At 71.7% G+C, this 195,919-nt stretch carries 161 protein-coding genes, 3 pseudogenes and 1 riboswitch; of the genes and pseudogenes, 94 read left to right on the top strand and 70 right to left on the bottom strand.

All coding sequences use genetic code 11. The annotated features are described in order from the left end of the window. Positions 1-137: 137 nt before the first annotated feature. A complete protein-coding gene (locus ACIRJR_RS15360) occupies positions 138-2,489 on the bottom strand; it encodes an AbfB domain-containing protein (RefSeq protein ID WP_403779605.1) in 2,352 nt (783 codons plus the stop codon). An 89-nt stretch (positions 2,490-2,578) separates the two neighbouring features. Then, a complete protein-coding gene (locus ACIRJR_RS15355) occupies positions 2,579-5,023 on the bottom strand; it encodes an RICIN domain-containing protein (protein WP_403779602.1) in 2,445 nt (814 codons plus the stop codon). 470 nt (positions 5,024-5,493) lie between these two features. Between ACIRJR_RS15355 and ACIRJR_RS15350 the strand changes: the two genes are divergently transcribed. The 7 genes and pseudogenes from ACIRJR_RS15350 to ACIRJR_RS15320 all read left to right on the top strand — a co-directional run. Further along, positions 5,494-6,579, top strand: a complete 1,086-nt coding sequence (locus ACIRJR_RS15350) for an ABC transporter substrate-binding protein (protein WP_403779599.1) — start codon at positions 5,494-5,496, stop codon at positions 6,577-6,579. A 101-nt stretch (positions 6,580-6,680) separates the two neighbouring features. After that, positions 6,681-8,288: a sugar ABC transporter ATP-binding protein gene (locus ACIRJR_RS15345; RefSeq protein ID WP_403779596.1), complete on the top strand. Its 1,608-nt coding sequence runs from the start codon at positions 6,681-6,683 to the stop codon at positions 8,286-8,288. Continuing rightward, a complete protein-coding gene (locus ACIRJR_RS15340) occupies positions 8,285-9,283 on the top strand; it encodes an ABC transporter permease (RefSeq protein ID WP_403779593.1) in 999 nt (332 codons plus the stop codon). Before ACIRJR_RS15345 ends, ACIRJR_RS15340 begins: the two co-directional genes overlap by 4 nt. After that, positions 9,280-10,323, top strand: a complete 1,044-nt coding sequence (locus ACIRJR_RS15335) for an ABC transporter permease (protein ID WP_403779590.1) — start codon at positions 9,280-9,282, stop codon at positions 10,321-10,323. Before ACIRJR_RS15340 ends, ACIRJR_RS15335 begins: the two co-directional genes overlap by 4 nt. Before the next feature lie 66 nt (positions 10,324-10,389). Beyond that, positions 10,390-11,427: a LacI family DNA-binding transcriptional regulator gene (locus ACIRJR_RS15330; protein ID WP_403779587.1), complete on the top strand. Its 1,038-nt coding sequence runs from the start codon at positions 10,390-10,392 to the stop codon at positions 11,425-11,427. Beyond that, positions 11,427-12,491 (top strand): aldose epimerase family protein, encoded by a 1,065-nt coding sequence (locus ACIRJR_RS15325; protein WP_403779584.1) that lies wholly within the window; start codon positions 11,427-11,429, stop codon positions 12,489-12,491. Before ACIRJR_RS15330 ends, ACIRJR_RS15325 begins: the two co-directional genes overlap by 1 nt. Positions 12,492-12,544: 53 nt before the next feature. Continuing rightward, positions 12,545-12,733 (top strand): annotated as a pseudogene (locus ACIRJR_RS15320) (hypothetical protein); the annotation flags it as partial. A gap of 9 nt (positions 12,734-12,742) precedes the next feature. On the opposite strand, the gene ACIRJR_RS15315 reads toward ACIRJR_RS15320, so the two are convergent. Continuing rightward, positions 12,743-15,739, bottom strand: coding sequence for a LuxR C-terminal-related transcriptional regulator (locus tag ACIRJR_RS15315; protein ID WP_403779581.1), 2,997 nt, complete (start codon positions 15,737-15,739; stop codon positions 12,743-12,745). 656 nt (positions 15,740-16,395) lie between these two features. On the opposite strand from ACIRJR_RS15315, the gene ACIRJR_RS15310 reads away from it, so the two are divergent. Together ACIRJR_RS15310 and ACIRJR_RS15305 are read left to right on the top strand one after the other, a co-directional pair. Further along, positions 16,396-18,003: a S8 family peptidase gene (locus tag ACIRJR_RS15310; RefSeq protein ID WP_403779578.1), complete on the top strand. Its 1,608-nt coding sequence runs from the start codon at positions 16,396-16,398 to the stop codon at positions 18,001-18,003. Positions 18,004-18,331: 328 nt separating this feature from the next. Beyond that, entirely contained in the window at positions 18,332-20,344 is a 2,013-nt protein-coding gene (locus ACIRJR_RS15305; RefSeq protein WP_403779575.1) for a GTP-binding protein, read from the top strand. 55 nt (positions 20,345-20,399) lie between these two features. On the opposite strand, the gene ACIRJR_RS15300 is transcribed toward ACIRJR_RS15305, so the two are convergent. Further along, positions 20,400-23,408, bottom strand: a complete 3,009-nt coding sequence (locus tag ACIRJR_RS15300; protein WP_403779572.1) for a carbohydrate binding domain-containing protein — start codon at positions 23,406-23,408, stop codon at positions 20,400-20,402. A 268-nt stretch (positions 23,409-23,676) separates the two neighbouring features. On the opposite strand from ACIRJR_RS15300, the gene ACIRJR_RS15295 reads away from it, so the two are divergent. After that, the gene (locus tag ACIRJR_RS15295; RefSeq protein WP_403779569.1) at positions 23,677-24,102 is read left to right on the top strand and encodes an acyl-CoA thioesterase; all 426 of its coding nucleotides are present in this window, start codon (positions 23,677-23,679) and stop codon (positions 24,100-24,102) included. A 98-nt stretch (positions 24,103-24,200) separates the two neighbouring features. Here the strand turns inward: ACIRJR_RS15295 and ACIRJR_RS15290 are convergent, their stop codons facing one another. Next, entirely contained in the window at positions 24,201-24,785 is a 585-nt protein-coding gene (locus tag ACIRJR_RS15290; protein ID WP_403779566.1) for a YdeI family protein, read from the bottom strand. A gap of 78 nt (positions 24,786-24,863) precedes the next feature. After that, positions 24,864-26,060 (bottom strand): hypothetical protein, encoded by a 1,197-nt coding sequence (locus ACIRJR_RS15285; protein WP_403779563.1) that lies wholly within the window; start codon positions 26,058-26,060, stop codon positions 24,864-24,866. Between the two features lie 403 nt (positions 26,061-26,463). Here ACIRJR_RS15285 and ACIRJR_RS15280 point away from each other — a divergent pair, with 403 nt between their 5' ends. Continuing rightward, the gene (locus ACIRJR_RS15280; RefSeq protein WP_078468422.1) at positions 26,464-26,637 is read left to right on the top strand and encodes a CsbD family protein; all 174 of its coding nucleotides are present in this window, start codon (positions 26,464-26,466) and stop codon (positions 26,635-26,637) included. A gap of 392 nt (positions 26,638-27,029) precedes the next feature. On the opposite strand, the gene ACIRJR_RS15275 is transcribed toward ACIRJR_RS15280, so the two are convergent. Further along, complete coding sequence (locus ACIRJR_RS15275; protein ID WP_403779560.1) at positions 27,030-27,419, bottom strand: ATP-binding protein; 390 nt, start codon at positions 27,417-27,419, stop codon at positions 27,030-27,032. A 663-nt stretch (positions 27,420-28,082) separates the two neighbouring features. Between ACIRJR_RS15275 and ACIRJR_RS15270 the strand changes: the two genes are divergently transcribed. Beyond that, complete coding sequence (locus ACIRJR_RS15270) at positions 28,083-28,421, top strand: MerR family transcriptional regulator (RefSeq protein ID WP_403779556.1); 339 nt, start codon at positions 28,083-28,085, stop codon at positions 28,419-28,421. 393 nt (positions 28,422-28,814) lie between these two features. Here the strand turns inward: ACIRJR_RS15270 and ACIRJR_RS15265 are convergent, their stop codons facing one another. Continuing rightward, complete coding sequence (locus ACIRJR_RS15265; RefSeq protein WP_403779553.1) at positions 28,815-32,012, bottom strand: alpha-L-rhamnosidase; 3,198 nt, start codon at positions 32,010-32,012, stop codon at positions 28,815-28,817. Between the two features lie 347 nt (positions 32,013-32,359). On the opposite strand from ACIRJR_RS15265, the gene ACIRJR_RS15260 reads away from it, so the two are divergent. From ACIRJR_RS15260 to ACIRJR_RS15250, 3 genes are all read left to right on the top strand, one after another. Beyond that, complete coding sequence (locus tag ACIRJR_RS15260) at positions 32,360-33,541, top strand: S8 family serine peptidase (protein WP_403779550.1); 1,182 nt, start codon at positions 32,360-32,362, stop codon at positions 33,539-33,541. Between the two features lie 374 nt (positions 33,542-33,915). Beyond that, positions 33,916-38,205, top strand: a complete 4,290-nt coding sequence (locus ACIRJR_RS15255) for a discoidin domain-containing protein (protein ID WP_403779547.1) — start codon at positions 33,916-33,918, stop codon at positions 38,203-38,205. 365 nt (positions 38,206-38,570) lie between these two features. After that, complete coding sequence (locus tag ACIRJR_RS15250; protein WP_403779544.1) at positions 38,571-38,801, top strand: hypothetical protein; 231 nt, start codon at positions 38,571-38,573, stop codon at positions 38,799-38,801. Positions 38,802-39,086: 285 nt separating this feature from the next. On the opposite strand, the gene ACIRJR_RS15245 is transcribed toward ACIRJR_RS15250, so the two are convergent. After that, entirely contained in the window at positions 39,087-39,650 is a 564-nt protein-coding gene (locus ACIRJR_RS15245; protein ID WP_403779542.1) for a dihydrofolate reductase family protein, read from the bottom strand. 699 nt (positions 39,651-40,349) lie between these two features. Here ACIRJR_RS15245 and ACIRJR_RS15240 point away from each other — a divergent pair. From ACIRJR_RS15240 to ACIRJR_RS15160, 17 genes are all read left to right on the top strand, one after another. Continuing rightward, a complete protein-coding gene (locus ACIRJR_RS15240) occupies positions 40,350-41,765 on the top strand; it encodes an extracellular solute-binding protein (protein ID WP_403779540.1) in 1,416 nt (471 codons plus the stop codon). Positions 41,766-41,853: 88 nt separating this feature from the next. Then, positions 41,854-42,816 (top strand): carbohydrate ABC transporter permease, encoded by a 963-nt coding sequence (locus tag ACIRJR_RS15235; protein WP_403779537.1) that lies wholly within the window; start codon positions 41,854-41,856, stop codon positions 42,814-42,816. A 15-nt stretch (positions 42,817-42,831) separates the two neighbouring features. After that, positions 42,832-43,779 (top strand): carbohydrate ABC transporter permease, encoded by a 948-nt coding sequence (locus ACIRJR_RS15230; protein ID WP_403779534.1) that lies wholly within the window; start codon positions 42,832-42,834, stop codon positions 43,777-43,779. A 107-nt stretch (positions 43,780-43,886) separates the two neighbouring features. Further along, positions 43,887-45,521, top strand: a complete 1,635-nt coding sequence (locus ACIRJR_RS15225) for an alpha-amylase family glycosyl hydrolase (protein WP_403779531.1) — start codon at positions 43,887-43,889, stop codon at positions 45,519-45,521. 32 nt (positions 45,522-45,553) lie between these two features. Further along, complete coding sequence (locus ACIRJR_RS15220; protein WP_103515203.1) at positions 45,554-45,871, top strand: cupin; 318 nt, start codon at positions 45,554-45,556, stop codon at positions 45,869-45,871. 121 nt (positions 45,872-45,992) lie between these two features. Further along, on the top strand, positions 45,993-46,904 hold the full coding sequence (locus tag ACIRJR_RS15215) for a YihY/virulence factor BrkB family protein (RefSeq protein WP_403779527.1): 912 nt from the start codon (positions 45,993-45,995) through the stop codon (positions 46,902-46,904). Positions 46,905-46,954: 50 nt separating this feature from the next. After that, entirely contained in the window at positions 46,955-47,647 is a 693-nt protein-coding gene (locus ACIRJR_RS15210) for a GNAT family N-acetyltransferase (protein ID WP_403779524.1), read from the top strand. Positions 47,648-47,652: 5 nt separating this feature from the next. Beyond that, positions 47,653-48,528 carry an ABC transporter substrate-binding protein gene (locus tag ACIRJR_RS15205; RefSeq protein ID WP_403779518.1) on the top strand — a complete coding sequence of 292 codons (876 nt, stop codon included), beginning with the start codon at positions 47,653-47,655 and terminating at the stop codon, positions 48,526-48,528. A 67-nt stretch (positions 48,529-48,595) separates the two neighbouring features. Further along, complete coding sequence (locus ACIRJR_RS15200) at positions 48,596-49,228, top strand: helix-turn-helix domain-containing protein (protein ID WP_403779515.1); 633 nt, start codon at positions 48,596-48,598, stop codon at positions 49,226-49,228. A gap of 68 nt (positions 49,229-49,296) precedes the next feature. After that, positions 49,297-50,562, top strand: a complete 1,266-nt coding sequence (locus tag ACIRJR_RS15195) for an MFS transporter (protein WP_403779512.1) — start codon at positions 49,297-49,299, stop codon at positions 50,560-50,562. A gap of 113 nt (positions 50,563-50,675) precedes the next feature. Continuing rightward, a complete protein-coding gene (locus ACIRJR_RS15190) occupies positions 50,676-50,924 on the top strand; it encodes a type B 50S ribosomal protein L31 (protein ID WP_403779509.1) in 249 nt (82 codons plus the stop codon). A gap of 108 nt (positions 50,925-51,032) precedes the next feature. Continuing rightward, positions 51,033-51,983 carry a carbohydrate kinase gene (locus ACIRJR_RS15185; protein WP_403779506.1) on the top strand — a complete coding sequence of 317 codons (951 nt, stop codon included), beginning with the start codon at positions 51,033-51,035 and terminating at the stop codon, positions 51,981-51,983. 45 nt (positions 51,984-52,028) lie between these two features. Next, a complete protein-coding gene (locus ACIRJR_RS15180; protein ID WP_403779503.1) occupies positions 52,029-53,879 on the top strand; it encodes an acyl-CoA dehydrogenase in 1,851 nt (616 codons plus the stop codon). Then, entirely contained in the window at positions 53,876-54,046 is a 171-nt protein-coding gene (locus ACIRJR_RS15175) for a hypothetical protein (RefSeq protein ID WP_403779501.1), read from the top strand. Before ACIRJR_RS15180 ends, ACIRJR_RS15175 begins: the two co-directional genes overlap by 4 nt. Before the next feature lie 83 nt (positions 54,047-54,129). Beyond that, positions 54,130-54,317: riboswitch (cobalamin riboswitch) on the top strand. A 30-nt stretch (positions 54,318-54,347) separates the two neighbouring features. Continuing rightward, positions 54,348-55,421 carry an ABC transporter substrate-binding protein gene (locus tag ACIRJR_RS15170; protein ID WP_403779498.1) on the top strand — a complete coding sequence of 358 codons (1,074 nt, stop codon included), beginning with the start codon at positions 54,348-54,350 and terminating at the stop codon, positions 55,419-55,421. Positions 55,422-55,456: 35 nt separating this feature from the next. Continuing rightward, positions 55,457-56,503 carry a FecCD family ABC transporter permease gene (locus tag ACIRJR_RS15165; protein ID WP_403780329.1) on the top strand — a complete coding sequence of 349 codons (1,047 nt, stop codon included), beginning with the start codon at positions 55,457-55,459 and terminating at the stop codon, positions 56,501-56,503. Next, the gene (locus tag ACIRJR_RS15160) at positions 56,500-57,318 is read left to right on the top strand and encodes an ABC transporter ATP-binding protein (protein WP_403779495.1); all 819 of its coding nucleotides are present in this window, start codon (positions 56,500-56,502) and stop codon (positions 57,316-57,318) included. Before ACIRJR_RS15165 ends, ACIRJR_RS15160 begins: the two co-directional genes overlap by 4 nt. Positions 57,319-57,393: 75 nt before the next feature. Here the strand turns inward: ACIRJR_RS15160 and ACIRJR_RS15155 are convergent, their stop codons facing one another. Continuing rightward, positions 57,394-58,407 carry a PRC and DUF2382 domain-containing protein gene (locus tag ACIRJR_RS15155; protein WP_403779492.1) on the bottom strand — a complete coding sequence of 338 codons (1,014 nt, stop codon included), beginning with the start codon at positions 58,405-58,407 and terminating at the stop codon, positions 57,394-57,396. 336 nt (positions 58,408-58,743) lie between these two features. Between ACIRJR_RS15155 and ACIRJR_RS15150 the strand changes: the two genes are divergently transcribed. Both ACIRJR_RS15150 and ACIRJR_RS15145 read left to right on the top strand, forming a co-directional pair. Further along, the gene (locus ACIRJR_RS15150; RefSeq protein ID WP_403780326.1) at positions 58,744-59,370 is read left to right on the top strand and encodes an adenosylcobinamide amidohydrolase; all 627 of its coding nucleotides are present in this window, start codon (positions 58,744-58,746) and stop codon (positions 59,368-59,370) included. A gap of 46 nt (positions 59,371-59,416) precedes the next feature. Next, on the top strand, positions 59,417-60,352 hold the full coding sequence (locus tag ACIRJR_RS15145; protein WP_403779489.1) for an NAD(P)-dependent oxidoreductase: 936 nt from the start codon (positions 59,417-59,419) through the stop codon (positions 60,350-60,352). Between the two features lie 8 nt (positions 60,353-60,360). Here the strand turns inward: ACIRJR_RS15145 and ACIRJR_RS15140 are convergent, their stop codons facing one another. The 4 genes from ACIRJR_RS15140 to ACIRJR_RS15125 all read right to left on the bottom strand — a co-directional run bounded on the left by ACIRJR_RS15140 (position 60,361) and on the right by ACIRJR_RS15125 (position 65,274). Further along, positions 60,361-61,635, bottom strand: coding sequence for a sulfite oxidase (locus tag ACIRJR_RS15140; protein WP_403779486.1), 1,275 nt, complete (start codon positions 61,633-61,635; stop codon positions 60,361-60,363). A 48-nt stretch (positions 61,636-61,683) separates the two neighbouring features. After that, on the bottom strand, positions 61,684-62,832 hold the full coding sequence (locus tag ACIRJR_RS15135; RefSeq protein ID WP_403779483.1) for a homoserine O-acetyltransferase: 1,149 nt from the start codon (positions 62,830-62,832) through the stop codon (positions 61,684-61,686). Between the two features lie 5 nt (positions 62,833-62,837). After that, complete coding sequence (locus ACIRJR_RS15130) at positions 62,838-64,199, bottom strand: bifunctional o-acetylhomoserine/o-acetylserine sulfhydrylase (RefSeq protein WP_403779480.1); 1,362 nt, start codon at positions 64,197-64,199, stop codon at positions 62,838-62,840. A 202-nt stretch (positions 64,200-64,401) separates the two neighbouring features. After that, entirely contained in the window at positions 64,402-65,274 is an 873-nt protein-coding gene (locus ACIRJR_RS15125) for a SigB/SigF/SigG family RNA polymerase sigma factor (RefSeq protein ID WP_403779477.1), read from the bottom strand. A 506-nt stretch (positions 65,275-65,780) separates the two neighbouring features. Here ACIRJR_RS15125 and ACIRJR_RS15120 point away from each other — a divergent pair. Together ACIRJR_RS15120 and ACIRJR_RS15115 are read left to right on the top strand one after the other, a co-directional pair. Continuing rightward, entirely contained in the window at positions 65,781-66,677 is an 897-nt protein-coding gene (locus tag ACIRJR_RS15120) for a GNAT family N-acetyltransferase (protein WP_403779474.1), read from the top strand. A gap of 24 nt (positions 66,678-66,701) precedes the next feature. Continuing rightward, the gene (locus ACIRJR_RS15115; protein ID WP_403779471.1) at positions 66,702-67,907 is read left to right on the top strand and encodes a PP2C family protein-serine/threonine phosphatase; all 1,206 of its coding nucleotides are present in this window, start codon (positions 66,702-66,704) and stop codon (positions 67,905-67,907) included. A 45-nt stretch (positions 67,908-67,952) separates the two neighbouring features. On the opposite strand, the gene ACIRJR_RS15110 is transcribed toward ACIRJR_RS15115, so the two are convergent. Then, the gene (locus ACIRJR_RS15110; protein WP_403779468.1) at positions 67,953-68,408 is read right to left on the bottom strand and encodes an Lrp/AsnC family transcriptional regulator; all 456 of its coding nucleotides are present in this window, start codon (positions 68,406-68,408) and stop codon (positions 67,953-67,955) included. A gap of 111 nt (positions 68,409-68,519) precedes the next feature. On the opposite strand from ACIRJR_RS15110, the gene ACIRJR_RS15105 reads away from it, so the two are divergent. The 3 genes from ACIRJR_RS15105 (at position 68,520) to abc-f (ending at position 71,562) form a co-directional block, all read left to right on the top strand. Then, positions 68,520-69,134 carry a LysE family translocator gene (locus ACIRJR_RS15105; RefSeq protein ID WP_403779465.1) on the top strand — a complete coding sequence of 205 codons (615 nt, stop codon included), beginning with the start codon at positions 68,520-68,522 and terminating at the stop codon, positions 69,132-69,134. 45 nt (positions 69,135-69,179) lie between these two features. Further along, on the top strand, positions 69,180-69,638 hold the full coding sequence (locus ACIRJR_RS15100) for a PaaI family thioesterase (RefSeq protein ID WP_403779462.1): 459 nt from the start codon (positions 69,180-69,182) through the stop codon (positions 69,636-69,638). Positions 69,639-69,903: 265 nt separating this feature from the next. Further along, positions 69,904-71,562 (top strand): ribosomal protection-like ABC-F family protein, encoded by a 1,659-nt coding sequence (gene abc-f / locus ACIRJR_RS15095; protein WP_403779459.1) that lies wholly within the window; start codon positions 69,904-69,906, stop codon positions 71,560-71,562. Between the two features lie 54 nt (positions 71,563-71,616). On the opposite strand, the gene ACIRJR_RS15090 is transcribed toward abc-f, so the two are convergent. Beyond that, positions 71,617-72,123 (bottom strand): NUDIX domain-containing protein, encoded by a 507-nt coding sequence (locus tag ACIRJR_RS15090; RefSeq protein WP_403779456.1) that lies wholly within the window; start codon positions 72,121-72,123, stop codon positions 71,617-71,619. 193 nt (positions 72,124-72,316) lie between these two features. On the opposite strand from ACIRJR_RS15090, the gene ACIRJR_RS15085 reads away from it, so the two are divergent. Continuing rightward, complete coding sequence (locus ACIRJR_RS15085) at positions 72,317-75,808, top strand: phosphodiester glycosidase family protein (RefSeq protein WP_403779453.1); 3,492 nt, start codon at positions 72,317-72,319, stop codon at positions 75,806-75,808. A gap of 171 nt (positions 75,809-75,979) precedes the next feature. On the opposite strand, the gene ACIRJR_RS15080 is transcribed toward ACIRJR_RS15085, so the two are convergent. The 3 genes from ACIRJR_RS15080 to dhaK form a co-directional block, all read right to left on the bottom strand. Then, positions 75,980-76,390 carry a PTS-dependent dihydroxyacetone kinase phosphotransferase subunit DhaM gene (locus ACIRJR_RS15080; protein ID WP_403779450.1) on the bottom strand — a complete coding sequence of 137 codons (411 nt, stop codon included), beginning with the start codon at positions 76,388-76,390 and terminating at the stop codon, positions 75,980-75,982. Continuing rightward, positions 76,387-77,004 carry a dihydroxyacetone kinase subunit DhaL gene (gene dhaL / locus ACIRJR_RS15075; protein WP_403780323.1) on the bottom strand — a complete coding sequence of 206 codons (618 nt, stop codon included), beginning with the start codon at positions 77,002-77,004 and terminating at the stop codon, positions 76,387-76,389. Before dhaL ends, ACIRJR_RS15080 begins: the two co-directional genes overlap by 4 nt. Positions 77,005-77,065: 61 nt before the next feature. After that, a complete protein-coding gene (gene dhaK, locus ACIRJR_RS15070; protein ID WP_403779447.1) occupies positions 77,066-78,058 on the bottom strand; it encodes a dihydroxyacetone kinase subunit DhaK in 993 nt (330 codons plus the stop codon). A gap of 280 nt (positions 78,059-78,338) precedes the next feature. Here dhaK and ACIRJR_RS15065 point away from each other — a divergent pair, with 280 nt between their 5' ends. Then, positions 78,339-79,418, top strand: coding sequence for an NAD-dependent epimerase/dehydratase family protein (locus ACIRJR_RS15065; protein ID WP_403779444.1), 1,080 nt, complete (start codon positions 78,339-78,341; stop codon positions 79,416-79,418). An 80-nt stretch (positions 79,419-79,498) separates the two neighbouring features. Here the strand turns inward: ACIRJR_RS15065 and ACIRJR_RS15060 are convergent, their stop codons facing one another. Further along, the gene (locus tag ACIRJR_RS15060) at positions 79,499-80,611 is read right to left on the bottom strand and encodes a sensor histidine kinase (RefSeq protein WP_403779441.1); all 1,113 of its coding nucleotides are present in this window, start codon (positions 80,609-80,611) and stop codon (positions 79,499-79,501) included. Continuing rightward, entirely contained in the window at positions 80,608-81,381 is a 774-nt protein-coding gene (locus ACIRJR_RS15055) for a response regulator transcription factor (RefSeq protein WP_403779438.1), read from the bottom strand. Before ACIRJR_RS15055 ends, ACIRJR_RS15060 begins: the two co-directional genes overlap by 4 nt. A 124-nt stretch (positions 81,382-81,505) precedes the next feature. On the opposite strand from ACIRJR_RS15055, the gene ACIRJR_RS15050 reads away from it, so the two are divergent. Genes ACIRJR_RS15050 through ACIRJR_RS15040 form a run of 3 tightly spaced genes read left to right on the top strand, consistent with a single transcriptional unit; the run spans position 81,506 to position 83,672 of the window. Continuing rightward, a complete protein-coding gene (locus ACIRJR_RS15050; protein ID WP_403779435.1) occupies positions 81,506-82,237 on the top strand; it encodes a glycosyltransferase family 2 protein in 732 nt (243 codons plus the stop codon). Continuing rightward, positions 82,234-82,893, top strand: coding sequence for a DUF2064 domain-containing protein (locus ACIRJR_RS15045; RefSeq protein ID WP_403779432.1), 660 nt, complete (start codon positions 82,234-82,236; stop codon positions 82,891-82,893). Before ACIRJR_RS15050 ends, ACIRJR_RS15045 begins: the two co-directional genes overlap by 4 nt. Beyond that, positions 82,890-83,672 carry a class I SAM-dependent methyltransferase gene (locus ACIRJR_RS15040; protein WP_403779429.1) on the top strand — a complete coding sequence of 261 codons (783 nt, stop codon included), beginning with the start codon at positions 82,890-82,892 and terminating at the stop codon, positions 83,670-83,672. Before ACIRJR_RS15045 ends, ACIRJR_RS15040 begins: the two co-directional genes overlap by 4 nt. A 310-nt stretch (positions 83,673-83,982) precedes the next feature. Here ACIRJR_RS15040 and ACIRJR_RS15035 read toward each other — a convergent pair whose 3' ends face one another. Next, positions 83,983-85,242 carry a molybdopterin-dependent oxidoreductase gene (locus ACIRJR_RS15035; RefSeq protein ID WP_403779426.1) on the bottom strand — a complete coding sequence of 420 codons (1,260 nt, stop codon included), beginning with the start codon at positions 85,240-85,242 and terminating at the stop codon, positions 83,983-83,985. Between the two features lie 189 nt (positions 85,243-85,431). Between ACIRJR_RS15035 and ACIRJR_RS15030 the strand changes: the two genes are divergently transcribed. Beyond that, a complete protein-coding gene (locus ACIRJR_RS15030; protein ID WP_403779423.1) occupies positions 85,432-86,856 on the top strand; it encodes a hypothetical protein in 1,425 nt (474 codons plus the stop codon). Between the two features lie 192 nt (positions 86,857-87,048). Here the strand turns inward: ACIRJR_RS15030 and ACIRJR_RS15025 are convergent, their stop codons facing one another. Beyond that, complete coding sequence (locus ACIRJR_RS15025) at positions 87,049-88,233, bottom strand: glycoside hydrolase family 26 protein (RefSeq protein WP_403779420.1); 1,185 nt, start codon at positions 88,231-88,233, stop codon at positions 87,049-87,051. Between the two features lie 56 nt (positions 88,234-88,289). Continuing rightward, complete coding sequence (locus ACIRJR_RS15020; protein WP_403779417.1) at positions 88,290-89,633, bottom strand: cytochrome P450; 1,344 nt, start codon at positions 89,631-89,633, stop codon at positions 88,290-88,292. A 189-nt stretch (positions 89,634-89,822) separates the two neighbouring features. Here ACIRJR_RS15020 and ACIRJR_RS15015 point away from each other — a divergent pair, with 189 nt between their 5' ends. Together ACIRJR_RS15015 and ACIRJR_RS15010 are read left to right on the top strand one after the other, a co-directional pair. Next, positions 89,823-90,299: a tyrosinase family oxidase copper chaperone gene (locus tag ACIRJR_RS15015; protein WP_403779414.1), complete on the top strand. Its 477-nt coding sequence runs from the start codon at positions 89,823-89,825 to the stop codon at positions 90,297-90,299. Positions 90,300-90,318: 19 nt separating this feature from the next. Continuing rightward, the gene (locus ACIRJR_RS15010) at positions 90,319-91,179 is read left to right on the top strand and encodes a tyrosinase family protein (RefSeq protein ID WP_403779411.1); all 861 of its coding nucleotides are present in this window, start codon (positions 90,319-90,321) and stop codon (positions 91,177-91,179) included. Positions 91,180-91,266: 87 nt separating this feature from the next. Here ACIRJR_RS15010 and ACIRJR_RS15005 read toward each other — a convergent pair whose 3' ends face one another. The 9 genes from ACIRJR_RS15005 to ACIRJR_RS14965 form a co-directional block, all read right to left on the bottom strand. After that, a complete protein-coding gene (locus ACIRJR_RS15005; protein ID WP_403779408.1) occupies positions 91,267-91,560 on the bottom strand; it encodes a chaplin in 294 nt (97 codons plus the stop codon). A gap of 110 nt (positions 91,561-91,670) precedes the next feature. Continuing rightward, a complete protein-coding gene (locus tag ACIRJR_RS15000) occupies positions 91,671-92,837 on the bottom strand; it encodes a GNAT family N-acetyltransferase (protein WP_403779405.1) in 1,167 nt (388 codons plus the stop codon). Then, complete coding sequence (locus tag ACIRJR_RS14995; protein WP_403779402.1) at positions 92,834-93,502, bottom strand: lipopolysaccharide biosynthesis protein; 669 nt, start codon at positions 93,500-93,502, stop codon at positions 92,834-92,836. The genes ACIRJR_RS15000 and ACIRJR_RS14995 overlap by 4 nt, the downstream gene beginning before the upstream one ends. Then, positions 93,499-94,650, bottom strand: a complete 1,152-nt coding sequence (locus ACIRJR_RS14990; RefSeq protein WP_403779399.1) for a glycosyltransferase — start codon at positions 94,648-94,650, stop codon at positions 93,499-93,501. The genes ACIRJR_RS14995 and ACIRJR_RS14990 overlap by 4 nt, the downstream gene beginning before the upstream one ends. Next, the gene (locus tag ACIRJR_RS14985; RefSeq protein WP_403779396.1) at positions 94,647-95,408 is read right to left on the bottom strand and encodes a polysaccharide deacetylase family protein; all 762 of its coding nucleotides are present in this window, start codon (positions 95,406-95,408) and stop codon (positions 94,647-94,649) included. Before ACIRJR_RS14985 ends, ACIRJR_RS14990 begins: the two co-directional genes overlap by 4 nt. Beyond that, a complete protein-coding gene (locus ACIRJR_RS14980) occupies positions 95,398-97,014 on the bottom strand; it encodes a lipid II flippase MurJ (RefSeq protein WP_403779393.1) in 1,617 nt (538 codons plus the stop codon). The genes ACIRJR_RS14985 and ACIRJR_RS14980 overlap by 11 nt, the downstream gene beginning before the upstream one ends. Continuing rightward, on the bottom strand, positions 97,011-98,372 hold the full coding sequence (locus tag ACIRJR_RS14975; RefSeq protein ID WP_403779390.1) for an O-antigen ligase family protein: 1,362 nt from the start codon (positions 98,370-98,372) through the stop codon (positions 97,011-97,013). Before ACIRJR_RS14975 ends, ACIRJR_RS14980 begins: the two co-directional genes overlap by 4 nt. 3 nt (positions 98,373-98,375) lie before the next feature. Beyond that, on the bottom strand, positions 98,376-99,866 hold the full coding sequence (locus ACIRJR_RS14970; protein WP_403779387.1) for a sugar transferase: 1,491 nt from the start codon (positions 99,864-99,866) through the stop codon (positions 98,376-98,378). Then, complete coding sequence (locus ACIRJR_RS14965) at positions 99,863-101,038, bottom strand: glycosyltransferase family 4 protein (RefSeq protein ID WP_403779384.1); 1,176 nt, start codon at positions 101,036-101,038, stop codon at positions 99,863-99,865. The genes ACIRJR_RS14970 and ACIRJR_RS14965 overlap by 4 nt, the downstream gene beginning before the upstream one ends. A 585-nt stretch (positions 101,039-101,623) precedes the next feature. On the opposite strand from ACIRJR_RS14965, the gene pgm reads away from it, so the two are divergent. Beyond that, positions 101,624-103,270, top strand: coding sequence for a phosphoglucomutase (alpha-D-glucose-1,6-bisphosphate-dependent) (gene pgm / locus ACIRJR_RS14960; protein WP_403779380.1), 1,647 nt, complete (start codon positions 101,624-101,626; stop codon positions 103,268-103,270). A 72-nt stretch (positions 103,271-103,342) separates the two neighbouring features. On the opposite strand, the pseudogene rho reads toward pgm, so the two are convergent. From rho to ACIRJR_RS14935, 5 genes and pseudogenes are all read right to left on the bottom strand, one after another. Further along, positions 103,343-104,482: pseudogene (gene rho / locus ACIRJR_RS14955) on the bottom strand (transcription termination factor Rho). Positions 104,483-105,164: 682 nt separating this feature from the next. Beyond that, positions 105,165-106,154, bottom strand: coding sequence for a methylmalonyl Co-A mutase-associated GTPase MeaB (gene meaB, locus ACIRJR_RS14950; protein WP_403779377.1), 990 nt, complete (start codon positions 106,152-106,154; stop codon positions 105,165-105,167). Between the two features lie 10 nt (positions 106,155-106,164). After that, positions 106,165-108,399 carry a methylmalonyl-CoA mutase gene (gene scpA / locus ACIRJR_RS14945; RefSeq protein WP_403779374.1) on the bottom strand — a complete coding sequence of 745 codons (2,235 nt, stop codon included), beginning with the start codon at positions 108,397-108,399 and terminating at the stop codon, positions 106,165-106,167. Beyond that, complete coding sequence (mutA, locus tag ACIRJR_RS14940) at positions 108,399-110,255, bottom strand: methylmalonyl-CoA mutase small subunit (protein WP_403779370.1); 1,857 nt, start codon at positions 110,253-110,255, stop codon at positions 108,399-108,401. The genes scpA and mutA overlap by 1 nt, the downstream gene beginning before the upstream one ends. A 171-nt stretch (positions 110,256-110,426) precedes the next feature. After that, entirely contained in the window at positions 110,427-112,811 is a 2,385-nt protein-coding gene (locus ACIRJR_RS14935; protein ID WP_403779368.1) for an ATP-binding cassette domain-containing protein, read from the bottom strand. A 390-nt stretch (positions 112,812-113,201) separates the two neighbouring features. On the opposite strand from ACIRJR_RS14935, the gene ACIRJR_RS14930 reads away from it, so the two are divergent. Together ACIRJR_RS14930 and ACIRJR_RS14925 are read left to right on the top strand one after the other, a co-directional pair. Continuing rightward, positions 113,202-113,696, top strand: a complete 495-nt coding sequence (locus ACIRJR_RS14930) for a DUF6325 family protein (protein ID WP_403779365.1) — start codon at positions 113,202-113,204, stop codon at positions 113,694-113,696. Positions 113,697-113,797: 101 nt separating this feature from the next. After that, positions 113,798-114,595: a tyrosine-protein phosphatase gene (locus tag ACIRJR_RS14925; RefSeq protein WP_403779362.1), complete on the top strand. Its 798-nt coding sequence runs from the start codon at positions 113,798-113,800 to the stop codon at positions 114,593-114,595. Between the two features lie 88 nt (positions 114,596-114,683). Here ACIRJR_RS14925 and ACIRJR_RS14920 read toward each other — a convergent pair whose 3' ends face one another. Further along, entirely contained in the window at positions 114,684-115,301 is a 618-nt protein-coding gene (locus ACIRJR_RS14920; RefSeq protein WP_403779359.1) for a hypothetical protein, read from the bottom strand. Then, positions 115,298-115,873 carry a hypothetical protein gene (locus ACIRJR_RS14915; RefSeq protein WP_403779356.1) on the bottom strand — a complete coding sequence of 192 codons (576 nt, stop codon included), beginning with the start codon at positions 115,871-115,873 and terminating at the stop codon, positions 115,298-115,300. The genes ACIRJR_RS14920 and ACIRJR_RS14915 overlap by 4 nt, the downstream gene beginning before the upstream one ends. A gap of 351 nt (positions 115,874-116,224) precedes the next feature. Between ACIRJR_RS14915 and ACIRJR_RS14910 the strand changes: the two genes are divergently transcribed. Further along, a complete protein-coding gene (locus tag ACIRJR_RS14910; protein ID WP_403779353.1) occupies positions 116,225-116,707 on the top strand; it encodes a GNAT family N-acetyltransferase in 483 nt (160 codons plus the stop codon). A 54-nt stretch (positions 116,708-116,761) separates the two neighbouring features. Here the strand turns inward: ACIRJR_RS14910 and ACIRJR_RS14905 are convergent, their stop codons facing one another. Beyond that, entirely contained in the window at positions 116,762-117,148 is a 387-nt protein-coding gene (locus ACIRJR_RS14905; RefSeq protein WP_403779350.1) for a VOC family protein, read from the bottom strand. A gap of 290 nt (positions 117,149-117,438) precedes the next feature. Here ACIRJR_RS14905 and ACIRJR_RS14900 point away from each other — a divergent pair, with 290 nt between their 5' ends. Beyond that, on the top strand, positions 117,439-118,014 hold the full coding sequence (locus ACIRJR_RS14900) for a DUF6328 family protein (RefSeq protein ID WP_403779347.1): 576 nt from the start codon (positions 117,439-117,441) through the stop codon (positions 118,012-118,014). Between the two features lie 4 nt (positions 118,015-118,018). Here the strand turns inward: ACIRJR_RS14900 and ACIRJR_RS14895 are convergent, their stop codons facing one another. The 3 genes from ACIRJR_RS14895 to ACIRJR_RS14885 all read right to left on the bottom strand — a co-directional run bounded on the left by ACIRJR_RS14895 (position 118,019) and on the right by ACIRJR_RS14885 (position 120,331). Next, the gene (locus ACIRJR_RS14895) at positions 118,019-118,846 is read right to left on the bottom strand and encodes a VOC family protein (RefSeq protein WP_403779344.1); all 828 of its coding nucleotides are present in this window, start codon (positions 118,844-118,846) and stop codon (positions 118,019-118,021) included. A gap of 108 nt (positions 118,847-118,954) precedes the next feature. Continuing rightward, the gene (locus tag ACIRJR_RS14890; RefSeq protein ID WP_403779341.1) at positions 118,955-119,869 is read right to left on the bottom strand and encodes a cation diffusion facilitator family transporter; all 915 of its coding nucleotides are present in this window, start codon (positions 119,867-119,869) and stop codon (positions 118,955-118,957) included. A gap of 123 nt (positions 119,870-119,992) precedes the next feature. After that, complete coding sequence (locus tag ACIRJR_RS14885; RefSeq protein ID WP_403779338.1) at positions 119,993-120,331, bottom strand: DUF6479 family protein; 339 nt, start codon at positions 120,329-120,331, stop codon at positions 119,993-119,995. 573 nt (positions 120,332-120,904) lie between these two features. Here ACIRJR_RS14885 and ACIRJR_RS14880 point away from each other — a divergent pair. The 7 genes from ACIRJR_RS14880 to ACIRJR_RS14850 all read left to right on the top strand — a co-directional run bounded on the left by ACIRJR_RS14880 (position 120,905) and on the right by ACIRJR_RS14850 (position 129,638). Further along, positions 120,905-121,300 (top strand): hypothetical protein, encoded by a 396-nt coding sequence (locus ACIRJR_RS14880; protein ID WP_403779335.1) that lies wholly within the window; start codon positions 120,905-120,907, stop codon positions 121,298-121,300. Positions 121,301-121,334: 34 nt separating this feature from the next. Then, positions 121,335-121,907: a 2Fe-2S iron-sulfur cluster-binding protein gene (locus ACIRJR_RS14875; RefSeq protein ID WP_403779332.1), complete on the top strand. Its 573-nt coding sequence runs from the start codon at positions 121,335-121,337 to the stop codon at positions 121,905-121,907. Further along, positions 121,904-122,899 carry an FAD binding domain-containing protein gene (locus tag ACIRJR_RS14870; RefSeq protein ID WP_403779329.1) on the top strand — a complete coding sequence of 332 codons (996 nt, stop codon included), beginning with the start codon at positions 121,904-121,906 and terminating at the stop codon, positions 122,897-122,899. Before ACIRJR_RS14875 ends, ACIRJR_RS14870 begins: the two co-directional genes overlap by 4 nt. Before the next feature lie 30 nt (positions 122,900-122,929). Next, positions 122,930-125,026, top strand: coding sequence for a xanthine dehydrogenase family protein molybdopterin-binding subunit (locus ACIRJR_RS14865; protein ID WP_403779326.1), 2,097 nt, complete (start codon positions 122,930-122,932; stop codon positions 125,024-125,026). 153 nt (positions 125,027-125,179) lie between these two features. Next, entirely contained in the window at positions 125,180-125,677 is a 498-nt protein-coding gene (locus ACIRJR_RS14860; RefSeq protein WP_403779323.1) for an ATP-binding protein, read from the top strand. Positions 125,678-125,821: 144 nt separating this feature from the next. Beyond that, positions 125,822-127,228, top strand: a complete 1,407-nt coding sequence (locus ACIRJR_RS14855) for an NADP-dependent succinic semialdehyde dehydrogenase (protein ID WP_403779320.1) — start codon at positions 125,822-125,824, stop codon at positions 127,226-127,228. A gap of 22 nt (positions 127,229-127,250) precedes the next feature. Continuing rightward, positions 127,251-129,638: a phosphoketolase gene (locus ACIRJR_RS14850; RefSeq protein ID WP_403779317.1), complete on the top strand. Its 2,388-nt coding sequence runs from the start codon at positions 127,251-127,253 to the stop codon at positions 129,636-129,638. A gap of 72 nt (positions 129,639-129,710) precedes the next feature. Here the strand turns inward: ACIRJR_RS14850 and ACIRJR_RS14845 are convergent, their stop codons facing one another. Both ACIRJR_RS14845 and ACIRJR_RS14840 read right to left on the bottom strand, forming a co-directional pair. Next, positions 129,711-130,118, bottom strand: coding sequence for a hypothetical protein (locus tag ACIRJR_RS14845; RefSeq protein WP_403779314.1), 408 nt, complete (start codon positions 130,116-130,118; stop codon positions 129,711-129,713). A 111-nt stretch (positions 130,119-130,229) separates the two neighbouring features. Continuing rightward, positions 130,230-131,345, bottom strand: coding sequence for a chemotaxis protein (locus ACIRJR_RS14840; RefSeq protein ID WP_403779311.1), 1,116 nt, complete (start codon positions 131,343-131,345; stop codon positions 130,230-130,232). Positions 131,346-131,482: 137 nt separating this feature from the next. Between ACIRJR_RS14840 and ACIRJR_RS14835 the strand changes: the two genes are divergently transcribed. Further along, positions 131,483-131,977 carry a DUF1269 domain-containing protein gene (locus ACIRJR_RS14835; RefSeq protein WP_403779308.1) on the top strand — a complete coding sequence of 165 codons (495 nt, stop codon included), beginning with the start codon at positions 131,483-131,485 and terminating at the stop codon, positions 131,975-131,977. A 52-nt stretch (positions 131,978-132,029) separates the two neighbouring features. After that, positions 132,030-133,382, top strand: a complete 1,353-nt coding sequence (gene glsA, locus ACIRJR_RS14830; RefSeq protein ID WP_403779305.1) for a glutaminase A — start codon at positions 132,030-132,032, stop codon at positions 133,380-133,382. 3 nt (positions 133,383-133,385) lie between these two features. Here the strand turns inward: glsA and ACIRJR_RS14825 are convergent, their stop codons facing one another. Beyond that, positions 133,386-134,207, bottom strand: coding sequence for an endonuclease I family protein (locus ACIRJR_RS14825; RefSeq protein ID WP_403779302.1), 822 nt, complete (start codon positions 134,205-134,207; stop codon positions 133,386-133,388). 212 nt (positions 134,208-134,419) lie between these two features. Between ACIRJR_RS14825 and ACIRJR_RS14820 the strand changes: the two genes are divergently transcribed. Together ACIRJR_RS14820 and ACIRJR_RS14815 are read left to right on the top strand one after the other, a co-directional pair. Continuing rightward, entirely contained in the window at positions 134,420-134,626 is a 207-nt protein-coding gene (locus tag ACIRJR_RS14820; protein ID WP_403779299.1) for a hypothetical protein, read from the top strand. A 70-nt stretch (positions 134,627-134,696) separates the two neighbouring features. Continuing rightward, entirely contained in the window at positions 134,697-135,854 is a 1,158-nt protein-coding gene (locus ACIRJR_RS14815; RefSeq protein ID WP_403779296.1) for a methyltransferase, read from the top strand. A gap of 6 nt (positions 135,855-135,860) precedes the next feature. On the opposite strand, the gene ACIRJR_RS14810 is transcribed toward ACIRJR_RS14815, so the two are convergent. Further along, a complete protein-coding gene (locus ACIRJR_RS14810) occupies positions 135,861-136,331 on the bottom strand; it encodes a hypothetical protein (RefSeq protein WP_403779293.1) in 471 nt (156 codons plus the stop codon). Positions 136,332-136,461: 130 nt separating this feature from the next. Here ACIRJR_RS14810 and ACIRJR_RS14805 point away from each other — a divergent pair, with 130 nt between their 5' ends. Both ACIRJR_RS14805 and ACIRJR_RS14800 read left to right on the top strand, forming a co-directional pair. Then, positions 136,462-137,352, top strand: a complete 891-nt coding sequence (locus ACIRJR_RS14805; protein ID WP_403779290.1) for an oxygenase MpaB family protein — start codon at positions 136,462-136,464, stop codon at positions 137,350-137,352. A 34-nt stretch (positions 137,353-137,386) separates the two neighbouring features. After that, complete coding sequence (locus tag ACIRJR_RS14800) at positions 137,387-139,630, top strand: tetratricopeptide repeat protein (protein ID WP_403779287.1); 2,244 nt, start codon at positions 137,387-137,389, stop codon at positions 139,628-139,630. A gap of 10 nt (positions 139,631-139,640) precedes the next feature. Here ACIRJR_RS14800 and ACIRJR_RS14795 read toward each other — a convergent pair. After that, positions 139,641-139,970: pseudogene (locus ACIRJR_RS14795) on the bottom strand (DinB family protein); the annotation flags it as partial. 105 nt (positions 139,971-140,075) lie between these two features. Here ACIRJR_RS14795 and ACIRJR_RS14790 point away from each other — a divergent pair. Then, entirely contained in the window at positions 140,076-141,650 is a 1,575-nt protein-coding gene (locus ACIRJR_RS14790) for a phytoene desaturase family protein (RefSeq protein WP_403779284.1), read from the top strand. Positions 141,651-141,902: 252 nt separating this feature from the next. Here the strand turns inward: ACIRJR_RS14790 and ACIRJR_RS14785 are convergent, their stop codons facing one another. The 3 genes from ACIRJR_RS14785 to ACIRJR_RS14775 form a co-directional block, all read right to left on the bottom strand. Next, on the bottom strand, positions 141,903-143,300 hold the full coding sequence (locus ACIRJR_RS14785; protein ID WP_403779281.1) for an endo-1,4-beta-xylanase: 1,398 nt from the start codon (positions 143,298-143,300) through the stop codon (positions 141,903-141,905). Between the two features lie 513 nt (positions 143,301-143,813). Continuing rightward, the gene (locus ACIRJR_RS14780) at positions 143,814-144,458 is read right to left on the bottom strand and encodes an SIMPL domain-containing protein (RefSeq protein WP_403779278.1); all 645 of its coding nucleotides are present in this window, start codon (positions 144,456-144,458) and stop codon (positions 143,814-143,816) included. A 27-nt stretch (positions 144,459-144,485) separates the two neighbouring features. Then, positions 144,486-146,351: a serine hydrolase gene (locus tag ACIRJR_RS14775; protein WP_403779275.1), complete on the bottom strand. Its 1,866-nt coding sequence runs from the start codon at positions 146,349-146,351 to the stop codon at positions 144,486-144,488. Between the two features lie 264 nt (positions 146,352-146,615). On the opposite strand from ACIRJR_RS14775, the gene ACIRJR_RS14770 reads away from it, so the two are divergent. From ACIRJR_RS14770 to ACIRJR_RS14760, 3 genes are all read left to right on the top strand, one after another. Continuing rightward, positions 146,616-148,115 carry an acyl-CoA synthetase gene (locus ACIRJR_RS14770; protein ID WP_403779272.1) on the top strand — a complete coding sequence of 500 codons (1,500 nt, stop codon included), beginning with the start codon at positions 146,616-146,618 and terminating at the stop codon, positions 148,113-148,115. 578 nt (positions 148,116-148,693) lie between these two features. Next, the gene (locus tag ACIRJR_RS14765) at positions 148,694-149,194 is read left to right on the top strand and encodes a sortase (RefSeq protein WP_403779269.1); all 501 of its coding nucleotides are present in this window, start codon (positions 148,694-148,696) and stop codon (positions 149,192-149,194) included. Positions 149,195-149,230: 36 nt separating this feature from the next. Then, positions 149,231-150,232: a class F sortase gene (locus tag ACIRJR_RS14760; RefSeq protein WP_403779266.1), complete on the top strand. Its 1,002-nt coding sequence runs from the start codon at positions 149,231-149,233 to the stop codon at positions 150,230-150,232. Positions 150,233-150,254: 22 nt separating this feature from the next. On the opposite strand, the gene paaK is transcribed toward ACIRJR_RS14760, so the two are convergent. After that, the gene (gene paaK, locus ACIRJR_RS14755) at positions 150,255-151,544 is read right to left on the bottom strand and encodes a phenylacetate--CoA ligase PaaK (protein ID WP_403779263.1); all 1,290 of its coding nucleotides are present in this window, start codon (positions 151,542-151,544) and stop codon (positions 150,255-150,257) included. Between the two features lie 472 nt (positions 151,545-152,016). Here paaK and ACIRJR_RS14750 point away from each other — a divergent pair, with 472 nt between their 5' ends. Beyond that, positions 152,017-153,537, top strand: coding sequence for an alpha/beta fold hydrolase (locus tag ACIRJR_RS14750; protein WP_403779260.1), 1,521 nt, complete (start codon positions 152,017-152,019; stop codon positions 153,535-153,537). Between the two features lie 41 nt (positions 153,538-153,578). On the opposite strand, the gene ACIRJR_RS14745 is transcribed toward ACIRJR_RS14750, so the two are convergent. Continuing rightward, a complete protein-coding gene (locus tag ACIRJR_RS14745; RefSeq protein ID WP_403779257.1) occupies positions 153,579-155,213 on the bottom strand; it encodes an FAD-dependent oxidoreductase in 1,635 nt (544 codons plus the stop codon). Between the two features lie 272 nt (positions 155,214-155,485). Between ACIRJR_RS14745 and ACIRJR_RS14740 the strand changes: the two genes are divergently transcribed. From ACIRJR_RS14740 to ACIRJR_RS14710, 7 genes are all read left to right on the top strand, one after another. Continuing rightward, positions 155,486-156,604 carry a SchA/CurD-like domain-containing protein gene (locus ACIRJR_RS14740; protein ID WP_403779254.1) on the top strand — a complete coding sequence of 373 codons (1,119 nt, stop codon included), beginning with the start codon at positions 155,486-155,488 and terminating at the stop codon, positions 156,602-156,604. A 70-nt stretch (positions 156,605-156,674) separates the two neighbouring features. Further along, entirely contained in the window at positions 156,675-157,118 is a 444-nt protein-coding gene (locus ACIRJR_RS14735) for a cupin domain-containing protein (RefSeq protein ID WP_403779251.1), read from the top strand. Then, positions 157,115-158,383 carry a beta-ketoacyl-[acyl-carrier-protein] synthase family protein gene (locus tag ACIRJR_RS14730; RefSeq protein WP_403779249.1) on the top strand — a complete coding sequence of 423 codons (1,269 nt, stop codon included), beginning with the start codon at positions 157,115-157,117 and terminating at the stop codon, positions 158,381-158,383. Before ACIRJR_RS14735 ends, ACIRJR_RS14730 begins: the two co-directional genes overlap by 4 nt. Next, complete coding sequence (locus tag ACIRJR_RS14725) at positions 158,380-159,639, top strand: ketosynthase chain-length factor (protein ID WP_403779246.1); 1,260 nt, start codon at positions 158,380-158,382, stop codon at positions 159,637-159,639. The genes ACIRJR_RS14730 and ACIRJR_RS14725 overlap by 4 nt, the downstream gene beginning before the upstream one ends. 16 nt (positions 159,640-159,655) lie before the next feature. Next, the gene (locus ACIRJR_RS14720; protein ID WP_403779243.1) at positions 159,656-159,913 is read left to right on the top strand and encodes an acyl carrier protein; all 258 of its coding nucleotides are present in this window, start codon (positions 159,656-159,658) and stop codon (positions 159,911-159,913) included. A gap of 1 nt (position 159,914) precedes the next feature. Further along, positions 159,915-160,394 carry an SRPBCC family protein gene (locus tag ACIRJR_RS14715; protein ID WP_403779240.1) on the top strand — a complete coding sequence of 160 codons (480 nt, stop codon included), beginning with the start codon at positions 159,915-159,917 and terminating at the stop codon, positions 160,392-160,394. Between the two features lie 19 nt (positions 160,395-160,413). After that, positions 160,414-160,746: a TcmI family type II polyketide cyclase gene (locus ACIRJR_RS14710; protein WP_403779238.1), complete on the top strand. Its 333-nt coding sequence runs from the start codon at positions 160,414-160,416 to the stop codon at positions 160,744-160,746. 79 nt (positions 160,747-160,825) lie between these two features. Here ACIRJR_RS14710 and ACIRJR_RS14705 read toward each other — a convergent pair whose 3' ends face one another. Beyond that, positions 160,826-161,914: a methyltransferase gene (locus ACIRJR_RS14705; protein ID WP_403779234.1), complete on the bottom strand. Its 1,089-nt coding sequence runs from the start codon at positions 161,912-161,914 to the stop codon at positions 160,826-160,828. Between the two features lie 34 nt (positions 161,915-161,948). After that, positions 161,949-163,085, bottom strand: coding sequence for a nitrous oxide reductase family maturation protein NosD (locus ACIRJR_RS14700; RefSeq protein ID WP_403779231.1), 1,137 nt, complete (start codon positions 163,083-163,085; stop codon positions 161,949-161,951). 279 nt (positions 163,086-163,364) lie between these two features. Here ACIRJR_RS14700 and ACIRJR_RS14695 point away from each other — a divergent pair, with 279 nt between their 5' ends. Together ACIRJR_RS14695 and ACIRJR_RS14690 are read left to right on the top strand one after the other, a co-directional pair. Then, on the top strand, positions 163,365-163,766 hold the full coding sequence (locus tag ACIRJR_RS14695) for an ACT domain-containing protein (RefSeq protein ID WP_403779228.1): 402 nt from the start codon (positions 163,365-163,367) through the stop codon (positions 163,764-163,766). 126 nt (positions 163,767-163,892) lie between these two features. Beyond that, the gene (locus ACIRJR_RS14690) at positions 163,893-164,393 is read left to right on the top strand and encodes a hypothetical protein (protein WP_203184308.1); all 501 of its coding nucleotides are present in this window, start codon (positions 163,893-163,895) and stop codon (positions 164,391-164,393) included. Here the strand turns inward: ACIRJR_RS14690 and ACIRJR_RS14685 are convergent. Beyond that, complete coding sequence (locus ACIRJR_RS14685; RefSeq protein ID WP_403779224.1) at positions 164,332-166,596, bottom strand: germacradienol/geosmin synthase; 2,265 nt, start codon at positions 166,594-166,596, stop codon at positions 164,332-164,334. The two genes, ACIRJR_RS14690 and ACIRJR_RS14685, sit on opposite strands and share 62 nt — an antisense overlap. 239 nt (positions 166,597-166,835) lie before the next feature. On the opposite strand from ACIRJR_RS14685, the gene ACIRJR_RS14680 reads away from it, so the two are divergent. Continuing rightward, positions 166,836-168,167, top strand: coding sequence for an N-acetylmuramoyl-L-alanine amidase (locus tag ACIRJR_RS14680; RefSeq protein WP_403779221.1), 1,332 nt, complete (start codon positions 166,836-166,838; stop codon positions 168,165-168,167). A gap of 93 nt (positions 168,168-168,260) precedes the next feature. On the opposite strand, the gene ACIRJR_RS14675 is transcribed toward ACIRJR_RS14680, so the two are convergent. Next, on the bottom strand, positions 168,261-169,397 hold the full coding sequence (locus ACIRJR_RS14675; protein ID WP_403779218.1) for an aminoglycoside phosphotransferase family protein: 1,137 nt from the start codon (positions 169,395-169,397) through the stop codon (positions 168,261-168,263). Positions 169,398-169,628: 231 nt separating this feature from the next. Here ACIRJR_RS14675 and ACIRJR_RS14670 point away from each other — a divergent pair, with 231 nt between their 5' ends. Further along, positions 169,629-171,125 carry a hypothetical protein gene (locus ACIRJR_RS14670; RefSeq protein ID WP_403779215.1) on the top strand — a complete coding sequence of 499 codons (1,497 nt, stop codon included), beginning with the start codon at positions 169,629-169,631 and terminating at the stop codon, positions 171,123-171,125. A 147-nt stretch (positions 171,126-171,272) separates the two neighbouring features. Here the strand turns inward: ACIRJR_RS14670 and ACIRJR_RS14665 are convergent, their stop codons facing one another. Continuing rightward, on the bottom strand, positions 171,273-172,706 hold the full coding sequence (locus tag ACIRJR_RS14665) for a PP2C family protein-serine/threonine phosphatase (RefSeq protein WP_403779212.1): 1,434 nt from the start codon (positions 172,704-172,706) through the stop codon (positions 171,273-171,275). A 508-nt stretch (positions 172,707-173,214) separates the two neighbouring features. On the opposite strand from ACIRJR_RS14665, the gene rpmG reads away from it, so the two are divergent. Continuing rightward, positions 173,215-173,379, top strand: a complete 165-nt coding sequence (rpmG, locus tag ACIRJR_RS14660; RefSeq protein WP_103515106.1) for a 50S ribosomal protein L33 — start codon at positions 173,215-173,217, stop codon at positions 173,377-173,379. Positions 173,380-173,685: 306 nt separating this feature from the next. Here rpmG and ACIRJR_RS14655 read toward each other — a convergent pair whose 3' ends face one another. Next, positions 173,686-174,186 carry a tetratricopeptide repeat protein gene (locus tag ACIRJR_RS14655; protein ID WP_403779209.1) on the bottom strand — a complete coding sequence of 167 codons (501 nt, stop codon included), beginning with the start codon at positions 174,184-174,186 and terminating at the stop codon, positions 173,686-173,688. A 61-nt stretch (positions 174,187-174,247) separates the two neighbouring features. Here ACIRJR_RS14655 and ACIRJR_RS14650 point away from each other — a divergent pair, with 61 nt between their 5' ends. The 5 genes from ACIRJR_RS14650 (at position 174,248) to ACIRJR_RS14630 (ending at position 181,540) form a co-directional block, all read left to right on the top strand. Then, positions 174,248-175,087, top strand: a complete 840-nt coding sequence (locus ACIRJR_RS14650; RefSeq protein ID WP_403779206.1) for a VanZ family protein — start codon at positions 174,248-174,250, stop codon at positions 175,085-175,087. 952 nt (positions 175,088-176,039) lie between these two features. Then, positions 176,040-178,877 carry a glycoside hydrolase family 48 protein gene (locus ACIRJR_RS14645; protein ID WP_403779204.1) on the top strand — a complete coding sequence of 946 codons (2,838 nt, stop codon included), beginning with the start codon at positions 176,040-176,042 and terminating at the stop codon, positions 178,875-178,877. A gap of 203 nt (positions 178,878-179,080) precedes the next feature. Next, positions 179,081-179,794 carry a DUF4230 domain-containing protein gene (locus ACIRJR_RS14640; RefSeq protein ID WP_403779201.1) on the top strand — a complete coding sequence of 238 codons (714 nt, stop codon included), beginning with the start codon at positions 179,081-179,083 and terminating at the stop codon, positions 179,792-179,794. Between the two features lie 149 nt (positions 179,795-179,943). Continuing rightward, positions 179,944-180,951, top strand: coding sequence for an alpha/beta fold hydrolase (locus ACIRJR_RS14635; protein ID WP_403779198.1), 1,008 nt, complete (start codon positions 179,944-179,946; stop codon positions 180,949-180,951). Positions 180,952-181,003: 52 nt separating this feature from the next. Then, on the top strand, positions 181,004-181,540 hold the full coding sequence (locus ACIRJR_RS14630) for a DUF664 domain-containing protein (RefSeq protein ID WP_403779195.1): 537 nt from the start codon (positions 181,004-181,006) through the stop codon (positions 181,538-181,540). Here ACIRJR_RS14630 and ACIRJR_RS14625 read toward each other — a convergent pair. Then, complete coding sequence (locus tag ACIRJR_RS14625) at positions 181,510-182,313, bottom strand: helix-turn-helix domain-containing protein (RefSeq protein ID WP_403779192.1); 804 nt, start codon at positions 182,311-182,313, stop codon at positions 181,510-181,512. The genes ACIRJR_RS14630 and ACIRJR_RS14625 overlap by 31 nt on opposite strands. A 90-nt stretch (positions 182,314-182,403) precedes the next feature. Here ACIRJR_RS14625 and ACIRJR_RS14620 point away from each other — a divergent pair, with 90 nt between their 5' ends. Further along, complete coding sequence (locus tag ACIRJR_RS14620) at positions 182,404-182,838, top strand: DUF2000 family protein (RefSeq protein WP_403779189.1); 435 nt, start codon at positions 182,404-182,406, stop codon at positions 182,836-182,838. Between the two features lie 120 nt (positions 182,839-182,958). Further along, positions 182,959-183,246, top strand: coding sequence for a hypothetical protein (locus ACIRJR_RS14615; protein ID WP_403779186.1), 288 nt, complete (start codon positions 182,959-182,961; stop codon positions 183,244-183,246). Between the two features lie 17 nt (positions 183,247-183,263). Here ACIRJR_RS14615 and ACIRJR_RS14610 read toward each other — a convergent pair whose 3' ends face one another. From ACIRJR_RS14610 to ACIRJR_RS14590, 5 genes are all read right to left on the bottom strand, one after another. Continuing rightward, complete coding sequence (locus ACIRJR_RS14610) at positions 183,264-183,698, bottom strand: protein-tyrosine phosphatase family protein (RefSeq protein ID WP_403779183.1); 435 nt, start codon at positions 183,696-183,698, stop codon at positions 183,264-183,266. A 134-nt stretch (positions 183,699-183,832) separates the two neighbouring features. Then, complete coding sequence (locus ACIRJR_RS14605) at positions 183,833-185,815, bottom strand: fructose-specific PTS transporter subunit EIIC (protein WP_403779180.1); 1,983 nt, start codon at positions 185,813-185,815, stop codon at positions 183,833-183,835. Positions 185,816-185,897: 82 nt separating this feature from the next. Next, positions 185,898-186,845 carry a 1-phosphofructokinase gene (pfkB, locus tag ACIRJR_RS14600; protein ID WP_403779177.1) on the bottom strand — a complete coding sequence of 316 codons (948 nt, stop codon included), beginning with the start codon at positions 186,843-186,845 and terminating at the stop codon, positions 185,898-185,900. After that, positions 186,842-187,603, bottom strand: coding sequence for a DeoR/GlpR family DNA-binding transcription regulator (locus ACIRJR_RS14595; RefSeq protein WP_403780320.1), 762 nt, complete (start codon positions 187,601-187,603; stop codon positions 186,842-186,844). The genes pfkB and ACIRJR_RS14595 overlap by 4 nt, the downstream gene beginning before the upstream one ends. 149 nt (positions 187,604-187,752) lie before the next feature. After that, on the bottom strand, positions 187,753-188,007 hold the full coding sequence (locus ACIRJR_RS14590) for a DUF6296 family protein (protein ID WP_403779174.1): 255 nt from the start codon (positions 188,005-188,007) through the stop codon (positions 187,753-187,755). Positions 188,008-188,282: 275 nt separating this feature from the next. On the opposite strand from ACIRJR_RS14590, the gene ACIRJR_RS14585 reads away from it, so the two are divergent. Further along, positions 188,283-188,537: a DUF5133 domain-containing protein gene (locus tag ACIRJR_RS14585; RefSeq protein ID WP_403779171.1), complete on the top strand. Its 255-nt coding sequence runs from the start codon at positions 188,283-188,285 to the stop codon at positions 188,535-188,537. Between the two features lie 179 nt (positions 188,538-188,716). Further along, a complete protein-coding gene (locus ACIRJR_RS14580) occupies positions 188,717-189,550 on the top strand; it encodes a PepSY domain-containing protein (protein ID WP_403779168.1) in 834 nt (277 codons plus the stop codon). A 97-nt stretch (positions 189,551-189,647) separates the two neighbouring features. Here ACIRJR_RS14580 and ACIRJR_RS14575 read toward each other — a convergent pair whose 3' ends face one another. Beyond that, on the bottom strand, positions 189,648-190,142 hold the full coding sequence (locus ACIRJR_RS14575; RefSeq protein ID WP_403779165.1) for a GNAT family N-acetyltransferase: 495 nt from the start codon (positions 190,140-190,142) through the stop codon (positions 189,648-189,650). 83 nt (positions 190,143-190,225) lie between these two features. Next, complete coding sequence (locus ACIRJR_RS14570; protein ID WP_403779162.1) at positions 190,226-191,422, bottom strand: right-handed parallel beta-helix repeat-containing protein; 1,197 nt, start codon at positions 191,420-191,422, stop codon at positions 190,226-190,228. A gap of 245 nt (positions 191,423-191,667) precedes the next feature. Here ACIRJR_RS14570 and ACIRJR_RS14565 point away from each other — a divergent pair, with 245 nt between their 5' ends. The 3 genes from ACIRJR_RS14565 to ACIRJR_RS14555 all read left to right on the top strand — a co-directional run bounded on the left by ACIRJR_RS14565 (position 191,668) and on the right by ACIRJR_RS14555 (position 194,621). After that, the gene (locus ACIRJR_RS14565; RefSeq protein WP_403779159.1) at positions 191,668-192,309 is read left to right on the top strand and encodes a LysE family translocator; all 642 of its coding nucleotides are present in this window, start codon (positions 191,668-191,670) and stop codon (positions 192,307-192,309) included. Positions 192,310-192,601: 292 nt separating this feature from the next. Beyond that, positions 192,602-193,717: a hypothetical protein gene (locus tag ACIRJR_RS14560; protein ID WP_403779156.1), complete on the top strand. Its 1,116-nt coding sequence runs from the start codon at positions 192,602-192,604 to the stop codon at positions 193,715-193,717. Positions 193,718-193,889: 172 nt separating this feature from the next. Then, the gene (locus ACIRJR_RS14555) at positions 193,890-194,621 is read left to right on the top strand and encodes an NPP1 family protein (protein ID WP_403780317.1); all 732 of its coding nucleotides are present in this window, start codon (positions 193,890-193,892) and stop codon (positions 194,619-194,621) included. A gap of 74 nt (positions 194,622-194,695) precedes the next feature. Here ACIRJR_RS14555 and ACIRJR_RS14550 read toward each other — a convergent pair whose 3' ends face one another. Both ACIRJR_RS14550 and ACIRJR_RS14545 read right to left on the bottom strand, forming a co-directional pair. Next, positions 194,696-195,127 (bottom strand): VOC family protein, encoded by a 432-nt coding sequence (locus ACIRJR_RS14550; RefSeq protein ID WP_403779154.1) that lies wholly within the window; start codon positions 195,125-195,127, stop codon positions 194,696-194,698. 143 nt (positions 195,128-195,270) lie between these two features. Next, complete coding sequence (locus tag ACIRJR_RS14545; protein ID WP_403779151.1) at positions 195,271-195,693, bottom strand: PPOX class F420-dependent oxidoreductase; 423 nt, start codon at positions 195,691-195,693, stop codon at positions 195,271-195,273. Positions 195,694-195,919: the final 226 nt, after the last annotated feature.

Raw genomic sequence — 195,919 nt, 5'->3', positions numbered from 1 at the left:
GGGTTTTGGTGGTTTCGCGGGGCCCCCCGTCGCCCCCCCCCCCCCCCCCCGCGTGGGGGGGGGGGGGGCGGGGGGGGGGGGGGCGGGCCCCCCCCCCGGCCCCCGCCGGTGCGCGTACTGCCTGTGGAGGTGTCAGGTCACGGCGCCCAGGGAGCGTCCACCGACCAGGTCGTGTCCTCGGCGAAGGTCGCCGCGTTGTCCCAGGCGTGGCCCCCGCCGGGCGTGGCCAGCCACACCTCGGAGTCGATGTGCCGGAGGTAGCTGCCGGGCAGGTTCGCGCTGGAGAACCTCACCCCGCCGCTGCCCGCGACCGCGCACCAGGTGGCGTCGGCCTTGAAGAGGGCCGAGCCGTCGTTCGCGTCGCGGCGGACCCGGAAGTCCCGGTGCCGGAGGTACTCACCGGGGTAGTTGCGGGACTCCAGCGAATAGCAGTTGCTGTTCGCCAGACCGGTGACGACCTTCCACGTGGCGTCGCTCTTCAGCAGCGCGCTGCTGCCGCTGTCGACGACCGCGGTGTGGGCGAGCGCCTCGGAGTGGCGCAGGTACTTGTTCGTGTGACCGGGGGTGGTGACCCGGAGCGACTTGTACTGGCCGGTGGGCAGGGTGACCGGCGGAGCAGGGGTCTTCGAGGCCTGGATGAGGGCCTGGTTGGCGGCCTTCACCCGCGCGGTGTCGACCTTGACCACCTGACGGTCGTAGGTGAGCAGCCCGTTGGCCTCGTTCTCGACGTCGGTGATCTCCGTGTAGACGGAGGCCGAGAGCCCGGCCGGGAGCTGACCGACACGGATGCTGTCGAGCAGTCCCACGAAGCGGTTGTTCAGGGCGGAGACGCTCGCCTGGTCCTCGTAGCTGAAGCCGCCGCCCGGATACCACTCGTGGCCCGGCACCTTCCATCCCAGCCCACCGAACTCACCGAGGACGGCGGCCCTGGTGGCGGTCGGTGAGGTGTTGCCCGGGCCGACGTAGATGTGGTTGTCGACCACGTCACCGTTGCCGCCGTCCACGGAGCCGCAGCAGTTCACCCCGCTCATGTTGTTGACCAGCCGTGACGGGTCGTAGGCCTTGACCTCGTTCGCGATCCTGGCCTGGTCGTACTGGCCCCAGCCCTCGTTCTGGTTCACCCACATGACCAGCGAAGGCGAGCTGCGGTGCTGGTCGATCACCGCGTCGTACTCGGCCTCCCACTGGGTCCGTGCCGCGCTGTCCGGGGTCTTGCCGGTGTCCATCGCCGGCATGTCCTGCCAGACGAGGAGGCCCAGCTTGTCCGCCCAGTAGAACCAGCGCTGCGGCTCCACCTTGATGTGCTTGCGGACCATGTTGAAGCCGAGGTCCTTGTGCGCCTGGAGATCCGACTTGAGGGCGGCGTCGGTGGGTGCCGTGTAGATCCCGTCGGGCCAGTAGCCCTGGTCGAGCGTGCCCGTCTGGAAGACGAACTTCCCGTTGAGGACGGGGCGCAGGATGTTGTCCACCTTCGCGATCGCGATCGACCGCATGCCCGCGTAGCTGCCGACCGTGTCCACCACGCTCGTCCCGTCGAGCAGGTCGGCGCGTACGTCGTAGAGGTACGGGTCGTCCGGGCTCCACAGCCGGGGGTTCGGCACCGGTACGGAGATGTCGGCGCCGGGCGCCCCCGTCGCCGTACCCACCACCGTGCCGCCGCTGGAGACGGTGACCCGGGCGGTCCGGCCGCCGCCGGCCGCCGCCTGCACCTTCACCCGCAGGGTGCTGTTGCCGAGGTTCGGCGTCATGTCCAGACGCGTGACGTGCGAGGCCGCGACGGGCTCCAGCCAGACCGTCTGCCAGATGCCGGAGGCCGCCGTGTAGAAGATCCCGCCGCCCGGGTGGGGGTTCACGTCGTTGATCCGCTGCTTGCCGACGGCCTGGCCACCGGTCTGCGTCGGGTCGTACACGGAGACCACGACCGTGTTCGTGCCACCGTTGAGCTGGGGCGTGATGTCGTACGAGAACGAGTCGAAGCCGCCCTTGTGCGCCCCGACCTGGGTGCCGTTGACCCAGACGGTGCTCTGCCAGTCGGAGGCACCGAAGTTGAGCACGGTCCGGCGGCCGCTCCAGTTCGACGGCACGGTGAAGGTGCGCTTGTACCAGAGCTTGTCGTTCTCGGTGATCTTCCGCTTGATCCCGGAGAGCGAGGACTCCGCTACGAACGGGACCCGGATCTGCTCGGAGAACGACGCGGGCTGCCCCGCGTCGCGGCCGGTCACCGCGAAGTCCCAGATGCCGTTGAGATTGGCCCAGTCGGGGCGGGTGAGCTGGGGGCGCGGGTACTCGGGAAGCGGGTTGTCGACGGACACCTGGTTCGTCCAGGGCGTCGTCATCGGGGCCGGCTTCGGAGTCCAGGCGGCGGGTGCGGCGGCCGCCGGGGCGGTGGCGGCCCCGACGAGCGCGGTGGCGAGAAGTGCCATCAGGCCGGTGCCGGCCGTTAACCGTCTCCACCAGGTGCGGGGACGTGGTGCGGGTGCGGGCTTCATCCGAGGAGCTCCTTGAGGGAGGGAAGGACTCCCCGCGCCGGAGTGGCGCGGGCAGTGGCTCAGAAGTGGTCCGGAGGGCGGGCCGGCCCTCAGCGCAGCTGCCAGAGGTGGTCCGCGGTGCCGTTGTCGTCGTACTGGACGACATGGGCGCTGTCGGCGCCGGACATGCCGTCCACGCCGAGCACCTTGCCCGAGTTGCGGTTGCGGACGCGGTACCAGCCACCGCCGTCCGGCACGAGCTGCCAGAGGTGGTCCGCCGTGTCGTTGTCGTCGTACTGGACGACGTGGGCGCTGTTCGCGGTGGACATCAGGTCGACGCCGAGCACCTTGCCGGAGTGCTGGTTGCGGATGCGGTACCAGCCGTCCCCGTTGGCGACCAGCCGCCAGAGGTGGTCGGCCGTCCCGGTGTCGCCGAACTGCACGACGTGGGCGCTGTTCGCCGTGGACATGCCGTCCACGCCGAGCACCTTGCCGGAGTTCCGGTTGGCGATCCGGTACCAGCGGTCCGCGAGCCAGGGCGCCGCGTCCGGGCTCGCCGTAGGGAAGGAGGTGATCCGCAGCCGCGCCGCGCCCATCGGGACGAGCGTGACCTCCTCGACCGGCTCGGTGCTGCGCGCGGGGCTCGCCTGGAGAGGCGCCACCACGTGCTCGCCGTCGGCGCTCCACTCGGGGATGCGGCGGGCGCGCGCGGTCATGACGAGCGGGGTGTTCTCCAGGGTGAAGGGGTTGTCACCGGGCGCGCGTCCGGTGGAGCGGTGGTGGAGCGAGTCCGCGGGGCGTGCGCTGTCCAGGACGAGGCCGTAGTTCCACGGGGTGGTGGCGTGGACGGCGTACTCCGGGAACCGCGTGGTGCCGCCGATGCGCTCGTACGTCTCCCCGATGCGCAGGGAGTACGTCAGCGGTCCGTGGTCGACGCTGACCGAGCCGTGGTTGTCCGTCCAGGTGCGCACGGTCGTCCGCTGCGGCAGGCGCAGGATGACCTTGTCGCCGTCGGACCAGGTCCGCTCGATGCGGGTGAACGCGGGGCCGGCGGGGGCGGTCACCCGCTGCCCGTTCACCCGTACGTCGGGCTCGGCGCACCAGGCGGGGACGCGCAGCACCAGCGGGAAGCGCAGCTGCTTCGGGGCCCTGAGGGAGAGGGTGACCGTGTCCGTGAAGGGGTAGCCGGTCTCCTCCGTGAAGGTGACCTCCGTGCCGTCCGCGACCTTGGCGGTGACCTCGCAGGGCGCGTACATCGCCGCGGCGAGACCGTTGTCCGGGGTGGCCAGCCAGAGTTCCTCGACGAAGTAGGGCCAGCCCATGCCGTAGTTGTGCGGGCAGCAGCGGTACTGGTCGACGCCGGGCAGATACGCCTGCATGGCGAAGCCGTTCTGGAACTGCCGGTCCTTCTTGGGGGCGTTGTCCAGGTCGACGCTGTTCGCACTCGTGACGTAGTGGATCGCCTTCCCCGACGGGTCCAGCGAGGCGGGCAGGGAGTTGAACGCCAGCTCCTCGCAGCGGTCCGCCCACAGGGGGTCGCCCGTGATCCGGGTGAGCAGCTGGTGGCTCGCCATGAACTCGACGATCCCGCAGGTCTCGAAGCCCTGCCGGGGGTCCCCGTGTCCCGGCCGGGCGTTCTCGTCGCCGGCGAAGCCGCCGCCGGGGAACTGCCCGTACCGGTCCATGGCCTTGGCGTACGTCCCGTACGTGTCCCGGGTGTCCTGCTGCGAGCCGCTGCGCAGTGCGTACTGGGCGGGCTCGCGGAAGCCCTGGGCGATGTTGACGTTGTGCGGGTTGACCAGGTTGTCGCCCCAGTCGGCCCCGTAGCGGTGGATCTTGTCGGCGAGGTCGAGCAGGAAGGTGTCGCCGGTGCGGTTGAACAGCCAGTACACGCTGTCCAGGCCGTCACCCCAGCGCAGCGCGATCCAGCTGGTGTCGAAGGCGCCGGGGCCCTGGGCGTTCATGTACCGGAAGAACCTGCTGAGGAACGGGATGATCCGGCTGTCGCCGTTGTACTCCTGCCAGGAGCGCAGCGCCTGGACCAGGGGGAGGAAGGGCCAGAAGTCCGGGCCGCCGTTGAGCGAGGTCCGCAGGGCCTTCGGGCCGAAGAAGCCGTCCGGCTGCTGGGTCGTGAGGATCGCGTCGATCCACCTCCGGGCGCCGGCCAGCGCCGTCGCGTCACCGGTGACGATCGCCAGGTCCGTGTATCCGCGCAGCCAGTAGGGGACTTCCTCCCAGCCGCCCTTGTCGGGCCGGACCCAGCCGGACTCACCGAAGTCGAGGAAGTGGGAGAACTCCTCGTACCGGCCGCAGAGGCCGTCCAGCTGCATGTGGAGCTGGCCGGCCAGCCAGCCCTTGGCGGCGACCCGGCCGGGCGGCAGTTTCAGGAACGCCGTCGGGTGCAGCGGCGCGGCGTTGGGGGAGTAGTGGCCGCCGGGCGCTGCTGCCATCACGCCCCCGGCCGCCGTAGCGGTGGTGGACCAGCGGCCGCCCGCGGTGACCGCGGCGGCGGTGGCCAGGGCGCCGGTCACGAGTTGTCTGCGGTTCAGGGGCATCGTGTGGGGACTCCGCTTCTGCTCTGCCGGACAGGGGTGGGGTGACCGGCCCGGACGGGACCGGCGCATGGCGAAGGAGGTCGTCGCGCCCGGAGCTGACGGGGCGACAACTGCTCTGCAACGTTGGAAAATTGATGTCGGCGGTATGACAGCACGCGGTCAAGCCGGTGTCCAGGGGGCGTGCAGTACCTGGTGCCGTCCCGCCCCGCCGGGCGGCACGCCTCGGGCCGACACATTTTGGAAACGCATCGACAACTCTCTTGCCGCCCGTGGCGCCGCGCCTATATAACGTTGTAAACCGAGCCGCCGAGAGGCCGCACAAGCCCTCACAGCCACACGTTTCCGCAGATGGAAGCGGGGTTCGTGAGGGATACGTCGTCATCTGCCGCCGAGCGGCCGATGCACCGTCCCGCCATGCCCGACCGCACGCAGAACGGCGTGCCGTCACCTCGCCAAGGAGCGTCCCGCGCATGATGACCCAGCGTCGATCCCGTACCCTCGCCGCGGCCTGCCTGCTCGCCGCCACCGCCACGCTGGCCGTTTCCGGCTGCTCGAAGTCGGAGACCTCGGACAACGCGGGCGGTGACAGCAGCCAGGGCGCACAGGCGGCCAAGTCTCCCGAGGCCGCATCCGGCCCGGGCTGCTCCCTGCAGACCTACGGCGCGCCCAAGATCGACCTCAAGGACGCGGTGGTCGGCTTCTCCCAGTCCGAGAAGGAGGCCAACCCGTTCCGCATCGCGGAGACGCAGTCCATCAAGGACGAGGCCGCCAAGATCGGCGTCAAGAAGCTGCTCACCACCAACGCGCAGTCACAGCTGTCCAAGCAGATCAGCGACATCCAGGACATGCTGTCCCAGGGCGCCCAGTTCCTCATCATCGCGCCGCTGAACTCCGACGGCCTCGAGCCGGCGCTCAAGGCGGCAGCGGCGAAGAAGGTGCCCGTCCTCACCGTCGACCGCAAGGTCAACTCCACCGCCTGCAAGGACTACGTGGCCTTCCTGGGCTCCGACTTCGTCGAGCAGGGCAAGCGGGCCGCCGACGCGATGATCAAGGCGACCGGCGGCAAGGGCAAGGTCGCGATCCTCCTCGGCGCCTCCGGCAACAACGTGACGACCGACCGGACCAAGGGCTTCGTCGACCAGATCAAGGCCGAGGCGCCCGGCATCGAGATCGTCGCCCAGCAGACCGGCGAGTTCGCCCGTGACAAGGGTCAGCAGGTCATGGAGCAGCTCATCCAGTCCAAGCCCGACATCACGGCTGTCTACGCGGAGAACGACGAGATGGGCCTCGGCGCCGTCACCGCGCTGAAGGCCGCCGGCAAGAAGCCCGGCAAGGACGTCAAGATCGTCTCGGTCGACGGCACCCGCAACGCCGTGCAGGCCCTGGTCAACGGCGAGTACAACGCCGTGATCGAGTCCAACCCTCGCTTCGGGCCACTGGCTTTCGCCACCGCCCAGAAGTTCTACGGCGGCGAGGAGATCCCCGAGAACGTCATCATCACCGACCGCGCCTACGACGAGACCAACGCCAAGGAATCGCTCGGCGGGGCGTACTGATCCGCGCCCGAACCCAACGGCCCCGGCCGCCGCGGCGCTCGTGCAGCGCCACGGCGGCCCCCGGGCCCTCATCCTTGGACAGCGGAAGGCCAAGAACACCCATGGCACCACCCGAAGCAGTACCTCAGGCACCGGAGGCGGCCGTGCCGGCGGCCTCCGCCGTGCTCGAAGCCCGCTCGGTGAGCAAACGGTTCCCCGGCGTCGTCGCCCTCGACGACGTCAGCTTCTCCCTGCGAGCGGGGGAGACCCACGCCCTGGTCGGCGAGAACGGAGCCGGCAAGTCCACCCTCATCAAAGTGCTGACCGGCGTGTACCGGCCGGACGGGGGCGACCTGCGGATGACGGGCGAATCCGTGCGGTTCGCCCGGCCGTTCGAGGCCCAGCAGGCCGGGATCTCCACGATCTACCAGGAGGTCAACCTCGTCCCGCTGATGAGCGTGGCGCGGAACATCTTCCTGGGCCGCGAGCCCCGCAACCGCTTCGGCCTCATCGACTTCGGCCGTATGCACCGGGAGACCGGCGAACTGCTCGACGGCTTCGGTGTACGCGTGGACCCCCGCCGCCCCCTGCACACCCTCGGTGTCGGCACCCAGCAGATGGTCGCCCTCGCGCGCGCGGTCTCCGTCAACGCCCAGGTCGTCATCATGGACGAGCCCACCTCCTCGCTCGAACCCCGCGAGGTGGAGACCCTCTTCCGCGTCATCGAGCGTCTGCGCGGCCAGGGCATCGCCGTCCTCTACGTCAGCCACCGCATGGACGAGCTCTACCGGATCTGCGACCGTGTCACCGTCCTGCGCGACGGCCGCCACATCCACACCGGCGACCTCGCCGATCTCGACCGGATGCAGCTCGTGTCCATGATGCTCGGCCGCGACCTCTCCGAGGTGCGCCGCTCCGGCGTCACGAACTTCGCCGCGGAGGGGCACGAGGCGGCCCGTACGCCCGTCCTCACCGCGACCGGCCTGTCCAGCCGCCTCCAGCTCCACGACATATCCGTCTCCCTGTACGCGGGAGAGGTGCTCGGCCTCGGCGGTCTCCTCGGCTCCGGCCGGAGCGAGACGGCGAAGGCCCTGTCCGGTGCGCTGCCCCTGGACGCGGGCGACATCGCCGTCGACGGCACCCCTCTGAAGCGCCTCACCCCCGCCGCCGCCATCCGCGCCGGCATCAGCCTGCTGCCCGAGGACCGCAAGGCCGAAGGCATCGTGCCCGGCCTCTCCGTCCGCGAGAACATCGTGCTCGCCGCCATGCCCCGCCTCTCCCGGGCCGGTGTCGTCTCGCGCGCCAGGCAGGACCGCATCGTCGACATCTTCATGAAGCGCCTGCGGATCAAGGCGTCGAGCCCCGAGCAGAAGGTCGGAGAACTCTCCGGCGGCAACCAGCAGAAGGTCCTGCTCGCCCGCTGGCTCTGCCTGGAGCCCAAGGTCCTCCTGCTCGACGAACCCACCCGGGGCATCGACGTCGGAGCCAAGGCCGAGGTGCAGAGCCTCATCGACGACCTCGCCCGCGAGGGCCTGGCCGTCCTGCTCATCTCCTCCGACATCGAGGAGCTCATCGAAGGCGCCGACCGGATCGTCGTCCTGCGCGGCGGAGCCGTCGCGGGTGAACTCTCCGGCGACGACGTGGCCGAGGACCGGCTGCTCGAAGTGCTCGCCGACCACGCACCGGAGCCGGCGGACAGGGCCCTGGCCGCCCAGGAGGACCCCCGATGACCGAGACCGCCGTGGCCCCGCCCACGAAGAGCGACCAGCCCCAGAAGTCCGTGAGCCCCCTGGCCCGGCTGCGCGATCCCGCCTGGTACCAGCGGTACGGCGTCTACGTCGCCGTGGCGGTGGTGCTGCTCTTCAACGCCCTGTTCACCGAGCACTTCATGACCGCCGACAACTTCCGCACCCAGCTCGTCCAGGTCGCCCCCATCGTCATCGTCGCCCTGGGCATGGCCCTGGTCATCGGGACCGAGGGCGTCGACCTGTCCGTCGGCTCGACCATGGCGCTCGCCGCCGCGTTCCTCCCGCTGTACCTCGGCTACGGACTCGTACCCGCGCTCGTCGTCTCGCTCCTGGCCGGCGCCGTCGTCGGAGCCGTCAACGGGGCCCTCGTCTCACTCGTCGGGCTCCAGCCCATCGTGGCCACGCTCGCCCTCTTCGTGGGGGGCCGGGGACTCGCCCTCGTCATGGCCGACGGCCAGCTCAAGCAGATCGTCAACCCCGACCTGCTGTCGCTGGGCACCGGCTCCTTCCTCGGTGTCCCGCTGGTCGTGTGGATCGCCGGAGTCCTCGCCGTCGCCGTCGCCTTCCTGGTGCAGCGCACCACCTTCGGCCGCCAGATCGTGGCAGTGGGCGGCAACCGCTCCGCCGCCGCGCTCGCCGGGCTGCCCGTCAAACGGGTCCTCATCGGCGTCTACGTGCTCTGCGGAGTGCTCGCCGCGCTCGCCGGCGTCCTCGCCACGGCCCGGCTCACCGCGAGTGACCCGTCCTCGCTCGGCACCCTCATGGAACTCTCCGCCATCACGGCGGTCGTGGTCGGCGGCACCCCCCTCAACGGAGGATCCGTCCGGGTGCTCGGCACCGTCGCCGGCGCCCTGCTCATGCAGCTCCTGCGCGCCACGCTCGTCAAGCACGACCTGCCCGACTCCACCGCACAGATCGCCCAGGCGGCCATCATCATCGCCGCCGTCTACGTCGCCCGGGAGCGTCGGTCCCGATGAACGAAACCAAGCCCGTCACCGCCGCCCCGGCCCCGGTGCCGACGAAAGCGCCCGCGGCCCGCCCGGCCGCCGGCCCCGAGCAGACCGGCCGGCAGCGCGCCGCCGAACTCCTCCAACGCCAGGGCGTCCTCGCGGTCCTGCTGACCGTCGTGATCGCCGCCTCGTTCATCTACCCCACCTTCGCGTCCCTGGACAACGCCCGCGGTGTCACCATCCAGGCGTCCTTCCTCGCCGTGGTCGCGCTCGGCATGACGATGGTCATCATCACCGGCGGCATCGACCTGTCCGTCGGATCGGTCTTCGCCCTCGGAGGAGTCCTCGCCGCCTGGGCCTCGCAGTACGGATTCCTCGCGGCGCTGTTGCTCCCCCTCGTGGTGTGCGGCGGGATCGGCCTGCTCAACGGGCTCCTCATCGCCCGGGGGAACATGGCCCCCTTCATCGTCACCCTCGCCACCCTGCTGGGCGCCCGCGGTCTGCTGCTCGCGCTCACCGACGAGGGCGCCACCACCTACCTCGTGCCCAAGGACTCCGCCTTCGGCGAGCTCGGACAGGGCAGTGTCTGGGGCTTCGGATACCCCATCCTCATCGCCCTGGTGCTCTTCGGTGCCGGCGGACTCGTCCTGCAGCGCACCTCGTTCGGGCAGACGCTCTTCGCGGTGGGCGGCAGCAGCGACGCGGCGACCCTGATGGGCCTCCCCGTCGCCCGGACGAAGATCCTCGTCTACACGCTCAGCGGCCTCCTCGCCGGTCTCGCCGGTGCCCTGAACGCCGCCCGGCTGTCCTCCGGCGTCACCATCGTCGGCGTGGGGATGGAACTCGACGCGATCTCCGCCGTCGTCATCGGCGGCACCCTGCTCATCGGAGGCGCCGGATCCATCAGCGGCACCCTCTGGGGCGTCCTGCTGCTCGCCGTCATCCAGAACCTGATCAACCAGATCGGCTCGCTCAACTCCTCGTACCAGTCGGTGGTGAGCGGCGGCTTCCTTATCGTTGTCGTGGTGGCCCAGCGCTATCTCGCGCGCAGTCGCAGAAGCACCTGACGACGAGCCGGCCGCACCGGGCCGGACCTCTGAACCGAGCCGAGCCGAGCCGAACCAAGGAGTGCCGTGGGCGTCAGCCTCAAGGACGTTGCACAACGGGCAGGCGTGTCCATCAAGACCGTGTCGAACGTGGTGAACAACTACCAGCACGTCACACCGGCCATGCGCGCCAAGGTGCAGAAGGCGATCGACGAGCTCGGCTACCGGCCGAACCTCACCGCACGCCACCTGCGCAAGGGCCGCACGGGCATCATCGCCCTCGCCGTCCCCGAATTCGGCAACCCGTACTTCGCCGAGCTGGCCGGAGCGGTCATCGACGCGGCAGCCCGTCACGACTACACCGTCCTGGTCGACCACACCGCCGGCCTCAGGGAGAAGGAGCTCCTGGTCAGCCAGGGCTTCCGGTCCCATGTGATCGATGGCCTCATCCTCAGCCCGATCCACCTGGAGACCGAGGACCTCATGGCGCGCACCGAGACGGCGCCCCTGGTCCTGCTGGGCGAGCGCGAGTACGAGGCGCCCTACGACCACATCGCCATCGACAACGTGGCGGCTGCCCGTGCGGCCGTACGCCACCTCGTGGGCCAGGGCAACCGGCGCATCGCCTTCCTCGGATCGCGCACGGGTCAGGAACGCCAGCCCGCCCATCTGCGGCTCCGCGGCTGGCGCGAGGAGCTCGCGGCCTCCGGCATCACCCCCGACGAATCCCTCGTCGTGGTCACCGACGGCTACGGCCGCGAGGACGGGGCCGCCGGCATGGCACGGCTCCTGGACCGCGAGGACCGGCCCGACGCCGTGTTCGCGTACAACGACCTCATCGCCATCGGGGCGATGCGGACCATCACCGAACGCGGCCTGCGGATCCCGGACGACGTCGCCGTCGTCGGCTTCGACGACATCGAGGAGAGCCGCTACACGACCACCACGCTCACCACCATCGCCCCCGACAAGGAGGCCATCGCACGTCTCGCCGTCGACAGCCTCGTCGAACAGCTCTCCGGCGCACCCGTCGCGGAACCGCGCAGGCCACGCCCCGGCTACCGCCTCGTCATCCGCGAATCCACCACCCCCGGGCCCGACTCCGGCCACACCGAGGACCTCTGATGCCGCGCCCCACCGTGCACCGCGCCCCCTTCGGCTCCACCCACGGGACCCCGACCGACCTGTGGGCCCTCGACAGCGGCACGGGCGTCCGTGCCGAGATCCTGACCTACGGCGCGTCGCTGCACAGCCTCACCGTGCCCGACACCGCCGGTGCCACCGGCTCCGTCGTACGGTCCCTCACGACCCTCGACGACTACACCGCGAAGCACCCCTACTTCGGAGCCGTCGTCGGCCGCTACGCCAACCGCATCGCGCACGGCCGCTTCGTGCTGGACGGGACCGAGCACCACATCCCCGCCAACGACCGCGGCCACGCCCTGCACGGAGGCCCGGACGGCTTCCACACCAAGGTGTGGAAGGCCGAAGCGGACCGGACCGACGACAGCGTGTCCGTGCGGCTCACCCTGCACAGCCCGGACGGCGACATGGGCTTCCCCGGGGGCCTGGACGCCGCGGTCACCTACACCCTCGACACCGCGGGAACCCTGGCCGTCGAGTACACCTCCGTCACCGACCGCCCCACAGTCGTCAACCTCACCAACCACGCCTACTTCGAGCTGGCAGGCCTCGGCGACATCCGCGGCCACAGCCTGGAGGTCGACGCCGACGCCTATCTGCCGGTCGACGACGACGGCATCCCCCTCGGGGCCCCGGCGGAGGTCCGGGGAACCCCGTTCGATCTCACCGGACCCCGCGTCCTGGCGGAGTGCCTGGGGCAGGACGACGAGCAACTGCGCGCGGCCGGAGGCTTCGACCACTGCTGGGTGCTGCGCGACTCCGGTGGCGGCCTGCGCCGGGCCGCACGGCTCACCGCCCCGGGCGCGGCCCGGGTCCTGGAGGTGTGGACGACGGAGCCCGGCATCCAGGTGTACACGGCCAACCAGCTCGACGGCTCCTTCACCGACGCCACCGGCCGCCGCCACGAACGGCACGGCGCGGTCTGCCTGGAGACACAGCACCTGCCCGACTCACCCAACCGGCCGGACCTGCCCAGCCCCGTGCTGCGCCCCGGCGAGACCGCGCACAGCCGAACCGAACTCCGTTTCCCGCACCTCCGTGATTAGGAGCTGTCCGGCCGATCGTGTGACCGTCAGTTGATCTGCTCGTTGTTCCGGGTGGGGCGGCCTGGGCTGATGAGCTCCGCCGCCAGGCCGAGATCGTTCGGACCCTGGCCGAGGCGCCCGGAACACCGGGCGGCGCGGCAGGGCCGCGCCGGGTCCTGGACCTGTCGGCCGAGGGCCGGCGGGTGCCGCGCGCGGTGATGTCCCGCCGCGCACGCGGGCGCGGGAAGCCGTACGCGCGGTGATCGCAGCCCTCAGCCCACCGGGGAGATGTCGTTCCTGGAGGTGACGTTCAGCTTGCGCATGATCCGCGCCACGTGGTGCTCGACGGTCCGCGTGGACAGGACGAGGCTCTCGGCGATGTCCCGGTTGGCCCGTCCCTGGACGACCAGACGGGCCACCTCCCGCTCGCGTGGGGAGAGTTCGTCGCCGTAGCCGAGGCGACCGCGGCGATGGGTGGTGACGATGTCGTGGCGGCGCAGCAGCCTCTGGCAGCGGGCCACGTCCCAGCGGGCGCCCAGTTCCCGGTACACCTCCAGCACCTCCTGGACGGCGCCGGCCGCCGTCTCCCCGTGCCGGCCGATCAGGCAGCGCCCGCGGGCCTCCGCGGCCCGGGACGCGTCGAAGGGGCGGCCGAGCCGTACCCACTGCGCCTCCGCGTCCGCCCACAGCCGGATCGCCTCGTCCGGCTGGTCCTCGGCTTCGGCGAGCCGCGCCTGGCACATGGTCAGCGCGGTCCGGGCGGCGGGCGCGTCACGATCCGCCGTCCCCGCGGCGAAGTCCGCGACCAGCCGTCGGGCCCGTGCGGTCTGCCCGCTGCCGACGAGGGCCTCCACCGCGGTCGGTGCGACCTCTCCGGCCCATACCCAGCCGCCGGTCCGGTCGAGTCGGTGCAGGGTCTCCTCCACGGCGTCGCACGCCTGCCCGGGCCGTCCGGCCTCCAGATGGACGCGAGCGATGGCGGCGGCGGACGCGGTGAGGATGACGCCGGTGTCGTAGCGGGTGGTGCGGGTGGCGTCCGTGAGATCGCGCCGCGCCCGGGGTACGTCACCCAGGACGTGCAGGGCGGTCAGCCCCCGGACCAGCAGGGCCTCGGCTGCCAGGTCGGGTATCTCCCGGTAGAGCCTGGCGGTGTGGCCGGCCGCCTCGTGCAGTCCGTGCCAGCGGCTCCCGTGCCAGGCGAGTACCAGGCGGGCGGTCTGGGTGAGCCCCTCCACGTACGGGCTGCTGGTCTCCGCGAGCCCGTCGGTCGCCCGGCCGAGGAACTCCTGGGCCCGCACGTCGTACCCCAGGGCGGTGGCGGCGTGCGCCAGGTTGGTCCACCCCCGGGTGTGGTGCGCGGCCTCGATGGCGGTCGCGGCCGGCCCGTGCAGCGTCTCCGCGGCGGCCCAGGCCCGGTGGTCGCCGAGCAGCATCAGGGCGGTGGCGCGGTTGGCGGCGATGGAGGCACGGGCCACCGGGTCGGTGACCTGGCCGGCGAGCGCCTCACCGCGGTCCAGCCACTCCTGGTGCCGACCGATGGCCCATCCCTTGATGGAGGGGATGGCGGCGACCGCCATGGCGCGGGCCGCGGTCTGCGGGTCGGACATCTCCAGGTCGGGAATGGCGTGGGCGACCTCGTTGAGGCTGTCGAGGGCGCCTCCGCTCTGGTTGCGCAGGACGACGCTCAACTGAAGCCGGATCTCACCGCGCACCCGGGGCGGCGGGTCGTCCTCCTCCAGCACCCGCCGGACCGCGGTCACCACCTCCTCCCCGGCACGGGCCAGATGGGCCGTGCGTGCCAGTTTCTCGGCGGTGTGGACACGTCCCGCCGCGCGGGGGTCCTCGACGATGGCCTGGGTGTAGAGGGTGGTGGCCGTGGAGTAGTCGCCGGCCGCCGCCGCCCGGTCGGCGGCGACGACGAGGCAGCGCAGGCTCTCGCCTATCCGCCCGGCGGCCCTGTACAGCCGGGCCAGGTCGGCCAACGGCAGCGGGCCGCCCCCCGCCCGTCGCAGTGCCCGGGCGGCGCGCAGGCTCAGTCCGGCCAGGCGTGGTCCGGGTATCCGGGCCAGTGCGGCCTCGCGGTCCAACGGGTGCCGGAAGCCCGGGTACGGCCCGACGGCCCGCAGCACCGCTCCGCGTACGCACATGTCCAGGGCCGCCCCGGCCCGCTCGGGTGCGATGCCCGCCACCTCGGCGAGGACGCCGAGGGGCACAGCCCGGTCGAGCACCGCCGCCGCGTCCACGATGCGGTGCGCGTCCTCGTCGAGCCGCACACACCGCTGGGCGAACTCCAGCCGCACCCGCGGCGGGACGCCGGCCTCCCGTACGGCGGCGGCCACGGCCCCGGCCGGCGGGCCGTCCTCCCCACCGGCGCGGACACCGCCCTGCGCCGCCGCACCCGCGCCGCCGGCCCGCCCCGTCCGCGTGTCGCCCGTAGTCCTCGGAGCGCCCTCCCCGCCCGCCCGCCGCAGCGCGTCGCCCGCCTCCCGCAGCAGCGCGCGGGCGACCCCGGGAAGACCCCCGCTCAGACGGTGCACCAGCCCCGCCACCTCACCATGCTCCTCGGTCCACCCCGGCCGGGCGTCCAGCCACTGCCGGACGAACTCCTCCGTCTCCCCGGGAACCCAGGGCTGGACGCGGACCTCCTCTACCCGCACCCGCGCCGGTACGCGCACGCCGATGCCGGGAAGTCCGGGCGCGGCGTCCTCGGTGAGGACCAGCCGCAGCCGGGGCGGCATCGCGGCCATCAGGTGGCGCAGCAGGCCGAGCGTCGAGGGGTCCGCGTGCTGGAGGTCCTCCACGACCAGCACGGTGTCGCCGATCGCCGTCAGAAGTCGCTGGACCGCGCGGGGCAGCAGCCCGCGCCGCACCTCGGGGTCGGCCGCCGCCGCGGGCGGTGGCGGCAGCCGGTCGGCGAGCTCGGGTACGACGAGCCCCACGACGCCGGTCACGGAAGGCAGTGCTCGGCCGGGAGCGCCGACCGGTCGGTGAGGCAGTCCCGCCAGAGCGTCGGCCACGGGCCCCAGCGGCGCCGGGTCCATCACATCCGGACAGACCCCGCGCAGGTGCGTCCACCCGGCACACTCCGCTCCGCCGAGTACCTCGTCCACCAGCCGGGAGACCCCGGTACCGGCTTCCCCTCGCACCACCACGACGCTCGGCCCGTCCCGCAGCGCCCTGCGCAACCGCCGTGCCTCCTCGACCCGTCCGACGAATCCGCCGCCGGTGATCTCCGCGCCGTGTTCCGTCCCGGCACCTCCTGCTTCCACGGCTCCGCCTCCCGACGACCACTCGTCCCCGCACCGGGACCCGTCGACCCGGCCCGGCTCTCCGGCCGGACCACGGCCTCCGCTGGGCACGTGGTCTACCCCGCCGAACGCCCGGGCTGCAATAGGGGTTCACCACCTACGAAATGCCGGCCCCCTCACCCGGTCCCGGTCCCGTCCGTGGCGCCCCGCGCGGAGGCACCCCCGGGGCGGCCACCATGTCGTCCGGGCCCGCGGGGGCCACCGGGCCACCGTCCGCGCCGTCACTTCTTAGGTACCGCTACGGATTGCGGGACCTCTCCCGCACGACCGAAGCTCTGGGCAGCCCGAAATCGCCGACACCGTACGCCGGGTTCCGGCCGACGGAACCGGGATACGGGGCGGCTGAACACCCACAGCCGTTCGGCGTGACCGAGCCCGTGCCGCGCGGCCCCCTCCGTGCGGCACAGTGCTCGTCCCGCCACCCGTGGACGCCGTGACCCGAAGGCTCCGCGCGACCGTCATCCACGCCCCCGGCTTCGTCCATGTCATGACCTCGACACGTCGATCGTGGGCGCGGGCACACCCCGCCCACGGTGACTGCCCGGACCGGCCGGCGGCGCCGGCCACCCCTGTGCCTCGTACCTGGGCCCACGCACAACCGACAAAAGGAAGAAACCATGGAGTTCGACGCCCGCGTCCTCCGGCGTGCACTCGCCGTCTGCGCCAGCGCCGCCCTGCTCGCCGGGGCCGCCACGACCACGGGGGCGACAGCGGCCCCCGTACCTCCGCCCGGCGGTGAAGGCCGCATCGTCGGCGCCGACCGCCCCGGTGCGGTCGAGGGTTCCTACATCGTCACCTTCAAGGACTCGGTCCCGCGCGGGGACGTACCCGCCTCCGCGAAGGCACTGGCCAAGAGGCACGCCGGCAGCCTGCGCCACACCTACACCGCCGCCCTGCGGGGCTTCGCCGTACGGATGACGGAGGCCCGGGCCGAGGAACTCGCCGCCGACCCCTCGGTGGCCCGCGTGGAAGCCGACGCCGCGGCCTACGCGGTCGACACCCAGACCTCCCCGCCCTCCTGGGGCGTGGACCGTGTCGACCAGCGTGACCTGCCGGTGGACAGGAGCTACACCTACAGCACCACCGCCTCCGGCGTGAACGCGTACATCGTGGACACCGGCATCCGGATGAGCCACCGCGACTTCGGTGGCCGGGCGGTGAGCGGCTACGACTTCATCGACAACGACAGCAACGCGTCCGACTGCGCGGGGCACGGCACCCACGTCGCCGGGACCGTCGGTGGCAGCGCGTACGGAGTCGCCAAGGGCGTCAGACTGATCGGCGTGCGCGTGCTCAACTGCCAGGGCACCTCGGGCGACACCTGGGCCCCGGTCCTCGCCGGTATCGACTGGGTCACCAGGAACGCGGCGAAGCCGGCCGTGGCCAACATGAGCATCGGCGGCGGCAGAACCCAGTCGGTGAACGACGCCGTCGCCACCTCCATATCCTCCGGCATCACCTGGGTGGTCGCGGCGGGCAACAACAACACCGACGCCTGCTCGTACTCCCCGGCCTCCACCCCGTCGGCCGTCACGGTCGGCGCGACGAACAGCCGGGACGCCCGTGCCAGCGGCTGGTCCAACGGCCAGGGCTCCAACTACGGTTCCTGCCTCGATCTCTTCGCCCCCGGCGACAGCATCGTCTCCACGTCCAACTCCGGCGACACGGCGTCCCAGTCGATGAGCGGTACGTCCATGGCCTCCCCCCACGTCGCCGGCGCGGCCGCCCTGCTGCTCGCCGCCAACCCGACATGGACCCCGGCCCAGGTCCGCGACAGGCTGGTCGCCGACGCCACCCCCGACAAGGTCACCGACGTCCGCACCGGCTCGCCGAACAAGCTGCTGTACACGGGTGCCGGCACCACCACCCCGCCGCCCACAGGTGAGAGGTTCGAGAACACCGACGACCACCAGATCCGCGACAACGCCACCGTCGAGTCACCGCTGCCGGTCACCGGCCTCACCGGCAACGCGCCTTCGGACCTCGCCGTCACCGTGGACATCCGCCACACCTTCCGCGGAGACCTCAAGGTCGACCTGATCGCCCCCGACGGCACCGCCTACCCGCTGAAGACCTACAACAGCAACGACGGCGCCGACAACGTGCAGGCCACCTACACGGTCAACGCCTCCGGCGAGACCGCGAGCGGCACCTGGAAGCTGCGCGTCTCCGACAACTGGGTCAACGACACCGGTTACGTCAACGCCTGGTCGCTCCAGTTCTGACCCGCGCCACCTCACACACCCGGCACGACACGACAGCTCATGGCGCCGCCCCGTCCTCGCTCCCCGAGGGCCGGGCGGCGCCTTCATGAGCCCGGCGCACCCCGGGCCGAGCGAGGGGGACGACGGCCCGAGGGGCGAGCTCTGGGCACGTGGATCCCATGGCAGACCTGCGACGCCACCTGACAGAGCCCTGTTAATCGATTGCCCTCCGGCGCGACGGCCTGCTGTAATTCCGGCACCAGCTGATCAACCCGGGAGATTTTCATGCGCCGAGCTTCTGAGTCCACCCAGACAGGAATTCACCCCTATCTCGAGGACCTGAAGCTCAGTGCACACGTTGAACCTGGGAATTCTGGCGCACGTCGACGCCGGTAAGACGAGCCTGACCGAGCGGCTGCTCCACAACGCCGGAGTCATCGACGCGGTCGGCAGCGTCGACGACGGGAGCACACAGACCGACTCCCTCGCCCTGGAGCGGCAGCGCGGCATCACCATCAAGTCCGCCGTGGTGTCCTTCGCCGTCGACGGGGTCACGGTCAACCTGATCGACACCCCGGGTCACCCCGACTTCATCGCCGAGGTGGAGCGGGTCCTCGGCGTGCTGGACGGCGCGGTGCTCGTGGTCTCCGCCGTGGAGGGTGTCCAGGCCCAGACCCGCATCCTGATGAGGGCGTTGCGCCGCCTGCGGATCCCCACGCTCGTGTTCGTGAACAAGACGGACCGACGGGGCGCACGGTGCGACGGCGTCCTGGCCGACATCGCCCGACGGCTGTCGCCCTCGGTCGTCGCCATGGGCTCGGTCGAGGACGCGGGGAGCAGGAGTGCCCGCACGCGGGCCCTCACCGAGGGGGACCCCGCCTTCGTCACCGCCCTGACCGATCTGCTCACCACCCACGACGACGACCTCCTGGCCGCGTACGTCGAGGGCGCGGAAGGTGTTCCGTACGGCCGGCTGCGCGAGCGGCTGGCGGCGCAGACCCGCCGGTCCCTGGTGCACCCCGTCTACTTCGGCTCCGCCGCCACCGGCGCCGGAGTGGCCGAACTGACCGCGGGAATCGCCGAGTTCCTGCCCCGGAGCGGCCAGGGCGCCGGAGGGCCGGCCTCGGGAACGGTGTTCAAGGTCGAGCGCGGTCCGACGGGGGAGAAGATCGCGTACGCCCGGATGTTCTCGGGAGAGGTACGCACCCGGGATCGGGTCCGGCTGCTGGGCGACGGTGACCAGGAGGCCCGTGAGGGCAAGATCTCCGCCATCACCGTCTTCGACAACGGGACCGACGTCCGCGGCGACGCGCTGCCTGCGGGCCGGATCGGCAGGCTGCGCGGCCTCCACACCGTCCGGATCGGCGACACCATCGGCGAGGCCGGCGGGCGGCCGGGCAGGTCCCACTTCGCGCCGCCCACCCTGGAGACCGTCGTCACCCCGTGCAGGCGTGAGGACAGGGGAGCGCTGCACGTCGCGCTCGGACACCTGGCGGAGCAGGACCCGCTGATCGGCGTGCGCCGTGACGCGGTCCGCGGGGAAGTCTCCCTGTCACTCTACGGCGAGGTGCAGAAGGAGGTCATCGGGGCGACGCTCGCGGACGAGTACGGCATCGCCGTCGAGTTCCGGGAGACGACGACCATCTGTCTGGAGCGGCCCGCGGGAACGGGCTCGGCCGTCGAATTCATCGACGTCGAACCGAATCCCTTTCTCGCCACCGTGGGGCTGCGGGTGGAGCCCGCCGCATTCGGCAGCGGGGTGGAATTCCGCCGGGAGGTCGAACTGGGATCCATGCCGTACTCCCTGATGCGGGCCGTGGAGGACACCGTGTCGGAAACGCTCTCCGAGGGAATTCACGGATGGCGGGTCACCGACTGCACGGTCACCATGACCCATTCCGGATACTGGCCCCGGCAGAGCCATGCGCACGCGGTGTTCGACAAGAGCATGTCGAGCACGGCGGGCGACTTCCGGAATCTGACGCCGCTGGTACTGATGGAGGCGCTGAGGCGGGCCGGGACGACGGTGTACGAACCCGTGCACCGCTTCCGGGCCGAACTCCCCGCCGACACGCTCGGTCCGCTCGTGCCCGTCCTCGCGCGGCTGCACTCCGTCCCGGAGCCCCCGGTGACGGACGGCGACGTCTGCACCGTGGAGGGGGTGGTCCCGGCCGCCCGCGTCCATGAGCTCCAGCAGTTGCTGCCGGGGATGACACGCGGGGAAGGGGTGCTGGAGTCCGCCTTCGAGAGCTACCGGCCGGTCGACGGTCCTGTTCCGCACAGGTCCAGGACCGACCGTGATCCGCTGAACCGCGGGGACTACCTCCTGCGCACCCTGCGCCGGGTCGACGGCGGCCGGTGAGCCCGGCAGGTGCGGGCCGGACACGCACGGGTGCGCGTCCGGCCCGCACCGTGGCTCACTTCAGGTAGGGGCCCGCCGTACCGATCTTCCCCGGGGCCGCGTTCCTGCCGCCCAGGTCCAGGACGTACACCCGCAGGTTGCCCTTGCCCGGCGCGGCGACGGTGAGCGTCCCGCCGGTCACCACCTTGGTGTCCCCGGTGACGGCGTCCTTGTACGTGCCGTTGGGGACGCCGGTGTACGTGGCGCCGCCCGATACCGTCACCAGCGCGAAGCTGTCCGTGCCGCTCGCGGTGTCGGTGTAGCGGCGCTTGTACGCCATCGAGCCGGTGATGCCCTCGGTCGAGTACTGCCCCATCTGCAGGGCGGGCACCGCGCGGCGGATCTGGTTGAGCCGCTGCACGTGCTTGACCAGCGGCTTCGCCAGCGTGTCCGCGACCGCGCCGGACGCCGAGGAGACCGTGCCGAAGTCCGACGCCTTCACCGTTCCGGCGACGTGGTCCCCGAAGTAGGCCCTGCCGGTCGTCTCCAGCGGGCAGGTGGGCCCGCAGTCGATCTTCTTGCCGGCCTGGAACTCGACCTCGGAGCCGTAGTACAGCGTGGGGATGCCCCGGAAGGTCCACATCAGGGACATGTTCTCGGCCCAGGCGTCCGTGCCGCCGGAGTACCGCTCGCTGCTCATGTTGGGACCGTAGTCATGGCTGTCGACGTACACGACGTTGTACGTCGCGTCGTTGTAACTGTCGTCCGAGTCCTTGCCGTTGCTGTACGCGTTGTTGGCGTCACCGAAGTTCATGTGCATGCGCATGTCGATGACGTTCATCCCTGAGAACCTGCTGTGGTCCGGTGCGTGGTAGTCGTTGCCGTTCAGGAAGGCGTTGGTGGACGTCGGCTGGGAGCCGGTGCCCTGCTGCTGCTCGTAGTCGTACATCTCCAGCGCGGCCTTCCCGTCGTCCGCGCTGTACTCCTTGCGCTCCTTCCAGGTGTAGAACTGCGCGGAGTGGTTGACCGAGCCGCGGTTCCACTTGTCGTTGACGAAGGCGGCGACCTCACCGAAGACGAAGAAGTTCTTCGCCGCCTCGGTGCCGAACCGCTGGGTGACGCGCTCCTGGATGGCCGGGAGGAAACGGCGGTTCCAGGTGGTGCGGGGGATGTGCACGGCGGTGTCCACGCGGAAGCCGTCCACGCCCATGTCGATGTACTTGTCGTAGGCGCCGATCAGGTAGTTCTGCACGGGCGCGCTCTCGGTGTTGAAGTCGGCGAGGTCGTCGTGCAGCCAGCACGAACGGGCGTCCTCGCCCTCCCAGTTGCCGATCCAGCAGTTGTGGTAGTACGCCTTGGGGAACATGCCCGACGTCGGGTTGGGCCACTGGCAGTTGTAGATCCGGTAGCCCTCCGGCGAGGTGTACTGGGTGGGGGTGCCCCAGTTCACGCAGGTGTTGCCCGAGGGTTCGGCCGTGGACCAGAGGTCGCCGTTGTAGTACGACTTCCCCGACTTGGTCTCGACGGTCAGTCCGTCGTACTCGAAGCCGTCGTTCCTCTCGTCGTAGTACCAGCTCCACTGGGCGTCGCGGACCCCGTACGTCTTCGGCGTGAACAGGCCCTTGGCGCCCCAGCGCGAGGAGTGGTTGTAGACGACGTCCTGGTAGATCTTCATGCCCTTGGCGTGGGCCGCGTCGATGAGGTCCTGGTAGGAGGCGCCGGCCGACTCGAGCCGGGAGTCGACCTCGTAGAAGTCGTAGCCGTGGTAGCCGTGGTAGTCGTAGTCGGACCGGTTCAGGACCACCGGAGTGATCCAGACCGCCGACATGCCGAGGCCCTTGATGTAGTCGAGCTTCTCGACCAGGCCCTTGAAGTCGCCCCGGAACATGGGGTCGTCGTTGGCCGCGTTGCCCGACTTGGTGTGCTGGCTGCCACCACGGTCGTTCGTGGTGTCACCGTCGTTGAAACGGGCGGTGAGGACGAAGTAGATCGGGTCCTTGCGGGGGTCGGTGCCCAGTGGCTTCCCGGAGGCCGGGGCGGTGGGCTTCTCCCCGGTGGTCGCCGTGGCCGCGGCGGAGGCCGCCGAGACGTTACCGGCGGCGTCGACGGCCCTGACGGTGTAGCTGTAGGCCGTCTTCGCCTCCAGGCCGGTGTCCGAGAACACCGTGGAGCCGACGTCGCTGACCAGCGTGCCCTTGGTGCCGCCGGTTCTGGTCACCTGGTACTTCGTCACACCGCGGTCGTCGGTAGCCGGTTCCCAGGCCACCACGACGGAGACCCCGTCCGCGCTCGCCGACACCTTCGCCGGAGCGGTCGGGGCCTGGGTGTCCGGGGTCTCCGCCGCGCAGGGATCCTTCGCGCCGCCGGTGACCTTCTTGTCCTTCACCGTGGTGAGACCGGCGGGGAGCGTGTAGTTGCTCCCGTTGTTGTTGTCCCAGACGCCGTTGCCGTTGTTGAAGGTCGCCAGCATCGAGGTGGCGGTGCCGAGATCGACCGACTTCCTCACCCAGCCGGTGCAGGCGGGCTCCATGCCCACCCCGGGCACGGTGCTCCAGGCGCCGCCCGCCGGCTGGTAGTGCAGATTGGTGGTCGTCCAGCCGACGGTGGCGGTCGAGTAGTAGACCGATGCCGTGTTGCCCGACTCCGGCTCCGTCCCGGGATCCGCGCAGGGGTCGCTGTGGGCCACCACGCCGTCCTTGACGGTCACGGAGCCGGCGCCGAGGGCGTAGTTCTTCCCGGCGTTGTTGTCCCAGACGCCGGAGCCGTTGTTGAACGTCGCGGCCAGGCCGGAGGCGCTGCCCAGGCTGACGGTCTGCTTCACCCAGTCCGTGCAGGCGGCTTCCATGGTCACGCCGGGCGCGGTGGTCCAGGATCCACCGTCGGGCGCGTAATGGAGTCTGTACGAGGACCAGTTCTTGGTCTTGGTGTAGTAGAAGACGGTGGCGGTGGACTCCGAGGAGGCCGCGGGAGCTGCCGGCTCCGCGCCGGAGGCCCCGGGCGCCGGGGTCAGGAGGCCCAGCATCACCGTCGCCGCGACGGCCGCCGCCGCGGGGCGTCCGAGCAGCCGGACAGGGGTGCGTCTCATTCGTGTGTCTCCAGGGGAGGGCCGCGGGCGGGTGGACCGCGACTGCCGACAGCACGGCCGCTCAGCGAGCGGCCGCCAGGATCCCGCCGGAGAACCCGGACGCGCCTCGGGGTTCGGGCGAGCAGTGCGCACTGGTAGAAATTCTTGTCAGAACCTTGCTGCAATCTCTTGCATCGAGGAAGTTACCTGCGCATGACAGGTCCGTAAAGAGGCCGCGCACACCGCGTTCGGAGAGGAATGGGGAACGGCGATCGGGCGTTCCGCAGTCATGACCTACTTCGTCGACGTAACGGTGCGCGGGTACGAGCTGGACACCCAGGGCCACCTCAACCAGGCGGTCTACCTCCAGTACGCGGAACACGCCAGGTGGGAGCTGCTGCGGGAGGCCGGCGTCGCCCAGGAGAAGCTGCTCGCCCACGGGATCGGTCCGGTGCAGCTGGAAGTGACGGTGAAGTACCTGCGGGAGCTGCGCGGAGGGGACCGGGTCCGGGTGGGCTGCGACCTCTTCTACGGCACGGGGAAGACCTTCGAGATCCGGCAGCAGATCCTCAAGGAGGACGGCACGGTGGCCGCGGAGATCACCGGGGTGGGCGGCATCCTCGATCTGACGGCACGCCGGCTGATCGCCGACCCCGCCGGGCGGTTCGCCGCGCTGGCGACGAAGCCCGAACTCCTCGGTATTCACACCGACTGAGCCCCGGCGGCGGAGGCCGGGGGAGTGTGGGCACCGACCGATCCCCGGCGGCAGCGGTCAGGGGGCCTTCCGCACCGACCGATCCACGGCGGCAGCGGTCAAGGGAGCTTCTCGCCCGACACGAGCTTGGCCACCACGCGTTCCAGGCGGGCCGCCCTGAGTCCGGGGGTCCTCGCCTTCAGGAGCTGCAGGATCACCAGGTACCGGTCCGTCCTGCCCAGCCGCTCGAACCGTGCCGCCGCCGGGGGCGCCGCCGCCAGCGCGGCGGCGAGATCGGCGGGCACGGTGGCCTCCTTCTGGGAGGGATACGCCGTCTCCCACCGTCCGTCCTCCCGCGCGGCCCGCACCTCGGCGAGCCCCGGCTCCCGCATCCGGCCCGCCGCCGTCAGGGCCTCCACCTTCCGTACGTTGACGAGGGACCAAGGGCTCCCGGGCCGGCGGGGTGAGATCCGCTGGAGGTAGTACGTCTCGTCCAGGGACTTGCGCTGTCCGTCGATCCACCCGTAGCAGAGGGCGATGTCGATGATCTCGGACGCCGTGACGGTCTCGACCCCCGAGCCCTTCTTCGCGACCTTCAGCCACAGACTGGACGCGCTCGCGTGGTGCCCGTCCAGCCAGGTCTCGAGCCCTTCGGTACGTTCGAAGACCAGGGGCTCCGCACCGGGAGCTGGTTCGCCGGCCATCGTCGTGGCGCCTCCTTCAGGGCTGATGCGTACTCCTGGCCACGACGCGGACCGTGCGGCTGCCGGGGCCGGTGCGTGTCACCGGGTCTCGACGTAGCACGTGACCACCGGATCGGCGCCGACGCCCCATCGCGACTCGTCGGGCCAGGTGTACCAGAAGCGACCCTTCGCCGCCGCCTCCGCCGTCCACGCCGTGGGCGCCGACGCGTGCTCGTCCCGGCATGCCTCGACGGCCATCCGCTTGGCATCCTCGTAGCCCGGATACCGGGCGTCGAACCGCGCGTGTGCGAAGACCCGGGCGTCGTGGGGCCCGGCGCAGGGGACCGACACCATCATGTCGAGGGTGCGGGTGCCCGTCGTGAGATCGGCGCATCCGCCCTCCTCCATCTCACCGACAGCTGTGACGGCCTCCTTCGCGTCGAGTGTCTGTTCCGAGGCCGCCGGCATGACCGGCGCGGAAGTCCCGAAACCGCTCACCTTCAGGTCGGCCCGCAGCCCGGTCATTGCGTCGAGGGCGCCGCCCTTCTTGCCGAGCAGGTCCGAGAGATCCGCCTCCACCCGGGTGATGCGCCCGCGGGCGTCCGCGGAGACGGTGAGTGACACGGGCGTCGCGGTGCCGTTCGGGTCGATGTCCGCGGTGAGTTCTGCGCCCAGGTCCTTGGGGAACAGGCGCAGGGCGTTGAACACCGTGAGTTCCGCCCGGTAGACGCGGCCGACCTTCCTCTCGGAATGCGTCACCTTCTGGGCTCCGCTGACGATCTCCAGGAGTGTGCCGCCGAACGCGGACTCGGTTCCCCGAAGCGCGTCGACCGCGGAACCGGTTCCGAACGTGCCGGACGTGCCTTCGTACCGCAGCCAGTAGCCGGCTTCACCCGCGCGCAGGCGGATGGTGTCCGGTCCGACCGCCACCTCCGTGTGCGCGGGGGCACGGCCCGTCCCCAGGCGGACGCCCAGCAGCGTGTCCTTGGCCTCGTCCGCCAGCCCCTCGTCCGGCGCCCAGTCGATCGAGCCGACGGCCCTGCCGCCCGCGAAGTCGAGCCGTCCCGTGCTCGTCCGCACCGTGTCGCCCGACGCGGAGGTGAAGGTCAGAGTCTGGCTGAACCGTGCGGTACGCGCCGCCTGCGTCGTCAGCAGCGCCTGACGGGGCTGCTGCTCGATCGGTACGCCGAACACCGGATGGGCGGGCTTGTCCTCAGCCGCACCGCCGGCGCAGGCGGAAAGCAGCAGCGCGGCCGAGGCGGCGGCGCACAGAGGGAGGAGGTGGCTTCTGATCACGCCGGTTTCGACCACGGAAGAGGGCGTTCGGTTGCCCTCTTCCCGGTAACGGAACGATCACCCGTCCCGGGGCCGGCGCGCCGGAGCCACCGGTCCGCCGCGTGGCCGTCACCGGGACGTCGTCGCGCAGCGAGGAGCAGGAGACCAGGATCAGGGCGGGCCCGGCCCCCGCGGGTGGCCGAGCAAAGTTCTCGGCGTCAGCGACTCGCCCGTGCGGATATCGCCACTGCGGCACTTCCCTGAACCCGTCGACGTCACGGGATTTCCGCTGCGGACCGCTGAGGCGCCCACAGGGCCACGGCCAGGTGACGTCGCCGAAGAGGCTCGGTGATCTGTTTGAACGAAGCAAAGACGGTCAGGCGGTGGGTGTTCCCGACGTCGAGTGACGCAAGGTGTGAGTGGCATGGCTGCCGACGAGAAGACACAGGCCAAGACCGAGCAGGGCAAGGGCAAGGTCAAGGAGGCTGCCGGCCGCACCGTCGGCAACGAGCGCCTCACCGCTGAAGGCCGGGCCGACCAGGCCAAGGGCGATGCCCGCGAGGCCAAGGAGAAGATCAAGGACGCTCTCACCGACTGACTTCGCCCCCTGCCCACGCTTCTGGGCCCTCACCGCACTACCGTCCGGTGAGGGCCTGTTGCGTTGTTCCATGAGCTCGTAACAGGATCTCGCCGAAGTGCCGAAGTGCCGAAGTGCCGAAGTGCCGAAGTGCCGAAGTGCCGAAGTGCCGGCGTGACCGCGTGGAAAGGGTGGCGTCGGCGCGGGAGGAACCGGATGCCGTTTCGCCCCACTCGCCTGGATCACCTCGCATGACGGGCACGCCGGTCGAGGTCGGCGACTGGATCGGTCTCGAACCGCAGAGCCGTCCGCGCGGTCTCAGCGAGCAGAGCGGCCGCCCCGCCCGGCCCGGCCCTGCGTGGAGGCGGAGTGAACCGGACATCCGGAGCAGAGGGGCTGATACCTGTGCCTGGCTATCGGGCGATGAGGGCCGTGACGGTCTTGCCGCCGGACGGCCGGCGGGTGACCGCTGTGCTGCGGGCGAGACGGTTGACCATAGGCCAGCCGAAGCCTCCGGTGGCGCCGTTCACATCGGGGGCGCGCATGCGGGGGCACTGCGGACTGCGGTCGTGCACGGCCACCTCGATGTCGGCCGGGTGCGCGTTCAGGTCCAGTGTGAAGGTGCCGCCGCCGTGGCGCAGGGCGTTGGTGACGAGCTCCGAGACGACCAGGATCACGCTGTCGGCGGTCTCTGACGGGATCGGATGCAGGAGTCGCTGGAGGAAGGTCCGGGTGCTGTCGCGTGCTTCGGCGACGGATGCCCCCGCGTGGGCGGGTGTGACGGCGAAGCTCATCGCGCTCATCAGGCCACCTGCTCTCTGCCTCGTCGTAGCCGCTTTGGCCTGGACGGTGCTTCTGCCCGGCCTGTGGGGCGGCAAACGCTGCGGTGTCACTGCCCGAGGCCAGTTTCCTCATCACCGAGCACACGAAAATCTATGCCGCGCAGAGTAGACATTGGGTTGTGGCGTAGCTATTGTTTCTCTCGTAACCGAGGAAGTCAGCAGGGCCTGGCAGGAACGAACTGCCAGGCGGCAGTATCTGTAGTCGCAGTATGCAGAACGGTGCGGTGGCGGAGTTTCGAAGCCAGGGCTTGTGCAGTACGGCGACGGGACTGGCGACCGGACCGGGCGGCCCGCAGTCATCAGGGGCCACCACGAGCAGTACCCGAAAGAGCAGGACGCAGTACCAGCAGTACGCAGTTGATCACCAGAGGGAAGAACGGAGGAACCAGGCGCCATCAGGATCGCCCGGGTGTACTTGCCAGGCCCGGGTACCGCAGGACATCGATAGTGAGGTGGTCTCCGGTCGAGCAACCGCGATCCCCGTATCCCCGGCAGCATCCCCGCCGGGTCAGCGGACACAGAAGGCCGGCGCAGTAAGGGCCGGCAGGTGGTGTAGAAGTTCCTTCGGGGCCCTGGTGCCATATGGCACCAGGGCCCCTCCAGCGCGTTCCACAGAGAGGTGCAATGCCCGCAGACGACACCTTCGGCCGTCTCGACGACGACGACTACCCCGCCTACACCATGGGCCGGGCCGCCGAGATGCTCAACACCACCCAAGGCTTCCTCCGCGCCATCGGTGAAGCCCGCCTCATCACACCCCTGCGCTCCGCGGGCGGCCACCGCCGCTACTCCCGCTACCAGTTGCGCATCGCCGCCCGCGCCCGGGAGCTCGTCGACCGAGGGACCCCGATCGAAGCCGCTTGCCGCATCGTCATCCTCGAGGACCAACTCGAAGAAGCCCAGCGCATCAACGCCGAGTACCGTCGCGCTGACGAGCGATCAGGTTCACCCGGTTCGGGTTGACGGAGATCGGCCGGCGCGCGTGGAGGCCGGGCTCGTCGTGAACCAGAGCCCGCGTGACAGGGGCGGTCGGTGTACATGGTGTCCACGCACGCCGTGATCAATACACCTAGGCTCCAGCCGGGCGGCGTCGTTCCTGCGGCACGGATCGACCAGATCATGGAGACCACCGAATCGCCGGCCATGCGCATCAGCTGTGGCGAAGGCGGTCGGTGGAAGCCCGGGGGACGCGCCGACCGGCAGGGCGTGCAGCCGCCGTGCCGCTGCACCGGTGCCGGCCGAGTCCTCGCCTGTGCTGCCGGTGAGGGTGGTCAGCAAGTGCCCCTGGCGGGCCGCGATCGCCGGGGACGACTCGTCCCCGGCGATCGCGGCCCGGGGCGCCCCCGGCGGCGGACGTCAGCCCGCCGCCGTGAACCGATGGCTGCCCGAGCCGGCCGCGAAGACCGCGCACCCGTCGTCCAGCCGCAGGAAGACCGCTGGGCCCCGGCCCGCACTCCGTTTGTCGCCGCCCGGCACCCACACCTCGGCGGTCGTGTTCGGCGGCAGCGCCACCGCGAGGGCGAATCGGCTCCCGTCCTTCTCCCAGCGCGTGGTGACCGGCCCGTACCGTGAGTCGAACCGGCCTCCGGCCCGTGTCACCCCGCCGCCCGGCCGAGGCCGCACGACGATCTTCCGGAACCCGGGGGCTCCGGGTGCGATGCCCGCGATGTTCGCGTACATCCACTCGCCGACCGAGCCGTACGCGTAGTGGTTGAAGGAGTTCATCCCGGCGTCCTGGAAGCTGCCGTCCGGCCGGATGGAGTCCCAGCGCTCCCACATCGTGGTGGCGCCCCGGTCGATCTGGTAGCCCCAGCTCGGGAAGGTCCGCTGGAGCAGCAGGCGGTAGGCGACGTCGGTGTGGCCGGTGTCCGTGAGGACGGGCAGCAGCCGGGGGGTGCCGAGGAAGCCCGTCGACAGATGCCAGCCCTTCGCCTCGATGAGCGCGACCAGGCGGTCGGCGGCCGGCCCGCGGTCCTCCTCCGCCAGCAGATCCATGGACAGGGCCAGCACGTAGGCCGTCTGCGTGTCGCCCTTCACCCGCCCGCCGGCCGAGACGTACGCCGAGCGGAAGGCGTCCCGCACCCGTCCGAAGAGCGCCCGGTACGGCGCCGGGTCCTTGTCCAGCGCCTCGGCGGTCCGGGCGACGAGATCGGCGCTGTGGGCGAAATACGCCGTGGCGATGACGTCCTTCGGTGTCTCGTCCTCGATGTTCAGCCAGTCCCCGAACCCGTCGGCGGGGCGCAGCAGCCCGGTGCTGTGGGCCTCCAGGTACTCCAGCCAGTCGAGCATCGAGGACCAGGACTGCTCCAGCACCCGTACGTCGCCGTAGGCCTGGTACAGGGCCCACGGGACGGTCACCCCGGCGTCACCCCAACCGGCTGCCCCGTTGCCGACGTTCGGGAGGTCGGGGGCGACATGGGTGAAGGCGCCTTCCGAGGTCTGGGCGTCGCGCAGGTCGTGGAGCCACTTGGTGAGGAAGCGCGCCGACTCCATCGTGTACGCGGCGGTGGGGGCGAACACGTTGATGTCCCCGGTCCAGCCGAGCCGTTCGTCGCGTGCCGGGGTGTCCGTCGGGATCGAGAGGAAGTTGCCGCGCTGTCCCCAGGTGATGTTGCTGTGGAGCTGGTTCAGCATGGGCACGTCGGTGGTGAAGTCCATCGTGAACGGTGCCGAGGTGTGGATGACACGGCCCACGACCGCGTCCGGCCCCGGTGTGCCCGGATACCCCGTCACCTCGACGTAGCGGAAGCCGTGGAACGTGAAACGGGGCTCGTAGGTCTCCCGTTCCCCTCCCTTGAGCGTGTAGGTGTCCGTGGCGCGGGCGGTGCGCAGATTGGCCGTGTAGATCGTGCCGTCCGGGTTCAGCACCTCGGCGTGGCGCAGGCGCACCGTCGTCCCCGCCGGACCGGACACCGTGAGGCGCGCGGCGCCCACCATGTTCTGGCCGAGGTCGAACACGTACACGCCGGGCTTCGGTTCGGTGACCTCACGGGTGGTCAGCTCCCGCTCCACGCGGCAGGCACCGTCGATCTCGGCCACCAGCGCCGCGGTGACCCCGTCGACACGGTCGGCCGCGAGCCAGCCGGAGGAGTCGAATCCGGCCCGTGTCCACCCGTCGGTCTCCAGCCGGGCGTCGTACTCCTCGCCCGCCATGAGATCCGCGCCGGTGACGGGCCCGGCAGCGGTGAGCCAGTCCGTGCCCGACACCACGCGCTCGGTCGAACCGTCGGTGTAGGTCACCTCCAGCTGCGCGAGTGCGGCGGGCCGCTCGCCGTACTGGTGAGGGCCGAACCAGGCGATGTTCCCCGCGTACCATCCCGACGCCAGCGTGATCCCGAGGGCGTTGCCGCCCTGCGCCAGCAGTCCCGTAACGTCGTACGTCTGGTACTGGACCCGCTTGCGGTAGTCCGTCCAGCCCGGGGCGAGGCGGTCCTCGCCGACGCGCTCGCCGTTGAGGGACACCTCGTACAGGCCGAGTGCCGTCGAGTACAGCCGGGCCCGTGCGACGCGCTTGCGTCCGAGGCGGAACTCCCGTCGCAGCTGGGTGGCGGGGGAGTACGCCACCGCGACCTTCCCCCAGGGGCCTGAGCCCCAGCGGGCGAGGACCTTCGCGGCGGTCCAGGCGGAGTCGTCGTAGGCACCGGAGTGCCAGTCTCCAGACGGTTCCTCGTCCGTCGCCCGCCAGTCGGCACCGGTGACGACCGTGGTCGTCCCGTCCGCTGTGGTCAGCTCCAGGGCCCCGAGGAGTCCGGCGGGGCCGGCGACGGCGTTCGTCGCCGAGACGGCGACGACGTGGGTGCCGGGGGAGAGACGGGCCGTCACATCCGCGAGGACGGGACGCTTCCAGTTCTCGGCGGGGCCGTCCGCCTCCGTGTGCGCCACCTCCACGCCGTTCACCAGCGCGGTGAACCCGTCGTCGGCGCTCATGACCAGCCGGGCCCGGGTGACCCCCTCCGGAACCTCCACACGGCCGCGGAACCACCGTGTGGCGGCGGGTGCCTCGACCGTGGGATCCCCCTCGGGGAACCAGATCCAGGAGGCGTCGTCCAGGGCGGGGGCGGCGGTCAGCGCCGCGGGCGCGGCGATCCACCCGGCCGACCAGTCCGAGGCCTCCAGGAGTCCGGTCTCCCACCAGGACGGCTCGCTCCAGGCGGAGGCCCGGCCGTCCGTGTCCCAGACCCGCACGGACCAGAAGTACCGGGTACGGGACGTGAGACCGGGGCCCGCGTACGGGACGAGCAGGGACCGCGCGGACTCGACCTTGCCGCTGTCCCAGACGTCCGGCTTCCCGAGGCGGTCGGCGGAGGTGGCCACACGCACCTGGTAGGCGGCCTGGACCGTGCCGGGGCTGTCCGAGGCGACGGGCCAGCTCAGCCGCGGACGGGGGGTGTCAAGGCCCAGAGGATGGCTCACGTACTCGACGGTCGGCCCGGCGACGCGGGCCCGGGCGGCGGCTCCCCGCGCCGGGCCGGACGCACCGGCGGCGGGTGCGGACACCGCGGCGAGCGCGGCGGTGGCGGCGGTGGTGCTGAGCAGTCGTCTTCTGCTGATCACGGCGCGGCTCCGTAACGATAGTGATGAATCGTTTCAGGGCTGCGAAGCTATGATTGTGACCGGCCCCTGTCAAGGATTCTTTCGCGATCGTGCTACTTCTGGCTTGATGGTGAAAGACCGCTGCGTGCGGCATTGACGGCCCCGTCGAGACGGGTCTATCTTCGCTCGCAGGAGGAGTTGAAACCTTTCACGTGATCGGCCGAATGGGCCTGCCCCGGTACCGATCGTTGCGCTGTCCGGCTGATGCGGCTCAAGGCCCGCCCGGGATGTGGACGAAAGGTCAGGTGTTCGCACGTCGCGGACCTGACGTGGTCCGCGATCCGCTCCTCCATCTCAAGGGAGAACGCATGCGCCTGCGCGCCCGCTGGGCACCAGCCGCTCTACTGCTGATCGCGCCCCTGATCGGCACCACCACGGCCACGGCCGACACCGGCGAGACGCTCGTGCCGGTGCAGAAGTCGGCCCGGGCCGTGCCCGGCCAGTACATCGTCACCCTCTCGCCCGAGCAGACGCCGAGCGCCATGGCCGAGCAGCTCGGGGTCAGCACCCTCTTCACGTACAGCAAGGTCCTGCACGGCTTCGCGGCCTCGCTCACGCCCGCGCAGCTCGAGCAGGTGCGCGGTGCGGCGGGTGTCCAGACCGTCGAGGAGAACAGCGAGGCGTCCGTCTCTCCGCCCGCCGCCAAGACGGCGGGGAAGCGGGCCGCGGCCGGGAGCTGGGGGCAGGACCGCATCGATCAGCGGAATCTCCCGCTGGACGGGACGTACGACGTCGAGGGCACCGGCGAGGGCGTGACCGCCTACATCCTCGACACCGGCATCGAGGCCTCCCACACCGAGTTCGGCGACAGGGTGGGCGCCGGCTACGACGCGATCGGTGACGGCCGCGACGGCGAGGACTGCAACGGCCACGGCACGCACGTGGCCGGGACCGTGGCCGGTGCGACCTACGGCGTCGCCCCCGCCGCCTCCCTCGTGCCGGTGCGGGTGCTCAACTGCGAGGGCTCGGGCACCTGGGCCGGGATCATCGCCGGCCTCGACTGGATCGCCCAGAACGCCGAACAGCCCGCCGTGGTCAACGCCTCCCTGGGCGGACCGGCGTCGTCGGCCGTCGACGACGCGTTCGACGCCCTCGCGGCGGAGGGCACCCTGCCGGTGGTCGCGGCGGGCAACGAGAACCAGGATGCCTGCGACGTCTCGCCGGCGCGTGCCGACGGCGTCCTCGCCGTGGGCGCCTCCGACATCCAGGACCGGCAGGCGACGTTCAGCAACTGGGGCACCTGCGTGTGGCTGTACGCCCCCGGCGTCGACATCGTGTCCGCGAAGCTCGGCGGCGGGTCCACGACGCTGAGCGGGACGTCCATGGCCAGCCCGCATGTCGCCGGCGCGGCGGTGCTCTACAAGGAGCAGAACCCCGACGCGACGCCGCAGGAGGTCGCCGACCGGCTCGCCGCGGAGGCGACCCCGGACGTGCTGACCGGGCTGGGCTCCGGCTCGCCCGACCGGCTGCTGTACACCGGCGGTCTCTGACCCCGGCCGGCCGCACCGAGCGGGGTCCGCGTGCCGCGGGCCCCGCTCTGCGTCATGCCTTGGAGCAGGCACTTTCCGTCGGCTTGCAGGTGTACGCAAATTGCTTACGTGTTTTGAAGGCGGCTTTCATGCTTCGACGTGACCCGATCCCGACCCCAAAAACGTTCTGGTAGCAGCTCTTTGGGGGTCACCTGTGTTGCCTCCCGCTGTTCCGTTTTCTGTCTCAACCGTGGACGCTCTCGCACTTGTCTGCAACTCTCTGACGGCAAAGCGCAAAACTCAGCTCACCGCGTGCAGAAACAGGTGCCGGAGAGCTGTGCCGACAGAGCCGCGTCCTCGGTGTGTCCCGCACCGAGGCCCAAGATCGGGGACTTATGAGAGCCCAACGCTGGAGATGGCGGGCCCTTTCCGCCGTGGTCACGACCAGTCTTCTGATGATCGGATGGCCGTCGTTCACCGCCGCGGCGGCCGACGGGCCCAACATCGCCGCAGGCCGGACCGCCGCGGCGAGCAGCTCGGGCGGGGAGTACGCCGCCCGCAACGTGACGGACGGCAACCAGGCGACGTACTGGGAAGGCTCGGGCGGCACGCTGCCGCAGTGGGTGCAGGCCGATCTCGGCGCGACCGCCCGGGTCGACGAGGTGACGCTGAAGCTCCCGGCGGGGTGGGAGACCAGGCAGCAGACCCTCTCCGTCCAGGGGAGCGCCGACGGCACCAGCTTCTCGACGTTGAAGAACTCGGCGGCCTACACCTTCAGCCCCGGCACCTCCAACGCCGTGAAGATATCCTTCCCGGCGACCCAGACCCGGTTCGTGCGTGTGAACGTCACGGCCAACACGGGGTGGCAGAACGCACAGCTCTCCGAGCTCGAGGTCAGGGCCGCGGGCGAGTCCTCCACCAACCTCGCGGCGGGCAGGACGCTCAGGGCGAGCAGCTACACCGAGACGTACGTGGCCTCCAACGGCAACGACGGCAACAGGTCCAGCTACTGGGAGAGCAGGAACAACGAGCTCCCGCAGTGGATCCAGGCCGATCTCGGTTCCTCGGTCCGGGTCGACAGGGTCGTGCTCAGGCTGCCCGACGGCTGGGAGCAGCGCTCCCAGACCCTGAAGATCCAGGGCAGCGCCGACGGTTCGGAGTTCAGCGACCTGACCGCGTCCAAGGCGTACACCTTCAACGCCGCGGGCGGGCAGTCGGCGACGATCTCCTTCGACGCCACCACGACCCGCTACGTGCGGGTGCTCGTCACGGCCAACTCCGTCCAGCAGGCCGCCCAGCTCTCCGAACTGGAGATATACGGCCCGTCCACAGGTGACACGCAGGCGCCCACCGCGCCGTCGGGGCTGGCCTTCACCGAGCCGTCCTCCGGGCAGATCAGGCTGACCTGGAAGGCGTCCTCGGACGACACCGGCGTCACCGGCTACGACGTCTACGCGAACAACACGCTGCTGACGAGCGTGGCGGGCGGCGTCACCACGTTCACCGACACCCGCCCGGCGGGCGAGACCGTGTCCTACTACGTCCGGGCCAAGGACGCGGCGGGCAACCAGTCGGGCAACAGCAACACCGTCACCCGCACCGGTGACTCCGGTGACACACAGGCGCCGACCGCGCCCTCAGGTCTGGCCTTCACCGAGCCGTCCTCCGGGCAGATCAAACTGACCTGGTCGGCGTCCTCGGACAACAAGGGCGTCACCGGCTACGACATCTACGCCAACAACGTGCTCCGCAAGAGCGTGGCCGGCGACGTGACCACGTACACCGACACCCAGTCCGCCGCCACGACCGTCAGCTACGCCGTGCGGGCCAAGGACGCGGCCGGCAACGTCTCCGGCGCCAGCAACACCGTGACGCGGAACGGGTCCACGAGCAGCGCTTCCAACCTCGCCGTCTCCAAGCCGATCACCGCCTCCTCGGTGGTCCATACCTTCGTCGCGGCCAACGCCAACGACAACTCCCTCAGCACGTACTGGGAGGGTGCGGGCGGCAGCTACCCCAACACGCTGACGGTCAAGCTCGGCGCCAACGCCGACACGGAGAGCGTCGTCGTCAAGCTGAACCCCGACAGCTCCTGGGGAGCGCGCACCCAGAACATCCAGGTGCTCGGCCGGGAGCAGGACGCCACCTCGTTCACGAGCCTGGCCGCCGCCAAGGACTACGCGTTCAGCCCGGCGACGGGCAACACGGTGACCATCCCGGTCACGGCCCGGGTGGCCGACGTCCAGCTGAAGTTCACGTCCAACACCGGATCCGGCGCGGGTCAGGTCGCGGAGTTCCAGGTGCTGGGCGCTCCGGCCCCCAACCCTGACCTGCAGGTCACCGCGGTCGGTGCCTCGCCCTCGGCTCCGGTGGAATCGGACGCCATCACCCTGTCCGCCACCGTCCGGAACTCCGGCGCGGTCTCCTCCCCGGCAGGCAAGCTGGACTTCGAACTCGGCGGCTCCAAGGTGGCCACCGCCTCGGTGGGCGCCCTCGCCGCGGGCGCGTCCGCCCAGGTCACCGCATCCATCGGAGCGCGTGACGCGGGCAGTTACACGCTGGGCGCGGTCGTCGACCCGGCGGGTGACATCATCGAGCAGAACGAGACCAACAACCGCCTCACCAACAGTGCTCCGCTGGTCGTGAAGCCGGTCTCCAGCTCCGACCTCGTGGCGAGCGCGGTCACGACCTCCCCGTCCAGCCCCTCGAACGGTGACACGGTCACCTTCTCGGTCGCCGTGAAGAACCAGGGCTCGGTGGCGTCCGCGAGCGGCAGCCACGGGATCACCCTCAGCCTGATCGACTCCAAGGGCGCCACGGTCAAGACCCTGACCGGCGCGCACAGTGGCGCCATCGCGGCGGGCTCGACGACCGCACCGGTCTCCCTGGGCACCTGGACGGCCGCCAACGGCTCGTACACGGTGAAGGTGGTGCTCGCCGACGACGCCAACGAACTGCCGGTGAAGCGCGAGAACAACACCAGCACCGAGTCGCTCTTCGTCGGGCGCGGCGCCAACATGCCGTACGACATGTACGAGGCGGAGGACGGTGTCACCGGCGGCGGCGCCAAGGTCGTCGGACCCAACAGGACCGTCGGCGACGTCGCGGGCGAGGCGTCGGGCCGCAAGGCCGTCACGCTCGACAGCACCGGCAACTACGTCGAGTTCACGACACGGGCGACGACCAACACCCTGGTCACCCGGTTCTCCATCCCGGACTCCGCGGGCGGCGGCGGCATCGAGTCGAAGCTGAACGTCTACGTGGACGGCACCTTCCTCAAGGCGATCGACCTCACCTCGAAGTACGCCTGGCTGTACGGGAACGAGACCGGACCGGGCAACGACCCCGGATCCGGCGCGCCCCGGCACATCTACGACGAGGCGAACGTCATGCTGGGGAAGACCGTCCCGGCGGGCAGCAAGATCCGGCTGCAGAAGGACGCGGCCAACACCAGCACCTACGCGATCGACTTCGTCAGCCTGGAGCAGGTCTCCCAGGTCGCCAACCCGGACCCGGCCACCTACACGGTGCCCGCCGGCTTCACCCACCAGGATGTCCAGAACGCCCTGGACAAGGTCCGGATGGACACCACGGGGAAGCTCGTCGGCGTCTACCTGCCGGCCGGTGACTACTCCACCGCCAGCAAGTTCCAGGTCTACGGCAAGGCCGTGAAGGTCGTCGGCGCAGGCCCTTGGTTCACCCGGTTCCGGGCACCGTCCACGCAGGACAACACCGACATCGGATTCCGAGCCGAGGCGAGCGCGAAGGGCTCCTCCTTCGCGAACTTCGCCTACTTCGGCAACTACACGTCCCGCATCGACGGGCCCGGGAAGGTGTTCGACTTCTCCAACGTCTCGGACATCGTGATCGACAACATCTGGAACGAGCACATGGTGTGCCTCTACTGGGGCGCCAACACCGACAGTGTGACCATCAAGAACTCCCGGATCCGCAACATGTTCGCCGACGGCATCAACATGACGAACGGGTCCACCGACAACCACGTCACCAACAACGAGGCGCGCGCCACAGGGGACGACAGCTTCGCCCTGTTCTCGGCGATCGACTCCGGTGGCGCGGACATGAAGAACAACGTGTACGAGAACCTCACGTCCATCCTGACCTGGCGGGCCGCGGGAGTCGCCGTCTACGGCGGATACGACAACACCTTCCGCAACATCCACATCGCCGACACCCTGGTGTACTCCGGGATCACGGTCAGCTCGCTGGACTTCGGCTACCCGATGAACGGATTCGGGACAGGCCCCACGGCGATCGAGAACGTGTCGGTCGTGCGGTCGGGCGGCCACTTCTGGGGAACGCAGACCTTCCCCGGGATCTGGCTGTTCTCGGCGTCCAAGGTCTTCCAGGGCATCCGGATCTCGCACGTGGACATCGTCGACCCGACGTACAGCGGGATCATGTTCCAGACCAACTACGTAGGAGGGCAACCCCAGTTCCCGATCAAGGACACCATCCTCACCGATATCTCGATCACCGGCGCACGCAAGAGCGGTGACGCCTTCGACGCGAAGTCCGGCTTCGGCCTGTGGGCCAACGAGCTGCCGGAGGCAGGCCAGGGACCTGCGGTCGGTGAGGTCACGTTCAACGGGCTGAAGCTCAGCGGCAACGCCCAGGACGTCAAGAACACGACCCCCTCGTTCAAGATCAACATAAACCCGTAGCAGGCGGGTCCGAGGGCGTGGGGAGGCGGTGCTGCCTGGCTCCGCACGCCCTACGGTCCCGTCCTCCCCGCGAGGCTCCCTCCCCGGGGCCTCGCAGGGGCGGTGCGGCGGCTCCGGGCCGCCGGCCCGCCCGTGGGGGCGGACCGGCCTTCCGTCGGTGCGGACGGATCTCTGGCCGTGTTGCTCACGCCGGAAGCGGCCTCGGCCGGCCAGGCCGAATCTTCGGCGGCCGCCCGGGTGAGGCGCCCGGCGCGGCGGCCGTGATTCCTCGATCAGGTGACATGAGGTCCGTTCCGCACTGGAGGCGGAATGCCGTCCCTTACCGTGCGTGCGCATCCTGTACTTCGCACAGAGGGAATAGCGCCATGACGACAGCTCCGGACCAGCAGCCTCTCCCCGCGGGGATGCCGCCGATCATCATCAACAACAACGTGGCGGCGTCGGCCTCAGCTTCGGCGGTCGCCGGCGGTTTCGCGGTCCGGCGGCGGCGTCAGTCGTTCTGGGTCCACTTCTGGCTGCTCATGTTCACGGCTGGGATCGGGAACGTCTTCTACGCCATGAGCGTGAGCCGGTGGAACCGGGACCGGGGCCTGTAGCGCCTGCCGAGGCGCGTGGGGCCCTCCTGCGCCAGGCGCGGGAGGGCCCCTGTGCTCTCCGTGGACCGCGTACCGCGTCCTGCCGAGTGGATGTCGGCCGCCACGGGCCTCTGCACGTGACGCACGGCGAACTCGCCGTCGAGGTGCCGCCTTCGTGTGCTCGCCCCCGTTGCCCCCGTCGCCCCGTCGCCCCGTCGCCCCGGCCGACCGCGGCGATGGGCCGGCCGAACGCGCCGCCCCGGATCCTTGGGCGCCCGAAGCGGCGCCGATCCGGACGTCGGGCGCTCAGCGCTTGGTCTCGTACCTGGTCAGTACCACGCCGTCGGGAAACGTCCGGGTCTCCACCAGGGTCAGGTGCACCCAGTTGTCCAGAGCGGTGAAGAACGGCGTGCCGCCGCCCACCAGGACCGGATGGGTGACGATCGCGTACTCGTCGATCAGCCCGGCCCGCATGGCCGCCGCGGCGAGTGTGGCTCCGGCGATGTCCATGGGGCCGCCGTCGTCGGCCTTGAGCCTGGTGATCTCGGTGACCGCGTCGCCGGTGACCAGTCGGGTGTTCCAGTCGACCGTGCTGATCGTGGAGGAGAACACCACCTTCGGCATGTCCCGCCAGCGGGCGGCGTACTCGATCGTCGCCGGTGTGGCACCCGGCTGTCTGTCGGCGGTCGGCCAGTGGGAGCTCATCGTGTCCCACAGTCTGCGCCCGTACAGCGCCAGGCCCGTCGCGCCCACCCGGTCGGACCACCACTGGAACAGCTCGTCGCTCGGCACGCTCCAGCCGAGGTCGTCGCCGGGCGCGGCGATGTAGCCGTCCAGGCTCAGGTTCATGCCAAAGGTCAGTTTCCGCATGGCGTCAGCCTCCCGTGAGTCGGTGTCCGGCGTACGGAGCGGCACGGCGCGGAAGGGGTTCTTCGGTCAGGCCGCACTGCCGCAGCAGATACGGGATTCACCGCGGCGGTGCCGGAAGAGCGGGGCAGGCGTGGCGATCGAACCGGTGGCCGAACTCGGAAGCGGGGGCGTGCTCCGGCTGCCGCGCGCCCGGTGGCGCCCCTGTCCGCCCCGCCCCCGTCGTGCACCGCGGCGGTCGAGCGGCACCTCACCGGTGCGTGCACGGCGAAGTGCTCGGCGCGGATCCACCGCAGCACACTGGCGACGTGGGGTGCACACCGACGAACCGGCGCCGCGTCCGCGGCTGGTGACAGCTTTCACCCCGGCGCCCCGACTGCATAGCTCTTTGCATCCAGAAGTCCGTCTCTTGCATCCGGCGGCCCCATGGCCGACCCGGGCCCCCGCGGTATGGGCCGGGTTGCCGTCAGGGGCCTTCACTGTGCACGTCTGCCCGGCCGTCTCCGGTGACCCGGACGACGGGGTCTCCGTGAGGTGCTGAACCGGCTCGGGTCCGACGCCCCCTCACATGCGGAGCGCTGTCAAACATTTTCTAAATCTGCGCGAGATATTGCGTTCACATGTCGCCGGTGGTTGAGTATGCCGCGCCCCGGCAGACAGTCGGCCGAGGCCTTCCGTGCTCATGCCCGAAGGGGACCACCGATGAGAAGTGCTGGCTTCCGCCGTAACCGCCGTGCCTCCGCGGCCGCCGTCGTCACCGCGCTCGCCCTGACCGCCCTCGCCTCCTGCGGTACGAGCAGCAGCGGCAGCGACGAGAACGACAACTCCGGCAGCGGGTCGTCCGACCCGTCCGCGCCGCTCGACCCGAAGGCCGAGGTGACGCTGTCGATCGACTGCATGCCGCCGGCCGCCAAGGCCGCGGAGCTGCGCGAGTGGAACGAGGACATCAAGACGTTCAACAAGAAGTACCCGAACGTCAAGATCAACGGTAAGTCCACTCCCGGTCAGTGCCTGGAGCCGCCGCGCTTCACGGCCATGCTCAAGGGCAAGTCCCAACCGGACGTGTTCTACGCGTACTTCACCGACCTCCAGCAGGTGCTGGACAACGACGGTGCCGAGGACATCTCCGCTTACGTCAACGACACGTCCGTCCCCGCGCTCAAGGACATCCAGCCCCAGGTGCTCGACGTCGCCCGCAAGGACGGCAAGCTCTACGCGCTGCCGACCAGCAACTACACCATGGGCCTCATGATCAACCGGAAGCTGTTCACGCAGGCCGGTCTGGACCCGGACGCCCCGCCGGCGACCTGGGAGGAAGTCCGCGCCGCCAGCAAGAAGATCGCGGGCCTGGGCAAGGGCATCGCCGGCTTCGGTGAGTACAGCGCGGGCAACAACGGGGGCTGGCACTTCACCGCGGCGCAGTACGGTCTGGGCGGGGACGTCGTGGACGCGAGCGGCAAGAAGGCCGCGTTCAACGACGACAAGGGCAAGCAGGTCCTCCAGCAGCTGCACGACATGCGCTGGGAGGACGACAGCATGGGCAAGACCCAGCTGCTGAAGTGGGGCGATCTGCAGAAGCAGATAGCCACCGACAAGCTCGGTATGTTCCTCGCCGCTCCCGACGACATCACCTACATGGTGCAGCAGTTGGGCGCGAAGTACGAGAACTTCGGCATGGGGCCGATCCCCGGCGCCGAGGGCACTCTCTTCGGCGGCAACAACTACATGATCAAGAAGGGCAGTTCGCCCGACAAGATCAAGGCCGCCGTCGCCTGGCTGAACTTCCAGAACCTCACCCCGAAGAAGGGGCAGTTCGACTGGGGCCGCAGGAAGGCCGACAACCTCCCCGTCGGGCTTCCGCAGCCCAACTTCTTCCTCGGTGAGAGCAAGGTGGCGGACGACGCCGAACGTGTCGCCAACGCCACGATGCCCGTCGAGAACTTCAAGGCCTTCATGGACAACCCCGTCCAGGGCAAGGCGGAGCCGCCGAAGGCCCAGGAGATCTACAAGATCCTCGACAACGCGATGTCCGGTGTCCTGACCAACAGGAACGCCGACATCGACAAGCTGCTCGACACCGCCGAGCAGCAGGTCAACCAGGTTCTGGCGAACCAGTAACGGACGTGCGGAGGCCGGGCCGGGCGGGCCCGGCCCCGCATCCGGACCGTCCGCCTGCGAGCGACTGCACCGGCACCGAGGAGAGACCATGTCGGCCCCCACCCTGTCCACCGGGAAGGCGAGCGCACCGCCACCCGGGCACCACCCGCGGCCCACCGGGCCGGACTCCCCCCGTGAGGAGTTCGTGCGCGCCCTGCGCCGCAACATCTCGGCGCACGGCTTCCTGATAGGAGCCGTCCTCTGCTTCTCCTTCTTCTCCTGGTATCCGATGGTCAGGGAGTTCATCCTGGCCTTCCAGAAGACCGAGGACGGCACGACGACCTGGGCCGGCTGGTCCAACCTGAGCTACGTGTTCAACGACCCGGCGTTCTGGCAGGCCTGGCGCAACACGCTGCTCTTCACCGTGCTGGCGCTCGTCCTGGGATTCGCCGTCCCGTTCGTCGTCGCCGTGGTCCTCAACGAGTTCCGGCACGCGCAGGGATACCTGCGCCTGCTGGTCTACCTGCCCGTCATGCTGCCGCCGGTCGCCTCGGTCCTGCTCTTCAAGTACTTCTACGACCCCGGCTACGGACTCTTCAACCGCATCCTGGAGTTCCTCCATCTGCCCGCTCAGCAATGGCTCCAGGACCCCAGCACCTCCATGCTCTCCGTCGTCATCGCCTCCACCTGGATGAACATGGGAGGGGCCACACTCATCTACCTCGCCGCACTCCAGGGCATCCCCGGTGAGCTGTACGAGGCGGCCGAGCTCGACGGCGCCGGACTCCTGCGCAAGATCTGGCACGTCACCATCCCGCAGACCCGTCTGATCCTGTCGCTCCTGCTGCTCATGCAGATCATCGCGACGATGCAGGTCTTCACCGAACCGTTCCTGCTCACCAACGGCGCCGGCCCCGAGGGCTCCACCACGACCGTCGTCTACCTCATCTACCAATACGCCTTCAACTTCAACAACTACGGCGGAGCGGCGGCCCTCGGCCTCCTCCTGCTGGTCGTCCTCGCGGGCTTCTCCGCGGTGTACGTACGCCTCAGCCGCAGCAGCGAAGACTAGGACGGGAGCACGACGATGGCATCGAACACGCTTGTCTCCCGGCGCGGGCCCGGCGCGGGCAGGGCTCGCCGCCGGGAGGCCGACCAGAGCCGCCAGCGAACCCTGATCTCACCGGCCCAGCTCGGCCGGCCCCGGGGCAAGGCCCTCTACTGGATCATCTTCGCCCTGGTCGTGGCGGCCTTCACGCTCGCGTTCCTCGGCCCCCTGTACTGGATGGTCACCGGTGGTCTCAAGACCACCCAGGAAGTGGTGCAGAGCCCGCCCACCGCCTTCCCCTCCTCGATCCACACGGAGAACTACTCCCAGGCGTGGAACGTGATGGACCTGGCGCAACTGCTGTTCAACACCCTGTACTACGCGTTCGGAGCGCTGGCCTTCCAGCTGGTCCTCGACGTGGCCGCCGCCTACTCGCTGTCCAAGCTGCGGCCGATGTTCGGCAAGGTCATCCTCGGCATGATGCTCGCCACCCTGATGATCCCGGCGACCGTGCTCGTGGTCCCGCAGTACCTCACGGTCCTCGACGTGCCGATCTTCGAGCGCAACCTGCTCAACTCGCCCTGGGCCATCTGGCTGCCCTCGGTCACCAACGCCTTCAACATCTTCCTGCTGAAGCGGTTCTTCGACTCGATCCCGGGCGAACTCCTCGACGCGGCGGCCATCGACGGCGCCTCACCCCTGCGGACCCTGCGCTCCATCATCCTGCCGATCTCCCGGCCGATCCTCGGCGTCGTCTCCATCTTCGCGGTCGTCGGGGTCTGGAAGGACTTCCTCTGGCCCATGCTCACCCTGCCGGACCCGGGCAAGCAGACCCTCAACGTCGGCATCTACTCGCTGTCCAACGGGGTGCCGCAGAACGTCCTCATCGCCGCGCTCACCATCGCGTCCGTCCCGACGCTGCTCATCTTCCTGCTCTTCCAGCGCAACATCATGAGCGGTCTCACCGCGGGCGGCCTGAAGGGCTGACGCCCTCGCGACACCGCCTCCCACCAGCACTCCGCCGCCGGCCCTCCACTCGCACGCCCCGCGCCCGGGCCGGGGGCGGAGTACCTCCTGCCCGAAAGGAACGCCACGTGGCAGCCATCCGTCCGACCGAGGCCACCGCATCGTGGTGGCGCGACGCCGCCATCTACCAGATCTATGTACGCAGCTTCGCCGACGGCGACGGAGACGGCACCGGCGACCTCGCAGGAGTCCGGGCCAGGCTGCCCTACCTGGTCGAACTCGGCGTCGACGCGCTGTGGTTCACCCCCTGGTACCTCTCCCCGCTGGCCGACGGCGGCTACGACGTGGCCGACTACCGGGCCATCGACCCGGCCTTCGGCCACCTCGCCGAGGCGGAGAAGCTCATCGCCGAAGCCCGCGGGCTGGGCATCCGCACCATCATCGACATCGTCCCCAACCACGTGTCCGACCGGCACGACTGGTTCCGGGCGGCGCTGGCCGCCGCCCCCGGCAGCCCCGAGCGCGAACTCTTCCACTTCCGGGACGGACGTGGCGACGGTGGGGAGATCCCGCCCAACGACTGGGTCTCCGAGTTCGGCGGTACCCCCTGGACCAGGATCGACGACGGCCAGTGGTATCTGCACCTGTTCGCCCCGGGACAGCCCGACCTCAACTGGGCGCACCCCGCCGTCCGCCAGGAGCACGAGGACGTCCTGCGCTTCTGGTTCGAACGAGGCGTGGCCGGGGTGCGGATCGACTCGGCGGCCCTGCTCGCCAAGGACCCGGCCCTGCCCGACTTCGTCAAGGGCAGCGATCCCCACCCCTACGTCGACCGGGACGAGCTCCACGACATCTACCGCTCGTGGCGCGCCATCGCCGACACGTACGACGGCATCTTCGTCGGAGAGGTCTGGCTCCCCGACTCCGAGCGCTTCGCCCGCTATCTGCGGCCCGACGAGCTGCACACCGCCTTCAACTTCAACTTCCTCGCCTGCCCCTGGGACGCCGGGCTGCTGCGTTCCGCTATCGACGACACGCTCGCCGAACACGCCCCGGTGGGAGCCCCCGCCACGTGGGTGCTCTGCAACCACGACGTGACCCGCACGGTCACCCGCTACGGCCGCGAGGCGACCGGCTTCGACTTCGCGGCCAAGGTCTTCGGCACGCCCACCGACCTGGAGCTGGGCACCCGCAGGGCCCGGGCCGCCGCCCTGCTCTCGCTGGCGCTGCCGGGCGCCGTCTACCTCTACCAGGGGGAGGAGCTCGGCCTGCCCGAGGCCGACATCCCGCTCGACCGGATCCAGGACCCGATGCACCTGCGGTCGGGCGGGACCGACCCGGGGCGCGACGGCTGCCGGGTCCCCCTGCCGTGGTCCGCGTCCGAGCCCCACGCGGGATTCGGGTCCACGGCCGACCCCTGGCTGCCGCAGCCGGCGTCCTGGCCCTCGTACGCCGCCGACGAGCAGAGCGCCGATCCCGGCTCCATGCTCTCCCTGTACCGCGAGGCACTGGGACTGCGCCGCTCCGAACCCGGCTTCGCCGCGGTCCCCGGCGAGAGCGCCGACGGCCGGCTGGACTGGCTGCCGTCCTCCCCGGGTGTCCTCGCGTTCGAGCGGACCCAGGGCCTGATCTGTGTCGTCAACCTCTCGGGAAGCCCGGTTCCGCTCCCCGGTCACGACGAGATCCTGCTGACCAGCGCCCCGCTGGACCCCTCCGGACTGCTGCCCGACGACACGGCGGCCTGGCTGCGCCGCACGCGATAGCGGGGGAGCGGGGGCTGCGGCACAGTGGTCGTATGGACGATCTCAACGCTCTCGCCGACGAGCACCTGGCCGCGGCCCGCGCCCACGCGCACGGACGCAGCGCGCATCTGCTGCTGCGCCAGGAGCCACTGCGGCAGACGGTGATCGCGCTCACCGCGGGGTCCGCCCTCGACGAGCACAACGCGCCGCCAGCAGCCTCCCTCCAGGTGCTGCGCGGCGCCGTCCGGCTCACGGCGGGGTCCGGGGACGTGGACCTCGCCGCGGGAGGGCTTCACCCCATCCCCCAGGAGCGGCACGGGCTGCTGGCCCTGGAGGACTCGGTGGTCCTGCTCACCGCGGTCAACGACTGAGCCGCCCTGGAGTACCCCGGCGGGACCGAGGCATGAGAGAAAGGGAGGCGGCCGGGACGCCGGGCACACCCGTGCCGACGGCCCGGCCGCCAGTCCTCCCTACGTCCCCCGGAGTAACCGCGTGCCCAGCAGGACCGACGAACCCGTCGCGGAACCGACCGCGCCCCCGACAGGGCGCGCCGCGCGGGCGTGGCGCTGGCGCACCGCCCTGCGCCGTACCCCCGTGTCGCTGTGGAACGACGACCTCTCCGACTGGGCGGCGGCGCTCACCTACTACGCCATCCTCGCGCTGCTCCCGGCGCTCCTGGTCACCGTCTCCGTCATCGGACTGGCCAACCCCGGCGCGACCGACGCCCTGATCGCGGACATCACTGCCTTCGCGCCCGCCGAGTCCGGGGCGGCCCTGCGCAGGCCCCTGGAAGCGGCCACCCACGAGCGCACCGCGGTCTGGCTCTTCGTGGCCACGGGGACCGTCAGCGCAGTCTGGTCGGCCTCCAGCTATCTCGCCGTCTTCCGCCGGGCGATGCACGCGATGCACCAGGTGAAGGACACCAGGCCCCCGCTGCGCCAGGCGCCCATCATCGTGGCCTCGGCCCTCGGGCTCCTTGTCCTGCTGATGGCCAGCGCCTTCGCCCTCGTCCTCAGCGGGCCCCTGGCCCGGTGGCTCGGGCGGATGCTCGGTCTTGCGCAGGCCGGGGAGACGCTCTGGGCGGGCCTCAAGTGGCCCGTGCTGCTCTGCCTGGTCGCCTGCCTCATCGTGGTCCTCTTCAACACCGGTCCACGCTCCGCGCGCGGCCTGCGGCAAGGGCTGCCCGGCGGGGTCCTCGCGGCGTGTCTGTGGCTGATCGCCTCGGCCGGATTCGCGCTGTACGCGACCCACGTCGGCAGCTACAGCCGGCTGTACGGTTCGCTGGCCGGACTGGTCGTCTTCCTGATCTGGATCTGGTTCACCAACCTGGCGCTCCTGACCGGCGCCCAGTTCAACGTCGAGCTGGCGCGCACCGGCGGGAACCGGGAGGACAAGGTGCCGTGACCGGGCCTCCGGGCCTTGTGGGAGCGCTCCCAGCCGGGAAGGATGGGCCGATGACCCGGACCGCGTACGTACGTCCCTACCGCCCCGCCGACGAGGCGGCCCTCGCGGACATCTGCGTCCGCACGGCCGACAACGGCGGTGACAGCACGCACCTGTACCCCGACCCCGGCCTGATGCCCGCGCTCTTCGCCGCGCCCTACGCCCACCTCGAGCCGGAGCTGGCCTTCGTGCTGGACGACGGCTCCGGCCGTGCGGTCGGCTACGTCCTGGGGACCGCGGACACGCGTGGCTTCGCGCAGGCCTTCCGCGAGCTCTGGCTCCCGCGTGTCACGGAGCGCTTCCCCGAGCCCGAAGGTGGACCCGGCACCCTCGCCGAGGCGATGACGGCGCTCCTGTACCGCCCGGAGCGCATGATCCTCCCGGAGCTGGAGGGGCACCCCGCGCACCTGCACATCGACCTGCTGCCCCCCTGGCAGCGCAAGGGCTACGGCCGGGAGCTGATGGGCGCCTTCCTGGGCGCACTGCGCCACCAGGGCGTCCCCGCCGTCCATCTGTCCATGCTCACCGCGAACACTCCGGCCAGGGCCTTCTACGACCGGCTCGGCTTCGAGGCGATCGACGTTCCCGATCCCGGACCGCTCACGTATCTGGGGCGCTCCACGGAGGGTGTGGAGCCGGTGGGCTGGGCAGGTAGTGGAGGGCGAGCCCGGGAGAGGGCCCGGACCGCCGGTTCGGAGGGGTGATCGGCATGACCGAGGAGAGCGCGTGGAGTTTCGCGGACGACCGGGGCCGACTGGTGGTGGCGGACCGCCGGCCGTCCCGGGTGCTCGCGTACGTCCAGGCGGGCGCGACGCTGTGGGACTACGGAATACGCCCCGAGGGGATCTTCGGCTCCGGGCACGACGGGGCGGAGCCCGACCGCGCGAAGACGGGCACCCTCCCGCTGGACGCCGTGGACTACCGGGGTGCGGGTGACGCTCTGGACGTGGACACGCTGTTACGGGGCGGACCCGACCTCGTCGTAGCCGTCAGCTACGGCCACGGGCAGCTCTACGGACTGGACCCGGACACGGCCAAGCACCTGGAGGAGCACGTCCCGGTCGTCGTCGTCGACGTGGGCCAGGCGCGGACCCTGGACCGGGTCGCCGAACGGTTCGCCGAGCTCGCGCACGCCCTGGGCGGCGAGCCGGTCCCGGACGCGAGGGCCGAGCTGAGCGCCGCCCGTGAGCGGCTCCGTGCCGCCGCCGGCGGCCAGGGCCCCAGAGTGGTGGCCCTCTCGCCCGCGAGCCAGGCGGAGGCGTACGCCGCCCGGCCGCGGATGTGGCCCGAACTGCGTGTCCTGGCGGAGCTGGGGGTCGATCTCGTCTCCCCGCCCGAGGGGGCGGGCGTCAACTGGGCCACCGTCGACTGGGCGGGCGTCGCGGCTCTGGAGCCCGGCATCGTCCTGACGGACATCCGGTCCAACGCGGTGCCGCTCGACTCGATCACCGCCCCCGCCTGGCAGGCCGCGGGACGGCGGGCGCGGAGCGTGCCGTGGAATCCGGAACCCCTGTGCAGTCCGCGTGCCCACGCGCTCTTCCTCTCCCTCGTGGCCGATGCGGTGGAGGGGGCGACGGGCGGCTGAGCGAGTTTCCCAAACAAATTCTGCAAAAACTATTTGGCAAAGCCCTGCGGCGCCCTAGGCTGCCGTCATGGACAACGGAGCGTCACACCGCGTACTCGATCCCGAGCGTGACCCGGCGGCCCTGAAAGCGCTCACCCACCCCCTGCGCCTGAGGCTGCTCGGTCTGCTGCGGCAGCACGGTGCGGCCACCGCGAGCGAGCTGGCGGCCCGGACCGGGGAGTCGTCGGCCTCGACCAGCTACCACCTGCGGGTGCTGGCCAAGTACGCGTTCGTCGCGGAGGCCGAGCACCGCGACGGACGTGAGCGCCGCTGGAAGGCCGTGCACTCCGTCACCACGACGAGCAACGCCGCCATGCTGGCCACCCCGGCGGGCCGGTCCATGCTCATGCTGGGCCGGCGCCGCCAGATCGAGCATCTCCAGGAGTCCGTCGACCGGCACGAGGCGGACATCGAGGCGGGCCGGCTCGGCGAGGAGTGGCACGACCCCTCGGGGATCGACGACCTCATGCCGCGGCTGACGCCTGAGTCCCTCCGCGAGCTCCGGGACACGATCGGCGCCAAAACCGCGGAGCTGGCCGCGCGCGACGAGCACGACCCCCGTGCCGAGCGCGTCGTGCTGCTCACCGCAGGACTCCCGCTGGCCCCGGCCGGGCCGGGCGCATCCGCGGACGGGGCTTCCGCCACCGGCAGCGCCACGTGACCCGGAGCCGGAGCACAGGGACGGACACGGGGCTCACCGAGCGAGCCGCGGCCCGCAGATTCGTCACGGTGTCGTTCCTCTTCTGGCTTCCCGCCGGCCTCGGGCTCGCCCCCATGGTCCTGCTGCTCACCGAGCGCGGCCTGACGCTCGCCGCCGTCGCCGCGGCCTACGCGGCCCACTCCCTGACCGTCGCCGCCCTCGAACTGCCCACCGGCGGCCTCTCCGACGTCATCGGCCGTCGCACCGTCCTGGCGGGTGCCGGGATGCTCAACGCCTGCGCCCTCGTGCTCATAGCCCTCGGCACGACCCCGTGGGTGATCGTCCCCGGTATGGCCCTCATGGGGGCGGGGCGAGCCCTGTCCAGCGGGCCCGCCGAAGCCTGGTACGTCGACACCGTGCACGCCCACGCCGGCCCCGACGCGGACCTGCGCACCGGTCTGGCGCGCGGCAGCGCCGCGTCGTCCGGCGCGATCGCGCTCGGCGTGCTCGTCGGCGGCGGTACGCCGTGGCTGCTCGGCCTCGGCCCCGGCCCCGGGGAGCACCTGCGGAACCTCACCTCGGATCTCGTCCTGCCGCTGTCCGTCCCCGTGCTGCTCGGCGCGGCCGTCCACGTCGTCTTCGTCTTCTACGTCCTGACCGCCCTGACCGAGCCTCCTCGCCCCGCCGCCACTCTGCGCGGAGTCCTGCGGGGCGTTCCCGGCGCCATCGGCGCGGGGCTGCGGCTGGGTGCCGGGGACGCGCTCGTCCGCCGCATCCTGGTGACCACCGGCGCCGCCGGTACGGCTCTGGCGGCCCTCGAACTGCTCACCCCCGGCCGTGCGGCCACGATGACCGGGTCCCCGGAGTCCGGGGCGGTGCTCTTCGCCGGGCTCGCGGCGGCCGGGTTCGTCTGCTCCGCGGTCGGCAGCCGGCTCGCGCCGCTCGTCGCGCGTCTCGCGGGGGGCGGCGAACGCGCGGTGCTGGTGAGCCTCGGGGTGAGTACGGCCGGTCTGGTGACCCTGGGGGTCACGGTGGGCGCCACCGGTGGACTCCCGGCGGCAGCGGCCGCCGCCGGATACGGCCTGGTGTACCTGGGCCTCGGCGCCGCCGGGCCCAGCGAGAACGACCTTCTGCACCGCCGGGTCGACTCCTCGGGCAGGGCGACCGCCCTCTCCGTGCAGTCACTGGCCCAGCAGCTCCTCGGGGCGGCGGCGGGCGTCGTCATCGGCGTACTGCCCCCGGGACCGCTGCCCTGGCTGCTCGCCGCCATGGTGCTCCTGGCCGGCACGTCGCTCTGGGCCGGGCGGACCCCGGCCGCGCGCAGGGTCGTGACGACCGCCCCCGCGCCTGAGTGAGGCGCAGGGGCGGCCCCTGCCCCGTACGGACGCCCCGGATCGCGCCCGCACCAGCCCTTGGCGAGGCTGGCCCGAAGCCGGGACGCGAGATCCCCGTACCTCCAGGAGCAGACATGCAGCAGGACAAGCACCCGTCGTACCGCCCCGTGGTCTTCCGCGACCGCGCCGCCGGGTACGCCTTCCTGACCCGGTCCACCGCGTCGAGCGAGCGGACGATCGACTGGGACGACGGCAACAGCTACCCGGTCATCGACGTGGAGATCTCCGCCGAGAGCCACCCGTTCTTCACGGGCAAGGCCAGGGTGGTCGACACCGAGGGCCAGGTCGCCAAGTTCGAGAAGCGCTACGGCGAGGAAGCCTGAGCCCCGGGTCTCCTCGGCTCACCGCACACGGTGCAGAATCGGCACCAGCGCGTCCGTGACAACCGTGCCTCACCGGGGCACGCCCGCCCGCCCAGGAGACCTGCCGCCATGCCCGACAGCCCCGCCCTGCTCGTCATCGGCGAATGCGTCGCCGACGTCGTCCGGCTGCCGGGCGCGCCCGACCGGATCCACCCCGGCGGCAGCCCCGCGAACGTCGCGTACGGCCTGGCCAGGCTCGGACGGGCCGCCACCCTGATCACCCAGCTCGGCCCCGACTCCCACGGGCGGCTGATCGGGGACCACCTGGCCTCGGCCGGAGTGCGGGTCCTGACCGACGGGAGCGGAGCACCCACCCCTGCGGCCACGGTGGACCTCGACGACGCGGGCGGCGCCGCCTACACCTTCGAGATCGCCTGGACGCTGGGGCCGGTGGAGCAGCCGGCCCAGCCGCCGCAACACGTCCACACCGGGTCCGTCGCCACCGCCCTGGAGCCCGGTGCGGACACCGTCCTGGACCTCGTCCGCTCCCTCCGGGCGGACGCCACCGTCAGTTACGACCCCAACGTGCGGCCCGCGCTGATGGGGGACCGGGCCCGCGCCGTACACAGGGCGGAGAGCTGCGTCGCGCTCAGCGATGTCGTCAAGGCCAGCGACGAGGACCTGCGGTGGCTGTACCCGGACGACGAACCGGAGAAGGCCGCCGAGCGGTGGCTGCGCTCCGGTCCGGCGGCCGTCCTGCTGACCCGGGGAGCCGGAGGCGCGCTCGCCCTGCTGCCGGGTGCGACGGTGCGCATCGGCGCACCGCCCGTCGAGGTCGTGGACACGGTGGGAGCGGGCGACGCCTTCATGTCCGGTGCCCTGCACTCCCTGGCCGCGCACGGCCTGCTCGGGGCGCGGGCCCGCGCGCGGCTGCGCCGCCTGGACACCGTCACGCTGGGGGACGTACTGCGCCACGCCGTGGCATCGGCCGCCGTGACCGTCGCGAGGGCCGGTGCGACGCCTCCCGACGGGGAGGAGCTGACGGCCGCTCTGACCGGCGTTCCGGTCCCGGAGCGGTAGGGCGTCCAGGGTGTCCTCGCCCGCACCACGGTCGTTGATTTCGTTATGACCGTGACCCTTGCCGACACCGCCCCACCGTCCACCGCCGAACAGCTGACCGGCGTCCTCCTCGGTCCGGAATTCCGCCGCGAACACGGGTTCTGGCAGCGGCTGATCAGTACAGAACCGTTCCGCCGCCCGGCCGGCGGAACGGCCGACGAGCGACTGGAACTGGCCTACGAGCGGTTGCGGATCCTCAACCGCTCCCTCGACAGCGGGGCCCGCCTCGCCTCCGACCCCCGCGCGCTCGACGCCCTGCACGCGTGGCTCGGCCCGGTGGACCCCGCGCTGACCACCGTGGCGGGCATCCACTACAACCTCTTCCTCGGAAGCCTCCTCGACCACGACTGCGTCGGCCGCCGCGACCTGTCGGACTATCTGGCCATGCGGCGCATCGGCACCTTCCTCTGTACGGAGGTGGCGCACGGCAACAACGCGGCGGCCATGGAGACCACCGCGACGTACGACCGTGAACGGGACGGCTTCGTCCTGCACACCCCGAACGCGGGCGCCCAGAAGTTCATGCCCAACACCGGCCCGGCGGGCGGGGCCAAGTCCGGACTGGTCGCCGCGCGCCTCGTCGCCGACGGCGGCGACCACGGCGTCCGCCTCTTCCTGGTGCCGCTCACCGATGACGTACGGCCCCTTCCCGGCGTCAGGGTTCGGCAGCTCCCGGCCCGGATGGGCAGCCCCGTGGACCACTGCCTGACCTCGTTCGACCGGCTGTTCGTCGGGCGTGACGCCCTGCTGGGATCCGGTGAGCCGGGCGAGGACCAGGGGGAGTTCCGTACCGGGCCGGGGGACAGGCGGCGGCGTTTCCTGACCTCGATCAGCCGGGTCACCCCCGGACGCATCTCCATGAGCGCCTGTGCGGCCGGTTCGGCCCGTGCCACTCTGGCGGTCGCCGTGCGCTACGGCGGTCACCGGCTGATCTCCGGGACCCGTGGTGCCCCGCCGGTGCCGGTCAACGCCCACCGCACCCACCACGGGCCCCTCGCCTCCGCCATGGCCATGGTCTTCGCCATGAGCCTGCTGTACCGCAGGGCACAGGAGCGATGGGAGGCCGGTACGGACGAGGAGGGGCGGCCGGACGCGGCGCGACTCGTCGACGTGGCCAAGGCGTGGATCACGTGGCGCGCCCGCGAGGTGATCGTCGAGAGCCGTGAACGCTGCGGCGCGCAGGCGCTGCTGGAGAACAACGGCATGACCGAACTCGTCACGGGCGTGGAAGGGGCCATCACCGCGGAGGGCGACAACATCGCCCTGTACGCGAAGGCGGCGGCCGACATGCTCTTCGCCGCCGGCCCCTGCGCCGAGGACGGCCCGGACCTGGACCCGCACCCCGGTGACCTGGCCGACCCCCGCTTCCTGGGGCGGCTCCTCGCCGGGGTCCAGGACATCTGGTTCGCCCGTGCCAGGGAGCGCGCGCAGCGGACCTCCGCCGCCGACACCCTCGGACGCTGGAACGCGGCCTCGGGCCCCGCTCTGCGCGGGGTGGAGGCGTACGCCTACCGGCAGGCGGCCGAGGCGTACGCCGACGCCCGCGCCGCGCTGCCCGAGGGGGCAGCCAGAGAGCGGCTGGGCGAGCTGGAGCGGCTGTTCGCCGTCGAGTGGGTGGCCCGCAACAGCGGCGATCTGCTGGCCGCGGGTTTTCTGAGGAGCGATCAGGTCGACGCGCTGGCGGAGAGCAGGGAGGAGCTGATCGGGGCCGTCGCCACCCACGCCCGGGATCTCGCGGACTCCTTCGCCCTTCCCGAGGAACTGCTCGCCGACTGGCCGATCGCCGGACCGGGCTACGCGGACGCGTACGACGATCCCGCCGGCCCCTGGAACGCCTCCCCGGCGGGCGCCCGATGAGCCCGGCACGCAGGGCGCCGACGGCGTGCGGCCGTCTGACGGAGCGCCTGGAGATCCTGGGCCTGCGCGCGGTCCTGCTGGCCTACTGGGGCACGACATCCGTCCTCGCCCGCCGGAGCGGGAGGCCGCCGGTCGACGGCGGCGAATCGGTTCACCCCGAGCGCTGACCGCCTGACGGGCGGCCGGCACGGAGGGGCCGAGGCGGTCCCGTCCTCGCGGCGACGGCTCCCGAAGCCGTCGCCGCGACGCGTGATAGCTTGCAGACGCCAGTCACACTCCACGTGGAGTCAGGGAATCCGGTGCGAATCCGGAGCTGACGCGCAGCGGTGAGGGGGACGGGCGGGGCCACGGCCACTGGGACACCCACGGGTGCACCGGGAAGGCGCTCCGTCCGGACGAACCCGAGTCCGAAGACCTGCTGGCACCCGCTCCCGGAAGGGGAGCGGAACTCCGTAGCGGGCTCCGCGCATGAGCCCAGAGACGCCGAGGGACCCTGTGCTGCCCATAGCCAGTGCCGTACGCCGAACAGCCCTGCTCATCACGGGACTTGTCCTTCTGGCCGCCTGCGGCCCCGACGGGGGCGCGTCCGACGGCGCCGCGCGGGAGGATTCCGCGGAAGGCTTCCCCGTGACGCTGGAGAACTGCGGCCGGACGGTGACCGTCGACGCGGCACCGCGTCGCGCCGTCTCCCTCAACCAGGGATCGACGGAGATCCTGCTCTCCCTGGGCCTCGCCGACCGGATCGCCGCCACCGCGACGTGGACCGACCCGGTGATGAAAGGCCTGGAGAAGGACGAGTCCGCGGTGGCGCGCATCGCCGGGAACCAGCCCTCCTCCGAGAAGGTCCTCGCCGAGGAACCCGACTTCGTCAGCGCCTCGTTCGAATCCACCCTCGGCACGGGCGGTGTGGCGTCCCGCGACCGGTTCGATGAGCTGGGCGTGCCGACGTACCTCGCGCCCTCGGACTGCATGGGCAAGGACAACACGGGCAGCAGCGACGGCTCCCGTACCGAGCCTCTGACCATGAGCCCCGTCTACGACGAAGTACGCGACCTGGCGAAGGTGTTCGGCGTACCGGAGCGCGGCGAGAAACTGGTCGCGAGTCTCCGGGACCGCGTCGACAGGGCGACCGAGGGCATCGACGCATCGGACGCCACCCTCCTCTACTGGTTCGCCAACTCCGAGGCTCCCTACATGGCGGGCTGCTGCGGGGCACCCGGCATCATCACCGGGGAGGTCGGCGCGAAGAACGTCTTCGACGACACGCGCGAGGAATGGCCACAGATCAACTGGGAGACCGTCGCCGACCGCGACCCCGACGTCCTGGTCATCGGAGACCTGACCCGCAGGTCGCAGACGGCCGAGAGCGCCGAGAAGAAGATCGAGTTCCTGGAGTCCAACCCCGCCACGAGGAACATGGACGCCGTCCGGCACAAGAGGTACGTCCTGCTCAGCGGTCAGGCGATGAACCCGACCGTCCGGACCGTGGAGGGCGTGGAGCGCGTCGCGGCGGGGCTGCGATCGTTCGGACTCGCGGGGTGACGAAGACCGAGCACGCCCCGGACACGGGCACGGAGATGCCGCACGCGGTCCGGCCGGCCGGCGGGGCCCGGTTCCTGGGAGGCGGTCTCCTGTGGAGCGCCGGGGCCGCCCTGTTGCTCCTGTCCGTCGCGGTCGCCGTCACGATCGGGCCCGCCCGCATCTCGGTGCCGGACGTCTGGTCAGCGGTGGCCTCGCACCTGGGCGTCGGCGGGACACGGCTGAGCCCGATCCGGGACGGCATCATCTGGAACCTGCGCATGCCCCGCACGCTGCTCGCCGCGGTGTGCGGGGCCGGACTCGCGGTGTGCGGCACGGTGATGCAGTCGCTGCTGCGCAACCCGCTGGCCGACCCCTTCGTCCTCGGCGTCTCCTCGGGGGCGTCGACCGGGGCGGTCGTGGTCGTCGTCCTGGGCGTCGGCGGGGGAGCGGTGTCGGTCTCGGCCGGCGCCTTCGCCGGGGCGCTGTGCTCGTTCGCCCTCGTCCTGCTGCTCAGCCACACACTCGGCGGATCGACCGACCGGGTCGTCCTCTCCGGGGTCGCCGCCATGCAGCTCTTCTCCGCGCTCACCTCCTTCGTCGTGATGACCGCCGCCGACGCCGAGCAGACCCGCGGCGTGCTCTTCTGGCTCCTCGGCTCGCTGAGCGGGGCCGGCTGGAGCGACGTGTGGATGTGCTCCGCGGTCCTCGCCGTGACCCTGGGGATCTGCCTCGGTCACGCCCGGACCCTGGACGCCTTCGCCTTCGGGCAGGACGCCGCAGCGGCCCTCGGGGTACACGTGGCCCGCACCCGGATCGTGCTGCTCTGCACCACCGCGCTGCTGACCGCCGCCCTCGTCAGCTCGGCGGGCGCCATCGGGTTCGTCGGACTCGTCCTGCCGCACGCCGCCCGCGCGCTCACCGGGCCGGGGCACATGAGGCTTCTGCCGGTGACCGCGCTCGCCGGCGCGGTGTTCCTGGTCTGGGTCGACACCCTGGCCAGGACCGTCCTCGACCCGCAGGAGGTGCCGGTCGGCGTGGTCACCTCCCTCATCGGGGTGCCCGCCTTCGTCCTGGTCCTGTACCGCACCCGGAGGGCCGCATGAGGCCAGGGAACGGCACTCCCGGTGACGGGCTGAGGGCCGCGCGGGTCAGCCGGGAGGCCGGCGGGAGGATCGTCCTGGACGGGGTGAGCATCGCACCGCCGCCCGGCACCACGGTCGGGCTCCTGGGACCGAACGGATCCGGGAAGACCACGCTGCTGCGGGTGATGGCGGGCGTGCTCACCCCCGGCTCGGGAGTCGTCACGCTCGACGGCCGCACACTCGCCGAGACCGGCCGGCGAGGAGTGGCGCGCCGGGTGGCCGTCGTCGACCAGCACGCGGTCACCCAGGTCGATCTGAGCGTGTCGGACGTCGTACGCCTCGGCCGCATCCCGCACCGGCGCGCCTGGTCCGCGCCCGGTCCCCAGGACGAGGCCGCCGTGCACGAGGCGTTGGCGCGCACCGGACTCCAGGACCGCGCCGCACAGTCCTGGCACACCCTGTCAGGGGGTGAGCGCCAGCGGGTCCAGATCGCCCGCGCCCTCGCCCAGCAGCCCCGTGAACTCCTGCTGGACGAACCGACGAACCACCTGGACATCCAGCACCAGCTGGAGCTGCTGTCCCTGGTCGCCGCGCTTCCCGTCACCGCGGTGGTCGCGCTCCACGACCTCAATCTGGCCGCGATGTTCTGCGACCGGGTCACGGTCATGAGGGAGGGCCGCGTGGTGGCCGCCGGAACGCCCTCGGAGGTCATCACCGAGGAACTCCTCGCGGACGTCTACCGGGTGCGCGCCGTGGTGACACCGGACGGGCCGGAAGGGCGGCCGTCGGTACGGTTCCTGCCGGGCCGGGCCGTCCACCCCCCGCCCCGGGCGTGACGAAGGGGCGGGCCCGTGAACGCCCGGGTCCGCCCCTCGCAACTGTCACGCGGCCTTCCGCCGCTGTGGGAGGGGTCAGCGACGTCGTCCCTGGCCGAACTCGCCGCCCATGTCCTTGTCGCTGCCCCTGTCCTTGCCGTCCGCGTAGTCGATCTTCTCCTTGCGGAGCTCGGCGGAGACTTCCTTCTGCTCGGTGACCTTGCTGGTCTCGAGACGGACCCGTTCCACCGGGACCGCCTCCTTGCGGACGGTGGCTCGTTCGGCGTGCAGGGTGACTTCGACGTCCTGCTCGCCGAGTTCGCTCCGCCCCTTCGTGCCTGCTCCCTTCTCACCCGGCTGCAGAGGCTCGCGCACCACGCGTACCTCCTCGTGGGACACGGGCACCGTCCGCGTGACGTTCTCGGTCACGACGTACTTGTGCAGGCGTGCCTTTCCGCTCTCGTACTCCTCCGTGCCGACCTGGAGCTGCTCCTCGGACCGGATCATCTCCTCCCGGCCTCCGGCGCCCGTGGCGGACCGCTCGGCTCCGGCTCCCGCGAGCGGGCGCGACGTGGAGGACGTGTCCATGTCGCGGTGCCTGCCCGCACCGGCACCGGTGGTGCCCATGCCGGCCGTGTTGCCGGTGGCCTTCGCCTGGCCGGCCGAGGTGGTGCGGGCGGTTCCGGCAGCACCGGCTGCCCCGGCCGCACCCGCGGCACCCATGGCTCCCGTTCCGGTCCCGGACGTGGTGCGCGCGTCGCCGCCCGCACCGGTGTTACCGGTGGCCTTCCTGGTCATGCCGTAGTGCCGGTAGAGCTCCTCCTCCTCCGAGACGGAGAGGTGCGCGTCCGCGTCCACCCGAGGGGCGTCCTTGACGCGGTCCTTCGGATGCGAGACGTGCAGGTCCGAGCCCACCCGGCGGGCTCCGGCAAGCGGTACGAAGCTCTCCTTCATGCCGAACATGCCGGTCTTGACCGTGATCCAGTCGGGCTTGCCGGTGTCGTCGTCGACGTACACCCGCCCCACCGTGCCTGCCTTTTCTCCGTCGCTGTCGTAGACGGTCAGACCGTCGAGTTCTCCGGAATCCGTGAAACCGTCAGCGGCTCCCATGGCCGATTCCTCCTCGCCCGGGCGCGTCCTGCGGTTGGGTCCAGCAGGGGAGGCGCGTCCGGATTCCATCGCGCCTCACCCGGATGGACGCTGCAACCTCCCGCCCTGGGCGGCGGCGGGCCCAGGACACCGGGGAGGGGTGGTGGCCCCGTTCCACGCGGATATCGGCCCGCCACACGCGTTACGCCATTCGGGTGAGCACCCGCCCGGGTGCGCCCGATGTGCGCAGGTGCCCCGCCCGTATGATCGACGCGCTCCTGCCGACCGTCGGCAGGCCTGTCACGGGGGTGCGCCATCGGATCCGCAGGCATCCGGCTGCCCCGGCAGCGCGGCGAACTGCTTTCCCGGCAGGAGAACGGCGCCGGGCTGCACCATCTCGTCTGGCGGCTGGGCCCCGGCTGGCGGGTGTGCAGCAGCGCCGTACTCGGCGGCGGGATCGGTCCGCGCGACTGGATCCTGAACGCCCAGGTGCCCGGCGGGTACCCCCGCCTCGACCCCGACCGACACCTGGCGGAGATCGCGGCGGCCGAGGCGCTCGACGGCCCGGGCGCCGGACTGATGACCGCAGCGGACGTCACCGCGTACACCCTCGCCGACGACGGAGGAGTGACCGCGACCGTCACCAGCGGCCTCGGCGTACGGGGATGGGCCGCCGTCCCGGCCGAGGGCACCGACGGCATGCCGCGACCGGGCACCGTCAACATCGTCGTCCTGCTCCCCGTGGCACTCTCCGACGCCGCCCTGGTCAACGCGGTGGCCACCGCCACCGAGGCGAAGGTCCAGGCGCTCCTGGACGCCGGACTCGACTGCTCCGGCACGCCGACGGACGCGGTGTGCGTCGCCGCGCCCGACCCGGGAGGGCTGCCGGGAGAGCCCTTCGCCGGGCCGCGCTCGCGGTGGGGCGCGCGACTCGCCAGAGCCGTGCACCGTGCCGTCCTGGAGAGCGCGCTGCCGCAGTCTTGAGCCCACCGGTCCCGAGACCGGCCCCGCTCCGACGAAGGGAACCCCCATGACCACCGCATCCGCCGCCGACGCCGCCCCCGGGACCCCGACCGTCGCGGTCCTCGGTACCGGGATCATGGGATCGGGGATGGCCCACAGCCTGCTCAGGGAACGGATCCCCGTCCGGGTCTGGAACCGCACGCGGTCCAGGGCCGAGCCGCTGGCCGCCCGGGGCGCCACCGTGACGGACACGGCCGAGGAAGCGGTACGCGGAGCCGATGTGGTCCTCACCGCGCTGAACGACGGCCCGTCCGTGGCGCAGACGCTCACCGCCGCCACCCCCGGGCTGCGCCCCGGCCAGGTCTGGCTGCAGAGCTCCACCGTCGGCCTCGACGCCACCACCGACCTCGTCCACCGGGCCGCCGGCCTGGGGCTCGTCTACCTCGACGCACCGCTCTCCGGCACCAGGCAGCCCGCCGAGCAGGGCACACTCACCGTGTTCGTCTCCGGTCCCTCGGCTGCCCGTGCCACCGTGCTGCCCGTCCTGGACGCCATCGGGCAGCGCACCGTATGGGTCGGGGAGGAACCGGGAGCCGCCACCCGGCTCAAGCTCGTCGCCAACACCTGGGTGATCAACCTGGTCAACGGCGTGGCGGAGTGCCTCAATCTCGCCGAAGGGCTCGGGCTCGACCCGCAGCTCTTCCTGGACGCCATGAAGGGCGGCCCCCTCGACACGCCCTATCTCCAGGGCAAGTCCGCGGCGGTGCTCTCGGGCGATCTCAGCCCGAGCTTCGCGCTCTCCACCGCGCTCAAGGACTCCCGGCTGATCCTCGAAGCGGCCGGGGCCGCGGGAGTGAGGCTCGATCTGGTCGCCGCCTCCGCCGAGCGGTTCACCCGGGCGGAGGCGGCCGGACACGGCGACGAGGACATGATCGCCACGTACTACGCCGGCCGCCCGGCCCAGGGGCATGCGCCCGGAACAGGCTCCGCGAGCCCGGCCTGACCCCGGGCTCAGGACCCGGCCGGCCCGACCACGGTGACCGGGTGCCTCACCACCGCGTCGAAGAGGTAGCCCTGCGTGTTGTGCGCGGTCGCGGCCGGCTGGGTGCGGCCGGACCGGTCCGTCGCCCGTGCGAGCAGCACACCGGGTCCCGTCGCCTCCGGGACCCAGTCGGCCGTCCACCGGACCCAGCTCCCGGACCGGGGCTCGTCCCGCAGCCGGGCCGGGCGCCACCGCCGTCCGCCGTCGGTGCTCACCTCGACCGAGCGCACGGGCGCGCCGCCCGACCAGGACCGGCCGGTGAGCAGATGCCTGCGGTGGACGGCGAAGGGGGCACCCTGTTCGAGCTCGAACGCGCTCTTGAGCGTCTGGCGGGTCAGCGGCGCGCTGCCCTCGGGCGGGTACCCGGGGCCGAACAGCCGGTACAGACCCGTGTTCCAGGGACTGAGCAACGGCTCCGCGCTCACCTCGATGTCGCCGACCCACTTGATGTTCGCTATGCCCACCCAGGACGGCACGATCAGCCGGACCGGGGCACCGTGGTCCGGAGGCAGCGGCTCGCCGTTCATCTCGTACGCGAGGAGCACGTCGTCCAGCGCCTTCGCCACCGGCAGCGGTCTGCGCACCCGGCCCAGGTTCGTCCCGTCGCTGACGACCTCCGCGTCCAGGCCGCGCGGCAGGACGTCGACCGCGTTCCGGCCGATGCCCGCCCGGCGCAGGACATCGGCGAGCCGTACCCCGCGCCAGCGCGCCGTCCCGATCGCGCCCAGGGTCCACGCGGTGCCGCTGACCTGCTGGCCCTGTTGCGAGCCGAAGAAACTCCGGCCGTTGCCCGCGCATTCGACGAACGCGGTACGGGTGACGGACGGCAGGGCGCGCAGCGCGGCGTACGAGAAGTCCACCGGACCCCCGGTCAGCCCGCTGCCCCAGACCGTCAGCTTCCACTCCGCCGCGTCGACGAGCGGCGTCGCGGTGTGGTTGCGCACGAAGAAGCGGTCGGCGGGAGTGAGCAGCCCGGTGTCCCGCAGCGCCGCGAAATTCGTCTCGGCATTGGTGCCGCGCACCGTGAACAGCTCGGGAGGCAGAGGTTTCACCACTCCCGGAAGCCCTTGCGCCGCGCGGGCGGGGGTGGCGGCTGCCGGGATCAGCGGGGCGGCGGCCGAGGCCGCGGCGACCAGCTTCAGCAGATCACGGCGGTCGATCCCGGCCGATCTCGCACGGCCGCGGGTCCATTGGCGAAGGCGCGAAAGGTCGTATGCGGCTTCGGACGGTGGCAGGGAACTCACAGGGGCGCTCCAGGGATGAGGAAGGGGCCGAGGACGGAGGGAACGGGCTCAGAGGGACGGCAGCAACTCCCGTACCAGATCGCCCACCTGGCCGGTCTCGATCAGGAAACCGTCGTGTCCGTACGGGGACTCGATGATCCGGAGACGGTCGGAGCCGGGCAGCAGCGCGGCGAGCTCCGCCTGTTGCGACAGCGGGTGGAGCCGGTCGGTATCGCTGCCCGCGACGAGTGCGGGCATGTCCGCCCGGCGCAGCGCACGCGCGAGGGAGCCGCGGCCACGGCCCACGTCGTGTCCGTTCATCGCCTCGGTGAGCGTCACGTAACTGCCCGCGTCGAAGCGGCGCACGAGCTTGGCAGCGTGGTGGTCGAGGTACGACTCCACCTGGTAGCGCCCGCCCCGGGAGGGCGGTTCGCCGGGCTGCGTCCGCCGGGCGAACCGCGCCGCCAGCTCCGCCTCGCTGCGATAGGTGACATGAGCGATCCGACGGGCCAGCCCGAGCCCCAGATGCGGGCCCGCGCCGGGCGCCGCGTCGTGGTAGCCGCCGCCCCGCCACCCCGGGTCGTTGCGGATCGCGGCGATCTGCGTGCTGCCCCAGGCGATCTGTTCGGCCGAGGCGGCGGCGGGAGCGGCGAGCACCAGCAGCGATCCCGTACGGCCGGGGTGGCCGACCGCCCATTCCAGCGCCCGCATGCCGCCCATCGAGCCACCGATGACCGCGGCCCACCGGCCGATCCCCAGGGCGTCCGCGAGCCGCGCCTCCGCCGCCACCTGGTCACGGACCGTCAGGTACGGGAAGTCCGCGCCCCACGGGGTGCCGTCGGGCCGCCGGGAGGAGGGGCCGGTGCTGCCCTGACACCCGCCCAGGACGTTCGGCGCCACGACGTACCAGCGGTCCGTGTCCAGAGCCCGGCCGGGTCCCACCAGCGCGTCCCACCAGCCGGCCGACGGGTGGCCGGGCCCGGCGGGCCCCGCCACGTGGCTGTCACCGGTCAGCGCGTGCAGGACCAGCACGGCGTTGCCGCCGTCCGGCGCGAGCCGGCCCCAGGTCTCGTAGGCCAGACGCACACCCGGCAGAGTGGCGCCGGACTCCAGCCGGAGCGGACCGTCGAGCGCCACCCACGAGCGGCGGCCGGCGGGGTCCCCCTCCCGCCAGCCCCCGGCAGCCGGCGGGAGGGGGAGGGCGGGGGGTGCGGCCACCCGGTTCAGGACGCCGCCTTCGCGGCGCGGAACCCTGCCTCCAGGTCCGCCTTGAGGTCGTCCACGTTCTCCAGGCCGACGGAGAGCCTCACCAGCCCCGCGGTGGCGCCCGTGGCGGCGAGCTGCTCCTCGGTCAGCTGACTGTGCGTGGTGGACGCCGGGTGGATGATCAGGCTGCGCACATCGCCGATGTTGGCGAGATGGCTGAACAGCTCGACGGCGTCCACGAACCGCTTGCCGGCCTCCACGCCGTCGCGGAGCTCGAAGGCGAGCACGGCTCCGGCGCCGCGCGGCAGGTAGCGCCGGCCCGTCTCGTACCAGGGGCTCGACTCCAGGCCGGCGTAGTGCACCGCCGACACCTCGTCGCGGCCCTCCAGCCAGCGGGCGAGGGCCAGCGCGTTGGAGGTGTGCCGCTCCAGGCGCAGGCTCAGCGTCTCCACGCCCTGGAGGAGCAGGAAGGCCGAGTGCGGGGAGAGCGCGGGTCCGAGGTCGCGGAGCAGCTGGACCCGCAGCTTCACCGCGAAGGCGCCGTGACCGAGATCCGGCCAGTACCGCAGGCCGTGGTAGCTGGGGTCGGGGGTGTGGAAGTCCGGGAAGCGGTCGGCGTGCGCGCCGAAGTCGAACGTGCCGCCGTCGACGACGACACCGCCGAGCGTGGTGCCGTGGCCGCCGAGGAACTTCGTCGCGGAGTGGATCACGATGTCCGCCCCGTGCTCCAGTGGCCGCAGGAGGTAGGGGGTGGGCACCGTGTTGTCCACGATCAGCGGAAGCCCCGCGGCGTGCGCCGCGTCCGCCACGCTCCGGACGTCGAGGACGTCGCCGCGCGGATTGCCGAGCGTCTCCGCGAACAGCGCCTTGGTGTTCGGCCGGATCGCGGCCCGCCACGCCTCGATGTCGTCCGGGTCCTCCACGAACGACACCTCGATGCCGAACCGGGGGAGCGTGTGCCGGAAGAGGTTGTACGTACCGCCGTAGAGGGAGGCCGAGGAGACGACGTGGTCCCCGGCGCCGGCCAGCGTCAGGAGAGCGAGGGTCTCGGCCGCCTGGCCGGAGGCGAGCGCGACGGCGGCGACTCCGCCCTCCAGAGCGGCGATCCGCTGTTCGAGGACGTCCTGCGTGGGGTTGTGGATCCGGGTGTAGATGTTGCCGGGCTCGGCCAGCGAGAACAGGCCGGCCGCGTGCTTGGTGTCCTTGAAGACGAAAGACGTCGACTGGTAGATCGGTACCGCACGGGCGCCGGTCGTCGGATCGGGGGCCGCGCCGGAGTGGATCTGCTTCGTCTCGAAGGACCATGCGGCCCCGGCGTCCTGACGGTCGTGGTCCTCGGGAGTGTGCCCCGCGGTGACGGAGTCGACGGGCTGGCTCATGTCATACCTCGCACGGTCGTTCGGGGATGTCCGCGCGAGCACGGTGGCGACGCGGCGGCGGTGTACTGGTTACGGACGGTAGAGGCCGCCCGAGCCGGTGCGGAAGCAGCTCGCCCACGTGGCCACGAAGCTGCAATGCCGCCGCAACAGAGCACGCCCGGCCGGCCCGCGGACCGCGGGCCGGCCGGGCGTGGTGGGCGGGTCAGTCCTGGACGAACATCCCGGCGCGCAGCGTGCGGAGGATGCGGCTCAGCAGCCGGGAGACGTGCATCTGCGAGATGCCGAGCTCCTCGCCGATCTGGGCCTGCGTCATCTCCTGGCCGAACCGCATGTCGATGATGCGGCGCTCCCGGGCGTCGAGGCCGCCCAGCAGCGGGGCGAGCGCATGGAGGTTCTCCACCGCCTCCATCGCGGGGTCGGGCTCGCCCAGCACGTCCGCGTAGGTGCGCGCGCCCGAGGCGCGGCCCGCCGGCTCCGCGGCGTCGGCAGGCATGTCGAGTGAGCCGGCCGTGTAGCCGTTGGCCGCGACGATGCCCTCGGTGACCTCCGTCTCCTCGAGACCGAGATCCTCGGCGAGCTCCCGCACCGTGGGGTCACGGTCGAGGTCGGCCGCCAGCCTCTCCTTGGCCTTCGCGAGGTCCACCCGGAGCTCCTGAAGCCTCCGCGGCACATGCACGGACCAGGTGCTGTCCCGGAAGAAGCGCTTGATCTCACCGACGATGTACGGCACGGCGAACGAGGTGAACTCGACCTCACGGGCGAGGTCGAAGCGGTCGATGGCCTTGATCAGACCGATGGTGCCGACCTGGACGACGTCCTCCATGTCGCCGCTGCCCCGGTTGCGGAAGCGTCCGGCGGCGAACCGCACGAGCGACAGGTTCATCTCGATGAGGGCGTTTCGGGCGTACTGGTGCTCGGGAGTGCCCTCCTCGAGCAGGTGCAGCCGGTCGAAGAAGAGCCTCGACAGATTCCGCGCGTCCCGCGGGGCGATCTGCCCGGCGTCCTCGATCCAGGGGAGACCGTCCGGTGCGCCTGCTCGTTCCGCACCGGCGGTCTGTGCAGTGTGCACGGTCATCCCGTCACGCTCCTCAGGTTGGATGCCACGAGGTGTGGTCGCCTGCCCGGGACTCCTCAACTCATGCATGAGAAGGCAGATTTGAGCCACATCGACGGCGGCATTGGCTGAGAACGGGCGTCATCGCTCTCATGGGCCGCCGCGGCGGGGCCGCGTGCGTGCGGGAGCACACAGAACCGCCCCACCGGTACGGGGGAGCCCGGTGGGGCGGTCATGTCCAGGGTGCCACAGGCCGAGGCCCGTTGGGGCCGTTCCCGCGCAGTGGCGCACGATTCGCCGCACGCGTGGCGGCGCCGGGCCGCCCGCTCCGTGCGGAGGACATCCGGGGGCGGTACGGGGGGCCGGCGGGCAGGTGCTCGCCGTGACGAGGGGAGGCGACGGGGAGGGGGCCGGCCGGCGCATTGATTGCACGCTCGTGAACAGAACGGCCGGCCGGGAATACGCGCGGGGCGGACCGGCCTTCCATCCGTGTCCCGGCCGTCGATCCAACCGGAGTGAGAGAGTCCATGCCCGAGGTCACCCCTCTGCCCACGAACCCGTCGCCGCCGCGCACGGACCCGCCTCTCGCACGGGCCGCGGACCCGTCGCACGGGGCCACCGGACCCACGCCGGCGCGAGGGTCCGGCCCCGGTGGCGGAACCGGGGAGCCCCACCCGCTGGACAACCCCGCCCGCGCGTCACTGACCGGTCCGCACGCCCGCTTCGCCGAGCGGCGCGGCCGGATCCTGCGCTACAGCCCCGACGTCACCCCCTGGATCGCCCTGCCGGACGAGCCCGACGCCCGGGACTGGGCCGACGTCGCCGCGCTCGCGGGTCCGGGTGCGTCCGTCACCCTCACCGCTTTCCGCGAGCCCCCGCCCGCCGACTGGGAGATCGTCTTCCAGGCCGAGGGCGTCCAACTGGTCGACGACACCCTGGAGGCCGCCCCCGACCCGGAAGCGCTGCTTCTGGGACCGGCCGACGTGCCCGAGATGCTGGACCTGGTCGAGCGCACCCGCCCCGGTCCCTTCCTCCCGCGCACCGTCGAGCTCGGCACCTACCTCGGCATCCGCCGCTCCGGCGTACTGGTCGCGATGGCGGGCGAGAGGCTGCACCCGCCCGGCTGGACCGAGATCAGCGGCGTGTGCACCGACGGTTCCGTGCGCGGTCAGGGGCTTGCGACACGTCTCATCAGAGCCGTCGCCCACGGCATCAGGGAACGGGGCGAGACGCCCTTCCTCCACGCGGCGGCGTCGAACACCTCGGCCATCCGGCTCTACGAGTCCCTCGGCTTCACCCTGCGCCGGAGGACCTCCTTCCTCTCCGCGCTCGTCCCGGCGGACGCCCCGGTGGGCACGGACCCGCACGCCGACGCCAGGACCCCGGGCCGGGGGACGGGTAGCTTGGAACAGGTGGGGCGTTAGCGACGAACATGCGGGAGGCCTGCCGTGGTCCTGGGACTCCGGCGCCCGTCTGCGGCGCGCACGGCACCGCTGCCCGGGGCGGAACCGGCCGAGACGGCGGCGGGCGAGGCCCGCATCGGGAGCTGGGCGCTCGCGCTGTGGCTCCTCCTCCTGACCGTCGCGGTGGTCCTCCTCGACACCTTCACCGGGAACGACCTCCCTCTGATCCCGCTCATGGTCGTGCTCCCCGCGCTGGCGTCCGTCTTCTGCACGGTCCGCCAGACCACCGCTGTGGCGGTATGGGTCACCCTGGTCGTCGTCGGGTCCCGGATCGCCTCCACCGGGGCCTTCTGGGACGTGGTCTTCCTCATCGGCTTCACGGCGCTGGCCAGTGCCCTGGGCATCGTGGCCTGCGCCGCGCGCATCCGGCACGCCATGGAGGTGGCGCGGCTGCGCTCGGCCGCCGTCGCGCTGCAGCGCCAGATCCTTCGGCCCCTCCCCATCGTCACGCGGCAGGTCTGTGCCCACGGCTTCTACGAGCCGATCGAGCAGGACCGGTTCGTCGGCGGGGACATCTACGAGGTCGTGCAGTCACCCCACGGGACCCGGGTGATCATCGGCGATGTGCAGGGCAAGGGCCTGCCCGCGATCGGCACCGGATTCGCCGCGCTCGGCGCGTTCAGGGAGGCGGCGGTGAGGGAGCCCGAGCTCACCGCGGTGGCCGACGCGGTCGAGGACGCGGTCGTCCGGCACAACTCCTTCTCCGCCGAGACCGGTGACGCCGAGCGCTTCGTCACCGCCCTGCTGCTGGGTTTCGACGGAGGCGACCGGGTGCAGGCGGTGAACTGCGGGCACCTGCTGCCGTGGCTGCTGCACGACGGGACGGCTTCGGCGGTTCCCCTGCACCGGACGTCCGTACCCCTGGGGATGGCCGAGCTCGGTGGCGAGGCGCGCACCGCGGAGTGGATCGGCTTTCCCCCGGGCGCCGCCCTCATGGTCTTCACCGACGGGGTGACCGAGGCGCGGGATGCCGCGGGCGTCTTCTACCCGTTGGACGAGCGGCTCGCCCGATGGGCCGGGCAGGAGCCGGACGAGGTCCTGGAGTCGCTCCAGGCCGACCTGCAGACGTTCTCCGGCGGAGTGCGCCGCGACGACGTCGCCGTGCTCGTCCTGGACCGGCCACCGGCCGCCGGGAACGCGGCGCCGTGCCCGGAAGCCGCGACGAGCGACCCCACGGCTCAGCACCCGTGACGGGGCGCCCGGAGTCCGCCTGTGGCGCCCGGCGGTTCGGGAGCGTCAGTTCTCCGGCAGGGGACGGTCGTCGACGACGTTCTTCATGACGAGCGTGGAAGTCAGGCGCTGGACCCCGGGCAGCCGGGCGAGCTGGTGGTCGTACAGCGCCTGGAATGCCGCCAGGTCGGCCGCCGCGACCCGCAGGAGGTAGTCGGGTTCGCCGAAGAGGCGCTGTGCCTGGAGCACGTGGGGAACGGCGGCCACGGCCTCCTCGAAGGCGATGACGGTGTCGGGGGTCTCCCAGCGCAGGGTGGCGAAGACAAGGGCTTCGAAGTTCAGACCCACGGCGGCCGGGTCGACCACGGCGCGGTAGCCGCGGATCGCGCCCTCGCGTTCGAGGTCGCGCAGCCGACGGTGGCAGGGCGAGACGCTGAGCTTCACCCGCGCCGCCAGCTCGGTGACGGTCAGACGGCCGTCCGATTGCAGCTCGGTAAGAATCTTCCGGTCCAGGGCATCCATGGCGAAGATTCTCCCTCGTATCGCGCGATCATGGAGTAAAGACGCAAACACCTTCGGCCGGATCCGGCCTAGCGTTCCCTCCATGGCACGACATGCGAGAGGGACCGATCGATGGACATGACGACACTGGTGGCCTTTCTGGCAGTGGACCTGCTCCTCGTGTTCACTCCTGGCGCGGACTGGGCCTACGCGATCTCCGCCGGGTTGCGGGACCGCTCGATCGTCCCGGCGGTCGCGGGGCTGGTCGCCGGACACGCCGCCTACGCGCTGGCGGCCGTCGCGGGCCTGGCGGTGATCGTGGCGAGCTCTCCGGCCGCGCTCACCACCCTGACCGTGGCGGGCGCCGGCTACCTCCTGTGGCTGGGGTGGGGTGTCCTGCGGCAGCCGGCCGTACCCGCGGCGGCGGAGGGCTCGGGTGCCTCCCGGACGCAGGTCATGGTCAAGGGCGCCGGGATCAGCGGCCTCAACCCGAAGGCGCTGCTGCTGTACTTCGCGCTGTTCCCGCAGTTCATGGACCCGGCCGGCGGCTGGCCGGTCGCCGCGCAGACCGGACTGCTCAGCACCGTGCACCTGGCGGCCTGCACCGTCGTCTACCTCGCCGTCGGCGTCCTGGCCCGCACGGTCCTCGGAACCCGGCCCTCGGCCGCCCGTGCCGTCACCCGCGTCAGCGGTGCCATGATGATCGCCATCGGCGCCTTCCTGGTGGTGGACAGCCTGGCCGGCTGAGGAAACCCGCCCCGCCCCACCCGACACGGCCCCGAAGGAGAGCACGTGGAAGACCTGACCCAGCAGGACCAGGCGAGCCCCGCCGTCCGCAAGCGCGTCCAGGACAGCTTCGACCGGCAAGGACTCATGGCCCACCTCGGCGCGCGCCTCGCCCACATCGGCCCCGGGCGCGTGCACATCGTGCTCCCGGCCTCCCCCCAGGTGACCCAGCAACACGGCTACGTCCACGCGGGCGCCACCAGCGCCGTCGCGGACAGCGCCGGCGGCTACGCGGCACTCACGCTGGCCGACGAGTCGTCCGAAGTCCTCACCGTCGAGTACAAGATCAACCTCATCGCGCCCGCCGCCGGCCACCACCTCGAAGCGATCGGCACCGTACTGAAGCCCGGACGCACCCTGACCGTGTGCCGGTTGGAGGTGTACGGCGTCCAGCCGGACGGCGTCCGCACGCTGGTCGCCACAGGCCAGCAGACGCTGATCCGCGTGAGCGCGACGCCCCAGTAGGCCGCGCCGTTCCAGGTATGCCGAACGGTCCGTCCCACCGGGCCCCGCCCGCGGTTACCATGGGCGCCATGGGTTCGTACTACTTCTTTCTCTGATCCGCGGCAGGACACGCCACCCGCGACGCCTGCCGTCGCCGTGCGACCTCCGGGCCACGCCGTGCGCCGCAGTCCTCTCCGTCGTCCGACACCCCAGCCCCGCAGCGCGCTCCCGCACGTGACACCGACGTGCGCGCAGCCGAGGGCATGTCACTTCAGGGAAAGCACCCATGACTTCTCAGCGCTCCCGCGCCCAACTGGCCTTGAACGACGTCTCCAAGACCTACGGGGACCGGCCCGTCCTCGAACAGGTGTCCCTCACCGTCCGCCCCGGGGAGAAGGCCGGGGTCATCGGCGAGAACGGGTCCGGGAAGTCCACCCTGCTCCGCCTGATGGCCGGGGCGGAGGCTCCCGACAGCGGTGAGGTCACCGTCGGCTTCCCCGGCGGCACCGGTCACCTCGCCCAGACCCTCACCCTCGACCTCCACCGCACGGTCCAGGACGCCGTCGACACCGCGCTCGCCGGACTCCGCGACCTCGAACAGCTGATCCGCGCGGCGGAGGAGTCGATGTCCCGAGGCAACCCCACCGAGGCCCAGCTCGGCGCCTACGGGGACCTGCTGACGACGTACGAGGAGCGCGGCGGGTACCAGGCGGATGCCAGGACCGACGCCGCACTGCACGGCCTCGGACTCGGCCATCTCACCCGGGACCGCGCGCTCGGCACTCTCTCCGGCGGCGAGCAGTCCCGGCTGGCCCTGGCCTGCGTGCTGGCCGCGGCGCCGGAACTGCTGCTCCTGGACGAACCCACCAACCACCTCGACGCCGCCGCCGTCGGCTGGCTGGAGGACCACCTCCGCGCACACCGGGGCACCCTGGTCGCCGTGACCCATGACCGGGCCTTCCTGGAGCGGACCACGACCGTGATCATCGAGGTCGACCGTGACCTGCGGAGCGTCTCGCGGTACGGGGACGGCTGGGACGGCTACCGGACGGCGAAGACCGCGGCCCTCCGCCGCCGGGCCCAGGAGCACCAGGAGTGGCTGGCCGAGGTCGACCGCGCCGAAGAGCTGGTCAGTGCCTCCGGGCGGCGCCTCGCGGGGACCGGGAAGGACCCCATGCAGGGCTTCGGGAAGCACCGCAGATCGCACGAGGCCAAGCTGTCGGGCCAGGTCAGGGCCGCCAGGGCCCGCCTCGAAGAGCTGCGTCGCTCGCCCGTCCCCGCGCCTCCCCGGCCGCTGAGCTTCACCGCCGATCAGGCCCTCGCCCCTGGTGGCGGCTCATCGACGGAGGGCGCCGTGGCCGAGCTGGACTCCGTCCTCGTGGGCACGCGGCTGGACATGGCCTCCCTGTGTGTCGAGCCGGGCCGGCGGCTCCTGGTCACCGGGCCCAACGGCGCCGGGAAGACCACGCTCCTGCGCGTCCTGGCCGGTGACCTCGCGCCCGACGCCGGTACGGTCCGACGGCGCGGCCGGATCGGTTATCTGCCGCAGGAGCTGCCTGTCCGGCCCACCCGCCGCTCCCTGCTCGCCACCTTCGCCGCGGGCAGGCCCGGTATTCCCGACGCGTACGAGGACGACCTGCTGGCCCTCGGCCTGTTCCGTCCGGATGACCTGGCCGTGCCGGTGGCGGACCTCTCCGTGGGACAGCAGCGCCGGCTCGCCCTGGCGCGGCTCGTGACCCGCCCGGCGGATCTGCTGATCCTGGACGAGCCGACGAACCACCTCGCGCCCGGCCTCGTCGAGGAAGTGGAAGCCGCACTCGACCGGTACGCCGGGGCCGTCGTGGTCGTCTCGCACGACCGGAGCTTCCGAGGCCGCTTCACCGGGGAGCGGCTCGAACTCCGGGCGGGCCGCGCCGTGGCGGGCAGCAGAGCGCGGAGCCGGTGACGCACCGGTCGTCGAGCCGGGCACGGCCGGAATCCGGATCCCGTGCGGGAGGACCTACGCCTCCGAGGGCGGGCGGTCCTCCCGTACATGGGCGAGCAGCCGCTCCACGAAGACCCTCTGGCCCGCCACCAGCAGTGCGAGCGCGTCTTCTGGTGTGCACCACGCGAACCGGTCCATCTCCGGGAACTCACGCAGCACCCCGGACCCCTTCGGCCACTCCATGGTGAAGGTGCCCGGGACAGCGTCGCCGGGGTCCAGCCAGGCCTCCACGGCCCAGATGGTCACGATCTTGCCGCCGGACTGCTGCGCCTCGCCCAGCGGCACCCAGAGGCCGTCCGGGAGCGGCAGCCCGAGCTCCTCCCCGAACTCCCGGCGGGCCGCGGTGGCAGGCTCCTCGTCCGGTCCGTACTCGCCCTTGGGGATGGACCAGGCGGCCGCCTCACGGCCTGCCCAGAAGGGTCCGCCCATGTGGCCGATCAGCACCTCGGCGTCCGGTCGGCCGTCCTTGCCGGGGACGACCCGGAAGAGCAGGACCCCGGCGCTGCGCTTGACTGTCGACATGTCGTCAAGTGTGCCGTGCGGACGTCCGGAGGGCCACCGATCCGGGAGGACCGGGGCTCGCCGGGGTCACTCCTCCGCCGCACGCTGTTCCTCCTGATGTCCCTGTTGTCCTCTGGTGCGTCCCACCGGGCCCGGTCATGCTGTCCGCCGACAGCGCATTCCGCGTGCAATCCGCTCCGCACCAGGAGGAATTGTGGGCCTTGGCACCATCCGCGTCGCCCTGCGGCCACTCGTGCTGCTGGCGACCGTGACGGCCGTGGCGGCCGGAGCCGTCGCACCCGCGGCGGCCGACCCGACTCCGGACCCCCGCCCGCACACCACCGCCGAGATCCTCAGACCCGTCGCGCCACCGGCCGCGAGCGGCGCCTGGGGAGAGGCGAGATCCGTCGTGGACGGCGACGGCATCGAGACGGCCCGCGCGTCCCGCCCCGTCGCGCCCGGCGTCCGGCTGAGCTCGTACGACCGTCTCGAGTCCGACAAGTGGCTACGGGTCGACAGCCTCTCCGTGGACCTGGACGGCAGCGGGGTGCGGGCCGACTACCTCTCCTCGGGCAAGGTCGCGGACCGGCGTCCGGTCTCCGAGCTCGCCGCCGGGCACGACCCGGGGAAGGGCCGCCGCACCGTCGCCGCGATCAACGCGGACTTCTTCGACATCAACCAGACCGGCGCGCCCCTGGGGCCCGGGGTCGAGGACGGCCGGACGGTCCACTCACCGGCCCCGGGCGTCAACCGCGCGGTGGGCATCGGGCCGCAGAACGCGGGCCGTCTCCTCGAGCTGTACTTCGAGGGCACGTTGACCCTCCCCTCCGGCACGCACCCGCTCACCGCCTACAACGCGGCGGACGTACCGGCCCAGGGGGTGGGCGCCTACACCTCCGCCTGGGGCAGCGCCGACCGCGCGCTGACCGTCGACGACGCGCGGCCCGTCGCCGAAGTGGCCGTGCGCGACGGCAAGGTCGTCTCCCGGCCGGGCACGCCGGGGTCGGGCCCCGTGCCCGAGGACACCGTGGTCCTCGTCGGCCGGGAGGCCGGGGCAGGCCTGCTGGCCGGGCTGGAGCCGGGTGACCCGGTCGGCATCGAGTACCGGGCGCGAACCGACAGCGGGGCCGTGCCGCGCACCGCCGTGGGAGGGCGGGAACTCCTCGTCGTCGACGGGGCCGCGCAGAACCACGACGGCGAGGGCAACAACACCGCAGCGCCCCGCACGGCGGTCGGGTTCTCCGAGGACGGCCGGACCATGCAGGTCCTCACCGTCGACGGCCGTCAGACCGACAGCGGCGGCGTCACCCTCACCGAGCTGGGCGAGATGATGCGCGAGGCCGGTTCGTACAGCGCCCTCAACCTCGACGGCGGGGGCTCCTCGACCCTCGTGGCCCGTGAGCCGGGCAGCGACGCGCTCCAGGTCGAGAACAGCCCGTCCGACGGCAGCGAGCGCACCGTCCCCAACGGTCTCGCCCTGACCGCCCCCGACGGCAGCGGACGGCTCGAGGGGTTCTGGGTCGAGACCCGTACGCCCGCGGGCGCGGCCCCCGGCGACGACCCGGTCCGCGGTGGTCACCCCGAGCGCGTCTTCCCCGGCCTGACCCGGCAACTCACCGCCGCCGGCTACGACGAGACCTACGGACCCGCGGCGGGAGCCCCACGCTGGCGCACCGTCAGCCCGGCGGTCGGCAGCGTCGACGCGCGGGGCACGTTCACCGCCCGCCGCAGCGGCACGACCGACGTACGGGCCGAGCGGGCCGGCGCCCACGGCACGACCCGGCTCACCGTGCTCGACCGGCTGGACCGGATCCGGTCCACCACCGCCCGCGTCGGACTGGCGGACGGGGAGGCCACCGGAAGCTTCGGCATCGTCGGTCTCGACGCCCACGGCACGAGTGCTCCCGTCGAGCCGGGTGACCTCACCCTCGACTACGACCGCACGCTGTTCGCGGTCGACGACGACGGCAAGGGGTCCTTCACCGTCCGGTCCCTCACCGGCTCCGGAGCGGGCCGGATCACCGCCACCGTCGCGGGTGTCAGCACCACCCTCGCGGTGAGCGTCGGCCTCACCGAGCAGGCCGTGTCCGACTTCGACGACGCCGGGTCCTGGACGTTCAGTCAGGCCCGGGCGGACGGCTCCCTCGCCGCGACGCCCGAGGGGCACACCGGGACCGGCCTCCGGCTGACCTACGACTTCACCCGGTCGACGGCGACGCGCGCCGCCTACGCCGCTCCGCCGCAGCCCGTCGCCGTGCCCGGCCGGCCCCAGGCGTTCACCCTCTGGATCAAGGGGGACGGCAACGGCGCCTGGCCGACTCTGCACCTGAAGGACGCCGCCGGTTCCGATCAGCTGCTGCGGGGGCCCTACGTCACCTGGACCGGCTGGCGACAGGTCACCTTCGCCGTACCGGCGGGCGCGGCGACGCCGTTGTCGGTGTCCCGCTTCTATCTCGCCGAGACGGCCGCGGCCCGGCAGTACACCGGTGAGATCGTCATCGACGACCTCACCGCCCAGGTGCCCCCCACGGTGGAACTGCCCGAACAGCCCCACCCCGTGGACCCGTTGATCGACACCGCCGCGGTGACCGAGGGCCGGGACTGGCAGTTCGCGGTGATGTCCGACGCGCAGTTCGTCGCGCGCGACCCGGACAGCGCCATCGTCCGGCAGGCCCGCCGCACCCTGCGCGAGATCAAGGCCGCCGCGCCCGACTTCCTGGTCGTCAACGGCGACCTGGTCGACGAGGGGTCACCCGCCGACCTGGCCTTCGCCGGCCAGATCCTCGAGGAGGAGCTGGGTGACTCGCTGCCCTGGTACTACGTCCCGGGCAACCACGAGGTGATGGGCGGGAAGATCGACGACTTCGTCGCCCGTTTCGGGCCCGCCCAGCGGACGTTCGACCACGAGGGCACCCGTGTCGTCACGCTCGACACGTCCTCCCTCGGTCTGCGCGGTGGCGGCTTCGCCCAGATCAAGGAGTTGCGCGCCCAGCTCGACGCGGCGGCCAAGGACCGTTCCGTCGGCTCCGTGATGCTGATCGAGCACGTGCCGCCGCGCGATCCGACCGTGCAGAAGGGCAGCCAGCTGACCGACCGGAAGGAGGCCGCTCTCGTCGAGAGGTGGCTCGCGGACTTCCGCCGTACGACGGGCAAGGGCGCGGCGCTCATCGGCAGCCACGTCGGGGTCTTCCACGCCTCGCACGTGGACGGGGTCCCGTATCTGGTCAACGGCAACTCCGGGAAGGCTCCGGCCGGTCCCGCGGACGAGGGCGGATTCACCGGCTGGTCCCTGATCGGCGCCGACCGCGTCACGCCCGCCGAACAGGCGGCCGCACGCCTGCAGCCGTGGCGTGGCGGACCCGACTGGATCTCCGCACAGACCCGCGCCCACGTCGACGCACTGGCCCTGGACGCCCCCTCCGCACTTGCCGCGGGGGAGCGCGGAGCCGTCCGTGCGCAGGTGACCCAGGGCGCGCGGACCGTGCCGGCGGCCTTCCCGCTCAGCGTGGACTGGACCGGATCCCCGAACGTCCGCATCGGGAAGGCGGACGGCGCCCGCGGACGCCACATCGCGACGCTGGACCCGGCCACGGGCACGCTCACCGCGCTCCGCCCCGGCACCGTCACGCTCGCGGCGACCGTCAACGGTGTCACCCGGCAGGCACAGATCCGGATCGCGGCCGGGGCGGTGGCGCCCGCCGCCTGAGTCCGGCCGCCTACCGCACCACCGCACGGCTCCCGGACCTCGACCGGGAGCCGTGCGGTGTCTTCGGGGCGCACGCTGCGGCACGTAGGCCCGAGGCCACGGGCCCACACCCGGTCGGGCGGTCCGGGTGCCGCCCCGTGCCGGAGGACCGCACGCCCCCGGCGCGGACCCTCACGCCTTCCGGTAGCCGTACGCGTCGGAGGCGGCCGCCTCCACGGTGTCCAGGTCGCCCCCCGCCGACGCGGTCACCAGCGCCGCGACCGCGCCCTCCACGAACGGAGCGTCCACCAGCCGCGCGCCGTCGGGCAGTTCGTCGCCGTCCGACAGCATGGACTTCACCGTGAGCACCGCACTGCCGAGGTCCACGAGCAGCGCGACCCCGGCGCCCCTGTCGACCTTCCCTGCCGCCTCGGCGATCAGCTCCGTACTGGTCCCGAGGCCTCCCGCCGAGGTGCCTCCCGCCGCTGCCACCGGCGCCGTCGCGCCACCGGCCGCCAGGCCCCTGGCCAGCTCGGCAACGGCCTCCGCGACCGGTCCGCTGTGCGAGACCAGCACGATCCCGACCTGCTTCTCCTCGCTCACGCGCCACCCCCGCCGGTCGGTCCTGCGGTCTCCGCGAGCGCCGCCACCAGCAGCGCCGAGGACGCGGCGCCCGGGTCCTGGTGCCCGATACTGCGCTCGCCCAGATAGCTGGCCCTGCCCTTGCGCGCCCGCAGCGGGACGGTCTCCAGAGCGCCGGCCAGCGCCGCGTCACGTGCCTCGGTGAACGAGGAGCCCAGCACCTCGACCGCCGGGAGCAGCGCGTCGAGCATCGTCTTGTCGCCGGCCCGGGCCCCGCCGAGCTGCGCCACCGCGGCGACGCCCGCCCCCAGGGCATCCGCCAGCTGCTCCCGGGTCACCTCCGGCGTGTCCCCCAGAGCCTTTCCGGTGCGGCGCAGCAGTGTCCCGTACAGCGGCCCGGACGCTCCGCCGACCGTCGAGATCAGATGCCGGCCCGCGAGGGTGAGCACCGTGCCCGGCGCGCCGGGGGCCTCCTTGTCCAGGACGTCGCCCACGGTGGCGAAGCCGCGCCGCATGTTGCTCCCGTGATCGGCGTCCCCGATCTCGGCGTCGAGCTCGGTGAGCCGGTCCGCCTCACGGTCCATGGCGGCCGCGGTCGCGGCCATCCAGCGACGGAAGAAATCGGTGTCCAGCAGCACAAGATCTCCTGTTCCTTTCACACGGTGGACAGTCCGTTCACCGGCCCCAGCCATCCCTTCACCGGCCCCAGCGGAGGGCGGGCGTCTCGACCGGTGCGTCCCAGAGGCGCACCATCTCCTCGTCCACCTGGCAGAGCGTCACCGAACAGCCCGCCATGTCGAGCGACGTCACGTAGTTGCCCACCAGGGTACGAGCCACCGCCACGCCCCGTTCCGAGAGCACCCGCTGCACCTCCGCATTGAACCCGTACAGCTCCAGGAGGGGCGTCGAGCCCATGCCGTTCACCAGCACCAGCACGGGCCCACCGGGACGCAGGTCCTCCAGCACCGCGTCGACCGCGACGTCGGCGATCTCGCCGGAGGTCATCATCGGGCGGCGTTCCCGGCCCGGCTCGCCGTGGATCCCGATCCCCAGTTCCAGTTCGCCCGGAGGGAGATCGAACGTCGGAGAGCCCTTCGCCGGTGTGGTGACGGAGCTGAGCGCCACCCCGAAGCTCCGCGAGGACCCGTTCACGCGCCGGGCCATGGACTCCACCCGCTCCAGCGGAGCCCCCTCGTCGGCGAGCGCGCCTGCGATCTTCTCGACGAACAGCGTCGCCCCGGTGCCGCGCCTGCCCGCGGTGAACGTGCTGTCGGCCACCGCCACGTCGTCGTCGACCAGGACCTTCGCGACCTGGACACCCTCGTCCTCGGCCAGCTCCGCGGCCATGTCGAAGTTGAGTACGTCCCCGGTGTAGTTCTTCACGACGAACAGCACCCCGGCGCCGCTGTCGACCGCGGCGGCGGCCCGCACCATCTGATCGGGCACCGGCGAGGTGAAGACCTCGCCCGGACACGCCGCGGACAGCATCCCGGGCCCGACGAACCCCGCGTGCAGCGGCTCGTGCCCGGACCCTCCGCCGGAGACGAGGCCCACCTTCCCGGCCACCGGCGCGTCACGCCGGACGACGAGACGGTTCTCCACGTCCACGACGAGTTCCGGGTGGGCGGCGGCCATTCCGCGCAGTCCGTCCGCGACGACGGTCTCCGGCACGTTGATGAGCATGCGCAACGGTTCCTCCTGGGGAGAGTGCGCCGGCCGGCCGATCGTGCTGACCGGCCGTCAGCGTGAATCCGATCAACTTCTCTCAGGTGCGTACGGCAACCAGTATCGAAGAGACGCCGGTGATCGGGAAGCGGCGCGTCGGAGCGGGACGGGCGAGGTCCGGCCGCGCGGGCGCCAGGACACACCGCACTCCGGCCGCAACCGGCGTCCTTACGGTCCTTACGGTCCTGTGACGTGGGCGTGCCGTACCGCCCTTCCCGCATCCGGGACGCCTAGCGTGGCGGCCATGCGCGTACTGGTCACCGGCGGAGCCGGCTTCATCGGGTCACACATCGTCCGGGCACTCGTCTCCGGTGGACACGAGCCCGTCGTCCTCGACGCACTCCTGCCCTCCGCACACGGACCGGCCGGGGCGGGGGCCGCCTCGGCCGCCGCGGACCTTCCGCCCGGTGTCCGGCTGACCGTCGCCGACGTACGGGACAGGGACGCGGTCGCCCGGGCGCTGACCGGGATCGACGCCGTGTGCCATCAGGCGGCGATGGTGGGCCTCGGCAAGGACTTCGCGGACGCCCCGGAGTACGTCGGATGCAACGACCTCGGCACCGCGGTCCTGCTCGGCGAGATGGCGGCGGCCGGGGTCCGCGGCCTGGTACTCGCCGGCTCGATGGTGGTCTACGGCGAGGGACGGTACGACTGCCCCCGGCACGGCTCCGTCCGCCCCGGGCCGCGGGCGGTGGCCGAGCTGGAGGCCGGCCGCTTCGAGCCGCTGTGCCCCGTCTGCGGCGCCGAGCTGGTGCCAGGCCTCGTCACCGAGGACGCGGCCGCGGATCCGCGCAACGTGTACGCGGCGACCAAGCTCGCGCAGGAGCACCTCGCTTCGGCCTGGGCCCGTGCCACCGGCGGCCGGGCCGTCTCGCTGCGCTACCACAACGTGTACGGCCCGGGGATGCCGCGCGACACCCCCTATGCGGGGGTCGCCTCGTTCTTCCGGTCCGCGCTGGCCCGGGGCGAGGCGCCCCGGGTGTTCGAGGACGGCCGCCAGCGGCGCGACTTCGTGCACGTACGGGATGTCGCCGCGGCCGACGCGGTGGCGCTCTCGGCCCTGGGAGAGCGCGAGCCGGGCACGTTCGACGTGTACAACACGGGAAGCGGCACACCCCACACCATCGGCGAGATGGCCTCTGCCCTGTCCGCGGCCCACGGTGGCCCCGAGCCCGTGGTCACCGGCGAGTACCGGCTCGGCGACGTCCGGCACGTGACGGCGGATTCGCGAAGGCTCCGTGAGGAGCTCGGCTGGAAACCGGAGACGGACTTCGGGGCGGGCATGCGGGAGTTCGCCGTCGCCCCCCTGCGCAGCGCGGTGTGAGCATGCCCCCCCCGTGCGGCGCGGTGTGAGCGTGTCCTCCCCCTGCGCAGTGCGCGGTGGGGACGTGCGCCGGCCGGCGCTCAGCCGGCCGCCACCGGAAGCGTGACCTCGAAGCAGCACCCGCCGGACACGTTGTGCACCCCGGCCCGCCCGGAATGCGCCTCGACGATCCCACGGACGATGGCGAGCCCCAGGCCCGCACCCCCCGGAGGGGTCCTGGCGTGACTGCCCCTCCAGCCCGTGTCGAACACGCGCGCCAGGTCCTCGTCGGGGATCCCGCCGCACCCGTCGGTCACCGAGAACACGACGCCGTCCGACGCGCGCCGCGCGGCCACCGCGACCGTCCCGTCGGCCGGCGTCCGACGGATCGCGTTGATCAGCAGGTTGCCCATGACACGGCTCATCTCCTTGCTGTCGACCTCCACCGGAACGGCCTCGACCCGGTCGCCGACCAGGCGCACCCCGTGTTCCCGCGCCAGCGGATGAGCCCCCGCGAGCGCGTCGCCGACCAGGTCGTGGGCGGAGATCCGGGTGGGGGTCAGCGTGAGCGAACCCGCGTGGATCCGGGACAGTTCGAAGAGGTCACCGACCATGTCGTTCATGCGCTCCACCTCCCGCCGGATCTGCCGGAGGTAGCGGCCGGAGTCGGCGGCCATGCCGTCCTCCAGGGCCTCGGACATGGCACGCAGGCCGGTCAGGGGGGTCCGCAGATCATGGGAGATCCAGGCGACGAGTTCACGGCGCGAACTCTCCAGTGCCCGTTCCCGCTCCCGGGAGTTCTCGAGCTTCGCGCTGGTCGCCGCCAGTTCGCGCGTCAGCGCCGCGAGTTCGGCGGTCGCCTGCCCCGCCGGAGCGGCGAAGGTACCTCCGTCACCGAAGGAGCGGGCGGCCAGCGTCAGGTCCCGGCTCCTGGCAGCCACCCAGCGTCCCAGCAGCACCGCGGTCGCGAGGGACACCACGGCGGCCATGGCGACGACCGTCGTCACCACCGTCAGATCGTGCGGGGAGAGGAACATCGCCCAGGCCACGGTCAGGGTACCGGCGAGCATCGCGGTCACCGCCACGGCTGCGACGACCGTCAGGGAGACCGCCAGGGGCCGGTGGCGGAGCAGCCGGAGAGCCAGCGCGCCCAGCAGTCCCGCCGCGGCGGCACCCAGGAACGCGAAGAGCGCGATGAGCAGGATGTCGGTCACCGGTTCAGCTCCCCGGGGGCGGAATCGGCAGGGAGGTCCAGGCGGTAGCCCACGCCCCACACCGTCTGGATCAGGCGGGGACGTGCCGGGTCGTCCTCGACCTTGCCGCGCAGACGGCGCACGTGCACCGTCACCGTCGACAGGTCGCCGAAGTCCCAGCCCCAGACCTCCCGCATCAGCTCCTCACGGGTGAACGCCTGTCCGGGACGGCCCAGGAAGAACGCGAGCAGGTCGAACTCGCGGAGCGTGAGCGCGAGGTCCCGGCCGTCGCGGGACGCCCGGCGGGCCGAGGGCTCCAGGACGAGCCCCGCGCCGCCCAGCGTTGCGGGGGAGGGGACCTGGACCAGACGGGCACGGCGAAGGACGGAGTCGACGCGCAGCACGAGTTCACGCGGACTGAACGGCTTGGTGACGTAGTCGTCCGCGCCCGTCTCCAGGCCGAGGATCCTGTCGTCCTCGTCCCCCCGCGCGGTGAGCATGATGACGGGCACCGCTCCGTGCGCGCGCATCCGGCGGCAGACCTCGAACCCGTCCATCCCCGGAAGCATCAGATCGAGCACCACCAGGTCGGGGCGCCGGGCCGTGAAGCGCGCGAGGGCCGCGGGACCCGCGTCCGCGTGGTCGACGTCGTATCCCGCGCGCTCCAGGTATCCGGTGGCGACCTCCAGGACGGTCGGATCGTCGTCCACGACGAGTACGCGACCGCGTGGCACGGCGTGCCCGGGGGACGTCACGACCCGGGCTCCCGGGGCGGAGGAGATGTTCTGCATACGGCCCACTGTGGCACTCCCGGCACGCCGGACGGACAGCCCCCGGCCGCCACACGGTCGACGTCCACGTTTCGTAAGAACCTGAAGGGCGAAATGTCGCTTTCTGCTCCGTAGGGTGATCCACGTGACCGACACTTCTCCGGCTGATTCCGCCGACTCCGTCCGCGCCGACATCATCCTGCCCTGTCTCGACGAGGCCGCGGCCCTGCCCCAGGTGCTGGCCCGCGTCCCCGCCGGGTGGCGGGCCGTCGTCGTCGACAACGGCTCCACCGACGGGTCGGCGGACATCGCCCGCTCCCTCGGCGCGACCGTCGTGGACGAACCGCGCCGCGGCTTCGGTTCCGCCTGCCACGCGGGGCTGCTCGCCGCCGAAGCGGAGTACGTCTGCTTCTGCGACTGCGACGGCTCGCTCGACCCTGCCCTGCTTCCCGGCTTCGTCCGCCGGATCGCCGCGGGGGAGAGCGATCTGCTCCTCGGCAGACGACGTCCCACGGGCCGTGGCGCCTGGCCCCTGCACGCGCGCGCGGGCAACGTCGCCCTCTCCCGGATGCTCCGTGGCCGCACCGGCCTGCGGCTGCACGACCTCGGGCCCATGCGGGCCGTACGCCGCGAGGCGCTGCTGGCACTTGACCTGACGGACCGTCGCAGCGGCTACCCGCTCCAGATGGTGGTGCGCGCCTCGGACGCGGGACTGCGGGTCGCCGAGACGGACGTGCCGTACCTCCCCAGGACCGGCAGGTCCAAGGTCACGGGCACCTGGCGGGGCACCTGGAACGCCGTACGGGACATGCGGGCGGTTCTGCGGGAGCCGGAGCGGACCGCCGGACGCGGCGTCAGGGCGGAGGCGGCCCGATGAGCGCGCCCGCGCACCCCACCGGGGGGACGACGCTGCTGGTCATCGCCAAGGAACCGGTCCCCGGCAGGGTCAAGACCCGGCTCACTCCGCCGTTCACTCCGGACGAGGCCGCCGAACTGGCGGCCGCCTCGATCGAGGACACCCTGCGGACCGTGCTCACACTGCCCGCCCTGCGGCGTGTCCTCGTGCTCGAGGGGCGCCCGGGCCCCTGGCTGCCTGAGGGGTTCGACGTGGTTCCGCAGAGCGCGGGCACGCTAGACCGGCGCATCGCCGCCGCGTTCGGCCTGTGCGCGGGACCGGCCGTCCTCATCGGCATGGACACCCCGCAGATCACCGCACCCCTCCTGGCGCCGGCACTCGCCCCGGACGGCTGGGAAGGCTGCGACGCCTGGTTCGGCCCCGCCGAGGACGGCGGGTTCTGGGCACTGGGCATGGCCAGGCCCGACCCCGGCCTCGTCCAGGGCGTCCCGATGTCCCTCCCCTGCACGGGAGGACTTCAGCGGGCCCGCCTGGTCGACGCGGGGCTCACCGTGCGGGATCTGCCGGAACTCCGCGACGTGGACACCGCGGAGGACGCCCTGCACGTCGCCGCCGACGCTCCCGACGGACGGTTCGCCGCCGCCCTGTCCCGACTCGGCGGGCCGGTGGTCCGATGAGCACGGTGACACCCGCGGCAGGCCCGGGCCCCGCCGCCTGGGCGACCGACCCCTACGCACGCGCCCTGAGCAGGGGCTGCGGCCCGCTCTTCCTGCGCCGGGCGGACGGCTGGCTGCTGCCACTGGACGTCGAACGCTGGTGCGCGGACGCCGACGCCGCGGACCTCTCGGCGCTCCGCCGCAGCGAAGGCACGGTCATCGACATCGGCTGCGGCCCGGGACGGCTGGTCGCGGCGCTCGCCGCACGCGGGCACAGTGCCCTGGGCATCGACGTGAGCGACGCCGCCGTCGGACACACCCAGCGCCTCGGCGGCTCGGCACTCCGCCGGAGCGTGTTCGAGCCGCTGCCGGGCGAAGGGCGCTGGGGCACCGCGCTGCTCATCGACGGCAACATCGGAATCGGCGGTGACCCCCGGGCGCTGCTCCGCCGGGTCGCGGCGTTGCTGGCACCCGGCGGACTGCTCATCACCGAGGCGGCTCCGCACGAGGTGGACGAACAGGTCCAGGTCCGGCTCGACGACGGGCGGGGAAGCGTGGGCTCCGCCCCCCACTTCCCCTGGGCCAGGGTCGGTGTGTCCGCGCTGCTCGAGTACGCGCGGTCGGACGGCTGGGACGCCGTCGATCAGTGGGAGGCGGGCAGCCGCCCCTTCCTGGCCCTGCGGCGTACGCGCACGGTCCGCAGCACGAGACAGAGGGCCGACACGGCGAACAGTGCGGCCGTGATCAGCAGCCAGTTCCCGAGGAACCTGTCGGGCGACATCCCCGTCGCCGGACCGTAACGCTCCGAGTCCCCCACGACGAGCGGGAACCACACCAGCAGGAGCAGCCCCGACAGAAGCAGCGGTACACGGACGAAGTTGACCGGACCGGACCGTCGCGCGCGGCAGAGCCGCAGCGCCCGGTCCGCCGACGCGTACAGCGGCAGCAGCACCAGGTCGTGGACGAACGCGGCGCCCACGAACCACACCAGCACCAGGAAGGCGTCCCCGTCCAGCAGCCGCACACCGGCCCAGCCCGCCGACGCGAACGACGCGGCCATCAGCAGCAGGTGCAGCGGACCCTCTCCGTACCAGCGGCGCAGCACCCTCATCACAGATCTCCGAACGTCATACGGGCCACCCACTTGGTGTTCATCACGCCGGGCGCGGCGGGCACGATGACGCGCGCCGGATACCCGTGGTCCGGCGACAGCGCCGCACCGTTCACCTCCAGCGCCAGCAACGACCGGGCGTCGCGCACCTGGTTGTCCCGGAGCGCGACCGTGCGGAACGACCCGCTGCGCTGGAGCGACTCCACCAGCACCCCCGGCGCCTCGCCCCCGTAGCCCGCGAGCGCGGCGAGATCGCGCAGCCGCACCCCGCGCCACCACTGGTCCGACGTCGACCAGCCTTCCACGCACGCGATGGGCAGCGCCGCGGCGTACTGCTCCATGGCCTCGAGCTGCCCGCGGGACAGGCGTACCTCCCCGGCCGGTCCGACGAGCGTGAGCCGCCAGCGTTCTCCCGCCTCGGCCGGCACGATGCCTGCCTTCGCGGCGGTCTTGTTGATCTGGAAGCCGTCGGGTCCCGGCCCCGGTTCGGCGCCTCCGTGCGGGGCCAGCAGGGCGGTCGGCCGCAGTGGGTCGAAGCTCCGTCCCACCGAGGTGACCAGGAGTACGAGCGACCCCGCTCCCACGATGGCCAGGGCACCGCGCCGGGACACGGTCGGCTCCAGGGGGTCAGGAGACGCCAGTTCGTCCTCCTGCGCGGGAATTCCGTCGCGCAGCACGCGCAGCGCCCGGGGAAGCTTCAGCGCCGTATGGGCGGCGAACGCGGCGAAGAAGACCCACGCACCGTAGAAGTGAAGCGGATAGAAGGAGCCTGGGAACACGTACTCGAGCTGGATGTTGAGCAGCCCGGTGAGGAATTCGAACAGCGCCCCGCCCACCAGCAGCAGCAGCGAGAGGCGCTCCAGGGCGTGAGCGAGGGACCGTGCCGGAGGAAGCGCGAAGAGTTTCGGGATCACGGACCACAACTTGGCCAGCAGCACCGGCACGAGCACGATGCCGAGCGTGACGTGCACCCCTTGGTTCAGGCGGTACAGCCAGCGGGGCTCCGTGGGCCAGTCGAACAGGTAGAAGCCCAGCCACCCCTTGTCCGGCGTCTTGTCGTTCACGGCTGCCAGATCCGGGTTGTACGCCGCGTACGACACGAGCCCCGTCACGAACAGCAGGGTGAGACCGGCGAGGAGCACCACACCGAGTACGGCCGTGAACCGGACCCCGCGCACCGGGCTGCGCCAGAAGGCGGGCCGGGTGGGCAGGGGCAGGGAGGAGAGTCGTGCTGTGGTCTTCCGACGTGTGTCGCCCATGGCCCCGACGCTATGGCGGGGACGGCGCTTCCGGTGGCCCGCGACTCCTGACGAAAGTCTGACGTCCGCCTCCGGACGGGAGCGTGCCCCGGATCCCGGATCCCGGATCCCGGATCTCGGATCTGACGGTTGTGTGACGCGGGGGCGTCGCACCGGCCGACACGCCCTCCCGGTGCGTAGCGTGCGTGCGTGACGACCGAGCAGCACAGTGACAGCATCCGACCGCTCGAACCCACCGGACCCGGGCGCTTCGACGGCCGGCCCGCCTTTCGGACCGGCCGCCGCCGGGACCTGACGGCCGCGGCCGCGGGCGCCCTGCTGGTGGCCGTGGCCGCCGTCGTGGGATGGGTCATCCAGGAGAGCAACGGCAGCCTGCAGGTCCACTGGCCCCCGCTCCTCGCCTCGTGGGACCCGCACCTCGGCCCCGGCACACCGGCCGCGATCGCCGTGGCCGTGGCGGTCGTCGCCTACGGGCCCCGCGTCGCGGAGCGGCTCGCCTGGCGCCGTCTGCTCCTCGGCTGCTGGGGGGTGTCCGTGGCCTGGATCCTCTCGCTGGCCCTGATCGAGGGCTGGTACCGGGGGGTTGCCCGCAGACTCACCACCAAGCACGAGTACCTGCGGGTCATCGACCGCTTCGACGACATCGGAGCCGCCCTGCGCGGATTCACCGACCACATCGTGATCGGCCCGCCCGGCAACTGGCCCGCCCACGTCGCCGGACACCCGCCGGGCGCCACCCTCACCTTCGTCGGTCTGGACCGGATCGGTCTCGGGGGCGGGGCATGGGCGGGGATCTGGTGCATCGTGCTCGGCGGCTCCACGGCCGTGGCCGTCATGGTCGCGGTGCGTGCCCTGGCTGGAGAGCACCTCGCCCGGCGCGCGGCTCCGTTCCTCGTCCTGGCCCCCTTCGCCGTCTGGGCCGGGACCTCGGCGGACGGCTACTTCGCCGCTGTCGCGGCCTGGTCCGTCGCCCTGGCCGCCCTCGCGGCGACACGCACGGTCCGGTTCCCCGCAGCCGCCGCGCTCGGCTCGGGACTCCTGTTCGGGTTCACCTGCTACCTCAGTTACGGCCTGACACTCATCGCGGCCCTGCTGGTCGCGGTCCTGGCCATCGCCCGGACTGCGCGCCCCCTCGGCCTCCTCGTGCTGGGTGCCCTGGCCGCTCCGGTGGCCTTCACGCTGGCGGGTTTCAACTGGTGGGAGGCCTACCACCAGTTGGTCGAGCGCTACTACCAGGGTGCGGGCGGCGTCCGCCCCTACTCCTACTGGGTCTGGGCGAATCTCGCCTGCACCACGCTCGCCGTGGGCCTCGCCACCGTCGCCGGCCTGCGCCGCACGGCGGCCGCCGCCCCTGCCGCCCTGCGAGCCCTGCCGTCGGGTACCACCACCGCCCCGCAACGGCTGGCCCTCCTCACCCTGACCGCGCTCCTGGCCCTCGTCGTGGCCGACCTGTCCGGGATGAGCAAGGCGGAGACCGAGCGGATCTGGCAGCCCTTCGTCGTCTGGCTGATTCCCGCGGCCGCCCTGCTGCCGGACACCGGCAGGCGCGGCTGGCTGGCCGCCCAGGCCGCCGTCGCCCTGCTGATCAACCACCTTCTGTGGACCGGATGGTGAGCAGGCGATACGCATCGTCCCCGGCGACCGCCGAGGTGCCGGGGTCGGATCCGCGGTGCGGGAGCGCGTGGCACCTGCCGGCACGCTCTTCCCACGCAGCCTGAGGCCGCCGGAACGGCCGGCGCCGTCCCACGGCGAGGCGGACCACCTCCGCGGGACGGCGCCGGTACGGGCGATCCGTCAGGACGGGCCTCAGTCGTTCACGCAGAACTCACGGTCGCGCAGCCACTGGCCGAACCATTCGCTCAGCGGGACGGTGATGCACCATCCGGGCTCGTTCGTGCCCGGGACCGGCGCCGTCGGCGTGGGCTTGTCGGGCTTGGGCGCCGTCGGCGTCCCGCTGGGCTCGCCGGGCACGGGGGCGTCCGGGAGCCCGCTCAGCATCTCGCGGAACACACGTGAGGACTCCGGATTCTCCGCACACTGCCACACTCCGTGCGGGCAGTAGTCCGTGATCGTCTGGTAGAGCGGTTCGTGCCGCTCGATCCACTCCAGCATGCGGCGCATGTACTCGGGGTTGTCACCGTTGCGGAACAGCCCCCACTCCGGGAAGGAGATCGGCTTGCCGCGCTCGGCCGCGAAGTCGACCTGCTTCTGCAACCCGTACGGTTCGTTCACCTGCTCGTCGAAGGTCTGCGCCGGAGGCTGGTCGTAGGAGTCCATCCCGATGATGTCCACGACGTCGTCGCCCGGGTAGCACTCCGTCCAGGGCACCGCGTCCCGTCCTCTGGACGGAGCGAAGTCGAAGCGGAACTCCTGGCCGGACACGGACCGCATCGTGGTGACGATGCGCTTCCAGTACGCCTTCCACGCGACCGGGTCGGGGTCGCAGCGATGGGTGTACGTCGTCCCGTTCATCTCCCAGCCGAGGACGATCACGGTGTCAGGGACACCCAGCAGGACCAGGCGCTCGGCCAGCCTGCGGAAGTGCTCGTCGAACTGCCCGGCGGCGCCTGCCTTGAGCAGGCCGCGCACCTCGTAGTCGGGGACGCGCTCCTCGTTCCGCTCCAGCATCGGCGTGTTGAGCACGAACATCCGGTCGTCGTCGGCCTTCCGCCAGGCCGCCCACGCGGCCAGGAAGCCGGGGCGGCCCTCGATGTTCTGCCACACGTCGCCCGGCAGGTAGCTGTGACCGACGCGCAGCTCCGTACCGCCGAGCCACCGCGACAGCTCCGCCATCCGCCGCACACCCGCCGGCCCGTAGTCCAGGTAGGCGCCGATGGCGGTCGCAGGGCCGGGCTCCGGCGCTCCCGGGGCCGCACCCTTGCCGGCCTGGGTGCCGGCGGTGTCGCGATCGGCGAGGACCGCGCCGCCGACGAGGAGGCAGAAGGCTGTCGCCCCGATGCCGAAATTGACGAGACGGCGCTGTGCGGGCACGGGTCCTCCTTGGATTACGGCCTGTATCCGACCCTGTCGACCCTAAGGAGAAACATTCAACAACGTCTTGTGGGACCACCCGTGGATAGACCATTCGCGACACGCGGAGTTTCGGGGCGGGCCGTTCGGGTGACCTTGTCGAAGGTGAAGGGAAGGGATCCGATGCGGTTGTCGAAATTCGAATCGACCAGATCCGGTTCGCCCGAGGTCCGGACCCCTTCCAGTCGCGTGAGCATTTCGCGGAAAAGGGCCTTCATCTCCATTTTCGCCAGATGCGCCCCAAGGCAGTGGTGCGGTCCACCGCCGCCGTATCCGAGGTGAGGATTGGGCGATCGGGTGATGTCGAAGGAATCGGGATCATCGAAGACGGACGCGTCCCGGTTCGCTGACGCGTAGAGCAGCACGACCTTCTCCCCGGGCCGGAAATCGTGTCCGCCGACCGTGCATTCGGCAGCCACGGTCCGTCGGAACTGGATGATCGGCGTCGAGTGGCGCACGATCTCCTCGACCGCGCCGTCGGCGTAGCGCTCGAAGTCCGACTCCAGTAGCGCACGCTGCTCCGGATGCGAGCTCAGCAGGACCATCCCATGGGCGATGGCGTTCCGGGTGGTCTCCACACCGGCCACGAGCAGCAGCGAGAAGAAGGCCCCGAGCTGACGGGAGGAGAGGGCCTGTCCTGCCACGTCCGCGCGGACGAGAGCGGAGATCACGTCGTCCGCCGGGACGCGGCGCCTCTCACGGGCGATGCCCGCCATCTCCAGCTGCATGCGGGCCAGTGAGCGCAGACCACGCCCCGGGACCCGGATCCGGGCGCGCCCGCGTCTCTGCACCCCGACGTACTCCGACGCGTGGTCGATGCGCGCGGCGATGGCGGCCCGGTGCCGTGCGGGGATGCCCATCAGGTCGCAGATGACCTCGAACGGCATGCGGGAGGGAGCCGAACGCATGAAGTCCCCCGGGCCCTCGGCGGCCATCTCGTCCACCAGCCGCCGGGCCACGTCACCGATGTTCTCCTCGGCGGCGGCGAGCAGCCTCGGGGTGAAGGCGCGGGAGATGGTCCTGCGCAGCCCGGCGTGCTCGGCACCGTCCATGTTGACCATGGAATTGCCGAACACCGCCTTGGCCCAGGGCGCGGGTTCGGGAGTGGTGACACCGGGCGCGCTGGCGAATACCTGCGGCTGCCGGCTGGCCGTCTTCACGTCCGCGTACGTCACCAGGGCGTGGAACGGCGTGCGCGACCCCGTACGGGGGGTGAAGCGGACCGGTGCGCCGAACTCCCGCAGCCGGGCGAAAGCGGACAGTCGTTCGGACCGTGGCAGCCGCCAGAAGGCCGGGTCGGCCAGATCGGCACCGGCCGTCCCTCGCACGCGGTCCGTGGACATCTGTGTCGGCGCGTTCATGCACAACCTCCGGGGGTTCGGACCGCCATGCTGGACCGGCGGGCGGCGCCGGGCGGCCGACACGGCCGGGCGGGCCGGAGAATTCCCACGGTCGCCCGATGCCCGGAGGACGAGAACCGTTCGTGCCCCGTCTCGTTGCCCACTCGGACGAGACACCCCGCAGGAGTGACGAGAAGGAGGTACACCACCATGAATCCGACCACCGACACGGGCGCGGAACCGGCCGGTGCCCCGCGCCCTGCCCGCCGCGCGGTGCTGCGCACCGTCTTCACCGCGGCCGTGGTCGCCGCCACCGGCGGCGCGCTCGCCCCGGTTCTCCTCGAGAGCGCGGAGGCCCCGGCCACCGCGCCCCAGGAGCGCGACGCCGTAGGCCCGGAGCGCTTCTCCGAGCTGTACAAGGGACGCGAGATCCAGGGCACGGCCACTGCTGTCGTACCGGCCGGCGCATGGCCCGGCGCGGGCGCCGCGGGACCCGCCGCCGCGTCGTCCGGGGCCGACGTCCGCGTCGACGGACGGCCCCTGCACGTGATGCGGCGCGCCGACGGCACCTACCTCAGCACCGTCAACCACTACGAGTCGTTCCCGACCCTCCTGGAGACGGCGCGTGCGGCGGTCGACGAACTCGGCACCGCCCAGCTGTCCGCAGTCTCCCCGCACACCATCTGAGCACCGAGGACGAGTACGGATGCACAGCCGCAAGAACCAGCGCGATCTCACGCGCACGGAGAAGAGACGACTCATCGACGCGATCCTGGAGCTCAAGCGCTCGGGACGGTACGACGACTTCGTCTCCCTGCACCGGCAGTACTACGTCACGGACGCCGAGAGCCGGCCGCGGCCCGCCCACATGACCCCCTCCTTCTTCCCCTGGCACCGCAGATACCTGCTGGAGTTCGAGCAGGCTCTGCAGGCCGTCGACTCCCGCGTGTCGATTCCGTACTGGGACTGGACCCGCGACGACACGGCGAGCGCCTCGCTCTGGGGGGAGGACTTCCTCGGCGGCAACGGCAGGCCCGGCGACCGGCAGGTCATGACCGGGCCGTTCGCCTACCGGCAGGGGAACTGGCGGATCCGCGGCGGGGTCACCGACGACCCCTTCCTGCGGCGCAACTTCGGCCGGCCCTCCTCACCCGTGACGCTGCCGGGCGCCGCGGAGGTGGAGCGTGCGCTGAAGGACCCCGTCTACGACGCGGCGCCCTGGAACAGTGTCAGCACGACCGGCTTCCGCAACAGGATCGAGGGCTGGGGCATCAGGGGCGGCAGGGGAGTGGCCAACCACAACCGCGTGCACCGCTGGATCGGCGGGTCGATGGCCGGTGCCGCGTCGCCCGACGACCCCGTCTTCTGGTTGCATCACGCGTACATCGACCTGCTCTGGGCGCGCTGGCAGAAGGCGCATCCACGCTCGCGCTATCTGCCTGCCCGCGCACTTCCCGCGGACGACCCCCAGCACGAGCGGGTCTTCCCGTTCGACCGGCCGATGCCGCCCTGGGACGTGGCGCCCTCACAGCTCATGGACCACGGACGGCTCTACCGGTACGTCTGACCCGGCCTGCCGCCCCGGAACGGGACCGGGCCTCCTCTCCCCGCCCGGAGGCGGGGAGAGGAGGCCCGGGAGGTACGGCGGGGGAGATCAGTGGCCGTAGCCGTACTCGCCCTTGTCCTCGTGCTTCTCCGCGTGGCTGTCCGACACGTTCGCGCACGTGTTGCCGAACGACGGGTTCAGCAGAGCGATCACGTTGACCGTGTTGCCGCACACGTTGACCGGGATGTGGACCGGCACCTGGACCACGTTGCCCGAAAGGACACCGGGGGAGTGAGAGGCGACGGCCCCCGCACCGGCGTCGGCGGTGGCCATGCCGGCGCCGCCGGCGACCAGGGCACCGGTACCTGCCATGACAGCGGCCACCTTCGAGATACGCGACATCAGTTCTCCTTGCGAGGTTCGGGACCGGCCGCCGTGCTGCGGCCGGTGTGCACTGACAACGCGGTAGTCGTCAGGCGGTAACGGATCGGCGCAAAAGTCATCATCTTGGCTCAACTCAGGCCGATCAGGGCGCGGCCGGCCGCCGGGAGCCCGTTCAGCCGGCCGCGCCAGTCCCGCGCGGCGGGAAAGCGGGACTTCACCGTCTCCGCCGCCCGGTCCCGCACGGCCACCTGGGCCTCGCGCAGCCGCAGCAAGGGCTCCAGTCCGGAGCGGGCCAGCAGCAGGCGCTGGTTGACGACCGGTACCGGACCCCAGTGGTTCTTGTACTCCTCCGAGCCGCGCAGCAGACTCAGCACACCGTGGTCCAGCCCCCCGGCCTCGCGAGCGATCTCACGGAGCAGCATGGAGGAGACGTCCACCTTCCTCTCCCGAAGCCGGGGATCGATGCCGTAGAGATAGCCTCCCGTCAGCCGGGCCGACCGGAACGACAGGTCGGCCGCCACCACCTCCCCGTCGAGGACGTACTCCCTGACGGTGGCCTCGCCGTCGCGGACCATACGGCGGGTGGATCGCACCAGATGGGCGCAGAAGCGGGGCCGCAGGTGCTCCGGGTTGACCCCCCTGCCGAGCCACTGGAGTTCGTGCAGCCGCAGCAGGTTGCCGATCGCCCCCGCCACCCGGTGGACCGGCGCCGGGCGGCACTCGACGCCCAGCGTGTCGATCTTGCGCAGCTTGGCTCGCGTCCGCTGCGCGCGGGAACCTGTCATCCGGCCGATGAGGGACTCGATCGGCTCGGCGGGCAGTTCCATGCAGGTCGAGTCCGTGAGGCTGCTCCGGGCCCCGGACCAGGCCTCGAACAACAGGTTGGCCGAGGCGCCGGGCCGTACCTCGCGCAGGTCCACGACGGTGTGGGCGGCCGCGCGGTTCAGCCCGCGCTCCAGCGCGGTGACGGCAGCCGCGGAGTCCTCGCCGTCCACCAGGATGTCGGAGTAGTCGGAGATCGCACCGCCCATCGGCACCAGCAGAGGCATCGGACGGTGGACGAGCATCAGCGGCGCCGCGCCGATCAGACGCCCGTCCCGGCGCGCCAGGAGCACCCGGAGCCGGCCGGAGGCGCCGTAGGAGAGCCACCACGAGTGGAGCCAGGCGTGGCTCTGGAACGGTGTGGCGGTGGGGCAGCGGCGGTGCAGCGCGTCCCACTCCGCGGCGAGGTCCGCGAAGTCCGGCAGGTCCCGGCAGAGGGTGACGGTCAGCCGTCCACGACGATCGGTGTTCATCGCACGAGCTCCCGGTCGTCGGCGGAACCGCCCTGCGACGGACCCGGCACCTGGGCCGTGACGTCCCGGCGCGCGGGGCGGGGGCGGACGAGGAGGACCAGCCCGCCGAGCAGACCGCCCGCGCTCGCGCCCACGGCCGTGCCGAGAGGCGTCGAGGGGGAGACGGGATCGACGGGCGGCACGGCGTGGGAGAACTTGATCAGCTTCACTCCGGTCTCCTTGGCGACGTGCCCGCTGCTCACGACCACGGCCTCTGCCACCGCGTTGGCGATGTCCGCCGCCCGGTCACGGTCCGCCGACGTACCGGTGACCGCGATCATCGGCGAGTCGGGGGAGGTCTCGGACCGCACATGGGTGCGCAGTTCGCGCACCGGCTCCCCGGCGGCGCCCCTGGCGTAGGTGAGGGTGGCGTCGCTGGTGGCCAGGCGGCCGTACGACTGCGCGTACCCCAGCGCCGCGGCCGGATCGATGTCCTTGCCGGCGGTGACCATGGCGTAACTGGTGGCCGCGTACTCGGGCGTGGCGAGCATGCCGTACGAGAACCCGCAGGCGGCTCCGAGCAGGACGCAGGCGGGCAGGGGCCACCAACTGGGCCGTACGGATGCGGGGCGCAGCCTGCGGAACCGTCCGGGGACGGCCGGCTTCTGCTCGGGCGACTCGGTCATGGGTGAGCTCTCTCGGTCGGGGTGACTGTGGTGGCGTCGACGGCCTGTGCGTAGACGTCCATGAGGCGCCGGCTGCTGAGCCGGATGTCGTAGTGGCCGACGGCGGGAGGGGGCGGCAGCCTGCGGGCACCGCTCTCCATGCGGTGCCGCAGCGCGGCTGTCAGTTCCTCCGTGGGATCCGCCGCGGCGGAGGTGGAACCGATCCGGGTGGTGCCCGGCACGGGCCCCGCGGGCAGGTCCTCGATGGCGGGGCAGGCAGCGTGCACCACGGGCAGTCCGGCGGCCAGGGCTTCGACCACCGCGAGACCGAAGGCCTCCTCGCGTGACGCCGACACGAACGTGTCGACGGCGCTCAGCACCTCGGGGATACCGGGAGCGGCGCCAGCGGCACCGCACTCGCCGAGGAAGCGGATCCGGCCGGTGACACCCAGCCGGGCGGCGAGCGCGCGCAGCGCCTCGCTCTCGGGCCCGTCACCGGCCAGGACGAGCCACGCCCCGGGGAGGGCGGCGACGGCGCGGATCAGCAGGTCGAAGCGTTTGCCGGGGACCAGCCTGCCCACGCCCCCCACCACGAACGCCGTGGTGGGAAGGCCCAACAGCGCCCGGGTGGAGCGCCGTCGCCCTTCGTCGAAGCGGAAGGCGGTCATGTCGATGCCGTTGGGCACGGTGTGGATCCGGGCGGCCGGCACGCCCCAGGCGCGCAGCCGGCCCGCGACGGTCTCGGAGACCGCGACCGTCGCCGCCCCGAGCCGCTCGGTGCGCAGGTAGAGCTCCCGGGTGCCGCGGGTGAGCGGGCGTCCCTCGATCTCCGCACGCCCCAGCGAGTGCTCCGTCGACACCACCGTGGTCCCGGCGAGACGCGCCGCGATCCGGCCGTAGACGCAGGCCCGGTAGAGGTGTGTGTGCACGAGGTCGTACGAGCCGCGGCGGATGAGCCGGGCGAGCCTGGGCACGGCGCCGAGGTCCCGGTTGCTCCGCATCCCCAGGTCCTGGACCCGGACGCCGTCGGCGCGCAGGCCCGCCGCGACCGCCCCCGGGTTGGTGAGCGTCACGACGTCGCAGCGCACCGGCAGGTGACGCAGCAGCAGACGCAACTGCTGCTCGGCCCCGCCGACGCCCAGGCCGGTGATGACGTGCAGTGCCCTCACCCCGCCTCACCGGCCCCGGCGGAGCGGTACCGCAACCGGTGCCGTACCTCCTTGGCCCGCAGGCGGGCGCCCCGGTCGGCGTGGCTGACGTGCGTGCGCGGGAGGGCGAGGGGTCCCGTCAGGGCCCCGGGGACGAGAGCGCACCCGTAGGTGTACCCGGCATCCCGGACGGAGGCGGCCACCCGCCGGTCGGCCGTGCCGTAGGGATAGCAGAAGCCGGACGGAGCCTGTCCGACGATGCGGTGCAGCGCGTCCCGGCTCTCGTGCGTCTCCGTGCGCAGTCCGTCGTCGGACAGCGCCGTCAGATCCTGGTGGAGCAGGCCGTGCGAGCCGACCTCCATGCCCGCGGCGGCGACGGTACGGATGCCCTCCTCGGTCAGCAGGGGTCTGCGCGGACCGAGCGGGTCCCAGGTGTTGGAGCCGCCGGGCCGGCCGGGCAGGACGAACACCGTGGCGGTGCAGCCGTGCGCGAGCAGCACCGGGAGCGCCTCGTCGAGGAAGTCGGCGTACCCGTCGTCGAACGTCAGGCCGACGAGCCCGCGCTCTCCGGAGGCCCGCCCGCGCAGCAGGGCGGAGACCCCCACGCCGGTCAGGCCCCGGCGCCGCAGCCAGGTCAGCTGCTCGTCCAGGCGGTCGGCGGAGACGGTGATGCCGTAGGGGTCGTCAGTGGGATCGCTGACCGAGTGATAGGTCAGGATCCAGGGCCGTGACCGGAGAGGGAGCGTACGGACACGGGGTGCGGAGGTGTCAGCGGCCATGGGGGAACCTCTGTCGGATGAGTGCCAGCAGGTGAACGGCTTCGGGCGCCCGGAGCGCGAGCCCGGTGAGGACGAAGGCGGTGGGGGCGGCGAGGCAGCCGGCCGCCAGACCCGCCGACGGCCCCGGCACCAGCTCCGTGGCCAGGCGGCAGGCGGCCGCCGCGACCGCCGCCGCGGCGACGGGGCGGGCCAGCGACGCGACGACGGCCCCGGTCCGGACGGCGACCGCCCGTGAGCCCAGCCCCAGGAGCATCAGCAGGGCGGCCGTGCTGATGCCGACGGCGTTGGCGGCCGCGATGCCGTCGACGCCGAACGGGCCGGTCAGGAAGAGTCCGGCCACGGTCGTGACCAGGAGTCCGGCACCCATCGCGCCGAGCGGGTACCAGGTGGGCCGGCCGGCCGAGAAGAACGGCCGGCACAGGGCGCCGACCAGCGTGTGGCCGAGCAGGCCCAGCGCGTACACCCGCATCACACCGGCGGTGGCGGCCGTGTCCGCCGCGTCGAAGGCGCCGCGCTGGAAGAGGACTTCGACGATCGGACGCGCACAGCCGAGGACCGTCGCGGCGCCGAGCAGCACCACGGTCCCGGCCAGGGCGAGATCGCGCTCCACCCGCCGCCGGGCGCCCTCGCCGTCCCCGGCCGCCATGGCGCGGGCGACGACGGGGAAGGTCACCGTGCAGATCATCATGGACAGCACCATCGGCAACTGCGCCACCTTCTGAGCGTAGTTGAGGTGGGAGATGGCCCCGTCCGGCAGGGACGAGGCGAGGAACCGCTCGACGAGGACCTGGGACTGACGGCTCACCACGAAGAGGACGACCGGCGCCAGGACCGCGGCACCGAGGAGGGCGGGACCCCGCTCCCGGGCCGCCCGCCTCCCGCGCCGTCGGGGCATCAGCCGCAGGAACGTGGGCAGCAGGGTCAGGATCATCAGCAGACTGCCGACGGCGACCCCCGCGGCCGCGGCGCGCACCCCCCAGAGGGAGTGCAGGGCCAGGGTCATGCCGATGATGCCGATGTTGTACGCGATGTAGACGCCGGCCGGTGCGAGGAAGCGGCCGTGGGCCCGCAGCGCCGCGCTGAAGTACCCCGTGATGCCGAAGGTGAGCACCGTGACGGCCGTCAGGCGTGTGCAGTCCACCGCGAGCCGCGGATCGTCCAGTCCGGGGGCGAGGACGCCCACGGCCCAGGGGGCGCCCCACACCAGCAGGCCGCCCGCGCAGGCCAGCGCGGCGAACAGCCGGGGGAGGGTGTCGGCCACGAGCGCCCGGACCGGATCCCGCGCGTGGTCTCCCGCGGCACGCCGGGTGAGCGCCAGACTGAACGCCGGTACGAGCAGCAGCGCCATACCGTCCTCGATCAGCAGCGTGGCCGCCATCTCCGGCACGGTCCAGGCGATCAGGAAGGCGTCGCTGGCATGGCTGGCGCCGAACAGCCGGGCGATGGCCTGGTCCCGGAGGAGTCCCAGCAGGGCGGCGACCACGGTCAGTCCCGCGGCGCCGCCCGCCGCCCGGGCCAGGAAGCGTCCGGGCCGGACGGGAGCGTCGGGCGCGGAGGTTCCCGCTGCCGTCTCCTCCACGGCCCGCCCCGTGGCTGTCCCGCTCACGCGGCGCCCGCCCTCTCCGGTTCGTGAAGCGCCCACCACGCGGCGAGGCCGAGCACGACCCCGGTCAGGACGGTGGAGGGGCCACCGATGTCCGCGTAGAGGAAGTCGACCGTCTGCCAGGTCATCAGCCCGACGGCGACGAGTCCGCATTCGACGGCCGCGGCTCCCCGCGCCCGTGAGAGCACGAGCCGGCGCACCCCCGCGACCAGGAGCGCCGCCCACGAGCCCACCAGCGCGGTGAGGCCGACGAGCCCCTGTTCGCTCAGTACGAGCAGATACATGTTGTGGGGGGAGAGCAGCGGCTGCTTGCGGAACTCCTGCCCGGCGCCCTCGGTGTCGCTGCCGGAGGAGAGCCCGATCGAGGCATGCCCGTCGCGGTGCGCGGGGAAGCCCTTCAGGCCGACACCCGTAGCGGGCCGCTCGCGCCACATGCCCGCGGCGGCGGCCCACATGGTGTAGCGGTCGTTGACGGACCGGTCGGGCGCACTGGTCACCTCGGTGATGCTGGTGAGGCGCTGCGAGATCATCTCGGACCCGACGCCGAATCCGCCGACGAGCACGACTCCGGCCGCTCCCAGCACCGCCAGGGCGCGGACGGCCTGCCGGAGCCCGGTCAGCGCGATCACGGCGAGGGCTCCCGCCGCCGTCGCGATCCACGCTCCGCGGCTGAAGGACAGCGCAAGCGGCACGACGAGCAGCGCGGCGGTCACGGGAGCCCACGCCCTCAGCCGGCGAGGTGTGCCGGCGGGGGTGCGGAGCGCGAACGCCGCGGCAGCGATCAGACCGTAGCCGACGACCGTGGCCATCCCCATCACATCGCCGGGGCCGAACGTGCCGACGGCGCGGATCTCCTCACCCATGTACGAGGCGCCGGAGCCCGTGACGTACTGGTGGACGCCTGTCGCGCCCTCGACGACGCCCAGCAGGACGAGCGCACCCGCTACGGCCCGGAACCCCTGGGCGTCCCGGACCAGGAGGAGGACGACGGCCGGCACCAGGACGAAGATCTGCAGGTACCGCACGAATCCCGGCAGGGCCGCCACCGGGTCCGCGGCGGTGACCGTGGCCAGGGCCAGGCCAACCGCCGGCAGGCCCAGCACGAGCGCCGCCGCCGGAGTGAGGGGACGCCGCCGCAGGAACAGCAGGACACCCGCGCAGACGAGCACGGCGACGCCCGAGAGGAGGTCGGCCGCCGGAACGCCGAACAGGGCGCCGGCCCCGCTCCCGTCGCCCGGGACGGCCACGAGCAGGACCGCCGCGATCAGTGGGAGCAGGGGCCACCGGTGGCCCCACCCCCGCGGGGGCTCCTGCTCGAGGGAGGTCGGGGCGGCGGGCGCCGCGGTCACGGTGAGGGTCACGGTTCAGCTGCCTCCGAGCCGGAACACCGAGCCGGCCGTGCGCACCAGCACGCACAGGTCCTGCCACAGCGACCACGTCTCGATGTACCGGTTGTCGAACCGGGCGCGGTCCTCGATCGAGGTGTCGCCGCGCAGGCCGTGCACCTGGGCCAGTCCCGTGATGCCGACGGGCATCCTGTGCCGCATCCGGTAACCCGGGTGCATGCGGCTGAACTGCTGTACGAAATAGGGGCGTTCAGGGCGAGGGCCGACGAGGCTCATGTCGCCGCGCACGACGTTCCACAGCTGCGGAAGCTCATCGAGAGAGGTTCTGCGCAGCAACCGGCCGGCGCGGCTCATGCGCCCGTCGGCCGACACGTTCCACCGGGTGGCCGACTCGTGCTCGTCGGCCGGCCGCAGGGTGCGGAACTTCAGCAGGACGAAGGGACGCCCGGACTCCCCGATGCGCTCCTGACGGAAGATGACGCCCGGTCCGTCGCAGACGCGTACGGCGAGGGCGCAGGCGGCGAGCACCGGGGACGCCGCGACCAGGGCGGTCGCGGCCAGGACGGCGTCCATGCCCCGCTTCACCCGGTGGGCCACCGGGCGGGCCGGTCCGACACGCAGCGAGTAGGCCGCGAAGCCCCACACATGGTCCGGGCGGGGCGCGGTCCCCCACCGTGCGACGGCCGTCTGATCGGTGATCAGCCACACCCGGCACCCGTGCCGCGCGAACAGCGCGAAGAGCTCCTCCCCGTCGCCCGCGTGCTCGGGCGGGACCGTGAAGACCGCGTGCCGTACGGAGTTCTGCACGACGGCACGCCCGGCGTCCTGCACCGAGGCGAGGACCGGAAGCGGCGCTTCGCCGGGTGTCGCGTCCGCCGCCTCGTCCGGGTCCGTGCCGGCGCCCGTCACCCGGCCGACCGGACGCATCCCGTACCGCGGGTGATCCTGGAGTACGGCGATCACCCGGTCGGCGACCGGACCGTCCCCGACCACCAGGGTGGACTGCGGACGGCGTGCGGCCGACCACAGCCGGGACCGGTGGACGACGGCCCTCGACCCGCAGCCCACGAGGGTCTGGACGCCGGCCGCGCAGCCGAGCACCACCCAGCCGGCGGTGTGGCGCGGGTCGTACGCCGACACCGCCTCGGCGACGACGTACCACTGCACCGCCGCCAGTCCGGCCAGCGCGGGCAGCTCCGCCAGGGCGGACGGGGACAGTCCGCTCCGGTAGAGGCCCCGGTAGGTGTGGAGGAGCAACTGGACGGCGGCCTGCACGAGGACGACGACCGGCGGCCAGGGACCTGGGGCGACCAGCGCCACGGCCAGTCCGAGCGCCAGCGCGTCGGAGGCCATGAGCGCCGCCGGGGCCCGGCCGCGTGTGACGCCGCCGGCGGCCCGGGGGGCCGGGGGGCTCTCCCGGCCGCTGCGTGGCGGCCGGATCGAGGAAGCCGCACGCCGTACGGCAGTTGCCTGGGCGGCTCGGGGGGCAGGTGCACTCTCCGTCGTCATCGCTCGGTGCGCTTCCTCGTCGTGGGGCGGGACTGGCCGACAAGTTCCTGGTAGAGGCGCAGGACCGCTCCAGCGGTCCTCGTCACGTCGAAGACCGACCGGGTGCGGCTCTGCGCGGTGCGGCCCAGCTCCGCCCGCAGTGCGGGGGCGCCGAGCAGCGCGGTCAGCGCCGCCGCGAGGGCGGGGGGGTCCTCGGGCGGCACGAGGCAGTGGGGCAGGTGTCCGGGCGGCAGGCTCTCCCTCGCCCCGTCCACATCGGTCAGGAGCACGGGCGTGCCGCACGCCATGGCTTCGAGGGGGGCCAGCGCCATCCCCTCCCAGCGCGAAGGGAGAACCAGCAGGTCCGCCGCGTGGATCCAGGGCCGCACGTCGCTGCTCGGCCCCGTGAACACCACGCCGTCAGGCGCTGCGCGCCGCAGCTCCTCCCCGTACGGCCCGTCGCCGACCAGGACCAGCCGGGCGTCGCCGACCTCCGCGGTCCGCCAGGCCCGCAGCAGCACGTCCTGGCCCTTCTGCCTGCTCAGGCGGCCGACGCACACGACGAGCGGCGCATCGGCCGGGATCCCGTCGGGCAGCGGGAGCGAGGACCTGGCCGATGCCGCGGTGTCCCGGCCGGGTGGCCGGAAGCGACCGAGGTCGATGCCGTTGTGGATCACCGACCAGCGGGCCGTGATGCCCGCGCGCTGCCCGGTCCTGCGCTCGGACTCGCTGACACAGAGGATGCGGTCGCTCCACCGCGCCCCGAACCGCTCCCACGCCGTGGCCAGCCCCGCGGCCCTGCCCTCCAGGGCCTCGAACGACCAGGCGTGCGGCTGGAACACCGTGGGGACCGTGCCGCGCACGGCCAGCCGCCCGGCGAGCCCGGCCTTGGCGCTGTGGGCGTGGATCACGTCGGGGGCGCACGCCCGGATGAGGCGGCCCGCCGTGAGGACCTCACGGCCCAGCCGCGGGCCGGGCGCGCGCTCCGCGGGCCAGACACACACCCGGGCCCCGGCGGTGGCTGCCCCGGCTGCCAGCGGTCCGTCCGGAGGGCAGGCCACGACGGGCCGCAGCCCCGCGCGGACCTGTGCCGCGACGAGGTCGGTCACGACCCGTGCGACTCCTCCCTCCACCGGCTGGACCAGGTGAAGGACGGTCAGGCGATTTTCATCGGTGCAACTCTTCTGCAGCACGCACGGCTCTCTTTCGCAAGCCTCGAAGAGCCGGTTCGGGAATACACCGGCGGCAAGGAATAGGGCGGCGGAGATCAGTAGGTAAAACCGAAATGCACTGTGGCAGACCGTGCCTGGGAAAACACGCAGGACTCGCGTTCGTGTCCTCATGGATTGCCTGCGGACAGGCCCCCGACCTCGGGTTACCAGTGCTCTGCGGCGTGTCAGACGGGGCATCGGCGCCCTGTTCGCGACCGTGCCGCATGATGGCCGTGCCGTACGTGTGTGCCCGTATCCGAGGCCCCCGGATGCTCCTCACGGTAATGGGCCGAAACCTTCGCGGAGTTGCGCGCCGCAATTTCCTGGCGCAGCCTTTCGGCCGTTCGGGTGCGGTATTCCGCGGTCCGCCCGGATCCCGGTCCGCTTTCCGCCCGGACCCGCCGGCCGCCCGGAATCGGCCCCGGTATCCGCTGTGTTCCGGATCCACTGCCTTTCCGGGGCCCGTATCCGGGATCGCCGCCGACGAGGCAGTATCGGGTACGACTCGTGATGATCGTCCGCCCTGTGGCGGTCACCGAGCGGCCGATGAGGACAGAGGAGACAGCGATGGTTCACGAACGGGCCGGTCAGCCGGCGCAGCCCGGAGACCTGGTGGACGTGGCGAAGCTGGTGACGGCCTATTACACGGTGCACCCCGATCCGGCCGAGCCCGGACAGCGCGTGGCGTTCGGCACCTCGGGCCACCGCGGATCGGCGCTCGCGGCCGCCTTCAACGACGACCACATCGCCGCCACCACCCAGGCCATCTGCGACTACCGCACCCGGCAGGGCACCGACGGGCCGCTGTTCCTGGGTGCCGACACCCATGCGCTGTCCGAGCCCGCCCGGATCACGGCCGTGGAGGTACTGGCGGCCAACGGCGCCACCGTCCTGATCGACGCCGAGGACGGATACACCCCCACCCCGGCCGTCTCGCACGCGATTCTCACCTACAACCGGGACCGCACGGCAGGTCTCGCCGACGGGATCGTCGTCACCCCGTCGCACAACCCGCCCGCCGACGGCGGCTTCAAGTACAACCCGCCGCACGGCGGTCCGGCCGGTTCGGACGCCACCTCCTGGATCCAGGACCGGGCCAACGCCCTGATCGAGGGCGGGCTGAAGGAGGTCCGGAGGATCCCCTACGCCCGTGCGCTCGCCGCGGACGGCACCGGCCGGTACGACTTCCTCACCGGCTACGTCGACGACCTCCCCGCGGTCCTCGACCTGGACGCCGTACGCGACGCCGGCATCCGTATCGGCGCGGACCCCCTGGGCGGGGCTTCCGTCGGGTACTGGGGCCGGATCGCCGAGCGCCACCGGCTCGACCTCACGGTGGTCAATCCCCTGGCGGACCCCACCTGGCGTTTCATGACGCTGGACTGGGACGGGAAGATCCGGATGGACTGCTCCTCGCCGTACGCCATGGCGTCCCTGATCGAGCAGCGCGACGCGTACACCATCGCCACCGGCAACGACGCCGACGCCGACCGGCACGGCATCGTCACGCCCGACGGCGGACTCATGAACCCCAACCACTACCTGGCCGTGGCGATCCGCTACCTCTGCTCCCACCGGGAGGGCTGGCCCGCCGGTACGGGCATCGGGAAGACCCTGGTCTCCTCGTCCATGATCGACCGGGTGGCCGAGGACCTCGGGCGCAGGCTGGTGGAGGTGCCGGTGGGCTTCAAGTGGTTCGTCGACGGGCTGTTCGGCGGGACCCTCGGCTTCGGCGGTGAGGAGTCCGCCGGAGCGTCGTTCCTGCGCCGTGACGGCCGGGTGTGGACCACCGACAAGGACGGCATCCTGCTGGCCCTGCTGGCCTCGGAGATCACGGCCGTCACGGGCTCGACCCCCTCCCAGCACTACGGCGAACTCACCGCCAGGTTCGGCGATCCGGCCTACGCCCGGATCGACGCCCCCGCGACCCGGGAGCAGAAGGCGGTGCTGGCCAGGCTCTCGCCGGAGCAGGTCACGGCGGACACGCTGGCCGGGGAGCCGATCACCGCCGTGCTCACCGAGGCACCGGGCAACGGCGCCGCGATCGGAGGGCTCAAGGTCTGCACCGACAGTGCCTGGTTCGCGGCCCGCCCCTCCGGCACGGAGGACGTGTACAAGGTGTACGCGGAGAGCTTCCAGGGGGCCGATCACCTGGCCAGGGTCCAGGCGGAGGCGCGGTCCCTGGTCTCCGACGCGCTGGGCGCCACGGGCTGAACGGCCGGGGGAGGGCGGGCCGGGATCTCCCGGCCCGCCCTCCCCCGTGACGGCTCACCGGTGCGGCAGCGGTCACGCCTCGGGCACGGTCCGATGGACCTGCCGGATGAAGGCGGCGTTGTCGGGGGTCCTGCGGATCCTGTCGAGCAGCGCCTCGAGCGCGGCCTGCCCGTCCCTCGACCGCAGGGCCCGCCTCAGCCCTCGTACGGCGGCCAGTTCAGCCGCGGGCTGCAGGAGTTCCTCGCGGCGGGTGCCGGAGGGGGTGATGTCGACGGCGGGGAAGACGCGCCGGTCCGCCAGCGCCCTGTCGAGGCGGAGCTCCATGTTGCCCGTGCCCTTGAGCTCCTCGAAGAAGTAGTCGTCGGCGCGCGAGCCGGTGTCCACCAGGACGGTCGCCAGGATGGTGAGGGAACCGCCCTCCTCGGCCAGCCGGGCCGCCCCGAACAGCTTCTTGGGGCCGGTGAGCGCCGCCGCGTCCACGCCGCCGCTCAGCGTCCGTCCGCCGGCCCCGGCGCTGTTGTTGTGGGCTCGGCACAGCCGGGTGAGGGAATCCAGCAGGACCACGACGTCCTGGCCCTGCTCGACCAGGCGCTTGGCGCGTTCCAGGGCGAGTTCGGCGAGCGCGACGTGCTACTTGGCGGGCCGGTCGAACGTGGAGGAGTACACCTCGCCCCGCACGGAGCGGCGCATGTCGGTGACTTCCTCGGGGCGTTCGTCCAGAAGGACCACCATCAGGTGGCACTCGGGGTGATTGGCGGCGACCGCCGCCGCGATCTGCTGCAGCAGCACGGTCTTGCCGGTCTTGGGAGGTGCGACGATCAGCCCTCGCTGGCCCTTGCCCACGGGGGAGACCAGATCGATGATCCGCGGGCCCGGCCCACCGCCGGGTGTCTCCAGGCGCAGCCGCTCCCGGGGGTGCAGCGGAGTGAGGTCACGGAAGTGCGGACGGCCCCGGAGCTCGTGCGCCGGCCGGCCGTTGACCGACTCGACGGCGGACAGGACACGCGGCCGCTCGCCGGTCCCCTGGACGACATCGCCCTTGCGAAGGCCGAAGCGGCGGATCAGCGCGGGTGAAACCTGGATGTCGTGGGCGGACGGGTGGCCACCGTCGGCGCGCAGGACGCCGTGCCCGTTGTTCGTGGTGTCGAGGACACCTGCGGTGCGGACGGGCTGGTCCTGCCGGGCCACAGGGCGTTCGAGTGTGCTGGTCATGGCGGGTCCTTTCGCGGACATGGCGAATGAGGGGTCCGGAGAAGGCGAGGCGGTGGAATCACGCCTCGTGCGACGGGCGGAAGAAGCCCGGACCGGACGGAAGAGGTGGTGCGAGGAGCTGGATTGCCGGTCGTCGAAGGACGGCGCAACAGCTGAGGAGAAGCATCGGCGCCCGATGCGGGCGTTCACGAATGCTGATGGGACCGTACCACGCATGGCATCGGAGGGGAAGGGGGCGAGCTCCCGGGCCGGAACTCAGCGCTCTGCGGCGGGGCTGTGCCCGACGGGCGGTCCCGGGCGGCGGCGTCCGATGACGCCGTCGAGAGCACCGAAGGGCGTCACCCGGCCGTTGATCGGCCGGGTGACCCGCCCGCGCTCATGGTGAAGGCCGCCTGCGACCGGCGACCGGGCGGGCCGTCATCGTCCGCGTGCTCGGAGAGCGCGTCCCCTGCTCACCCGTGTACCGGCCGTGCGGCCGGCCCCGCCGCGCGACCGCGAAAGGACGAGGCGCGGGTCGACGACGCGCCGACCGGCCGGCCGCCGGGGCCTCCGCCGCCGAATCCTCCGGCAAGGCGGCGGAGGCCGCTCACGCCGTCCGGCTTCTCCGGCGCTGGGATGCCTGGCCCCGGCCCGCCCCGCCCCGCGGCCGGAGGCGGTGCCCGGCCCGTCGTGCGATCCGCCCTCAGCCGGTCCCTCGGAACGCCCGGAGGATCTGCTCGGCGGCGAGCGTGGCCGTCAACCCGCCCTCACGAACGCGCTGTTCGAGCTCCGGAGCGAGCGTGCGCACCGCCGGATGGCCGCGCAGGCTGTCGAGCAGCTCGTCGCGGACCATCGACCAGGTCCAGTCCACCTGCTGGTCACGGCGCTTGGCCGACAGCCGCCCGGTGGACTCCAGGACGGTGCGGTGCTGCTCCAGCCGCTCCCACAGCGTGTCCAGACCGGTGGATTCCCTGGCGCTGCAGGTCAGCACCGGGGGAGTCCAGGCGGCGTCCACGGGGTGCATCAGCCGCAGCGCTCCCGACAGTTCGCGGGCCGCGGAGCGGGCGTCGCGTTCGTGGGGTCCGTCGGCCTTGTTGACCGCGATCACGTCGGCCAGCTCCAGGACCCCCTTCTTGATGCCCTGCAGTTGGTCGCCGGTCCGGGCCAGCGTGAGCAGGAGGAAGGTGTCGACCATGTTGGCGACAGCCGTCTCCGACTGCCCGACGCCCACCGTCTCCACCAGCACCACGTCGTAACCGGCCGCCTCCATCACGACGACGGACTCCCGGGTGGCCTTGGCCACCCCGCCCAGGGTCCCCGCCGTGGGGGAGGGGCGTACGAAGGCACGCGCGTCCACCGCCAGCCGCTCCATCCGGGTCTTGTCACCCAGGATCGAACCGCCCGTGCGGCTGGAGGACGGGTCCACCGCCAGCACCGCGACCCGGTGCCCGAGACCCGTCAGCAGAGTGCCGAGCGCGTCGATGAACGTGGACTTCCCCACGCCCGGCACCCCGCTGATCCCGACGCGCCTGGCCCGCCCCGCGTGCGGCAGCAGCTCGCTCAGCAGCCGCTGGGCCAGGACCCGGTGGTCGGGCCGGGACGACTCCACGAGAGTGATCGCACGCGCGACGAACGACCGCTTCCCGTCGAGCACGCCTTTGACGTAGGCGTCGATGTCGATGTTCACGGCCACCGTCAGCGGCTCACAGCTCGTGGCCGAGCGCGGAGGCGAGCCGCGCGACCAGGTCGTGGGCGGCGTCGGGGATCACCGTGCCGGGCGGGAACACGGCCGCGGCGCCCGCCTCGTGCAGCGCCTCGATGTCCTGGGGCGGAATCACCCCGCCCACCACGATCATGATGTCCTCCCGGCCCTCGGCGGCCAGTTCCTCGCGCAGCGCGGGCACGAGGGTGAGGTGGCCGGCGGCGAGGGACGACACGCCCACGATGTGCACGTCGGCCTCGACGGCCTGGCGGGCCACCTCGCCCGGCGTCTGGAAGAGCGGACCGACGTCGACGTCGAAGCCCAGGTCGGCGAAGGCCGTCGCGATCACCTTCTGGCCGCGGTCGTGTCCGTCCTGGCCCATCTTGGCGACGAGGATGCGCGGGCGCCGGCCCTCGGCTTCCTCGAAGGCGTCGACGAGCGCGCGGGTGCGGTCCACGGACGGTGACTCCCCTGCCTCTTTGCGGTACACACCGGAGATCGTACGGATCTGGCCCGCGTGCCTGCCGTACACCTTCTCCAGGGCGTCCGAGATCTCCCCGACCGTGGCCATCGCCCGGGCCGCGCCTACGGCCAGCGCCAGCAGGTTGCCCTCCAGGTCCGGACCCGGGTCGCGCTCCGCCGCGGCGGTCAGCGCGCGCAGCGCGTCCTGGCAGGCCGCCTCGTCGCGCTCCGCGCGCAGCCGGCGCAGCTTCTCGACCTGCTGGGTGCGCACGGAGGAGTTGTCGACCTTGAGGACGTCGATCTTCTCGTCGGTCTCCACCCGGTACTTGTTCACCCCGATGACGGGCTGGCGCCCGGCGTCGATGCGGGCCTGCGTACGTGCGGCGGCCTCCTCGATGCGGAGCTTGGGGATGCCCGCGTCGATGGCCTTGGCCATGCCGCCGGCTGCTTCGACCTCCTCGATGTGCTGCCAGGCCCGCTGCGCCAGGTCGTGCGTCAGCCGCTCGACGTAGGCGCTGCCGCCCCAGGGGTCGATCACACGTGTCGTGCCGGACTCCTGCTGGAGCAGGAGCTGGGTGTTGCGGGCGATCCGCGCCGAGAAGTCGGTCGGCAGGGCGAGGGCCTCGTCAAGGGCGTTGGTGTGCAGCGACTGGGTGTGACCCTGGGTGGCGGCCATCGCCTCGACACAGGTGCGCGTGACGTTGTTGAACACGTCCTGCGCGGTCAGCGACCAGCCGGATGTCTGCGAATGGGTGCGCAGCGAGAGTGACTTGGAGTTCTTCGGGTCGAACTGCTTCACCAGCTTCGCCCACAGCAGCCGGGCGGCACGGAGCTTCGCGATCTCCATGAAGAAGTTCATGCCGATCGCCCAGAAGAACGACAGGCGGGGGGCGAACGCGTCGACGTCCAGGCCCGCTTCCTGCCCGGCCCGCAGGTACTCCACCCCGTCGGCCAGGGTGTAGGCGAGCTCCAGGTCGGCCGTGGCTCCGGCTTCCTGGATGTGGTAGCCGGAGATGGAGATGGAGTTGTAGCGGGGCATCTTCTGCGAGGTGAACGCGAAGATGTCGGAGATGATCCGCATCGAGGGGCCGGGCGGATAGATGTAGGTGTTGCGGACCATGAACTCCTTGAGGATGTCGTTCTGGATGGTCCCGGCCAGCTTCTCCGGCGGTACGCCCTGTTCCTCCGCGGCCACGATGTACAGCGCGAGCACGGGGAGCACGGCGCCGTTCATGGTCATGGAGACCGACATCTTGTCCAGCGGGATGCCGTCGAAGAGCTGGCGCATGTCGTAGATCGAGTCGATCGCGACACCGGCCATGCCGACGTCGCCCGTCACCCGGGGGTGGTCACTGTCGTACCCGCGGTGGGTGGGCAGGTCGAAGGCGATGGAGAGCCCCTTCTGTCCGGCCGCGAGATTGCGCCGGTAGAAGGCGTTGGACTCCTCGGCCGTGGAGAATCCGGCGTACTGACGGATCGTCCAGGGCTGGTTGACGTACATCGTCGGGTACGGACCGCGCAGATACGGCGCGATGCCCGGACGGGTGTCGAGGAAGTCGAGCCCCTCCAGGTCCTGTCCGGTGTACAGCGGTTTGACCTCGATGCCCTCCGGGGTCTCCCAGAGCAGTTCGTCCTCGGAACGGCCGGACGACTCCTTCACCGCTGCCTGCCAGCGGTCCTCGGAGGCCTCCGCGGGTGACCCCCCGGTCAGGGCGACGTCGGAGAAGTCCGGCACGGGGTTCAGGGGGGACCCGTCGGTCCCGGGGGTCTGCATCACGCCACTCCCATGCGGTCGAGTTCGGAGGAGAGGACGGCGATCACGTCGCAGCCGGCGAACACGTGGACGTCGGCACCGGGGTACTCGCCCGGCCGCCCCGCGAGGAAGATCCGTTCCGCTCCTGCTCCCCGGAGGGCCGCGGCGACGGAGTCGGCCTGCTCGGCGTAGAGCGTGTCCGTGGAGCACAGGCAGGCGACTGACGCCCCGCTGGCCTTGAAGGCGGCGGCAGCGGTCGACGCGTCCACCGAGGCAGGGGCGTGGACGGTTTCGATGCCGCCCGACAGGAAGAGGTTCGCCGCGAAGGAGGCCCGCGCGGTGTGCACCGCCGCCGGTCCCAGTGCGGCGAGGAAGACCTTGGGACGGCTTCCGGTGGAGGCCAGGTGCTGGTCCGACCTTGCCCGCAGCGCCTCGAACGCCTCGTCGCGCCGGACCCTGGGCAGCCCGCCGTCCGGCACGGTCGCGGGTACCGACTCGCGCTCCACGGGCCGCTCCGCGAGATCCGGGAACTCGCTGACACCGGTCACCGGCTCCTTGCGCCGTGCCAGGTCCTTGCTCCGGGCCGCCCAGGTGGCGGCGAGCCGCTCCCGGACCATGCCGGAGCGCAACGCGGCCGCCTGACCGCCCGCCCGCTCGATCTCCTGGAAGAACGCCCAGGCTGCTGCGGCGAGTTCCTCCGTGAGCCGCTCCACGTACCAGGAACCACCCGCCGGGTCCGTCACCCTGGCGAGGTGGGACTCCTCCATCAGGATCGTCGAGGTGTTGCGGGCGATCCGCCGGGCGAACGCGTCCGGCAGGCCCAGGACGTGATCGAACGGCAGCACGGTGACGGACTCCGCTCCGCCGACGCCCGCGCCCAGACAGGCCAGCGTCGTACGCAGCATGTTCACCCAGGGGTCACGGCGGGTCATCATCACCGGCGAGGTCACGGCGTGCTGCCGCTGTGCGCCCGCATCCGGGGCCCCGCAGGCCTCGGCGACACGGGCCCACAGGCGGCGCGCCGCCCGGAACTTCGCGATCGTCAGGAACTGGTCGGCGGTCGCGGCGTAGCGGAACTCCAGCTGGGCGCAGGCCTCCTCGACGGAGAGCCCCGCCCCGGTCAGCGCCCTCAGATAGGCGACGCCGGTGGCCAGCGAGAGCCCCAGCTCCTCGGCGGCGGAACCGCCGGCCTCGTGGTACGGCAGCGCGTCCACGGCCAGGGCGCGCAGCCCTGGGTACTCGCGGGAGCACAGCCGCGCGAAGTGGACGGCGTCGGTCAGGGCGGGCTCCGTGCCCGTACGCGCGGCCTGCCCGAGCGGATCCACCCCGAGGGTGCCGCGTGCGGCCTCCTTCGCGATCCCCCTGGCCTCGTAGAGACCGAGCAACTCCCTTACCGCGGGCCCCGGATCGGAGCCCGCGTCGAGCACGACGGGCGCCAGGTCGAGAAGGACGCCCTCCAGCGCGCGGGCGAGACCCGAGACAGGGACCCCGCCGGGCTCGCCCACGGAGAGCCAGAGCGACGTGACGCCGTTCTCCAGATCTCCGAGCACGGCCTCGTTCAGGCGTACGGGGTCGGCCAGCGCGTGGCGCTGGCGCACGTCCCAGCCGTCCGCGGTGTTCCCCGTGGCCCTGCTGCCCCGGGTGAAGGGCGCGAAGCCGGGCAGACCGGGGTCGGCCGACGCGTCGGTGGAGGTGTACAGAGGGCGGGCTGTGAGCCCGTCCCCGAGCGCGGTGGACAGCGCTTCCTCGGCGGCCGTGCCCGCGACTTCCTTGCCGGACCTGCGCAGTACGCCTTCGACGAGGCTCTGCCACTGGTCGTGCGAGGGATCGGGGAACTCGGCGGCCAGGGAGAGCCCGTCAGCAGGCAGGACCGTCATGCTCAGATGCTAGGTCAGCACTCCGCTGAGCAGCAGGTCCATCGGCTGTGACCTTGCCCTCGCCGAAATGTGCCGGATTCTCAGAGGTGGAGCGGCCTTGTCCTCCGACGTGCCAGGGGGTGAGCCCGACACCGGACGCGCGGTCCGGCGTCGGGCTGTCCTGTCCTCGGGTCAGCCGCCGACGTAGGCCGCGAGGTGCTCACCCGTGAGGGTGGAGCGGTCAGCGACGAGATCGGCCGGTGTGCCCTCGAAGACGATCCGGCCTCCGTCGTGTCCGGCGCCCGGACCGAGATCGATGATCCAGTCGGCGTGCGCCATGACCGCCTGGTGATGCTCGACGACGATGACGGACTTGCCGGAGTCGACGAGCCGGTCCAGCAGGCCCAACAGCTGCTGGACATCGGCGAGATGGAGGCCCGCGGTCGGCTCGTCGAGGACGTAGACGCCGCCCTTCTCGGCCATGTGGGTGGCCAGCTTGAGCCGCTGACGCTCGCCGCCGGAGAGGGTGGTGAGCGGCTGGCCCAGGCGGAGGTAGCCGAGCCCCACGTCGGACAGCCGGCCGAGGACGCGTTGCGCCGCCGGAGTCTGCGCCTCACCGGCGCCGAAGAACTCCTCGGCCTCGGCCACCGACATCGCGAGTACCTCGCTGATGTCACGGCCGCCGAAGCGGTACTCCAGCACCGAGGGCTGGAACCGCTTGCCCTCGCACTCCTCGCAGACGCTGGCGACACCCGCCATCATCGCCAGGTCGGTGTAGATGACGCCGGCACCGTTGCAATGGGGGCAGGCGCCCTCGGAGTTGGCGCTGAACAGAGCGGGCTTCACGCCGTTGGCCTTCGCGAACGCCTTGCGGATCGGGTCGAGCAGCCCGGTGTACGTCGCCGGATTGCTGCGTCGCGAGCCCCGGATCGCGCCCTGGTCGACCGACACCACGTTCTCGCCGGGCGGGATCGACCCGTGCACGAGCGAGCTCTTGCCGGACCCCGCGACGCCGGTGACGACGGTGAGGACCCCCAAGGGCACGTCGACGTCGACGTCCCGCAGATTGTGCGCGGAGGCGCCGCGGATCTCCAGGGTGCCGGTGGGCTCGCGCACCGTCTCCTTGAGGGTGGCGCGGTCATCGAAGTGACGGCCGGTCACGGTGCCGCCGGCCCGCAGTCCCTCGACCGTGCCTTCGAAGCAGACGGTGCCGCCGGCCGTGCCCGCACCGGGCCCGAGGTCGACGATGTGGTCGGCGATCGAGATCGTCTCCGGCTTGTGCTCCACGACGAGCACCGTGTTGCCCTTGTCCCGCAGCCGCAGCAGGAGGTTGTTCATCCGCTGGATGTCATGGGGGTGCAGGCCGATGGTGGGTTCGTCGAAGACGTAGGTGACGTCGGTGAGCGAGGAGCCGAGGTGACGGATCATCTTGACGCGCTGGGACTCGCCGCCCGACAGCGTGCCCGCCGACCGGTCGAGCGACAGATAGCCGAGGCCGATCTCCACGAAGGAGTCGAGAGCGTGTCGCAGAGCGTCGATCAGGGGCGCCACGGACGGCTCGTCGAGGCCGTGGACCCACTCCGCCAGATCGCTGATCTGCATCGCGCAGGCGTCGGCGATGCTGATCTTCTTGATCTTCGAGGACCGCGCCGCCTCGCTGAGCCGGGTGCCCTCGCACTCCGGGCAGGTGGCGAAGGTGACCGCCCGTTCCACGAACGCGCGGATGTGCGGCTGCATCGCCTCCTTGTCCTTGGACAGGAACGACTTCTGGATCTTGGGGATCAGCCCTTCGTAGGTGAGGTTCACCCCCTCGACCTTGACCTTGGTCGGCTCCCGGTGGAGGAAGTCCTGCATCTCCCTCTTCGTGAACTCACTGATCGGCTTGTGGGGGTCGAGGAGGCCGGACTCCGCGTAGACCCGCACGGTCCAGAAGCTGTCCGACTTCCAGCCGGGGATCGTGAACGCGCCCTCGGCCAGCGACTTGGAGTCGTCGTAGAGCTGCGTGAGGTCGATGTCCGAGACCGTGCCCCGGCCCTCGCAGCGCGCGCACATGCCACCGGTGCGGCTGAAGGTCGCCTTCACCGTCTTCTTGTTCCCGCGCTCGACGGTGATCGCCCCGCTCGCGCGGACCGAGGGCACGTTGAAGGCGTACGCTCCGGGCGGGCCGATGTGCGGTGCGCCGAGGCGGCTGAAGAGGATGCGCAGCATCGCGTTGACGTCGGTCGCGGTGCCGACCGTGGAGCGCGGGTCGGCCCCCATGCGCTGCTGGTCGACGATGATCGCCGTCGTCAGTCCTTCGAGGACGTCGACCTCCGGCCGCGCCAGCGTCGGCATGAAGCCCTGGACGAAGGCGCTGTAGGTCTCGTTGATCATCCGCTGTGACTCCGCGGCGATCGTGCTGAACACCAGCGAGCTCTTGCCCGAGCCGGAGACGCCGGTGAACACCGTGAGCCGGCGCTTGGGGATCTCGACGCTGACGTCCTTCAGATTGTTCACACGCGCACCGTGGACGCGGATCAGGTCGTGACTGTCGGACAGCTGCGGCGCGGACGACCCCGTGCCCTTCCTCGTGGCCATGCTCGTGGTTTCTCCATCTGTTGGCGGCGCCGCCCTCGCGGCTCCCGTCGGCGTCGCCGGCGTGGTCGCGGCGACGGAGGCTGTACACCGGACCGGCCGTGCCGTCCGGGGGCGGAATCACCCGCGGGCCGGCCCGGGTGCTGTACGTCGCCGAAGACGCCGACGGAGCACCTGGATCGCTTGAATCCCCCGTACGTCACGCTACCGGGGGCGGAGGGCATCGGCTTCTCCATTCCTGACCGGTTGCCATGGATCCACGAAGGGCGGGGGAGCGGCCACCGGTGCGGAGCGAAGGGCCGGCACCTCTCCTGCCGGTATTTTTCACAGTGCGTCACTGATTGTCCGAAGTTATGCTGCTGTCGACCCAGAACCGCAGGGGAAGGACGCACCGTGGCCGTGGGACCCGTCGAGTACCTCGTCGTCACCTTTCCCGGCGGAAGCTTCGCCGAGGCGATCGCGCCCGTACTGGCCGAAGCCGTCGCCTCCGAAGCCGTACGCATCCTCGATCTCACCTTCGCCCGCAGAGCAGGAGGCGGCGCTCTCGAGGCCGTCGCGCTGCGGGAGATGGATCCTCAGGGGCTGGTGTCCTTCGAGCCGCCCGGCGACCGGCCCGCCGGGCTGCCCCGGATCGCGGATCTCGACGTGCTCGGCAGGCTGCCCGAGGAGGGCTCCGCCGCCCTGATCGTGTGGGAGGACCTCTGGTCGGTGCCTCTCACCCGAGCGGTCCAGGACGCGGGTGGCCTGCTCCTGGCGCACGAACGGGTCCCGGCGGACGGCGGGGACGACGTCATCACGCTCCTCGAGCGGCTCGCCGGCCTGAGGCAGCAGGGCGCCCTCACCGACGCGGAGTTCTCGGCGCAGAAGACGAGGATCCTCGCCGACTGATCCCGCCGGTGCCCCGGTACCTCACGTTCCCTTTGTCGATATTCGCACGCCGTGCGACGTTGATTCCGACCTGCAGTCTGTCGGGAAAGAGGCAGTTCATCGTGCAGACCGCCCGGGCCGTCCCCGCATCGACCGTCGTCAACCTGCGTGATCTGGGCGGTATCGCCCTGGGGCGCCACCGCCGCCTGAGGCAGGGAATCATTCTGCGCTCGGGCCAGCTCAGCGAGTTCGACGCGGAGCACGACATGGCGGTGGCGGCGCTCGGCATCCGCACCGTCGTCGATCTGCGTACAGCCGAGGAGCGCAAGTGGGCGCCCGACCGGCTCCCGACGGGTGCCAGGCTCTTCGTCGCCGACGTCCTCGGTGACAACCCGGGCGTGTCGCCGGCGCGGCTGAGGGCGCTGCTCAGCGACCCGGACGGAGCAGCCGCCCTTCTCGGTGGCGGGAGGGCGGAGGAGCTCTTCGCGCAGACGTACCGGAAGATGGTCCTCTCCCCGGGAGCCGCGGCCGCCTACCGCGCCTTCCTGGACACGGTCGCGGACCCGAGGGCGCGACCGCTGCTCTTCCACTGCGCGACGGGGAAGGACCGGACGGGCTGGGCGACGGCTCTGCTCCTGATGATGGCGGGCGCGTCGCGCGAGGTCGTGCGCGCGGAGTTCCTCGCCGTGAACCGGGCCGTCCGCGCGGCTTACGGGCCGGTCGTGCGGCGCTTCCTCGACGAGGGCGGGGACCCGGACATCGCCTCCGCCGTCATCGAGGCCCGTCCCCGATACCTCGAGGCGGCCCTGGACGCGATGGACGAACGGTGGGGCGGTCTGGACGGCTATCTGAGCAAGGCGCTGCGTCTCCCACCCGCTGTGGCCGAGAGGCTGCGCGCCGACCTGGCCGTCCCGGCCTGACGGTCCGTTCCCCCGCCCCGGAACGCGAACCGGCCCGGGGCCGCGTCGGGGGACGTGGCACCGGGCCGGTGTGCTGCGGGCGCACCGCTCAGATCTTCAGCAGCTGTTCGCTGATGTCGCGGTAGCGCTGGAGCGCTATCCGCAGTTCCTCGGTCTGGGCGTCGGTGTCCTGTTCCTGCCAGCTGGCGCGCAGGACCCGCCTGCGTTCCGTGAGGGCTTCGGTCAGGCCCGAGACGATCTGGTCGAACGTGCTGTCCGCCTCCTCGACAGCCCTGCGCGGGCTCTCGACGAAGTCGGTGACCGCCTGCTGCATGCGCTGCGCGAGCTTGTCCTGGTCGTCGTGGGAGACCAGGGGCCCTTCCGCGCCCGTGGTCCCGTGGTGACTCGTGCCCGTGGTCCCGTGGCGGCTCGTGCCGGTGGTCCCGTCGTGGCCCGTCCGCTCGGGATCGGGTACGGCGGGGGCCGTTCGCGGGGCGGGCGGGACGGCCGGATCGTCATGGCCCGTGCTCTTCGGCGTCAGGCCCCTGCCATCTCCTGAGGTGACCGCGGTGCTGTCTCCCGGTGCGACCCCGGCGGTGGTTCCGGAAGTCCTGGAAGTCCTGCCGGACGCGGTTCCGGGCGCCGCTGAGGGTGTGGCCGCCGTGCCGGTGCGCCGCGGCTCCTCGGCGGAGATCGGGTCGGTCGTGTGCTCGTTACGGTCGGTCATGCTGTTGCACTGCCTTTCGTCTCGTGCCGGTCCGTCGGGGCCGGCTCGTCCGGTGCGTCCGCGAGCAGTACGTCGAACAGCGCCCGGGACTCGATCAGGGCCTTCCGCATCTCCTCCGTGCCGCCCTGGCCGCGGACGGCCGTGTGCACCCTGCGGTAGCCGTCCACCTGGTGGGCGTGGTGGACGGAGAGGGCGGCCGTCTGCTCCTCGAAGCTCTCGCCGTCCGGGAAGCCCCGGTCGCGCGCCAACTGCGCCAGGAGCGCGTCGGCTTCGACGACCGCCTCCCTGGGGGAGTCGATGAACTGTTCCTGCACCTCGGCCCAGCGGCGGGCGTACGCCTCGCGGGCCTCCGCCGACAGCGGCCGCTCGGACAGCGAGCCGTGCAGTTTCACGCGCTCGGAGAGTTCGTGCTCGGCCGCCTTGGTGTCGCCGTCGTGACGGGCCACGGCGCGGTCGTACTCGGGTCCGAAGCGGCGCTGCAGCCGATGTCCGCCGGTCACGCGGCCGCGGAGGAGGAAGAAGGCGAGCGCTGCCACCAGGACGACGGCAACGATGATCACCACGGTCGTCATGGGCGGCGCTCCCGTCGGTTCGCGGTCGGTGCGTCGTGCTCTTCCACTCTCGTCAACCCCTTCCGGTTCGGGCCCGGTTCGGTGTGCCACCGGGCTGTCCGCACCAGCCGTGTACCCACTCGGCTCCGTTCAAGGCGGGGAAGCCCCCGGTATCCTGGAATGCGCCTGACCGGACGCTCCCGGCCCGGCACAGAGCCGCCCTAGTGGTGAGAGGGGCACGCGGTGACCGAGCGCAAACCCGCGGGGATCAGCTTCGAGACGTCGACGCGCTCGTGAGCCAGTGGCACGAGGGGCGGCACGGGCGCTGAGAGCGACGCGTGGTGCGTGACCGGCGTGCGTCATACTCGCCTCATGAGAGCGAGCGTCGCGGGCCGGGGCGGAGCGGTCCGTGTCAGGCGGGCGGTCGCGCGGGACGCCAGGCGCCTCACCCGCCTGGTCACCAGGTCGCGCGCCTACGAGGGTCCGTACGCGCCCATGGTGGAGGGGTACAGGGTCGGCCCGGACTACATCGAGGCCCACGCCGTCCATGTGGCCGTCGACGACGACGGCCGGGTGCTCGGGTTCTACGCCCTGGTCCTGTCCCCGCCGGAGCTCGACCTCATGTTCGTCGCCGACGACGCCCAGGGCCGGGGAATCGGCCGGCTCCTCATCGCCCACCTACGCGAGGAGGCACGCCGCGCCGGCCTGGACTCCGTACGCGTGATCGCGCACCCGCCGGCCGAGGGCTTCTACCTCGCTGTGGGCGCCGAACGCACCGGCACCGTGGCGGCCCGCCCGCCGGCGGTCATGTGGGACCGGCCCGACCTGGTCCTCCCGGTCGACGCCGGCCCCTGAGCCGGACGGCCCGGCCGCAAGCCGGCCGGGCCGTCCGAAGGTGCCGCGGTGCGGCTACGACCAGCCGCCGTACGGCCGGGTGATGAGTTCCATCCCGTGGCCGCTGGGATCCGGGAAGTACACCCCGCGCCCGCCGTCGTTGTGGTTGATCTCGCCGGGGTGCTTCTGGCGGGGATCGGCGTAGTAGGTGATCCCCCGTGCCTTGATCTGCTCGAAGGCGATGTCGAACTCCGCCTCCGAGACGAGGAAGGCGTAGTGCTGCACGGTGATGTCCGCGGCGGGAACGGTCGCGAAGTCCAGCGTGACGCCGTTCGCGAGGACGACCGGGATGAAGGGGCCCCATTCCGTTCCGACGGTGAGACCCAGCAGGTGCGCCAGGAACTCGGCGGACTCGCGGTTGTCGCGGCTGTGAACGATGGTGTGATTCAACTCGACTGACACTGTGGAATGCCTCCAACAGGCATCTCACGGGCTACCTCCACGCCTCACCCGGACGGTGACCGACGCGCGATGCCGTACGTCGATCTTAAGCGAGGTGTCACGGTCCGTCGAGGCTGGGGCCCGCGGCCGGCGCCGGGCGCCTGGCCCGGCCGCCCGGTGATGTGGTGGTTTCCCCGGCGGCTGCCACCATGGGGAGGGTGTCCCGCGGCTCCCCATGGACGCGGACGGCCAGGATTCATGTCGGCTTCGCGGGGAACCTGTACCAACTCGTACGAGGTGGGGAGGCATCGATGGGGCAGATACCCGCGGGCGGTGACGGCAAGGGGAGAGACCGGGCCGGGGAGAACCCGCGCAGCGGACGGCAGGAGACGGAGGAGGAGCGTGCGGACCGGCAGTGGGGCGACCTGCTCCAGGAACTCCGGGTCGCCCAGACCGGTGTCCAGATCCTGTTCGGCTTCCTGCTCGCCGTGGTCTTCCAGCCCCGCTTCTCCGACCTTTCCACCGTCGACCGGAACATCTACGTCGTGACCGTCATGCTGGGGTCCGCCACCGCGGCCGCGCTGATAGGGCCCGTGTCGTACCACCGCCTGCTCACGGGCCGCCGGATGAAGCCGCAGACGGTCATCTGGGCCTCCCGTCTGACCAAACTGGGGCTCGGCCTTCTCTTCTGCACGATGTGCAGCACGCTGCTGCTCATCCTGCGCGTGGCGCTGCACAACGTGGTGGCCCTGTGGCTGGTCGGGGCGATGGCGCTGTGGTTCCTGGTCTGCTGGTTCGTGTTCCCGCTGTGGGCCATCGCCCGCGGCCCGGGCAGCCGGCCGGACGACGGGGACCCGGACACCGAGGGCCCGGGCCCGCGCCCCTGACCGGTCAGTCGTCGTCCGCGTCCTCGGGGCTCCGTACGTCCGTCACGGTGAACAGTCCGCCGTCGGGGTCCCGCAGCGTCGCCTCGCTGCCGTGCTGCACCGTACGCCGCTCCATGAGGGTCCCGCCGCCGCGCTCCGCGGCGAGGACAGTCGCGCCCACGTCGGCCACCGGGAACTGGACCTGCCAGTGGGGCCGCACCTGCGGGTCCGGTGCCGCTTCCACGGCACCGGAGCTGATCCGGGCCAGGGGGCGGCCGTTGCAGCGCACGAGTACCTCCTCCTTCACGTACGCCACCTCGCACCCGCCCGGCTCCCCGCTCTCCCAGCCGAGGACCTCGCCGTAGAAGATCGCGGCGTCGAAGGCGTCCCTGGTGCGCAGCCGCAGCCACGCGTGCGCCCGGTTCCCGGAAGGTGCGAGGGTGGCCGCGCGACCGGTCCACTCCCAGACGCCGAACGACGCGCCGTCCCGGTCGGCGGCCAGGACGGCGCGGCCCTGTCCGACGGTCAGCGGGCCCACGCCCACGGTTCCGCTGCGTTCGCGGATGCGGTCGGACACGACGTCCGCGTCCCGGACGGAGAAGTACGGCATCCAGGCGACTGCCACCTGGTAGGCGGACGCGACGGCGCCGATGCCCGCCACGGGTACGCCCTCGGAGCGCGCCATCACGAATTCCCTGCCCAGCGGTCCCGGGCGGAAGGTCCAGCCGAGAACAGCGCTGTAGAAGCGCTGCGCGTCCTCCAGGTCACGGGTCACGAGGTGGACCCAGCACGGAGCGCTCGCACCGCTCAGCACCGCCGGTTCCGGCGCGGTCCGCGGATCGCCAGTAGTCATGGTTGGTCCCACTGCCTTGTCGGTTCCGCGGCATGACTTCTTCGGTGCCGCGCGGCCAGGACCAGCCTCATGCGCGCCGGTGACTCCCGCAACACGCGGCAGCCGCGATCACACCCCGCCCCGCGGCGGCGCGTTCGTGATGTCCAGGAAGACGTGCTCCGCCTCCGGCCAGCTCCGGGCGATCGACAGCTTGATCCGGACGGAGACCCGCTCGACCTCCTCGCTGTCGATGCCCGGTGCCAGATCGACCCTGGCCGCCACCAGTACCGAGTCGAGGCCCAGGCCCATGGTGAACAGGGCCGCGACGTTGTCGATCTCGGCCTGGGCCGTGAGCAGCTCCTCCACACCCCGGCGCAGCTCCGGATCGGCGGACTCCCCGATCAGCCGGTCACGGGCGTCCCTGCCGAGCCGGAAGGCGACGTAGACCAGCAGCAGGCCGATCCCCAGGGAGGCCGAGGCCTCCCACACGACGTCTCCCGTGACCAGGTGCAGCACCATCCCCGCCATGGCCAGCAGCACCCCCAGTACGGCCGTGCTGTCCTCGGCGATGACCGTCCGAAGCGCCGGGTCGCGTGCGGCGCCCTTCTCCCGGCGGAGCTGCAGCAGGGCGCGGACCAGCGAGCCGCCTTCGGCGAGGAAGGCCACCGCGAGGACGACGAGGCCCACCGTGTACCCGTCGGGTGACTCCTGCTCGTCGCTGCTCAGCGCCTCGAAGCCCTGGAAGAAGGAGAAGCAGCCGCCGACCACGAAGATGCCCACGGCGGCGAGGAGCGACCAGAAGTAGCGCTCCTTGCCGTACCCGAAGGGGTGGCGGGCGTCGGGAGGACGATGGCTGCGCCGCAGCGCGGCCAGCAGGAAGACCTCGTTCACGCTGTCCGCCACGGAGTGCGCGGCCTCGGACAGAAGGGCGGGGGACCCCGAGACGAGTCCCCCCGCGGTCTTGGCCGCCGCGATCACGAGATTGGCGGCGAGGGCGACCAGGACGGTGATGCGGGTTCTGCGGTCGGACTCGGGCTGGTTCATATACCCCCCGGCTTCATGTTCCTCCGATCGACGGTGAGGGACGGACGGCGCGGAAGCAGCCGCCCGGCCCCGTGAACGGACGGGCTCGGGCGGCTGGTCGACTCCGGCCTGAAGCGCGCTTCGTCACTCGCGCCGGTTGTCGTCCTCCGGCGGCGGGATCACCTCGTTACCGCGGTCGCTCAGCTCGTACGGGGTCATCGCCCGGCCGTCCTCCGGGAAGCTGTCCGGGTGGTGCCTGCCGCTCTCCTGGATCTCCGTCCGGTGCTCCGGACGCGGCGGCTGCTCCTCCGGGCGCGGGGGCGGCGACTCCTTGTCCCGGCGCCGCATCCCGAACCAGAAGCCACCGATCAGCAGGATCACCACGGCAAGTCCGGCGACGCCGACGATCACACCCACCGCGCCCGGCCCGTCGTCGGCGAGGATGGCGGCGAGTGAGTCCCTTGCTCCGTTCGTTACGTCCATGCTTGGCGCATACCCCGGGGAATCGATCACAGACAGCCGTCGGCATGAATTCATGTTTTATGGCGACGTAACGGTAAATATGTTTCATATGATCGATTTCCCTCCTGTCGGCGCCGCGCGATGCGCCCGGGCAGCCGAGGGAAGGCCGACACCACACGTTTCCCCGCCGCAGGCCGGGTACGAGATCTTTCGCGGGCCCGCTCGTCCGGGCGTCGCTCGTGTCGCCGACGCGGAGCTGTGGGGTGAGCCTTGAGGGAGCCCCCGGACCGCTGAAGGGAACGCGATGGGACCAGGAACTCCCCCCGGCCGCCGGCCGGTGCGCCGGCACCCTCCCGCCGTTGATCCTCCCGGCAGGGGGGAGAGCCGTCGGCGGCGCGGGGGGCGTGTGCCGCGCGGACGTGCCCCGGTGCCGCCGACGCGGAGAACCAGGAGGCCCGCCGACGAGCGGCAGGCGGCATCCGCCCGCACACGCTCAGGGCCCCCTCGCCTCCGTGGAAGGCCCCCGTCACACGATCGGCCCCAGGGGGAGGTCAGCGAGCGGCGCTCAGGCATCCCCAGCGAAAGGAATCCAGGGTGAACAGCACGCAGGAGCAGACGCAGGAACACCAGGAGAGCGGCGATGTCGTGGTGGCGGTGACAGGCTGCCCGAAGGAGGACGCACGCACCGTGTTCGACGTGCTGCGCCGCTCGTTCGCCTCCGACCGTCCGGCGAGCGACGCGCCCGAGGAGGCGTCGGACACCCGCCCCACGGTGTGGACGGCGACCGTCGACGTCTCCGAGGCGAAGCCCGGCCCCGGCCCCGCGCGGCTCTCCGCGCCGGTGATGGTCGAGGCACAGGGCGGTTACTGGGCGGTCGACCGTCTCCGCACACACCTCGCGGACGCCTTCAGCGTCCGGCTCGTCGGTACGGCGGCCGGCGACCAGGAGCAGGAGATCCGCCTGCGGCTGGAGAGCCACCGCCCCGCGTGACGACCGCACCACACGACCCGGAAGGTACGCGTACATGGATGCCACCCCGGGGACCGTCGACGCGGAAGCGGCGCAGGCGCCGGCTCCCGACGACCGTTCCACCTTCACTCTGCACGTCAACGGCACGGCGAGGACCCTGACGCTGGATCACCGCACCACCGTGCTGGACGCGCTGCGCGAGCATCTCGGACTCACCGGCACCAAGAAGGGCTGCGACCACGGCCAGTGCGGAGCCTGCACCGTCCTCGTCGACGGCCGGCGCGCCAACAGCTGCCTCCTGCTCGCCGTCGCGCAGCAGGACGCCCACGTGACCACCGTCGAAGGGCTGGCCGACGGCGACCGGCTGCATCCGCTGCAGGCCGCCTTCCTGGAGCGGGACGCGCTCCAGTGCGGCTACTGCACCCCCGGGCAGATCTGCTCGGCGGTCGGCATGCTCGCCGAGGCGGCGGATGGCTTCCCGTCCCACGCCACCCCTGCGGCGGCCCTCGCCGCCGAAGGGCCGGCCCCGCTCGACGCAGACGAGATCCGCGAGCGGATGAGCGGCAACCTCTGCCGGTGCGGTGCCTACCCCCACATCGTCGAGGCGATCGAGGACGTGGCCCCGTGAAGCCCTTCGCCTATCTGCGCCCCGGAACCGTGGCCGAAGCCGTCCGCGCCGGCGCCGGGCACCCCGGCGCACGGTTCCTCGGCGGCGGGACCAACCTCGTCGACCTGATGAAGCTCGGTGTCGAGTCGCCGGGCCTGCTCATCGACGTCAGCCGCCTGCCCCTGGACCGGGTGGCACGGACGGACGACGGCGGCCTCCGGATCGGCGCGACCGTGCGCAACAGCGACCTGGCCGCCCACCCCGACGTACGCCGCGGCTACCCGGCCCTGACGCAGGCCCTGCTGGCCGGGGCCTCCGGTCAGCTCCGCAACACCGCCACCACCGGCGGGAATCTGCTCCAGCGCACCCGGTGCCCGTACTTCCAGGACGTGTCCAAGCCCTGCAACAAGCGGATCCCCGGCTCGGGCTGCCCGGCCCGTGAGGGAGCCCACCGCGACCTCGCGGTGCTCGGCCACTCGCAGGACTGCGTCGCCACCAACCCCTCGGACATGGCGGTGGCCCTCGCGGCCCTCGACGCCACCGTCCAGCTGCACGGACCCGAGGGGGAGCGGACCGTGCCCGTGACCGACTTCCACCGGCTGCCCGGCGACAACCCCGACCAGGACACGGTGATCCGCCCGGGTGAGCTGATCACCGAGGTGGTGCTCCCTCCGCCCGCCGCCGGCGCCGTCTCCCTGTACCGCAAGGCGAGGGACCGTGCCTCCTACGCCTTCGCCCTGGCCTCCGTCGCGGCCGTGCTGGGCGTGCGTGACGGCCGTGTCGACCGGGTCGCACTCGCCTTCGGGGGGCTCGCGCACCGGCCGTGGCGCGCCCGGGTGGCCGAGGACCTGCTGCGCGGGGCGCACGCCACCGAGGACGCGTTCGTGCGGGCCGTGGACGCCGAACTCGCAGCCGCCAGGCCCCTGCGCGACAACGGCTTCAAGGTGGACCTCGCCCGTCGGCTGGCCGTGGACGCCCTCACCGGACTCACCGCCCGGACCGCACCCGCCTGACCCGCCCCCGAGGAACCGAGGACTTCCGTCATGAGCGACTCACCCCAGGTACTGGGCGCGCCCGTCGTCCGCCGTGAGGGCCGGGACAAGGTCACCGGCACCGCCCGCTACGCCGCGGAACACACCGCGCCCGGCTGTCTCTACGGCTGGGTCGTCCCCGCCACCGTCGCGAGCGGACGCGTCACCGCGATCCGTACCGCCGACGCGCTCGCCGTGCCCGGGGTGCACACCGTGCTGACCCACGACAACGCGCCGCGGCTGAACGAGCCCGACGACCCGATCCTCGCCGTGCTCCAGGACGACCGGGTGCCGCACCGCGGCTGGCCCGTCGCCCTCGTCGTCGCCGGGAGCCCGGAGGCCGCGCGGGCCGGCGCGGCGGCCGTGCACGTCGAGTACGTCACCACCGGGCACGACGTGGTCCTCACCGGGGACCACCCGGCGCTCTACACACCGGAGGAGGCCAACGGCGGCCACCCCGGCCTGCGCGAACGGGGCGACGCCATGCGGGCGTTCGACGCCGCACCCGTGCGGATCGACGCCGTCTACACCCTCCACCCGCTGCACAACCACCCCATGGAACCGCATGCCTCCACCGCCCTGTGGGCCGACGGGCACCTGACCGTCCACGACTCCAGTCAGGGCTCGACCGCCGTGCGCGACTCCCTCGCCCAGGCCCTCGGGCTCGACCGTGGCAGCATCACGGTCGTCTCCGAACACGTCGGTGGCGGCTTCGGGTCGAAGGGCACCCCGCGCCCCCAGGCCGTCCTGGCCGCGATGGCCGCACGGCACACCGGACTCCCGGTCCAGATCGCCCTGCCCCGGCGGTACATGGCGTCGATCGTCGGTCACCGCGCGCCCACCCTGCAGCGGGTGCGCCTCGGCGCCGACCGGGACGGTGTCCTCTCCAGCGTCTCCCACGAGATCGTCACGCAGACCTCCCGGATCAAGGAGTTCGTCGAACAGGCCGCCGTACCCGCCCGGGTCATGTACGCCTCGCCCCACAGCCGCACCGAGCACCGGGTGGCGGCCCTGGACGTTCCCAGCCCGTCATGGATGCGGGCACCCGGGGAAGCGTCGGGCATGTACGCCCTGGAGTCGGCCATGGACGAACTGGCGTGCGCCCTCGGGCTCGATCCGGTGGAGCTGCGCCTGCGCAACGAACCGCGGACAGAACCCGACAGCGGGCGCCCCTTCAGCAGCCGCAACCTCGCGGCCTGCCTGACCGAGGGTGCCCGGCGCTTCGGCTGGTCCCTCCGCGACCCGCAGCCCGCCGTCCGTGAGGAAGGCCCCTGGCTGCTCGGCACCGGGGTCGCCTCGGCGACGTATCCCGTCCTCGTCTCGAAGTCCGTGGCCTCCGCCCAGGCCGCCCCGGACGGTTCCTACCGCATCCGGGTCAACGCCACCGACATCGGCACCGGCGCCCGCACCGTCCTCGCGCAGATCGCCGCCTCGGTCCTGGGGACGGCCCCCGAGAACGTACGGGTCGACATCGGCAGCAGCGACCTGCCCACCGCGTCCGTCGCGGGCGGCTCCTCGGGCACCGCCTCCTGGGGCTCCGCCGTGCACAAGGCCGCCACCGCGCTGGCGCACCGGGTCGCCGGGCACGCCGGGCCGCTCCCGCCGGAGGGCATCGCCGTGACAGCCGACACCGGTCAGGAGACCGCGCAGGAGTCCCCGTACGCACGCCACGCGTTCGGCGCGCACTTCGCCGAGGTGGCCGTCGACTCCCTCACCGGCGAGGTGCGGGTGCGCAGGCTCCTCGGAATGTACGCGGCCGGACGCATCCTCAACTCCCGTACAGCACGCTCCCAGTTCATCGGCGGCATGGTCATGGGCCTCGGCATGGCCCTCACCGAGGGCAGCACCGTGGACCCGGCCTTCGGAGACTTCACCGAGAGCGACCTGGCCTCCTACCACGTGCCGTCCTGCGCGGACGTCCCCGACATCCAGGCTCACTGGATCGACGAGGACGACCGGCACCTCAACCCGATGGGCAGCAAGGGCATCGGCGAGATCGGCATCGTCGGAACCGCTGCCGCGATCGGGAACGCCGTACGCCACGCCACCGGTGCCCGGCTGCGCGAACTGCCCCTCACCCCGGACAAACTCCTGCCCTACCTGCCGTGACACCCGGTGGCGGGCCCTCTCGGTTGCGCAACCGGCCCACCGGGGTCACCCTGATGAGTGACCCAGAAGTGACTACTGCTCACGCTTCGTGTTCGGGGGGCTGGTACGGACGGGGGTGAAGCACGTGAGCCCTTGCGGTGAGGAGCCTCGACGATGACCGTTCCACTCGACCGGCACTATCTGGTCGAACTGCACGTGTCGGCAGAGCGCATTTCCCAGCTGCGGCGCATAGTCGCCGCACACCTTCGTCACTGGAGTCTCGACCTGCACGTCCGGCCGGTGTGCCGGGCCGCCGAGGAGCTCCTGACGAACGTCCAGCGCCATGTCGGCGACGAGAAGCACTGCGTCGTCGAGCTCCGCTGGACCGGCCGGCACCTGACGGTGTCCGTGGCCGACGACGACTCCCGGATGCCCCGGCTGCTCGACGGCGGTGGCGGCGGCCTCAGCCGTGTCATGGCCCTGAGCGACAGCTGGGGCACCTGCCGGACGCCCGAAGGCAAAGTCGTGTGGTTCACGCGCTACGCCGAGACGCCGTGCACCACCGGACTGCTTCCGCGTACGCCGCTCCCGGGCGGCCTCACGTTCCTCGGCGGCCCCGCCGAGGACGGCGCGAGTGCCGGTGAGCGCACACCGGTGGCCGAACTGGTGTGACGGACAGCCCGGTGCCCGGCCCGGCCGGCGCGGACGGTGTGCCCCGGCACGCATGATCCGCGCCGGCCGGGTACGTGTGCGTGGGGGCCACTCGCGCGCCGCCGCACGGCGCGACGGTCGGACAACAGAGCAAGGAGGACTGCCATGCCCATCGCGACGGTCGATCCCGCGAACGGCGAGACACTCAGGACATTCGACGCCCTGGACGAGCAGGAGACCGAGCGCAGGCTCGCGGCCGCGCACCGGGCGTTCCGCGACTACCGCACCACGGACTTCGCCGAGCGCGCGCGCCTGCTGAACCGTGCCGCAGACCTCCTCGACGAGGACCAGCGGGACATCGCGCGCACCATGACCACCGAGATGGGCAAGCCGGTCAAGGCCGCCCGCGCCGAGGCCGCCAAGTGCGCCAAGGCGATGCGCTGGTACGCGGCCAACGCCGAACGCCTGCTGGCCGACGAGCACCCCGACGACACCGACGTCAAGGACTCCGGTGCCGCGCGTGCCCGGGTGCACTACAGGCCCCTGGGCGTCGTCCTCGCCGTGATGCCGTGGAACTTCCCGCTCTGGCAGGTCATGCGGTTCGCCGCACCGGCACTGATGGCGGGCAACACCGGTCTGCTCAAGCACGCCTCGAATGTGCCGCAGACCGCCCTGTACATCGAGGACCTGTTCGCCAGGGCCGGATTCCCCCGAGGCTGCTTCCAGACGCTCCTCATCGGCTCGGGCGCCGTCGAGGGGGTCCTGCGCGACCCCCGGGTCGCCGCGGCGACCCTCACCGGCAGCGAACCGGCCGGCCGGGCGGTCGCCTCGGTCGCGGGTGACGAGGTGAAGAAGACCGTGCTGGAGCTCGGCGGGAGCGACCCCTACCTCGTCCTGCCCTCGGCCGACGTCGAGAAGGCCGCAGGGACCGCGGTGACCGCCCGTGTGCAGAACAACGGCCAGTCCTGCATCGCGGCCAAGCGGTTCATCGTCCACGCCGACGTGTACGACGCGTTCGCCGAGCGGTTCACCGCGGGGATGCGCGCCCTGACCGTCGGCGACCCGCTGGAGGAGTCCACCGACGTGGGCCCGCTCTCCAGCGAACAGGGCCGCGCCGACCTGGAGGAACTCGTCGAGGACGCCCTCGCCGAGGGCGCCACAGCGCTGTGCGGCGGCGGGCGGCCCGAGGGCCTGGACCGCGGCTGGTTCTACGAGCCGACCGTGCTCACCGGGATCACCCCCGCCATGCGCATCCACCGCGAGGAGACCTTCGGCCCGGTGGCGACGCTCTACCGGGTCGCGGACCTGGACGAGGCCCTGGAGCTGGCCAACGACACCCCGTTCGGGCTCAGCTCCAACGTGTGGACGCGCGATGAGGGGGAGATGGACCGCTGTGTGCGCGACCTGGAGGCCGGCGGAGTCTTCTTCAACGGCATGACCGCCTCCCACCCCGCGCTGCCGTTCGGCGGGGTGAAGCGCTCCGGCTACGGACGGGAGCTGGCGGGACACGGCATCCGCGAATTCTGCAACGCGACCACCGTCTGGTACGGCCCCGACCCGGACGCCCGCTGAGTCCTGACCAGGGAGACGCCTCATGACCGATGCCCGAACACCGCCCGCGGCCTCCACCCTGTCCGGCACCGAGGTCGCGGCGCTCGACGCGCACTGGCGGGCCGCCAACTACCTGGCGGTCGGCCAGATCTACCTGATGGCCAACCCGCTCCTCGAGGAGCCGCTCGCCCCCGAGCACATCAAGCCCCGGCTGCTCGGACACTGGGGCACGTCACCCGGACTGAACCTGGTCCACACCCATCTCAACCGGGTCGTCAAGGCACGGAACCGGCAGGCGCTCTGTGTCTGGGGGCCGGGCCACGGCGGTCCCGCCGTCCTCGCCAACTCCTGGCTGGAGGGCAGCTACGCGGACACGTATCCCGATGTGAGCCGTGACCGCGCCGGAATGGGAGCCCTCTTCAAGCAGTTCTCCTTCCCCGGCGGGGTGCCCAGCCACGTCGCGCCGGAGACCCCGGGCTCCATCCACGAGGGCGGGGAGCTGGGCTACGCCCTCACCCACGCCTATGGCGCGGCCTTCGACCACCCGGACCTCCTGGTCGCCTGCGTCGTGGGCGACGGGGAGGCCGAGACGGGGCCCCTCGCCGCGTCCTGGCACTCCAACAAGTTCCTCGACCCCGTGCACGACGGAGCCGTCCTGCCGATCCTCCACCTCAACGGCTACAAGATCGCGAACCCGACGCTGCTCGCACGGCTTCCCGAGGACGAACTCGACGCGCTCCTGCGCGGATACGGCCACGACCCCCTCCACGTCGAGGGGGACGAGCCCGCCGCCGTCCACCGCGCCATGGCCGCCGCCATGGACCTCGCACTGGACCGCATCGGGGAGTACCAGCGCGCGGCCCGCACCGGGGGCGCGTCCGCACGTCCCCGCTGGCCGATGATCGTGCTGCGCACCCCCAAGGGCTGGACCGGGCCCGAAGACGTGGACGGCGTGCCCGTGGAGAACACCTGGCGCGCTCACCAGGTCCCGCTGCCCGGTGTCCGGGACAACCCCGACCACCTGCGCCAACTCGAGGCGTGGATGCGCTCCTACCGGCCCCAGGAACTCTTCGACGCCGAGGGCCGGCCCACCGCTCAGGTCCTGGACTGCGTCCCCGAGGGCACGGCACGGCTCGGCTCGACGCCGTACGCCAACGGCGGGCTGCTCCTGCGGGACCTGCCGCTTCCTCCCCTCGAGGAGCACGCCGTGCGGGTCGACAGGCCGGGGACGGTCCTGCACGAGCCCACCCGGATCCTGGGCGGGCTGCTCGCGGACGTCATGGCGGCCACCGCCGGCCGCAGGGACTTCCGTGTCGTGGGCCCCGACGAGACCGAGTCCAACCGCCTCGGAGCGCTCTACGGTGCGACCGGCAAGGCCTGGCAGGCGGAGATCCTGCCGACCGACGAGCACCTGGCCCGCGACGGCCGGGTGATGGAAGTGCTCTCGGAGCACCTGTGCCAGGGCTGGCTGGAGGGGTACCTCCTTACCGGACGCCACGGCCTGTTCTCCTCGTACGAGGCGTTCGCCCACATCGTCGACTCCATGGTCAACCAGCACATCAAGTGGCTGCGCACCTCCCGCCGGCTGCACTGGCGAGCTCCCGTGGCCTCACTGAACTACCTGCTCACCTCGCACGTATGGCGCCAGGACCACAACGGTTTCTCGCACCAGGACCCCGGCTTCGTCGACCACATCCTCAACAAGAGCCCCGAGGTCGTCCGGGTCTATCTGCCGCCGGACGCCAACACGCTGCTGTCCACCGCCGACCACGTGCTGCGCAGCCGCGACTACGTCAACGTGATCGTCGCCGGCAAGCAGCCCGGCTTCGACTGGCTCACCCTCGACGAGGCGCGCGCGCACTGCGCCCGGGGTGCCGGGGTGTGGGAATGGGCCGGAACGGAGGACGGCAGCCGCGAGCCCGACGTGGTGCTTGCGTGCGCCGGGGACGTACCCACGCTGGAGACGGTGGCGGCGGCCGGGCTGCTGCGGCGTCACCTCCCGGAGCTGGCCGTCCGCGTGGTCAACGTCGTCGACATGACCCGGCTGCTGCCGCACGGGGAGCACCCGCACGGAATGCCCGACGCGGAGTTCGACTCCGTGTTCACGCGGGACAAGCCGGTGATCTTCGCCTACCACGGCTATCCCTGGCTGGTGCACCGTCTCGCCTACCGGCGTGCGGTCCACGACCACCTGCACGTCCGGGGCTACAAGGAGGAGGGGACCACCACCACGCCGTTCGACATGGTGGTCCGCAACGACCTGGACCGCTACCGGCTGGTCATGGACGTGGTCGACCGCGTGCCCGGTCTGGGGGTCCGCGCCGCGGCGGTGCGGCAGACGATGGCGGATGCCCGTTCCCGCCACCACGAGTGGATCCGGGAGCACGGCACGGACCTGCCCGAGGTGGCCGACTGGACCTGGGAGGGCTGACCGGCTCTCCTCCCCACGCGCTTCGGCCGGCCCGCGAGGAAGCGGGCCGGCCGAAGCGCGTGGGGAGGACGCTCAGCTCACGATCGTGCGCACGACCGGCGAGACGGCCCCGCCGCCGACGATCCGGAGGACGTTCTCGCCCTTCATGCCCAGCTTCACGCGCAGGCTGTACGCGCCGCTGCCGGCGGTCTTCATCGTGGCGGGCAGCGACACCCAGTGCTTGCCCTGCTTCTGCTGCAGGGTGACGGGGGTGCCGGAACCGACGTTGCGGGCGGCGCCGTGGATGCGGAACTCCTCCCAGGCGGCCACGGTGCGCGCGGTCGCGTGCGCGGAGAGGGCCGGCCGCGATGCCAGGTCCTGCGCGCGCTCCCCGGACGGCGGTGCGGGGACACCGGACGACGCCGCGGCCCCGCCCACCGCGCCGGCCAGTGCCACCGCTGTCAGCAGGGCTGCCGCCGACGCGCGCCTGAATCGGTCCATGAATGGCTCTCCTTCGTGCACGACGTGATCTGTGAGATCAACGTGGTGAGATCGACTTCGGAGCGCCAAACCTAGACATACTTCACATAATCCTCACGTAGGGACACGCGGTCAGAAGCGCAGAACCGCTGCGAGCCGGCCATGTCCGGCAAGGGAGTCGTCGGCAACGAAGGCCACCTCGCAGCCGTTGTCCAGTGCCGCTTCGACGAGCTCGTCGACGATGTCCTCGCGCACCTGGCCGTCGGTGGCCGACGTGGTGTCCGGGCCGACCGGCTCCAGGTGGCCGTCGGTGACCCTGACCGTCTGCTCGAAGTGCTCCTCGACCGCGACCAGGCCTGCCCGGCCCTCCCGTACGGCCAGCCACACCTCGTCGAGCCCGCCCGCGAAGGACCGGCTGCTGTGGGCGTTGTCGAGCCTCTCCCGGATGCGGGCGGCGGCCTGCTCGCGCCAGTCCTCCAGTGCCGGGGCCAGTTCCTTGAGCAGCTCGGGCGGTGTCGTCTCCGCGGTCGTGCCCTTCGCGACCCTGCCGACGGCGGGCTTCGCGCTCTCGCCGACCTCGTCGAGCAGGGAGAGCGCGGGTGCGAGGCCGACCAGGAAGAGTGGACGCGGGTCCGCCGCCAGGACCGTGCGCAGCTTCTCGTCGACCGTGCGGAGGAAGTTGCGCGCGTCCTCGCTGCTGTAGGTGCTCGGAGTGTCGCCGATCCGCTCCTCGCGCTGGGGGTTGGGCGCCTCGTGCGGGGCCGTGAGCGGGAATCCGTTCCTCTTCTCGGGGCGCAGGCCGTCGTTGGTGCCCGAGAAGAGGGAGGCGTGCTCCGCGGAGAGGCTGAGCACCCAGAAGAGCTGTGCCCCGGCCTTGGCCGCGACCAGGTTGCGGGTGAGGTAGCTGTCGCTCAGGACCACTCGCTCGGGGGCGGTGCGAGGCAGTTGCCAGATCTGGTACTCGTCGGCGTCGGCGAGGATGACGAGGGACTCCAGGGCGCGGCGCTGGTCCACCTCGGCCGCCGCCCGGTCGAGCTGCGCCTTCACCGCGGCCCGGGTCTCGTCGCCGACGCGGGGGTCGGCGTCCAGCCGACTGCCCGCCTCGGCCACCAGGTTCCGAAGACGTACGACGTCCTGGGCGTTGTCCGGCGCCCTGCGGTGGGTCGGCATCGTGAGGGACAGGGCCGGATAGGGCCGGGTCGCGCGAAGTCTCTGCAACAGGTCCGGCGTCAGGGCGTCCGTATCCATCGTTCCCTCCCGGAGGGTTCGGGGTCCTCGGTGCTGAAGCCGCCCCGGGGTGCGGGGCGGGTCGTTCGACGAGTCAATTCATACCTTTTGATCCTAATATGGGCGAATTATTCCCTTCCTTGTCGGAGGTGCCTGCGATGTCCACGCTCACTGTGTGGAAGTTCCGGTCGGCCGAGGGCGCGGAGAGCGTGGAGACGGCCCTGAAGTCGCTCCAGAAGGAGGGACTGGTCAGGATCCTCGACGCCGCCGTCGTGACCTGGCCCGCCGAGCGTTCCAAGCCGAGGACGAAGCAGCTGGTCAACCTCGTCGGCGCCGGCGCCCTGAGCGGCACCTTCTGGGGGATGCTCTTCGGGCTCATCTTCCTGATGCCGCTGCTGGGCGCTGCCATCGGTGCCGCGGCCGGGGCGCTGGGCGGGAGGCTCGCGGACATCGGGATCGACGACGAGTTCATCGCCGAGGTCAAGGAGCAGGTGACCCCGGGGACGTCCGCGCTGTTCCTGCTCACCATGGACGAGGTGCCCAGCCGCATCAGCGAGTCGCTGCCCGGAGGCGGCGCCGAACTGCTGCACAGCAACCTCGACACGGAACGCGAGGCCAAGCTCCGCGAGATCTTCGGCGACGAGGCGGAGTGACGGGGGAGGCGTCGGTCCCCGCGTGCCCCGTGCGGCACCCGGTGGGCCGCCGGTGAGCGCGTCCGAGGCCGTGACGGACGCGCTGCGCGAGCTCCACCGGCGCTTCGCCGGCGTGCGTGAGGGCCGGCGGGCCGACTACATCCCGGAGCTGGCCGGTGCCGACCCCGACGACTTCGGGATCGCACTGGTCAGCATGGACGGACACACCTACAGCGCGGGCGCGGCGGACACCCCCTTCACCCTGCAGTCGGTCTCCAAGCCGTTCGTCTACGCCCTCGCGCTGGCCTCGCTCGGCCTCGACGAGGTGGGCCGCTGGGTGGGCGCCGAACCGAGCGGCGAGGCGTTCAACGCCATCAGCCTGGAACCGGGCACCGGGCGGCCCGCCAACGCGATGGTCAACGCCGGTGCCATCGTCACCACCGCCCTGGTCCCCGACAGCCGAGGGACTCCCGCGTTCGACCGTGTCCTGACCTGCCTCAGCCGGTTCGCCGGGCGGAAGCTGGACGTGGACGAGGGCGTGTACGCATCCGAGGCGGCGACCGGGGACCGCAACCGGGCGCTCGCCTATCTGATCCGCGGCACCGGGACGCTGCCCGTCGATCCGGTGGCCGCCGTGGACACCTACTTCCGGCAGTGCGCGGTGCGGGCCACCGCCGTCGACCTCGCGGTGATGGCCGCCACCCTGGCGCACGGCGGGGTCAACCCGGTCACCGGTGAGAAGGTCGTGTCCCCCGAGGTCGCGGCGCAGGTCCTCGCGGTGATGGCCACCTGCGGGATGTACGACGCCTCCGGTGACTGGCTGCTCCGGGTCGGCCTGCCCGCCAAGAGCGGGGTGTCGGGCGGTCTGATCGCCGCGGGGCCGGCCCGTTTCGGACTGGCCACCTACAGCCCCCTGCTGGACGCGGCGGGTACCTCGGTGCGCGGCCACGCGGCGCTCGGCGCGCTTTCCGAACGCCTCGGGCTCCACCTCATGAGGAACCCGGCGCTGCCGGGCTCCACCGTCACGCTGGTCACCACCGCGGACGTACTTCCCACGGCGCCGTCCGGGCAGCGGGTGCGTGCGTCGCGGGAGCGCGTGGGCGTCGTCGCGGCCCAGGGTGCCCTGGATTTCACGGCCGCCGAGCGCGTGCTGTACGCCCTGGACGAGTCGGGCCCCGAGCGGGCCGGTGCGGTGGTGCTCGACCTGCGTGAGGTGACGGGCGCCGATTCCGTCGCCCTGGCACTGCTGCACGCCGGCCTGTCCCGGCTCGCCCGGGAAGGACGGCGTGCGGCAGTGGTCGATCCCGGTGACCGCCTGGGGCCGCCGGACCTGGTCCGGGAGCGGACCGGCCAGGACCTGCCGCGCTTCGGCTCCCGTGAGGAGGCCGCCGCGCACTGCGCGGAGGTCGTGGCCGGAACGGACTGACCCCTACCAGATGGCCTCGACCCACTCGGGGTGGTCGATGAACGGGTTCCGGTTGTGCTGGAACCGGTCGAATATGACGTCGTTGCGGTTCTGCTCGAAGCTGTCCGGCGGGTCCTCCTGGCTCCACTGCTTCAGCACGGAGAGCCGCCCGATGTTCGGGGCCGAGCCGTTGTTCACGCTGTCGTTCGGCTCGAGGTCGGCGAAGGCGTCGTCGCCCTCGTAGCGCACGGCCATGTAGAGGATCATCCGGGCGACGTCGCCCTTGACCGCGTCGCGCGGCTCGAAGGAGTCGCTGTCGGTGTAGTTGCCGGGCGCCCCGGACACGGTGCTCCCGCCGTTGTCGAAGTCCTTGTTGCCCCGGACCGAGTTGACCTGGACGTCCGTGGGGCGCAGGTGGTGGATGTCGGTGCCGGGACCGGTCGAGGTGCCGAAGTCGCCGTGGGACTTGGCCCAGACGTGCTCGCGGTTCCAGTCGCCGGTGTCGCCCCCGTTGGTGCTCTTGGACTGGGAACGGCCGGTGTAGAGGAGGATCACGTTGGAGGCGTTGGACGGGTCCTCGTCGGTGGCCTTGAGCGCGTCCCACACCTGTGTGTAGGAGAGCTTGGTCTGGTCGCTGATGATCGTGTGCAGCGAGCTCTTGAGCGCGGTGCCGGTCTTGCCCAGGGCGTCCTGGTAGTAGGTGTCGTCGAGCGCGGAGGCCGGCGACGCCGCGCCGGCCTCCGAGGGGGTGGTGGCGGGCGCGGTGGCGGCGACACCGGTGAGTACGGCGATCGAGGCGGCTGTCGCGAGTAGTGGACGCGCGTAGAAACGGCGACGAACGGACATGTGGGGTGTCCTCTCCGGGGCGGCGAGACGGTGTCGTGGTGCCGGATGCTGTCTGCTCGGTCGGGAGCCTTCCACACGCACGGTGCCGGTCGTGTGAACGTTGCGTATTCATCATGTGCAAGTCAAGTGACAGGTCTTCCGTGGCCCGCCGGGGTCTCGGATGCGCGGATGCCGCCCCGGCGCGAGAATTGCCGCAAGGACGAGGAGGCGGTATGAGCGAAGAGTCCGAATCCGTATCCGCACCGCGCGTACGGGGGGTGACCCCCGACCGTCTGCTGCACACCGGCGGCAGCGATCAGCCCACCGCGGAGGACCTGGTACTCGCCTCCGGGCGGGACCTGACCCCCGAAAGTCTCGAATGGGCCCGGCGCAGGCTGTCCGAAGAGGGCCGCTCGGCCATCGACAAGCGGCTCCCGTAGGCCCGGGCGGCAGGTCGGGGGCGGGGAGCATGCGGAACGCTCCCCGCCCCTCGGTTAGCCTGAACGCAATATGAACCGTTTGACGACGTCACAGGGCGAATTCGATCTCGCCCGCTTTCCCGAGAGCCCTCGCGACCCGTTCCGCGCGTGGGACGCCGCCGACGAATACCTGCTGCGCCGGCTGGAGGGAGCGGAGGGAAGCGAGCCGGTCCGGCCCACCGGCACCGTGGCCGTCGTCGGAGACCGGTGGGGTGCGCTCGCCACGGCGCTGGCCGCGTACAGCCCCCTGCAGATCACCGATTCCTACCTCGCCCGGCGCGCCACCCAGGCCAATCTGGCGCGCAACGGTGCGGCACCTGACGCGGTGCGCATGCTCTCGGTGCGCGACACCCCGCCGGAACGCGTCGATTTGCTGCTCGTGCGGGTACCCAAGAGCCTCGCGCTGCTGGAGGACCAGCTCCACAGGCTCGCGCCCGCCGTCCATGCCGGAACCGTCGTCATCGGCACCGGCATGGTGAAGGAGATCCACACCTCGACCCTCAAGCTCTTCGAGCGGATCATCGGGCCCACCCGCACATCCCTCGCGGTGAAGAAGGCGCGCCTCATCTTCTGCACCCCCGATCCGGCCCTGCCCAGGACCGCCAGCCCGTGGCCGTACCACTACGACCTGCCCGACGACGTCGGCGCGGTCTCCGGCCGCACCGTCACCAACCACGCGGGGATCTTCTGCGCCGAACGCCTGGACATCGGCACCCGCTTCTTCCTCAAGCACCTGCCGGACCGAAAGGGCCCCGACCGCGTCGTCGACCTCGGGTGCGGGAACGGCGTCGTGGGCACCGCCGCGGCCCTTGCCAACCCGGATGCCGCCGTCACCTTCATCGACGAGTCGTACCAGGCCGTCGCCTCCGCGGAGGCGACCTTCCACGACAACGCCGGGCCGGACGCCGAGGCCGAGTTCCTCGTCGGTGACGCGATGGCGGACGTGCCTCCCGCCAGCGTGGACCTCGTCCTCACGAACCCGCCGTTCCACTCGCACCAGGCGGTCACCGACGCCACGGCCCGGAACATGTTCCACGGAGCACGTACGGCGCTGCGCCAGGGCGGTGAGCTGTGGGTCGTCGGCAACCGGCACCTCGGCTACCACACCCAGCTGAGGCGGATCTTCGGCAACTGCGTCACCGTGGCCGGTGACCCGAAGTTCGTCGTCCTGCGGGCCGTCAAGCGCTGACCGGCGTCAGGGGAGGCCGTCCCGGCCCAGCCAGGACGGCACCTCGGGCACCCCGGCGTCCCACGCGGGCGGTGGCCCTGGACCGGGCTCGGGCTCGGGTTCGGGTTCGGGATGTGCGGCCCCCGGCAGCCGCGCGGGCCCGTCCTCGGCCTCCGTTGCCGGAACCGGTACGGGGGGCCGCTCCGCGACGGGCTCCGGAGCGGCACTGTCGTACAGCTGCTCAGCCACCGTGAAGCGGCAGTGGAAGGGCTGCCAGACCCCGTCGACCACCAGCAGGAAGCCGTCCGCCTCGCGGTAGAGCATCCGGCGTCTCGGACTGGTCGGATGGACCGGCTCGAAGCGCTCTGCCCGGGTCCGCAGCACCGCGAGCGCCTCCTCACGCGTCCCCTCCACGTGGTCCAGCACACTGACCGACCACATCCTCCCCTGCCGGCCGAATCCGAGGTTCTGTTCCACGACCAGTCCCCACCTGGGCACGGCCTCACCCCTCCCCGTGACGTGCGTGGTCGCGGTATGCATGTAACCCGCGGTCCGACGCCATCCTACGAACCACGTTCCGTCCGCTGCGACCGCCCCGGTTCCACCGCCGAACGGAAGGAACGAGCCGATGAACGATCCGGACGAGGGACTCTTCGGCCCCCGCTCCGTCACCTGGCAGATGCACGCGGACCCCATGATGTGGGTGGCCGGCGTCCGCGCCCTCTACCTCCAGGCCCTCCACCCGCGCGCCGTCCGCGGTGTCATGCAGAACTCCGACTTCCGCGACGACGCCTGGGGGCGCCTGCTGCGTACGGCGGACTTCGTCGGCGCGCTCACCTACGGAACCACGCAGTCCGCCGAGAGGTACGGCGCCCGCGTCCGCAAGATCCACCGGCTCCTCGACGCCACCGACCCGGTCACCGGTGAGGTCTACGGCATCGACGAGCCGGAACTGCTGCTCTGGGTGCACTGCGCCGAGGTCGACTCGTACCTCCAGGTCGAGCGCCGCTCCGGATTCCCGCTCACCGGCTCCCAGGCCGACCGCTACGTCGACGAGCAGCGGGAGAGCGCCCGCCTCGTCGGGCTCGACCCGTCGCACGTCCCCGCCACGACCGCGGCCCTCGCCGCCTACTTCGAAGAGGTCCGGCCCCTGCTCGACGCGGGCCCGGAGGCCTCGGAGGTCGACGACTTCCTCCGCGACCCACCGGTCCCGGCCCTGCTGGTGCCCGCGCGTGCCCTGCTCTGGCGGCGGGTGGCCGCACTCGCCTACGACTCGCTGCCCGCGTACGCCCACGAGCTGTACGGCAGAGCCGCACCCCCGCGGGCCGTGGTCGACCGCCGTCTGCGGACGACCGGAGCCGCCCTGCGCGTCATTCCCGCGCGTCTGCGCCGGCGTCTGCCACCCCGCCACATCGTGAAGGCCGTGGCACGGCTCGGCCCCGGCAGCCGACCCGCACCGTACGGACTCCGCAGACAGGCAGCCATACTGGACGGGCCGGGGAGGGCGCAGCAGCGGTAGCGGGCAGCGATGCAGACGGGGGCGACAGCAGGCGATGGCGGACACCAGGCTGATCCAGAGCCGCTACCGGCTCCTCGACCTGATCGGGCGCGGAGGCATGGGCGAGGTGTGGCGTGCGCGCGACGAATCGCTGGGCCGGCAGGTGGCCGTCAAGTGCCTGAAGCCGGTGGGCCCGCAGCACGATCAGAACTTCACCCGCATACTGCGCGAGCGCTTCCGACGCGAGGCCCGGGTGGCCGCGGCGCTCCAGCACCGCGGAGTCACCGTCGTCCACGACTTCGGTGAGTCGGACGGCGTCCTCTACCTCGTCATGGAGCTCCTGGAGGGGCGCAACCTCAGCCAGCTCCTCGAGGACAACGAGCAGCACCCCCTGCCCGTGGACGACGTCGTCGACATCGCGGAACAGGTCGCCGACGCCCTCGGCTACACGCACCGCCAGGGCATCGTGCACCGTGACCTCAAGCCCGCGAACATCATGCGGCTCGACGACGGAGCGGTGAAGATCTGCGACTTCGGCATAGCCCGGCTCGGCCACGACATCGGCTTCACCTCCCGGCTCACCGGCACCGGCATCGCGATGGGGACCCCGCACTACATGTCGCCGGAACAGATCAGCGGCGTGGAGGTCGACCACCGCAGCGATCTCTACTCCCTGGGCTGCGTGCTGTACGAGATCGCCACGGGTGTCCCGCCGTTCGACATGGACGACGCCTGGGCCGTGCTCGTCGGGCACCGCGACACCGCACCCGAGTCCCCGCGGTCCCACCGCGCCGAACTCCCGGAGTTCTTCGACCAGGTGGTCCTTGAACTGCTGGCCAAGACGCCCGGGGAGCGGCCGGCCGACGCCGGCGAACTGCGGAAGCGCATCGCACTCGGGCGCACGGGTGCGCAGCCGGAGGCCACGAGGGTCCGCGCCGCGCCGCAGGTCCAGGCCCCGCACACCGGGGCACGCCGGCCCCGACTGCCCTCCTGGACACGCGACATGACCACCGGGCACAAGGCGACCGCCGCCCATCCCGGGTCGGCGGCCGTCGACCAGGCGACCGCGCTGACCGGGGCGTGGACCACCGGGGCAGCGCAGGCCCCCACCGGTGGCACCCCGCACGCGGGGGCCGGCCGCCCCACCCCGGCGCCCGGGCTGCTCGCCGCCCTGGCCGGCCGGCACAGCGCCGGCCTCGACCTCGGCCGCCTGGGCCACTGGGAGGAGGCGGGCGAGGTGCACCGCGCGGTCGCCGCCGAGCGGGAGCGCGTGCTCGGCCCCGACCACGCCGACACCCTCGCCAGCAGGTACGAGGTCGGATTCACCCTCAGCCGCACCGGACACCCCGCGGACGCGCTGCGCGAGTTCGGCCGGGTGACCGACGGACGCGAACGCGCCCTGGGGCCCGACCACCCGGAGACCCTGGCCGCCCGGCAGGAGACGGCCTACGTCCTCGGGCAGCTCGGCCGCCACTTCGAGGCGCACCAGGTCTATGCCGCGGTGCTGGCCTCGCGGGAGCGCTCGATGGGCCCGGACCACCCCGACACCCTGCGCTGCCGCCACAACCTCGCGTTCAACCTCAGCAGACTGGGCCGCCTGGAGGACTCGTACCGGATGGCCCGCGAGGTGGCGGACGCCCGCGGCCGTGTCCTCGGCGCGACGCATCCGGACACCCTCGTCACGCTGTACGAAGTCGCCTGCACGCTCGGCCGGATGGAACGCTGGACCGAAGCCCTGCAGACGTACCGCGAGGTGGCACAGGCGCGCGCCGCCGCGCTCGGCGCCGACCACCCCGACACCCTGTCCGCGCGCTACGAGGTGGGCATCAGCCTCGGCCGGCTGGGCCGCAGCGCCGAGGCCCTGGAGCTGTACAGGGGGCTGGTGGAGGACCGCACACGCGCCGGGGGCCCCGCCGACCCCGAGACGCTGCGCGCCCGGCACGGCCTCGGCGTCAACCTGGGCCGCATGGCGCGGTGGGAGGAGGCGCTGGCCGAGTCACGCGAGGTCTGCGCGATCCGCGAACGCACCCTGGGGCCCGGCCACCCCGACACGCTCGTCAGCCGTCGCGAGGTGGCTGTCGGCCTGGGCTGGCTCGGACGCTGGGCCGACGCGCTCACCGACTACCGCACGGTCGCCGAGATCCGCGAACGGGTTCTGGGCCCCGGCCACCCCGACACCCTCGCGAGCCGCAACGACGAGGCACACTGCCTGGAGCAGCTCGGCCGCGGCACGGAGGCGGTGGACCTCTACCGGCGGGTCGCCGACCTGCGACGGCAGCGGGGAATGCCGCCGCACTGACCGTCAGGTCTCAGACGAGGTCACTCCGTACGCGGTAGAGGTCGCGCAGCATCGCGATCTCCGCCCCGTGGTGCAGCAGTTCCTGGTTGACCCACCACACGGTGTTCAGGAAGAGATCCTCGGGGTCGCTGCCGTACGGGTAGGTGCAGTACCCGACGGTGTCGAGCGCCGCGTCGTCGGCTCCGAGCAACGCGGCCCGCCACGCGGACGCCGAGGCGTCGAAGTCCGCGAGGGCCGCTGACGCGCTCCCCGCCACGCGATAGTCCTCCCTGGTCAGGCTGTGCGCCCCTGCCGTGTGGTCGGCGCGCAGGGCCAGCAGCTCGCTGAGGTGGCTCAGCCAGCACCCTGCCACAGCGGCCACCGCGGGCGGGTTTCCGGTGCCCTCGCCCCGTGGTCCACGGGCCCGCACCCTGTCCAGGGCGATCATCGCGTGTTAGGAAGGGGCATGCCCGCGGACCGGACGGACTCACCCGGCACACCCACGCACGCCGCCTACGACACGGTGATCGTCGGCGGTGGCCACAACGGCCTTGTCGCGGCCGCCTACCTGGCCCGCGCCGGCCGTTCCGTGCTGGTCGTGGAACGTCTGGGCCGCACCGGGGGAGCGGCCGTCTCGGCGCGCCCCTTCGACGGGATCGACGCCCGGCTCTCCCGCTACTCCTACCTCGTCTCGCTCCTCCCGCGGAAGATCGTCCGTGAGCTCGGCCTCGACTTCGCCGTACGCAGGCGCACCGTCTCCTCGTACACCCCCACGACGCGCGGCGGGCGCCCGACCGGGCTGCTCGTCGGCGGCGAGGGCACCCGGGACTCCTTCGCCGCCATGACCGGCGGCGACCGGGAGTACGACGCCTGGCAGCGCTTCTACGGGCTGACGGGACGGGTGGCCGAGCGTGTGTTCCCGACCCTCACCGACCCCCTCCCGGCCCGCGAGGAGCTGCGGGCGCGTGTGGACGACGCGGAAGCCTGGCGCATGCTCTTCGAGGAGCCCATCGGCGTCGCCGTCGAGGAGAACTTCACCGACGACCTCGTCCGCGGAGTGGTGCTCACCGACGCGCTGATCGGCACCTTCGCCGATGCCCACGACCCGTCCCTCGTCCAGAACCGCTGCTTCCTCTACCACGTGATCGGCAATTCCACGGGGGACTGGGACGTCCCGGTCGGCGGCATGGGCGCGCTCACCGACGCCCTGGCCGCGGCGGCCCGCTCGGCGGGAGCCGAGATCAGGGTCCTGCACGAGGCCACCCGTATCGAGACCGAAGGAACCCGCGCCGAGGTCACCGTGCGCTCACCTCGCGGTGAACACGTCGTCGGCGCGGCCCGGGTCCTGGTCAACGCGTCGCCCCGGACGCTCTCGGCGCTCCTCGGCGAGGAGCCGCCCGCCCCGGCCGAAGGCGCGCAGCTGAAGGTGAACATGCTGCTCACGCGCCTGCCGAAGCTACGCGACCGCTCCGTGGACCCGCACCAGGCGTTCGCCGGTACGTTCCACATCGCCGAAGGGTACGAGCAACTGGCCACCGCGTACCGGGAAGCGGCGGCCGGACACCTGCCCGGCGCCCCGCCCTCCGAGATCTACTGCCACTCCCTCACCGACCCGTCGATCCTCGGCCCCGGTCTCGCGGCCGGCGGCTACCAGACCCTCACGCTCTTCGGACTGCACACCCCCGCCCGGCTCTTCAGGACGGACAACGAGGCGACGCGTGCGCGCCTGCTCGAAGCCACCCTGGCCGAACTCGACGCCCACCTCGACGAGCCGATCGCCGACTGTCTGGCGTCCGACGCCGACGGGCGGCCGTGCATCGAGGCGAAGACACCCCTCGACCTGGAACGGGACCTCGGACTGCCCGGCGGTCACATCTTCCACCGCGACCTCTCCTTCCCCTACGCCACCGGGGAGACGGGCCGATGGGGCGTGGAGACCGCCCATGCCAACGTGCTGCTGTGCGGGGCCGGCGCGGTGCGCGGCGGCGGGGTGAGCGGCGTGCCCGGCCACAACGCCGCCATGGCGGCACTGGGCCGGTGACCGCGGCCTCCGCCGACCGGGGTGTCAGCAGCCCACTGTACGGACCGGCTCCACGGCGGCGTCCGCCCGGGAAACGGAGACGCCCCGCCCCGGCCGGACGACGGTCGGAGCGGAGCGCCTCAGAGGGACGGTGCGGCCCGGTGCGGGCCCGTCGCACCCCGTCCTGTCCCGCCGGTCAGGACGGAGGAGGCGGGTGCCTCGCCGGGTCCTGTGCCGCCTGGAGCCCGGAACCAGGATCGGGGGTGCGGCTGTTCAGGAGGCCGTGCAGGCCCCGACGACCGGCACCGTCGTGCTGCCGTTCGTCGTGACGGTGAACCCGAAGCTCGTCGAGGCACCGGCCGCCAGCGTTCCGTTCCAGGCAGGCTTGACCGTCATCACGTTCCCCGAGGTGGTGGGTGTGCCGTTCCAGAGGGCGGAGACCTTCTGGGGCGACGGGACGGTCACCGGAACCGACCAGGTGGTGATGCCCGCGGTGCCGGCCTTGACGGTCACCTGCCCGTTGTACCCTCCGTTCCACGTCGAGGTCTGCGTGTACGTCGCGGTGCAGGCGCCGGTGCTCCCGCCACCGTCGTCCCCTCCACCGTCGTCCCCGCCTCCGCTCGATCCGCCGAGTGCGGCGAGCACGGCTTCGTAGGCCGGCTTCTTGTTGTAGTCGCCGTCGAACAGCAGGGGTGTTCCGCTGCTGCGCCACGAGTACTTGTCCGTGACACCCCAGACGGTGATCCCCGTGCATCGCGTGACGGCAAGACAGGCGTTCACCACCTTGGTGTAGTTCGCGGCCTGGGCGGAACCGGAGCCCTCGATGTCCAGCTCGGTGATCTGCACGTCGACACCGAGATCGGCGAAGCGCTGCAGGTTGGCCTGGAAATCGGAGGGCACCGGCGAGTTGCTGTTGAAGTGCGACTGGAAGCCCACGCAGTCGATCGGGACGCCGCGCGCCTTGAAGTCCTTCACCATGTCGTACACCGCGTTGCTCTTCGCGTTCTGACCGTCGGTGTTGTAGTCGTTGTAGCAGAGCTTGGCGTCGGCATCGACCGTGCGGGCGGTTCGGAACGCCTCCTCGATGAAGCCGCTGCCGAGCTTGTCCTGGAACGGCGAACTGCGCCGTGCCCCGCTGCCGCCGTCCTGGTACGCCTCGTTCACCACGTCCCAGGAATGGATCTTGCCCTTGTAGTGGGTCATCACCTGGGTGATGTGGTTGTTCATCGCCGAGCGGAGATCGGTGGCGCTCAGACCGCTCACCCAGCCGGGAAGCTGCGAGTGCCACACGAGTGTGTGGCCGCGCACCTTCATCCCCTTGCTCTGGGCGCGGCTGACGATCTGGTCGGCCGCGGAGAAGCTGAAGGAGTTGCGGGAGCTCTCGACCGCGTCCCATTTCATCTCGTTCTCGGGGGTGACCGAGTCGAACTGGGCGTCCAGCGTGGAGGCGTACGGTGCTTCACCGAGGTGGTTGGCCGCCACCGCCGTTCCGAAGTAGCGGCCCTTGGCGGCCGCGGCGTCACCGAGCGCGCCGGTCGCCTCGGCGCTGCCGGCGAGCGCGACGACACCGGCTGCGGCGAGGACGCCCGCCGTGACGAGCGACAGAGCCCGTCTGGCACGGGCCGGCGTATGCGGGCGGGCGGGGACGCCGCCGGGGGGAATCTGGGCCATCACGTATTCCAGCCTCTTCTTCCGGTTGCCGGGCGCGTCGAACCGGGCGCCCGGGCAGGGGTTTCGGACCGTTCGAGGTGCTGTGCATCCGCCGTCGGACGCCCCGGAGGGTGTGCGGGCCGACGGGAGGACGAGCTGTGGAACAAGGGGAGCGAGGGAGAGTATGCGCGTAACGGGAGGACGCGTCAACGCTACATTTCCGAAATATTTCCGAGCGAATACCCGCTCATTTGAGGGGAATTGATGGCTCAACCTGCGGAGACAGCGCGACAGTCGACGTCTGGGATGTCTGCCCGCCTAAATATTTCATCGTCATACCGACGTGTGACGAAAGGAGATCAGAAGTTCAGTCGAAAGTTTCGATGGTTGCTCGGGGTGGTCCCCACGACGGTCTCCTCGGCCGTATTCCGCGGCAGTGGATCAGGAAGCGCGGGCCGCTCCGGGGCGGCCCGCGCTCCGTCGTGGTCGCGCCGCGGCGCGCGCGGTTGAGGGCACGCGCCGCGGCGCGTGCCCTCAACCGCCGAGCAGTGAGAAGCCGAGGACGACCCCTGCCGAGACGGTCACCTTGCCGGGCGTCAGATCGCCCTCGCCGCCGTCGGCGTCGGCGCCGCCGTGCCCGCGATAGCTCTGGATCTGCTCGGCGTCCACATCCTTGATGTGGACGACGGGCCCCAGCCGTGTCCCCGCCGCCTGCGCGTACAGGCCGGCCTTCTCCCGCGCCGCTGCCACGGCCGCGATGCGGGCCCGGGCGCGCAGTTCCTTCTTCGTGCTCACGTCGAATTCGACACTCTTGACCTCGTTGGCCCCGGCGTCGACGGTGTCGATGAGGACGGTCTCCAGGCTGTCCAGCTCGCGCAGTTCGATCACGAACGAGGCGCTGCACTCGTATCCCAGGAACGTGCGGTCGCTGCCGTAGCTCCACCGGGAGGAAAGGATCAGTCTGGACGTGGACACCGCGGTCTCCGGGACTCCGTGCCGCCGCAGGACCGCACGGATCCCGTTCACCCCGCCCCGCGTGGCGGCGAATGCCTCGCCCGGCGTGTTCTTGATCTGCACGATCGCCAGGCGGAGGCGCGCCAGGTCCGGTGCGGCGTCCACGCTCGCCGCCCCGAACACCGACACGCCCCACGGGCTGTCTATGGAATGGGTTCCGTTCATGCCGGTCATCCAACCAGCGCGCTCCGGTCAGTCGGCGGAAACGGCCCACCCCGTCGCCTCGACGAGGCGGGCGTCACCCGGGCGTCGCTCGTCGAAGAGGGTGCGCCCGCCGTCCTCGACCCGGATGCCGTCGACGTACACACCGCGCCCGACGTACATCGCGTCCGTGGTGTAGCGCCACCGCAGCCGTATCTCCGTGCCCCGCAGCGTGCCCAGGTCTGCCTCCAGTCGGTGCCACACCCGCCCCGACCACCCGGAGACCGAGCCGTCCGGATGCGGCTGGGACTCCCGTGGGCGCTCACCGTCCGTGGGTACGGTGGTGAACGGCACGGGCTGCCACGTCCCTCCCGAGTCCGGCGAGGCCTCCAGCAGGAGGGCATCCGAAGCCGGCTCGGTGTCCCACCAGAAGTCGCAGCTCAGCAACGGGCGTGAGGCGGTGGGGCGCAGTGCGGGCAGCGTGAGCGTCGCGGTGGTGGCGCTCGCCATGCCCGAGAACCAGGCGGTACCGCCCCGGACCGGGCGCACCGGAACCGCGCGCGCCATCCGGTTGGCGGTGGCCACCCGTGGTGCGCTGCCCGAGCGCCAGCCGCGCACCGGGTGGACGGAGTTGCCCAGGACGATCAGGAAGGAGTCCGTCGTCGGGTCGAGGACGAGGCTTGTGCCCGTGAAGCCCGTGTGCCCCGCCGTGCGCGGAGTGGCCATCGCGCCCATGTACCAGTGCTGGTAGAGCTCGAAGCCCAGGCCGTGCTCGTCTCCGGGGAACGCGGTGTTGAAGTCGGTGAACAACAGCTCCACGGACTCCTCGGACAGGATCCGGGACCTGCCGTAGGTGCCTCCGTTCAGCAAGGTGCGCGCCAGCACGGCCAGGTCCCAGGCGCACGAGAAGACCCCCGCGTGGCCCGCGATTCCGCCCAGGCTGTACGCGTTCTCGTCGTGGACCTCGCCGTGGATCATCCCGCGCTCGAGCCCCGACCAGGGCAGCCGGGCGTCCTCGGTGGCCGCGATCTTCGGCTTCCAGGAAGCGGGAGGGTTGTACCGGGTGCGGTGCATCCCGAGCGGCGCGGTGATCTCCTCGCGGAGCAGGACGTCCTGGGTGCGGCCGGTGATCTTCTCCACGATCAGCTGCAACGAGATGAGGTTGAGATCGGAGTAGAGGTACGCGGTGCCCGGAGCCGAGGTGGGGACCTCGTCCCAGATCAGACGCAGCTTCCCCTCACGGGTCGGCTCCTTGTACAGGGGGATCCACGCGCGGAAGCCGGAGGTGTGCGTGAGCAGCTGACGGACGGTGACGTCCTGCTTCCCTCCACCGGCGAAGTCGGGAAGATACGAGGCGACCCGCGCCTCCAGCTCCAGCGCGCCCCGTTCGATCTGCTGCACGGCGAGGATCGAGGTGAACAGCTTGGACACCGAGGCCAGGTCGAACACCGTGTCCTCGGCCATCGCGATCTGCTGGTCCGGCGGCAGTTCCACACCTGTGTCGGTCTTCTCGTCGTAGGCCGAGTAGCGCACCGCCTTCCCGACCGGCCGGTGCAGGGCCACCGTGCCGCCCCTGCCCGCGAGCAGGACCGCGCCCGCGTACCAGGGGTGCACGGGAGAGGCGTCGAGGTACTTCTCCGCATCGGTGACGAGCTGGTCGAGCTGGTCCGCCAGCAGCCCGGCACGCGCGGCTGACCCGCGGCGCAGCGTCGGCCGGCCGCTCCCTGACCCCATACCCGCCCCGGTTCCCGTAGGTGCGCCGCCGCCGGACGGCCCCGCGCCCCGCTCGACGCCGACCGCCGCTCCCGCCGCCCCGGCGAAGGGGATCGGGGCGAGGGCGAGTGCCCCGCCCAGCGCCAGTATCCCGCCGCCCAGCCTCCGACGGCTCATTCCTCGGTCCGACACGTCTCCGGCCATCCGGAACCCTTCCCCTCACGTCGAAAGCACCCGACTGAAAGTAACTTTCGAAATCTCGTACGGTGATGAAACTTCTTGCCGAGGCAGAGATTACTGTCACCGTCGCCGCCCGGGGAGCCCTGGCGGCGAGGAGATATTGACGACCCGTCAGCTGAGTGCCGGGGGTGCCGGGACCGGCCGTTGCGGGCCGGACCGGGCGCCGGCCGGTCGACACGGCCGTCCCCGGCCCTTGATTCTCGGCGAGCCGCACCCCAGGATCACGCCATGACAGGTGTACACAGCAGCACAGTGGACGGCGTCCTGACGCGCAGCGCACGGCGCACCCCCGGGCGCACCGCCGTACGGTACGCCGAGCGCTCCTGGACCTATGCCGCCCTGGACGAGGCGGTCAGTACGGCGGCCGCCGTACTGACCGCCTCGCACGGACTGCGCCCCGGCGACCGGGTGGCGTCCTACGCCCACAATTCCGACGTGTACCTGATCGCCTACCTGGCCTGCGCCCGGGCTGGGCTGGTCCATGTGCCGGTCAATCAGAACCTCACCGGCGAGGACCTGTCGTACATCCTCAGCCAGTCGGGCAGCACGCTCGTCCTCACCGACCCGGGCCTCGCCCCGCGCGTCCCCTCCGGCCACACCGTACGGCCGCTGCGCGACGCGCCGGACTCCCTCCTCGGCGAACTGGACACACCGCGTCCCTTCACCTCGGCGCGTGAACCCGGCGCCGACGACCTGGTCCAGCTGCTCTACACCTCCGGCACGACCGCCCGGCCCAAGGGCGCGATGATGACGCACGGAGCGCTCGTCCACGAGTACGTCAGCGCCGTCACCGCACTCGACCTGCGCCCCACCGACCGGCCGGTGCACTCGCTGCCCCTCTACCACTCCGCGCAGATGCACGTGTTCCTGCTGCCCTACCTCGCGGTCGGCGCCGAGAACACCATCCTCGACGCCCCGGACGCCGGCCGGATCTTCGACCTGGTCGAAGCGGGCCGGGCGGACAGCCTCTTCGCACCGCCGACCGTATGGATCGGGCTCGCCAACCACCCGGAGTTCCCCACCCGTGAGCTCCAGGGCCTGCGCAAGGCCTACTACGGCGCGTCGATCATGCCGGTGCCCGTCCTGGAGCGCCTGCGCGAGCGGCTGCCGGACCTGGCGTTCTACAACTGCTTCGGCCAGAGCGAGATCGGCCCCCTCGCCACGGTCCTCGGCCCCGACGAGCACGAAGGCCGGATGGACTCCTGCGGGCGGCCCGTGCTCTTCGTCGAGGCGAAGGTGATCGACGAGGACGGCACAGAAGTGCCGGACGGCACGGCGGGCGAAGTGGTCTACCGCTCCCCTCAGCTGTGCCAGGGCTACTGGGACAAGCCGGAGGAGAGCGCGGAGGCCTTCCGCGACGGCTGGTTCCACTCCGGCGATCTCGCCGTCCGCGACTCGGAGGGCTACTTCACCGTCGTCGACCGGGTGAAGGACGTCATCAACTCGGGAGGAGTGCTCGTCGCCTCCCGGCAGGTGGAGGATGCCCTCTACGCCCACCCCGCGGTGGCCGAGGCTGCCGTGGTGGGCCTGCCCGACGAGCGCTGGATCGAGGCCGTCACCGCGTTCGTGGTGCTCCGGGGCGAGGCTTCGGAGGCCGAACTCATCGAACACGCCCGCGGGGCACTTGCCCACTTCAAGGCCCCGAAGAGGGTCCTGTTCGTCGACGGACTCCCACGCAACGCCAGCGGCAAGATCCTCAAGCGCGAGCTGCGGGACCAGTTCTCCTGACCGTGCCCGGCGACGGCAGCGCGGGGGGCCTGTGCCTGCCTCCGGACCCCCGCTGTGAGACGCCCAGGAGGCGGGTGCCCCGCTCGGCGTCAGGCAGCGCGGGTGGCGGCTGCCCGGCCCGAGCCGCTCCGTCGAGGCGGACTCCCCAGGGGCTCCGCACTCCTTCGATCGGCTCCGCTCGTTCCACGTCGAGGCCGCGGTGAACGCTCCCGATTCCGTGGACGAGCGGTGCCTGAGGCCCGATCAGGTCGCGCTCCGGCCACGGCCCCGACGTTCCCCCGCGTCCGTATCCGGATCCGCCCCGCTCCTTCGGCCGGAGCCTGGGACCGACCCGTCGGCGGCCGCCGACGCGCGCTGCCTTAGCCCGTTCGCCGTCCTTGGAGTGACCCCTCCTCAGGTGTCACTCCCAATCACGTGACCTGCGTAAACGATCGCCGGGCCGCGCAGTCGCGCGCCTGGCCGGGTGACGTGGCGGGCAGCACCTCGTGTTGCAGAGGTGACGGCCTGTCGGTTGCCTCGGGAGCACAGCAGAGGTGCCGCGCAGACCGGCCGGACCCTGCTCCCGTTGGAGGATCCACATGCGCAACACACGCATCGGTGCGGGTATCTGTCTGGCCGTAGGCTCCCTCGCACTCGCGGCCCCGGCCGCCGGAGCGGCGGACGCCCCATCGGGCGACCAGACCATTCGGATCAGCCCCGCCAAGGCCTCGCCCGGCTCCCAGGTCACCGTGAGCACCAGGGACTGCGGCAAGGAGACCTACGGCAAGGGCACGTCGGAGGCGGCAGGTGCCTTCCACCTCTTCGCGGGCGACCGGGAAGGCGTGCTCGTCGGTGTGTTCGAGATTCCGAGGGGCACCGAGCCGGGCACCGACACGGTCACGGTGAAGTGCCCGCCGCGGGTCATGATCACGGACACCTACAAGATCGAGGACCGCGTCCCCTCCGGCGGGGTCGACGCCGGTTTCGGAGCCCCCACCGACCAGAACACGCAGCTCGCCCTCGGAAGCGTGCTGCTCGCCGGAGCCGTGGCCGGGGGAGTGGTCAGGTTGCGCCGCAGGACCGCCCGGGCCGGTTCCTGACCGCACGCACCACGCGTGACGCACCACGTATGACGCATGACGCATGACGCACGTCCCCGGGACCGGACGCCGTCCCCGTCCGGTCCCCGCGGACACCCACCCACCCGCTGCGAAGCTGAGGCACACGCGATGGATACCGGGCGAAGGACCAGCACCACGTCCCCCCAGTCGTTCCCGGCGGTCAAGCACCTCGTCTGGGCCCTCGTGGCGGGCACCGCCCTGGTGGCCGGCGGACTGCGTGACAGCACACCGCCACAGCCACCGGGCTCCGGAGCCGCCGCACCGCCCGCCGCCCCGCAACCGGCCACGGTCCCCCCGGCCGCCCCCGTGACTCTTCCACGGGCTCCCGCCTATCTGGCCTTTGACCACGCCGCCCCCGAGCCCCCCTCCTTCGTACGACGTCCCATCGCACCACCGGTGCTCCTGCCGGGGGCACACGTCCGCCCGGCGCCCCTGCTCCCGCTGCCGACCGGGCCCGAACCGGCAGGGCCGACCCCCGCGAGCCCCGTGTCGCCGACGCCGGGTGCCGGGCCGGTTCCCTCCCGCAGCGCCCCCTCCTCGCGTCCCGCCGTGCAGCCCCTCCCTCCCTCGACGCCGCTCCGGCTACGGATCCCGGCGGTGAAGGTGGACGCGCCCATGATGAAGCTCGGGCTCGACGCGGCGGGAGCCCTGGAACCCCCGCCCGACAACAACCCCGTGCTGACCGGCTGGTACGCCGGCGGAACCGTGCCGGGTGCCGTGGGCACCGCCATCACGGCGGGGCACGTGGACACCAGCTTGGGGCCCGGTGTCTTCCACAAGCTGGGTTCCGTGCGCGAGGGTGCCGTCATCGAGATCGTCCGGGCGGACCAGCGCACCGCGGTGTTCAGCGTCTACGCCGTGGAGGTCTACGACAAGAAGCACTTCCCCGACGAGAAGGTCTACGGCCCGTCGGCCCGGCCCGAACTGCGGGTGATCACCTGCGGCGGGCAGTACAGCGAGAAGGCCGGCTACGAGGACAACGTCGTGGTCTTCGCGGCTCTGACCGCGACGCGCTGATCGATCCAGGGACGCGGCCGCCTCAGACGGCCTCCCGCAGGTCGACGATCCGCCTGATCTTTCCGACCGACCGTTCCAGCGTCTCCGGATCGACGATCTCGACCCCGACGCTCACTCCGACCCCGTCCTTGACGGCCGCCGCGATCGACACGGCCGCCGCCTCGCGCTCGTCCGTCGTCGCGGCCGCCCGTGCCTCCGCCCGCACGGTCAGCGCGTCCATCCGCCCCTGACGGGTCAGCCGCAGCTGGAAGTGCGGCGCCACCCCCGGGGTCCGGAGCACGATCTCCTCGATCTGGGTGGGGAACAGGTTCACTCCGCGCAGAATCACCATGTCGTCACTGCGCCCGGTGACCTTCTCCATGCGCCGGAAGGCGCGCGCCGTGCCGGGCAGCAACCGCGTCAGGTCCCGGGTCCGGTAGCGGATGACCGGCATGGCCTCCTTGGTGAGAGAGGTGAAGACCAGCTCGCCCTCCTCCCCGTCCGGCAGGACCTCGCCGGTGAAAGGGTCGACGACCTCCGGATAGAAGTGGTCCTCCCAGATGTGCAGGCCGTCCTTGGTCTCGACGCACTCCTGCGCCACGCCCGGGCCCATCACCTCCGAGAGCCCGTATATGTCGACCGCGTCGATGGCGAACCGTTCCTCGATCTCACCGCGCATCTGCTCGGTCCACGGCTCGGCACCGAAGATGCCGACCTTCAGCGATGTCGAACGGGGATCGACCCCCTGGCGCTCGAACTCGTCCAGCAGGGTCAGCATGTAGGAGGGCGTGATCATGATGATCTCGGGACGGAAATCCTGGATCAGCTGCACCTGCCGCGCCGTCATCCCTCCGGACGCCGGGATGACGGTGCACCCGAGGCGCTCCGCCCCGTAGTGGGCGCCCAGCCCTCCGGTGAACAGGCCGTATCCGTAGGCCACGTGGGCCTTGTGTCCCGGGCGCCCGCCTGCCGCTCTGATCGAGCGGGCGACCACGTCCGCCCAGGTGTCCAGGTCGCCGTCGGTGTACCCGACCACCGTGGGCCGGCCGGTCGTGCCGCTGGAGGCGTGGATCCGCCGGACCCGGTCCTCGGGGACGGCGAACATCCCGAACGGGTAGTTGTCGCGCAGGTCGGCCTTGACGGTGAAAGGGAAGCGGGACAGATCCGCGAGCGTACGGCAGTCCTCGGGAAGCAGCCCCGCCTCGTCGAAGGACGCACGGTAGAAGCCGACGTTCTCGTAGGCGTGCCGCAGCGTGGCCCGGAGCCGTTCGAGCTGCAGAGCTTCGAGCTCGTCGCGTCCGAGCCGCTCGCCGGCGTCCAGCAGCGCGGTCATACGGATCGTCCCCTCGCCTAGCAGCGACCGACCATTCGGTCGCCTCCTGGAAGCAGTAATTCAGGAGGCGGGGGGTTCTGGCAAGGGGGGAGACGCCGCCTGTGGACAACTCCTGCTCCCATCCCCGGAGCGCTGAATCCGGGGTGGCCGTCGGGCCGCCGCCCGATGAGTCCGCACGGGTCCGTGCCTGTCCCGAAGCCCGGGACACCCGTTGGCGGGTTCGGTTCGCCGCGCGGGTCCACAGCCGCGAGGGATCGCCCGAGGGCCGGGTACTCGCGGTCCTCGGCCGGCCGCACCCGCGGTTCTCCGAACCCGGCTTCCGGCGATCGTCACGACTGCCGTCTCCCGGACCCCCGAACCCGCACTTCGGACCGGGCGGGAGGCCGCCGGCTCCTGGCCGGGGCCGCCGTCACCTGCTTCGCTGTGGGCGTACGCATCCCCGTCGAGCCGCCCGCCCTGTTTGGATGGAGTCATGCCGATCTTCAGCACGTATGACGGAACCGCCCTGGCCTACCATCTGGTGGGTGAGGGCGAACCGCTGATCTGCCTGCCCGGTGGCCCCATGCGGGCGGCCCGGTACTTCGGCGACCTCGGCGGTCTGTCCCGCGTACGGCAACTGGTCCTGCTCGACCTGCGCGGCACCGGGGACTCCGCCGTCCCGCAGGACCCGGAGACGTACCGCATCGACCGCCTCGTCGAGGACGTCGAGGCGCTCCGCGAGCACCTCGGTCTCGAACGCGTCGATCTGCTGGGCCACTCCGCCGCCGGTGAGCTCGCGGCGCTCTACGCGGCGAGCCACCCGCAACGGCTGCGCTCCCTCACCCTCGTCACACCGGCGACCGGCACCCTGGGCCTTCCCGCCACCGACCAGGACCGGCGCGACGCCGCGGCGCTGCGCTCCCACGAGCCCTGGTACACCGAGGCCAGGGCCGCGCTGGACGAGATCCAGGCCGGCCGCGCGACGCCCGAGGTCTGGGCCGGCATCCGGCCCTTCACCTACGGGCGCTGGGACGAGGCCGCCCAGGCCCACGCCGCCCAGTCCCCCGCGCAGCGGAACGCCTCCGCGGCGGCGCACTACTACCCCGAGAGGGCTCTGGACACCGAGACCACGGTCGCCGCGCTGCGGGAGCTGCAGGTGCCCGTACTCGTCCTCGCGGGGGAGTACGACGGCGGCCCGAGCCCCGACCGCGCGGCGGAGCTCGCCGCGCTCTTCCCCAGAGCCGAGTTCGTCGTCCAGCGGGGCGCGAGCCACTTTCCGTGGATGGACGACGCCGGCGCCTTCGTCCGCGCCGTCGCCGCCTTCCTCGACCCCGACGTGAAAAGCGTGCAGGCCGGCGGCATCCGCCTCGCGTACCGCACCTGGGGGGACCCCTCGGCCCCGCCCGTCGTCCTCGCCCACGGACGGAGCGGCAACAGCACGGACTGGACGGCGGTCGCCGAGCAGCTCGCTGCCCGCCACCGGGTGTACGCACTCGACTTCCGCGGCCACGGCCTGAGCGACTGGCCGGGCCGCTACTCCTTCGAGCTCTTCCGCGACGACCTGCACGCCTTCCTGGAAGCCCGCAACCTGTCCGGCGCCACGGTGATCGGGCACTCCATGGGAGGCGTGGCCGCGCTGCTGCTCGCCGAGCGGTACCCCGCACTGATCGGGACCCTGGTCATCGAGGACGCTCCGCCCCTGTTTCCCGCGGACCCGCCCCGGCCCCTGGCCGAGCGGCCGCCGGGAGACCTCGACTTCGACTGGCAGGTGGTCCCCTCCACCGACGCCCAACTGAACGCTCCGGACCCGGCCGCACGCGAGTGCCTGGGCGACATCACCGCTCCGGCACTCGTCGTCGGGGGCTCCCGCAGCCACATCGACCAGGAGCAACTGGCCTGGACGGCGCGCCGGATACCCGGAGGCCAGTTCGTCTCCGTCGACGCCGGCCACCTCGTGCACACCGACCGCCCGAAGGAATTCCTCGCCGCCCTCAGGGCGTTCGGCGTCGGATGAAGGGCGGGCCCCCGCGGGGGCCCGCCCGTCGCACCCGCGCCTCAGCCGCGGTGGAGAAGCGTCAGCATGACCTCGTACAGCGTCGCCTCCGGGTCCGCCGCCGCGCCCTCGGAACGCCACGCGACGAATCCGTCGGGCCGCACCAGCACGGCGCCCTCGGCCGACGTGCCGTGCGAAGAGGCCCAGTCGCCCCCGTTCTCGGGCTCCAGGTCGGCACCCGGGACCGAACCGATCCCGAACGCGTCCAAGGGGATCGACAGGCGCTTCGCCACGGCCTCCGCCGCCGTTCGCCATTCCGGATACCGGGCGTCGCTCAGCAGCACGAACGACCTCTCGTACAGGTCCAGCGTCGACACGCGCCCTCCGTCCCGGCCGAGCCACATGTGCGGTGCGCGGGTGCCCGGGTCGCCCGTCAGGCCCATGCCGTCCGGGACCACCGGAAGGCCGGGATCGACGTCCAGGACGGCGCCCCGCACATAGCGGTAGCCGAGCGCGACCGTGAGCATCCCGCCCTTGCGGCCACCGCCGGGGCCGGGTGAGCCGGCGAATCCCGGGTGGCTGTGCTCGCCCGAACGGGCCGACGCACGCGCGCTCGTGGCCCGTGCCACCGGCAGCCGCTCCGCCTCGTACGTCCCGAGGAGCCCGGGTCCCGCCACCTCGTCGAGCACGGCGGCCAGCTTCCACGCCAGGTTGTGCGCGTCCTGGATGCCGGTGTTGGAGCCGAACGCCCCGGTGGGAGACATCTCGTGGGCCGAGTCACCGGCCAGGAAGACCCTGCCGGAACCGTATCGCTCGGCCACCCGCTCCGCCGCGTGCCACGGAGCCTTGCCCGTGATCTCCACGTCCAGGTCAGGCGCCCCGACCGCCCTGCGGATGTGGTCCGCGCAGCGCTCGTCGGAGAAGTCCTCCAGCGTCTCGCCCCGGTCGGGCTGCCACGGGGCGTGGAACACCCACTGCTCCTCGTTGTCCACGGGCAGCAGCGCCCCGTCCGCCTCCGGGGCCGTCAGATAGCAGACGATGAAGCGCCGGTCACCCACCACCGAGGCGAGCCGCCGGGAGCGGAAGGTGATGCTCACGTTGTGGAAGAGGTCCCCAGGCCCCGTCTGGCCGATGCCCAGCCGCTCCCGGACCGGACTGCGCGGCCCGTCGGCCGCGACGAGATAGTCCGCGCGCACCGTGGTGTGCTGCCCGGTCTCCCGGTCCTTCACCACGGCGGTGACCCCGTCCGCGTCCTGGTCGAAGGTGAGCAGTTCGGTGGAGAACCGCAGCTCGCTGCCCTGCGCGCGGGCGTGGTCCACGAGCACGGGTTCCAGGTCGTTCTGGCTGCACAGGCACCAGCCGCTCGGGCTGAACCTGGCGAGCCCGCCACCAGGGTCGATCTCCTTGAACAGCCACTCCTGGTCGTCGCCGGTGAGCGACCCGGCCTGGAGGATGCCGTGGTTCTCCGCGAGCACGGACGCCGCGTCACGGATCAGCTGCTCGGCGCCCGCAGCCCGGAACACCTCCATCGTGCGGACGTTGTTGCCGCGCCCTCTCGGGTGGGTCGAGGTGCCGCTGTGCTTCTCCACCAGCAGGTGGCGGACGCCGAGCCGGCTCAGGAAGAGGGACGTGGACAGGCCCACAAGGGAGCCGCCCACGATGAGGACCGGTACGCGTAGGTCGACGTTCTCGTTCATCAGTTGCTCCAGCTCGGACGCATGACGGATGCAGTGTCCATGCCCTGGCGGGAGGCCTTCGGCCGGGCTTCGGACGGCGCCTCACCTGAACGGTTCATAAATCTCGCGCCGCCCGTACCAGCGTTCCACGATCAGTCGCGGGAGCGATGCCCGTGATGCGGGGGCGGACGTCACCTGCCGCGGACAGAGACCTGTGCCGCTTCCACCGAAACCGACGGATGACGAGGGGCCACGGGATGTGGCCGCCGCACCGTCTCGAAGGAGAGCGAACGATGACAACCCTCTCGGAACGGATATCTCAGTCCGCCTTCGACGGTTCGAGGCTCCGGGTCATACTGCTGCTGGACCTGCACGACGGCGCCCAGAACCAGTTCCTCGAGGCGTACGAGCACATGCGCAACCAGGTGGCCTCGATCCCCGGGCACATCAGCGACCAGCTGTGCCAGTCCATCGAGAACCCCTCGCAGTGGCTCATCACCAGTGAGTGGGAGAGCGCACCGCCCTTCCTCGCCTGGGTGAACAGCGAGGAGCACGTCGCCACGGTACAGCCGCTGCACAGCTGCGTACGCGACACGCGCTCCCTTCGCTTCAGCGTCCTGCGGGAGACCGGGGTCGCGTTCGAGGGGACGCCCGAGCCCGCCAAGCGCAATCTCCAGTCCGCCCCGCGGCTGGGCGACGGCGTCGTCCGCCACGCGCTCACCTTCACGGTGAAGCCGGGCACGGAGGAGATGGTCGCGAAGATCCTCTCCGACTACGACTCCCCGCAGGCCCGCGTCGACGAGAACACGCGGCTGCGCCGCACCTCGCTCTTCATGCACGGGAACCGTGTCGTGCGAGCCGTCGAGGTCGAGGGCGACCTCATGGCGGCCCTGCGCCACGTCTCCCGGCAGCCGGAGGTCCGGTCCGTCGAGGAGGCCATCAACCCGTACCTGGAGCAGGATCGCGACCTCAGCGACCCCGACTCCGCGCGGATGTTCTTCACCCGGGCGGCTCTTCCGACCGTCCACCACGTGACGGCGGGGCGTCACGCCGTCGGCGACGTCCAGCGGCACTCGCTCTTCTACCAGGCCAAGGAAGGCTGCGGCATGGCCCTGGCCCGGCTGCTCGCCGGCCAGGACGAGGAAGCGGCGGAGGACGTGTCCAGTCCGATCGAGAGCAGCACGATCTTCCAGCGCGACGACATCGTGGTCCGGCTCCTCGAAGTGAGCGGCCCGCTCGACGCGAAGCCCGCGCACGCGCTCGGCATCGGCGGCCACCGCAAGGCGGCCATGCTCGGTCGACTGCTCGACGGCGGTGCGAACGGCCTGCCGACGACCGACGAGGAGGCCGCGCGCTTCCTGGCGCAGGCCGAGATGGAACTGATCACCGACCGTCGGGCCACCGAGACCTGACCGTGTCAACGGCAGCACGGCAACCCCGTGCTGCCGTCCCACCGCACAACGTGCCTGGAGGAGAACAGCCATGACCACCCACCGGCCTCGCATCGTGGACCTCAGCGAGACTCAGCCCAACCGCAGGCGCGGGGGCGACCTGCGCGCCCTGCTCACGCCCACAGCGGTGGGCGCCACCAGCGGCTTCATGGGCCTGGCCATCGTCGCCCCCGGCGACCGCATCGGCGAGCACTACCACCCGTACTCCGAGGAGTTCGTGTACGTCGTGGACGGGCTCCTCGAGGTGGACCTGGACGGCGAGTCGCACCCGATGCGGCCCGACCAGGGCCTGCTGATCCCGCCGCACGTCCGCCACCGCTTCCGCAACGTGGGAGACGTCGAAGCGCGCATGGTCTTCCACCTCGGCCCGCTCGCCCCGCGCCCCGAACTCGGTCATGTGGACACCGAGGTCACGGAGTCGGCGGACGCCAGTGACGGCTACGCGCCGCCAGAACGAACGGGGGCGGCCTCATGACCCGGCGCGTGGCCGTCACCGGGGTCGGCGTCGTCGCCCCCGGTGGCATCGGAGCCCCGGCGTTCTGGGATCTGCTTGCCAACGGCCGTACCGCGACCCGCGGCATCACGCTGTTCGACCCGGCCGAGTTCCGTTCGCGGATCGCCGCCGAGTGCGACTTCGATCCCGTCGCCCACGGCCTGGACACGGAGCTGATCGCCCGCTCGGACCGGTACATCCAGTTCGCGCTGGTGGCTGCCAGGGAGGCGCTGGGTGACGCCGGCCTCGACCTCGAGAAGGAGGACCCCTGGCGCATCGGGGTCTCCCTCGGGACCGCGGTCGGCGGCACCACCCGCCTCGAACACGACTACGTCGCCGTCAGCGGCAGCGGTGCGCGCTGGGACGTCGACCACCGGCCGGCGGGCGCTCACCTCGAGCGGGCGTTCGCACCGAGCACCCTCGCCTCCGCGGTCGCGGAGGAGGTCGGCGCGCACGGGCCGGTGCAGACCGTCTCGACGGGCTGCACCTCCGGCCTGGACGCGATCGGGTACGCCTTCCACTCCGTCGAGGAGGGCAGGGTCGACGTCTGCATCGCAGGGGCGTCCGACACACCGATCACCCCCATCACCGTGGCCTGCTTCGACGCGATCAAGGCCACTTCGGCGAACAACGACGACCCGGAGCACGCCTCCAGGCCGTTCGACGCCCGCCGGGACGGGTTCGTGATGGGTGAGGGCGGAGCCGTCCTCGTGCTGGAGGACCTCGAGCACGCCCGTGCCCGGGGCGCGACCGTCTACTGCGAGATATCGGGGTACGCCACCTTCGGCAACGCGTACCACATGACCGGGCTGACCACCGAGGGCCTGGAGATGGCCGAGGCCATCAACACCGCCCTCGCGCACGCCCGGCTCGACGGTTCGCAGGTCGACTACGTCAACGCGCACGGCTCGGGCACCAAACAGAACGACCGGCACGAGACGGCGGCGGTGAAGAAGGCCCTGGGCTCGCACGCGTACAAGGTGCCGATGAGCTCGATCAAGTCGATGGTCGGCCACTCCCTCGGCGCCATCGGAGCGATCGAGATCGCCGCGTGCGTGCTGGCCCTCAAGCACCAGACGGTGCCGCCGACGGCCAACTACGAGACCGCGGACCCCGAGTGCGATCTCGACTACGTACCCCGCACCGCGCGGCCCCTCAAGCTGCGCAGCGTGCTCTCGGTCGGCAGCGGCTTCGGCGGCTTCCAGTCCGCCGTCGCCATGACCCGATCAGGCGGGAGGACCCCATGAACAGCCCGGCAACTCCGGACCACCGCCGCTCCGTCATCACGGGGATCGGCGTCGTCGCCCCCAACGGGACGGGCGCCGGTGCGTTCTGGAAGCAGACCCAGGAAGGCGTCAGCGTTCTCGACCTGGTGTCCCGCGAAGGCTGCGAGAACCTCCCGCTGCGCGTCGCCGGTGAGGTCAGGGACTTCGACCCGGTGGCTTTCATCGAGGAGCGGTTCCTCGTCCAGACGGACCGGTTCACGCACTACGCCATGGCCGCCGCCGACCTCGCCCTGGACGACGCACGGCTCGGGCGCGCGGATTACGAGGGCGCGCCGTTCAAGGTGGGCGTCGTCACCGCCGCCGGGTCGGGCGGCGGTGAGTTCGGCCAGCGCGAGCTGCAACGGCTGTGGGGAGAGGGTTCCCGCTTCGTCGGCCCGTACCAGTCCATCGCGTGGTTCTACGCGGCCAGCACCGGCCAGATCTCGATCCGGGGCGGCTTCAAGGGACCGTGTGCCGTGGTGGCCAGTGACGAGGCCGGCGGCCTCGACGCGCTCATGCACGCCGCACGCTCCATCCGGCGGGGCACGGACGCCGTGGTCGTCGGCGCGGCCGAGGCGCCCCTCGCGCCGTACTCGGTCGTCTGCCAGCTCGGCTACGACGACCTCAGCCTCTGCGAGGACCCCACCCGCGCCTACCGGCCGTTCACCGCGGACGCCTGCGGCTTCGTGCCGGCCGAGGGCGGAGCGATGCTGGTCGTCGAGGAGGAGACGGCGGCCCGCGAGCGCGGCGCCAGGGTCCGGGCCGAGCTGGCCGGCCACGCCGCCACCTTCACCGGCGCGGCTCGGTGGGACGACTCCCGCGCCGGGCTGGCCCGGGCGATCGAAGGGGCGCTCCGTGAAGCGGACTGCGCGCCGGAGGAGATCGACGTCGTCTTCGCGGACGCGCTCGGCGTGCCCGCGGCGGACCGTGCCGAAGCCCTGGCCATCGCCGATGCCCTGGGCCCGCACGGACGGCGCGTCCCGGTGACCGCGCCCAAGACGGGGACCGGCCGTGCCTACTGCGGCGCACCCGTCCTCGACACCTCGGCCGCGGTGCTCGCCATGGAACACGGCCTGATCCCGCCCACGCCCAACGTCTTCGAGGTGTGCCACGACCTGGACGTCGTCACCGGACGCGCACGACCCGCGGAACTGAGGACGGCGCTCGTGCTGAGCCGAGGACTCATGGGTTCGAACGCGGCGCTGGTGCTGCGGTACCCGACCGACCCCTCCGTCTGAGAAGGAGCAGTTGCTCATGGACGCTCAACTGACGTACGAAGAGCTGGCCGCGCTCATGAAGAGCGGCGCCGGCCTGACGGTCGACCCGTCGGAGATGGCCGGCCGTCCCGGCTCGGCCTTCGACGAGTACGGCCTGGACTCGCTCGGCCTGCTCGGCATCGTCGCCGCGCTGGAGAACCGGTACGGACGCCCGCTGCCGGCCGACGCCGACCGGTGCAAGACGCCCGGCGAGTTCCTCGACCTCGTGAACAACACCCCAGTGACAGGAGTCTGACGTGTCCGGACACACCGAGAACGAGATCACCATCGCCGCCCCCCTGGACCTCGTCTGGGACATGACGAACGATCTCGAGAACTGGCCGCAGCTGTTCAGCGAGTACGCGGCCGTCGAGGTCATGAAGCGCGAGGGCCAGAAGACGACCTTCCGCCTCACCATGCACCCCGACGACAACGGCAAGGTCTGGAGCTGGGTCTCCGAGCGCACCACGGACCGCCAGGGACGCACCGTCCGGGCCCGCCGGGTCGAGCCCGGACCGTTCCAGCACATGGACATCCGGTGGGAGTACTCGGAGGTCCCGGGCGGCACGCGCATGCACTGGCGCCAGGACTTCGCGATGCGCCCCGACGCACCGGTCGACGACGCGTGGATGACCGACAACATCAACCGCAACTCGCGCGTCCAGCTGGAGCTCATCCGCGACAAGATCGAGCAGCGTGACCGCGAGCGGCGCACCGCCTCGGTCACCGCCAACTGATGTCCCGAAAGGCAGCCGGATGCACCACGCACTGATCGTCGCCCGGATGGCGCCCGAGTCCGCCCCGGACATCGCGGAGCTGTTCGCGGCGTCCGACAACACCGACCTTCCCCACCTCGTCGGCGTGAACAGGCGCACCCTGTTCCAGTTCGGTGACGTGTACCTGCACCTGATCGAGTCCGACCGCCCCCCGGGCCCGGAGATCGCCAAGGTGACGGAACACCCGGAGTTCAAGGCCATCAGCGACAGGCTGACCGCCTTCGTGAGCCCCTACGACCCGCAGACCTGGCGCGGTCCGAAGGACGCGATGGCCCAGCAGTTCTACCGGTGGCAGAGCGACGGCTCCGCCTGACACACCGACGATCGCCCCGGGTCCGGCACCTGAGTGCCGGACCCGGGGCGATCTCTGTGCGCCCTCCCACCCGTGGGGGTTACGGCACGACGCACTCGAACGCGTGCAGGTAGGCGTTGACCGGGTGGATCTCGCCCACCCGCAGACCCGCGTCGGACATCCGCCCGACCAGGCTCTCCCGGGTGTGCTTCGCACCCCCGACGTTGAGCAGGAGCAGCAGGTCCATGGCGGTCGTGAACCTCATCGACGGGGTGTCGTCCACCAGGTTCTCGATGATCACCACGCGGGCTCCGGAACGGGCGGCCGCCACCACGTTGCGCAGGGTCCTGCGGGTGCTCTCGTCGTCCCACTCGAGGATGTTCTTGATGATGTACAGATCGGCTTCGACGGGGATGTCCTCACGGCAGTCCCCGGGCACGATCCGTACCCGGTCCGCGAGCCGGCCGCCCTCGCGGAGCCGGGCGTCCGCACGTGCCACGACTCCCGGCAGGTCCAGGAGGGTGCCGTGGACCGAGGGGTGCTTCTCCAGCAGGCTCGCGAGGACGTGCCCCTGACCGCCGCCGATGTCGACGACCGAGGCCACCCCGGTGAGGTCCAGCAGATCCGCGACGTCCTGCGCGGACTGCACGCTGGAGGTGGTCATCGCCCGGTTGAACACCTGCGCGGACTCGCCCGCGTCCTGGTGGAGGTATTCGAAGAAGCCCTTGCCGAAGGTCTCGGGGAAGACGCTCGTGCCGGAGCGCACCGCGTCGTCGAGGCGCGGCCAGACCTCCCAGGTCCAGGGCTCCGTGCACCACAGGGCGATGTAGCGGAGGCTGTTCGGGTCGTCCTCCCGCAGCAGCCGGGACATCTCGGAGTGGACGAACTTCCCGTCCTGCGTCTCGCTGAAGATCCCGTAGCAGCACAGCGCGCGCAGCAGCCGCTGCAGGGGTACGGGCTCGGCGTCCACGACAGGAGCGAGCTCGGCGGCCGACGCCGGCGTCTCGCCCAGCGCGTCTGCGACGCCCAGCCTGGCCGCCGCGCGCACGGCCGCGGCGCAGGCCGCCCCGAACGCGAGCTCCCGCAGCCGCATGGACGGCGGCGGGGCCTGGCCGACGGACACGTGGGGGGCTGTGAGGGGTGTGGCGGCAGCGGAAGTGGTCTCGGGGGTGGGACTCACGGTGGTCATACCGACTCGTTTCTCCTTGTGCGGCGGTGGGCCGTCATCCGGCACACATGCCGGCCGGAACGGACGTCCCGCACGTGTTGCTCTCGAAGGTGTTGCCCTTGCCGGCGGTGTCGCGGTTGGCGAGATCGGCCGGCTTGTTGCCGCGGACGAGGTTGTCGCTGACCGTGTTGTCCGTGTTCAGTGCGCCCACGAAGCTCTTGAACAGCAGAATGCCGCCGGAGAGCGGGGTGGAGCCGACGTTGTCCCGGATCACGTTGGAACGCACGATCGTGCTCTCACTGCCGGTGAGGACGATGCCGGATCCCTGGATCGCGGACAGCCGCGGGGTCGCGGGACAGAACTTGTTGTTCTTCAGGATCCGGTTGCCGCTGATCGTCATCGCGCCGGCGGCGGGCTTCGACTCGTCGCCCACCACGAACACCCCGCTGCAGTTGCCGGTGAGGGTGTTGCCGTCGATCACGAGGTTCCTGACCCGGCGGGCGGTCACCCCGATGCGGTTGCCGCTCACCGAGTTCTCCACGACGAGGGTGCCGCCGGTGTCCGTCGCCCCGCCCTCCTCACTGACCGAGTTGGCGACGAAGATCCCCGCGTCGCCGTTGGCGGTGGCGGTGTTGCGCCGGAAGTCGCCGCGGGTCGAGCGCTCCTGGGCGATCCCCCACGTGCCGTTCTTCGAGGCGTGCACCCTGCGGACGGAGAGCCCGTCGGTCCAGGACGCCCAGATGCCGCTCTTGCTGAAGCCGGAGACGGTCAGCGCGCGGATCCTGACGTCGTCGACGGTCCTGCCCTTCGCGCCGATGACGCAGATGCCGTTCCCGCCGGCCGCGCAGGCGTTGGCCGCCCTCGGGCCCTTGGCGGCCTCGGCGCCCTTGGTCTTGGCGGGCTTGGTGGTCTTGGCAGGTTTGGCCGCGGCCGGTCTGATCACCGTGCGCTCGCCGGTCCCACGCAAGGTGAGACCCGGCTTCGTGATCAGGACGCTCTCACGGTAGGTCCCGGCCATGACGACGACCGTGTCGCCCGGGTGCGCGGCGTTCACCGCGGCCTGGATCGATTCGCCCGGGTGCACGACGTGATCACGGTGTCCGGACGCGGCGGTGGGCGCGGCAGCGAGACCGAGCGTGGTGGCCGTGACGACGGTGATGCCCGCCAGGCATTTCATCTGTCTTGTTCTCATGAGCCGAAGCTATGGGCGATCAACCCCCGGTGCCACGCAAGGTGAGCGTATGGATACAAGGCGTGCCTGAATGGCTTACTCGGCCGCTGCGCCCGTCACTCAGCGCGTCCGGGGAACGCCCCCGAAAGCCGGCGGACCGGGCTTGGCCGCCGGGGGCGAACGTTCCGCCGGGGGCCGAGGCGCCCGAGCGGCGGATTGCGGCATTCCCGCCCACACCGCCGCGACCGCGGGTGCCGACCGCCTGTGCGCGCGGGTGCCGGCCGCCGTAGCGTGACCCTCATGACAGGTGAGCGGGATCTTCGAACACTGCTGCGGAGCATGCGTCCGGAGCTGCACCCCGGCCGCTACGTCTACGCGACCCTGCCCGGCGGCGAGGTGCCCACCGGGGTCACCCCGGTGGCCACCGTCGCCGAGCGGGAGGGGCTGACCCTCGTCGTCTCCGAAGCGCAGGCAGTGGAGGCAGGGCTCGCGCACCACTTCACCGCCGGCTGGATCACGCTCCGTGTCCACTCCGCGCTGGACGCCGTCGGGCTGACAGCGGCTGTCGCCCTGGCCCTCACCGACGCGGGGATCAGCTGCAACGTCGTCGCCGGATTCCACCACGACCACCTGTTCGTCCCGTGGGAGCGGGCCGCCGACGCGGTACGGGTCCTCGAAGCGCTGGCCGCCGAGTCCGGCTAGGGTCCTTCGTCTGGATCAGGCCGGACCGGGGTGCGGTGGCGGGGATGCGAGGCCGGCGTGATCCGAACGAGAGGCCCCAGGAGTGCCCGGCTCCGCAACGTGAGCCGGGACACGTAACATGGCCCCATGTCCTTCCTCCGCCGCCGTAGCGCCGCCACACCCGCGGGCCCGGACTTCGACGTCCTGGCCATGGATCCGGGGGACTGGCCCGGCAACCTCGGCGCCGGTCTGCTGCCCGCCCCCGACGGGAGCTGTCAGGGCGTCTTCCTGCGCTACGACCTGTTCGGCGGCCGCGGCCCAGCGATGATCATCGGCAATCTGCCGGAGGGTTCACCGGCCCGCGAGACCGAGGAGGGCCAGGTTCCCTTCGAGGTCGCCCAGCTGCTCCTCGCGCTCGAGAACGACGAGCCGGTCGAGGTGACCGGTTCCGAGGACGTGCCCGTCATGCAGGGCGACAGCCTGCTGATCGTGCGCCGCATCAAGCTCTCCGAGAGCCGGATCTCCTGTGTCCAGTTCGACCGGAGCGACGGCGTCCTCGTCACCATCGCCAGCTGGGACCGGCCGATCACCGATGACCTGTACGCCCTGCTGAAGCCACTTCCCGCGGAGCTGTTCCAGCAGGGCTGAAACGTCCCTGCGCGGTCAGCAACTGTGTCACCCGCGCTGCCGACGTCCCGAACCCCGTGGGGCCGCTGATGTGCCACGGGGTTCCGGTACCCCGGCGCAGATCCTGCTCGCGGTAGCGCCTGCAGTCCCGGTGCCAGATCAGGATGCCCGCCATCCAGTGCTGGAGCTCCAGCACATACCCGGCGAGGACGTCCCTCGCCTCCGCGTCCAGACCGAAGTCGTCGTACAGAACCGGCAGTTCCTGCTCGGCTACATGCTGGAACTGGCGCATCCGCGAATTCATCAGGTCGTCCACGATCGCCACCCCCGTCGGATAGTCCACCCCGAAGAAGTTCTGCACGACCAGGACGCCGTTGTGCACCTCGCCCTCGTACTCGATCTCCTTCTGGTACGAGAACAGGTCGTTCAGCAGGCAGGCGTAGTCCGCCGCCGCGTTCTCCAGCGAGCGCATGGGGCCGCTGCGGTAGACCGCGTCCGGCACCTTCCTGCCGTGACCCAGCCGGCACAGGCTCATCGTCAGGTCCGAACCGAACGTGGCCCGGCGCATCTCCATGTAGTCCACCGGGTCGGGAATCCGGTTCTGGGCCTGGTTCGCCAGCTCCCACAGCCAGCTCGCCGTCATCGACTCCACCGCCTCCCGGAACGTACGGCGCGCGGCCTCGTCCATCGGCCCCGCAGTCCGGCGCCAGAGGTCGGCCAGACCCCGCTCCAGGGCGTTGACGGGATCGGGTACGGACGATCCGTCCAGCGGCATGAACAGCGACAGCCGCTCGTTCGCCTGCCTGGCCCCGGCCAGGTCCCGGGTCCGGCCGTGCACCACCGGGAACCAGTCGTCGCCGTACGTGCCCCAGGTCAGCCACCCCGAGGACAGGTCGAGCTCGTCCGCGGTGGCGTCAGGGTGCAGTCCCGCCGCGCAGAGCGGCAGATCGGTGGCGAGGAGCCGCTCCTCGTCCCAGATGTGCGAACCCGGCACACCCGGCTGCGCCTCCAGCAGCCCCATCCGGCGCGACCAGTCCACGATCCTCAGCCGGGCGCCGTCCAGATACGGACTCAGCGTCGTACTGAACGGCATGTCGAAGTCGGGCAGCAGCGAAGGGCCGACGCGCCGGTACGGGACATGGGTGTGGCTGCGCTGCCGGAACGACTCGGAGCGCGGAGTGAGCCGGATCGACGCGGCGGCCATGCCGAAGCCGGGCACGCTCTCGCCCGCGCCGCCGCCGTTCATGTAACGACTGGAGCGCATGTGCCACTCGTGGCCGCCTGACTGCCAGTCCTGAAGCCCCTTGACGTACGCCAGGACCGCGACCGTCTCGTCGGGGGTCAGCCCCTTCTCCGCACACAGCGGCCCGAGTTCGGTGAGGACGGTGTTCTCGAACTGCTGCAGGCGCGAAGTCAGCAGATCGTTCACCGCCTCGGCCGCCTCCTGGGTCGAGCAGTGCAGGAACCTCTCCAGGACCAGCACACCGTTGCTGTTCTCACCCTCGTCCTCGACCTCGCGCTGGTACGAGAACAGGTCGTTGCGCAGATGCACGCCGTCGGAGAAGGCGTCCCGCAGCACCCGCAGCGCGCGCGAATCCGCCACCGCCTCGGGAACCTCCGCGTTCGCCGCGTACTCCACCAGGCCCGCGGACCAGGGCGCTCCGCCCACCTTGCGGCGCATCTCGATGTACTCGACGGGATTGGCGATGCGCCCCTCGTTGATGTTCGCGAGCTCCCACAGGGATTCGTTCAGCAGATTCTCGGTCGCCTCGGCGAACCGGGCCCGCCAGGCGTCGGACATGGACGGCACGGTCCTCGCCCAGAGATCGGCCAGCCCCGCCTCCACCGGATTCGTCGGCTCCGGGATCACCGCGCCCCGGTCCATCGGCATGAAGGCGGGCAGCCGGTCGAGGTAACTCTTCCCGCCGTCACGGTCCGGAGTGCGTTTGAACAGCTCCAGGAAATGGTCGTCGAAGAAGAAGACCCACACATACCAGTCGGTGACCAGGGACAGCGCCTCGGCCGAGCAGTCGGGATGGGTGTACGCGCAGAGCAGCGCGTAGTCGTGGGACTCGAGGTCCTCCGCCTCCCAGATACCGGAGCCCTCCACCATCCCCATCCCGCGCGCCCACTCCCGGGTATGGCTCCGGGCCGCCTCCAGATGAGGGTTGAGACGCGCCGGGTACGGCACGTAGAAGTCCGGCAGTGAGAAGGGCTGTGCCATGTGCGTCCGGCCTTTCCGAGAACTCCGGGCGGTCCACGCGGACCGGTCCTGTCGGCGTCAGAGCTACCCTTCGGCCATCCGGGGCACGCACAGCTCGGAATAGTCACACAAGCTCAGGTGTACGTGCACACTGCACTCTTGACTCGCCGACACCTCCCGCCACAGAGTGTGCGCCGACCGATTCAATGCGGGGAGGCGCCCCCGGGCGCATCTGCCACCCCGGCCCAAGAAGGGTTGTCATGACGTCGAAGAAGAGGATCAGACTCGCGCTCGCACTGACCACGACGGGGGTGCTGAGCGTGGCGCTCCTCTCGCCGGCGGCCGCCGGTGCGGACACCGTACGACCGGAATGCCCGCGCGGCCTGTCCTGCGACTGGGTCCCCGCGGCCTACCAGCAGACCGGCGACCCGGCGGACAAGGACACCTACGGAAACTACGACACGGCGAACCGGCCCGAGAGCAACGCCGTCAGGTTCATCGTCCTCCACGACACCGAGGTCGACTACGACACCACACTGAAGATCTTCCAGAACCCCGCCAACCAGACCTCCGCCCACTACGTGGTGCGCTCGTCGGACGGCCACGTCACGCAGATGGTGAAGAACAAGGACGTCGCCTGGCAGGCCGGCAACTGGTACCTCAACACCCACTCCATCGGCATCGAGCAGGAGGGCGTCGCGGCCGAGGGCGCCCAGTGGTACACCCCCGAGATGTACCGCTCGACCGCCAGACTCGTGCGGCACCTGGCAGCGAAGTACGACATCCCGCTCGACCGGCAGCACATCCTCGGCCACGACGGAGTGCCGCCCACCAGCGCGGCCGGGACACAGAACATGCACTGGGACCCCGGCCCCTACTGGGACTGGAACCGCTTCATGGCGCTGCTCGGCCGGCCGACCGTGCCCAGCGCTCCCAGGAGCAGTGAACTGGTCACCGTCAGCGCGGACTTCACCAAGAACAAGCAGGAGTTCCGCGACTGCGAGAAGAGCGTCGACCTGCCCCGGCAGGGCAGCAGCGCGGTCCCGCTGCACACCGGACCGTCCGAAGACACGCCGCTCTTCTCCGACCCGGGCCTGCATCCGGACGGCTCACCGGGGACCAACTGCGCCGCGGACTGGGGCAGCAAGATCAGTGCGAGCCAGCAGGCCGTCGTCGCCGACAGGGCACCGGGCTGGACGGCGATCTGGTGGTACGGGCAGAAGGCGTGGTTCCGGACCCCCGCAGGGACCCGGGTCATCACTCCCACCTCCGGCCGGATCGTGCGCCCGAAGGCCGGCAAGGCCGAGGTGCCGGTGTACGGCGTCGCCTACCCGGAGAAGGAGGAGTACCCCTCGGACTTCGTCAAGCCGACCGTGGGCAGCCCGCTCGTCTACACCATCAAGGCGGGGCAGGCCTTTCCCGGCGGAGGCGAGGCACCCACCGGCTACTACTACGCGCCGACGATCGACGCGTCGAAGCCGTACGACCACACGTACTTCAGGGGATCCCAGGAGTACGTGACGGTCCAGATCGGCCATCGGATCGGCTTCGTGAAGGCGTCCGACGTCGATGTGGTGCGGGCCGGCTCCTGAGCCGAGACCGTGAACGCGCGCTGCGGGACCCATGTGTCGGCACCGGCCCCGCAGCGCGTTCCCCCGTCGGTCAGGCCGGTCGGCCCGGCGTGGTCAGCGTGTGCCCACCGCGGCGCGGACGGCCCGCCGGGCCATCGCGCAGTCGTCGTGCAGCCTGCGCAGCAGCAGACGCTGCTCCTCGCCCGAGGAGAGCACGCCCTGCCGCGCCTGGCCGCCCCCGGCGGGGGCACCTTCACGCATGGCGCGCTGCACGGCCGTCTCGTACGTACGGATCTCCCGGGTCAGCACGATCATGAGGTTGACCAGGAAGGCATCACGGGCAGCGGCTCCCGCCGCCTGCGCGAGCTGGCTGATCTGGCGCCGCGACGCAGGTGCGTCACCGAGCACGGCCCACAGTGTCGCCAGGTCGTATCCCGGCAGGTACCAGCCGGCGTGCTCCCAGTCGACCAGCACAGGGCCGGTGGGCGGCAGCAGGATGTTCGAGAGGAGGGCGTCTCCGTGGCAGAACTGGCCCATGCCCTGCCGGCCGCCCGCATGTGCCAGACCGTGCAGCAGCTTCTGCAGATCACCCAGGTCACGATCGGTGAACAGGCCCAACTCGTGATAGCGGGCGATGCGTGCGGCGTAGTCCAGGGGCGCGTCGAAGAGACCGGCCGGCGGCCGCCAGGCGTTGACCCGGCTGACCGCTCCGAGAACGGCCCGCAGATCCGCGCGGGGCGGGGCCTCCGCCGGATGCCTCGTCAGCGCCGCGACTCGGCCGGGCATCCGCTCGATCACCAGGGTGCAGTTCTCCGGGTCGGCGGCGATGAGCCGCGGGACCCGGACCGGCGGGCGGTGCCTGACGAAGGCGCGGTATGCAGCTATTTCGTGCCGGAACCGCTCCGTCCACGCGGGGGAGTGGTCGAGTAAGCACTTGGCCACCGCGGTCACCCGGCCGGTGGTCCCCACGATGAGCACCGAGCGGCCGCTGCGGCGCAGCACCTGGACGGGGTTGAACTCCGGGCAGATGCGGTGCACGGAGGCGATGGCCATCCGGAGCTGCGCTCCCTGGGCGCCGGACAGGTCGAGCCGTCCGCTGAGGGGTTGGGAGCCCGGCCCCGCCGCCCGCCGGGTCCGGCCCGTCGCGGACGCAGGAGACGCGGCGCGGGGGGCGAGATACGGCCCGCCGCCCGCCCCCGAAGGACGAAGCGGCCGGGGCGGGGCGGACACGGAGGACGATGCTGTGTACATGGGCGAGACAGATCCCTTCGTGCGCCGACAAGTTGCGTGCGCCGCCCCGGCCGGCGGCCGGTCGGCACCCTGGGGAGTACCTAGGGCTGCCGGGCGGGGTGGCGCATTCCTACCTGACACCGGACTGCGGGTGGCACAACATCTAGCGACCCCTGGCGAACCCTGGCGAATATTCGCCGGGCATCCGCCAGGGGGCTAGGGTCAAGTCAGCCGAGAACCTGGGGGCTTGACGTGACCGGAGAACCCAACACCCGCCTTTCCGACCTGTTCGGCCTCGCCGGCTGGTCCAAGGGTGAACTCGCGAGAATGGTGAACAGACAGGCGGCGGCCATGGGCCACCTCCAACTGGCCACCGACACCTCGCGGGTGAGGCGCTGGATCGACATGGGGGAGTCCCCCCGCGATCCCGTTCCCGAAGTGCTGGCAGCTCTGTTCACCGAGCGGCTCGGCCGTGTCGTGACCATCGAGGACCTCGGGTTCGGCCGGCGCGGGCGTGTGGGGAAGCGGCGAAAAGCCGGGACGGAAGAGAGTCCCGACGGAATGCCGTGGGCGCCCGAACGGACGGCAGCGGTCCTCACCGAATTCACGGGAATGGACCTCATGCTCAACCGACGCGGCTTGGTGGGTGCGGGCGCGGCGCTCGCCGCCGGCTCAGCCCTCACCGGCGCCATGCACGACTGGCTTCACTCCGAGCCCGCTCCGGCGGCCCGGGCCTCGCGCCTCAACGACCCCATGTACGCCGACAACGCCGGCTTCGACCTGTACGAGGCCGCCCCCATCGGTTCCGAGGAGATCGAGGCGCTCGAGCGCTCGGTCGAGGTGTTCCGGGCCTGGGACGCCTCCAGAGGCGGCGGACTCCAGCGCAAGGCCGTCGTGGGCCAGCTCAACGAAGTGGGCGGCATGCTCGCCTACCACCACCCCGAGCACCTGCAGCGCCGCCTCTGGGGCGTCGCGGCGAACCTCGCGGTTCTCGCCGGGTGGATGTCCCACGACGTCGGCCTCGAGCCCACCGCCCAGAAGTACTTCGTCATCGCGGCGCACGCGGCGCGCGAGGGCGGCGACCGTCCACGTGCGGGTGAGGCGCTCTCCAGGGCTGCCCGCCAGATGGTCCACCTGGGCCGGCCGGACGACGCCCTGGACCTGATGAAGCTCGCCAAGTCCGGGTCGGGGGAGGAGACCCTGCCGCGTACGCGGGCGATGCTGCACACGATCGAGGCCTGGGCGCAGGCGTCGATGGGCCGCGGGCAGGCGATGCGGCGCACCCTCGGCGAGGCCGAGGAGCTCTTCGTCTCGGACAAGGGCGATGTGCCGTCGCCGAGCTGGATGCAGCTGTTCGACGAGGCGGACATGCACGGGATGCAGGCGCTGGCCTTCCGTACGCTGGCCGAACACGACCCGTCCGCGGCCCCGACCGCTCAGCGACATGCCAAGCAGGCTCTCGACCTGCGGATAAACGGCCGCCAGCGATCCAAGATCTTCGACTACATCTCGCTCGCCTCGGCGTGCTTCATCGCCGACGATCCGGAGCAGGCCGACCGGTACGCACGTCTCGCCCTGGTGTCGATGGGGGAGACCTCCTCGCACCGCACGTGGGACCGGCTGCGGGAGATGTACCGGCTCACCGGACAGTTCGCCGGCTACGCCAAGATCGAGGACCTGCGGGAGGAGATCGAACTCGCCCTGCCTCCAGGCGCCTTCGACAAGAAGGGCAAGGGCTCCCAGACCTGACCCGGGACAGACGTCGCCGCGGGCGGGTCGATCTGTGTCCGTCGGTGGACGGGTCACCTACGCCGGTGCGCGTTCACAGGCACGGGGACCGTCCTGAACTCCCTGAAGAACCGCTCTCCTGTCCCTTCGGGACGGCGAGGCTCTCCCTCAGGCTTCGACGCGGGCCACCAGCAGGCACGCGTCGTCGAACCGTTCGGCTGATCCCAGCTCCTCGACCACGATCCGTACGCAGTCCTGTGCCGTGCGGGCCTGCGCGAACCGGGGCGCCAGCTCCAGAAGCGTGTCAGCTCCGGGGACGTGGTCGCTCTGCCGTGTCAGCCCGTCGGTGTGCAGGACGAGCACGTCGCCGGGCCTCAGCTGCACCTCGTCCTGCTCGTAGGTCACTCCGGATGCCGCACCGAGCAGCACCCCGTCGGGCGCGGGCAGATGACACCCCACACCGTTGCGGAACAGCAGCGGCGCGGGGTGACCCGCCTGTGCCCAGGCGAGCATGCCGGTCGCCGGATCGAATCGGCAGCACACGGCACTTCCCAGGGCAGGCTGCGCCGAGCATTCGATCAGCTGGTTCAGGTGACCCATCACCTGCCCCGGGGCCACCCCCGCCATGGCCATGCCCCGCAACGCGCCGAGCAGCATGGCCATGGCGGAGGTCGCGGGGATCCCGTGGCCGGTGAGGTCACCGACGGTCAGCAGGGTCTTTCCGTCGGGGAGCGGCAGCGCGTCGTACCAGTCGCCGCCGATGAGGTCGCTCGATCCAGAGGGCAGGTAGTGGGCGGCGACGTCCAGGCCGCGCGCCCTCCGGCCGGGTATCGGCAACGAGCCGCGCCACGGCGGGAGCACGGCCTCCTGGAGTTCCACCGCGATCCGGTGCTCGGCCCGGGCCATGTGCTCCTGGCGCCGTAGCGTGTCCTGTGTCCTGCCCACCATGTGCTGGCTGCGCCGTAGCCGGCTGACATCGCGCAGCACCGCCCACATGGAGGCGGTGCAGCCGTCGGAGTCGAGGACGGGCTCGCCTGTCATGTGCAGTGTCCGCATGGTGCCGTCGGGCAGCAGGATCCTGAACTCGCCGTCTATCGGCCGGCTGTCCACCAGGCAGGAGGTCACCATGGACGTCAGGAGGGGCTGGTCCTCCGCCAGGAGGACGGACGGCAGTTCGTCGAGGGAGAGAGCTCCCGCCCCAGGCTCCCTGCCGAAGATCTGATACAGCTCGTCGGACCAGCTGACCTCGTCGGTGAGCAGATTCCACTCCGCGCTGCCCACCCTGCTGAGGAGCGAGCCGGCCGACACCTCGGACGGCGTCCGGGGAGACGCTTCAGTCGTGGGCCCGCCGGCCGTGGGGCCGGGGATTCCGTCCCGCAGCTGTCCCAGGTGTTCGCCGAGGTCGTCGAGCTGATGGACGGCGAGCTCGCAGAGCGCGCGCTGCCACCGCAGCTGGGGATCGTCGTCGTCGGTGACGGAGGTGTCCCGCCGCACCGCGTCCACATCGCCACGCAGGAGCCGCGTCCGGTTGATCAGCGCATCGACGGCATCCCGCTCGGGTGGTTGTGGGGCGGGGCGGTCCGCAAACAGATGGGACGGCATCTGGTACTCCGATACAGGCGGTACGGCCGGTTCGTGGGGGTGGACCGAACACGACTGTGGCACAAGCTGTGGGGCCCCGTAAGGGGTTTGGCAACACTCGGCACGTGCTTGCTCCTGGCATATGCCATCGGCGGGGTGACGTGAGGGTCTGCCGAACACCCTTGCGTGTGATGGGGAGTTGACGCAAGTCGCCCGGCGTGGGCTGCCAGGTGTACGCCCCGCGCGTGCGGCCCGTGCGACTCGCACCGCCCCGGATCTGGGCATATGCGGAGCCGCGCGCCGACCCGAAGTGACACGGACGCGGCCCCTTTCGTCACCAGGATCGACCGGGTGTTCGGTGTGAGGGTGCGTGTCTGTCGAGCGCCCGTTCGGAAGAAGGGGTGGGCGTCGTGCTCCTGAGGTTCGAGGCGGGAATGGTGGCGTACCTCCGTGCGTTGTGCGAACCAGAAACGAAAACGACACCCATTCCCAGTCGGGGAGCGGGGTCGGAATCCTGTCTGGAGTCCCCATGGCGCGCAGTGAGACCAGGCCCGTCGTCCTGCTCCGGTCGACGGCCGGAACCGGCCACACCTATGTGACGAGGAAGAGCCGGCGCAATGATCCCGACCGGCTGGAGCTGCGTAAGTTCGACCCGGCCGCAGGGCGGCACGTCGTGTTCCGCGAGGCCCGCTGACCGGCCGAGTTTCTTGACGTCCCGCCGTCGATGCGGCTCCCGACCTGCGTGATCGTGGTGTGGATCACACGGCCGGGGGTCGATTCACGGGAACGGTGGACGATGGTTTATCGTTCATCTATACGTGGGAGTGAGCGGCGGGAGCCGCGGGAAGCGATCCGCCTTTCACCTCCGCGCCAAAAGCCGCCCCGGCTGGATTCCCCCGATCCGGCCGGGGCTTCCCCCTTTCCGGAGCGGCTGCCGATGAGCTGTCCGGCAGACGCCCGTGAGTCCCCACCGCCCAGGGTGCGCTCGCACCGCCCGCCCTCACGCGGTCTGCGTGAGGTCCCCCGCGTAGTGCTCGATGGCGGGCCGGTACGCCTGTACCCCCGGACTGTCGCTCGTCGCCGCCACCAGGCGCAGCAGGAGCTGCATGGCCTCGTGGTGCTCGCCCGTGTTGAACAGGGCCATGGACAGGAAGGTGCGCAGGGCCCCGTCGTCCGGGAACTCCGAGACGCCTCGCCGGAGCGTCTCGACAGCCTGACCGAATCTGCCCAGGACCCGGTAGGTACTGCCGAGCCCCAGGAGCGCCCCACGCCGGTCCGGCTCGCTGAGCCCGTCCCCCTGGAGGCAGCGCTCGTAGTACGGCACGGCCTCGGCCTCCAGGCCGAGCACATCGTGGACCCAGGCGGTCTGATAGGCGACGTCGGGCGCGTCCGGGAACGCGGCGGTGAGGGAGAGGAGGCGCTCCCTGGCCTGTTCCGGATGGCCCAGTTCACGCAGCCGTACGGCCTCCGCCAGCAGTTCGTCCTTCGTCTGTGCGCTCATGCGCACATGGTCGCACCCCGCCCGGGGTGTGGCGGCCGAGGTTGGGGGCATCCGTTCCGCCATGACAGCAGAGGCGGATCGTAGTGCACGAAGTAGAAGTACAGGACGTTTTCTGCTGCGAGCGGCAGTTCTGGTCGCGGCATTCCTGGCGCTTGTGGCGTTCTCCGTGGTCCTGGCGAAGGTGACGCTCACGCCGTCACCCGCGTCGGAGGACATCGTCACGTCCAATATGAAGCCGGGGAGGTCCCTGCGGCAGTACGCCGAGGACTACACCTTCCTCGCGGCGTGCAAGCAGGCGGGCGGAAATCTCCTGCTCGGCGCGCCGTTCGGCGTGCTGCTGCCGATCCTGGTGCCGCGCCGTCTCCGGATGCTCCGGATGGCCCTGCTGACCGTGCTGGTCATGGCGGTCGTCGAGCTCATTCAGGGCGCGCTCGTCGCGGGACGGGCGTTCGACATCGATGACGTGATCCTCAATACGTCCGGTGCGCTGCTCGGTTACCTGGTCGTGGGCCGGCGCGTGAGCCACCGGTTCCACGCCCTCTCCGACGAGCCGGCTCCGGCGAAGGAGGCGAAGCCCGCGCCCCGGACTCCGGACCGGGCGGAGCCGGGCTCCAGGAGCAAGACGAAGCCGGCCGCGGGGCCGGGGTTCGCGAGCAAGGTGAAGTCCGGCATGAAAGCCAGGTCCGGCACCAGGACGAAGTCCGGCACGAAGGCGAAGCCCGCTGCCTCGTCGAGGTCCCAGGTGAGGGCGAAGCTCGGCCGGAAGGCCGAGGAACCCGCCGCGCGCCGGAGCGCGTCCGCGCCGGTGCCTCGCGGACGCGCTCTCGTCGACAGGTGGCGCGGTCGTCGGGAGGAACCGGGCGGGGGAGCGCCCGGAGCCCGACGGAGCGGAGTCCAGTAGTACTTCGTCAGGTCCTGTCGCGGGGTCCGTCACGCGTGTCTGAGGCGTCGTCGTCAGTCGCCTTCCGGCCGCACGTGCCGGACCCCGTTCCCGGATCCCGCCTGATCCGGACCGAAGCCCCTGGAGCGCCCGGTAGGCGCTCTTCATGAGCTCCTGGGACCGAGCCACTCTCGCCTGCGCGAAGGCGCGCTCGATGATCTCGGTTCTCCGAACACCCGGATCGGGCGCCCGCTTACGGGGACGGGGGACCACCAGGACCGGTGGAACCGGCCGGATCCGTCGTGCTGGATGCGCTGTCGGGCCCGGACGCACCGGGCGCGGGGGTGATCCCGCGGGGGAGGCCGGGAAGCAGCCGGCGGAGCCCGCACTCACCGCGTGTTCGACCGGTCAGTAACCGGCTGCGGAACCCGCCCTCCGGAAGCCACCGCCCCGCGGATGCGCGGCGCTGTCCTCCACGGTGCGTACGAGGGCGTATCCGGAAGACGTTGCCATGTCCGCGGCAGCACCGCGGGCATGTGTGGAGCACTGTTCCGGCGAGCAGTCCGAACAGGTGGTACGGATGCGCGGGTGGTGCATGAGCGACTCCTCGCAGATCGGGCGTGCCCCCTACGGCACGTCGACTGTGGAACCGCTCCCACTGGTTGGTTTGACGTTAGAGCGTCAAGTTGTGTCGGTCAACACACCGGTTCTCATCTCTTGGTATCGAAATAATTCGACTCTTCAGGTCTCTTGACTCCCATTTTCCTCATCCCCATGCTGGGAGCGCTCCCACTGGTTCAAGGCCTGTGCTCAACCCCGCACACCCCCCATGTCGCCGAGCCGCGAGGAGGTACTGCGCATGCCAACGGGACGCGCACGAAGAACCTGGTTACCAGGAAGACAAGGCAGAACCGGACCCGGAAGCCGCCGGTTGTGGACAGCGTCGGTGGCGGCTCTGGCCCTGCCTCTGGGCATGACCGCCGCCGCGGGCACGCCGGCCAGGGCCGCCGCAGTCCAATGCAGCGTCGACTACAAGGCCAATGACTGGGGTTCGGGTTTCAGCACCGAGCTCACCGTCACCAACAGGAGCACCGCCGCGATCGACGGCTGGACCCTGACCTACGACTACGCCGGCAACCAGAAGCTGACCAACGGCTGGAACGGCACCTGGTCCCAGTCGGGCAGGACCGTCACCGTCAAGAACGCGGCATGGAACGGCGCCGTCGCCGCCGGGGCCGCCGTCACGACGGGCGCGCAGTTCTCCTACAGCGGCACCAACACCGCGCCGACCGCCTTCGCCGTCAACGGCACGGCCTGCGTGGGCGCCCACCAGCCGCCCATCACCGTCCTCACCAGCCCGGCGGCGGGCGCCGTCTTCTCCGCCGGGGACCCCGTACCCCTGGCCGCGACCGCGGCGGCCGCCGACGGGGCGGGGATCAGCAAGGTCGAGTTCTACGACGACACCAAACTGCTCGGCACCGACACCACGTCCCCGTACACCTACAGCGCCGCGGGTCTCGCCGCCGGCGCCCACTCGGTGTACGCCCGGGCGTACGACAGCCTCGGCGCCTCGGCGGAGTCGACCCCCGCGGGCATCACGGTCGTCGCGGGTCCGGCCGTCGTGGCCACACCTGCCCAACTAGGCGTCCAGCAGGGCAAGTCGGGCACGTTCGACGTCTCCCTCTCGACCGCCCCGACCTCGCGGGTCACCGTCTCGGTGGCGCGGAGCGCCGGCAACTCCGGTCTGAGCGTCACCGGCGGCGCGAGCCTCTCCTTCACCTCGTCGAACTGGTCCACCCCCCAGAAGGTGACCGTCTCGGCGGACGGTTCGGGAACGGGCGCCGCGACCTTCACCGTGACGGCACCCGGGCACAGCAAGGCCGAGGTCACCGTCACCCAGCTCGCGGAGGCGAAGGACTACGACGCCCGCTTCCTCGACCTGTACGGGAAGATCACCGACCCGGCGAACGGCTACTTCTCCCCGGAGGGCATCCCCTACCACTCCGTCGAGACGCTGATCGTCGAAGCCCCTGACCAAGGACACGAGACGACGTCTGAGGCGTACAGCTACCTGATCTGGCTCCAGGCGATGTACGGGAAGATCACCGGGGACTGGGCGAAGTTCAACGGTGCGTGGGCGACCATGGAGAAGTACATGATCCCCACTCACGCCGACCAGCCCACGAACTCCTTCTACAACGCCTCGAAGCCCGCCACCTACGCGCCGGAGCACGACACGCCGAACGAGTACCCGGCGGTGCTCGACGGGTCGGCGACGTCCGGATCCGACCCGATCGCCTCCGAGCTGAAGAGCGCCTACGGCACGGACGACATCTACGGGATGCACTGGATCCAGGACGTCGACAACGTCTACGGCTACGGCAACTCCCCCGGGAAGTGCTCGGCCGGACCCACCAGCACCGGCCCGTCCTACATCAACACCTTCCAGCGCGGTTCGCAGGAGTCGGTCTGGGAGACCGTCACCCACCCCACCTGCGACAACTTCACCTACGGCGGTGACAACGGCTACCTGGACCTGTTCACCGGGGACGCCTCCTACGCCAAGCAGTGGAAGTTCACCAACGCCCCGGACGCGGACGCGCGTGCCGTGCAGGCCGCCTACTGGGCGGACGTCTGGTCGAAGGAGCAGGGCAAGTCCGGCGAGGTCTCCGCGACCGTCGGCAAGGCGGCGAAGATGGGCGACTACCTCCGCTACTCCATGTTCGACAAGTACTTCAAGAAGGTCGGGAACTGCGTCGGCCCGACCACCTGCCCCGCCGGCAGCGGCAAGGACAGCGCGCACTACCTGATGTCCTGGTACTACGCCTGGGGCGGCGCGACCGACACCTCGGCCGGCTGGTCCTGGCGCATCGGATCCAGTCATGCCCACGGCGGATACCAGAACCCCATGGCCGCCTACGCGCTGAGCTCGGTCGCCGACCTGAAGCCCAAGTCGGCCACGGGACAGCAGGACTGGGCCAAGAGCCTGGACCGGCAGATGGACTTCTACCAGTGGCTCCAGTCCGACGAGGGCGCCATCGCGGGCGGTGCGACCAACAGCTGGAAGGGCAGCTACGCCCAGCCGCCGGCGGGAACACCCACCTTCTACGGCATGTACTACGACGAGAAGCCGGTCTACCACGACCCCCCGTCCAACCAGTGGTTCGGCTTCCAGGCGTGGTCCATGGAGCGTGTCGCCGAGTACTACCACGAGTCGGGCGACGCCCAGGCGAAGGCCGTACTCGACAAGTGGGTCGACTGGGCCCTGTCCGAGACGACCATCAACCCGGACGGCACCTACCTCATGCCGTCCACCCTCAAGTGGTCGGGCGCACCCGACACCTGGAACGCGTCGAGTCCCGGCGCGAACTCCGGACTCCACGTCACCGTCGCCGACTACACCAACGACGTCGGGGTGGCCGGCGCCTACGCCAGGACGCTGACCTACTACGCCGCCAAGTCCGGTGACGCCGAGGCGAAGGCCACGGCCGAGGGGCTGCTCGACGGCATGTGGAGCCACTACCAGGACGACGCGGGGATCGCGGTTCCGGAGACCCGTGCTGACTACAACCGGTTCGACGACCCGGTGTACGTCCCGAGCGGCTGGACGGGCGCGATGCCCAACGGGGACACCGTCGACAACGACTCGACGTTCCTCTCCATCCGGTCGTTCTACAAGGACGACCCGAACTGGCCGAAGGTGCAGGCGTATCTGGACGGCGGTGCCGCTCCGGTCTTCACCTATCACCGGTTCTGGGCGCAGACCGACGTCGCACTGGCTCTGGGGGCGTACGCAGACCTCCTGGAGTGAGTGACGGCAGTGCCTGGGTGTTCCGGCCGCCGGCTACCAGCCGGCGGCCGGAACGTGTCGCTGTCGTGCGCGGGCCTCGACCGGCCGGACGGACGGAGGGGCCGCAGACGGCCGGCACGGCCCGAAGGCCGCCGCCCGTACAGGATCTGGCGTAATCGGCGCTCCGGCGGAGTGAAACCGCCGGACCGGGTCACACGGAAGGTATGACGTCCACTGACGTAAGGACAGACAGCACCGGGGATCCGGGTCAGGGCGGCTCGCCGCGACGCCGCGGCCGCATGCGAGGATGCCTGCCGTTCGCCGGGGTGTGCGCGGCGGCGCTGGTCCTGCTGTTCCTGGGCTCCCGGCTCAGCCTGCTGCCGGGGTTCGGCAGCCTCTTCGAGGAGGAGACCACGGACCGCTCAGGCCCCGCGGTGCTCAAGTCCATCCAGGACATGAGCGCCTACGAGGCCGCCTCCGGCAACTTCCAGGTCGTCGTCGATCTGGAGAAGGATGCCAAGTACCTCCCTGACGCCATCCGCGGCACCCGGACGCTGTACGTCGGCGCGGGCACGGTCGGTGCCTCCGTCGACCTCGGCAAGGTCGGTGCGGACGGGGTGACCGTCAACGAGGACCGCACCACGGCCGAGATCGTGCTGCCCCACGCGGTGCTGGGCAAGCCCGCCCTGGATCCCGACCGCTCCTACGCCGTGTCCAAGCAGCGCGGCTTCCTCGACCGGCTCGGCGACTTCTTCTCCGACAATCCCGGCAGCGAGCAGGCGGTCAACAAGCTCGCGGCCAAGCACATCGGAGAGGCGGCCGAGGAGAGCGGCCTGACGAAGCGGGCGGAGAAGAACACCACGTCCATGCTCCAGGGGCTCCTGGGGTCCCTCGGATTCGAGAAGGTCACCGTCCGCTACACCGATCCGCCGGGCTGACCCCTCAGCCACCCGCCGCCGAACACCCGCGTCCGCTCGCCCGAGTGCGGCGCCGCCGGTTTTGCCGTAACGGCAAGTTCCCTTGTCCAGAGCCTCGGCCTCGCTGGAGCATGGTCACGCAGACCAGCCCCGGCGATACGAGGAGACCCATGCCGAAGCCCGCTTCCGCCGTCGAGCCCTCCACCACCGTCCCGGGGGCGGTCCACCGCACGGTGGACGTCCCCGGCGGCAGGATCCACCTCCTGGAGCAGGGGACAGGCCCCCTCGTCCTCATGATCCACGGCTTCCCCGAGACGTCGTACTCCTGGCGCCACCAGCTCTCCGCCGTCGCCGCGGCGGGCTTCCGCGCTGTGGCGATCGATGTCCGCGGGTACGGACGCTCCTCGGTACCGGGCCCCGTGGAGGCTTACCGGATGACGGCCCACGTCTCCGACAACGTCGGCGTGGTGCACGCCCTCGGTGAGGAGACCGCGACCGTCGTCGGCCACGACTGGGGCTCGTCCATCGCCGCCGACAGCGCGCTCCTGAGGCCGGACATGTTCACGGCCGCGGCCCTGCTCAGTGTCCCCTACGCCCCCTGGAACGATGTCCGGCCCACGGACGGCTTCGCACGCATCGGGGGGAGCGAGGAGTTCTACGTCAGCTACTTCCAGCAGCCCGGCCGTGCCGAGGCCGAGATCGAACCCGACGTGCGTGGGTGGCTCGGAGGCTTCTACACCTCGCTGTCCGGCGACACGATGCCGCCTCCGGGCACCGCCAGCCCCTTCTCCGTGCCGGCCGGAGCGGCCATGCGCGACCGATTCACCCGTGGCGCGCTGCCTTCCTGGCTCACCGAGCGCGAACTCGACCTCCTCAGCGCCGAATTCGAGCGGACCGGCCTGACCGGGGCCCTCGGCCGCTACCGGAACGTCGACCGCGACTGGGAGGACCTGGCCGCCTGGGACGGAGCCCGCCTCGCCTGCCCCGCGCTCTTCATCGGCGGTGCGCTCGACTCCTCCACCACCTGGATGGCCGACGCCATCGCGGCCCACAGCACGACCCTCCCGGGCCTGGTCTCCTCGCACATCCTCGACGGGTGCGGCCACTGGATCCAGCAGGAACGTCCCGAGGAGGTCAACGCCCTGCTCACGAAGTGGCTGCACACCGTGCGACCGTGACGGCCGCGTGTCGAAGCCCGGACCCCGTCGGCGCACCGGCCAAGGTGGGCCCATGAACAGTGCAGGCATTCTGGCCGACGCGTTCGAGCGAATCCACGAAGCGGTGCACGCCGCGGTCGACGGTCTCCCACCGGAGGATCTCAACGCCCGGCTCGACGACGACGCCAATTCCCTCGCCTGGCTCGTGTGGCACCTCACGCGCGTCCAGGACGACCACATCGCCGACGCGGCCGGGACCGAGCAGCTCTGGTTCGCCCAGGACTGGGCCGCCCGCTTCGAACTGCCCCTCGAGGAGGGCTCGACCGGATACGGCCACAGCAGCGCGGAGGTGGGCTCGGTGCGAGTGACCTCGGCCGACCTGCTCCTCGGCTACTTCGACGCCGTGAGCGGCCGGACCCTCGACTTCGTCCGGGGACTCGACGGCCGGGCCCTCGACCGTGTCGTGGACGATTCCTGGTCGCCTCCGGTGACCCTGGGCGTGCGGCTCATCAGCGTCATCGCCGACGACCTGCAGCACGCGGGTCAGGCGGCCTTCGTGCGCGGAGTGCTGGAGCGCCGTCAGGACACCGGGGCTCCGGCCCGCGCGTAGTGTCCCGGACTCGTGCCGACCACGCGCTTGAAGTGCCGGGAGAAGTGGGACTGGTCGTAGAAGCCGGCCGAGGCCGCGACCTCCGGCGCGCGCATTCCTCCGAGCAGCAGGCGGCGGGCCAGATCCACGCGGCGTCCCGTCAGGTACTGGTGCGGAGCCATGCCGAACTCGCGGCCGAAGGCCCGCACCAGGTGCGTGTGATGGGTGTGCAGCCGCTCCGCAGCGGCGCGGAGCGGCAGCCCCTCCACGAAGTGCTCGTCCAGCAGATCCCGGAGAGCGTGCGCGACCCTGCGGTCGGGCACCCGCGTGGCCACCTGCTCGTCGCGCAGATGTCCTGAGAGGCGTTCGGAGACGAGCGCGAGACGGCTCTGCGCCTCCAGTTCGTCCCCGGGGTGCCGGAGCGTGAGGTGAAGCTGGTGGATCCGTTGGCGCAACCGCGGATCCCTGAGCACCGGCCGGTCCACCGCGCGTCCGACGAGGCCCACGTCGATCTGGGTGGTGTTCAGGTACAGGACCCGCTTGCGGAACCCCCCAGGAGACGCCGCACCGCCGTTGTGCGGGACGTGCGGAGGCAGCAGCGTCACCACCGAGCTGGGTGCCCCGTGCTCGTGACGGTCCAGGTCGTAGCGGACCGTTCCCTCGTCGACGATGAGCAGCGTCCACGCGTCGTGCGTGTGCATCGGGTACGCGTGGTCGGCGAAGTGCGCGTGGAAGACCTCGTCGATCCCCTCTACGCGCGGACGCCACGCGGTGATGTCCGGCCTCGCTCCCATGGGGGAATCGTACAAGAGCGTCCCTGGCACGCCGCGGCGTGCAAACTTCGTACAAGACGTCCCGCGGTGGCACCCGGCAGGCTCCTGGACATGACCGACGAAACCAACGCACCCGTACGCTTCGACACCAAGATCGCTGTGCTCCTCCGCGACGACCTCGAGACCTGGCAGCGCCTCAACGTCACCGCCTTCCTGGTCAGTGGTCTCGGGACGCAGGTGCCCGAGGTGATCGGCGAGCCGTACGCCGACGCCGACGACACCCCGTACCTGCCCATGTTCCGGCAGCCCGTCCTCGTGTTCGCCGGGTCCAAGGAACTCCTGACGACCGCGCACACCAGGGCGGTCGGGCGGGGCGCGACCCTGGCCGTCTTCACGTCCGACCTCTTCTCGACCGGCCACGACGAGGCCAACAGGGCCGCCGTGCGGGCGGTGCGCAGGGACGCGATGGACCTGGTGGGCCTGGCCGTGTACGGGCCTCGCAACGCCGTCGACAAGATCCTCAAGGGCGCGTCGATGCACCCCTGAGCGCGTCCCGGAGTCACCGGGCGGATACTCACGGACACACCCGTGCGAGTGAGGGTTCGCGGTGCCATACTCGTAATCAGTCCGCTAGACAGGCGTGTCATTGTCCGAAAGGCGACGGTCATGAACTGGGCATCGTGGACCACCCTCGGTGTCTTCGCGGGAACCGGCGGAGTGCGCACCGAAGAAGTAGGTGTCGTGAGCGGTGATCTGACCGTACACACGACGTGGACCCAGGAGCAGGCAGAGGTGGCCGTTCAGTTCAGCGGCGCCTCGGACTGGTTCACCCTGGCAGGCAGTCCGGTGCCGTGCCCCTCCGAGGAAGCGAGCAGGGCCCTCCACCAGAACGTGGTGGAGGCGGTACGCGCCGGCGGCGGAGCCACGGTCCCGGCTCCGCACCCGGTGGAGTAGACCCTGCGAGCAGCCGTTCAGATTCCCGCGAAGCGCATCACGTACCGCCGCTGCCAAGGCGTCTCCACAGCCTTGGGGTGGTAGTTCCGCCGGACGTAGGCGACCGCCTCCGCCGCCGGGACCCCGTCCAGCACGGCCAGGCAGGCGAGAGCCGTCCCGGTCCGTCCCCGGCCGCCTCCGCACGCGACCTCGACCCGTTCGTCCGGGGCTCGGCTCCACACCTCCCTCAGCACGGAGCGCGCCGCCTCGTTGTCGGCGGGGAGCCGGAAGTCGGGCCAGCGAACCCACCGTGACTCCCAGACGACCGGAGGCGGGGGCCCGCCCAGCAGATGGACCGCGAAGGTGGGCTCGGGGCCCTCGGGCAGCGGCCGCCTCAGACCGCGGCCGCGGACCAGCCGCCCCGAGGGCAGCCGCAGCACACCGCCGGCCGACGGTTCCCAGGTCTCCGTCATGTTCCTCCTTCGCCTCGACGTCCTGGAACATAAGGGTAGCCAGGGCGTGCTGTCCGCTGCGGGAGCCGACGGAAGCGCTGCGCCGCTACAGGGGTTCACTCCTGGGCGGAGGGGATCTGCGATGGGGGACGGGATCAGACGGCCGCGGCCACGCCGGCGCCGTCCTCGGCCGGGGCGGTGGACTCCCGGGTGCGTCGCACGCCCTTGAGGGCGACGACCAGCATGGTGGAGACCGCGGTGCCGGCGGCGATCGCCAGCAGGTAGGGGAACGGCTCGCCGATGAGCGGGACGACGAACACACCACCGTGCGGAGCGCGGAGCGTGCAGCCGAAGGCCATGGACAGTGCGCCCGTGACCGCTCCGCCGGCCATCACCGACGGGATCACGCGGAGGGGGTCAGCCGCGGCGAACGGAATGGCCCCCTCGGTGATGAACGAGGCGCCCAGTACCCATGCGGCCCGGCCGTTCTCCCGCTCGGTCCGGGTGAACAGACCCCGGCGTACGGTCGTGGCGAGGGCCATCGCCAGCGGCGGCACCATGCCGGCCGCCATCACCGCGGCCATGACCTTGAGGCTGCCGGGCACCGGATCGGCCAGGCCGCCCACCGCGAAGGCGTACGCCACCTTGTTCAGGGGCCCGCCCATGTCGAAGCACATCATCAGGCCGAGGACGACGCCGAGGACGACCGCGTTGGAGCCCGACAGCCCGTTCAGCCAGTCGGTGAGCGCGTTCTGGAGCGAGGCGACGGGTTTGCCCACCACGACGAACATCAGGAAGCCGACGGCGATCGACGCGACCAGGGGGATCACGAGTACCGGCATGATTCCGCGCAGCGTGGGATGCACCTTGACCCGCTGGATCGCCATCACCGCCCCACCCGCGAGCAGGCCCGCGACCAGGCCGCCGAGGAAGCCCGCGTCGACGGTGAGCGCGATGGCACCGCCGACGAAGCCGGGGACGAGAGCGGGCCGGTCCGCCATCCCGTAGGCGATGTATCCCGCGAGCACCGGTACGAGGAAGCCGAAAGCGGCGGTGCCGATCTGGTTCAGCAGAGCGGCCCAGCTGGCCGCCTCGCCCCAGACGAAGTGGTCCGCCACCGACTCGGCGCTCGCGATCTCGTAGCCGCCGATGGCGAACGAGAGGGCGATGAGCAGTCCTCCGGCCGCGACGAAGGGCACCATGTAGCTGACGCCGGACATCAGATAGGTCCGCAGCCGCACACCGAGGTGCCCGGACGTCTCCGCGGCACCGCCCGTACCGGAGGCCCCTTCCTCGCCCGCGTCGGAGATGGTGCGGGCCTCTCCTCGCGCGGCCTTGAGCCGGGCTTCGGAGATCAGCTCGGCGGGCCGGTTGATCCCGGCCTTCACCCCGGTGTCGACGACCGGTTTGCCGCCGAACCGGGCCTTCTCCCGTACGTCGACGTCATGCGCCCAGATGACGGCGTCCGCGGCGGCGATGACCGCCGGATCCAGCCGCTCGAACCCGGCCGAGCCCTGTGTCTCCACGTGCAGCACCACGCCCTGGGCGTGCGCGGCCGCCTCCAGGGACTCGGCGGCCATGTAGGTGTGCGCGATACCGGTCGGGCAGGAGGTGACGGCGACGATACGGAACGGCTCCCCCGTCCGCGCCTCCGTCGCCTCCGCCTCCGCCTCCGTCTCCGCGACCGGCGCGGGCGCCTCTTCGCCGCGGATCAGTGCCGCGGCGGCGGCAGGATCACCCTCCGCCCGCAGTGCGCCGGTGAAGCCGGGGTCCATGAGCCGTCGGGCCAGGCTCGACAGAATGGTCAGGTGGTCGTCGTCCGCACCGGCGGGCGCGGCTATCAGGAAGACGAGGTCCGCGGGCCCGTCGGGGGCGCCGAAGTCGATGCCCGTTGTGCTGCGGCCGAAAGCGAGCGTCGGCGTCGCGACGTGCTCGCTCCGGCAGTGCGGGATTCCGATGCCGCCGTCCAGACCGGTCGGCATCTGGGCCTCGCGGGCCGCCACATCGGTGAGAAAGCCCTCCAGGTCGGTGACCCGGCCCGCCGCGAGCATGCGTTCCGCCAGCGCACGGGCGGCCGCGCTCTTCGTCTCGGCGGACAGATCGAGGTCGACCAGGTCCGCGGTGATCAGCTCACTCAACGCGGGGCTCCTTACTCGTGGACCGTCAGGGCGACGGCGCGGGGGACGGGGGCGTCGTACGGCTGCACAGATGTGCGGGGGGTCATGCGGCCGGCTCCGTGAGGGCCAGGTCCAGGGGGATGTCGGCGGTGGTGACCACCGCCGTCGGATCGAGGTCGGCGGGCGTCGGCATGACGCTTCCGGGCAGCCGCACGGCCGCGGCGCCGTGGGCCACAGCTGCCGACAGGGCGTCGCGGCCCTGTCCTCCGGCGGTCAGGAACCCCGCCAGAGAGGCGTCCCCCGCACCGACGTCGCTCCGGACCGCGTCCACCCGGGCGCCGGCGAAGTACGCGCCGGACGGCTCGACCAGAAGCTGGCCGACGGCGCCCAGGCTGGCGAGCACGGAGTGCGCTCCGAGCTCGCACAGTTCCCGCGCCGCCTCGAGCGCGTCACCGACCGTCGTGAGGGAGCGGCCCACGGCTTCCGCCAGCTCCTGAGCGTTCGGCTTGATCACGTCGGGCCGCTCGGGCAGTGCGGCGACGAGTGCGGCGCCCGAGGTGTCGAGAGCGATTCGGACGCCGGCCCGGTGACTGCGGGCGACCAGTTCGGCGTACCACCGCGGCGGAAGTCCGCGCGGCAGGCTCCCGCAGCAGGCGATCCAGTCCGCGCCCTCCGACCGTGCCCGGACGGTGTCCAGCAGTCGCTCGGCCTCGGCCGGGGTGATCTCGGGCCCCGCCGCGTTGACCTTGGTGAGCGTGCCGTCGGGTTCGACCAAAGTGATGTTGACACGGGTGCTGCCGGTGATCGGCACCCCGGCGGCCTTGATGCCGTACTCCCCGAGGAGCCGGGCCAGCAGGTCACCCTCGGGCCCGCCCAACGGCGCGACGGCCACCGTGCGATGCCCGGCGGCGGCGATCGCCCGGGAGACGTTGACGCCCTTGCCGCCGGGATCGACGCGGTCCCCGGTGGCTCGCAGAACGGCGCCCCGTGTGAGCCCCGGCAGTTCGTACGTGCGGTCCAGACTCGGATTGGGCGTGACGGTGAGGATCATGCGCGCACCACTTCGGTGCCCCGGCTCTCGATGGCACGGGCGTCCGCGGGGCTCAGACCCGTATCGGTGATCAGCAGGTCGACCTGGGAGAGATCACCGAAGCGGGCGAAGTGCTCCTGACCGGACTTGCCCGAGTCGGCGAGGAGCACCACTCTGCGGGCCGCCGCGACCACGGCGCGCTTCACGGCGGCCTCGGCCAGGTCCGGGGTGGTCAGGCCGCCTTCGGGCGAGAAACCGTTCGTGCCGAGGAAGACGACATCCGCGTTGATCTCGGCGTACGCGCTCAGCGCCCAGGCGTCCACGGCCGCGCGGGTGCGGTGCCGGACCCTGCCGCCGACCAGGTGCAGCGCGATCCCGGGATGGTCCGAGAGCCGTGCTGCGACCGGCAGCGCGTGCGTGACCACGGTCAGGCGCGAGTCGATCGGAACGGCGGCCGCCAGCCTGACGGTCGTCGTTCCGGCATCGATGATGATGTTGCCGTCGGTGGGCAGTTCTCCCAGAGCGGCGGCGGCGATGCGGTCCTTCTCGTCGGCGGCCACGGTGTCGCGCTCCGCCAGGTCCGGCTCGAACCCGAGCCGGCCGGCCGGAATGGCGCCGCCGTGCACCCGGCGGAGGAGGCCTGCCCGGTCGAGAGCCTTGAGGTCCCGGCGGACCGTCTCCGCGGTCACCTGGAACCGCTCGGCCAGGGACAGCACGTCGACGCGTCCGCTCTCGCCTGCGAGGCGGAGGATCTCCTGCTGCCGCTCCGGTGCGTACATGTGGTTACGTATCCGTTTCATGCCCGAGTCTGTGGATTCACCGCAGACTACGACTGCACTCGTGGAAAGTAAACACGTTCGGGCAACAAGTGGGCGTGAACGGGCTTGGGTGGGGAGACACGGACCGATCGCGGGGCGGCGGGGACTCCTCAGTCGGTGCCGTGCGACGCCGTCCCGGGGCTCAGCGGCCTGGCCAGCAGCGGTACCCCCAGGACCTGGTGGCCGCCGCTCGCCTGCATGCGGACTTCACCGCGCTCGCTGATCTCGGCGCGCACGATCCCGCTCTCGTCCTCGTACACCGGGTAACCGCCCGCGCCGGAGCGCGCCGTCAGGTGGACGACGACCACGTCGTCCTCCGCTCCGCCCGCCTGGAAGATGAGTTCGTAACTCTCCGGATAAGCCATGACCGACCTCCTGACCGGGCGGCGAAAGCCCGCCCACCCGTCCTTTCCATTGTTTCCCAACGGGACGCCCGGCGCGCCGCGGCCAGAGCCGGGTGACCGTCCGTGATTGCGGATGCGGAATGGGTGAGGCGGAGCGACCATCATCTGCAAGGGATCGGACGCGTGCTGTCAGCTTCGCACGGCCGCCCGTGACGCCAGGCGGTTCCGCCGGCGCGATCGGACTTCGTCGGTGCGGGGCCCGCGGGCTCCCGGCCGCCCTGTGGAGAGGAACTGCCGTGCTGATGGCCAATCCCGCAACGCTGCGGAATCTCGTCAAGCGCTACGAGTCACTGCGAAGCACCCATGCGCGGCTGGGCACTTCCGAGAGCAGCCGCCGACTCGAGGACGTCTCCTACACGCTCTGCGTCACCACGGGGACGAGGACCGTGCCCGATGCCCTGGCCGCGGCGGCGGCGCAGTTGCGCGCCGTCCCTTCCGCGGGATCGCTGGGCACGCCGGCGGGGCCGGCCGAGGTTCAGCTGACCGCCTGACACGGCACGGTCCTCAGGGCGAATGGCGCCGGCTCCGTCGAGCCGGCGCCATTCCCCTGCCTGGACGATTCCTGGCCGCGAGGGCACGACGCGCCGAATGGGTCGAGGGCGCCGTCGATCGGGTGACACCGGCCGGTCGGACAACATGACTGTTCATGGTGGCGGCTAGGGATGCCAGCATGAGATTTGAGCACCGTCGAAACACGACCGTTTCCCCGCGTACGCGCCGGCTCCGCGTGGCAGCCGGCGCCCTGTGCGCCGCTGCTCTTGCAGCCACCCTCGTGACCGGTTGCGGTCAGGACAGCGGCGACCAGACCGCTGCGGAGACCTCTGAGGCCGCGAAGGTCCTTCCGAACCAGACGACCAGCCCGTCCGGGAGCGTTTCGGGCAGTCCCTCGGAGACGGCGCAGTTGACCGAGGACCAGACCGAGCGCAAGAACCTGCTCTCGACCGTGAAGATCACCTTCGACAAGGCCGCCACGACGGCTGTCGGTGAGGTGTCCGGTGGCAAGCTGACCGATCTGGACCTCGAGGGACTCGACGACGAGGACGACGCGAGCGGCAGCCCGAGCCCGTCCGGCAGCCCGAGCCCCTCCGGCAGTCCCAGCCCGTCCGGCAGCCCGAGCCCCTCCGGCAGTCCCAGCCCGTCCGGCAGCTCCGCCGGTCCGAAGTGGGTCGCCGAGGTCGCCGAGGAGGACGGCACGGCGCACAACGTCACCATCGACGCGGTGTCCGGTGAGGTCATCGATTCCTCCCCGGACGCCGATCAGAGCGACGCGGACAAGACGGAGCTGGCCGACCAGCTCTCCAAGGCGACGCAGACCCCCCAGCAGGCGGCCAAGGCCGCCACGGACGAGAAGTCGGGGTGGGTCACCTCGATCGGCCTCGACGAGAACGACAGCCAGGTCCTGGTCTGGCAGGTCGACGTGGTCTCGAAGGACTACAAGAAGACCACCTTCGACGTGGACGCGGCCAAGGGCACGATCACGGACGAGCAGATCGACGACGACTGATCACCGGACGAACCGATCCTCGGTGGCGTGCCGCAGCGCGGTGCGCCACCGACGTGTGTCCTCCCGCCCGTTCGGGAACGGGCGGACACACCGGGACTCAGCGGCCCGCGTCCGCCAGATCACGGGTGAAGCGCAGGCCGGGCCTTCCTACGAGTGTGATCGCGTCGGCCTCGACGAATCCGGTACGGGCCAGCACGGCCCGTGAGCCGGCGTTGTCCACCGTCGTCTCGGCCCGGAGCACGGTCAGGCCGTACTCCTCGAACGCGAGCGCACACACCTGGCGAACCCCCGAGGTGGCCAGTCCCCGCCCCGCGGCCGACTCGGCCATCCGGTACCCGAGCTCGGCGGAGCCGCCCTCCACGCCGACGAGGTTGAACCGCCCCAGCACGGCCCCGCCGGTGTCCGTCAGGACATGGAAGTGATGCACTCCTGCCGCCTGCTCCGCGAGCAGTTCGGCGTGGCGCTCGTCGAACCGGGTGAAGTAGTCGTCGCCCCGGTCAGGGATCGACGCGGCGAAGTACGCGCGGTTCCGACGCTCGAAATCGAGCAGGGCCGGGGCGTGATCGGGACGCAGGCGTTCCAGGACGGTCATGCCGTGACCCTACCCAGACCGCTTCCGGAAGGTGCCGGCGTGGCGGCCGGGACCCGGCTCACCGGGCGCGGCACCCCGGGCCCTCACAGCCGGGCCCCGACCGAGGCGCCGCCGCGAGGGACGAGGAACGCCGGCGCGGACGGAAGGGAGCCGCCGGCTGTGCGCGGGCCCGTGACGGCTGACGGGTCCGTGCTGAGGACCGAGGCGTCGTTCCACGTACCGCCGATGTCCCATGAGTTGCCGCTCGACACGGTGTCCGTGCCGACCGCGGCGGGGCGACCGTCCGAGACGGCCAGGTTCGCGGAAAGTCCTGCGTGCGAACCCGCCGTGTCGGCGTCGAACCCGGTGCCGCTGTTGGCGAACGTGGTGTTGCCGCTCAGAGTGAGCGCGCCCGGATTGCCGTTGTCGGTGACACCGTGCTTCGCGTTCTCGAACGCCATCGAGTTGCGGACGGTGTGGCCCGCCGGGGGAGCGGGTGTGCCGCCGCCGAGCTTGAAGCCGTTGCCGTCACCCGCGAAGTCGGGAAAGTCCCAGCGGTTGTAACCGTTGCCGTAGGCGATCGTGTTCTCGACCAGGACCGGTGAGGCGAACTTCCAGGCGTCGAAGCCGTCGTCGACGTTGTTCCACAGCCGTACCCCGCGCACCACGTTGCCCGCGCCGCTTCCTTCCTTGATGCCCAGACCATCGGCGCTCTCGCCGTTCTTGCGCGGGTCACGGTTGCCGAAGCTGTCGAGGTCGATGATCTGGTTGTCGCTCGAGTCGCCCTGGAGCTGGAAGCCGGTCTCGTAGTTGTCGCGCGTGGTGAGGCGGGAGAAGACGTTGCCGTCACAGCTGTCGCAGTAGTACCCGTACGGGCCGTTGACGATCTCCAGATCGGACACTCGCCAGTGCGATGCCTCCTGGTGGATCGCACCGCGCTCCGCACGCGGGATGCTGCCCCCGACCGGCGTGTGGCTCGCGGAGAGCGCCTCGCCGTCGATGACGACCTGTTCGTCCTGGTACGCGCCGAGAGTGATCGGCTGGGACGCCTCGCCCGAGGTGGTGATGGTGATGTTGTCCACGAGGGCGTAGGTCCCGCCCCGGACGGCGATCACATCGCCGGGGCCGGCCCTGTCGACGGCCTCCTGGATGGTGCGCAGTGGCGCATCGAGGGTGCCCGCCGCGGAGTCGTCGCCGTCCACGGCCACGACGACGGGTGACGTGGCGGCCGACGCCCCGTCGGGCGCCGTGGTGATCGCGGCTCCCAGAACGACCGCTATGGACAGGCCGACGATGCGCATACGAGCTCCTGGTTCGATCCTCACGAGGCGGCTGGCGAGGGACAGTGGTCGCCGGTGCCCGAAACGTTGCCGCGTTCGGAAGGTGCTGTCCGAGCGTCGGCGGACAAGACCCGAGGGCGGTGGGAGTCGCTGGCCGCGTCATGGCCTGCCCCCGCCCGCGCCGGCCGGACGGATCCGTACCGGAGCGCCCGTGCGCGAGAAAAATGGGCTGAACGCCCGGTCCGGTCCGTGTTTGCATGTGCGTCATGGTGTCTTCCGAGCGTGTGCTCGCCTTCGCGGCCATGTCCTTCCTGCTGATCGTGATCCCGGGCCCCAGCGTGCTGTTCGTGATCGGGCGGGCGCTGGCGCAGGGGCGCCGCGCCGCTCTGACCACGGTGGCCGGGAACACGCTGGGCGCCTGTCTGCTCGTCGTGGCCGTGGCGCTCGGGGTCGGGTCGGTCGTGGAACGCTCTGTCATCGTCTTCGCGGTGCTCAAGCTGGCCGGTGCCGCCTACCTGGTGTATCTGGGTGTCAGGGCATGGCGCCGACGTGGTCCGACGCAGGCGGTGTTCACCGGTGACGGGGCGGCGGAACAGGGTGGTATGCGTACGTTGTGGGAGGGGTTCGCCGTCGGTGTGGCCAACCCCAAGACCCTCGTGTTCTTCGCCGCTGTGCTCCCGCAGTTCGTCGACCGGGCCCAGGGGCACGTCGCGCTGCAGATGCTCCTGCTCGGGCTGGTGTTCAACGTCATCGCGGTGGTCTGCGACAGTCTCTGGGGGCTTGCGGCGGCAACCGGGCGGGACTGGTTCGCCCGGTCACCCCAGCGGCTCTCCCTGGTCGGAGGAGCGGGCGGGCTCGCGATGATCGGCCTCGGTGTCACCGTGGCCGCGACAGGGCGCAAGGACTGACGTCGGAGCCGGGGGACGGGTCCGCGTCAGGAGGTGAGTGCCGAGAGGGTCGAGCAGCTTCCGGCCCGTACCGGTGAGCCCGAACCCGACGAGGTGCCGGTCGCCCCCTGGTGTGGCGGCGGGGGCATCTGCGCTCCTGCTTCGCGGGCCGGCGGGACTGGACGTCCGGTGAGCGGCGGCGGGATCCGCGGGACTTCACCACGCCCGGTGACCCGGGATCGTACGACAGTACGAACGGTGACCTCGGCGCCTCGCGCGCGTTGTACAGGGCGTGTCCACTTCAGCTGCCAGCATGTCCCCCGTCCCGGCCGCACCGGTGGTGAAGCCGAACCCCTTCCTGCTGACGCCTCGCCAGGGCGAAGCCGCCCGCGCACTCCTGGCATACCTGGGCTCGCTGCCGCTGCGGGGGGCCGACGCACAGCTCCTCGCGGTGGTCGTCGCCATCCGGGCGGCCCGGGGCGGAATCGGCAACCTCACCGGTCAGGACGTGAGGTCCCTGCGCCTGGCCGACCCGGAGGCGGCCGTCGTCGCTCTCGCCCCACTGGGGTGGCAGGGGCAGGAGGCACTGCTCGGCGGGGACCTCGTCACGCCCGTCAAGGTGACTGTGCCCGACCTCGGCGGAAGCCAGGAACCCCGCCTGCCCTTCGGCAAGGTGATGCGGTCGCGTGTCTCGGGCTGGACGACCCGGACCCTGGCTTCCAAGCCGGTCAGGAAGACCTCCTCCGCCTCCCGGCTGGCGGCGCTGTTCCTGGCCGCCCACGGTCCGGTCGACGCGTACGGCACGGTGCCCGCCCACCTGCCCGACGACTGCCGGGCAGCCCTGCCCGAACTGCTGGCCAAGGGGTTTCTCCGGGAACTGGACGGCAGTCGGTATCTGCTGGCCGACGCCGTGCGTCACCTGTCGGGCACGCGTCCGCCGTCAGACACCCCGCCGGCCGTGCGTGAGCCGGAGGAGGAGCAGCCGAGCTGGGACGAGTGGAAGGACCGCGCGAGCGTGGCGTTGCGGCGGCACGTCGAGGCTGTCGAGGGCTGCCCCGAGTGTTCACTCTCCACCGCCAGGGTGTCGGAGGCCTTCATGCGCAAGGCGGTTCCGGCCCAGTTCCAGGAGAAGGTGCGTACGGCGTACGGCGCCTGGGTCGCCAGGTACCCCGACCAGGGGCCGCTCGCGGCGGAGTTCGCCGCGGCCTTCCGGGCCGAGCACGGCCACGGTCCTTCCGTCAAGCAGCTCTGCAAGGCGCTCGGCTGGGGCAAGATGTCCCGGGAGCTGCGCATCCACGTCATCCGCCGGCTGATCGCCGAGGGGTGGCTGACGAACACCGAACCGGTGCCGTGGACGCTGCGACCGGGCAAGGCCGCCCGGCCCGGTGCCCCCTCAGCGGCGGCCCCCGCAGCCGTACGCCGACGCTGAGGGACCCGTGCGCGCATGCTCGCGCGCGTCCGGCACCTGACGTCACGTCCGGTCGCAGGGTTCGAAGTGATTGTGGTGGGCATGTCAGCCATGGTGCGCGTGCCCCCCACAGTCACGCGCCGACCGGGAGGACGCAGTGAAGAGCAGAACGCCCGTTCGCAGGACGGCAGTCATCGTGACAAGCGCGCTCACTCTGGTACTCGCCTCCGCGACGAGCGCGCTGGCCGCCCCACCGGCAGCGCTGCCCGCGAACGCGGAAGCGATGGAGCAGACATTCCAGCCGGCGTTCGACTACGACACGGACGGCTGCTACCCGACACCGGCGATCGGACCCGACGGCACCATAGCCGCCGGCCTCAAGACCTCCGGGGCGGTCAACGGCAGTTGCCGTGACGCCGTGGACCTGGACAACACCAACGGCTACGCCCGCTCCACGTGCAACAACGGGTGGTGTGCCGTCATGTACGGCCTCTACTTCGAGAAGGACCAGGCCGTTGCCGGCAGCGGGCTCGGAGGGCACCGGCACGACTGGGAGCACGTCGTGGTGTGGATCCAGGACAACGAGCCACGCTTCGTCTCCACCTCCGCCCACGGCGACTTCGACATCCACGCCCGTGACCAGATCCGATGGGACGGCTCCCATCCCAAGATCGTGTACCACAAGGACGGTGTGAGCACCCACTGCTTCCGTCCCGCGAACTCCGCCGACGAGCCGCCGGAGAACCACTACGGCACGTGGCGGTTCCCCGGGCTCGTCGGCTGGAACGGCTACCCGGCCGGTCTGCGGGACAAGCTCGTCCAGGCCGACTTCGGCAGCGCGGTCTTCGGACTGAAGGACGGCAACTTCGCCGCCCACCTGGAGAAGGCACTCCCCGCCGGCATCCCCTTCGACCCCGACCTCTGACGCCCGGACGCGCGGCGGCCGTGCGCCTGAGTGGCGGGGACGGCGCGGCGGCCGCGCGCACCTGACGGGACGCGTCAGCGCTCCGACAGTTCCGAAGGCGCCTCCTGAACCACCCATCCGTTGCCGTCGGGATCGGCGAACGACATGAACGAGTTCCAGGTGCCGCCCCTGCCCTCCTCCCAGCCCGTGGCGCCCACGTGACGGACCGGGGAGACGTCCACGCCCCTGCCCACCAGCTCCGCCCGTGCCGCCTGGATGTCCGTCACACAGAGCTGGAGACCGTGCAGCGTGCCGGGAGCCATCACCTTCTCCCCGGGAAACGCGGGCATCCCCTGGAGCATGGCGATCGAACAGCGCGAGCCCGGCGGCGTCATCTGGATGATGCGCATCCCCGGGGCGACCTCGTCGTCGAGGTCCAGCCTGAAGCCGACCCTCTCGGTGTAGAACGCCTTCGCCCGGTCCATGTCGGTGACAGGGACCGGGATGACCTCGAGTGTCCAGTTCATGGCGCCTCCTCAGCAGAGCCAGAGCGTCTGGCCGGATGGAAATGGCAGTGCACCGGGACGGATGCCCGGGGGCCTGGGCACCGGGGACGGATGCCTGGGGGCCTGGGCACCGGGGACGGATGCCCCGGGGTCTGGACGACCTCTTACGTCGCCGCCTGGTCGCTGTCACGGAAGCCGCCCCAGCCGTGCCAGCGGTCGATCTCGATCCAGGCGTTGACCCGGCCGCGCTCACGGTCCGCGTACGGCTGGCCGAGGTAGTTCCGCGACAGCCGGTCGATGCCGGTGAGGCCCTCGTCCTCGCTGATCTCGACCACGCGCCCGATCAGGGTCACATGGGTGTACCAGTCGGATGCGTCGAGCACCGTCAGGGTGACACGGGGGTCCCGGCGAACATGGCCGAGGCGCTTGCGGCCCTCGTCCATGTTGACCAGCACCCGGCCGTCGTCCCACAGGTACCAGGTAGCCGTGGACACCGGCTGACCGTCCGAACGGAGGGTCGCGATGACGGCCGGGTTGGGCTTGCGCAGCATGGCGACCGCGTCATCGGGAAGCGGCGGCTTCGACATGTTCTCTCCTCTGTCCCGTCCTGCGCCCTCCTGTGACGGCGAACCACGACGGGTGATTCGGAGGACGCGCCTCCTCCACGCTGCCACACGACGGGTGCGACGTCCGGGACCGCCCCGGGCTTGTTCGTCCACGGCGCGTGACACGGCGAGTCGGCCACCCGGGCCGGAGACGGTCACCGACGGATCGAGGAGCGGTGACTTCACCGGGCGCCGCCTCTCCCACCCG

Source organism: Streptomyces sp. NPDC102402, from assembly GCF_044765765.1.
GTDB lineage: Bacteria > Actinomycetota > Actinomycetes > Streptomycetales > Streptomycetaceae > Streptomyces.
This window is presented reverse-complemented; position numbering and strand designations above follow the sequence as displayed.

Excerpts from the sequence above, each read along its gene's own strand:
- ACIRJR_RS15360 (WP_403779605.1), bottom strand. The coding sequence starts at position 2,489 with ATGAAGCCCGCACCCGCACCACGTCCCCGCACCTGGTGGAGACGGTTA.
- ACIRJR_RS15355 (WP_403779602.1), bottom strand. The coding sequence starts at position 5,023 with ATGCCCCTGAACCGCAGACAACTCGTGACCGGCGCCCTGGCCACCGCC.
- ACIRJR_RS15350 (WP_403779599.1), top strand. The coding sequence starts at position 5,494 with ATGATGACCCAGCGTCGATCCCGTACCCTCGCCGCGGCCTGCCTGCTC.
- ACIRJR_RS15345 (WP_403779596.1), top strand. The coding sequence starts at position 6,681 with ATGGCACCACCCGAAGCAGTACCTCAGGCACCGGAGGCGGCCGTGCCG.
- ACIRJR_RS15340 (WP_403779593.1), top strand. The coding sequence starts at position 8,285 with ATGACCGAGACCGCCGTGGCCCCGCCCACGAAGAGCGACCAGCCCCAG.
- ACIRJR_RS15335 (WP_403779590.1), top strand. The coding sequence starts at position 9,280 with ATGAACGAAACCAAGCCCGTCACCGCCGCCCCGGCCCCGGTGCCGACG.
- ACIRJR_RS15325 (WP_403779584.1), top strand. The coding sequence starts at position 11,427 with ATGCCGCGCCCCACCGTGCACCGCGCCCCCTTCGGCTCCACCCACGGG.
- ACIRJR_RS15310 (WP_403779578.1), top strand. The coding sequence starts at position 16,396 with ATGGAGTTCGACGCCCGCGTCCTCCGGCGTGCACTCGCCGTCTGCGCC.
- ACIRJR_RS15300 (WP_403779572.1), bottom strand. The coding sequence starts at position 23,408 with ATGAGACGCACCCCTGTCCGGCTGCTCGGACGCCCCGCGGCGGCGGCC.
- ACIRJR_RS15295 (WP_403779569.1), top strand. The coding sequence starts at position 23,677 with ATGACCTACTTCGTCGACGTAACGGTGCGCGGGTACGAGCTGGACACC.
- ACIRJR_RS15290 (WP_403779566.1), bottom strand. The coding sequence starts at position 24,785 with ATGGCCGGCGAACCAGCTCCCGGTGCGGAGCCCCTGGTCTTCGAACGT.
- ACIRJR_RS15280 (WP_078468422.1), top strand. The coding sequence starts at position 26,464 with ATGGCTGCCGACGAGAAGACACAGGCCAAGACCGAGCAGGGCAAGGGC.
- ACIRJR_RS15275 (WP_403779560.1), bottom strand. The coding sequence starts at position 27,419 with ATGAGCGCGATGAGCTTCGCCGTCACACCCGCCCACGCGGGGGCATCC.
- ACIRJR_RS15270 (WP_403779556.1), top strand. The coding sequence starts at position 28,083 with ATGCCCGCAGACGACACCTTCGGCCGTCTCGACGACGACGACTACCCC.
- ACIRJR_RS15260 (WP_403779550.1), top strand. The coding sequence starts at position 32,360 with ATGCGCCTGCGCGCCCGCTGGGCACCAGCCGCTCTACTGCTGATCGCG.
- ACIRJR_RS15255 (WP_403779547.1), top strand. The coding sequence starts at position 33,916 with ATGAGAGCCCAACGCTGGAGATGGCGGGCCCTTTCCGCCGTGGTCACG.
- ACIRJR_RS15250 (WP_403779544.1), top strand. The coding sequence starts at position 38,571 with ATGACGACAGCTCCGGACCAGCAGCCTCTCCCCGCGGGGATGCCGCCG.
- ACIRJR_RS15245 (WP_403779542.1), bottom strand. The coding sequence starts at position 39,650 with ATGCGGAAACTGACCTTTGGCATGAACCTGAGCCTGGACGGCTACATC.
- ACIRJR_RS15240 (WP_403779540.1), top strand. The coding sequence starts at position 40,350 with ATGAGAAGTGCTGGCTTCCGCCGTAACCGCCGTGCCTCCGCGGCCGCC.
- ACIRJR_RS15235 (WP_403779537.1), top strand. The coding sequence starts at position 41,854 with ATGTCGGCCCCCACCCTGTCCACCGGGAAGGCGAGCGCACCGCCACCC.
- ACIRJR_RS15230 (WP_403779534.1), top strand. The coding sequence starts at position 42,832 with ATGGCATCGAACACGCTTGTCTCCCGGCGCGGGCCCGGCGCGGGCAGG.
- ACIRJR_RS15220 (WP_103515203.1), top strand. The coding sequence starts at position 45,554 with ATGGACGATCTCAACGCTCTCGCCGACGAGCACCTGGCCGCGGCCCGC.
- ACIRJR_RS15210 (WP_403779524.1), top strand. The coding sequence starts at position 46,955 with ATGACCCGGACCGCGTACGTACGTCCCTACCGCCCCGCCGACGAGGCG.
- ACIRJR_RS15205 (WP_403779518.1), top strand. The coding sequence starts at position 47,653 with ATGACCGAGGAGAGCGCGTGGAGTTTCGCGGACGACCGGGGCCGACTG.
- ACIRJR_RS15200 (WP_403779515.1), top strand. The coding sequence starts at position 48,596 with ATGGACAACGGAGCGTCACACCGCGTACTCGATCCCGAGCGTGACCCG.
- ACIRJR_RS15190 (WP_403779509.1), top strand. The coding sequence starts at position 50,676 with ATGCAGCAGGACAAGCACCCGTCGTACCGCCCCGTGGTCTTCCGCGAC.
- ACIRJR_RS15185 (WP_403779506.1), top strand. The coding sequence starts at position 51,033 with ATGCCCGACAGCCCCGCCCTGCTCGTCATCGGCGAATGCGTCGCCGAC.
- ACIRJR_RS15180 (WP_403779503.1), top strand. The coding sequence starts at position 52,029 with ATGACCGTGACCCTTGCCGACACCGCCCCACCGTCCACCGCCGAACAG.
- ACIRJR_RS15175 (WP_403779501.1), top strand. The coding sequence starts at position 53,876 with ATGAGCCCGGCACGCAGGGCGCCGACGGCGTGCGGCCGTCTGACGGAG.
- ACIRJR_RS15170 (WP_403779498.1), top strand. The coding sequence starts at position 54,348 with ATGAGCCCAGAGACGCCGAGGGACCCTGTGCTGCCCATAGCCAGTGCC.
- ACIRJR_RS15165 (WP_403780329.1), top strand. The coding sequence starts at position 55,457 with ATGCCGCACGCGGTCCGGCCGGCCGGCGGGGCCCGGTTCCTGGGAGGC.
- ACIRJR_RS15160 (WP_403779495.1), top strand. The coding sequence starts at position 56,500 with ATGAGGCCAGGGAACGGCACTCCCGGTGACGGGCTGAGGGCCGCGCGG.
- ACIRJR_RS15155 (WP_403779492.1), bottom strand. The coding sequence starts at position 58,407 with ATGGGAGCCGCTGACGGTTTCACGGATTCCGGAGAACTCGACGGTCTG.
- ACIRJR_RS15145 (WP_403779489.1), top strand. The coding sequence starts at position 59,417 with ATGACCACCGCATCCGCCGCCGACGCCGCCCCCGGGACCCCGACCGTC.
- ACIRJR_RS15130 (WP_403779480.1), bottom strand. The coding sequence starts at position 64,199 with ATGAGCCAGCCCGTCGACTCCGTCACCGCGGGGCACACTCCCGAGGAC.
- ACIRJR_RS15125 (WP_403779477.1), bottom strand. The coding sequence starts at position 65,274 with ATGACCGTGCACACTGCACAGACCGCCGGTGCGGAACGAGCAGGCGCA.
- ACIRJR_RS15120 (WP_403779474.1), top strand. The coding sequence starts at position 65,781 with ATGCCCGAGGTCACCCCTCTGCCCACGAACCCGTCGCCGCCGCGCACG.
- ACIRJR_RS15110 (WP_403779468.1), bottom strand. The coding sequence starts at position 68,408 with ATGGATGCCCTGGACCGGAAGATTCTTACCGAGCTGCAATCGGACGGC.
- ACIRJR_RS15105 (WP_403779465.1), top strand. The coding sequence starts at position 68,520 with ATGGACATGACGACACTGGTGGCCTTTCTGGCAGTGGACCTGCTCCTC.
- abc-f (WP_403779459.1), top strand. The coding sequence starts at position 69,904 with ATGACTTCTCAGCGCTCCCGCGCCCAACTGGCCTTGAACGACGTCTCC.
- ACIRJR_RS15090 (WP_403779456.1), bottom strand. The coding sequence starts at position 72,123 with ATGTCGACAGTCAAGCGCAGCGCCGGGGTCCTGCTCTTCCGGGTCGTC.
- ACIRJR_RS15065 (WP_403779444.1), top strand. The coding sequence starts at position 78,339 with ATGCGCGTACTGGTCACCGGCGGAGCCGGCTTCATCGGGTCACACATC.
- ACIRJR_RS15055 (WP_403779438.1), bottom strand. The coding sequence starts at position 81,381 with ATGCAGAACATCTCCTCCGCCCCGGGAGCCCGGGTCGTGACGTCCCCC.
- ACIRJR_RS15045 (WP_403779432.1), top strand. The coding sequence starts at position 82,234 with ATGAGCGCGCCCGCGCACCCCACCGGGGGGACGACGCTGCTGGTCATC.
- ACIRJR_RS15040 (WP_403779429.1), top strand. The coding sequence starts at position 82,890 with ATGAGCACGGTGACACCCGCGGCAGGCCCGGGCCCCGCCGCCTGGGCG.
- ACIRJR_RS15035 (WP_403779426.1), bottom strand. The coding sequence starts at position 85,242 with ATGGGCGACACACGTCGGAAGACCACAGCACGACTCTCCTCCCTGCCC.
- ACIRJR_RS15020 (WP_403779417.1), bottom strand. The coding sequence starts at position 89,633 with ATGAACGCGCCGACACAGATGTCCACGGACCGCGTGCGAGGGACGGCC.
- ACIRJR_RS15015 (WP_403779414.1), top strand. The coding sequence starts at position 89,823 with ATGAATCCGACCACCGACACGGGCGCGGAACCGGCCGGTGCCCCGCGC.
- ACIRJR_RS15010 (WP_403779411.1), top strand. The coding sequence starts at position 90,319 with ATGCACAGCCGCAAGAACCAGCGCGATCTCACGCGCACGGAGAAGAGA.
- ACIRJR_RS15005 (WP_403779408.1), bottom strand. The coding sequence starts at position 91,560 with ATGTCGCGTATCTCGAAGGTGGCCGCTGTCATGGCAGGTACCGGTGCC.
- ACIRJR_RS15000 (WP_403779405.1), bottom strand. The coding sequence starts at position 92,837 with ATGAACACCGATCGTCGTGGACGGCTGACCGTCACCCTCTGCCGGGAC.
- ACIRJR_RS14995 (WP_403779402.1), bottom strand. The coding sequence starts at position 93,502 with ATGACCGAGTCGCCCGAGCAGAAGCCGGCCGTCCCCGGACGGTTCCGC.
- ACIRJR_RS14985 (WP_403779396.1), bottom strand. The coding sequence starts at position 95,408 with ATGGCCGCTGACACCTCCGCACCCCGTGTCCGTACGCTCCCTCTCCGG.
- ACIRJR_RS14970 (WP_403779387.1), bottom strand. The coding sequence starts at position 99,866 with ATGACGACGGAGAGTGCACCTGCCCCCCGAGCCGCCCAGGCAACTGCC.
- pgm (WP_403779380.1), top strand. The coding sequence starts at position 101,624 with ATGGTTCACGAACGGGCCGGTCAGCCGGCGCAGCCCGGAGACCTGGTG.
- scpA (WP_403779374.1), bottom strand. The coding sequence starts at position 108,399 with ATGCAGACCCCCGGGACCGACGGGTCCCCCCTGAACCCCGTGCCGGAC.
- mutA (WP_403779370.1), bottom strand. The coding sequence starts at position 110,255 with ATGACGGTCCTGCCTGCTGACGGGCTCTCCCTGGCCGCCGAGTTCCCC.
- ACIRJR_RS14935 (WP_403779368.1), bottom strand. The coding sequence starts at position 112,811 with ATGGCCACGAGGAAGGGCACGGGGTCGTCCGCGCCGCAGCTGTCCGAC.
- ACIRJR_RS14920 (WP_403779359.1), bottom strand. The coding sequence starts at position 115,301 with ATGACCGACCGTAACGAGCACACGACCGACCCGATCTCCGCCGAGGAG.
- ACIRJR_RS14915 (WP_403779356.1), bottom strand. The coding sequence starts at position 115,873 with ATGACGACCGTGGTGATCATCGTTGCCGTCGTCCTGGTGGCAGCGCTC.
- ACIRJR_RS14910 (WP_403779353.1), top strand. The coding sequence starts at position 116,225 with ATGAGAGCGAGCGTCGCGGGCCGGGGCGGAGCGGTCCGTGTCAGGCGG.
- ACIRJR_RS14900 (WP_403779347.1), top strand. The coding sequence starts at position 117,439 with ATGGGGCAGATACCCGCGGGCGGTGACGGCAAGGGGAGAGACCGGGCC.
- ACIRJR_RS14895 (WP_403779344.1), bottom strand. The coding sequence starts at position 118,846 with ATGACTACTGGCGATCCGCGGACCGCGCCGGAACCGGCGGTGCTGAGC.
- ACIRJR_RS14890 (WP_403779341.1), bottom strand. The coding sequence starts at position 119,869 with ATGAACCAGCCCGAGTCCGACCGCAGAACCCGCATCACCGTCCTGGTC.
- ACIRJR_RS14885 (WP_403779338.1), bottom strand. The coding sequence starts at position 120,331 with ATGGACGTAACGAACGGAGCAAGGGACTCACTCGCCGCCATCCTCGCC.
- ACIRJR_RS14875 (WP_403779332.1), top strand. The coding sequence starts at position 121,335 with ATGGATGCCACCCCGGGGACCGTCGACGCGGAAGCGGCGCAGGCGCCG.
- ACIRJR_RS14865 (WP_403779326.1), top strand. The coding sequence starts at position 122,930 with ATGAGCGACTCACCCCAGGTACTGGGCGCGCCCGTCGTCCGCCGTGAG.
- ACIRJR_RS14860 (WP_403779323.1), top strand. The coding sequence starts at position 125,180 with ATGACCGTTCCACTCGACCGGCACTATCTGGTCGAACTGCACGTGTCG.
- ACIRJR_RS14855 (WP_403779320.1), top strand. The coding sequence starts at position 125,822 with ATGCCCATCGCGACGGTCGATCCCGCGAACGGCGAGACACTCAGGACA.
- ACIRJR_RS14850 (WP_403779317.1), top strand. The coding sequence starts at position 127,251 with ATGACCGATGCCCGAACACCGCCCGCGGCCTCCACCCTGTCCGGCACC.
- ACIRJR_RS14845 (WP_403779314.1), bottom strand. The coding sequence starts at position 130,118 with ATGGACCGATTCAGGCGCGCGTCGGCGGCAGCCCTGCTGACAGCGGTG.
- ACIRJR_RS14840 (WP_403779311.1), bottom strand. The coding sequence starts at position 131,345 with ATGGATACGGACGCCCTGACGCCGGACCTGTTGCAGAGACTTCGCGCG.
- ACIRJR_RS14835 (WP_403779308.1), top strand. The coding sequence starts at position 131,483 with ATGTCCACGCTCACTGTGTGGAAGTTCCGGTCGGCCGAGGGCGCGGAG.
- ACIRJR_RS14825 (WP_403779302.1), bottom strand. The coding sequence starts at position 134,207 with ATGTCCGTTCGTCGCCGTTTCTACGCGCGTCCACTACTCGCGACAGCC.
- ACIRJR_RS14820 (WP_403779299.1), top strand. The coding sequence starts at position 134,420 with ATGAGCGAAGAGTCCGAATCCGTATCCGCACCGCGCGTACGGGGGGTG.
- ACIRJR_RS14815 (WP_403779296.1), top strand. The coding sequence starts at position 134,697 with ATGAACCGTTTGACGACGTCACAGGGCGAATTCGATCTCGCCCGCTTT.
- ACIRJR_RS14805 (WP_403779290.1), top strand. The coding sequence starts at position 136,462 with ATGAACGATCCGGACGAGGGACTCTTCGGCCCCCGCTCCGTCACCTGG.
- ACIRJR_RS14800 (WP_403779287.1), top strand. The coding sequence starts at position 137,387 with ATGGCGGACACCAGGCTGATCCAGAGCCGCTACCGGCTCCTCGACCTG.
- ACIRJR_RS14790 (WP_403779284.1), top strand. The coding sequence starts at position 140,076 with ATGCCCGCGGACCGGACGGACTCACCCGGCACACCCACGCACGCCGCC.
- ACIRJR_RS14785 (WP_403779281.1), bottom strand. The coding sequence starts at position 143,300 with ATGGCCCAGATTCCCCCCGGCGGCGTCCCCGCCCGCCCGCATACGCCG.
- ACIRJR_RS14780 (WP_403779278.1), bottom strand. The coding sequence starts at position 144,458 with ATGAACGGAACCCATTCCATAGACAGCCCGTGGGGCGTGTCGGTGTTC.
- ACIRJR_RS14775 (WP_403779275.1), bottom strand. The coding sequence starts at position 146,351 with ATGGCCGGAGACGTGTCGGACCGAGGAATGAGCCGTCGGAGGCTGGGC.
- ACIRJR_RS14770 (WP_403779272.1), top strand. The coding sequence starts at position 146,616 with ATGACAGGTGTACACAGCAGCACAGTGGACGGCGTCCTGACGCGCAGC.
- ACIRJR_RS14765 (WP_403779269.1), top strand. The coding sequence starts at position 148,694 with ATGCGCAACACACGCATCGGTGCGGGTATCTGTCTGGCCGTAGGCTCC.
- ACIRJR_RS14760 (WP_403779266.1), top strand. The coding sequence starts at position 149,231 with ATGACGCATGACGCACGTCCCCGGGACCGGACGCCGTCCCCGTCCGGT.
- paaK (WP_403779263.1), bottom strand. The coding sequence starts at position 151,544 with ATGACCGCGCTGCTGGACGCCGGCGAGCGGCTCGGACGCGACGAGCTC.
- ACIRJR_RS14750 (WP_403779260.1), top strand. The coding sequence starts at position 152,017 with ATGCCGATCTTCAGCACGTATGACGGAACCGCCCTGGCCTACCATCTG.
- ACIRJR_RS14745 (WP_403779257.1), bottom strand. The coding sequence starts at position 155,213 with ATGAACGAGAACGTCGACCTACGCGTACCGGTCCTCATCGTGGGCGGC.
- ACIRJR_RS14740 (WP_403779254.1), top strand. The coding sequence starts at position 155,486 with ATGACAACCCTCTCGGAACGGATATCTCAGTCCGCCTTCGACGGTTCG.
- ACIRJR_RS14735 (WP_403779251.1), top strand. The coding sequence starts at position 156,675 with ATGACCACCCACCGGCCTCGCATCGTGGACCTCAGCGAGACTCAGCCC.
- ACIRJR_RS14730 (WP_403779249.1), top strand. The coding sequence starts at position 157,115 with ATGACCCGGCGCGTGGCCGTCACCGGGGTCGGCGTCGTCGCCCCCGGT.
- ACIRJR_RS14725 (WP_403779246.1), top strand. The coding sequence starts at position 158,380 with ATGAACAGCCCGGCAACTCCGGACCACCGCCGCTCCGTCATCACGGGG.
- ACIRJR_RS14720 (WP_403779243.1), top strand. The coding sequence starts at position 159,656 with ATGGACGCTCAACTGACGTACGAAGAGCTGGCCGCGCTCATGAAGAGC.
- ACIRJR_RS14710 (WP_403779238.1), top strand. The coding sequence starts at position 160,414 with ATGCACCACGCACTGATCGTCGCCCGGATGGCGCCCGAGTCCGCCCCG.
- ACIRJR_RS14705 (WP_403779234.1), bottom strand. The coding sequence starts at position 161,914 with ATGACCACCGTGAGTCCCACCCCCGAGACCACTTCCGCTGCCGCCACA.
- ACIRJR_RS14700 (WP_403779231.1), bottom strand. The coding sequence starts at position 163,085 with ATGAGAACAAGACAGATGAAATGCCTGGCGGGCATCACCGTCGTCACG.
- ACIRJR_RS14695 (WP_403779228.1), top strand. The coding sequence starts at position 163,365 with ATGACAGGTGAGCGGGATCTTCGAACACTGCTGCGGAGCATGCGTCCG.
- ACIRJR_RS14690 (WP_203184308.1), top strand. The coding sequence starts at position 163,893 with ATGTCCTTCCTCCGCCGCCGTAGCGCCGCCACACCCGCGGGCCCGGAC.
- ACIRJR_RS14685 (WP_403779224.1), bottom strand. The coding sequence starts at position 166,596 with ATGGCACAGCCCTTCTCACTGCCGGACTTCTACGTGCCGTACCCGGCG.
- ACIRJR_RS14680 (WP_403779221.1), top strand. The coding sequence starts at position 166,836 with ATGACGTCGAAGAAGAGGATCAGACTCGCGCTCGCACTGACCACGACG.
- ACIRJR_RS14675 (WP_403779218.1), bottom strand. The coding sequence starts at position 169,397 with ATGTACACAGCATCGTCCTCCGTGTCCGCCCCGCCCCGGCCGCTTCGT.
- ACIRJR_RS14665 (WP_403779212.1), bottom strand. The coding sequence starts at position 172,706 with ATGCCGTCCCATCTGTTTGCGGACCGCCCCGCCCCACAACCACCCGAG.
- rpmG (WP_103515106.1), top strand. The coding sequence starts at position 173,215 with ATGGCGCGCAGTGAGACCAGGCCCGTCGTCCTGCTCCGGTCGACGGCC.
- ACIRJR_RS14655 (WP_403779209.1), bottom strand. The coding sequence starts at position 174,186 with ATGAGCGCACAGACGAAGGACGAACTGCTGGCGGAGGCCGTACGGCTG.
- ACIRJR_RS14650 (WP_403779206.1), top strand. The coding sequence starts at position 174,248 with ATGACAGCAGAGGCGGATCGTAGTGCACGAAGTAGAAGTACAGGACGT.
- ACIRJR_RS14645 (WP_403779204.1), top strand. The coding sequence starts at position 176,040 with ATGACCGCCGCCGCGGGCACGCCGGCCAGGGCCGCCGCAGTCCAATGC.
- ACIRJR_RS14640 (WP_403779201.1), top strand. The coding sequence starts at position 179,081 with ATGACGTCCACTGACGTAAGGACAGACAGCACCGGGGATCCGGGTCAG.
- ACIRJR_RS14635 (WP_403779198.1), top strand. The coding sequence starts at position 179,944 with ATGCCGAAGCCCGCTTCCGCCGTCGAGCCCTCCACCACCGTCCCGGGG.
- ACIRJR_RS14630 (WP_403779195.1), top strand. The coding sequence starts at position 181,004 with ATGAACAGTGCAGGCATTCTGGCCGACGCGTTCGAGCGAATCCACGAA.
- ACIRJR_RS14625 (WP_403779192.1), bottom strand. The coding sequence starts at position 182,313 with ATGGGAGCGAGGCCGGACATCACCGCGTGGCGTCCGCGCGTAGAGGGG.
- ACIRJR_RS14620 (WP_403779189.1), top strand. The coding sequence starts at position 182,404 with ATGACCGACGAAACCAACGCACCCGTACGCTTCGACACCAAGATCGCT.
- ACIRJR_RS14615 (WP_403779186.1), top strand. The coding sequence starts at position 182,959 with ATGAACTGGGCATCGTGGACCACCCTCGGTGTCTTCGCGGGAACCGGC.
- ACIRJR_RS14610 (WP_403779183.1), bottom strand. The coding sequence starts at position 183,698 with ATGACGGAGACCTGGGAACCGTCGGCCGGCGGTGTGCTGCGGCTGCCC.
- pfkB (WP_403779177.1), bottom strand. The coding sequence starts at position 186,845 with ATGATCCTCACCGTCACGCCCAATCCGAGTCTGGACCGCACGTACGAA.
- ACIRJR_RS14595 (WP_403780320.1), bottom strand. The coding sequence starts at position 187,603 with ATGTACGCACCGGAGCGGCAGCAGGAGATCCTCCGCCTCGCAGGCGAG.
- ACIRJR_RS14590 (WP_403779174.1), bottom strand. The coding sequence starts at position 188,007 with ATGGCTTATCCGGAGAGTTACGAACTCATCTTCCAGGCGGGCGGAGCG.
- ACIRJR_RS14580 (WP_403779168.1), top strand. The coding sequence starts at position 188,717 with ATGAGATTTGAGCACCGTCGAAACACGACCGTTTCCCCGCGTACGCGC.
- ACIRJR_RS14575 (WP_403779165.1), bottom strand. The coding sequence starts at position 190,142 with ATGACCGTCCTGGAACGCCTGCGTCCCGATCACGCCCCGGCCCTGCTC.
- ACIRJR_RS14570 (WP_403779162.1), bottom strand. The coding sequence starts at position 191,422 with ATGCGCATCGTCGGCCTGTCCATAGCGGTCGTTCTGGGAGCCGCGATC.
- ACIRJR_RS14565 (WP_403779159.1), top strand. The coding sequence starts at position 191,668 with ATGGTGTCTTCCGAGCGTGTGCTCGCCTTCGCGGCCATGTCCTTCCTG.
- ACIRJR_RS14560 (WP_403779156.1), top strand. The coding sequence starts at position 192,602 with ATGTCCCCCGTCCCGGCCGCACCGGTGGTGAAGCCGAACCCCTTCCTG.
- ACIRJR_RS14550 (WP_403779154.1), bottom strand. The coding sequence starts at position 195,127 with ATGAACTGGACACTCGAGGTCATCCCGGTCCCTGTCACCGACATGGAC.
- ACIRJR_RS14545 (WP_403779151.1), bottom strand. The coding sequence starts at position 195,693 with ATGTCGAAGCCGCCGCTTCCCGATGACGCGGTCGCCATGCTGCGCAAG.